The sequence below is a fragment of the Aquirufa sp. ROCK-SH2 genome, assembly GCF_054558315.1.
Map to the genome: position 1 here is coordinate 288,357 of NZ_JBPXKB010000001.1, position 230,686 is coordinate 519,042.

At 33.9% G+C, this 230,686-nt stretch carries 192 protein-coding genes and 8 tRNA genes (2 of these 200 only partly in view); 86 read left to right on the forward strand and 114 right to left on the reverse strand.

All coding sequences use genetic code 11. The features are described from left to right. Both V7S79_RS01255 and V7S79_RS01260 read right to left on the reverse strand, forming a co-directional pair. Positions 1–1,247 carry the 5' portion of a hypothetical protein gene (locus tag V7S79_RS01255; RefSeq protein ID WP_459488685.1) on the reverse strand. Its footprint begins 454 nt before the window's first position, so the window shows 1,247 of its 1,701 coding nt (coding positions 1–1,247); the start codon lies at positions 1,245–1,247; the stop codon falls past the left edge of the window. 18 nt (positions 1,248–1,265) lie between these two features. Continuing rightward, positions 1,266–4,292 carry a tetratricopeptide repeat protein gene (locus V7S79_RS01260; RefSeq protein ID WP_459488686.1) on the reverse strand — a complete coding sequence of 1,009 codons (3,027 nt, stop codon included), beginning with the start codon at positions 4,290–4,292 and terminating at the stop codon, positions 1,266–1,268. A 181-nt stretch (positions 4,293–4,473) separates the two neighbouring features. Here V7S79_RS01260 and V7S79_RS01265 point away from each other — a divergent pair, with 181 nt between their 5' ends. Next, a complete protein-coding gene (locus tag V7S79_RS01265) occupies positions 4,474–6,276 on the forward strand; it encodes a M61 family metallopeptidase (RefSeq protein WP_459488688.1) in 1,803 nt (600 codons plus the stop codon). Between the two features lie 236 nt (positions 6,277–6,512). Here the strand turns inward: V7S79_RS01265 and V7S79_RS01270 are convergent, their stop codons facing one another. Continuing rightward, positions 6,513–6,950, reverse strand: coding sequence for a peptidylprolyl isomerase (locus tag V7S79_RS01270; protein ID WP_459488689.1), 438 nt, complete (start codon positions 6,948–6,950; stop codon positions 6,513–6,515). 98 nt (positions 6,951–7,048) lie between these two features. Here V7S79_RS01270 and V7S79_RS01275 point away from each other — a divergent pair, with 98 nt between their 5' ends. Then, complete coding sequence (locus V7S79_RS01275; RefSeq protein ID WP_459488690.1) at positions 7,049–7,789, forward strand: tetratricopeptide repeat protein; 741 nt, start codon at positions 7,049–7,051, stop codon at positions 7,787–7,789. Here the strand turns inward: V7S79_RS01275 and menD are convergent. The 6 genes from menD to V7S79_RS01305 all read right to left on the reverse strand — a co-directional run bounded on the left by menD (position 7,775) and on the right by V7S79_RS01305 (position 14,846). Continuing rightward, a complete protein-coding gene (menD, locus tag V7S79_RS01280) occupies positions 7,775–9,454 on the reverse strand; it encodes a 2-succinyl-5-enolpyruvyl-6-hydroxy-3-cyclohexene-1-carboxylic-acid synthase (protein ID WP_459488692.1) in 1,680 nt (559 codons plus the stop codon). The genes V7S79_RS01275 and menD overlap by 15 nt on opposite strands. A gap of 33 nt (positions 9,455–9,487) precedes the next feature. Next, positions 9,488–10,351: a sigma-70 family RNA polymerase sigma factor gene (locus V7S79_RS01285; RefSeq protein ID WP_109323139.1), complete on the reverse strand. Its 864-nt coding sequence runs from the start codon at positions 10,349–10,351 to the stop codon at positions 9,488–9,490. 55 nt (positions 10,352–10,406) lie between these two features. Then, positions 10,407–12,551 carry a polyribonucleotide nucleotidyltransferase gene (gene pnp / locus V7S79_RS01290; protein WP_459488693.1) on the reverse strand — a complete coding sequence of 715 codons (2,145 nt, stop codon included), beginning with the start codon at positions 12,549–12,551 and terminating at the stop codon, positions 10,407–10,409. Positions 12,552–12,670: 119 nt separating this feature from the next. Next, a complete protein-coding gene (gene rpsO, locus V7S79_RS01295) occupies positions 12,671–12,946 on the reverse strand; it encodes a 30S ribosomal protein S15 (protein ID WP_109323137.1) in 276 nt (91 codons plus the stop codon). A gap of 75 nt (positions 12,947–13,021) precedes the next feature. Then, positions 13,022–14,470, reverse strand: coding sequence for an LptF/LptG family permease (locus tag V7S79_RS01300; RefSeq protein WP_459488695.1), 1,449 nt, complete (start codon positions 14,468–14,470; stop codon positions 13,022–13,024). After that, entirely contained in the window at positions 14,457–14,846 is a 390-nt protein-coding gene (locus V7S79_RS01305; protein WP_459488696.1) for an START-like domain-containing protein, read from the reverse strand. The genes V7S79_RS01300 and V7S79_RS01305 overlap by 14 nt, the downstream gene beginning before the upstream one ends. A 151-nt stretch (positions 14,847–14,997) precedes the next feature. Between V7S79_RS01305 and V7S79_RS01310 the strand changes: the two genes are divergently transcribed. Continuing rightward, positions 14,998–15,071: transfer RNA gene (locus V7S79_RS01310), tRNA-Met, on the forward strand. Between the two features lie 37 nt (positions 15,072–15,108). After that, a complete protein-coding gene (locus V7S79_RS01315) occupies positions 15,109–15,561 on the forward strand; it encodes a deoxycytidylate deaminase (protein WP_459488698.1) in 453 nt (150 codons plus the stop codon). A gap of 78 nt (positions 15,562–15,639) precedes the next feature. Here V7S79_RS01315 and V7S79_RS01320 read toward each other — a convergent pair whose 3' ends face one another. Then, positions 15,640–16,173 carry an FKBP-type peptidyl-prolyl cis-trans isomerase gene (locus V7S79_RS01320; RefSeq protein WP_459488699.1) on the reverse strand — a complete coding sequence of 178 codons (534 nt, stop codon included), beginning with the start codon at positions 16,171–16,173 and terminating at the stop codon, positions 15,640–15,642. Positions 16,174–16,279: 106 nt separating this feature from the next. On the opposite strand from V7S79_RS01320, the gene holA reads away from it, so the two are divergent. Beyond that, complete coding sequence (gene holA, locus V7S79_RS01325) at positions 16,280–17,326, forward strand: DNA polymerase III subunit delta (protein ID WP_459488701.1); 1,047 nt, start codon at positions 16,280–16,282, stop codon at positions 17,324–17,326. Between the two features lie 214 nt (positions 17,327–17,540). On the opposite strand, the gene V7S79_RS01330 is transcribed toward holA, so the two are convergent. The 3 genes from V7S79_RS01330 to V7S79_RS01340 all read right to left on the reverse strand — a co-directional run bounded on the left by V7S79_RS01330 (position 17,541) and on the right by V7S79_RS01340 (position 23,079). After that, positions 17,541–20,318 carry a PSD1 and planctomycete cytochrome C domain-containing protein gene (locus tag V7S79_RS01330; protein WP_459488703.1) on the reverse strand — a complete coding sequence of 926 codons (2,778 nt, stop codon included), beginning with the start codon at positions 20,316–20,318 and terminating at the stop codon, positions 17,541–17,543. Then, positions 20,315–21,775, reverse strand: a complete 1,461-nt coding sequence (locus V7S79_RS01335; protein WP_459488704.1) for a DUF1501 domain-containing protein — start codon at positions 21,773–21,775, stop codon at positions 20,315–20,317. Before V7S79_RS01335 ends, V7S79_RS01330 begins: the two co-directional genes overlap by 4 nt. 566 nt (positions 21,776–22,341) lie before the next feature. Then, complete coding sequence (locus tag V7S79_RS01340; protein WP_459488705.1) at positions 22,342–23,079, reverse strand: hypothetical protein; 738 nt, start codon at positions 23,077–23,079, stop codon at positions 22,342–22,344. Between the two features lie 134 nt (positions 23,080–23,213). Here V7S79_RS01340 and V7S79_RS01345 point away from each other — a divergent pair. Together V7S79_RS01345 and V7S79_RS01350 are read left to right on the forward strand one after the other, a co-directional pair. Next, positions 23,214–23,286: transfer RNA gene (locus tag V7S79_RS01345), tRNA-Lys, on the forward strand. A gap of 48 nt (positions 23,287–23,334) precedes the next feature. Further along, positions 23,335–23,407, forward strand: a tRNA-Lys gene (locus V7S79_RS01350). Between the two features lie 60 nt (positions 23,408–23,467). Here the strand turns inward: V7S79_RS01350 and V7S79_RS01355 are convergent. From V7S79_RS01355 to V7S79_RS01415, 13 genes are all read right to left on the reverse strand, one after another. Beyond that, positions 23,468–24,172, reverse strand: coding sequence for a transposase (locus tag V7S79_RS01355; protein WP_459488706.1), 705 nt, complete (start codon positions 24,170–24,172; stop codon positions 23,468–23,470). Positions 24,173–24,243: 71 nt separating this feature from the next. Then, the gene (locus tag V7S79_RS01360; RefSeq protein ID WP_459488707.1) at positions 24,244–25,428 is read right to left on the reverse strand and encodes an alpha/beta hydrolase family protein; all 1,185 of its coding nucleotides are present in this window, start codon (positions 25,426–25,428) and stop codon (positions 24,244–24,246) included. A 1-nt stretch (position 25,429) separates the two neighbouring features. Then, positions 25,430–27,511 (reverse strand): penicillin acylase family protein, encoded by a 2,082-nt coding sequence (locus V7S79_RS01365; RefSeq protein WP_459488708.1) that lies wholly within the window; start codon positions 27,509–27,511, stop codon positions 25,430–25,432. A 4-nt stretch (positions 27,512–27,515) separates the two neighbouring features. Next, positions 27,516–30,002: a PIG-L family deacetylase gene (locus V7S79_RS01370; protein ID WP_459488710.1), complete on the reverse strand. Its 2,487-nt coding sequence runs from the start codon at positions 30,000–30,002 to the stop codon at positions 27,516–27,518. A 21-nt stretch (positions 30,003–30,023) separates the two neighbouring features. Then, on the reverse strand, positions 30,024–31,418 hold the full coding sequence (locus V7S79_RS01375) for a sialate O-acetylesterase (RefSeq protein WP_459488711.1): 1,395 nt from the start codon (positions 31,416–31,418) through the stop codon (positions 30,024–30,026). Positions 31,419–31,430: 12 nt separating this feature from the next. Beyond that, positions 31,431–32,792 carry a Gfo/Idh/MocA family protein gene (locus V7S79_RS01380; RefSeq protein WP_459488713.1) on the reverse strand — a complete coding sequence of 454 codons (1,362 nt, stop codon included), beginning with the start codon at positions 32,790–32,792 and terminating at the stop codon, positions 31,431–31,433. A gap of 2 nt (positions 32,793–32,794) precedes the next feature. Further along, positions 32,795–34,198 (reverse strand): glycoside hydrolase family 30 protein, encoded by a 1,404-nt coding sequence (locus tag V7S79_RS01385; protein WP_459488715.1) that lies wholly within the window; start codon positions 34,196–34,198, stop codon positions 32,795–32,797. Positions 34,199–34,300: 102 nt separating this feature from the next. Continuing rightward, on the reverse strand, positions 34,301–35,887 hold the full coding sequence (locus V7S79_RS01390) for a SulP family inorganic anion transporter (RefSeq protein WP_459488717.1): 1,587 nt from the start codon (positions 35,885–35,887) through the stop codon (positions 34,301–34,303). A gap of 19 nt (positions 35,888–35,906) precedes the next feature. After that, positions 35,907–37,775 (reverse strand): proton-conducting transporter transmembrane domain-containing protein, encoded by a 1,869-nt coding sequence (locus V7S79_RS01395; RefSeq protein ID WP_459488719.1) that lies wholly within the window; start codon positions 37,773–37,775, stop codon positions 35,907–35,909. A gap of 3 nt (positions 37,776–37,778) precedes the next feature. Then, positions 37,779–40,262: a YbcC family protein gene (locus V7S79_RS01400; protein ID WP_459488720.1), complete on the reverse strand. Its 2,484-nt coding sequence runs from the start codon at positions 40,260–40,262 to the stop codon at positions 37,779–37,781. Between the two features lie 76 nt (positions 40,263–40,338). After that, positions 40,339–40,704 carry a hypothetical protein gene (locus tag V7S79_RS01405; RefSeq protein WP_459488722.1) on the reverse strand — a complete coding sequence of 122 codons (366 nt, stop codon included), beginning with the start codon at positions 40,702–40,704 and terminating at the stop codon, positions 40,339–40,341. Between the two features lie 149 nt (positions 40,705–40,853). After that, positions 40,854–44,249 (reverse strand): HEAT repeat domain-containing protein, encoded by a 3,396-nt coding sequence (locus tag V7S79_RS01410; protein WP_459488724.1) that lies wholly within the window; start codon positions 44,247–44,249, stop codon positions 40,854–40,856. Between the two features lie 11 nt (positions 44,250–44,260). After that, a complete protein-coding gene (locus V7S79_RS01415; RefSeq protein WP_459488726.1) occupies positions 44,261–46,690 on the reverse strand; it encodes a TonB-dependent receptor in 2,430 nt (809 codons plus the stop codon). A 133-nt stretch (positions 46,691–46,823) separates the two neighbouring features. Here V7S79_RS01415 and V7S79_RS01420 point away from each other — a divergent pair, with 133 nt between their 5' ends. The 3 genes from V7S79_RS01420 to V7S79_RS01430 all read left to right on the forward strand — a co-directional run bounded on the left by V7S79_RS01420 (position 46,824) and on the right by V7S79_RS01430 (position 51,329). Further along, positions 46,824–48,977 (forward strand): penicillin acylase family protein, encoded by a 2,154-nt coding sequence (locus tag V7S79_RS01420; RefSeq protein WP_459488727.1) that lies wholly within the window; start codon positions 46,824–46,826, stop codon positions 48,975–48,977. A gap of 71 nt (positions 48,978–49,048) precedes the next feature. Continuing rightward, on the forward strand, positions 49,049–50,260 hold the full coding sequence (locus V7S79_RS01425; RefSeq protein ID WP_459488729.1) for a PAS domain-containing sensor histidine kinase: 1,212 nt from the start codon (positions 49,049–49,051) through the stop codon (positions 50,258–50,260). Positions 50,261–50,264: 4 nt separating this feature from the next. Beyond that, positions 50,265–51,329: a response regulator gene (locus tag V7S79_RS01430; RefSeq protein WP_459488731.1), complete on the forward strand. Its 1,065-nt coding sequence runs from the start codon at positions 50,265–50,267 to the stop codon at positions 51,327–51,329. 230 nt (positions 51,330–51,559) lie between these two features. On the opposite strand, the gene V7S79_RS01435 is transcribed toward V7S79_RS01430, so the two are convergent. The 8 genes from V7S79_RS01435 to V7S79_RS01470 form a co-directional block, all read right to left on the reverse strand. Further along, a complete protein-coding gene (locus V7S79_RS01435) occupies positions 51,560–52,246 on the reverse strand; it encodes a sulfite exporter TauE/SafE family protein (protein ID WP_459488733.1) in 687 nt (228 codons plus the stop codon). A gap of 1 nt (position 52,247) precedes the next feature. Beyond that, positions 52,248–52,700, reverse strand: a complete 453-nt coding sequence (locus V7S79_RS01440; RefSeq protein WP_459488734.1) for a FixH family protein — start codon at positions 52,698–52,700, stop codon at positions 52,248–52,250. After that, the gene (ccoG, locus tag V7S79_RS01445; protein WP_459488736.1) at positions 52,693–54,093 is read right to left on the reverse strand and encodes a cytochrome c oxidase accessory protein CcoG; all 1,401 of its coding nucleotides are present in this window, start codon (positions 54,091–54,093) and stop codon (positions 52,693–52,695) included. The genes V7S79_RS01440 and ccoG overlap by 8 nt, the downstream gene beginning before the upstream one ends. A gap of 41 nt (positions 54,094–54,134) precedes the next feature. Further along, positions 54,135–54,338, reverse strand: coding sequence for a YgaP family membrane protein (locus V7S79_RS01450; protein ID WP_459488737.1), 204 nt, complete (start codon positions 54,336–54,338; stop codon positions 54,135–54,137). 33 nt (positions 54,339–54,371) lie between these two features. Then, entirely contained in the window at positions 54,372–55,109 is a 738-nt protein-coding gene (locus V7S79_RS01455; RefSeq protein WP_459488739.1) for a cbb3-type cytochrome c oxidase N-terminal domain-containing protein, read from the reverse strand. Positions 55,110–55,307: 198 nt separating this feature from the next. Then, a complete protein-coding gene (gene ccoN / locus V7S79_RS01460; protein WP_459488741.1) occupies positions 55,308–57,434 on the reverse strand; it encodes a cytochrome-c oxidase, cbb3-type subunit I in 2,127 nt (708 codons plus the stop codon). Between the two features lie 7 nt (positions 57,435–57,441). Continuing rightward, entirely contained in the window at positions 57,442–57,606 is a 165-nt protein-coding gene (ccoS, locus tag V7S79_RS01465) for a cbb3-type cytochrome oxidase assembly protein CcoS (RefSeq protein WP_459488743.1), read from the reverse strand. Between the two features lie 105 nt (positions 57,607–57,711). Continuing rightward, complete coding sequence (locus tag V7S79_RS01470; RefSeq protein ID WP_459488745.1) at positions 57,712–60,162, reverse strand: heavy metal translocating P-type ATPase; 2,451 nt, start codon at positions 60,160–60,162, stop codon at positions 57,712–57,714. A 133-nt stretch (positions 60,163–60,295) separates the two neighbouring features. On the opposite strand from V7S79_RS01470, the gene V7S79_RS01475 reads away from it, so the two are divergent. Then, positions 60,296–60,667 carry a cyclic nucleotide-binding domain-containing protein gene (locus V7S79_RS01475; protein WP_459488747.1) on the forward strand — a complete coding sequence of 124 codons (372 nt, stop codon included), beginning with the start codon at positions 60,296–60,298 and terminating at the stop codon, positions 60,665–60,667. A 12-nt stretch (positions 60,668–60,679) separates the two neighbouring features. Continuing rightward, positions 60,680–61,603 carry an oxygen-dependent coproporphyrinogen oxidase gene (gene hemF, locus V7S79_RS01480; RefSeq protein ID WP_459488749.1) on the forward strand — a complete coding sequence of 308 codons (924 nt, stop codon included), beginning with the start codon at positions 60,680–60,682 and terminating at the stop codon, positions 61,601–61,603. 60 nt (positions 61,604–61,663) lie between these two features. On the opposite strand, the gene V7S79_RS01485 is transcribed toward hemF, so the two are convergent. The 4 genes from V7S79_RS01485 to rlmD all read right to left on the reverse strand — a co-directional run bounded on the left by V7S79_RS01485 (position 61,664) and on the right by rlmD (position 64,636). Continuing rightward, a complete protein-coding gene (locus V7S79_RS01485) occupies positions 61,664–61,966 on the reverse strand; it encodes a DUF1330 domain-containing protein (RefSeq protein WP_459488751.1) in 303 nt (100 codons plus the stop codon). Between the two features lie 4 nt (positions 61,967–61,970). Further along, positions 61,971–62,483: an SRPBCC family protein gene (locus tag V7S79_RS01490; RefSeq protein ID WP_459488753.1), complete on the reverse strand. Its 513-nt coding sequence runs from the start codon at positions 62,481–62,483 to the stop codon at positions 61,971–61,973. Then, a complete protein-coding gene (locus tag V7S79_RS01495) occupies positions 62,484–63,062 on the reverse strand; it encodes a TetR/AcrR family transcriptional regulator (RefSeq protein WP_459488754.1) in 579 nt (192 codons plus the stop codon). Between the two features lie 155 nt (positions 63,063–63,217). Then, a complete protein-coding gene (rlmD, locus tag V7S79_RS01500) occupies positions 63,218–64,636 on the reverse strand; it encodes a 23S rRNA (uracil(1939)-C(5))-methyltransferase RlmD (RefSeq protein ID WP_459488756.1) in 1,419 nt (472 codons plus the stop codon). 90 nt (positions 64,637–64,726) lie between these two features. Here rlmD and V7S79_RS01505 point away from each other — a divergent pair, with 90 nt between their 5' ends. Beyond that, entirely contained in the window at positions 64,727–65,533 is an 807-nt protein-coding gene (locus tag V7S79_RS01505) for an SDR family oxidoreductase (protein ID WP_459488758.1), read from the forward strand. A gap of 26 nt (positions 65,534–65,559) precedes the next feature. Here the strand turns inward: V7S79_RS01505 and V7S79_RS01510 are convergent, their stop codons facing one another. The 5 genes from V7S79_RS01510 to dnaB form a co-directional block, all read right to left on the reverse strand. Continuing rightward, entirely contained in the window at positions 65,560–65,988 is a 429-nt protein-coding gene (locus V7S79_RS01510) for a DM13 domain-containing protein (RefSeq protein WP_459488759.1), read from the reverse strand. Between the two features lie 12 nt (positions 65,989–66,000). Continuing rightward, positions 66,001–66,918: a hypothetical protein gene (locus V7S79_RS01515; RefSeq protein WP_459488761.1), complete on the reverse strand. Its 918-nt coding sequence runs from the start codon at positions 66,916–66,918 to the stop codon at positions 66,001–66,003. 76 nt (positions 66,919–66,994) lie between these two features. After that, positions 66,995–67,450 carry a GNAT family N-acetyltransferase gene (locus V7S79_RS01520; protein ID WP_459488763.1) on the reverse strand — a complete coding sequence of 152 codons (456 nt, stop codon included), beginning with the start codon at positions 67,448–67,450 and terminating at the stop codon, positions 66,995–66,997. Between the two features lie 16 nt (positions 67,451–67,466). Further along, positions 67,467–68,642: a retropepsin-like aspartic protease gene (locus V7S79_RS01525; protein WP_459488765.1), complete on the reverse strand. Its 1,176-nt coding sequence runs from the start codon at positions 68,640–68,642 to the stop codon at positions 67,467–67,469. 131 nt (positions 68,643–68,773) lie between these two features. Then, positions 68,774–70,363 (reverse strand): replicative DNA helicase, encoded by a 1,590-nt coding sequence (dnaB, locus tag V7S79_RS01530; protein ID WP_459488766.1) that lies wholly within the window; start codon positions 70,361–70,363, stop codon positions 68,774–68,776. Between the two features lie 109 nt (positions 70,364–70,472). On the opposite strand from dnaB, the gene V7S79_RS01535 reads away from it, so the two are divergent. The 4 genes from V7S79_RS01535 to V7S79_RS01550 all read left to right on the forward strand — a co-directional run bounded on the left by V7S79_RS01535 (position 70,473) and on the right by V7S79_RS01550 (position 73,910). Next, the gene (locus V7S79_RS01535) at positions 70,473–71,429 is read left to right on the forward strand and encodes a PhoH family protein (protein WP_459488768.1); all 957 of its coding nucleotides are present in this window, start codon (positions 70,473–70,475) and stop codon (positions 71,427–71,429) included. Between the two features lie 63 nt (positions 71,430–71,492). Further along, the gene (locus V7S79_RS01540) at positions 71,493–71,927 is read left to right on the forward strand and encodes a GNAT family N-acetyltransferase (RefSeq protein WP_459488770.1); all 435 of its coding nucleotides are present in this window, start codon (positions 71,493–71,495) and stop codon (positions 71,925–71,927) included. Between the two features lie 46 nt (positions 71,928–71,973). Then, the gene (locus tag V7S79_RS01545; protein WP_459488772.1) at positions 71,974–72,621 is read left to right on the forward strand and encodes a TetR family transcriptional regulator C-terminal domain-containing protein; all 648 of its coding nucleotides are present in this window, start codon (positions 71,974–71,976) and stop codon (positions 72,619–72,621) included. Further along, positions 72,621–73,910: an ABC1 kinase family protein gene (locus V7S79_RS01550; RefSeq protein ID WP_459488774.1), complete on the forward strand. Its 1,290-nt coding sequence runs from the start codon at positions 72,621–72,623 to the stop codon at positions 73,908–73,910. Before V7S79_RS01545 ends, V7S79_RS01550 begins: the two co-directional genes overlap by 1 nt. 134 nt (positions 73,911–74,044) lie before the next feature. Here the strand turns inward: V7S79_RS01550 and V7S79_RS01555 are convergent, their stop codons facing one another. Then, the gene (locus tag V7S79_RS01555) at positions 74,045–74,428 is read right to left on the reverse strand and encodes a DUF3127 domain-containing protein (RefSeq protein WP_459488775.1); all 384 of its coding nucleotides are present in this window, start codon (positions 74,426–74,428) and stop codon (positions 74,045–74,047) included. Positions 74,429–74,503: 75 nt separating this feature from the next. Here V7S79_RS01555 and V7S79_RS01560 point away from each other — a divergent pair. Both V7S79_RS01560 and trhO read left to right on the forward strand, forming a co-directional pair. After that, positions 74,504–74,587, forward strand: a tRNA-Leu gene (locus tag V7S79_RS01560). A 44-nt stretch (positions 74,588–74,631) separates the two neighbouring features. Next, positions 74,632–75,609, forward strand: a complete 978-nt coding sequence (gene trhO, locus V7S79_RS01565; RefSeq protein WP_459489263.1) for an oxygen-dependent tRNA uridine(34) hydroxylase TrhO — start codon at positions 74,632–74,634, stop codon at positions 75,607–75,609. Positions 75,610–75,740: 131 nt separating this feature from the next. Here trhO and V7S79_RS01570 read toward each other — a convergent pair whose 3' ends face one another. Further along, a complete protein-coding gene (locus V7S79_RS01570) occupies positions 75,741–76,100 on the reverse strand; it encodes an iron chaperone (RefSeq protein ID WP_459488776.1) in 360 nt (119 codons plus the stop codon). Positions 76,101–76,103: 3 nt separating this feature from the next. Next, positions 76,104–76,559: a 3-oxoacyl-ACP synthase gene (locus V7S79_RS01575; protein ID WP_459488777.1), complete on the reverse strand. Its 456-nt coding sequence runs from the start codon at positions 76,557–76,559 to the stop codon at positions 76,104–76,106. Positions 76,560–76,598: 39 nt separating this feature from the next. On the opposite strand from V7S79_RS01575, the gene V7S79_RS01580 reads away from it, so the two are divergent. Then, a complete protein-coding gene (locus V7S79_RS01580) occupies positions 76,599–77,483 on the forward strand; it encodes a nucleoside phosphorylase (protein WP_459488778.1) in 885 nt (294 codons plus the stop codon). Between the two features lie 89 nt (positions 77,484–77,572). Here the strand turns inward: V7S79_RS01580 and V7S79_RS01585 are convergent, their stop codons facing one another. After that, a complete protein-coding gene (locus V7S79_RS01585) occupies positions 77,573–78,061 on the reverse strand; it encodes an N-acetyltransferase family protein (RefSeq protein ID WP_459488779.1) in 489 nt (162 codons plus the stop codon). A 53-nt stretch (positions 78,062–78,114) separates the two neighbouring features. Between V7S79_RS01585 and surE the strand changes: the two genes are divergently transcribed. Continuing rightward, positions 78,115–78,894: a 5'/3'-nucleotidase SurE gene (gene surE, locus V7S79_RS01590; RefSeq protein WP_459488780.1), complete on the forward strand. Its 780-nt coding sequence runs from the start codon at positions 78,115–78,117 to the stop codon at positions 78,892–78,894. A gap of 2 nt (positions 78,895–78,896) precedes the next feature. Next, positions 78,897–79,883: a cation diffusion facilitator family transporter gene (locus V7S79_RS01595; RefSeq protein WP_459488782.1), complete on the forward strand. Its 987-nt coding sequence runs from the start codon at positions 78,897–78,899 to the stop codon at positions 79,881–79,883. Here the strand turns inward: V7S79_RS01595 and V7S79_RS01600 are convergent. The 3 genes from V7S79_RS01600 to V7S79_RS01610 are packed head-to-tail and all read right to left on the reverse strand — an operon-like array spanning position 79,869 to position 81,653. Continuing rightward, positions 79,869–80,567: an SDR family NAD(P)-dependent oxidoreductase gene (locus tag V7S79_RS01600; RefSeq protein ID WP_459488784.1), complete on the reverse strand. Its 699-nt coding sequence runs from the start codon at positions 80,565–80,567 to the stop codon at positions 79,869–79,871. The two genes, V7S79_RS01595 and V7S79_RS01600, sit on opposite strands and share 15 nt — an antisense overlap. Before the next feature lie 2 nt (positions 80,568–80,569). Then, positions 80,570–81,271, reverse strand: coding sequence for a GTP cyclohydrolase I FolE (gene folE, locus V7S79_RS01605; RefSeq protein WP_459488786.1), 702 nt, complete (start codon positions 81,269–81,271; stop codon positions 80,570–80,572). After that, positions 81,231–81,653 (reverse strand): 6-pyruvoyl trahydropterin synthase family protein, encoded by a 423-nt coding sequence (locus V7S79_RS01610; protein WP_459488788.1) that lies wholly within the window; start codon positions 81,651–81,653, stop codon positions 81,231–81,233. The genes folE and V7S79_RS01610 overlap by 41 nt, the downstream gene beginning before the upstream one ends. 79 nt (positions 81,654–81,732) lie before the next feature. Between V7S79_RS01610 and V7S79_RS01615 the strand changes: the two genes are divergently transcribed. From V7S79_RS01615 to V7S79_RS01630, 4 genes are all read left to right on the forward strand, one after another. Beyond that, positions 81,733–83,085 carry a Gfo/Idh/MocA family protein gene (locus tag V7S79_RS01615; RefSeq protein ID WP_459488790.1) on the forward strand — a complete coding sequence of 451 codons (1,353 nt, stop codon included), beginning with the start codon at positions 81,733–81,735 and terminating at the stop codon, positions 83,083–83,085. Between the two features lie 13 nt (positions 83,086–83,098). After that, on the forward strand, positions 83,099–84,304 hold the full coding sequence (locus V7S79_RS01620) for a sugar MFS transporter (RefSeq protein ID WP_459488792.1): 1,206 nt from the start codon (positions 83,099–83,101) through the stop codon (positions 84,302–84,304). A gap of 114 nt (positions 84,305–84,418) precedes the next feature. After that, positions 84,419–86,431 carry a (E)-4-hydroxy-3-methylbut-2-enyl-diphosphate synthase gene (ispG, locus tag V7S79_RS01625; protein WP_459488794.1) on the forward strand — a complete coding sequence of 671 codons (2,013 nt, stop codon included), beginning with the start codon at positions 84,419–84,421 and terminating at the stop codon, positions 86,429–86,431. A 66-nt stretch (positions 86,432–86,497) separates the two neighbouring features. Next, positions 86,498–86,686 carry a DUF6728 family protein gene (locus V7S79_RS01630; RefSeq protein ID WP_459488796.1) on the forward strand — a complete coding sequence of 63 codons (189 nt, stop codon included), beginning with the start codon at positions 86,498–86,500 and terminating at the stop codon, positions 86,684–86,686. A 1-nt stretch (position 86,687) separates the two neighbouring features. Here the strand turns inward: V7S79_RS01630 and V7S79_RS01635 are convergent, their stop codons facing one another. Beyond that, positions 86,688–87,743: a thioredoxin family protein gene (locus V7S79_RS01635; protein WP_459488798.1), complete on the reverse strand. Its 1,056-nt coding sequence runs from the start codon at positions 87,741–87,743 to the stop codon at positions 86,688–86,690. 174 nt (positions 87,744–87,917) lie between these two features. Next, positions 87,918–88,274 carry a gliding motility protein GldC gene (gene gldC / locus V7S79_RS01640; RefSeq protein ID WP_459488800.1) on the reverse strand — a complete coding sequence of 119 codons (357 nt, stop codon included), beginning with the start codon at positions 88,272–88,274 and terminating at the stop codon, positions 87,918–87,920. An 82-nt stretch (positions 88,275–88,356) separates the two neighbouring features. On the opposite strand from gldC, the gene V7S79_RS01645 reads away from it, so the two are divergent. Both V7S79_RS01645 and V7S79_RS01650 read left to right on the forward strand, forming a co-directional pair. Then, positions 88,357–89,601, forward strand: coding sequence for a competence/damage-inducible protein A (locus V7S79_RS01645; RefSeq protein ID WP_459488802.1), 1,245 nt, complete (start codon positions 88,357–88,359; stop codon positions 89,599–89,601). Between the two features lie 11 nt (positions 89,602–89,612). Next, positions 89,613–90,878: a dihydrolipoamide acetyltransferase family protein gene (locus V7S79_RS01650; protein WP_459488803.1), complete on the forward strand. Its 1,266-nt coding sequence runs from the start codon at positions 89,613–89,615 to the stop codon at positions 90,876–90,878. A 63-nt stretch (positions 90,879–90,941) separates the two neighbouring features. Here V7S79_RS01650 and V7S79_RS01655 read toward each other — a convergent pair whose 3' ends face one another. From V7S79_RS01655 to V7S79_RS01675, 5 genes are all read right to left on the reverse strand, one after another. Then, positions 90,942–91,703: an acyl-CoA desaturase gene (locus tag V7S79_RS01655; protein WP_459488805.1), complete on the reverse strand. Its 762-nt coding sequence runs from the start codon at positions 91,701–91,703 to the stop codon at positions 90,942–90,944. A 90-nt stretch (positions 91,704–91,793) separates the two neighbouring features. Beyond that, the gene (locus V7S79_RS01660; protein ID WP_459488807.1) at positions 91,794–92,459 is read right to left on the reverse strand and encodes a DUF4159 domain-containing protein; all 666 of its coding nucleotides are present in this window, start codon (positions 92,457–92,459) and stop codon (positions 91,794–91,796) included. After that, positions 92,443–93,165 carry an RsmE family RNA methyltransferase gene (locus tag V7S79_RS01665; RefSeq protein WP_459488808.1) on the reverse strand — a complete coding sequence of 241 codons (723 nt, stop codon included), beginning with the start codon at positions 93,163–93,165 and terminating at the stop codon, positions 92,443–92,445. Before V7S79_RS01665 ends, V7S79_RS01660 begins: the two co-directional genes overlap by 17 nt. A 1-nt stretch (position 93,166) precedes the next feature. Beyond that, positions 93,167–93,736 carry a hypothetical protein gene (locus tag V7S79_RS01670; RefSeq protein ID WP_459488810.1) on the reverse strand — a complete coding sequence of 190 codons (570 nt, stop codon included), beginning with the start codon at positions 93,734–93,736 and terminating at the stop codon, positions 93,167–93,169. 2 nt (positions 93,737–93,738) lie between these two features. Continuing rightward, positions 93,739–95,946, reverse strand: a complete 2,208-nt coding sequence (locus V7S79_RS01675; protein WP_459488812.1) for a glutamine synthetase III family protein — start codon at positions 95,944–95,946, stop codon at positions 93,739–93,741. 244 nt (positions 95,947–96,190) lie between these two features. On the opposite strand from V7S79_RS01675, the gene V7S79_RS01680 reads away from it, so the two are divergent. Both V7S79_RS01680 and mtaB read left to right on the forward strand, forming a co-directional pair. Then, complete coding sequence (locus V7S79_RS01680; protein WP_459488814.1) at positions 96,191–97,204, forward strand: glutamine synthetase beta-grasp domain-containing protein; 1,014 nt, start codon at positions 96,191–96,193, stop codon at positions 97,202–97,204. A gap of 334 nt (positions 97,205–97,538) precedes the next feature. Then, positions 97,539–98,858: a tRNA (N(6)-L-threonylcarbamoyladenosine(37)-C(2))-methylthiotransferase MtaB gene (gene mtaB / locus V7S79_RS01685; protein ID WP_459488816.1), complete on the forward strand. Its 1,320-nt coding sequence runs from the start codon at positions 97,539–97,541 to the stop codon at positions 98,856–98,858. Between the two features lie 91 nt (positions 98,859–98,949). Here the strand turns inward: mtaB and V7S79_RS01690 are convergent, their stop codons facing one another. The 3 genes from V7S79_RS01690 to V7S79_RS01700 form a co-directional block, all read right to left on the reverse strand. Further along, positions 98,950–100,293: an ammonium transporter gene (locus tag V7S79_RS01690; RefSeq protein WP_459488818.1), complete on the reverse strand. Its 1,344-nt coding sequence runs from the start codon at positions 100,291–100,293 to the stop codon at positions 98,950–98,952. A gap of 23 nt (positions 100,294–100,316) precedes the next feature. Then, positions 100,317–101,444 carry a porin gene (locus V7S79_RS01695; RefSeq protein ID WP_459488819.1) on the reverse strand — a complete coding sequence of 376 codons (1,128 nt, stop codon included), beginning with the start codon at positions 101,442–101,444 and terminating at the stop codon, positions 100,317–100,319. A gap of 325 nt (positions 101,445–101,769) precedes the next feature. Next, the gene (locus V7S79_RS01700; protein ID WP_459488820.1) at positions 101,770–102,117 is read right to left on the reverse strand and encodes a 4Fe-4S dicluster domain-containing protein; all 348 of its coding nucleotides are present in this window, start codon (positions 102,115–102,117) and stop codon (positions 101,770–101,772) included. Between the two features lie 141 nt (positions 102,118–102,258). Here V7S79_RS01700 and V7S79_RS01705 point away from each other — a divergent pair, with 141 nt between their 5' ends. Beyond that, positions 102,259–103,260, forward strand: coding sequence for an acyl-CoA reductase (locus V7S79_RS01705; RefSeq protein ID WP_459488821.1), 1,002 nt, complete (start codon positions 102,259–102,261; stop codon positions 103,258–103,260). Positions 103,261–103,310: 50 nt separating this feature from the next. On the opposite strand, the gene V7S79_RS01710 is transcribed toward V7S79_RS01705, so the two are convergent. Then, positions 103,311–103,850 (reverse strand): phosphatase PAP2 family protein, encoded by a 540-nt coding sequence (locus V7S79_RS01710; RefSeq protein ID WP_459488822.1) that lies wholly within the window; start codon positions 103,848–103,850, stop codon positions 103,311–103,313. Positions 103,851–103,853: 3 nt separating this feature from the next. Further along, positions 103,854–104,873: a tryptophan--tRNA ligase gene (gene trpS / locus V7S79_RS01715; protein WP_459488823.1), complete on the reverse strand. Its 1,020-nt coding sequence runs from the start codon at positions 104,871–104,873 to the stop codon at positions 103,854–103,856. 62 nt (positions 104,874–104,935) lie between these two features. Between trpS and V7S79_RS01720 the strand changes: the two genes are divergently transcribed. The 3 genes from V7S79_RS01720 to trxA all read left to right on the forward strand — a co-directional run bounded on the left by V7S79_RS01720 (position 104,936) and on the right by trxA (position 109,579). After that, positions 104,936–105,607 (forward strand): DUF2461 domain-containing protein, encoded by a 672-nt coding sequence (locus tag V7S79_RS01720; RefSeq protein ID WP_459488824.1) that lies wholly within the window; start codon positions 104,936–104,938, stop codon positions 105,605–105,607. 12 nt (positions 105,608–105,619) lie between these two features. Further along, on the forward strand, positions 105,620–109,183 hold the full coding sequence (gene dnaE, locus V7S79_RS01725) for a DNA polymerase III subunit alpha (RefSeq protein WP_459488825.1): 3,564 nt from the start codon (positions 105,620–105,622) through the stop codon (positions 109,181–109,183). 72 nt (positions 109,184–109,255) lie between these two features. Beyond that, complete coding sequence (gene trxA, locus V7S79_RS01730) at positions 109,256–109,579, forward strand: thioredoxin (protein ID WP_459488826.1); 324 nt, start codon at positions 109,256–109,258, stop codon at positions 109,577–109,579. Here trxA and V7S79_RS01735 read toward each other — a convergent pair. Beyond that, positions 109,576–110,781 carry an aspartate aminotransferase family protein gene (locus V7S79_RS01735; protein WP_459488827.1) on the reverse strand — a complete coding sequence of 402 codons (1,206 nt, stop codon included), beginning with the start codon at positions 110,779–110,781 and terminating at the stop codon, positions 109,576–109,578. The two genes, trxA and V7S79_RS01735, sit on opposite strands and share 4 nt — an antisense overlap. A 124-nt stretch (positions 110,782–110,905) precedes the next feature. Here V7S79_RS01735 and V7S79_RS01740 point away from each other — a divergent pair, with 124 nt between their 5' ends. Further along, positions 110,906–113,503 (forward strand): DUF5686 and carboxypeptidase regulatory-like domain-containing protein, encoded by a 2,598-nt coding sequence (locus tag V7S79_RS01740; RefSeq protein WP_459488828.1) that lies wholly within the window; start codon positions 110,906–110,908, stop codon positions 113,501–113,503. An 85-nt stretch (positions 113,504–113,588) separates the two neighbouring features. Then, positions 113,589–115,760, forward strand: a complete 2,172-nt coding sequence (locus V7S79_RS01745) for a sodium-translocating pyrophosphatase (RefSeq protein WP_459488829.1) — start codon at positions 113,589–113,591, stop codon at positions 115,758–115,760. Positions 115,761–115,866: 106 nt separating this feature from the next. Here the strand turns inward: V7S79_RS01745 and V7S79_RS01750 are convergent, their stop codons facing one another. The 3 genes from V7S79_RS01750 to V7S79_RS01760 all read right to left on the reverse strand — a co-directional run bounded on the left by V7S79_RS01750 (position 115,867) and on the right by V7S79_RS01760 (position 119,781). Beyond that, the gene (locus tag V7S79_RS01750) at positions 115,867–116,430 is read right to left on the reverse strand and encodes a 50S ribosomal protein L25/general stress protein Ctc (protein ID WP_459488830.1); all 564 of its coding nucleotides are present in this window, start codon (positions 116,428–116,430) and stop codon (positions 115,867–115,869) included. 64 nt (positions 116,431–116,494) lie between these two features. Beyond that, complete coding sequence (locus V7S79_RS01755) at positions 116,495–117,436, reverse strand: ribose-phosphate pyrophosphokinase (RefSeq protein WP_459488831.1); 942 nt, start codon at positions 117,434–117,436, stop codon at positions 116,495–116,497. Between the two features lie 80 nt (positions 117,437–117,516). Continuing rightward, a complete protein-coding gene (locus V7S79_RS01760) occupies positions 117,517–119,781 on the reverse strand; it encodes an aconitate hydratase (protein WP_459488832.1) in 2,265 nt (754 codons plus the stop codon). Between the two features lie 176 nt (positions 119,782–119,957). Between V7S79_RS01760 and V7S79_RS01765 the strand changes: the two genes are divergently transcribed. From V7S79_RS01765 to V7S79_RS01775, 3 genes are all read left to right on the forward strand, one after another. Then, complete coding sequence (locus tag V7S79_RS01765; protein ID WP_459488833.1) at positions 119,958–122,270, forward strand: DUF5686 family protein; 2,313 nt, start codon at positions 119,958–119,960, stop codon at positions 122,268–122,270. A 109-nt stretch (positions 122,271–122,379) separates the two neighbouring features. Continuing rightward, positions 122,380–124,869, forward strand: coding sequence for a type I DNA topoisomerase (gene topA, locus V7S79_RS01770; protein ID WP_459488834.1), 2,490 nt, complete (start codon positions 122,380–122,382; stop codon positions 124,867–124,869). 14 nt (positions 124,870–124,883) lie between these two features. Then, entirely contained in the window at positions 124,884–125,765 is an 882-nt protein-coding gene (locus V7S79_RS01775; protein WP_459488835.1) for a bifunctional 5,10-methylenetetrahydrofolate dehydrogenase/5,10-methenyltetrahydrofolate cyclohydrolase, read from the forward strand. Between the two features lie 200 nt (positions 125,766–125,965). Here the strand turns inward: V7S79_RS01775 and V7S79_RS01780 are convergent, their stop codons facing one another. From V7S79_RS01780 to V7S79_RS01800, 5 genes are read right to left on the reverse strand one after another with little or no spacing between them, the layout of a single operon-like run. Further along, complete coding sequence (locus V7S79_RS01780) at positions 125,966–126,868, reverse strand: class I SAM-dependent methyltransferase (protein ID WP_459488836.1); 903 nt, start codon at positions 126,866–126,868, stop codon at positions 125,966–125,968. A 1-nt stretch (position 126,869) separates the two neighbouring features. Continuing rightward, positions 126,870–128,489: a hypothetical protein gene (locus tag V7S79_RS01785; protein WP_459488837.1), complete on the reverse strand. Its 1,620-nt coding sequence runs from the start codon at positions 128,487–128,489 to the stop codon at positions 126,870–126,872. Positions 128,490–128,499: 10 nt separating this feature from the next. After that, entirely contained in the window at positions 128,500–128,904 is a 405-nt protein-coding gene (locus V7S79_RS01790; protein WP_459488838.1) for an EVE domain-containing protein, read from the reverse strand. 2 nt (positions 128,905–128,906) lie between these two features. Next, a complete protein-coding gene (gene menB / locus V7S79_RS01795) occupies positions 128,907–129,731 on the reverse strand; it encodes a 1,4-dihydroxy-2-naphthoyl-CoA synthase (protein ID WP_459488839.1) in 825 nt (274 codons plus the stop codon). 11 nt (positions 129,732–129,742) lie between these two features. Beyond that, positions 129,743–130,189, reverse strand: coding sequence for a DUF2452 domain-containing protein (locus tag V7S79_RS01800; protein WP_459488840.1), 447 nt, complete (start codon positions 130,187–130,189; stop codon positions 129,743–129,745). Between the two features lie 85 nt (positions 130,190–130,274). Between V7S79_RS01800 and V7S79_RS01805 the strand changes: the two genes are divergently transcribed. From V7S79_RS01805 to V7S79_RS01860, 12 genes are all read left to right on the forward strand, one after another. Continuing rightward, positions 130,275–131,354 (forward strand): AMP-binding protein, encoded by a 1,080-nt coding sequence (locus V7S79_RS01805; protein WP_459488841.1) that lies wholly within the window; start codon positions 130,275–130,277, stop codon positions 131,352–131,354. Continuing rightward, complete coding sequence (locus V7S79_RS01810; RefSeq protein ID WP_459488842.1) at positions 131,344–132,111, forward strand: hypothetical protein; 768 nt, start codon at positions 131,344–131,346, stop codon at positions 132,109–132,111. The genes V7S79_RS01805 and V7S79_RS01810 overlap by 11 nt, the downstream gene beginning before the upstream one ends. Before the next feature lie 6 nt (positions 132,112–132,117). Then, on the forward strand, positions 132,118–133,542 hold the full coding sequence (locus V7S79_RS01815; protein WP_459488843.1) for an aldehyde dehydrogenase family protein: 1,425 nt from the start codon (positions 132,118–132,120) through the stop codon (positions 133,540–133,542). Further along, positions 133,533–136,355 (forward strand): TolB-like translocation protein, encoded by a 2,823-nt coding sequence (locus V7S79_RS01820; RefSeq protein ID WP_459488844.1) that lies wholly within the window; start codon positions 133,533–133,535, stop codon positions 136,353–136,355. The genes V7S79_RS01815 and V7S79_RS01820 overlap by 10 nt, the downstream gene beginning before the upstream one ends. Beyond that, positions 136,355–137,428, forward strand: a complete 1,074-nt coding sequence (locus tag V7S79_RS01825) for a tetratricopeptide repeat protein (protein WP_459488845.1) — start codon at positions 136,355–136,357, stop codon at positions 137,426–137,428. Before V7S79_RS01820 ends, V7S79_RS01825 begins: the two co-directional genes overlap by 1 nt. Before the next feature lie 56 nt (positions 137,429–137,484). After that, entirely contained in the window at positions 137,485–139,434 is a 1,950-nt protein-coding gene (thrS, locus tag V7S79_RS01830; protein ID WP_459488846.1) for a threonine--tRNA ligase, read from the forward strand. A gap of 93 nt (positions 139,435–139,527) precedes the next feature. Beyond that, a complete protein-coding gene (gene infC, locus V7S79_RS01835) occupies positions 139,528–140,088 on the forward strand; it encodes a translation initiation factor IF-3 (protein ID WP_459488847.1) in 561 nt (186 codons plus the stop codon). An 86-nt stretch (positions 140,089–140,174) separates the two neighbouring features. Beyond that, complete coding sequence (rpmI, locus tag V7S79_RS01840) at positions 140,175–140,369, forward strand: 50S ribosomal protein L35 (RefSeq protein WP_459488848.1); 195 nt, start codon at positions 140,175–140,177, stop codon at positions 140,367–140,369. Between the two features lie 84 nt (positions 140,370–140,453). Continuing rightward, positions 140,454–140,798 carry a 50S ribosomal protein L20 gene (gene rplT, locus V7S79_RS01845; protein ID WP_459488849.1) on the forward strand — a complete coding sequence of 115 codons (345 nt, stop codon included), beginning with the start codon at positions 140,454–140,456 and terminating at the stop codon, positions 140,796–140,798. Positions 140,799–140,874: 76 nt separating this feature from the next. Continuing rightward, complete coding sequence (locus tag V7S79_RS01850; protein WP_459488850.1) at positions 140,875–142,002, forward strand: cysteine desulfurase family protein; 1,128 nt, start codon at positions 140,875–140,877, stop codon at positions 142,000–142,002. A 5-nt stretch (positions 142,003–142,007) separates the two neighbouring features. Next, positions 142,008–143,021 carry an XdhC family protein gene (locus V7S79_RS01855; protein WP_459488851.1) on the forward strand — a complete coding sequence of 338 codons (1,014 nt, stop codon included), beginning with the start codon at positions 142,008–142,010 and terminating at the stop codon, positions 143,019–143,021. Continuing rightward, positions 143,021–143,776, forward strand: coding sequence for a DUF3050 domain-containing protein (locus V7S79_RS01860; RefSeq protein WP_459488852.1), 756 nt, complete (start codon positions 143,021–143,023; stop codon positions 143,774–143,776). Before V7S79_RS01855 ends, V7S79_RS01860 begins: the two co-directional genes overlap by 1 nt. A gap of 55 nt (positions 143,777–143,831) precedes the next feature. On the opposite strand, the gene dnaK is transcribed toward V7S79_RS01860, so the two are convergent. After that, positions 143,832–145,724 carry a molecular chaperone DnaK gene (gene dnaK, locus V7S79_RS01865; RefSeq protein WP_459488853.1) on the reverse strand — a complete coding sequence of 631 codons (1,893 nt, stop codon included), beginning with the start codon at positions 145,722–145,724 and terminating at the stop codon, positions 143,832–143,834. Positions 145,725–145,885: 161 nt separating this feature from the next. Here dnaK and V7S79_RS01870 point away from each other — a divergent pair, with 161 nt between their 5' ends. After that, entirely contained in the window at positions 145,886–146,884 is a 999-nt protein-coding gene (locus V7S79_RS01870) for a fatty acid desaturase (protein WP_459488854.1), read from the forward strand. A 69-nt stretch (positions 146,885–146,953) separates the two neighbouring features. Here the strand turns inward: V7S79_RS01870 and V7S79_RS01875 are convergent, their stop codons facing one another. Next, positions 146,954–149,257: a family 65 glycosyl hydrolase domain-containing protein gene (locus tag V7S79_RS01875; RefSeq protein ID WP_459488855.1), complete on the reverse strand. Its 2,304-nt coding sequence runs from the start codon at positions 149,255–149,257 to the stop codon at positions 146,954–146,956. An 80-nt stretch (positions 149,258–149,337) separates the two neighbouring features. Continuing rightward, positions 149,338–149,988: a beta-phosphoglucomutase gene (gene pgmB / locus V7S79_RS01880; RefSeq protein ID WP_459488856.1), complete on the reverse strand. Its 651-nt coding sequence runs from the start codon at positions 149,986–149,988 to the stop codon at positions 149,338–149,340. Positions 149,989–150,171: 183 nt separating this feature from the next. On the opposite strand from pgmB, the gene V7S79_RS01885 reads away from it, so the two are divergent. From V7S79_RS01885 to V7S79_RS01940, 12 genes are all read left to right on the forward strand, one after another. Further along, positions 150,172–151,899: an alpha-amylase family glycosyl hydrolase gene (locus V7S79_RS01885; protein WP_459488857.1), complete on the forward strand. Its 1,728-nt coding sequence runs from the start codon at positions 150,172–150,174 to the stop codon at positions 151,897–151,899. Next, positions 151,896–153,218 carry an MFS transporter gene (locus V7S79_RS01890; protein ID WP_459488858.1) on the forward strand — a complete coding sequence of 441 codons (1,323 nt, stop codon included), beginning with the start codon at positions 151,896–151,898 and terminating at the stop codon, positions 153,216–153,218. Before V7S79_RS01885 ends, V7S79_RS01890 begins: the two co-directional genes overlap by 4 nt. A gap of 1 nt (position 153,219) precedes the next feature. Further along, a complete protein-coding gene (locus V7S79_RS01895; RefSeq protein ID WP_459488859.1) occupies positions 153,220–154,011 on the forward strand; it encodes an N-acetylmuramoyl-L-alanine amidase-like domain-containing protein in 792 nt (263 codons plus the stop codon). Then, positions 154,008–155,156 carry a MalY/PatB family protein gene (locus V7S79_RS01900; RefSeq protein WP_459488860.1) on the forward strand — a complete coding sequence of 383 codons (1,149 nt, stop codon included), beginning with the start codon at positions 154,008–154,010 and terminating at the stop codon, positions 155,154–155,156. Before V7S79_RS01895 ends, V7S79_RS01900 begins: the two co-directional genes overlap by 4 nt. After that, complete coding sequence (locus V7S79_RS01905; RefSeq protein WP_459488861.1) at positions 155,143–155,781, forward strand: hypothetical protein; 639 nt, start codon at positions 155,143–155,145, stop codon at positions 155,779–155,781. Before V7S79_RS01900 ends, V7S79_RS01905 begins: the two co-directional genes overlap by 14 nt. A 4-nt stretch (positions 155,782–155,785) precedes the next feature. Further along, the gene (locus V7S79_RS01910) at positions 155,786–157,492 is read left to right on the forward strand and encodes an IlvD/Edd family dehydratase (RefSeq protein ID WP_459488862.1); all 1,707 of its coding nucleotides are present in this window, start codon (positions 155,786–155,788) and stop codon (positions 157,490–157,492) included. Between the two features lie 10 nt (positions 157,493–157,502). Next, positions 157,503–158,252: an SDR family NAD(P)-dependent oxidoreductase gene (locus V7S79_RS01915; RefSeq protein ID WP_459488863.1), complete on the forward strand. Its 750-nt coding sequence runs from the start codon at positions 157,503–157,505 to the stop codon at positions 158,250–158,252. Positions 158,253–158,268: 16 nt separating this feature from the next. Next, a complete protein-coding gene (locus tag V7S79_RS01920; protein ID WP_459488864.1) occupies positions 158,269–159,336 on the forward strand; it encodes a dipeptidase in 1,068 nt (355 codons plus the stop codon). 329 nt (positions 159,337–159,665) lie between these two features. Then, positions 159,666–164,057: an AAA domain-containing protein gene (locus V7S79_RS01925; RefSeq protein ID WP_459488865.1), complete on the forward strand. Its 4,392-nt coding sequence runs from the start codon at positions 159,666–159,668 to the stop codon at positions 164,055–164,057. A 66-nt stretch (positions 164,058–164,123) separates the two neighbouring features. After that, positions 164,124–164,543 carry a hypothetical protein gene (locus tag V7S79_RS01930; protein WP_459488866.1) on the forward strand — a complete coding sequence of 140 codons (420 nt, stop codon included), beginning with the start codon at positions 164,124–164,126 and terminating at the stop codon, positions 164,541–164,543. 349 nt (positions 164,544–164,892) lie between these two features. Further along, positions 164,893–166,158 carry a DNA cytosine methyltransferase gene (locus V7S79_RS01935; protein ID WP_459488867.1) on the forward strand — a complete coding sequence of 422 codons (1,266 nt, stop codon included), beginning with the start codon at positions 164,893–164,895 and terminating at the stop codon, positions 166,156–166,158. Then, on the forward strand, positions 166,155–166,778 hold the full coding sequence (locus V7S79_RS01940; protein WP_459488868.1) for a hypothetical protein: 624 nt from the start codon (positions 166,155–166,157) through the stop codon (positions 166,776–166,778). The genes V7S79_RS01935 and V7S79_RS01940 overlap by 4 nt, the downstream gene beginning before the upstream one ends. A 141-nt stretch (positions 166,779–166,919) precedes the next feature. Here V7S79_RS01940 and V7S79_RS01945 read toward each other — a convergent pair whose 3' ends face one another. From V7S79_RS01945 to fucP, 9 genes are all read right to left on the reverse strand, one after another. Further along, entirely contained in the window at positions 166,920–168,008 is a 1,089-nt protein-coding gene (locus V7S79_RS01945; RefSeq protein WP_459488869.1) for a D-TA family PLP-dependent enzyme, read from the reverse strand. Next, positions 168,008–168,790: an L-fucose dehydrogenase gene (locus V7S79_RS01950; protein WP_459488870.1), complete on the reverse strand. Its 783-nt coding sequence runs from the start codon at positions 168,788–168,790 to the stop codon at positions 168,008–168,010. The genes V7S79_RS01945 and V7S79_RS01950 overlap by 1 nt, the downstream gene beginning before the upstream one ends. A gap of 6 nt (positions 168,791–168,796) precedes the next feature. Continuing rightward, positions 168,797–169,621, reverse strand: coding sequence for an amidohydrolase family protein (locus tag V7S79_RS01955; RefSeq protein WP_459488871.1), 825 nt, complete (start codon positions 169,619–169,621; stop codon positions 168,797–168,799). Positions 169,622–169,733: 112 nt separating this feature from the next. Further along, entirely contained in the window at positions 169,734–170,582 is an 849-nt protein-coding gene (locus tag V7S79_RS01960; protein ID WP_459488872.1) for a fumarylacetoacetate hydrolase family protein, read from the reverse strand. Positions 170,583–170,584: 2 nt separating this feature from the next. Then, positions 170,585–171,259: an SGNH/GDSL hydrolase family protein gene (locus V7S79_RS01965; protein ID WP_459488873.1), complete on the reverse strand. Its 675-nt coding sequence runs from the start codon at positions 171,257–171,259 to the stop codon at positions 170,585–170,587. A gap of 11 nt (positions 171,260–171,270) precedes the next feature. Beyond that, complete coding sequence (locus V7S79_RS01970) at positions 171,271–172,035, reverse strand: SDR family NAD(P)-dependent oxidoreductase (RefSeq protein ID WP_459489264.1); 765 nt, start codon at positions 172,033–172,035, stop codon at positions 171,271–171,273. 204 nt (positions 172,036–172,239) lie between these two features. Beyond that, positions 172,240–173,895 carry a UxaA family hydrolase gene (locus V7S79_RS01975; protein ID WP_459488874.1) on the reverse strand — a complete coding sequence of 552 codons (1,656 nt, stop codon included), beginning with the start codon at positions 173,893–173,895 and terminating at the stop codon, positions 172,240–172,242. An 8-nt stretch (positions 173,896–173,903) separates the two neighbouring features. Then, the gene (locus V7S79_RS01980; RefSeq protein ID WP_459488875.1) at positions 173,904–174,233 is read right to left on the reverse strand and encodes an L-rhamnose mutarotase; all 330 of its coding nucleotides are present in this window, start codon (positions 174,231–174,233) and stop codon (positions 173,904–173,906) included. 1 nt (position 174,234) lies between these two features. Then, the gene (gene fucP, locus V7S79_RS01985) at positions 174,235–175,581 is read right to left on the reverse strand and encodes an L-fucose:H+ symporter permease (RefSeq protein WP_459488876.1); all 1,347 of its coding nucleotides are present in this window, start codon (positions 175,579–175,581) and stop codon (positions 174,235–174,237) included. Between the two features lie 117 nt (positions 175,582–175,698). On the opposite strand from fucP, the gene V7S79_RS01990 reads away from it, so the two are divergent. Then, positions 175,699–177,123, forward strand: coding sequence for an alpha-L-fucosidase (locus tag V7S79_RS01990; protein WP_459488877.1), 1,425 nt, complete (start codon positions 175,699–175,701; stop codon positions 177,121–177,123). Here V7S79_RS01990 and V7S79_RS01995 read toward each other — a convergent pair. The 4 genes from V7S79_RS01995 to ligA are packed head-to-tail and all read right to left on the reverse strand — an operon-like array spanning position 177,089 to position 180,727. Further along, positions 177,089–177,538 (reverse strand): hypothetical protein, encoded by a 450-nt coding sequence (locus V7S79_RS01995; protein ID WP_459488878.1) that lies wholly within the window; start codon positions 177,536–177,538, stop codon positions 177,089–177,091. The genes V7S79_RS01990 and V7S79_RS01995 overlap by 35 nt on opposite strands. Next, positions 177,519–177,821 (reverse strand): Dabb family protein, encoded by a 303-nt coding sequence (locus V7S79_RS02000; RefSeq protein WP_459488879.1) that lies wholly within the window; start codon positions 177,819–177,821, stop codon positions 177,519–177,521. Before V7S79_RS02000 ends, V7S79_RS01995 begins: the two co-directional genes overlap by 20 nt. A 2-nt stretch (positions 177,822–177,823) precedes the next feature. Then, positions 177,824–178,723, reverse strand: a complete 900-nt coding sequence (gene dapA / locus V7S79_RS02005) for a 4-hydroxy-tetrahydrodipicolinate synthase (RefSeq protein ID WP_459488880.1) — start codon at positions 178,721–178,723, stop codon at positions 177,824–177,826. 3 nt (positions 178,724–178,726) lie between these two features. Next, positions 178,727–180,727, reverse strand: a complete 2,001-nt coding sequence (gene ligA / locus V7S79_RS02010; RefSeq protein WP_459488881.1) for an NAD-dependent DNA ligase LigA — start codon at positions 180,725–180,727, stop codon at positions 178,727–178,729. Positions 180,728–180,805: 78 nt separating this feature from the next. On the opposite strand from ligA, the gene rpe reads away from it, so the two are divergent. The 5 genes from rpe to V7S79_RS02035 are packed head-to-tail and all read left to right on the forward strand — an operon-like array spanning position 180,806 to position 186,771. After that, positions 180,806–181,468: a ribulose-phosphate 3-epimerase gene (rpe, locus tag V7S79_RS02015; protein WP_459488882.1), complete on the forward strand. Its 663-nt coding sequence runs from the start codon at positions 180,806–180,808 to the stop codon at positions 181,466–181,468. 8 nt (positions 181,469–181,476) lie between these two features. Beyond that, the gene (locus V7S79_RS02020; protein ID WP_459488883.1) at positions 181,477–183,504 is read left to right on the forward strand and encodes an OmpA family protein; all 2,028 of its coding nucleotides are present in this window, start codon (positions 181,477–181,479) and stop codon (positions 183,502–183,504) included. Further along, positions 183,501–184,628 carry an acyltransferase family protein gene (locus tag V7S79_RS02025; RefSeq protein ID WP_459488884.1) on the forward strand — a complete coding sequence of 376 codons (1,128 nt, stop codon included), beginning with the start codon at positions 183,501–183,503 and terminating at the stop codon, positions 184,626–184,628. The genes V7S79_RS02020 and V7S79_RS02025 overlap by 4 nt, the downstream gene beginning before the upstream one ends. A 6-nt stretch (positions 184,629–184,634) precedes the next feature. Further along, complete coding sequence (locus tag V7S79_RS02030; RefSeq protein WP_459488885.1) at positions 184,635–185,390, forward strand: glycosyltransferase family 2 protein; 756 nt, start codon at positions 184,635–184,637, stop codon at positions 185,388–185,390. Then, entirely contained in the window at positions 185,380–186,771 is a 1,392-nt protein-coding gene (locus V7S79_RS02035) for a protoporphyrinogen/coproporphyrinogen oxidase (protein WP_459488886.1), read from the forward strand. The genes V7S79_RS02030 and V7S79_RS02035 overlap by 11 nt, the downstream gene beginning before the upstream one ends. Before the next feature lie 5 nt (positions 186,772–186,776). On the opposite strand, the gene V7S79_RS02040 is transcribed toward V7S79_RS02035, so the two are convergent. Then, complete coding sequence (locus tag V7S79_RS02040) at positions 186,777–187,349, reverse strand: carboxymuconolactone decarboxylase family protein (protein ID WP_459488887.1); 573 nt, start codon at positions 187,347–187,349, stop codon at positions 186,777–186,779. A gap of 50 nt (positions 187,350–187,399) precedes the next feature. Continuing rightward, entirely contained in the window at positions 187,400–187,948 is a 549-nt protein-coding gene (locus tag V7S79_RS02045) for a peroxiredoxin (RefSeq protein ID WP_459488888.1), read from the reverse strand. Positions 187,949–188,055: 107 nt separating this feature from the next. On the opposite strand from V7S79_RS02045, the gene V7S79_RS02050 reads away from it, so the two are divergent. Further along, positions 188,056–188,976 (forward strand): LysR substrate-binding domain-containing protein, encoded by a 921-nt coding sequence (locus V7S79_RS02050; protein ID WP_459488889.1) that lies wholly within the window; start codon positions 188,056–188,058, stop codon positions 188,974–188,976. On the opposite strand, the gene V7S79_RS02055 is transcribed toward V7S79_RS02050, so the two are convergent. Genes V7S79_RS02055 through V7S79_RS02070 form a run of 4 tightly spaced genes read right to left on the reverse strand, consistent with a single transcriptional unit; the run spans position 188,963 to position 195,169 of the window. After that, a complete protein-coding gene (locus V7S79_RS02055) occupies positions 188,963–190,276 on the reverse strand; it encodes an MFS transporter (RefSeq protein ID WP_459488890.1) in 1,314 nt (437 codons plus the stop codon). The two genes, V7S79_RS02050 and V7S79_RS02055, sit on opposite strands and share 14 nt — an antisense overlap. Next, positions 190,277–193,003 carry a DNA gyrase/topoisomerase IV subunit A gene (locus V7S79_RS02060; RefSeq protein ID WP_459488891.1) on the reverse strand — a complete coding sequence of 909 codons (2,727 nt, stop codon included), beginning with the start codon at positions 193,001–193,003 and terminating at the stop codon, positions 190,277–190,279. It abuts the gene before it with no gap. A gap of 13 nt (positions 193,004–193,016) precedes the next feature. Continuing rightward, positions 193,017–193,598, reverse strand: a complete 582-nt coding sequence (locus V7S79_RS02065; protein ID WP_459488892.1) for an NUDIX hydrolase — start codon at positions 193,596–193,598, stop codon at positions 193,017–193,019. Beyond that, positions 193,598–195,169 (reverse strand): NAD(P)/FAD-dependent oxidoreductase, encoded by a 1,572-nt coding sequence (locus tag V7S79_RS02070; RefSeq protein ID WP_459488893.1) that lies wholly within the window; start codon positions 195,167–195,169, stop codon positions 193,598–193,600. Before V7S79_RS02070 ends, V7S79_RS02065 begins: the two co-directional genes overlap by 1 nt. Positions 195,170–195,210: 41 nt before the next feature. Between V7S79_RS02070 and V7S79_RS02075 the strand changes: the two genes are divergently transcribed. Continuing rightward, positions 195,211–197,169: a thioredoxin domain-containing protein gene (locus V7S79_RS02075; protein WP_459488894.1), complete on the forward strand. Its 1,959-nt coding sequence runs from the start codon at positions 195,211–195,213 to the stop codon at positions 197,167–197,169. Here V7S79_RS02075 and ruvC read toward each other — a convergent pair. After that, complete coding sequence (gene ruvC / locus V7S79_RS02080; protein ID WP_459488895.1) at positions 197,162–197,737, reverse strand: crossover junction endodeoxyribonuclease RuvC; 576 nt, start codon at positions 197,735–197,737, stop codon at positions 197,162–197,164. The two genes, V7S79_RS02075 and ruvC, sit on opposite strands and share 8 nt — an antisense overlap. Before the next feature lie 11 nt (positions 197,738–197,748). On the opposite strand from ruvC, the gene V7S79_RS02085 reads away from it, so the two are divergent. Then, on the forward strand, positions 197,749–198,381 hold the full coding sequence (locus V7S79_RS02085) for a polysaccharide deacetylase family protein (RefSeq protein WP_459488896.1): 633 nt from the start codon (positions 197,749–197,751) through the stop codon (positions 198,379–198,381). Then, the gene (locus V7S79_RS02090) at positions 198,378–199,151 is read left to right on the forward strand and encodes a TatD family hydrolase (protein ID WP_459488897.1); all 774 of its coding nucleotides are present in this window, start codon (positions 198,378–198,380) and stop codon (positions 199,149–199,151) included. Before V7S79_RS02085 ends, V7S79_RS02090 begins: the two co-directional genes overlap by 4 nt. Here V7S79_RS02090 and V7S79_RS02095 read toward each other — a convergent pair. After that, on the reverse strand, positions 199,126–199,887 hold the full coding sequence (locus V7S79_RS02095) for an ATP-binding cassette domain-containing protein (protein ID WP_459488898.1): 762 nt from the start codon (positions 199,885–199,887) through the stop codon (positions 199,126–199,128). The two genes, V7S79_RS02090 and V7S79_RS02095, sit on opposite strands and share 26 nt — an antisense overlap. A 15-nt stretch (positions 199,888–199,902) precedes the next feature. Between V7S79_RS02095 and V7S79_RS02100 the strand changes: the two genes are divergently transcribed. Further along, positions 199,903–201,378, forward strand: coding sequence for a xylulokinase (locus V7S79_RS02100; protein WP_459488899.1), 1,476 nt, complete (start codon positions 199,903–199,905; stop codon positions 201,376–201,378). A 34-nt stretch (positions 201,379–201,412) separates the two neighbouring features. Here the strand turns inward: V7S79_RS02100 and V7S79_RS02105 are convergent. Together V7S79_RS02105 and V7S79_RS02110 are read right to left on the reverse strand one after the other, a co-directional pair. Then, a tRNA-Leu gene (locus tag V7S79_RS02105) sits at positions 201,413–201,496 on the reverse strand. Between the two features lie 70 nt (positions 201,497–201,566). Then, entirely contained in the window at positions 201,567–202,805 is a 1,239-nt protein-coding gene (locus V7S79_RS02110; RefSeq protein ID WP_459488900.1) for an ABC transporter permease, read from the reverse strand. Positions 202,806–202,870: 65 nt separating this feature from the next. On the opposite strand from V7S79_RS02110, the gene V7S79_RS02115 reads away from it, so the two are divergent. Beyond that, positions 202,871–204,139 carry an asparagine synthetase B gene (locus tag V7S79_RS02115; protein WP_459488901.1) on the forward strand — a complete coding sequence of 423 codons (1,269 nt, stop codon included), beginning with the start codon at positions 202,871–202,873 and terminating at the stop codon, positions 204,137–204,139. Here V7S79_RS02115 and V7S79_RS02120 read toward each other — a convergent pair whose 3' ends face one another. Genes V7S79_RS02120 through V7S79_RS02145 form a run of 6 tightly spaced genes read right to left on the reverse strand, consistent with a single transcriptional unit; the run spans position 204,140 to position 212,860 of the window. Continuing rightward, positions 204,140–206,155 (reverse strand): hypothetical protein, encoded by a 2,016-nt coding sequence (locus V7S79_RS02120; protein WP_459488902.1) that lies wholly within the window; start codon positions 206,153–206,155, stop codon positions 204,140–204,142. It lies immediately after the preceding gene. A gap of 2 nt (positions 206,156–206,157) precedes the next feature. Next, positions 206,158–207,225, reverse strand: coding sequence for a DegT/DnrJ/EryC1/StrS family aminotransferase (locus V7S79_RS02125; protein ID WP_459488903.1), 1,068 nt, complete (start codon positions 207,223–207,225; stop codon positions 206,158–206,160). Beyond that, positions 207,225–208,442: an ABC transporter ATP-binding protein gene (locus V7S79_RS02130; protein WP_459488904.1), complete on the reverse strand. Its 1,218-nt coding sequence runs from the start codon at positions 208,440–208,442 to the stop codon at positions 207,225–207,227. The genes V7S79_RS02125 and V7S79_RS02130 overlap by 1 nt, the downstream gene beginning before the upstream one ends. A 9-nt stretch (positions 208,443–208,451) precedes the next feature. Beyond that, entirely contained in the window at positions 208,452–209,255 is an 804-nt protein-coding gene (locus V7S79_RS02135; protein WP_459488905.1) for an ABC transporter permease, read from the reverse strand. Positions 209,256–209,260: 5 nt separating this feature from the next. Continuing rightward, positions 209,261–210,322 carry a hypothetical protein gene (locus V7S79_RS02140; RefSeq protein ID WP_459488906.1) on the reverse strand — a complete coding sequence of 354 codons (1,062 nt, stop codon included), beginning with the start codon at positions 210,320–210,322 and terminating at the stop codon, positions 209,261–209,263. 3 nt (positions 210,323–210,325) lie between these two features. Then, on the reverse strand, positions 210,326–212,860 hold the full coding sequence (locus V7S79_RS02145) for an SLBB domain-containing protein (RefSeq protein ID WP_459488907.1): 2,535 nt from the start codon (positions 212,858–212,860) through the stop codon (positions 210,326–210,328). Positions 212,861–213,003: 143 nt separating this feature from the next. Here V7S79_RS02145 and V7S79_RS02150 point away from each other — a divergent pair, with 143 nt between their 5' ends. Continuing rightward, positions 213,004–214,884 (forward strand): DNA topoisomerase IV subunit B, encoded by a 1,881-nt coding sequence (locus V7S79_RS02150; protein WP_459488908.1) that lies wholly within the window; start codon positions 213,004–213,006, stop codon positions 214,882–214,884. Between the two features lies 1 nt (position 214,885). On the opposite strand, the gene V7S79_RS02155 is transcribed toward V7S79_RS02150, so the two are convergent. Further along, on the reverse strand, positions 214,886–215,194 hold the full coding sequence (locus tag V7S79_RS02155) for a tetratricopeptide repeat protein (RefSeq protein ID WP_459488909.1): 309 nt from the start codon (positions 215,192–215,194) through the stop codon (positions 214,886–214,888). A gap of 50 nt (positions 215,195–215,244) precedes the next feature. Here V7S79_RS02155 and V7S79_RS02160 point away from each other — a divergent pair, with 50 nt between their 5' ends. The 8 genes from V7S79_RS02160 to V7S79_RS02195 are packed head-to-tail and all read left to right on the forward strand — an operon-like array spanning position 215,245 to position 221,068. Continuing rightward, positions 215,245–215,979, forward strand: a complete 735-nt coding sequence (locus tag V7S79_RS02160; RefSeq protein WP_459488910.1) for an electron transfer flavoprotein subunit beta/FixA family protein — start codon at positions 215,245–215,247, stop codon at positions 215,977–215,979. A gap of 7 nt (positions 215,980–215,986) precedes the next feature. Next, entirely contained in the window at positions 215,987–216,931 is a 945-nt protein-coding gene (locus V7S79_RS02165) for an electron transfer flavoprotein subunit alpha/FixB family protein (RefSeq protein WP_459488911.1), read from the forward strand. 48 nt (positions 216,932–216,979) lie between these two features. Continuing rightward, the gene (locus V7S79_RS02170) at positions 216,980–217,564 is read left to right on the forward strand and encodes a bifunctional nuclease family protein (RefSeq protein ID WP_459488912.1); all 585 of its coding nucleotides are present in this window, start codon (positions 216,980–216,982) and stop codon (positions 217,562–217,564) included. Between the two features lie 4 nt (positions 217,565–217,568). Then, on the forward strand, positions 217,569–218,456 hold the full coding sequence (locus V7S79_RS02175; RefSeq protein ID WP_459488913.1) for a cell division protein FtsX: 888 nt from the start codon (positions 217,569–217,571) through the stop codon (positions 218,454–218,456). Position 218,457: 1 nt separating this feature from the next. Beyond that, complete coding sequence (locus V7S79_RS02180; RefSeq protein ID WP_459488914.1) at positions 218,458–218,661, forward strand: DUF3098 domain-containing protein; 204 nt, start codon at positions 218,458–218,460, stop codon at positions 218,659–218,661. Further along, entirely contained in the window at positions 218,654–219,451 is a 798-nt protein-coding gene (locus V7S79_RS02185) for an undecaprenyl-diphosphate phosphatase (protein WP_459488915.1), read from the forward strand. Before V7S79_RS02180 ends, V7S79_RS02185 begins: the two co-directional genes overlap by 8 nt. Before the next feature lie 26 nt (positions 219,452–219,477). Further along, entirely contained in the window at positions 219,478–220,134 is a 657-nt protein-coding gene (gene truB / locus V7S79_RS02190) for a tRNA pseudouridine(55) synthase TruB (protein WP_459488916.1), read from the forward strand. Beyond that, positions 220,118–221,068, forward strand: a complete 951-nt coding sequence (locus tag V7S79_RS02195) for a bifunctional riboflavin kinase/FAD synthetase (RefSeq protein WP_459488917.1) — start codon at positions 220,118–220,120, stop codon at positions 221,066–221,068. The genes truB and V7S79_RS02195 overlap by 17 nt, the downstream gene beginning before the upstream one ends. On the opposite strand, the gene pheA is transcribed toward V7S79_RS02195, so the two are convergent. Genes pheA through V7S79_RS02210 form a run of 3 tightly spaced genes read right to left on the reverse strand, consistent with a single transcriptional unit; the run spans position 221,042 to position 223,891 of the window. Beyond that, the gene (gene pheA / locus V7S79_RS02200) at positions 221,042–222,124 is read right to left on the reverse strand and encodes a prephenate dehydratase (RefSeq protein ID WP_459488918.1); all 1,083 of its coding nucleotides are present in this window, start codon (positions 222,122–222,124) and stop codon (positions 221,042–221,044) included. The genes V7S79_RS02195 and pheA overlap by 27 nt on opposite strands. A gap of 27 nt (positions 222,125–222,151) precedes the next feature. Further along, a complete protein-coding gene (locus V7S79_RS02205; protein ID WP_459488919.1) occupies positions 222,152–223,336 on the reverse strand; it encodes a glycosyltransferase family 4 protein in 1,185 nt (394 codons plus the stop codon). Positions 223,337–223,339: 3 nt separating this feature from the next. Beyond that, complete coding sequence (locus V7S79_RS02210) at positions 223,340–223,891, reverse strand: WcaF family extracellular polysaccharide biosynthesis acetyltransferase (protein WP_459488920.1); 552 nt, start codon at positions 223,889–223,891, stop codon at positions 223,340–223,342. A gap of 176 nt (positions 223,892–224,067) precedes the next feature. Between V7S79_RS02210 and V7S79_RS02215 the strand changes: the two genes are divergently transcribed. Beyond that, entirely contained in the window at positions 224,068–225,417 is a 1,350-nt protein-coding gene (locus V7S79_RS02215) for a hypothetical protein (protein WP_459488921.1), read from the forward strand. Positions 225,418–225,420: 3 nt separating this feature from the next. Here the strand turns inward: V7S79_RS02215 and V7S79_RS02220 are convergent, their stop codons facing one another. The 7 genes from V7S79_RS02220 to gltB all read right to left on the reverse strand — a co-directional run. Then, positions 225,421–226,539 (reverse strand): glycosyltransferase, encoded by a 1,119-nt coding sequence (locus tag V7S79_RS02220; RefSeq protein ID WP_459488922.1) that lies wholly within the window; start codon positions 226,537–226,539, stop codon positions 225,421–225,423. An 18-nt stretch (positions 226,540–226,557) separates the two neighbouring features. Beyond that, a complete protein-coding gene (locus V7S79_RS02225; protein WP_459488923.1) occupies positions 226,558–227,847 on the reverse strand; it encodes a hypothetical protein in 1,290 nt (429 codons plus the stop codon). A gap of 80 nt (positions 227,848–227,927) precedes the next feature. Continuing rightward, positions 227,928–228,001 (reverse strand) — tRNA-Arg (locus tag V7S79_RS02230). 60 nt (positions 228,002–228,061) lie between these two features. Then, positions 228,062–228,135 (reverse strand) — tRNA-Pro (locus V7S79_RS02235). A 10-nt stretch (positions 228,136–228,145) separates the two neighbouring features. After that, positions 228,146–228,232: transfer RNA gene (locus V7S79_RS02240), tRNA-Ser, on the reverse strand. A gap of 67 nt (positions 228,233–228,299) precedes the next feature. Then, complete coding sequence (locus V7S79_RS02245) at positions 228,300–229,793, reverse strand: glutamate synthase subunit beta (protein ID WP_459488924.1); 1,494 nt, start codon at positions 229,791–229,793, stop codon at positions 228,300–228,302. A 7-nt stretch (positions 229,794–229,800) separates the two neighbouring features. Continuing rightward, on the reverse strand, positions 229,801–230,686 hold the 3' portion of the coding sequence (gene gltB, locus V7S79_RS02250) for a glutamate synthase large subunit (protein ID WP_459488925.1). The gene runs 3,683 nt beyond the window's last position; the window shows 886 of its 4,569 coding nt (coding positions 3,684–4,569); its start codon lies off the right edge, out of view; the stop codon is at positions 229,801–229,803.

Sequence of the window (230,686 nt, forward strand, 5' to 3'; positions counted from 1 at the left end):
TCTGCTGATGAGTTGACAAAGAAGTTTAAATTACTAAATTCAGAATAATCAACCTTTAATTCGAAATCGATATTTCTTTCATTACTACCTTTTAAACCTCCAAATATATTAGCTGTCTGTTGGGTATTCTTTAATTGAATGTTTCTTGCTAACCAAGGATTTTGTCTAACCGTCGCATTAAAGGTATTGAAATAAGTATCTCCTCCTAAACCTGCAAAAACATGTAAAAAATCTGTTGGTTTAAAATCTACTTTTACTACTGGAAATAAACTTGTTTGATTTTCACCTTCTATCCTATCTTTCTCATTCACAACATTAATTCCGGCATGCACTGAAACACGATTGTTTTTAAATAAAAAACTAGGTTTTACTCGGTATAATTGTCTTCTATTATTTCCTATACTAGTATATTCAGAAAGTAACATGTCTCCATTGAAATATGCGAACAATTTTTCATTCAATTTCATTACTCCTTGAATTTTACTATCCCAAACCCATTCTTTATCAAGTTTATTACTGGTGATAAATGTTAAACCAGAAGTAGCTATATAATCTACTTTAGCATCTTTTTTAGCATTACTAATACTTCCAATGTAATTGAATCTGTCGTAATTGATGTTTAAATATTCATCATAGGGAATATTAACAAAATCCTTTCTACCATAAAAATTAGCACTAGTTCTTTTATAATCGATTGATCCATTTAACAAATAGTTATTGGTGAAAGTTTTACTGTAAACCTTAATTTCATTGTCATTTCTTGCAGAATTGGTAGATAAATTGGGTCCTTTGCGGTTTGCATCATGACTGATATAAATACCTCTAAACTGATTCTCTGATGGAGTTATTCCAAAATGTGCATTTAATAAGGTATGGCCATAATTACCAACACCAGCTTTAATCACATTTTTAAATTTAGAACCATAGGCAGAAGTTAATTCATCTCCATCTCTTGGTCCTAAAATATTATTAGTCAAAGTTGGTAAGTTTAACCCTTCCCATCTTCTTTCTAAAAAGTCATATTTCATTTTTCTACCCTTCTTTTGATTTTCAATTTCATTCAAAGGATCAAAACTACGGTTGACCTGTGGTTGTAATTCGATTTTACGTTCTTTATCAATAATAATATCTTCATTTTGAATAGAACCTTCTTTCTTAGTTTGCTGAGCATTAGCAACAAATGACAGTAAGCATAAACTAATGCCCGAAAGAATATATATTTTTTTGGCTAAATCGCTGAATCTCATTTTTTCTTAATTAAGCTGTTATTTAATTGGCAATGCATTTAACTTGGTTTTAGCTAATTCTATCACGTCTTTGTCGCTAGAATTATCTACAATAGATTTCAATGTAGCTCTTGCTTGTGGTACATTCTTAAGTTCAACAAAATCATCAGCTAACAATATGTAAGCTTTTCCTAAAATTGAATCAGAAGCCTCTGAGAACTGATTTCTAAATTTGTCAAGAATCATTTCGCTTGATTCCTTGAATTTACCTTCCTTAAATAAAAGTGTAGCTAAACGCAATTGGCAATTCGCACCTAAATCGTTTTTATCAAATGAAATGGCTTTATTCAACCATTCTCTTTCTTTTTCGACATTTGCTTTTGATGAATAAACATCTGCAATTTTAAGAGCAATACCTGCTTTCTCTAATTCTGAATTACCTTCAGTAGTAATGATTTCATCAACAACAATCGATGCTGAGTCTACATTATCACTTTCTAAATAAGCAGTAATTAAGCCATTATTAGCAATTTGCAAATCCTTTTTCTCTAAATTTTTAGTCTTAAACTTTTTGAACAATTCGATCGAAGCATTGTAATTCTTGTTGCTTAATTCAATTTCTGCAGATCGTTGAATGGCTCTATTTACTTGTGGATGTGCATTTTGCTCAATCATTTTTTTATAAGCAGCTAATGCTTCTTCTTTGTTATTGATTCTGTACGCCGCATCTGCTAATAAATATGTAGCTTCTACTAAATTATCATTACTAGGATACTTTTCAATGAAAGATTTTAATGGCGCAATCGCTTTGTCATATTTTTCACCTAAATAAATTCCCTTTGCTGCTCTATATTCCAATTCGATATTTTCGGCTTCATTAGGACTATTCTTTTGGAATGTGGTTAATAATTGACCAAATTCTTCTGGTCTACCTACTTCATTCAATTCCTCTTGTAATCCAATCAGTGCATCTTTAGCTGTTTTGTCCGTAGGAAATTCATTAATGATTTTTTTGTAATCAGTAATTGATAATTCATGCTGACTGGTATTAGCATAGGCTTGTGCTCTTTTCAATAATGCCTGAGTAAAGTATGGGCTCGTTGATTTATTATCAATTAAATCTGTAAATCCAGCAATGGCATCTTTGTACTTATTATTATCGAATGAGATGACATTTTCTTGATATACTGCGTCATCTACATATTTAGAATTAGGGAAGTCTAAACGAACTTGTTTGAAAGTCTGTTTTGCCTCTGTTTCTTTATTTAAATAAGTAAGTGTCACCCCTTTTTGATACAAAGCATAATCTCTTTCTGTTTTTAATTGATCATATGCCTTTGTGTAATAAGTTAAGGCTTCTTCATAATTTTTTGATACCAAATAAGTATCTGCCAAACGTAATAATACATTTGAATTGCTCTTACCACTTGGAGAGGCTAATTCTTTGTCAACATAGGTTTTAAATAATGTATTTGCCTTATTGAACTCTTTTGTGTTAAAATAAGCGTAAGCTAATCCAATTCGTACTTTTTGTAAAAATTCAGCCGCTTTTGCAACAGGTGGGTTACTAATTAACAATGGATTATAAACTTGAATCGCTTCTTGGTATTTTTTTAATTGCGATAATGCTTCCGCTTTTCCAAAATTTGATTGGAATTTAATTTCTTCTACTTCTGAATTACTGATCGATGTGTTGAAAAATTCAATAGCTTCTGCAAATTTATTTGCGTTGTAGGCTTTAACAGCCAAATTGAAGCTTAAAGTTTGATAAGCTCCATTTAATTTACTAGAACGATTTGGAATGGATTTTAAATATTCTATAGCTGCATTCAAATTGTTAGAACTTATGAATGCATCAGCAACCAATTCATTGGCTTCCTCATTAAATTTACTTGTAGGATAATTTTTATTGAATTCTTGAATTTCGTAAATCGTTTCACTCGCTTTACCTAAATCCAACAATACTTTTGCATGATTAAAAAAGGCCTCTTCTTGGATATCTTTATTGAAATTTAAGGCTTTGGCTTTTTCGAATGCCAATAATGTCGCCTCTAAATTTCCTGCTTTTAATTGAGCTAGTCCCAAAGTAAATGCTGCATATTGACTTAATGAATCTTTGCTATCAACCACAAATTTTAATTCATCTGCCGCTTCATTGAATTTATTGATTTTATACAAAGAAAATCCATATCGATAGTGAACTTGATTATTCACAGATTGTGGATTTAAATTACTATTAATTTGATAGCTAGAAGCTGCTTTCTCATAATAACCTAATTTAAATTGTACCTCGGCAACTAACAGAGAAAGTTCATCTAATTTATATTGAGAATTTTTTTGTTTCAACAAAGGTTCAGCATAACTCAATAATTCATTGAATCGACCCTGGTGATAAAAACACATGGCAATCCAATTCGGAATATCACTTCTGTATTTGCTACTTCCCTCCGCTTTATTGAAATCTTTTACAGCATCTGCATATCTTTTTTCTTTAAAATTTAAGATACCCGCATAATATGAAGCTGCAAATGCATATTCTTCCTCTGTTTCAACCTTAATTTCATTGAAATAACGTAGTGCGTTTTTGAAATTTTTCATTTCATAATATGAAACGGCTAATTTGTATTTCGCTTCTAGATTTGTCTCAGAAGATTTACTTAAATATTTAATGGCTTTTAAATAGTCGCCATTGTCATAAAAAAACGTACCAATGCCTCTTAACAATTTGACTGCTTGAGGATGTTCTGGATTATCTGCTATAAATCTTTCCGCCAAAATTTCAGATTCGGGCTGACTCATGTACAAAGCACACATGGTAATGTAGTATTCTGCCAAAACTTTTTGACCCGCTTGTTCATTGATTTGAAGCGGTTCTAAACTCGACAAATAGCCAGAAAATTCTTCTTTGGCAGCCACATAGTTTTTAGAATCAAAGTATTCTTTTGCCTGTCTAAAGTGCAAAGTATGATCTTTAAAACTTAAGGTTTGTTGACCAGAAACAGAAAAATTAATTAATAATACAATCAGGGCTAAAACAAAGCCTGACACAGAAGTATGTTTTCTCATTATTTAATGATTACAGCATTCACAATTACTACAATAATACGATTTTTTTTGCGAATAATTGTATCAATGAATGAATTAAATTCTTCAATAGAGCTCTTTAAAGGGCTAAAATTGGTTTTAAAGTTTCTAAACCTTTATATTTGTTTTTTTTACCTATTCATACACAATACACTGACAATCAATGAACATTCAACATTTTCGATTGAAATCCTTTCTTTTGATTTCGATTCTATTTTTATCCATTTCATCATTAACCTTTGGTGGAATATCCCATCAGGTAGCGATGCCTGAACCTCACACTCATTATTTTGAAGTTACTACTCGAGTAGATTTAAAAAGTGAGGTTTACAAAAAATCGTATTTAGATCTTAAAATGGCAGCTTGGACCCCTGGCTCCTATTTAATTCGAGAGTTTGCGAGAAATGTTGAATCATTGTCAGCTTCATCAAACGGCAAATCGTTAGCATTTCAAAAAATCAATAAAAATACTTGGAGAATTCAATTGAATAAAGATCAATTAAATGGCATCATTGACGTAAAATACAAAGTCTATGCGTTTGAATTATCCGTTAGAACGTCATTTTTAGATGATACACATGGTTATATCAATCCAGCAAGTGTTTTATTATATATGAATGATTTCAAAAATAAGGCGCAAGAGATCGAAATTATTCCTTTTAAGAATTTCAAAAAGGTTTCTACAGCATTGAAAGAGATTGGCCAATTTAAATATCAAGCTAAAAATTTAGATGAATTAATCGATTCTCCGATTGAAATTGGGAATCATAAAATTTTCGAATTTAACGTTGGAAACATACCTCACCAAATTGCATTTTATGGACCAGCGAAAGTTGATTCAGTTAAGTTTCTAAAGGATGTAAAAAAAATGTGTGAAACGGCACAAAATGTTGTTGGAGAGCATCCTTGTGATCACTATTTGTTTATCATTCATAATTTATATCGCGGTGGCGGCGGTTTGGAACATTTAAATTCGACTACTTGCCAAGTGAGTAGAGGAAATTATGAAACCGACAAAGGGTATAAAGGCATCTTAAATTTGTTAGCTCATGAGTATTTTCATTTATGGAATGTGAAAAGAATTCGCCCAATCGCTTTAGGGCCATTCGATTATGAAAATGAGAACTACACCCACAATTTGTGGTTTTCGGAAGGGATTACAAGTTATTATGCTGATTTAATCAGTCAACGCTCTGGATTAATTTCTAATAGCGAATATCTCACTGCTTTGTCAGAGGAAATATCTGCAGTTGAAAATCAGCCCGGAAATAAAGTTGAATCAGCAGCGGAATCTAGTTGGGATGCATGGATTAAGTATTATCGTCCAAATGAAAATTCTAAAAATTCTAGTATTTCTTACTATGATAAAGGTTCTGTTTTAGGAGGGATTTTGAATCTTTGGATCATCCAGCAAACGAATGGTAAGAAAAGATTAGATGACGTATTTTCATTTTTATATTCGAATTATTTCAAGAAACTTCAACGTGGATTTACGGATGCCGAATTGGAGGATGCTTTTTCTAAGGTGGCGGGCAATTCTGCAAAAAACATTTTTGTAGAAAATATATATGGTATAAAAACTCCTAATTACAAGGAATTATTTGCTTCCGTGGGTTATCAATGGACTAATTCCAATGAAGGAAAACAAATTTCCTTTTTGGGCTTAACTGTGACAAGCAATAAGATTACTCAATTGTATAAAGGTGGACCTGCATATCAGTTTGGCTTAAATGTTGGCGATGAGATCTTAAAAGTGAATAACCTTGATTTTGAAGGCGTTGAGAAATTATTGGTAAATAAAAAACCGAATGAAACGATATTATTTACCATTAAAAGAGATGGTATAGAAAGAAATATCATGGTAACGATTGCTCAAAGCCCGATTCAAAGCTTTGTATTGACTTCTTTTGGAAATTTAACGGAAAGTCAATCTAACCTCAGAAAAGCTTGGTTAGGAAGTTTGTAATTATTCGATTGATTTTGCCATTTCAGCATACATATTCTGAAATGTTTGTATAACAAAACCATTGAAAGAGGAGCTTATTGCAAGCTCCTCTATTTCTTTTTGATTCGCAAAGTCCAAAACAGAAAATTTATAACTCTGTTCTAAATGAGGCGTTTCAAATTTCAAGATATACTTTGAATTCCATTCAAATAGTGAAATTCTGAGATTATCATGAGGGATTTCTTTGATAAAGTGCATTATTCGTGAACGATTGTAACACTTTGAATCACATCACCTTCTCTGATTGCGTCAATCACATCTAAACCTTCAACCACTTTGCCAAAACAAGTATGTTTACGATCCAAATGAGAAGTATTTGCTCTAGAATGACAAATAAAGAACTGAGAGCCACCTGTATTAGGTCCTCTGTGCGCCATTGATAAAACACCACGGTCGTGGTATTGATTATTTCCTGTTAATTCACATGGAATAGTATAACCTGGTCCACCTGCACCTGTTCCTGTAGGATCACCACCTTGAACAACGAAATTAGGAATTACTCGATGAAAAGTTACTCCATCATAAAATCCTTTTTCTGATAAATCGATGAAGTTTTTAACATGAATGGGTGCGTCTTCGGTATAAAATTCAATTTTCATCAAACCTTTATCCGTTAACATTTCTGCGTATGCCATATTTATATTTTAAATTTGTTTACAAAGATGCGAATGAAAATTCAAATTATTCTAATTCACTTCGCTCCTTTTCGAAATAATTGCCTTAATTTCATAGCATGAAGCACATTCTCGTTTTTATATTGACCATCTTTTTGTTTAGTTCTTGCCAGAATGATACAGATAAAAAAGAAGCAACAGATTTCTTTTTTAGGGGAAATCAAAAATTAAAAGAAAAAGAATATTTTGATGCCATTAAATGGTTTGGAGAGGCCATTAATAAAAATAGTCAATTTTCAGATGCTTTTTATAACAGAGGATTGGCTTATCAAGCTTTAGAGAAAAATGAAGAGGCACTAGCAGATTTTACCAAAGCCTATGAATTGGATCCTAAATTCGCCCCTGCTTTATTTAAAAAAACAGAAATCCTACAATCTTTAGAAAAAATCGATTTGGCATTAAATGAAGCCGATTTATTGGTGAAATCGTTTCCAGATTCTGCCGCTAATTTTCGTTTAAAAGGAGATATTTTGTTTCAGAAAAAAGAACTTAATTCCTCTTTGGCTTCGTATGAAATTGCCTTAAAGTTAGATTCTAATTTGGTAGAAGCGATGATTAACAAAGGGGTGGTATTGCAGGAAATGAATGAATTGGATCAAGCGGAAGCCGTATTCAAAAAGGCTTTGACAAAAAATAAATACAAAGACTTGATATACAACAATTTAGGTTATTTAGAAATTCAAAGAAGGCAGTGGAAAATGGCTCATTTATGGGTAACAAAAGCCTTAAAAATGTCGCCAGAAAACGAACTTTATTTAAAAAATTTAGCGAAAATCGAAGAAGAATCAGGAGCGAAATAATTGCATGTATTTCTTCAATGCTTCCGCATTTGAGATTGAATCAGTAAAAATTTCTAAAATACTTGCTTCATTTTGTGGATCCAAAAAGATTGGAATCACAGATTCTAGTTCCTCCCAATTTTCTGCCTTTAAATACGTCATTTCGGCATCTTTTGCCGTGTTTTCTGCCTTATAATTTTGTCGAGTTTCCATGAATTCGTCTAATTCAGGAAGCGAAGAAGCACCAGCTAAATTGCGGAATATTCCACCTCCATGATTATTGAAAACAATAATTCTCAAATTTTTATGGATATAATTGTTCCAAAGGGCATTTTTATCATAATGGAATGCGACGTCTCCAATGATAGAAATACACAAATTGCTTGTTTTCTGGCTTGCTCCTACTGCCGTACTTAAACAGCCGTCTATTCCACTGGTTCCTCGATTAGAAAAAACTTCCAAATCTACGAATTGTTCTTTGGTCCAATTGACGTATCGAATGGATAAAGAATTCGCAACATGAACCTCTGCTTGGCTTTGATTGATTGTTTGAATAATCCGATTAAAAATGTGGATTTCTACCCAAGATTTTTGCTCAAAAAAGTCATATTGAAGTGTTTCAACGTGCTTTTTCTTGTTTTGCCAAGCTTGCGCCCAATCAGTATTTTGTGATAAATTATATGGAAGGATTTCTTCTAAAAAATCCTCCGATTCCGCGTTAAAAATTTTGGTTAAACACTGAAATGGATCAGGTTGATCAATGGGATTCGGATGAATTAACCAAGAGTTTTTAGGTTTGAATTTTCTTAAAAATAGTTTGATTCTTTTACTCACAAAAGATTTACCAAAATGAATATGTAAATCAGGTTGTAAATTTTTCCATTCTGTTTCATCAATTAATGCCAAATCATGATATAATTGGCACTCTAGTGGTAGATTAGCCGTTGCATCACCAATGACAGGAATACCATTTAGAGCTAATTTATTAATTAGTTCATTAAATTTTGGATTCTTTTCTTGTTGTCCAACTGTGATTAATATCTTATTTGATGAAGTCAATTGCTCATTGATGAACGTTTTTTCAGCCATATTAAGGGAATAATTGACTGGCTGACGTTCAGGAACTGAATATATGTTTGAGATGGGTAAAGCCTCGTTAATTTCTGGATAAAATGGTTCTGAAATTGGTATATTGATATGTACTGGACCTTTTGGCTCGTTGACAGCATCAGAATAAGGAGTATTGATGGACTGTATCATTGATTCATCAGTCTGTTTTATATCTGTCTCAAAATTCAAAAATGTTTTAACATGTTTCCCAAAAAGATTTTCTTGGTAAATAGTTTGTCCATCCCATTGTCCAATCCATTTTTTTGGGCGGTCTGCTGTTAATACGATTAATGGTATTTCTTGAAAAAAAGCTTCAACTATGGAAGGGCCAAAATTCAATGCTGCGGAACCTGAAGTACAGCAAATGATGGTCGGCTTTTTAGTTTTTAAACTTAATCCAAGTGCAAAAAAACCTGCGGAACGTTCATCTGAGATAGAATAGCATTTGATTTGCTTATTTCTTGCCAAAGCAAGCATGACCGGAGCATTTCTAGATCCTGGGCAAATTACTGCATCCTCTACCCCATTTAGGTTTAGAATATTTACAAGATCTACAAGTCCATTTGGAAAAGCCATGTCAAAAAAAAGCCTCGTGAGAGGCTTTAAAGTTTATCCAAGATAAGTTTTTAACGCTTTACTTCTGGAAGTATGACGAAGACGTCTTATCGCTTTTTCTTTGATTTGACGTACACGCTCACGCGTCAAATTGAATTTTTCTCCAATTTCTTCCAAGGTCATTGCATGTTCTCCATTTAGACCAAAATACAAGGTAACTACATCTGCCTCACGTTGAGTTAAGGTTGACAATGCTCTTTGTACTTCTCGACGAAGCGAATCGTTGATCAATCCTGAATCAGGTTTGTCTTCTGAGTCGTTTTCTAATACGTCTAAAAGTGAATTTTCTTCTCCTTGAACAAAAGGTGCATCCATAGAAACATGACGACCTGATATTTTAAGAGTATCTACAACTTCACCTGTTGATATTTCCAACACTTCAGCTAATTCTTCAGGTGACGGCTCTCTTTCAAATTTTTGCTCTAATTCAGAGAAAGTTTTTGAAATTTTATTCAAAGATCCTACTCTATTCAAAGGAAGACGAACGATACGAGATTGTTCTGCCAAAGCTTGAAGGATAGATTGACGAATCCACCAAACAGCATAGGATATAAATTTAAAACCACGGGTTTCATCAAATCTTTGAGCAGCCTTAATAAGACCTAAGTTACCTTCATTGATTAAATCGCCTAAGCTTAAACCTTGGTTTTGGTATTGTTTCGCTACTGAAACCACGAAACGTAAATTAGCTTTTGTTAATCGCTCAAGAGATAATTGATCTCCGTCACGGATTTTTTGGGCTAGAATTACTTCTTCATCTGGAGTAAGTAAATCTACCTTACCAATTTCTTGAAGGTATTTGTCTAGGGATTGACTCTCCCTATTGGTAATCTGTTTGCTAATTTTTAGCTGTCTCATATTCTTATAACAAATTTAATGGGCTATGTATTGCAATAGCCCACAAAAATATTTACTAGTTTTCTGATTTCTCAGGACGCTCTGGTTTTGGTAAAAGAACTTTAGCTGATAAACGGAATTTACCCGTTTTCTTATCAACTTCAACTAATTTCACTTTGATTTTATCACCTTCCGCTAAAACACCATCCATAGAATCAATACGATCCCAAGAAATTTCAGAGATATGTAATAAACCATCTTTTCCAGGTAAAAATTCAACGAAGGCTCCAAAAGCTTGAATATTTTTAACTTTTCCTTCATAGGTTTCTCCAACTTCAGGAATAGTTACAATACCTTTTACCATTTTAATGGCTTTTTCCATTGCTTCTCCATTTGAAGAGAAAATGCTAACAAATCCTGCATCATCTTTTTCTTCGATGGTTACTGTTGCGCCAGATTGCTTTTGAATATCTTGAACAATTTTACCGCCTGGTCCGATTACTGAACCAATTTGATCTTTATTGATTTTGATAACCGTTGCTCTAGGAGTTTGAGGTTTGAAATCTTCTCTAACGCCTGGCATTGCCTTTTTCATTTCATTTAAGATATGCAAACGGCCTTCTTTTGCTTGAGTTAAAGCTTCAGATAAAACTTCATAAGATAAACCTTGAACCTTAATGTCCATTTGACAAGCTGTGATACCATTTTCAGTACCTGTCACTTTAAAGTCCATATCACCTAAATGATCTTCATCTCCTAAAATGTCAGAAAGAACGGCATATTTACCAGTTTTTGGATCCGAGATTAAGCCCATTGCAATTCCAGAAACAGGAGCTTTAATTTTAACACCCGCATCCATTAATGCTAAAGTACCCGCACAAACTGTTGCCATCGAAGAAGAACCATTTGATTCTAAAATATCTGAAACAACACGAAGTGTGTAAGGGAAATCTTCCATTTTAGGAAGAACTTTTTTAATGGCACGCATAGCTAAGTTACCATGACCAACCTCACGACGTCCTACGCCACGATTAGGTTTCACTTCTCCGGTAGAAAAACCAGGGAAATTGTAGTGTAACATAAACTTATTGTATCCTTGGGTCATTGGTTGATCAACAATTTGTTCATCCATTTTTGTGCCCAAAGTAACTGTAGTTAATGATTGTGTTTCTCCACGAGTAAATACAGAAGATCCATGTGGAGTTGGCAAATAATCAACCTCACAAGTAATTTTACGGATTTCATTCAATTTACGACCATCTAAACGATAGCGTTCTTGAAGCACCAATTGACGAGCAGCTTCTTTTTCAATATCGTGGAAATAAACTTTAGCTAAAGAAAGGTTAACTGTGTGATCTTCTGGCAATGAAGCAACGTATTCTTCAACAATTGCTTTGAAGCCAGCTTTACGGTCTTCTTTTTTAGGATTAGCTAATTTAGCAACAGCTAAATATTTATCGTAGTAGTTTTTCCAAAGTTCAGCTCTTAATTCTTCATCATGTGTTTCATGACTATAAGCACGTTTCTCTGTTTTACCAACTGCTACTGTAAGCTCTTTCAAAGCTGTACATTGTAGTTTAATGGCTTCGTGAGCGATTTTTAATGCTTCTAACATTTCAGATTCAGAGATTTCATCACCTTCACCTTCAACCATTAAAATGTCATTTTCATTGGCTGCTACGATTAATTCCAAAGATGCTCCTGCTAATTCAGAAACACTTGGATTTACTTTGTATTCGCCATTGATTTTTGCAACACGAACCTCAGAAATAGGTCCATTGAAAGGAATATCTGACACGGCTAACGCTGCGGCAGCGGCTAAACCTACAAATGCATCTGGTAGAACTTCAGCATCTGCTGAAATTAAATTGATTAGCACTTGAACGTCTGCATGATAATCATCCGGGAAAGTTGGACGTAATGCACGATCCACTAAACGAGAGATTAATATTTCATAATCTGAAAGGCGCGCTTCTCTTTTTAAGAAACTACCCGGTATACGTCCATTTGACGCAAATTTTTCTTGATAATCTACTGATAATGGAAGGAAATCTACACCTTCTTTGGCCTCTTTGTTGGCTACCACTGTAGCAAGCAACATCATATTTCCAGACCTTACAACAACAGCTCCATCCGCTTGCTTGGCTAATTTGCCAGTTTCAATTTGGATTTCCTTGCCGTTAGGCATTGAAATATGCTTTTGAATAATGTTAAATGACATATATTTTTCTGAATAAATTTCCAAGCAACATTGCTTGGTTTAAAAGCTTGTTTGATGAATTCAAACGGGTAAAAATGTAAATAAAACAGGGCTTCAATTGAATGAAACCCTGTTCAAAATTATTTACGAATACCTAATTCAGCAATAATTGCACGATAACGTGTAATATCTGTGCGAGTTAAGTAATCTAGCAAACGACGACGCTTACCAACTAACTTCAAAAGACCCAAACGTGTGCTGTGATCTTTCTTGTTTTTCTTTAAGTGCTCAGTCAAATGATTGATTCTGAATGTGAATAACGCAATTTGCGACTCAGCAGAACCAGTATCGATTTTAGACTTTGCTTTACCTTTTGATTCAAAAATTTCTTGTTTTTTCTCAGGTGACAAATACATCTTTTACCAGTTTAAAGTTTATAAAAAATTAATTTGCAAAATTACATATTTTCAATCGTAATTGCAAATTTTAGATTATTGTTTCGGAGCAAACCGTAGTTTTACTTTATCCCACAAAACTTTGTAGAAATCTGATTCAAATAATCGAGAGTCTTGCAGGGCGATTTTCATGAAATAGGCTCCTATTGCTGCCAAAATCACGTTAGATATCCAAGCTCCTATTTGAACCAATACCTTCCCTTCTTTTGCCATTTTATCTCCTTGTTGAGTCAGAATGTACATTAAGATAAAAAAAGAAACAGCCACAACTACAGGTATTCCAAAACCTCCTTTTTTTATAATAGCTCCCAAAGGGGCACCAATTAAAAACATCACCAATATTGCTAACGAAGTCGTTAATTTATGATGCCATTCCAAATCCGTTTTACGAAGGTCGCTAATTTTACTTTCAAGATTAATTTGGTTGGTTTCACCGAAAGTTATCAGGTTATTGGCTTGCTGTTTAGCTAACTCAAATGGTGGGCGATCCATAGGTCTTTTTTCACCTTCTTGAATTCTTTTCGTTAGCCATTTTGTATTCTTTAATTTTATGAGTGATGGTCTAATGGGTTTATTGTAATAAATATAATAGACATTGGAACCAAGCACAAAGCCTTCTCTGATGTTTTTAAGCACATTTTTAATGGAATCCGCGTCATCATATAATTGATTACTATTTCGCATAATTTGATGATGTGCAAATTGATTTTCTTGCGTTTTATGTAAATCAAAGGCCTCTAGCGACATGACGATTTTACTTTTTTTGAAGCTATGAACCGCTAAATCTGTTTGGTCATTGCTAATTCCTTTATCCGCATCTTCTAGGTAATCTTTCCCATTGAATAATTCGAAAATCAAATATTTTTTATCTAAAATGGTGTACATCAAAGCTGAATCAGCTAAAGTGACATGTCTATTGCCGTCATTGTGCGTATGGTCATAGATAATCAGCGATTTCAATGTTTTATTATCAGGGTACTTTTTTTGAACCTTGATTGTGTAACCTGGAAGATCGGTGTAAAATATTCCTTCTTTGATGTTTAGGGTGGTTTTGGTTGTTTTGATATCATACATCAAACTCCAGCCTTTCAAATTTGCCCATGGAAGAGCGACATTGGCAAACCAAAACATAAAAATGCTCAATAAAAAAGCAACGACAAATATGGGCCTTAAAATACGTAAGATTGAAATTCCGGAACTTTTCAATGCTGTCAGCTCAAAGTTCTCCCCTAATTTCCCAAAGGTCATTAAGGAGGAAAGCAACACGGAAAGCGGCATTGCCAGAGGAATGGTAATCAATGAAAAGTAGAAAAATAATTCTACATAGATGCCAAAACCTAAATCTTTACCAAACAGATCAGCAAAATAAAATAAAACGAGCCGAAGTAAAAATATGAAAATAACAACGACAAGGGTCAGAAAAAATGGCCCCCAAAATGCATTTAAAACTAATTTATCAATTTTTTTGATGCTAACTCCCAACAATTTCTTTCAGTTTGTCTGTTAAATAATCCCAAAGTTCGGTAGCATCTTCATCCGATTTAAATTTAGACGCACGATCAATGACTTTTAAATAAGTTGTATTGCTTAGCTCACTAACTTCCAAAATGAGTTCAATGCTTGAATTTTCTGTTTGTTCAGAGTTTTGGAATTGAAATTTGACAGATTTATTTGATTTACTACTTACTAGGCTAGCTGGATGATTGGTTTCATCCCAAATAAAATTATAATTCTGACTATTTTGTACTGTTACTTTGTCTGCAAACCACTGTTGTAAGCCAGAGGCTGTATTAAGATAAGGATAAAGTACTTTGGGTGAGGCTTTTATCTCAAATTCAAACTCAAAATGTTTATTTGACATAAGCAATAAATTTATCTATTTGGTACGAATCTGTACCTTTAAACAAAGGTATTATTTCTTCGTTAAATAGCAAATACAAGGTAAAATTAATAAGATTTGTTAATATTATTTGTGACTCTAATACCTTTATATTACTTTTGCAAACCAATTCGGCGGGGTAGCTCAGATGGTTAGAGCGTTGGATTCATAACCCAAAGGTCGGCAGTTCGATTCTGCTCCCCGCTACACAGTCCCTGCTCGCAGGGATTTTTTTTGCTCAAATATGAAACCTTCATTCGATAAAATTTTCATGGAATTGGCTGAGAATCTATCACTTAGATCTCATTGTACCAAAGCTCAAGTAGGTGCGGTTTTGACCAAGGATACTCGGATTATTTCCATAGGTTACAATGGTCCACCTTCCGGAACGCATAATTGTGATGAAGAATTTGGTGAAGAAGGTTGTCCGAGAGATTCTAAAGGCTCATGTTCTTTAGCTTTGCATGCTGAACAAAATGCGATACTTTATGCCTCTAAAAATGGAGTTTCATTAGAAGGATCAACGATTTACGTCACACTTTCTCCTTGTATCTCATGTGCGAGAATCATTTATAGTATGAAAATCAAGAAAGTGATATTTCTAAATTCTTATGCCGCTTATAAAGGTCTACCATCTGATGAAGGTGTTGACTTTTTGAGAAAGTTTGGCGTGGAAGTGGAGAGGTATGAATTATGAATTATGAAATATGAATTATGAATTATGGGGTATAAGATTCAACAATAAATTCAATTCATAATTCATATTTCATAATTATTAATGGTGCACTCCGCCCTCACCATGAACGTGACCATGATCCAATTCTTCTTGGGTGGCTGGTCTAATTTTTATTACTTTTCCAATAAAAATCAATTCTTTTTCGGCTAATGGGTGATTGAAATCCATTTTTATCGTATCAGTACCAATTGAAATAACTAGTCCTTGCATTCTATTTCCTTGGTCATCCGTCATTGGAATAAAGTTTCCAACTTGTACAATGTCATCTGTATTCTGTCCTTCCACTTGGAAAATGGATTTAGGCAAATCGATGATTGCATTAGGGTCAATGGTTCCGTAAGCATCTTCTGGACTAATGCTAAAATCAAATTCGTCACCTACTTTAAGGCCAGCTAAATTATTTTCAAATGATTCTGGTAAACCACTTAATCCGTGAATGAATACCATTGGTTCTTCTTCGCCTACAATTTCAACTACTTCTGGTTGACCATTTTCATCAGGGAAAGAAAGTTGGTAGCTGATATAAACTACCGAATTGGGTGCAATTTGCATATTGAGTATCTTTTTTGCCACAAACCTACGGGATTAAATTGAGAAACTGGTTTGAAGTCCAAATAATATTTTTGCAAGCTTATGCTTTTGTTTAGTTTTGTATTCCTGAATTTTAAAGAATAAAAAAATGATTAAAAGTGCTCAAGAGGTCTTAAAGGATATCAAGCAAAACAAGCTTGCTCCTATTTATTTAATTCACGGAGATGAGCCTTTTTTTATCGATCAATTGACTGAATCTTTTGAAAAAAATGTATTAAGTCCAGACGAACAAAGTTTTAATCAATTCATTTTATTCGGAAAAGATCATAGCATGGGTTCCGTTGTTTCTTATGCAAGACGTTTTCCGATGATGGCAGAAAAACAGGTTATCATCGTTAAAGAAGCCACTTTTTTGGAGAATTTAGGAAAAGGAAAAGCTCCTGCCAAAGATAAAACCGATGATGAATGGAAGGCTTTTGAAGATTATTGTCAAAATCCAACACCTTCCACCCTTTTGGTTTTTACGATCAAAAATTTACTGACTGATAAATCAAGAATTTTAACACCTTTGGTAAAACATGGAATCATTGTTGCTTCTAAGAAAATTACCGATGATAAAGTTGCTCAATGGTTAAAAGATTATTTAGCAACTGCCCAATTAACCATGAAGGCCGATACACTTGAAATGATGGTCACTTATGTGGGTTCTGATTTAAAAAGAATGGCTTTTGAAGCGGATAAATTAATTATCAATTTGCCCGCAGGTACGGAAGTAGGTTCTGCTGAAGTAGAAAAATACATTGGAATTAGCAGAGATTATAATTATTTTGAATTTCAAAAAGCAGTTATTCAGAAAAATATCGAAAAGGCGCAAAAAATAGCTTTTTATTTTGCTGATAATTCCAAACAAAATCCTGTGGCACCGATGATTGTGCTTTTGTACAATTTCTTTTCAAAAGTGTTACAAGTGCATGATTTGGGAAATATTTCAGAAAACGAAATAGCTAGAGAAACTGGAATTAATCCTTATTTTCTTCGCGATTATGTAGCTGCTAAACGCAATTATTCTTTAGGAAAAGTAGTACGAATTTTAGAAGAGTTAAAAAATGCCGATTTGAAAATGAAAGGCGTAATTGGTCAGGGAGTTTCAGATCGAGATATAATTTTGGATTTAAGCTTTATGATTTTACATTGAAGATAGAAAAGAGAAAAGAGAAAAGAGAAAAAATCATTTCGACCGGTGGCTGAGCGGAGTCGAAGCCACCGGTCTTTTACCTTTTACCTTTTACCTTTTACCTTTTACCTTTTACCTTTTACCTTTTACCTTTTACCTTTTACCTTTTACCTTTTACCTTTTACCTTTTACCTTTTACCTTTTACCTTTTACCTTTTACCTTTTATCTTTTACCTCATTTCACCACACTCTCATCTAAATTAAATAAAACATTGCTAACCAATGTTTTAGTAATTAAATCTGAAGCGTTTTTTGGGTAAATGTTATCTGGACACCATTTTAAAAATTGCTTACTTGCTGTCATGTTACTGGCATAATATGCTTTTGTTTTGGTATAATAGTCCATTAAAATTTTGGATTTTTGGGAAGATATTTCTGTGCCAAACATTTCAAAATAAGACTTTTTGATAAAGTTCTCATTGAAATCCAGGGGGAATTTTCTCGCAAAAAATTGTGCAGCCTCCATGAAGACAGGATCGTTGAGGGCATTTAATGCTTGTAAAGGAGTATTTGTTCTAATTCGTCGAGATAAACAAAGGTCTCTGGTACCCGCATCGAATGCAACCATGGTTGGATAAGGACTGCTTCTTCTCCAATAGGTGTACAAAGATCTGCGCCACTGGTCTTCTCCATTGCTCTTTTTCCATTGCATTCCGCTGTATGGGGCATTCCATATCCCATCTGGTTGTTCTGGCATAACACTTGGACCACCCATTTTTTGAGATAAAATCCCTGCCCAAGCCAAGGCTTGATCTCTTAATTGCTCTGGATTTAATCTGATTCTTGGCCCTCTGCTGAGATAACGATTAAATGGGTCTTTGTCTGATTCTTTTCCAGTTCGTTTAGAGGTTTGCTGGTAGGTAGAAGACATGACGATGTATTTTATGAGTTCTTTTGGTTGATAGTTGAATTCAAATTGGAATTTATAGGCCAAATGATCCAATAGTGCTTGATTACTGGGTGCTAAACCTTGACTTCCTAAATCTTCCAAAGTTTCAGCAATACCTGTGCCAAATAATTGTTCCCAAAATCTGTTTACTGCTACTCTGGAAGTTAATGGATTTTCTTTTCCTCCCATCCAATTGGCCAAAGCAAGTCGATCATTAATGTTTTTTTGATTAAAAATGGCGGGTACTCCCCTTTTCACCACTTTGCCTGGATTTAACCAAGAGCCTCTTTCAAAAATTCGAGTTTCTCTAGTAAAGTCTTTAGGATTTTCTAAAATGATGGGAGTGCTTGATTCTGGCTGACTTTGAATCAGTTTTGTACTTAATAGGTTAAAATCACTTGATTTTAAATTATTGGGAATTTCAGGCATTAATGCCCAAAAACCAATGGTACAAGTATTTTGATCTGCTTCTGTTTTTGAATTTGAAAATTCCCAAATTAGATCTTGTTTTCCTTGAATTGCTGGGATTTTGAAAAATACGTAAGCCCAGCCTTTTACCCAATAACCTTTTGGACCCGCATATTTTTCTTGCAAAGTGGTATCTAATTTAATTTTTGAAATAATTTCACCTTGTTTGGTATTTTTTCGGATAGTTAAATAAGTGGGTGCAGGACCATTGTTTTTACAGGCAATCAATAAATTTGTTTTGCCGTTCATCGGAACAGCCTTAAAACGCACGGATCCTCTATTTCTGGCAGCTAGGTATTTGTTATCTGCCAATGCTGCATTGATATGTTGATCGGCCCAATGGGGATGAATTTTAGGTTCTACGAACTGAATCATAGTTAGCCATTCTTTTTGAACTTGCAAAGGTTGACTTTTTAGATAATTTTTTATGCTATCTAACTTTCCTATATCTGTTGCTTTATAATGTCGAAAATTGGGAGAATCATCGGGTATATCTTCATCTCTGGTATTATTGAAAAGAGCCATATACTGGTAATATTCTTCGTGCTTAATAGGATCATAAGGATGTGAATGACATTGTACGCAATTGAAACTTGTACCTTGTAATACTTCCCATGTGGTATTAACGCGATCTAAAATGGCTGCTGTTCTAAATTCTTCATCATCTGTACCACCTTCATCATTATTAGCCGTATTACGATGGAAGGCTGTAGCGATGTAATCTGACTCTTTGGGATTTGGAAATAGGTCGCCAGCTAACTGTTCTTTGATGAAAAGATCATAGGGCTTATTTTCATTGAATGATTGAATGACGTAATCTCTGTATTTCCATATTGTTCTCGCATCATCTTTTTCGTAACCCTTGGTGTCTGCATATCTTGCTAGATCCATCCACATAGAGGCCCATTTTTCACCAAATTGTGGATTTACAAGTAGTCGATCTACTTGTTTTTCATAGGCATTTTTATTTTGATCATTTTCAAATTTCTCGTATTCTTTTTTCGTAGGTGAAATTCCGATCAAATCTAGATAGAGTCTTCGCAAAAGTTCTGATTTTGTCGCTTTGTCTGAATGAGATAATCCTTGTTGTTTATGTTCATTTGAAACAAAATAATCTAAATCATTAGACTCCCATGCATTGTCTAATCCAATAAAATCCAAGAATTGGGACCAAATCGATCCTTTAGGCACTTTTGGCTTTTCCAATTTTTGATAAGCCCAATGAGTTCCCCATTTTGCCCCCTCCCTTACCCATTGAGTTAATATGTCTATTTCATTTTTATTCAAAGCCTGCCTTTGGTAAGGCATTTTTTCTTCGGGATCCTTACTTTGCAGGCGTTGTATAAAGCTGGATTTTTCAGGAAATCTTGGTATAATTGCTCGATGTCCCGATTTAGTTAAACCTTTGGCTTCTTCTTCAAATAACAAGCTAAATCCTCCTTGTTTTTTGACACCACCGTGGCAGGCAATACAATTTTTATTCAGTATGGGTTTAACTTGTGTATTATAGTCGATAAAATCCTCCGATTTTTCATTTATTGAACAATTGAATAAAAAGAAGGCCAAAATAAAAAGTAGGAAATAGTTCAATTTCATGCTAGAATCGGTTGAATTACTTTTCCAAATACGTCGGTTAATCGAAAATTACGTCCTTGAAAAGGATAGGTAAATTCTTCATGATTGAATCCGAGGCAATGTAAAATCGTAGCTTGCAGGTCGTAAATAGATGTTTTTCCTTGAATGGTTGAATATCCTAGATCATCTGTTTCTCCCAATGAAAATCCTTGTTTAATTCCGCCGCCTGCTAACCACATGGAAAACGCATCGGTATGGTGGTCTCTTCCGAAATAGGCCTGTTTTTTGCCTTCTCTGTTCTCTTGCATAGGCGTTCTACCAAATTCTCCACCCCAAACAACCAAAGTCTGATCCAATAAGCCTCTTTGTTCAAGGTCGATTAAAAGTGCAGCAACGGCTTGATCGGTTTGTAAGCATTTTTGACGTAATCCCCAATCGACTGACCCATCTTTCACATTTCCATGGGTATCCCAGCCCCAATCGAATAATTGAACAAAACGAACTCCTTCTTCTACTAATTTTCTGGCGAGGAGGCAATTATTAGCAAATGCTTCTTCTCCGGGTTTTGTTCCATATAATTCATGGATGTAGGCGGGTTCATTATTGATATTCATGACTTCAGGGACAGAAGTTTGCATTTTAAAAGCCATTTCGTATTGGGCAATTCTTGCAATGGTTTCAGGGTCTCCAAATTCTTGATGTGTGGCTTCGTTAAGTTCGTTAATAGCATTAATGCTTGCTTTTCTTATATCGGAATTTACGCCATCTGGATTTTTAATAAATAAAACGGGCTCACCTTCGGACCTACATTGAACACCTTGGTAAACAGAAGGTAAAAAACCACTTCCCCAAGCTGATTTGCCGGCATCTGGATTTTTACCACCAGAAGCTAGTACCACATAAGCAGGTAAATTTTCATTTTCAGAACCTAGTCCGTAACTAATCCAAGAACCCATGGAAGGTCTTCCTAAGCGGGCTGAGCCAGTATGCATCAGCAATTGCGCTGGAGCGTGATTAAACTGGTCGGTATACATTCCTTTTAAGAAGGAAATTTTATCGGATTGTGTGGCAATATGCGGTATATGGTCAGAGAACCAATGTCCCGCATTTCCATATTGTGCGAAATTAGCCTTTGGGCCTAATAAATTGGGTATTCCCCGTATGAAGGCAAACTTTTTTCCTTCTATTAATTCCTTAGGGCATTCTTTACCATCAAATTTGGCCAAAATAGGCTTATAATCGAATAATTCTAATTGTGAAGGAGCTCCTGCCATGTGTAGAAAAATGACAGATTTTGCTTTTCCGAATTGAGGGGGTAGTTTAAGCGTATTGTTTTGTTGAGTTTCTTTGGAAGAACAATTCCAAAGTGTGGAACCTATAGCCAAAGATCCTAATCCAGTACCCAAGGTTGACAAAAAATGTCGCCTTGTAGCTAATAAAGCTTCTTTTTCAATAGCTTCTTGGAGGATGTTTTTCACGGTTTATAGATTTTTCGTGAAATTTATGGATTTTTCAGTTATAAATTGAAATAATAATCAAGAATTAATACCTCTAACATCTTTTCTTTCTTAATTCTGAATTCTTTCCGTGCCTTTGCGTTAACATCAAGTTTTAAACACCAAGTTTTAAACACCAAGTTCACGAAGTTTGAGAGAAAAAACCTCTTACCTCTTACCTCTTACCTTTTACCTTTTACCTTTTACCTCTTACCTTTTACCTTTTACCTTTTACCTCTTACCTTTTACCTTTTACCTCTTACCTTTTACCTTTTACCTCTTACCTTTTACCTTTTACCTTTTACCTTTTCTTTCTGAATTCTATCTTCCACGGATTAAAATCCATGGCTACAATAATTATCATCCCTACGAGATGAATGATTTTAGACGATAGAAAAATCTTAATGATTCTTAATGGCTTAATGTTTTAAAATAACACCGTGCCTTTGTGTTAACATCAAGTTTTAAACGCCAAGTTCACGAAGTTTGAGAGAAAAAAACTCTTACCTCATACATCATACATCATACATCAACTCTCTTCTCTTTTCTTAGTTAATTTTCAAATAATTTTCTGATTTAATAAAACCAAATTCGCCTTCGAAATAGCATCTTTCCCAAATATCTGTTTTTCCCCAATAAGTAATTAGACTTCCTTTTTTTAATATTTTTTTAACTGGGGAAACGGATGAAGCGAATTCTCTCATGTAAGTCTTGTCATTCATGACCATTCCAAAATTGAGGTAATTGGGGAAATTAATAAAAGCGATTAAAAAAAGTAGGTATAAATTAAAGGAAATAAGGTGGAAGGCCTTGATTTTAATTTGTTGTCTTTTTTTGTGAATAAGGATTGCTGCCACATAAATGGCGAAAAGAATGAGAATGATCATTAAATAAGGAAATACCTTAAAATAGCTCCAATAGAGTTGATTAGACCAGTTTATTTGATAGCCTATAAGTTGGTGATTATTACCAATTTCTTCCATTCTTTTGGCGATGGAATGTTTAGCTTCTTTTGCTTGTAAGCTTGCTAAATAATATAGTTCTTTAATCCAATCGTTTTTTACTTTTGAAATATAGGCTAGTTTCAATTTGATATTTTCCGATTCTTTGGGATTATTTGATAAAAGGGGTTGGTAGATTTTTTCAGCTTCCAATAAATGATTGGAATTAAATAAAGAATCTGCCAAAGCGAGTTGATTTCTATCTATTTGGGAATTAGCTTGTTGTAATGTTCCCAAGGAAAAAAAGATGAAAAATATAATTTTATTTAGATGACTTGCTTGCATATTTCAAAAAACTGTCTTAGTTTTGCACCGCAATAAGGGAAAAAAGTTACTCTTTTGCAAGTTGAAGTTAGCCAGTGGCCAAACTTCCCTTCGGTTCCAGAGTGAACCATTTTATATACAAGCGCAAGCTTGATGATTCCGTAGCTCAGTTGGTAGAGCAATACACTTTTAATGTATGGGTCCTGGGTTCGAATCCCAGCGGGATCACACAAAACCACCTAAAAGAGGTGGTTTTTTTTTATCTTATATTCTTTTGATTCCGTAGCTCAGTTGGTAGAGCAATACACTTTTAATGTATGGGTCCTGGGTTCGAATCCCAGCGGGATCACAGAAAACCACCTTCATGGTGGTTTTTTTGTTTACATCCATGGCTTTTTCCAACAATCAATTAATTCCATCTTTCTTTACCCCAATTTTTCGGATTTTCGATGATGTAATTTTGTATTCGTAAAAATTCATCGTGGTTACGAATAAGATGATCGTGATAGTTGGATTGAAAAAAATGATTATGTCGATTAAATTTTGGGATGTTTAAATGATTCAAATCTATATAATCATCAATTTTTGAATTAATTGCCGATTTAAATCCAGCAATGAAGGACGAAATGGATTTGGGTAATCGAATAGGTTGGTTGGGTTTTATTTGTAATAAATTCCAATTATTTTGATTGAATGGTAGAGACGCACGGCCGTGCGTCTGTATATTGGAATCATCATTTTCGAATGTTTTTTCCGAATTATTTGTGATTTTTAGAGACGCACGGCCGTGCGTCTCTACGTGTGAATTAAAAATTAAATTATTGTGATCATTTTTATGAAAATCCGCATCAATTTCTACGATGGTATGTAAATGATTGGGCGTAATAATGAATTCATGCAAAAACAATTCATTTCGGATTTTCAATGATTTAAACCATTCATTTTCAACTATTTTGCCAAATTCGGATAATTCCATTTCATGATTTTTAATGGTACCCAAATTACAAACACGGTTTTGGGTAACCAATGTCAAGAAATAAAATCCATCATTTGAATAATTCCAATTTGATTTTCGATGGGACGAAATTCGGTATTTGTTTTTAAATTTTTCCATGGTGTTATAGGTGGTTAGGTAATGGCCGTGTATCGACGAATGGTCCAGTAGAGACGCACGGCCGTGCGTCCCTACATTAAAATTTGATCAATAGCCGCATCGCCAATTAATGCATTTTTGGGTAATGGATATTCGGAATTATATACATTTAATTCCTCAGCTGATAACACCTTGGCATTTGATTCGTCGATTTCATTTTTGCCATTTTGAATCAAACGGATATTTAATTGTAAATGCTTTGCCATAAATGGATACATCGCTTTGCGTTTGCTTGGCCCATAATCATGTTTTTCTAATGCCAAGTGAACGTTTTCAACTTGGGATGTTTGTCCATATAACTGATAAATATGCTGCATAAATGGAAATTCGCTCTCTGGAGTGTATTTGGTCCAATCATCTCCATCAGATACCATTAACATTGGTTTTGGGGCCATCAAGGCCGCAATTTCAACATTGTTGGTTTGAAAACTTCCATTTTTGTGAATAGGCATTCCGCTTTCACAATTACATCCTCCAAAAAAGAAGGATGAAATCATTACTACCGGTGCTGAAACTTTAATTCTATCATCCAATGCGGTCAATAAAAAACATTGCGTGCCCCCACCTGATTCCCCGGTGATGCCAATTCTGTTTTTATCGACATTGTTTAGACTCATTAGAAAGTCAATCGATCTTATGCCATTGATAACCTGCAATTTTAACGATTTCTTCAGATCATGACTCGCTTGTTTGGAATCTCCATAACCAATCATATCCCAAGCAAATACAACAGCTCCCATACGGGCTAGATTGGCACATCTAATTTGTGTTTGTTCTCTTTTTCTTCCCTCCTTCGCAGAATCATGCCCATGTGGACATAATATACCAGCAGTTGGTGTAGCCAGGTTTAATGGTTGATATAAATTTCCACTGACATAAATGCCAGGCAAGCTCTCAAAATAAACGTTCTCCACAGAATATCCATTCATGATTTTTTTGGAATGAATAACTGCTTTGGGAGCAGGTTTTGAAGTGATATTTTCTAATTCTAAGCCTTTTTTTATTTGAGCTTTAATGAGTTCCCTTCTCGTTTTCCAATTGCCTAAATTTTTTGGTAAATGTTCTTTTAAAAAGTTTTTTCCTTGAACTTCCGTAAAGTATTTACCTCGGCAAAGCGTTGGTTCTTCAACTTTGCCAAAAAAATGAGTGTTTTTGGGTAACAATAACATTGAACCTAAGCCTAATAAAGATTTTTGAGTAAAATTTCTACGATTCATATCATTCTGGGTTATATACCTTCTCGGCTGTTTGAATAATTTCGTTTTTATCTAAGGTCATTTTTTTTGTTTTTTGAGCCTGATACAATGACCTTTGGTCCGCAAAATGTTGCGATTCAGGATGTGAACTTGCACCAAATGTATTCACCGTTTCAATAATCGGTAAGCCGCCTCCTTTAGGGAATCGAATAAATCCAATGTAAGCATCACCTGAAATCATTTTACGGTGTTTTTCATCCATTTGATCAGACATTACTGCCGCTAATACATCCGGCATCCCTCCTTGTGGCCAATTTTCATTTCCTCTTACCAAACGTTGAAAATCTCCTAAGACTAAATCTGTTCTTCCATAATTTTTTAGTAAAAAATCATGGATATATTGATACGTTTGAACCGCTTGTTGAATTGTCAAAAAGCTTCCTTTTTCATTGCCAAAGGTTTTTGGAATATAATAATAGGCCAAATTGTAAATCAATGCTCCTTTGCTTTCTGCGGAGGCGGTGTGATTCCAATTTTTTAATTCTTTGATGATAGAACTTAATTGTGGATAGTCATTTTCATTGACTAAGAATAGGGAATCAGCGTTTATTCCATAAGGAAACAATATTTTTTCTGGTAAGGTTTGATCAAATTTAATTCGTTTTAAATCTTCCCAACTTATTTTATCGTATTTATCGATTAAATCTTTCGCCCGTCTACTTCGGTTATTGTGATAAGTCTCATAACCATCATTTTTGTCAAAATTGGCTGGATTTAAGTTCTCATTTTCAGAAGTTGCCATAAAAGGAGAATGATTCGTATTGAATAAATATCCAGCTTTGGGATTCAACTGTTGAGGTAATTCATTGAAAGGTTTAAATTTTGTCCAAAGTGTCGCTTTGGTATTTCCAGGAAGTGTGCTATTCCAATGGTATTTAGGATCTGGATTTCGATATGGCATTTTTCCATTTGATACATAAAAGATGTTATCCTCTTTGTCTGCATACATGATATTAAACATAGCCAAGTGATTTTGTTCCAAAGCCGTTTGGAATTCTTTCAAGTTAGTGGATCGATTCATGGCATACCATTGTTGAAGCGCTCCAGCATCCATTAATGAAGGTAAGCGCAAGGAAAAATAAGTTCCATTAGGACTCTTGACCGTAGGACCATAGATAGAAACATAAGCCATTTTGGAAATTGGAAAAGGAATACCTTTGATTTGAAGCTTAATTTTTCTTTTCTCTAAATTCAACCATTCGCCATCAACTTTATATTGATTTGGGTGGTTTTTGTCGGTTTCTAACTGATATACATCGATTTTATCTTGCATATTTACCGTGTGAGCCCATGCCAAATTGGGAGTTACCCCATGAAAAATTAATGGTCCGCCAGGAAATAATCCTCCTAAAATATTCCATCCTTCTTCTGATTGCAGATGTGCCTCATAAAAAGCAGTTGCACCTTCTATCGGCTGGTGGGCATTAATGACTAACATCGGTTCTCCAGTGGCTGATTTAGAAGATTTGATGGCGAAAGCATTACTACCCTCTCCTTTTAAATTTTCCAAGGATGGAATACTTCCGTTCAAAATTTTGGGCAAGGTTCGATCTACACCACAAAATACAGCAACTGAAAACATGGTCGTTGCTATATAATCCTCAATTTGTATGGGGAATACATGTTTATTTAAGACCTCTTTGGGATGCGCTTTGGCATAGGCTTCTAATCCTTTCAAATAACCTTGTAAAAGTTGCAAAAAGTTCGGATGCATCGATTTAATTTGCTCATCTACGACTTTTCGGGTATTCAATAATCCAAAAACAAAATCAATAGGTGCCCCTTTTTTTCCTAAATAGGTACCCAATTTTCCTTTACCGGTAAGGATTAAGGTTTGAATGGTTTTAAAATCATCTTCGGAATGTGCCCAAGCCAAACCATAAGCTACCTCTGGATCTGTAGGGGCAAAAATATGTGGTATACCAAAAGTATCCCTAGCAATTGTAATTTGCTGCGTATTGATTTTGGGAATTTGTACATTTTGAGAAAATCCTAAAAATACCACACTGCATAAAAGGCCAACAAATAAGATGCTTAATTTCATTTTTTTATTTACTATTTGGATTCGAAATCAGATTTGAAAATAATCGCCAAGCTCCTGGTACAGAGGCAGGTAATTCTCTAAAAAAGACCAATCCTGTATAAATGAAGCGACCTTTTCCATAATTAATCAAAGCAATATTCCCTTTATCCAAGGATTCTTTTGGGTCTGTAAACCCTAATGGAAATTCCACTCTTGAATCATCTGAAACACCATTGTATATGCTTCTTTCCTGCACCCATTCACTGAAATCATCAAAATTGATTTTATTGGGCTGATTGAAAACAGCATGTTGAGGTAATAAAAATTCAGGTTTTGCTGTTTCGTCCGTTATTCGGGTTCTTCCTACTTTTAAAGGATAGGGAGCCATTTCAGCATTCATAGGCCCTAAAAAACTTGCCGTATTGTATTGGACCACGTAATTACCCCCATTTTCAATGTATTTCATTAAATCTGTATATGCATTAGAAAGATAATCCAAGGTGTTATAGGCCCTAATTCCAGTTACAACGGCATCGTATTTTTTTAGATTTTCAAATGTTAAATCTGATTCAGCAAGCATTTTTACATCATAACCCATTTGAGTTAATGCTTCTGGCACACGATCACCTGCCCCCTTGATATATCCAATCAATTTTCCTTGTTTCTTGAAATCAATGTGGAGTATTTCCAAATTCACTTTGTTATAATAGCGTTGCGTTGGAATATGATCATAAGCAATTTTTTGAAGCTCTAAGGAATCTATCCATTGCCCATTTTTTGTTTCAAATTGAAGTTGAAAATTCAAAGTTGTTTTTCCTAAAGAAGTTAATTCTGATTCTGAAAAGGAAATAGGGATAGATATGCGGTCGCCTTTTTTGATACTATTAGTTAGATCAAAAACACTAATTTCCTTATTTTCATTCGTTACAACATGAATTTTTCCAGGAGCTAAATTGCTCAAAGCAGTAATGACAATTTGCGACGTTTTTTTAGCTTTAGATCCAGTGGGGAAAAGTAAAATGTTGGGAATAATACTGAATGTAGTTTTTGGGGTAATCGCAATAGGTTGATTCAATTCTCCTTTTACAGGGTCAATAATCAATTCTTGAACAGCTTTTTCCAAATGAAATTCTTCTCCCAAGATACGAAAGGTCGCACGACTCATTAATGCAGGATCAACGTCTGCCTGACCGATTTTTTCTGGATTTTCATTTCCAAAATGACCCTTTTCTCGACTTTTTTCTAACCAATATGCTTGACTTATTTTGTTGCCAACTTGGATGTTTTTTATCCAATTGATTTTTTTGTAAGGCTCTATTTTAGTTCGAATAGTCGTATCTATTCCACCCGTTTTTATAGTTAAATTTTCAATTTTTACAGGCGTTCGAACGATGAATTCATGTTTCACTTTAAAGGTGTCAGATTTAGCTATCATACCTTTATCGGTTGTTGAGCTAAAAGAAATACCAGACGCTTGAACAATCCATTGATTGATTTCTTCCAATTTTTTCTTCTTCCAAAATGTATCTGAAATTCCTTGGATCTTCTTTTTCAAATTCACCATCGCTTCAATGCTTAAATATGGCTGATCCATATTGAAACGTTGTATCACGTTGTCTAAATCCTCTTGAATGCTTTGTCCATTTTCAATCCTAGCCCAGGAGGTATTAATTCCATCATCGATACTTCTTTTCGGGCTATCCCCTGCCAAAGTGACAAAATATTCTGTTGTTTTTCCTCGGTCAATAGCAAAGCCAAAACCTTGACTTTTATGCTGACTTCTGCTCAAAGCGGCCAATTCACCCGTACTTTGCCCCAAGGCAGGAATAAAATTTCCTATATCAAATTTAAATTGATCTTCCGAAATAGTGGAATTGGCTGAACCTGGGAAACGAAAGGTATTCCATAATAATCGTTTGGCTTGCCAAACGGTAATCCCATTTTTTAATTGTTCTGGAAAACGATTTGGATCTGCCGCTGCTTTAAATGCCTCTATTGCTAAAACTGTGGAGGCAGAGTGTTGGCCATGCCCTGCTCTTGAATCTGGAGGAAAACGAGTGAATAGTATATCAGGCCTCGTTTTTCTAATGACATAGACTAAATTGGATAAAATCAACTCTTTATTCCAAATCTTTAAGGCTTCATCGGTCGATTTAGAAAAGCCGAAATCTATTGCCTGTGAAAAATATTGATGCGCACCATCCAATCTTCTTGCTGCTAATAATTCTTGTGTTCTTATCAAGCCCAAAGCAATCCCTTGCTCATCTCCAATGAGATTTTGTCCTCCATCTCCCCTTGTACAGGAAAAATAATTGGTTTCCCAATGTTGATCCCTCGCAAACCAAGTCAAGACATTGGTACTTTCATCATCTGGATGCGCAGCTACGTGCAAAACGGTACCCAAAACTTGTATTGCTTTTAAGTCCTCATATAACTGAGAACTGCTTTTTTGCTGGGCAAATGTTGAACGAAAATTTAAACAAAATAGAAGAATTAGAAGCGTATATTTCATTAGTAAATTGAATTTATGGATTTAGTTTTCCCAATTATCGGTTCTGAATAAATTAACAGGTAAACCTTCTTTGGTAAATAAATTAGGAATATCGGTATTATTAAAGGCATATCTTACGGCTACAGGATTGGGTACTTCATCCGAAGAAACTACCAATGTATTTCCGTCAATTTTCCCTTTGGCAGGATAGAATTTCTGATCCTCTCCAGCAATCATTAAATGACTAGGTTCAGCGCCATCTTTGGTAACTAACTTACCGCCTAATTCTTTGAAATAAATTCTGATTTTATTATTTTCAATTTTTAAGCGATCATATTTAGGGTAAAAAATGGGGCCTGCATCTTGACCATAATTTTTAACCAAAGCTAAATTGGCAAATCGGTTCGCTACTTCGATTTTTTGAGTAGGATGTATATTGCTAACGTCTGGAACTAAATCCGTTAAAACAACCATGGCGGTGTTTTCAAGTGCCAAATTTTTGGTTTGAGCTTCACGAAGTTTCGCACCTAAATTGCTTGGATAATTATTATAGGGCGCAATTTGCGCAAAGTAAAAAGGAAAGTTTTTCTTGAAACCCGCTCTCCAAGAAAGAATAAGTTCATTCATTAATTCTGTGTAAGTCGAATATTGACCCACATTACTTTCTCCTTGGTACCATAAAACTCCTGCAATTTGATAATTCAAAATAGGTGCAATCATGGCATTGTAATTATCTCCTGCACGACTAGACCACCATTCAAAAGTTTGTAATTTTTTAGCAGCGTTTACCAAAGTAGGGTTATTCAATACTCGATCTTGTGGAACCCAAACTTCTGCTGGAGTTCCTCCCCAATTGGAATTAATTAAACCCATGGGAACTCCTAATTTCTCATTGAGTTTTTTACCAAAGAAATATCCAATGGCAGAAAAAGATTTCATGGCTTCAGGATTACAAACAACCCATTTAGCTCTAACATCTTCTTGTGGATAATCAGCAGTCGCCTTTGGAATGTAAAAGAAACGAATACTTTTGTTTGTTGCATTTGGCATTTCATCCAAAGATTCTTGCAAATTTTGATCACCTCCCCATTCCATATTGCTTTGTCCAGAAAATACCCAAACTTCACCAATCAATACATCGGAAATTTGAATGGTGTTTTTAGATCCAGAAATACTAATGCTCTGATTTTCAGAAGCTGCAGGTGTATTTACTTCCAAGACCCAATGACCATATTTCGCTATGGCTTTGTAATGAGTTGTATCCCAAGAAACCTTAACTTGTACAGTTTCGCTGGGTGTAGTTGTCCATCCCCACAATTTTACTTTACTTTTTTGTTGCAAAACCATGTGATCACCAATGATTGCAGGTAGTTGAACATCCGCTTGAGCTGAAAATTGTGCAATGATGCACCCAATAATCAATAAGAATTTTTTCATTGTTTAATTCGTTTAGAGTAACATTTTTCTATTCCAAGGCCCTCTATATTCTCTTGCGAGTAATTGAGTAGCTTCAGGATCATTTGGTATTATTTTTAATACGGGATCATACATTAATGGTCTTCCTAATTTCATCGATAAATTGGCCATGATACAACTAGCCGTTGAAATATGAGCCTCAGAGATGTCTGCTATAGGTTTTGATTTTTGATCAATTGCCGCTAAAAAATTCAAGAAATGGGCTCTCGTAGCTGGAGCAGCGTGAATTTCAATTCTTTTCTCCGTCACGTCTTCTGGATATTTTTCTCTTTCGAAAACACAATCTTGATGGATTTTTTCACCTTTACCTTGAGGGATGAAATCGTAACTCATCGGACTCATTTTCAAAGTCCCTAATTCTCCGTAAATGGTTAATCCCCAAGGATAATCTTTGTCGACTGAACTTCCCCAGGTTCTATGTTGCCATACACAATTCAAACCGTCGTATTCAAAAACAGCAGTTTGGGTATCTGCAATATTTGATTTACCTCCTTTTTGAACGTAAATACCCCCTTCTGAACTTATTTTCTTTGGCCAGCCGAGTCCTAGCATCCAGCGAGCTTGATCAAACATGTGCACGCACATATCTCCCATAATGCCATTTCCGTATTCCATAAAGGCTCTCCACCAAGAAGTATGTGGTAATCCGTCAAAAGGGCGCATGGGTGCCGGTCCTGTCCACATTTCATAATCGAAATGATCTGGAATTGCCTGTAAAGGCGGATTACTATTATTTTTCATGTGGTAATAACAATACATTTCCACATGAGCCACCTTACCTAATAGGCCTTTATCTATGATGTTATTTTTTGCTTCTACCAAATGTGGCGTACTTCTTCGTTGTGTACCGACTTGAACCGTTTTTCCATATTTTCTTGCTACAGCCACCATCGCCTCTCCTTCCAAAACGTCCACTGAAATCGGTTTTTGCACATAAACGTTGGCTCCTGCTTTGACAGAGTCAATCATTTGTAGCGGGTGCCAATGATCTGGACTACCAATCAATACAATATCCAATTCATTTTCAGCCAATAGTTTTTGATAATTGCTATAAAGACGAGGAATTTTATTGGATTTAGTTCGTTCAGAAATGAGCTTTGCTGCTTCATTTAATTGATTTTTATCTACATCACAAATCGCGATAACATCTACCGGAGCCACTTGCATGAGTCGAAATAAATCACTTTTTCCATACCAACCTGTACCGATCAAAGCCACTTTGAGAGGTTTGTTTGGGTGAATTAAATCTAGTCCATAAGCACCGAATTGACTCAATGCCAAAATGGAAGTAGCTCCTTTTAAAAAATTTCGTCGATTAATGTTAAAATTGTTCATAATCAATGGATTAAATAGGTGATTGCTGATTTAGCAGGAATGTTTATTTCGACAAATTGCTTGTTAACTTTTATTTGGTATCGCTTTTCAGTATCGTATTCATTTAACAAAAGCAATACCTTTTTATGATCTTTTCTTGCGAAGGCTACTCCAGAAATTCCCGTTGGAAGATGTAATCCAATTCTTTTAGCACCCGAAGGAACAAATTTGGAAATTTGAGCAAGGATATAATATGCCACGTTTTTTTGAATCTGATTAGAGATAGTCAAAGCCCCCAAACATTCCGTACATCCACCAGGTGTATGTGGGCCAAAAGATGAATCATTGGCTAAATTCCATTCTAAAACTGTTTTAGCCTCATTATTTAAGCCTCCAATTACCACATTTTTCAAATGCCACATAAAATCCCCTTCAAAATTTCCCTTGATGCCAGTCCATTGTTCCGTAAAATAAACATCTTTTTCAGGATGCGCTTTTTTAACTTTAGACAACGCCTGAATGTCTCCTGCATACAAATGAAATGCAGAACCAGCTACAAATTTTCGAGTAATGGGGTCGTTTAATATATCTATGGCATATTCCGGATGATCGCAATTATGATCAAATAATAGAATTTTTGTTTTTATGTGGTTTTTCTGAAAAATGGGGCCAAGATGATGCTTGATAAATTCATTTTGTTGTTCAGAAGGAAAATATAGGCTAGGATTATTATCTGGATTTAAGGGTTCATTTTGAGGAGTTATTGCAAAAATTGGAATGCCTTCTTTTTGCATCGAATGAATATATTTGGCCAAATATTTTGCATAGACAGCATAATATTGGACTTTTAATTGACCACCTTTAGAAGAAGCATTGTCTTTCATCCAAACTGGTGGACTCCATGGAGTGGCTATGATTTTCAATTGGGGATTTATCTGTAAAATTTCTTTTAACAAAGGAATCTTATCCCGTTTTTCCATTTCAATGCTGAAATTTTCTAAGTTTAAATCTTCTTTTTTATGGCTTAGGTCATTGTAAGAATAAACCATCGAGTCTAAGTCGGTAGCACCAATCCCAATGCGTAAAACGGATATTCCGATGGAATTTGAACCATTTCCAAATAATTCCAATAAAAGTTTTTTTCTTTCTTTAATAGGTAATTGATAAATCAAAGAAGCACTACCTCCTGTTAATGTGTACCCAAAACCATCTATTTTCTGAAAGCTTTGGTTGGGTAGTATTTCTATGATCTCTAAATGATCTTTTGATTTGTTTTTAAAAAACAGATTGGATTGTTTTACTAATTTTTGATTGTTTTTCGGTGTGGTAAGCCAAGATTCAAGGGTGCTCTGACCTTGACAATGGGATGCATAAATGAACAAAAAAACGATGCCAGTAAGGAACGTTTTAGGTAATCGTTGATACATATAAAAATAGGTTCAATTAAGAACCTAAATATATGAAAATAATTGTAAAAAATTGGATGATAAAACGCATTTGAATCGACGTTTTATCATCCAATAATAAATTTATTTGTTCTTTTTACGTGCTGCAGCTTTATGATCAGAAACTGCACGATGATTATCTAATCCAATGATCTCGACTGTACCACCTTCATGTTCATAATCGTGTTTAAAATGTTCGAAATTTTCCATCACAGAGTGGTCCACTAAATGAGTTTTACTTAAATCGATAGTCACTTTAAACGATGGAGGAATGGCTTCTAATTTTCTTTTAATGCCAAGAAAATTAGTGAAAACAGCTGCATCTGAAATTTCAATTAGGTATTCATCATCTGTGAAAGAAACCTCTGTAGGAGCATTGAATATTGCTTTCAAAGGTTTTCCATTGAATAAATTGATCAAAATTTCAGTTAAAATTCCAGCGCCAATTCCTACTAATAAGTCAACACCTAAAGTGAAAATAATCGTTACGATAAAGATCAATAATTGCTCTTTACCTTTTTCCAAGGTATGAATAAATTCTTTCGGATGAGTCAACCTAATTCCTACTGTAATCAACATGGCAGCTAAGGCTGTATTAGGAATTAACTCAATCAAATGAGAGGCTAATAGCACAAAAATTAAAATGAAAAAGCCATGAAAAAAGTTCGCCCATCTTGTTTTTGCACCATTGGCAATGTTGGCGGAAGAACGCGCCACCTCTGAAATCATAGGTAAACCACCTAAAACTGCAGCAATAGTATTACCGATTCCAGTGGCAATTAAATCTTTGTTAGCATCCGATTTACGTCTAAATGGATCTAACATGTCCATTGCTTTTACGGTCAGTAATGATTCTAAAGATCCAACTAGCGCAAACATGATTACGAATTTGATAAAAATACCTGTTTGTTGAATTCCATTAAAATCCACATTCCATTTCACATTATCCAATAAATTTCCAATATGTACCAAAGCATATTTGGGTTCAGTATGTTGGAAATCCATGTATAACTCTGCAGGAATTGCAATGCACAAAACAACCAACGGAGCGGGCACTTTTTTAATGATTGGATTCTTAATAAATGGCCATAACATCATAATTGCCAAACTTATTGCCCCAATGATAGTAGCTCGTGGATCCATTTCTCGAATAAATTCAGGGATGGATGCCAATAATTCCAAAGGCTCTTTGCCTTTCGTCAAGGCTGGGTTAACATCTAAAAATACAGGTATTTGCTTTCCAATGATGATTAAGCCAATAGCAGCTAACATCCCGTGTACGGCAGATAATGGAAAGAAATCCATTAGTTTTCCTAATTTAAAAACACCAAATAGGATTTGGACAATTCCAGCAGCCACCATAGCGCCTAAGGCTAAATGCCAACCCAATTCTCCCCCACCAAATTCATTGACAGCTCCTGCAACAATGACAATTAATCCCGCCGCAGGTCCTTTGATGGATAATCTTGAACCCATGAATAAACTAACCACAATACCACCTATGATTGCCGTAATTAATCCCATAATGGGTGGGAAATCAGATGCTTTGGCAATACCTAAACTCAATGGTAAGGCCAATAAAAATACGATGAATCCTGATGATGCATCACTAGCAAAGTTTTCTTTTAATCCTGCTATGCCGTCTTTTGGCAAATTTGCTTTTAATTTCATAATATATAGAGTATATAAGTTAAAAATATCTGTTTGAAAAATCGGAATGTGTTCGATAATTAGGTCCCATGAATACGCGGGCATAAATTCGAATGATTGACAATCCGTCTAAAATGAAACACAAGGAAACAATGCTTGCTAAAACAAATTGGTCCTCATGAATGTGAGAAAATATCAAATCTTCCCCTATAAATGCCGGAGTAATTGGAAATCCCGTCAAGCCTAAACAAGCCAATAAAAACACCAACGCAATTTTGGGGTGATTTTCAGAAAGACCTTGAAAACGATTCAAGGTAATTTTTCCTTCTTGTTGGAATAGTCGCTGTAAGCAAAGTGCGCCAATAATACCAGCAATACTAATTCCACTTAAGTAGAGTAAGGTTTCTGAAAAATCATATTTTTCATTGAATGACATCGCCAAAGCAATGAAAAAATGGTTCATAATCACCAAGGTCCAACTCATACGGATACTTCTTCTTTGCGTAAAAGACTTAAGTACCATAATCAGCCCAAGTCCTGCGATGATGCTCGGAAGGCTAGACAAAAGTTCCGAAGGAATTATTTCCTGATGATTAATGAGATAAATTCCAGCGATCAAAATGATCAAAAAGAAATAAATCAATCGTTTGATATTCAAGAAATTCAACTTCTCTCCTGCTTGCTTCATGGGATTCCAAAGATATTGGTACATCATTGAATCCAAATTCCATTCTTTCAAACAAAGCATGTATAAACTATACTGCAATTTTTTGGGAAAGGAACTTTCTACACTGCTTGCTTTAGGTTCAAAATTGTAAAATTGTTCTCTGATCAAATAACTTACGACAGATGGAGAAACCAATAATTGATATGTTCTCAAAAAAGCATTTCCTGCGAAGTGAAACAAAGCTAAATTCTCAAAGCCCAATGAAATCTCAATAAATATTAATCCGATTTGCGCGATGGAAGCATAAGCTATTTGACTTTTTACAGATGATTGAACTCGGGCTATACCAGTGGTAATCACTGCTGTAACCAAACCGAGCAAACCAATTAATATCCGAACCGATGTTTGATGTTCCCAAAATGGAAAAGTACGCATCAATAAGAATACACCAATATGCACTGAAAGTGACCCGTAAAAGATAGCCGAGGAAGGTGTTGGGCCTTCCATTGCTCGTGGAAGCCAGGACGAAAATGGTAATTGGGCTGATTTTGCCGTTGCTGATAACAGAAACATTAAAGAAATAAATACTCCAATTGCACTATGCGATTGCAAATGCTCATGAACCAATTCCGCATTATTTAATTCCCAAAACGTGATGTTTTCATGCCATAAATGATGGCTTGCCCACATAGCCAAAATGATTCCCACATCACCAATACGGTAAATAGAAAATACTTTAACAGCATTTTTAACGGGTAAATACCTTTCACGATAAAATGAAATCAACAAAAAGGAAGAAATTCCTAAAATTTCCCAACCTGTAAAAAGTGTTTCTAGGTTCCCAGACAAGGTTGTTATCGAATAACCCAAGTAAAAGAACAAGGTTGTGTTATAAAATCGTTTATAACCAGATTCTCGATGTAAATAATACCTCGAATAAACCGTTACGAGGAAGGTTAAAATCGCGCCCATCATCAAATAAACAGCCGTAATTCGATCAAACAAAAAGTCGATCTGAAAAACATATTCATCATTTTTATACAAAATAATGTCGGCTAATTGAATGGTTGGAGCACCTTTTAATAACCAATACGCAACAAAAGCACTTGCGATACCTAATTGTATGCCAAGGGTACCAAAAGCGGTTCCCGAAATAACTTTCTCGTTATTTTTAGGGAGAAGTAAGCTGATCAAAAAACCAGCCAAAGGAACCCAAATGAAAATTGGAAGGATATTTTGCATGGTTTAATTTTGATTTAATAAATAAACAGGAAAATTATCTTGATGGCTTTCCAATAATTTTTCCAATGAATCTATTTTTGGTAAATTCTTGGTTATTGGATGATACGGATGAAATTCTCCATTTTTGAAGTGAAACATTTCTTTTGTTTCTGGGTGTATGGCTATCAAAACTACCCATTCATTGATAAACCACTCATAGGTTTCTGCCGCTTTCTGAATGGTTTTCAAAACTACTTCAGGGAAATGTTCTACCATCAATAATAATCGAATGGGATCATGGACTTCAGTCATTTGGGATGGTAATCCAGGTCTTAAATCTCCATCAATTCCATTTGCAACCCCAAATAAGCCCATTACATTGTGTGGCAATTTGCTTCCTGCACCCAATTTTTCGCCATCCACTCTCGAAAAGTAGTATTCCAAATTAATTCCCCCGCAAACTGGAGCCGCGGCTTTTAGAATATTAAACAGGTAATTTCCTTCAGGATCTACCCGATAATCAAACGAATTTAAAAAGGACCTTCTATCCAAAAACAAACCTTTCGATAATTCCCTTCGACCTACTAAACACAAGGCGTTCGTTGCATGATTTAATTCAGGACGGGGTTCAAAGATGGATACCGAACGAATTAATATTTTTTCATGAATTTCTTTTGCGCTTAATTTCGTATCGATAGATTCAAACCTTCTCGACCTTTCTTTGGCATTTAAATCCAAGGCTTTTTCGAAATTCTCCACATGACCTTGATGGATTTGATGATAAGCATCACTGGTGAATTGATCATCATAAAAGACCATTTCATCTCTAGTCGTATCATGCAAGGCTCCAACAAACACGGTTGAATCTGGAATATCTATTCCATTTTGTCTTAAAATAGCTCTTACTTCAGGCTTATTGGCCATTTGACTTATCACCCTGCCATTCACCGAACCTGCTCTTCCTGAGCAAGCACCACAATCATAAGCGGCATAATGAGGATTATTGACAGAACTTGCGCCATGGCCAACTACATAGATGATCTCAGCAAAATCTTTGACCAATCCAATGCTTCTTAAAAGTGATTCAACCCTCGTAGCCATTTCTTCTACTTTAAATCCAATCTGTAATCCATTTTCAGATCCACTTAAAGCATCAAAATCTACTTTTAAGGAAGAAAACTTATCAATATGTTTCAAAGATGACGCCGTTGCAGGAGTCATACTTGGTTTAAAAATATTGAAAATCAGCTTGATAGCAGACCAAAATCCCAAAGTTTGAGACATGATCCAACCTGTGTAAAAATTGTGATGATGCTTGGAGAAATTTAAATCTCTTTCTAGCTTTTTTCCTTCACCCACTTCTTTGATTAAATATTTTGGTGTGACTGGCGCTGGACAAAGTTTGGTATAGAACTTCCCTCCTAATGGCTGATAAAAGAATTCAACGCTAAAAAAACCAGGAGTTCCAAATGTTTCACAATTGGGATCTAAATTCTCTAAATATCTTCTAAATGAGCAAATTCGGTCATCAATACAAAATAGTGCTTGAAAACTCTTTTTAGTGATTTTTTTCGCTAAAACATTTTCTTGTTGAATTCCTGCCAAAACCTGATCGTAGTAGGTCCATTCAAAAGCTTCTTGCCAAATGGATACCACTTCTAAATATTCAGATTTTTCGATGGGTGAATGTAAATCTGGAATATCCTCCGTAAAGTTTTCAATGATGGGCCTCCATTTATTTTCTCCTAAAATATGATTCAAAGCATCTATTTCAAGGATTAATTCCAAATGGATTAAATCCTCTAAACTTATTCTCCGAGTATCTAACAAAGATTGTGGTAAATCTTCCACTGATGAAACCATACCTGACCAGCCTTGGTGAGCAAATTGTTGGTCAAATAAATATTGCTCATAGAAACTTTGATCATCTCCAATTAATTCATTTAACAAGTTTGTTATGCCAAATTTGTCATTTAGGAAAAGATCTTTAGCTCTTTTTGTTTTAAATAAACTGACAAAACTATTAGATTCAATTGCCCTAAGATCACTCAAAAAACCTTTTGAATGCTCAGGAAATGACCATATAGAGATGCCTTGATCGAGATAGCTAGAAATTAATCGAAACAAATTAGGATGAACTAATGCATCTAAATCTATTTTATATTGTTTTTTCCATTGCCCTCTCAATGCTCCAATTCTTGGTAAAAGATTAGGTTCTAAATCTTTCTTTAAAACCTTTTCCTTTGAAATATTTCCTCTCGATTCAATAATTCTATCTAATTGTTGAACCGAAATTCTTCCGTCAGCATACATTTCCCTAAAGGTTGTTAAAGGAAAATATACCTGATAGCCCAATTGCGTATTTGCTTTTTCCAATGCCTCATGAAATGGTAAATTCTGAAAGGCATGTAAAGTATTATGATGCACAAAGTCCATTAATGGAGCCTGTGCAGGTAAAAAGTGCTTCAAATCATGAATCACTTGGTGTTCATTGAATCCTGAATGCATAAAATTTAATAAGGTAATTTAACCCTCGTTATATGGCGAATTGAATAAAGATTTTTATTGTTGAAAAATAAAAATCCTACAGCCTGATATTCTGATGTAAAATAAAAATGGGGGTACTCGAAAAGGAAAGAATTTCCTTAAAGTGTGGTTGGCCGAATTTTGATATAAAATGATCGGCATTAAAGGTGAAATATTTTGAATCGTTTAAGATAAAATAATGAAAACCTGATTCAGAATCATCTTCATTTTCAGATGAATCCTTGTCTTCTTCAAACATGAAATTAAAGAAATTGATTTCTTTCGTTTCAGTTTTCTTAAACTGTAAATGTTTGTTGTTTAATTTTTCTAAGGTTAAGCCATAAGAATTTGTGCCATTCGATAGAGCTTCTACCGAAAAGAACAAAATAGAAATAAATAAAATGAGGATTTTATTTAGTCTCATGGGTTAAAAATTTGATACAAATGTAGCTTTTTTTTGAATTGAATGAATTAATAGCTTCATTTTTCAAGTATTTCGTTGTTAATTTTTGTAAAAATTCACAAATACTCATAAAATAAAAGCTATTAATTACATTTCAAAGTTTAATCAATTTACTTGGATTTTAATGAACTTAAGTATTCAACTACATCTCTAATTTCTCTTTTTGAAAGTAAACTTCCCATAGGTGGCATACCTGATGGACTATTCTCTCTTGATTTAATTCTAGAAATAGCGATTTTCAAAGGTTCTGCTTCATTGGTTTTCACTTGAATTTCATGTTCATTTTCCAACAATAAGGTTCCTGTCACTTCTTGTCCATCTGTTAACACTAAACTGACATTGCCATAACCCGGTGAAATTCTTGCGCTAGGCTCTATAAGTGCTTGCAATAATTGCTCTCTGGTTAATTTATTTGCAATTCCCTTTAGACTTGGTCCCACAATACCACCTTCTCCTCCCACATTGTGACATCTAACACATTGCGCTGTTTGGTTTCTAAAGAAAATATTGTTTCCTGCCTGTAAACTTCCTCCGAATAATGCTTCTTTGAACTCATCCGTTAAGGTTCCTTTGGTTTTTAAAGCATCTAATTTTGCCACCAAGTCTTTCGAATTATTCGCTTCGACAGCTTCTATCAAGTCTAATTTAACCCCTTCAGGTAATTTGGATTGAATCATTTTTTGAATCAAATCGTTCAAAATGTCTGAAGTTTTTTCTGCAGGCATTTTTCCTAAGGTTTGTAAAAGCTGTTGTTGTTCTTGTAAACTAGCTTTTTCCATGATGGAATTCGTAATTAATGGCAATTCAGATTTTTTCAATTGTACCTTATCTAATAAACTTAAAGCTAAGGTTCTAACTGCTTTATCTGAATCATCCATTCCTTTTTGTACCAACAATGGTAAATTAGGGTCATTCAAAGCATTCAAAGAACTTAATTGAGCGACTCTTACTTTGATGTATGGGTGATTAAGAAACAATTGAGTTTGCTCACTTTTGTAATCTTTGATTTGTAATTCACCCAACAATTTGGCAGTTGCAATCAGTACTTCTGCATTGCTACTTTTCAAAAAGGCTGGAATTTTGGAATGAATTCTAGCTACAACATCTTGTGGATTTCTTACCAATTTACCTCTGTATCTTCCATCTACTCTATCCATCAATGATGGATTGGCCCAAGATCCTAAAGTAGCGATAGCTTCAGCTCGAATTAAATCGGTAATATCTGCTCTTTCGGCAAATTGAATTAAAAGATCTATTTCCTTTGGAGTTCCAACACGTAGACAAGCGTTAATGGCTCTTCTAATCAATGCTTCAGATTTGAATTGACTATTTGATAAACATTCTGCCAAGGCAGGTAATGCGTCTACAATCGATTCATCATCATTAATTGCGCGAGCTGCTTCTGTGGCAATGTATTCGTCTGAATCTTTTAAGAAGATGGCAATGCGTGGACTAGCTAATCTACGCAACACTAATACTGCAGCTGTTTTTAAAGCTTTATTATTGGATGTACTTAATGCCACAATGGGCTCTTCTTTTCCAATTCTAGCCAAAGCTAAGACTGCAGCATGACGAATATAAATATCTTGGTCATTGTTATTTTCGATTAATTTAATCAAAGCAGGAATGGCAGATTCAACTTTATTTCTACCTAAAGCTTGTGCGGCAAAAAATGCTGCTCTTGGTTTTGAAGTAGTTAATAGAGAAATCAATTGATTTTCTCCACCTTTGATGAATTGGTCTCCAATTATTTTGGCTGCTTGACTTTTAATTTCATCATCGGAATCGGTCAATAATGCATTTAATGTCGTAGATACAGCATCATTATTCGATTTAGCTAATTGACCTAATCCCCAAATTCCATGAATTCTGGCTAATTGATTGTCTTTCTGATTAATAGCTTTTTGCAAAGAAGCAATTGAAACATTTCCACGTCTAGCAAATTCGAATTGAGCCTTTAAACGAACTCGAGAATCTGTGTAAAACAACAAATCATATAATTGCTGATCCACCATTTTTTCATAATCGGATTGGATTAACGATTTTGTTTTGGCTCTTTCTTCTGTTAAATCTTTATTGCTTTCGTTGACATCTATTTTCCAAACTCGGCCATAATTTTTAGTATCCCATCCAAACACCCAGTCAGCAGCATACAAAGCGCCTTCTGGACCAAATCGGATTCCTGTAGGTAAAATCCCACTCAATACATCTACCTCTGAATTAAAATCAAAACTTGCACCTTTAGGTTTTAAATCAAATGACCAAATGTGTGAACGGCTAGCATCACCAACAAATTCAACCAAGAAAAATTTATTTAACCATTTTTTTCCTAAAGCTGTCCCAGGATTTAACACCATTCCAGTAGGACCATTATGAAAATTTCTGATGGGTGGAATAATGTAAGCTGCTTGACCTTCCCATCTTGGAACGAATAATTTTTCATCCATCCATACTTTGTAGGCATTGTTTTTAGGATCTGTATATTTTCCATATTGCCAGTTGGATCTCCATCCTGCGTCTGAACCTTCTACTACGTGAACTAAACGCTCACTTTCTCCTGGATGATCACCATCGTTATCTGAACTGATTAAATTGCCATAATGATCAAAAACAAATTCATGGGTATTTCTAAGTCCAGAAGCATACACTTCAAAATCGCTTCCATCTGGATTAGAACGAACAATTACTCCAGAATTAGGAAATTTATATTGCTTACCATCTTTGGCCGTTATATTAGCGCCAATGTCACCAATTTGCCAATAAATTTTGCCATCAGGTCCTTCAATAACCCCAGACATTCCATGCCCGCCAAATCCAATATGTACACCATAACCATGTGAAATGGAGCTAGGATTTTCTAAAATGCCTTTTTTATGTGTATTATCTAATCTCCATAAATCGGGGCCAACAGAAATGAAGGCATCTTTTTTACGAATCAATAAACCACCTGTTACATCAGTGATTTCTTCATTGAATCCATTAAATATACGAGAAGAACGATCAGCAATGCCATCACCATCCTTGTCTTCAACTTTCCAGATTTCTTCTTTTTCTACCGCTAAATCTCTCCAATCATGCGAACCATCTTCGTTCAAATCTTTTAACCATTCGTTTTCAGCGCTTTTTTCGGGAGAAAAGGTCTTTTTTAAAAATGCTCTTCTTTCTTCCACACTCTGTAATCCAATGGATTCTGTCATCCAATCTCTATGTCCTCGAATATCAAATTCTGAATTTTTTTGTCGATTGGTTCTTGCCAAATAAACAGCACCTTGATCATCAATATCCATAGCTACTGGATCTGGAGCTAATGAATCAGATGCCCAACGGGTGATTTCCAATCCTTGAGCAATTTTAATGGGTGTTTTTTCTCTTGCTAATTTTGCTTTTTCTGTAATATTATCGGGATCTTCTAAAATGATTCGATAGGTTTCTTTTTCGAGTTGGTTCATACACGAATAAGAAAATGCTTGCGCTAGGAAAAGGGCTACAATAATTCTTTTTTTCATTTCAATAAAATTTATTCTTCATCCATCATACTGCGTCTTTGTTTGGCAGCTTGTTTGGTGGTATTAAAGCGATAATTAAACGTTAAATTTACTTGTGTTAAACGACCTTGGCTTTCTGAACGGGTATAAAAACCTACCCCATTGGCTTCCATTCGCATAATTCTTGAACTAAATACATCTAAAATATTTAAAGTTAAGGTTCCTTTGCCTTTCATGATGTCCTGCCCTGCCGAGAAATCCATCCATGCCATATAACCTCTTGATCCTTGTGGCGTTTTTTGCGGAGCTTCATAATTAGCACGAATTTGTACATCTACTGTTCCACCTATTTTGATTCTTGAAGCGTGTCTAGCAAACCAAGAATAAGTATCGCTTTGATAGGTGGCATAAATATTACTTGCATCTGTTATGGCTCTGAATGCATTGACACTTAAATCTGCCCGATATACTTTTGAAAAATTAAATGATCCAGCCACTTCTAAACCATAAGATTGTTGATCAGCTAAATTTTGTGGTAAAGTTCTTGAGAAACCCAATGAGTCAACTGTTCTAAATCGTTCAATTTTCCCCATCGTTTGACGATAATATAAGGAAGAAGAAATACTTCCTTTATCGAAATAATATAAATGTCCTAAATCAAATGAATTGGTGAATTCTGGATTCAAATTAGGATTTCCTGAAAAGAAATTTCGTTGGTCAGATAAAGTAACAAAAGGACTCAAATCATTATAGGTTGGTCTTCTTACTCTCCTTGAATAGGAAATTTGAAAGGAATTATCTGCTGAAACTGTATAAGTCAAATGAGCACTTGGGAACAAATTCGAATAATTTCTAGGGTTTTTGACTTTGGTATCTAAAAGTTCGGTTTGTATATCCGTTAACTCTGCTCTCAGACCTAATTGATAGGAGAATTTCTTCAATTTGTTACCAAAAATGGCATAAGCAGCAGAAATATTCTCTGTATAAACAAAGATGTTTTTCAAATTGGGCATAACGGTAAATTCTCCATTGGCTTGTTTTTCAGTTACAATGTAATCGTTGGTCATATCCCTAAAACTGGTTCTTAAACCCGTTTCAATTTTAGCATCTTTGCCAATTGGATTCACATAATCTGCTTGTAAAATCCATTGATGCTCATATTCATCATTTAAGGCTTTTTGGATTTTAGAATTTTCTGGAAAAGCTGAACCGTCTCCTTTTTTGCTTACTTGTGTAAAAATTTGATCAGAACGTTCCCAATAATCCAGGTATCTTAAATCTGCCGTAAACTCCTTCCCTTTTTTGGCATAATTCTTTTTAAAGGTTAAGGCATATTCTGCATTCGGCTCCGCTTCTTTTTCATCTTGTTGTCGGTCAGTATTGCTGTATAAATTTGTTAAACTACTTCGATAATCTAAATAATTGAAATCAGAAATTCTTCGCACATCCGTTCTTCTAAAAATATAAGACCCTGTTAAGACTGTTTTTTCATTAAAGAAATAATCCGCCCCTCCACGAATATTATTCACCATTCCAGTGACATTGTTTTTAGATGTTTGTTGAAGAAAATTGGTTGAATTGCCGTTTTTTACTTCTTGATAAATATTTCCTCGACCAGGCGTTCTTCGGTAAAACAAACCGTAATTCAAGAAAAAATTCAACTTGTTTTTTCGATAATTAATGATGGCCGTTGCGCCGTAATTTTCAGGATTTCCTAAAGTTGTTTCTATGGCACCATTAAAGCCTTGACTCTGATTTTTCTTTAAAACGATGTTAATAATGCCTGCCATACCTTCTGCCTCATATCTCGCTGAAGGATTGGTGATGATCTCAACTTTATCAATTAAATTTCCTTGTAGCGACTGTAGTCCAGAACCACCGCTAATACCAACCAAAGTAGATGGTTTTCCATCAATTAAAATTCTTACATTGTCACTTCCTCTTAATTTAATTGCACCTTCTCCATCCACTTGAACCGAGGGTAAATTCCCTAATATTTCAGATGCTGTTGCCCCTTTATTGGCCAAATCAGTTCCTACATTGAAAATCCTTTTGTCTAAAGTTAATTCCATACTGGCTTTTTGACCCTTTACGGTAACTTCTTCTAGGGTTTTTGCACTCGCTTTGGATTCAATGACACCTAGATTTTTTGTGCTATTTTCTTTATTTATTTCAACGTTTTTGATAATCGATTGCTCAAATCCAATACTTTCAATCACCACATCAAATTGTCCAAAGGTCACATCAATGGAAAATTTACCTTTTTCATCTGCTATACCTCCAGTAATTAATTTAGTTCCATTAAGTATACGAATACTAGAGAAAGGTATAGGGGCTTTGCTACTAGCCTCAATAATTTCCCCTTTTATTTTACCTTTTGATACCGATTGAGCAATACTTGGAATACTTAATATGATTAGAAAGAGAATGCTTAATAATTGAACGATTTGATTTTTTTTCATAAATAAGTTTAGATAACCTCTAAGGTATAAAGACTAATTCATATTATTTATACCGAGCTAGCAGGATTTTAATTGTTTTAATTTATTTAAATTAGTGGGATATAATGTATTAAAATCTTCAAATCAAAAGCAAATGAAGTATTTCGTTTTACTTACAAGCTTGCTAGTTAATTTTTCTATTCTTGCTCAATCCAAAAATGAGATAAATAAATGGAATTTGTCGTCGAAAAAAGTTGAAATCATTCGAGATGAATTTGGTGTACCTCATATTTATGGAAAAACGGATGCAGACGCGGTTTTTGGATTGCTTTATGCACAATGCGAAGATGATTTCTACCGAGTAGAATTAAATTACATTGAAAAGTTGGGGCGTTTGGCCGAAATAAATGGTAAAAAAGATATTGGAAATGATATCTATACTCGATTAATCATTGATCAAGAAGATGCCAAGAAGGATTATCAAAAAAGTCCTTTATGGTTAAAAAAACTACTTAATGCTTTTGCGGATGGCATCAATTATTATTTGTACAAGCATCCAGCAATACAACCTCGTTTAATCAAGCATTTTGAACCCTGGTTTCCCCTTTTATGGACCGATGGAAGTATTGGTGCAATTTCAACAGGTGATATTACAGCGAATGAAACATTTCAATTATTTGGTATGACTGATGTGAAAATGAGTCAAAATCAAATACAAACAGAAGATGAATATTTAACAGGTTCCAATGGATTTGCTATTTCACCTTTAAAATCAAAAACCGGAAATGCCCTATTTTATATCAATCCGCATGTTACTTTTTATTTTAGGCCAGAGGTTCACATGGTTAGTGAGCAAGGTTTAAATGTTTATGGGGCAGTTACTTGGGGACAATTTTTTATATATCAAGGATTTAACCAATTCAATGGATGGATGCATACTTCAAGTCAAGTAGATGTTTCTGATATGTATCGTGAAAAAATTCGAGATGAATCTTATTATTTATTGGATAATCAATGGAAACCTTTGGTGAAGAAATATTATCAATTTAAAGTCAAAGGTGATACAAACTTGGTGAACATTACCGCAAAATTCACTGGGCATGGGCCAATTATGGCGAAAAGAAATGGCGAATACATCGCTGTTAAATCCTACAATCGTTCCATGAAAAGTCTGATGCAAAGTTGGTTACGCACAAAAACAAAAGGTTTTGAAGATTTTCGACGTAACATGCAATTACGTTCAAACACTTCAAATAATACCGTATTTGCTGATTATAAAGGGAATATCGCTTATTGGCATGGAAACTTTGTTCCAAAACGAAATCCAAATTTAGATTGGGGAATTGAACAAGATGGAAGTCTGTCAAAGAACGATTGGAAGGGTTTACATCCATTGGAAGAAATTGTACATGTCTATAATCCCAAAAGTGGATGGATACAAAATTGTAACTCCTCTCCTTTCAATGTTGCAGGCAAATCGAGTCCCTTAAAATCAAATTTTCCTGTTTACATGGCTCCAGATGGTGAAAATTTTCGTGATTTAAATGCAGCTAGGTTGTTAGATAGTCGAGATAAATTAAATTTGGATGATTTAATTGAATTGGGTTATGATCGAAAATTAACAGCTTTTGAATATTTCATACCTGCATTGATTCAAGCGTTTGATCGTAATCAAAATCAATATTCTTCTTTTAAAAATCAAATGGATACCTTAAGAAATTGGAATTATTATGTAGATAAAAACTCCATTGCTCAAACACTAGCCATTTCTTGGGCAAAATTAATCCAGTCAAAAATTCCAAAAATAAAGATGTTTGGTGGAGAAATAGATCAAGTAAATGATGTAAAAACCTATTTGAAGAATGTAAAAGACGAGGAACTATTAGAAGCATTTTCAAAAGCTGTACTAGGACTAAAGGAAGATTTTGGCACTTGGCAAATCTCTTGGGGCGAGCTTAATCGGTTTCAACGAATAGACAATTCAATCATTTCTAATTTTGATGACCAACAAGCTAGTATTGCAGTACCTTTTGCATCTTCCTCTTTTGGGATGTTACCTTCCTATACAAGCAGGCCCATGGCAAATACCAAAAAATGGTATGGAGTAAATGGAAATAGTTTTGTTTGTGCAGTGGAATTTGGATCAAAAATAAAGGCCAAATCGCTTTTGGCAGGAGGCCAAAGCGGAGATAAAACTTCACCCCATTTTTTTGATCAAGCAAATATGTATGCCAATGGAACATTCAAGGATGTGCATTTTTATCGAGAGGATGTGATTAAACATCAAATGCGAGCATATCATCCTTGATGGTGAATAAGCCACCTCATTTTTAAAAAATTTCTATTTCTTTTTCTTAAATTTGGTTTTAATTAAATCTTTTGGAAACAAGTTTATCTTCCAATTTTCAGTTCGGCGCCATTTTTAATGAAGCAGCTATCGGGATTATCGTTACTGATTCCCAAAGCCGTATTATCCTATCTAATCGTTTTGCTGATAATTTATTTGGTTATGATGCTCAGGAGCTTATTGGGCAAAATATCTCGGTGTTAATTCCCAACCATTTAAAAGATCGCCATGCGCATCATCAAGCCAATTACATCAAAGCCCCGCAAGCAAGGCCAATGGGTGTTGGTTTGGATTTGAAGGCCAAAAGAAAAAATGAAACCTTATTTCCAGTTGAAATTAGCTTGAGCCATTTCAAAGAAAATGATCAGCTATTTCATATCGCCTTTGTCAGTGATGTAACTTTAAAAAGGAAGGTGGAAATGGAATTGATTTTAAAAAATCAAGAAATTAACCAATTAAATGAATCTTTGGAAGAAGAAGTGGAGGCTAGAACCCAAGCCTTACAAAATACCTTGGATCAATTAGAAGCAAATACCAAAGAGTTAGAAATCTCCCTTCAAAAAGAAAAAGAACTGGGCGATCTAAAAACCCGATTTGTCTCAATGGCATCTCACGAATTTAGAACACCTTTAACATCCATTTTAAGTTCAGCTTCTTTGATTGAAAAATATCAATTAACAGAAGAGCAGGCTAAAAGAGATGTACATATTCAACGTATTAAAGCTTCTGTAAGTCATTTAACAGAAATACTTGAGGAATTCTTATCCGTTGGAAAATTAGAATCAGGAACCATAGAATTACATCCTTCCCCCATCAATTTAAATGAATTTTTGACTGATTTCCTCCTAGATCTAAAACCTTATGAGAAGGCAAATCAGAAGATTCAATCGAAAATTCAAGTAGGAGTTTCATGGAATACCGACTTGTCCATTTTAAGAAAAATATTGATTAATGGCTTATCCAATGCTTTGAAGTTTTCAGAGAAAAATGTTTTTATAGACGTGTTTTCTTCTGAAAAGAGTCTCATTATTAAGATTAAAGATCAAGGAATGGGAATTAGTCAAGAAGATCAAAAACATCTTTTTGAGCGTTTTTTTAGAGGTAGTAATGCAACTGTGATTCCAGGTACTGGACTCGGATTACATTTGATAGATCGATACATAAAATTACTCGGAGGAAGTTTAGAAATTATTTCCGAACTGAACAAAGGAACAGAATTAATCATTCAACTTCCTGAATTATAAACATATGGCGAAGAAAATATTAATCATCGAAGATAGTGTAGATATCCGTGAAAATACGGCTGAATTATTGGAACTTTCGGGATATGAAATCGAAGTAGCTTCAGATGGAATTGAAGGGGTCAGAAAAGCGAAAGCAATTCTTCCTGATTTAGTTATATGTGATATAATGATGCCTCATTTAGATGGATTTGGGGTATTGCAAGTATTTTCTTCTCAGCCTAATTTAGCTAGAATACCTTTTATTTTCCTTACTGCTAAAACAGATCGGAGTGATATGCGAAAAGGAATGGAAATGGGTGCTGACGATTATCTGACCAAACCCTTTCAGGAAGTCGAATTGTTAAGAGCCATTGAATCTCGCTTGAAAAAGAAAGATATAGGAAGAATTGATTTTAAACTCGAAGAGAAAAACTCTGATTATGAATTAGCCAAAGAAGCCATTAGCTTTTTGGATTTCGAAAACTTTGAAGGAGAAAAAAAAGTACAAGTTTTCAATAAAAAGAATACCATTTATTCCGAAGGCGACTCTCCTATTCGGCTGTATTATTTACAACAGGGGAAAGTGAAAACCTTTCATACCAATCAAGAAGGTAAATATTTTATAACTTCATTTATCAATGAAGGTGATTTTTTTGGTTTTGTGGATATTTTAGAAAATCAGAATTACAGAGAGAGTGCAGAAGCATTAGAAGATTGCAAAGTTTTGAGCTTTTCGGCATCCGATTTTAATCAATTATTAAAAAAGAATATTCATTTAGAAATACATTTTAGAAAGGCCTTAACCTCCTACTTAATAAAGAACGAGCAATTATTATTTTCAATGGCCTACCAATCTCTTCGAAAACGAGTTGCTTTAGCCCTTTATGACTTGGCTCTAACGTATGGAAATGAGAACCAAACTAAAATTAGCATTCGCTTATCCAGAGAAGATTTAGCCTCCCGAGTTGGCACTGCAACCGAATCAGTCATTCGAACCTTGAGCGACTTTAAAAAAGAGGGATTAATTGAAATCAAAGGTGCTGAAATGACTTTGTTGAATGTTAATGCTTTGAGGGATTTGAAATACTGAGGAAGAGAGAAAAGAGAAGAGAGAAAAGAGAAAACTGGGAAAGAGAAGATAGAAAAGAGAAGATAGAAAAGAGAAGAGAGAAAAATTTTAGGAAAACAGTCTTATTGATTCTTAATGGCTTAATGTTTAAAAACTTTGTGAATTTGTATTAACATAAAGGGCACGGATTTTTCTCTTTTCCCGTTTTCTCTCTTCTCTCTTCTCTCTTCTCTCTTCTCTTTTCTCTCCTCCTAAAACGGATGACAAACTATCGGGGTTAATTTAGAATTTTTAAGATAGTCAGATTGACTAGCCACAATGCCAAAAACAGCTCTGAAAAGTAAAATAAGGGCCACAATTGTTCCTAGGTATTTGATGTAGGAAGTACTTTTTTTGTTTTTATTACCTAACCATTTGATCCCCCAAAAACTTGCTTGAAGCGCAGGAATAGTGGCAATTCCAAAAGTTATCATACTCAGAAAACCATACCAAGCATTCGGTTGAATCAATGCAACACTTAATCCGCCCAATACCAATCCACAAGGCATCAGCCCATTGCTCATGCCCAATAAAAAATACCCTGAGATACCAATTTTAGAGCCAATTTTTTGAATTGGTCTTCCCAAAAATCGATACAAAACACTTAAAAATGAATCGCCGATTTTACCTAAAGTGAGTAACAATAAAACAATGCCAGAAAATAGGTAGAAATAATACCAACTAGATGGGAAAATCCAAACGGAACCTAATTTTGCAACAAGTAAGCCCAATAAACCATACATAAATATTCTGCCCAATTGATATAAAATACTTCTCGGTCTGGTTTGTGGATTTGTCAATGATTGTACTTTAATATGCGACATCAATGGTCCGCACATGGCAATACAATGCCAACTGCCAGCCAAACCAATCAAGAAGGTATAATACCAAGTTTGCATATTAAGGAATATGGAAGCGCGACTCAGAGATATAATTTTCTCCTTGGTTCAACCATGTCAAAGTTACTTTCCAAGGTCCTTTATTCAAAAATCGAGTTTCAAGAATCCAAATCGAATCTTTAGGCACTTTTGAAATGAAATGCATATCCTCTTTTTGTGTAGAGGGTTTGTAAAAATCTACTTTCATTTGGCTGGTTCCCTTAGGAATTTTAATTTGTGCCAATTGATAATTGGAGTCAAATGTTATTTCAGCTCTATCTTTGAGTAATTGTGTTTTTTTACGAGTGTCAATCTTTTCTTGAAATTTCTGGCCATCTTCATAATAATGATCTCCTACTAAATCAATCTCTTGATTCGACATATTGATATAGAAATATGCCATAAACAGTCCAAATAACAAGAAAGTAACAATGATTCCATGGCCCCAAGTGAAGCCTTTATTTTTATTATTCATCTGGTTGTATAAAGCTAGTTTTTAAAATTTCAGTTTCACCGTTCGAATTGGTAATCAGCAATTTAATTTTTTCGTGATCCTTTTTTAGACCACTTTTGATTTTGATAAAGAATTCAGATTTACTCATTTTACTTTTTTCCAAGTTAGAAATAGGTTTTCCTACCCAAACGATATAAAACGGCTTCTCCACTTCAATTTTAAAATTTTGATTCTCCAACGATTTATTCAAAATTTCTAATTGATACAAATTACTTACTTCGTGTTTTTTCTCATCAACTTGGAAAGTCATTCCCGGTGTTCTTAACAAGGTGCTTTCCCAAGGTTTTCTGCTCAGAAGCAAATATCCAAATACACTCAATAAAATGACCAATAGTGCTGAATAAGCCATAATTCTTTTACTGAATTTTAATTTAGTGCCTGAATTGATGCCATTTAAGGAATCGTAACGAATAAGATTTTTAGGTTTTTTTACCTTTTCCATTACCTCATCACAGGCATCTATACAGGCCGTACAACCGATGCACTCTAATTGGTTGCTTCCATTTCTGATATCAATTCCTGTTGGACAAACTCGAACACACCAATGGCAATCAATACAATCTCCTTTTTCAGTAGTATCTGTCTTACTTATCTTTCCGCGTGGTTCTCCCCTTTTATGATCATATTGCACCAATATAGAATTATTATCCAACAATACTCCTTGTAATCTTCCGTAAGGACAAACAACAATACAAACCATTTCTCTGAATCGGGCAAAAACGAAATAGAAAACGGCTGTAAATATCCAAATGGATATAAAACCTGTTAAATGCTCTGTTGGAGGCTCATTAATTAATTTTAACCATTCTTTTTTGCCCACAATATACATCAAGAAGGTATTGGAGATCGCAAATGACATGATTAAAAAAATCAGGTGTTTCGCTCCTTTTTTTAAGATTTTTTCCTGATTCCAAGGACTTTCATCCAATCTTCTTTGTGCTTTGTCATCTCCTTCAATTAAATATTCGATTTTTCGAAAGAACATTTCCATAAAAATCGTTTGAGGACAAGCCCATCCACACCAAATACGGCCAAAAATGACGGTAAACAAGCTAATGAATATTAAAAATGTCACTAACCCAATCGCCACTAAATGAAAATCTTGCGGGAAAAATGGAACTCCCCAAAAGATGAACTTGCGTTCAATGATGTTGAATAGAAAAAAAGGTTCGCCTTTTCTTTCAATCCAAGGCAAGCCAAACAATGCGATTAATAAAAAATAGGCAAAAGCACTTCTCAGCTTGTAAAGTTTGCCTATGATTCTACCCGGGTAAATCCATAAACGCTTTCCATCCTTTGATTGATTATAAAGATGATTTCTGTAATCATCATTATCTAAATTGATATTCGACATAAAAAATAAGGTCCGTTGCCGGACCTAAATTTAAAATTAAATTATTTTTCTCGACAAGTTGAAATACCAAAGGGCTTATACAATAAGCAAACTCGGGTTAATCCCGTCAATGCAATAACCGCGGCTACGATGTAGACAGGTATGGCTAAATCAGCAGGAATGATTTTAGAATAAGCTAAAATCCCTAAAATAATGGCGACGGAAAATCTAAATAATCGATCGCGTTTACCAATGTTCTTTTGCATAGTTATAAAGTTGTAAGTGTATAAATTATTGTTTTATTTTTCTTCTGTTCCTTGAGGTTCTTTTGCGCCTGCAGGATTAGTTCCTTTGATTGACAAAATAAACGATGAAACTTTTTGAATTTGTATCGGATTCAAGGTTTTATTCCAAGCAATCATTCCTTTTTCAGGAACGCCATTTGTAATTGTGTGAAACAAAGCTTTTACATTTCCTCCATGCAACCAAAAGTTGTCTGTTAAATTAGGTCCTACTCCTCCTTGACCCTTATCGCCATGACAAGCTACACAATTGGTTTTATAAATTTCAGAACCTTCAGTAATATCTTTTGCAGCTGTCAAAGCGGTAACATTATCTTCATTAACAGAATTAGCAAATTTTTTCATGTAAGCTTCTCTTGCTTTCTCGGCTATGGCTACTTCTTCCTTGTATTCAGCATCTTGTAGGTTACCATCTTGTAAAACATGGTAATTAATTCCATAAATGATTCCAAATAGAATGGTCAAATAAAATAAATACATAAACCATGGTGGCGTAGGGTTGTCTAGTTCCACAATGCCATCGTATTGATGTTCCATCGCAAGGTCTTTTTCTTCCTCTATTGGACGTAAACCAGTGAAGTTTTCCCACCAACTTCTATTTTCTTTTGTTTCTGCTTGGCTATCTCCTTGCGAAAGTCTTTTCAAAGCAGCTGACAATTGTATAGTAACAAACAAGATTACCATACTTGTTAGAATGATTAAACTCATTAACCAAATTTCTGTTGTATTGGCCATTTTTATAACGATTTATAATTTTCAAAAATATTTAATACCTATTCAAATGGTAAATTTTCCATTTTTTTAAGGTGCTTTTTATCCATCCAAAATAGATAAATTCCTACGAGTACAAAAAATACCATAAATACCATCAACGAGAAGATCATAAAGGCGTCTGCACCAGGAATGATTGAAATAAATTGCTTAAACATATATTTATTTTTTTGAAATGTCTGTTCCTAATCTTTGTAAATAAGCAATCAAAGCGATAATTTCCTTGTCCTCGGAAACTTTGATTTTTTCATTCGCTAAACGAGCTTGAATTTCTTTAGCTTGTACGGTTAAATCAATGACTGCATTGTTGATTTGCTGTTGACTATACGGTACACCCAATTTCTTCATCGCGGCCAATTTATCTTTCGTTTGCGATGTATTCAACGTTTGTTCAAATAACCAACCATAACTTGGCATGATCGATCCTGGCGACATAGCTTGTGGTTCTCTCATGTGAATGTAATGCCAAGAGTCTGGATATTTACCACCTTCTCTATGTAAATCGGGTCCAGTTCTTTTTGAACCCCACAAAAATGGATGATCATAAACAAACTCGCCTGATTTTGAAAATTCCCCATAACGTTCCGTTTCACTTCGGAATGGTCTAACCAATTGCGAGTGACATCCAACACAACCTTCTCGAATGTAAATATCTCTGCCTTCTAATTCCAAAGATGTATAAGGTTGTACAGCAGCAATGGTTGGTACATTTGATTTGACCATGAAAGTCGGAACCAATTCAACCAAAGAACCAATTAGAATCATGATTAAAGAGGCTACCAATAATTGAATAGGTCTTCTCTCAATCCAACTATGCCAATGTGCACCTTTGATTTCTTTCTCTTCTAAAATAGCCAATGGCGCAGCTTCAGCAGCTTCATCTGCAAGTAATGAACCTTGAGCCATTGTTTTGAACAAGTTGTAAGCCATGATAATTGCTCCAACCAAATAGAGTGTTCCACCAATTGCACGCATTTGATGCATTGGGATAATTTGCAAAGTAGTATCTAAGAAATTACCATATTGTAAAGTTCCTTCTGGAGTAAATTGCTTCCACATCATTCCTTGTGTGAAACCAGAGATATACATAGGAATGGCATAAAATGCAATACCTATCGTTCCAATCCAGAAGTGGGTTTTAACCATTTTTTCTGAATATAAGGTTGTTTGGAAAATTCTTGGGATCAACCAATACAACATAGCAAAAGTCAAGAATCCATTCCATCCTAATGCGCCAACGTGAACGTGTGCTACGATCCAATCTGTAAAGTGAGCAATCGCATTGATGTTCTTTAAACTCAACATAGGACCTTCAAAAGTAGCCATACCATAACAAGTAATACCTACTACCATGAATTTCAAAATAGTATTCTCACGAACTTGATCCCAAGCTCCACGTAATGTCAATAAACCATTGATCATACCACCCCAAGATGGAGCAATCAACATAATAGAAAATACAACTCCCAATGATTGCGCCCAATCAGGTAAACTACTATATAATAAATGGTGCGGACCTGCCCAAATGTAAATGAAAATTAAAGCCCAAAAGTGTAAAATTGACAAGCGATATGAGTAAACTGGGCGATTAGCCATTTTGGGTAAGAAATAATACATCAAACCTAAAAATGGAGTAGTTAAGAAAAATGCCACCGCGTTATGACCATACCACCATTGAACCAGGGCATCCTGAACCCCTGCATATACATAGTAACTCTTGAAAAATGAGATAGGTAATTGTACTGAATTGGTTAAGTGCAAAACAGCAACTGTAACAAACGTAGCTATATAAAACCAAATTGCTACATATAAATGTCTTTCTCTACGTTTGATAATAGTTCCAAACATATTAATACCAAAAGCAACCCACACCAAGGTAATGGCTATATCGATAGGCCATTCTAACTCCGCATATTCATGGGAAGTAGTAATACCTAGAGGTAGCGTTATGGCAGCTGCTACGATGATTAACTGCCAACCCCAAAAGTGGAAATTGGAAAGAAAATCACTAAACATTCTAGCCTTCAATAATCGCTGCAATGAATAATATACCCCTGCGAAAATGGCATTACCCACAAAAGCAAAAATAACAGCATTGGTATGCAAAGGACGAATTCTTCCAAATGATCCATATTGCGTAATATTAAATGCTGGTTCAAAAAGCTGAGAGGCAATGATAACCCCAACCAACATTCCTACAATTCCCCATATGATGGTGGCTATTGCGAAATTCCGAACAGTCTTGTTGTCATAGGAAAACTGCTCAAGTGTAGTCGTTTGTGAATTCATAAGCGTATTATTTGATTTTATTTTTTTGTAAGTCAATTTCTTCAGTAATGATTCGCAAGCTCGGTGTGACTAAATCCTCTTGTTGACCTGTTTTAATGGACCAAACAAAGGCTAATAAAAATCCAACGGCCATTAGTAAGCTGAGACCAATCATGATGAAGATAATTTCCATAGAACTTATTATTTGAGATAAAAAAGATATATATCCCTTATTTATTCGGTAAATGTCACAAAAAAAATGATAAAAAATTATGACTTTCATCACGTTTTGAAAGGTTTAATAATCTTTTAATCGGCTTTTTAATTGCTTTCCTTTCCAATTGATTCCAATGGTTGCAATCAATAGCATACTAATCGAATTCACAGGCATTAATATAGCTGCCACCAAAGGAGATAAGTTGCCTTGAACAGCAAAACTTAGGCCTATAAGGTTGTATATCACAGATAATATAAAACTTGTTTTAATTAACTTAATACCAAATTGACTGAATGAGATAAATTGAGGTAATTGATATAATCGATTTCCTTTTAAAATTGCATCGCTCGCTGGAGTAAAGTGTAAATGATCATCTGATACGGCTATTCCCAAATTGGCTTGTTGCAAAGCCCCTGCGTCATTCAATCCATCCCCCACCATCGCAACAATTTTACCCCTTGATTGCAAATCTTTGATGAATTCCATTTTTTCTAAAGGACTACATTCAAATTTCGTTTTTGAGGTATCAGGGAACCAATCTTTTAAACTACTACTATTCATCGATTTGTCCCCTGAAATTAAATATACATCAAAGGTGTTTTGTAATTGATGTATCATTCCTTCAATTCCTTTTCTGTTTTTCCATGGAAATTCAATGTAACCTAGCTTTTCCTCTCCTATTTGCAGGTATAAATGCGTTTCTGAGCTAAAAAAATCTTCCTTTTTCTTCGCGTCAACTTCGTTACCAATGAATTTTAAAGAACCAATTTTATACGTTTTTTGTCCAAATTGACCACTTAATCCTTTTCCTTGTATTTCTTGAAATTGACTTAATCCTTTTAATTTGATCGCTCCTTCTTCATTTAAATACTTGGCTAATTGGCGAGATAATGGATGTGTTGACTGTTGAGCTAAGGTGTAAAAGGCGTTCCAATCCTCTTGTTCCACCTCTCGGTTCAAGTTTAATTTTGGCAATTGATCATCTTGTAGGGTTAATGTCCCCGTTTTATCAAAGACCAAGGTATCCACTTGTGCCATTCTCTCTAATGCCTGAATATCTTTGAAATAGAAATGAAAGCCTGATAACCAACGAATTCCATGTCCCAAAGCAAACGGATAAGAAATTGCCAAGGCACAAGGACAAGCGATGATCAAAATACTAACTACTGCATTTGCCCATTTTGTTGGATCATGCTGTAACCAATAAATCGCCACCACTGACGCCAAACTTAATAATATGAGGGTAAAATAGACACCGACTCTATTTGCGAAATTTTCCCAGTTTTCCGATTTATAAATTGGATCTTTGAAAGCTTGTTGCTCCCATAATTGAGTTAAATGGCTATGTTTTAAATCATTTTTGATTAAAATTTCTATCGATTCACCATGGTGCTTTCCGCCTGCATATATTGGTTGATTCAATCCGATATCAACCAATTCACTTTCACCGGTAACAAAACTATAATCGATTTTGCTTTTCCCTTTGATTAAAATGGCATCAGCAGGAATGATTTCTTGATTTCGGACAATTAATTGATTCCCAATTTGAATTTCTTCCAATGGAGCATTTAACTCTTTTCCATGTTTATCAATTTTGGTAATAACCAACGGGAAATACGATTTATAATTCCTCTCAAATGATAAGAAATCAAAGGATTTTTGTTGAAACCATTTACCAATCAATAGAAAAAACAATAATCCTGAAACAGAATCGATATAACCTGCACCTGTTTGACTCAGAACTTCATATACACTTCTAGAATAGCCGACTACTAATCCCAATAAAATGGGTAACTCAATCGTCATTTTTCTAAGACGTATATGTGCCCACACATTGCTGAAGTAATCAGATCCCGCAAAAAATAGACTGACAGTGCCTAAAAGTAGATTTAGGTATCCGAATAATTGCTTGAATGCACCATCTTCTATGCCTAAATATTCAGGAAAACTGAATAACATACTGTTTCCAGCACAAAAACCCGCGACCCCAAGCTTAATTAAAAAAAGTGTTTCTTGCGAATTTCGTTTCTTCCTTGAGTTTCCTTCTTCTTGATTGGAGATCAATGGTTCATAACCAATCTTAGCAAGTAAGTTGGCCAAACTTCCTAAGCTTAATTCATCTTCTTTAAACCAAACCGTAAGGTCCTTTTTGCCAAAATTCAATTGCGTTTTAATGACACCCTCATGAAGTTTGGGTAGATTTTCCAACAAATACAAACAAGATCTACAATGTATAGCTGGTAAAATAAAATTCACTTTGGATAAATCGTCATTGGAAAATAAAATGAGTTTATCTCTGAAAGAAGGGCTATTTAAATAATCGAAATTTTTATTGCTGGGAGAAATTCCTGGATTAATATCGCACTCATAATAGTCTTCTAAGGAATGTTCATTTAATAGTTGATAAACTTTTTGACAACCCGTGCAGCAAAAATCTTTTTCTTCAAAATGGATGATTTCATCTTTGCAATTTTCCCCACAATGATAACATTGAGTCGCTTCTTCTACTTCCTTTAAGACTATTTGATCCATAACACAAAACTGAAATTGTTTCAAAAGTACTCAATTACTAAAATTAGCGCATGACTTTAAACATATTGAGATATGAGCATCGTCATAATTTCTTCTTTTCTAAGGTACTACTTTCGTATCATATTTTGAAACAATGAAAGATTTTTCCGAAATAACCCAGAAAATTATAGCGAGTGGCATAGAAATTAACTATTTGCCTACTGAGTATATTTTTCGTTTAGGTCAAAAGGCTGAATTTGTCTTTTATATGATGAGTGGGACAATCATGTTGACCTATTCAGATAATCAATCTCATACCCTTTCAAATAAACAATTATTTCTTGGATTACATGAAGCATTTGATTCTTTAAGGCATCAATTTTCTGCACAAATCATGGAGCCTTCTAAATTCTTAGTTTTCGATAAAAAGTATTTTCTGATGCTTTTGCAAGAATTTGATGTGGATCAAACGTTTTTTAACCAACAAATCCAAGATTTTGAATTATATCAACAATTAATACATTAAATCAGAAATATTATGATTGCTGAAGCCGAAATTGCCAATTTGTCGAAATTTCAAATTGCTGCCAAATTAAAAGAATTACAAGATACTATATGTTCTAAATTAGAGTTTTGCGATGGGAAAGCTAAGTTTCAAGAGGAAATTTGGACCCGTTCTTCAGGTGGAAGTGGTAGAACCCGTGTAATTCAACAAGGGAATGTACTGGAAAAAGGTGGAGTTAATTTTTCAGAAGTTTTTGGAAAAGCAACGCCAAGTATGTTAAAAGCTTTAGATATTCATGATACAGGGAATTTAGATTTTTTTGCCACAGGAGTTTCCATTGTTTTACATCCTTCTAGCCCGATGGTGCCCATTTCTCATGCGAATTTCAGGTATTTCGAATTGAGTAATGGAATGTCTTGGATTGGAGGAGGCATCGATTTAACCCCCATTTATGTGGTTCCTGAGCAAGCTCAATGGTTTCATCAACAATTAAAAGAGGTTTGTAATCGCCATGACGAAGCTTATTATCCGAAATTCAAAACATGGGCAGATGATTATTTCTTTATCGAACATCGTCAAGAAACTCGTGGTGTCGGTGGAGTCTTTTTTGATCATTTAAAACCAAATGATGAAAAATCATTGCCAGAATTGATTGATTTTTTACTTGATTTAGGCAATCAATTTGCGCCTATTTACACACATATTATCGATTTAAATAGAAATAAGCCATTTAATGAAGATCAAAAAAAATGGCAATTAATAAGAAGAGGCCGTTATGCTGAATTTAATTTAGTCTATGATCGTGGCACAAAATTTGGATTTGAATCACAAGGTAGAACAGAGTCAATTTTGATGAGTTTGCCACCACAAGCGAATTGGGAATATAATTATGTTCCTGAACCTGGTTCTGAGGAGGCAAAAACTTTATCCTTATTGAAAAAGAATATAGAGTGGTAAGTTATGATTGCACAGTCCCGTAAGATTTTATCCTTCGGGACTGTTTTTACAATCCTTGTTTTATTCACAAATCATCAAATCAACTTCCTGCAAATAAGCCTTTTTGCGCAATTCGTTTAAGTTGCTAAAGTCTTCGCTATTTTTCATTGCTTTGATTGCTTCTGCCGATGGAAATTCAAACACTGCGATAGCTTTGATATTTCCTTGGCCCATAATTTGTTCTTGAACCTTGAAACGTTGCATGTTTGAACCGCCAAATTTTTTAAATATCTCCACAATTTGAGATAAATAAGATTGAAAGCTTTCTAGGTCATTGTAGTTAGGAACCGCGTTGACGATTAGGTAGGTTTTGTTTTCTTGCATGATTTTACTGAAGCTTAGTAACTTCTTTTAAATTTAATTTAGTTTTCTCCGTTACAATTAATCCTGTTTCGATATATAATTTGTGACCCGCCATGATGCCGTCCAATAATTCAGCATTCATTTTTTTCATCATTAATTTATTCATTAAATCGAAAAATGAATTTTTCATTGTATAGGTCATATTACTAGACAAAATTGTCTCTTCTCCTGCTGACCGAATCGCTAAGTCTAAACTTAATTGATCTATACCTGGCATCTTTTTTAATTGATATACTTCAATTTTAATGTTTTCTAGTGCATTCCATTCGACTATGCGTTCTTCAGCACTGGCTCCCATCATGGTAAAATCACAATGACGAGTAGCTCCTACTCCTGAATTTTGAATCGATGTAACATAAGATTTGTGTACACTTGGATGTCCATGGCAAATATTGCCAAAATCAGCTAATGCATTCCATACAGTCTCTAAAGGCTGATTAATTTTAATTTCACGTCGAATGGTGGTTAAATTTTTCATTTATTTTAGTTGGTTAAATAATATATTTATGGATTGAATACTACTTTGATAATCTTTGGTGCTTTTTACACGAGTTAATAAACCATAAAAGGTAGAATGGATTAATTCAGTTAATGCTCTTGAGTTGATATTTCGAGTTAAACTGCCTTCAGCTTGGGCTTTTAAAACACATGGTTCAATGACGTCTAAAAATTGATCAAATTCTTGGGCTGTGGATAAGGCTATTTGTGGATTACTTACAGATAATTCAGCCATGATGTTATTGATATAACAGCCTGTGAATTCATTTTTTGGCTGTGCCTCAAACATGACATGATAGAATTTTTTTAATCTTTCAATCGCTAATTCACCTTTTTTTTCTTTTAATTGTTCGATGATTCTTTCAACATTTTTTTTACTGTAATAGTTGATCGTTTCTAATAAAAACAATTCTTTACTTTTAAATGCATTGTAAAAAGCTCCTTTTGTCATTCCCGTTTTTTTGCATATTTCATCTATTCCTAATGCACTATAACCTACCTTACAAAATAATGCTAACCCTAGTCGGACTACTTCTTCTTTATCGTGTTTTTTATTCATTTTAATAAATTATGATACAAATATATTTAAACAGAACGGTCGGTACAAATTATTCGTATAAATATTTACAAAATGTTTATAATCTGGAAAGAATCAACAACAAAAAAGCCATCTGTTGGCTGACGGATGGCTTTTTGTGTATAACTATTTTTTAATTATTTTTTCAATCTCAATCGAACGATGTTTTCTACGTGATGAGTTTGTGGAAACATATCTACTGGATGAACCACATCTACCGTATAAGCTTCGTCTAACCATGCTAAATCTCTAGCTTGAGTGGCAGGATTACAGCTTACATATACAATGGTTTTGGGTAATACTTTTAACAATTGTCGTACCACATCTTCGTCCATTCCAGCTCTTGGTGGATCAGTGATAACTACATCTGGTTTTCCATGAATTGAAATAAATTCATCCGTTAAAAGCTTTTTCATATCGCCCGCAAAAAAGGATGAATTTTCCACTTTATTGTGTTTTGCATTCATTTTAGCATCCTCTACGGCCATCTCAACATATTCTAGACCAACAACTTTTTGAGTCATTTTGGCTAAAAATAAGGCGATTGTTCCCGTACCTGAATAAAGGTCATACACAATTTCATTTCCCGTTAAATCCGCATATTCTCTAACTAATTGATATAAGCGCAAAGCTTGGTGCGTATTCGTTTGGAAGAAAGATTTAGGTCCAATTTGAAACCTCAAATCTTCCATTACTTCTTCAATGTATGGTTTACCGTGATAACAAATAACCTCTAAATCGTGGAATGTATCATTTCCTTTTTGATTAATGACATAATTCAAGGAAGTGATTTGAGGGAAATTATTTTTTAAATGTTCCATGATCAAATCAATTTCAAATTGCTCTGCATAAGCAAATTGAACATTCACCATCCATTCTCCTGAACTCGAATTCCGAATGATTAAATTTCGTAATGCTCCCTCCTTTTGGTTTTTCAATTCATAAAATGAAATGTTATTTTTCTCCGCAAATTCTCGTACACTATTACGAATTTGATTGGAAGGGTCTCCTTGTAAATAACAATGGTTTACTTCCAAAATCTTATCAAAACGGCCTGGAACGTGAAAGCCCAAGGCATTCATCGATCCTAAATCTTCTTGTCCAATTTCTTCATTGGTTAACCACCTAGCAGAAGAAAAAGTAAATTCTAATTTATTGCGATAATAATATTGTTCCTCGGAACCTAGAATTTCATGGAATTCAGGTAGTGGAACCTTAGCAATGCGTTCTAAATTATCCTTTACTTGTCGAGTTTTAAAACCTAATTGAGCTTCGTAAGACACATGTTGCCATTTGCAACCACCACAAATCCCAAAATGACTACAAGCAATTGCTGTCCTAAATTTCGAAGATGGAGTAATATTAAAAGCTTGGGCTTGTTTGAATTTCTTTTTTGAACGTAATATTTTTAAATCACAAACATCACCTGGAGCGACGGGGCCTTGAACGAAGATAACTTCATCATTGATTTTTACAATGCACTTTGCTTCTGCAGCAAAATCTAAAATTTCAACTTGTTCAATTATTTGTGGGGCTTTGTCTTTCTTTCTGCTCATGTTTTAAAAATATGTGCAAAAATAGTGCATTCTTATCGCTTAACAACCAATTTAAAGATAAAAGCTTAACTTCGTGTGTAAATTTATATTATGGAAAATAAAGTTGTTATCATCACAGGTGCATCCTCAGGTATTGGAAAAGCTTTGGCATTTGAATACGGTAAAAAAGGGAATATAATTGTTATTACAGGTAGAAATCCACAGAAACTTCAAGAGGCTGTTCGTGAGCTAGAAGATGCAAGAATTCTAGTTAAAGGCATCGTTTGCGATAGTAGTTCTGAGTCGGAAACCAATGAAATGATTGCTGAGGTGATAGATACCTACAAAAAAATAGATTTATTGATTAATAATGCGGGAATTTCTATGCGTTCTATGTTTGAAACAGTGAATTTAAATGTGTTGAAACAAGTGATGGATATTAATTTTTGGGGGACAGTTTATGCAACGCATGCTGCTCTACCCTATTTGAAAGCATCTAAAGGCGGAATCATTGGTATTTCATCCATTGCAGGTTACAGGGGCTTACCCGTTCGTACAGGTTATTCAGCCTCCAAATTTGCTATGAACGGATTTTTAGAAGCCTTGCGCACGGAATTACTCGAAACGGGAGTTCATGTGTTAATTGCTTGTCCAGGATTTACTGCTTCCAACATCCGTTCAGCTTCTCTTGGTGCAAATGGTCAAATCACAGGAGAAACCATGCGAGATGAAGAAAAAATGATGTCTGCCGAAGAAGTTGCATCTGAAATTTTCCAGGCCTATGCTTCACGAAAGAAAACCTTGGTATTAACTTTCCAAGGAAAATTAACGGTCTTTTTGAATAAATGGATGAATGGATTGATGGATCGTTTGGTATATAATACCTTGAAAAAGGAAAAAGATAGTCCTTTGAATTAGAGACTATCTTTTTTTAATCCAATGATTTATGGTTCCAATTTGGCATAACCAAAATTTACATTGAAATCAACGCACCACACTACTACATACTTATATACAGTAAGGTCTGTATTTACAGGAACGTCATAGGTATAATTACCATTTAACCCTTTTATATCACCCAAATTGATAAATGTACCCTTGATATCTGATAAGTTTGCAACCAAATAGATGTCCAGGTCAGGGCCATTATCCGTTTTAAAGTTGTTGAAATTTATTTTTGTCTTGTTACTATTTACGGCTACCACGCCACTCGTTGGGTGAGCTGCAGCCACAAAGCTTCCTTTTAGTGCGAATGTGTTATCTACAGGTGTAATTGGTGTTCCATTATTCTCTCCCTTAGAGCATGAAAGAAGTATAAATGAGGTAAAAAGTAGGCTAAATAAAATTCGGTTTTTTGAATATATGGTTTTCATGAAAGTATTTTGTTAAAATTTGAAACTATATTCTATGTTCAATACAAAACTTCTAGTTAATCCATCAGGTCTGGCAGTTCTAACCAAAAATGGCATTCCCGTACTGAATTGTATAAAATTTGTCTTATTTAATTCGTAATCAATGTAAAGGTTGCCATTCAAGGTCAATCCCTGAGAGCCTTTGATCTCGTTTTCAATACCTGAGCCATTTGTATACCTATCATTGTCTAAATGATAAATTGGTAACAAACTCGGGGTGAGTTTAAGCTTTTGTCCTGTGGCGATTGGATAAGAGAATCTTAACAATAAATCTCCACTACGAATGAATTTATTCGTCGATTGAAATTCCCGTAGTTTTGAGGTTGAAGGATAATTTTCTGTTAAAAACCCATTTTTGTTTTGGCTTATGGGTTGTTGGTAGGCTAAAATGAATTGCATTTTATTTACCGCATATCCCAAGCCTGCAATTAAATCAAGGGTGCCTAAACTACTTTGGTAATCCATGGGTAATGCAATATTCGCATTCAATTGATTTCCACTATTGAAAGGGATTTTACTGCCAAATATAAAATTTAGCTTTTCATTGTAACGGTAACTTCCTGAGAGATAAATATCTGAAAGACCAAATGTTGAAAGTTTATTCCCACGCTGGGAAAGAGAAGTGATTTTGGCGTTAACACCTAATTGACTTGATATGTCATGATTGTATTCAAAATAATTTCCCAATGTAATAATTGAATGATCCCCTGGGCCAAAATTCGTACCAATTTTAATATGGCTTTTTTTGACAAATTCTTGCTGATACGAATGAGGCCTTAATCCATTGATGGAGCAAAATCCAGCGTCACTGCAACCTTGGGCATGTGTAGAATAATAAATTAAAGATAGAACGGAAATTAATGTGATTACAATGATTATCTTCTTACTCATATTAGTGGTTTTTAAAAATTTGCAGAAACAAAATTTACAGATGAATCAATTTTAGATTCTAAATGTTGTTACTAATTTAATATTTTAATTCTTTTTTCCATGCTTGATTAGCCATTTCAAATTTAATTTCTTTATTTCCATGTAAGCCGATCTCAACCCAACCTGCTTTTCTGTAAAACTTTTCTGCTCTGGTATTAAATTCGGTACATAGCCAAACATTTTGCTGTGTTTGTGAAAAATACCAATTTAACATTAACTGATGAAGCTTCCGGCCAACTCCTTTTTTTTCAAAATAGGGATCAATAAACAAGGCCCAAATGTTATTTTCCGTCAGATCAACAATGGCAAAACCAATTATTTGATAATCGATTTCACACACCCATCCTTTTCCTCTTATTGTTAAATATTCTTCACAATCTTGGTCGCTAACTAAATTAGGGTCAGATATGGTATTTTCCTTAACGGAATGACGGATAATCTGAAATTGTCGAATATTAAATAATGTTACCTCTCTAAATATCTTGAATTTCAAATTAAAAGATTAGTAGTTAATTTTTATAATAGACTTGTTTGTCTAAATGGAATGAGAGGTATTGATTGTTTCGTTTAATCGTAATATCGATGGATGCTTTATTTTTTTCAACTTTGTTTAGATAGTATTGACATATATCTGATGGTTCTATTTTAGTAAAATCAACATCATCAATTTTAATTATTTCATCTCCCAGATTTATAGGAATATCTCTATCTGTTATTCTGTATACAACCTTTGCTTTACCATCCACGAATAAATAACTAAATCCAAAGCTATCATATGTTTTTTCAATCTGATTTGGGTGTTTTTTGAAGTAAATTTTACGATTCTCCCAATCCATTAAAAACAAATAGTCCTTTAAAAATTCATTTCCAATTAAGGTGGATTTCCCGCTACTAATAAATTGATTTTTAAATTCAACATGATCAAATTTGATGTTATTCTTTATCACATAGCCTTTTTCGGAATTTCCTACTCCATAAAATCCCGTTGAACTTATTCCTTCTGTAATTATCATGTTCACATTAGTAGAATTAAGTTTGACATGATTCAGATTGCTAGGAATTTTAATGCTGCCATTGAAACCTGTATCAAATGTGAACATTAACTTCTTGTCAAATATTTCACCCATAATTTTAGGTGTTTTTTGACTAAAATGTCTAAAGGTCCAGATAAAATCAGGGTTGTCCATATCAAAGGAATTTATCTTTTTTGAAACATTTATTTTATTGTTTTGATAATCAAATTCACAAAAAAGTTTGGCTAATAAATTCGCTCCAACAATTCCGTCCAAGCCTAGACATTTTATTTCCTTTGTTTCAATGGTCGTTACAGAACAAGCAATATCCTTGATGATTAAATTGCCAATTTTTATTTCTGGCACAATGACAAATTTCTCTTTTTTCTTTTTGTTATGAGAATCTGACATGGTGGATTGATGATGAATCTTCAAGTTCAATCGTTGAAAAATTTCTTCTGAAATGATTGTTGGAGCACCCGTATCGATGAGAAATTGATATTTTTTATCTCCTATTTCAACTGAACAAAAAGGTAAATCGTTGATTTGATTGATTGAAATTTCTTCTTTTTCATGAAGAGATTCTACATTGCCAGAATTATAAAACTTTTGATTCGTTCTACAGCTGAATGTTAATAATATGATGAATAAACTGTATAAACGTATTCTCATTTTGTATTAGTGGTTTTTAATAAATTTTAAACCTCTTACCTCTTACCTCTTACCTCTTACCTCTTACCACTTACCTCTTACCTCTTACCTCTTACCTCTTACCTCTTACCTTTTACCTCTTACCTCTTACCTCACCCAAATGGCGTATTAAACGGATCCGTATCATCAGAAGGCATGTTCATTTTACTTCCCTTGAAGACTGAATCGCCATTTTCAAAGGCAGCAGCGGTATCTCCCAAAGCACTCGAATCAAAACCTGCATTTCCTGAATCAAATGGTTGAAAATCTAAGTCGCAATATTTGGTAAATTTACCGATGAACTTCAACCAAACGTTTTCTAAAGATCCAGAACGGTTTTTAGCCATAATGATCTCCCCCATTCCAAGCAATGAATTACCTTGTTCGTCTTGGGTGATTTGATAATATTCAGGACGATAAATAAACATTACCTGATCGGCATCTTGCTCGATGGCTCCAGATTCACGAAGGTCAGATAATTGGGGTTTTTTATTTCCTCCTCTTGTTTCTGTAGAACGATTTAATTGCGAAAGGGCAATTACAGGTACATCTAATTCTTTTGCTAATTGCTTTAGAGCTCTTGATATTTGTGAAATTTCTTGCTCACGGTTACCGCTTGCTCCTTTTCCACTTGAATCGCCGGTCATTAATTGCAAATAATCTATGACGATCAACTGTATATTTTTTTGTGCTTTTAAACGACGACATTTTGCTCTTAATTCCAAAATGGAAAGTGCTGGAGTGTCATCGATAAACATCTGTGCCTCAAAAAGTGTCTTGATTTTAGTATGCAATTGTTGCCATTCATGTGGCTCTAATTTTCCTTTTCTGATTTTTTCTGCTTCAATTTCAGCTTCTGCAGATATAATACGATTGACCAATTGAACGGCTGACATTTCCAATGAAAACAGTGCAACAGCATGTCCAAATTCAACCGCCGCATTTCTACATGCAGAAACGACAAAAGCCGTTTTACCCATACCTGGACGAGCAGCAATGATGATTAATTCTTGCTTCTGCCAGCCAGAGGTCAAACGATCTAATTCTGTAAATCCTGAAGGTATACCCGTTAAACCGCTTTTTTGTAATTGCTTTTTTTCTAATTCATCGACCGCCTTTTTCAAGATGTCTGACATACTCTCGTAGTTCTTACGTATATTGGATTCAGCAATCGTAAATAATTCCTGCTCCATTTTATCCAAAATTTGAAAAACGTCTGAGGTATCCTCATAAGATTGACGTTGGATTTCAGATGAAATATGGATTAATTGTCGCTTTAAATATTGCTCTATGATAATACGCGCATGATATTCAACATTGGAAGTTGAACTAACACGTGAAGTCAATTGTGCCAAATAACTCGTTCCGCCTGCCCTTTCCAACTCACCATTTACTTTTAAATAGTTGTTGACTGTCAATAAATCTACAGGTTGGGATGCTTGAAATAAACCTTGAATGGCTTGAAATATTTTCTGGTGAGCTTCTTTGTAAAAAGATTCAGGTTTTAATAATTCAATGACATTGGCTAAAGGTTCTTTTTCCAACATTAATGCACCTAATAATGCCTCTTCAAGGTCCAATGCTTGAGGAGGTAATTTTCCTAAGCCCAAATCGCTCAAACGCGCAGGAGTTGAAGTTCTCGTATTCACGTTACTTGATGTATTTCCTTTCTTAAAAATTGATGCGGGAGTATTAGATTCCATAGAATACAATTTTACCACTTTTTATCAAAAATATCATCTTTTTTGCTCGATAAAATTTCAATAATTTTCTACATTAGTGCTTTGAATTCACAACTTAACTTTTTTGTACTTGTTAGAAAAAATTATTTCCCTTGCCGATATTTCATTAATCGATTTTTTCGGTCCGTCTAATACGAATCTAAGTTTAATTACGGATGCCTTTCCTCAAACAAAAATTATTGCCAGAGGAGATCAATTAACTGTCAGAGGCTCGGATGACCAAATTTCTTTGGTAGAAGCTATTGTTAATCAATGCATCAAACATCTTGAAAAACATCATACCCTTTCAGGTTCTCATACTAAAGCTTACATTGAAGCTATTTTAAATCCTACGGGCGAAGAAGTAGAAACTCCTTGGGTGGAAGATAAAGATGTGTTGTTGTTTGGAAATAAAGGCATTGTAATCAAAGTTAAAACACCAAATCAACGCAAATTAGTAGAAGCTGCTTCTAAAAATGACATTGTGTTTGCCTTAGGACCAGCGGGAACGGGTAAAACATACACGGCTGTCGCATTGGCAGTAAAAGCCTTAAAAAATAAAGAAGTTAAAAAAATAATCATTACTCGCCCTGCCGTTGAAGCTGGCGAAAATCTAGGTTTTTTACCTGGCGATTTAAAAGAAAAAATTGATCCCTATTTGCGTCCCATTTATGATGCATTGGATGATATGATTCCTGCTGAAAAGTTGAAATTTTACATCGAAAATAGAACCATTGAAATTGCTCCTTTGGCCTACATGCGAGGAAGAACCTTGAATAAAGCTTTTATTTTATTGGATGAGGCTCAAAATACGACTTCCATGCAAATGAAAATGTTTTTAACAAGGATGGGAATCCAATCAAAAACCATTATCACGGGAGATAAATCACAAGTAGATTTACCCAAAAACCAAGTTTCTGGCTTAGGTGATGCGGTTAAGATTTTACAAGGAATCAAAGGTATTTCATTTGTTGAATTAGACGGAAGTGACGTGGTTCGACATCGTTTAGTTCGAGAAATCATTGAGGCGTACGATAAAAAGGGCTAAGTAAGAGGTAAGAGGTAATAGGTAAGAGGTAAAAGGGCTTTTCTTTTTTCAAAAAAAACAGCAATGAATTATTCCATCAAAGAGGCAAAAAGTTTAGAGGAAATCAATCAGGTTTTTGACATTCGGATTGAGGTGTTTGTCAAAGAGCAAAAGTGTTTACCCTCTGAGGAATTTGATGATTTGGATGCCCAGGCAAGGCATTTTCTTTTGTTGATAGACCATCAATCTGCCGCTACTGGAAGGTTCAGAAAAACGGAAAAAGGTATTAAAATTGAACGAATTGCCACCTTAGAGAAATATCGAGGGCAAGGATTAGCTAGTCTGTTAATCAAACACATCATAGAACAAGCTCAAGAGCAATTTCCAGAAGAACATTATTTTTATCTTCATTCCCAACAAACTGTGATGCCGCTCTATGCGTCTTTAGGTTTTCAGCCTTTTGGAGATACATTTATCGAAGCGGATATTATTCACCAAGCCATGGAAAGGATTATTTAAAACTTTTTTGGCTAATTTGTTGTTTATCCATCATAAATCAAAAATTATGATCGATAAAATAATTTCCGCCTACATCAATCACATTCGAGAAGAAGGACAAAGTCCTAAAAGTTTGTATTCTTTTGCGAAATCCTTGGATCTTGAAGAGAAGGATTTATATGCCTATTTTACTTCATTTGAAGGTTTAGAAAACATTATTTGGTCCAATAAAATTCAAACGACGATTCAAAACTGTCAATCTGATCCGGTTTATGCATCCTACTCAGTAAGAGAAAAGTATTTGTCATTTGTATTTTCTTTTTTTCAAGAGCTTCTTCCAGAAAGGTCTTTTTTTATTCAAAATTGGAAGAAAATAGCAAAGCCTACTTTCGGAATTCCTGAAGCTTTAAAATCGGCCAATGAGGTGTATTTGACCTATGTTCAGTCCTTAATGGATGAGGCGATTGAAAGTAATGAAGTAAAAGCTAGAAAATATTTAGATAAAAAATATGCAGATGGATTGTGGTTTCAATTTATCATGATTATCCAATTTTGGGTCAAAGATTTTTCCCCAAATTTTGAAAAAACGGATGAATTCATTGAGAAATCGACGCAAGCTTCTTTTGAGCTTTTAGGTGTAACAGCCTTCGATTCCTTAATTGATTTAGGTAAGTTTTTGATTCAGAATAAAACAGGGATGAATTTCCAAAAATAATGAAAGAAAATACATATATCCCTGTTACGAAAGTAGCTAGGGCTTCAAAATTTGTGGGTACAGGTTTAAAAGTGGGGGGCAATTATTTGAAGTATTCAATTCAAAAGATGGCTAATCCAGATTTGAACAAAGATCAACTTCATGAAGACAATGCCAAAGATATCTATGATTCTTTAAGTGTTTTAAAGGGATCCGCATTAAAGGTCACTCAAATGTTGAGTATGGACCGTGGTATGTTGCCACGCGCCTACAGAGAAGCATTTGCAATGGCTCAATACTCTGCTCCGCCTCTTTCTGGGCCATTGGTAGTAAAAACTTTTCAAACGGAATTAGGGAAATCACCCGGCTTATTATTTGACCAATTCGATTTAAAGGCAAGTTTTGCAGCTTCGATTGGTCAGGTACATCGGGCAGAAAAAGATGGGAAAAAGTTGGCAGTGAAGGTGCAATACCCAGGTGTTGCGAATAGCATTCATGCCGATTTAAAAATGATCAAACCCATTGCTTTGGCTATGTTTTCTTTGAATGAGAAAGATGTAGACCGATATATGGCCGAGGTACAAGATAAATTGATGGAGGAGACGAATTATGTGCAGGAGATGAAATATGCGCAAGATATTACAGCTGCATGTTCTCATTTAGACGGACTTGTTTTCCCAAACTATTATCCTGAATATTCCTCCAATAAAATATTATGCATGGATTGGTTAGAAGGCATGCATTTAAAAGAATTTTTAGCAACGAATCCAAGTCAAGAAATTCGTGATTTAATTGGTCAAAGACTTTGGGATTTCTATGAATTTCAAATTCATCAATTAAAAATGGTCCATGCAGATCCTCATCCAGGTAATTTTTTGCTCCATGCCGATGGAAGCCTAGGTATTTTGGATTTTGGATGTGTCAAAAAGATACCTTCTTCGTTTTATGATCCTTATTTTGCTCTTTTAGATACGCGTGTTTTAAAAGAGAAGTCGAAAACAATGGAAATTTTTGAACAATTAGAATTTGTCAATCCATTGGATAGTGCAAAAGAGAAAGAAGATTATTTCGAGTTATTTACATCCATGATTGAGTTGTTAGCTCGACCTTTTCAAACTTCACAATTTGATTTTTCGGATGTGAATTATGTCAATGAAATTTATCAGATGGCTGATGAATTGAAGAATAACGAAATGCTGCGTTATTCTAAACATGCCCGTGGTTCACAACATGGTTTATATATCAATCGAACTTATTTTGGATTATATACCTTGTTGCATGAGTTAGGTAGTAAGATTGTAATTGGATAGAAAAGAGAAAAGAGAAAAGAGAAAAGAGAAAAGAGAAAAGAGAAAAGAGAAAAGAGAAAAGATCTTTTACCTCTTACCTCTTACCTCTTACCTCTTACCTCTTTTTCTATCTCCTCTTTTCTCTCTTCTATTTTCTAGAAAGGTAAATCATCACCTGCCTCTGCTTCCATTGGAGGGAAAGTGACAGTTCCGCTAGGATTGACGATTACATTGTCAGGTACCTGTCCAACAGATTGAGCTGCACCTACTTTATCAATACGATATGCACGAATATCCGTATACCAACGCTCATTGTATTCACGTGATTCTACATTGAATTGAACTTTAATTAGTTCACCTTCACTCACTGCTGCTAAATCTTGAGTTTTATCTCCCCAAACATTCATGCAAACTTTTTTTGGATATTGGTCTTGTGTTTCGATCACAAAATCTTGTTTGATCCAATTTGTACCTGTTTTACCAGTTCCTGTAACTTCTGGTAACTTCTTAATTAATTTTCCGCTTAGTTCTAAAGCCATTATAGTAAATTGATAATTTTAGAAATTGTATTTATTGGCAAGTAAGTAAATATTTGGTAATTTTGCTAACCTTTCGGCGATGTGGTGGAATTGGTAGACACGCTACTTTGAGGTGGTAGTGCCGCTTTAGGTGTGGGAGTTCGAATCTCCCCATCGTCACGTTTTTATTTTTTTAATTTTTATATCTGTAAATCATGTTGAAGATGAAACCTTACAGTGTACTTCTTTATTATAACTATACGCCAATTCCTGATCCTGAATCGTATAGAGAAATACACCACCTTTATTGTTTAAATAATCATATTTTAGGTCGAGTAATTGTCGCATCTGAAGGGCTAAATGGAACAGTCTCCGGATTGAAAGTAGATTGCGAAGCTTACATGAGGTGGTTAGAAAATGATCCTATTTTTGCTGGAACAGATTTTGATTTCAAAGTTGAAGAGTTTGATGCGCATACTTTCAATAAATTACATGTTCGTGTAAAAAGTGAGATTGTACATTCCGATTTACCTGTCAATCCATTGATAAGAACGGGGAAGCATCTGAAGCCCAAGGAATTCAAGGAAATGTTAAAAAATGATCCTGATGTAGTTTTGGTAGATATGCGCTCCAATTATGAGCATGAGCTGGGCCGTTTTAAAGGAGCTTATACTTTTGATATGGAAAATCTACGTGATTTACCGAATCATGTTCAGGAAATTGAGCATTTGAAAAATAAAAAGGTTATCACATATTGCACAGGTGGAATTAAATGTGAAAAAGCTAGTGCTTACTTGTTAGAAAAAGGCTTTGAAAATGTTTATCAATTGCACGGAGGAATCATCAAATATGGCTTAGAAGAAGGTGGAGAAGATTTTGATGGTTCTTGTTACGTTTTTGATAATCGAGTAGCAACGTCAGTAAATTCAGTGAACCCAGAGGTGATTTCTAAATGTTATGTTTGTCAAACACCCTCCGACCACATGGTCAATTGCGCAAATCCTGAATGCAATGAGCATTTACCTATTTGTCCTAATTGCCTAAAAGAAATGGAAGGAGCTTGCTCAAAAGAATGTAAAGATCACCCTAGAAAACGTCCCTATAATGAAAAGGGATATTATTCTAAAAATTCTGTTGGATACTCCCCTGTTTTAGGATTTAAATCTTTTAGTAGAAATGCTAAAATTGAAGCAAAAAAATAAGATTTGAGGTAAAAGGTAATAGGTAAAAGGTAAAAGAGAAGACATACTCATACCTTTTACCTATTACCTTTTACCTATTACCTTTTACCTCTTACCTCTTACCTCTTACCTCTTACCTCTTACCTATTACCTCATACATCAATCTCCCCCTTTCTAAACTTCACCATTTTTTCAATGAGTTCCCATGGCATTTCTTTCTCAAAAGGGAACTGAACCCCTCCTTTTGAAAATTTATAGCCTGTCAATTCTTTTGTGAAATTTGATATACCTGATGGTGTCGGGAAAAAGCCGATGTGCGTATTGAATACACCAAAGTAACAAAGTGGTTTTTTCTGATATTTGAAAGCAGGCATTCCATAGGAAATGGATTCTTCCGCTTTAGGACAATTTTTTTTGATACAATTTCTTAGTTGGATCAATCGCTCCACTAATTCAGGACCTGCGTTCAATATATATTCATCGATGTTTTTAGCTATTAATTGATCTTTCATAAATTAAATAATTTGTAATATTTCAAAGGAATTGTCCCTGAATTTTATTTTATGACCAATAATTTTACCTTTCAATAAACTTCCAATGGGCGAATCAGCTGAAATGATAAAATAGGTTTGATTTTCTAAAATGACCTTTCCCAATCCAATGCTTAATAAATATTGCGCTTTATCAGTAATGATTAAACTACCTTGATCAGCTAAAATAGATGTTTTTTGTTTGATTTGATCCATAATTGTCAATTGATTTTTGTATAAATCAATCATCATAGCACATTTATCCATTTCTTTTTGCATCATTTCTCTACCTGTTTCGAATTTATCCCCAGCGCTACTTTTTGTATCACTATTTCTCGATTCACGTGCTAATTGAAAATCCCTCTCCATCTCTTGGATTTTTTGCTTCAAATCTTCTTTTATCAATTCGATTAATTTACCTTTGACTACTTTCCAATCCATGTTTTAAAATTTCAATAAAACTACAAATTACATTTGAATATGCCATTACAATACTCCGATACAGACCTTATTATCAATGCTGATGGTTCATCGTACCATCTAAATATTCGTCCTGAACAAATTCCTGATACTATTATTTTGGTTGGTGACCCTGAACGAGTGGCACACGTTTCCAAATATTTTGATCAAATAACAGAAAAGGTTCATAAAAGAGAATTTATTAGTCATTTTGGGCTATTAAATCAAAAAAAGATCGCCGTAATTTCGAGTGGAATTGGTCCTGATAATGTGGAAATAGTCATGACAGAATTAGATGCATTGGTTAACATTGATTTTTCAACAAGACAAGAAAAGTTACAAAAAAGGAGTTTGAATTTTATTCGGATTGGAACTTCAGGATCTATTCAAGAAGATATACCTGTGGATTCATTTTTGTTGTCTAATTCAGCCATTGGACTAGATAATTTGTCCTTTTTCTATGGATTTCGGAATCAAATACACGATTTTAATGCAAAAGAATTAGAAGCATTCGAAGAAAATCTACCATTTGGTATGAATATTTATGCAGTAAAAAGTTCTATGAAATTGGCACAAAATTTTCTGCAACATCCTAATTTTCAACAAGTAATATCGGGAATGACATTGACCACTCCAGGTTTTTATGCTCCTCAAGGTCGTCAAATGCGACTTAATTTACCATTCCCCCATTTTTTGAATGAAATTTCGTCTATTTCTTTAGCGGGTCAAACTTGTTCCAATATGGAAATGGAAACTGCTGCCTATTATGCTTTCGCTAAACTTTTAGGTCACGAAATGATTTCTCTAAATGCCATTTTAGCAAATCGAAAAACAAAAGAATTCGCACAAAATCCTGAAAAACAAGTTGATACATTGATTCAAATGACCATTGAAGCGTTGAAGTAACATAGAAAAGAGAAAAGAGAAAAGAGAAAAGAGAAAAACCTCTTACCTCTTACCTCTTACCTCTTACCTATTACCTATTACCTATTACATCATACATCAACCTCCATTACATAATCATTCATAAAAAAACCATTCCCAACATCTAAATCAACCTCTTCTTTGATTTTAAATCCTTTTTTTAAATAGAAATCAACGGCGGAATTATGCCTATTCACATTTAATTCAATGGTTTTTACTTTCATAGATTCGGCGATGTTAAAAATTTCTTGCAAGAGGATACTTCCACCTCCTTTTTGTTTGAAATTTGGGTGGGTATAAATTTTATGTAATTTACCTTTTCCAATAGCTATTTTTTCAAAAGAAGCATATCCAATTGCATTGGAAGATTGATCTTCAAGCAGAATAAAATGAACATTTCCATTGATTTGTTCTTCCAGTTTTTGGGTATTATACATCCAATCTAGCATATAAACACATTGTTCTTCTGTCAATATTTCTCCATAGGTTGGTCTCCATGCTGCCTCTGCGATTGACTGTATTAGTGGTATGTCTGAAATGTTCGCTTTTCTTGTTTTCATTTATCTAAATTTCTGCTTGCAAATTTGTACTTTTGTTGCTTAAATAAAAAGTTATGGGAAAAGAAAAACCGCTTATTTTAATTGCCAATGATGATTCAATTCATTCTAAAGGGATTAAGGTACTAACAGAAATTATGTCTGAAATGGGTGAAGTTGTTGTAGTAGCTCCTGATTCCCATCAGTCTGGAATGGGTCATGCGATTACCTTAGGTTCCCCAATTCGTGTTACTAAAACAGAAGATTTTGGTCCAAATATTGCTTCTTATAAATGTTCTGGTACACCTGCTGATTGTGTGAAATTTGGTAAACACTATATTTTAAAGGGTAGAAAAATTGATTTAGTAGTGAGTGGAATTAATCATGGCTCCAATGCCTCGATCTCCGTTTTATATTCAGGAACGATGTCTGCAGCTATAGAAGCCGCCATGGAGGGTATTCCTGCTATTGGTTTTTCATTGTGTGATTATGCTCATGACGCTGATTTTAGTCATTGCCATGATTTTGTTATCAAAATTGCTCAACAAGTTTTAGCAAATGGTTTACCAGCTGGATTGACATTAAATGTGAATTTTCCTGCTATTACAGTGGAAGGAATTAAAGGGATTCGTGTAGCCAAACAAGCAAATGCAGTGTATAGAGAATCTTTTGAGCAAAGAAAAGACCCCTATGGTCAGCCTTATTATTGGATGGATGGGGAATTAGAAAATAATGATTTGAACAATGGTACCGATTTGGACTTTTTGGCAGAAAATTATGCTACAATAGTGCCTGTAAAATATGATTTGACCGATTATACAGCCTTGGAAAATATGTCACATTGGGATTTTAATTAATAATGAAGCAAAGACTCATACTTTTTTCCTTTATCGTTAGTATGTTAATCATGGGTGTAAAATTTTATGCCTATTATTTGAGTGGTTCTACCACTTTACTAACCGATGCTTTGGAATCGATTGTGAATGTAGTTGCCGGCGCATTTGCCTATTATTCTATCTATTTGGCATCTTTGCCAAAAGATTTAAATCATCCTTATGGTCATGGTAAAATAGAATTTTTTGCTTCTGGATTAGAAGGTGTTTTGATTTTATTGGCTTCAGGTTATATCTTTTTACATGCTTCTCAACATTTATGGGCGCATCCAATCATCGAAAAATTAGATGTAGGTTTGTATATCTCATTAAGTTCTGCTGCTGTTAATGGAATTTTAGGCCTAATATTAGTCAAGGCTGGAAAGAAAGAACATTCACCGGCCTTAATTGCCGATGGAAAGCATTTGAAATTAGATGCGTACAATGGTGTTTTTGTAGCAATATCACTCGTAATTACCTTAATTACCGGGTGGTTATGGATCGATTCAATTGCTTCACTCATATTTGCAGGAATGATGTGTTGGCAAGGTGTACATTTGATTCGAAGCTCTGTGGCTGCTTTAATGGATGAAACAAATCCCAAAGTTTTTCAAAAAGTAATTGATTGTATTACGACCAATCAAAAGGAAGAATGGATTGATTTACACAATCTACGTGTTCAACAATATGGGGGTGATTTACACATTGATTGTCACTTGACACTACCTCGATTTTGGGATTTGAATCGGGTTCACGATGAAATTCATGAATTTGAAGAAATATTAGGGAATGTGTTACCAACCAATATCGAAATTTTTGTTCACAGCGACCCTTGTTTAGATGACTGTTGTTCTCACTGCGCGGTAAAGAATTGTTCTATTCGGAAAAATGAATTTAAGCAAAAAGTAGAATGGAATAAAATGAATTTAGCTTTGAACCAAAAACATTTCAACGAGGCACTAAACCGTTCTTAAGCTACCAATTCCGCCATCTACTCCGATGATTTGACCGGTAATCCAAGAATTTTCTTTTTGCAATAAGAATGCCGCTAAATTGGAAACATCCTCGGCAACACCCACTCTTCCTAAGGGGTGTCTTTTTCCTCCAGCTTCTATTTTTTCTGGACTATTTAATAAATTCTGTGATAAAGGAGTTTGGGTAAGCGAAGGGGCAATCGCATTTACTCGAATTTTATAATTACTCAATTCTGCTGCCAAAGATTTTGTAAGTCCCTCGATAGCTCCTTTGGAACTTGCAATCGATGCATGGAAACCCATACCAGTTTGCACTGCAACTGTAGAAAACAAGACAATAGATGAAGATTCAGATTGTTTTAACAAAGGAAGAATAGCTTGTATCGATTTAATTGCACCTAATACATTGATGTTGAAATCACTCTCAAAATCTGAAATAGAAAGTCTATGAAAGGGTTTTAAATTGATACTGCCCGGACAATAAACAAATCCGTCTATGGGGCCAGATAACTGCGAAAAAATATCTAAGGAATCATGGGAAGCATCCCAGCTAAAATTGGAAACTCCATGTAAATTGGATGCTTCTCTAGAGAAGTTGAAAACCTCATGGCCTTTATCTAACAATGTTTTAGCTAATGAATATCCAATTCCTTTGCTCGCACCTATAATGACGAATTTTCCCATTTTTATGAGTTAATAGAACTAAAAAACTCTTTTTTCGTATTTTCCTCTTGGAATTTTCCGCCATAAAAAGACGTAATCGTCGAAGTTGCATCATCCTTCACTCCTCTTGATGATACACACAAATGTTTGGCATCTATGTAAACTGCAACGTGCTCGGTTTCTAAAACTCTCTGAAGATGTTTCGCAATTTGCATGGTCAAACGCTCTTGAACTTGAGGTCTTTTGGCATAATATTGAACGATTCTATTCAACTTAGAAAGTCCGATAACTTTACCTGATGAAACATAAGCAATATGTGTTTTGCCAACAATTGGGACAAAATGATGTTCGCAATTTGAATAAAAACTGATGTTTTTTTCAATGAGCATTTCATTGTATCCAAATTTATTCTCGAACAAAGCGACTTTCGGCTCGTTTTTCGGATTTAATCCGCTGAAAATTTCTTCGATGTACATTTTTGCGACCCGCTTTGGAGTACCGCGCAATGAATCATCTGTTAAATCTAAACCTAAAGTGACCATGATTTCACGAAAATGTGCTTCAATTTTCGTGATTTTTTCTTCATCAGAAAGTTGAAATGCATCTTCTCTCATCGGAGTTTCAATGGAAGTAGCAATATGATTATCTCCTATTTCTTCATCAGAGAACATAAAGTTTTCCGAATCAATTAACAGGGAATTCAACAAAATTTCTTTCTGTTTCATATAGTCTAATTTTTAAATCTAATTCAGGCGAAAATAAATTTCTTAGTTTGTTGTAAATAACAACTGCAATATTTTCAGCAGTTGGATTTAAATTGGCAAATTCAGGAACGTCCAAATTTAAGTTTTTGTGATCTAATTTTTTTATCACTTCAGTTTGAACAATATCCGATACTAATTTCATATCTATCACATAACCAGTTTCTGGATTAATTGTTCCAGAAATTTGAATAATTAATTCATAATTATGGCCATGATAGTTGGGATTATTGCATAAACCAAACACAGCATTGTTCTTTTCATCTGACCAATCGGCATTATAAAGCCGATGAGCTGCGTTGAAATGCTCTTTTCTAAAAACACTTACTTTAGGATTTTCTATCATTTTTTATTTGTTACACAAAAATACTTCAGTTTTTTAATTAAATTTCAATTTAATTTATCATTAAACTAATATTTAACTCATGAAAAGACGGAATTTTATTTCCAAATCCCTTCTATATACTTCATCAGCTGCATTATTTCCTACAATTTTGAAAGCTAAACCTATAGAACAAAAAAAAGTACGATTAGGTTTCATAGGAGTTGGTCTTAGAGGCAGAAATCATTTAGAAATGGCTATGTTTAGACCCGATGTTGAAATTGTTGCCATTTGTGACATAGATCCAAAAGCCATCGCGAGTGCACAAAAAATGATCGCTTCCAAAGGCAGAACTGCCGCAGCCGTTTATCAAAAAAACGAAAAGGATTTCGAAAATTTAGTAAAAAGAGATGATATTGATGGAGTTGTTATTGCAACACCTTGGGAATGGCATGTTCCTATGGCATTAGCCACCATGAAAGAAGGAAAATATGCCGGAGTGGAGGTTTCTGCAACGGTTACATTGAAAGAATCTTGGGATTTAGTCAATATGCACGAAAAGACAGGTGCTCATTGCATGATTCTTGAAAATGTTTGCTACCGACGTGACGTGCTTGCTGTGTTAAATATGGTTCGCCAAGGAATGTTTGGCACACTTTCACATGTACAATGTGGCTATCAACATGATTTGAGAGAAGTGAAGTTTAATGATGGTATTAATCCGTATGGTGGCGGTGTAGAATTTGGAGAGAAAGGATTTTCAGAGGCAAAATGGAGAACGCAACACTCGGTTGATAGAAATGGAGATTTATATCCAACTCACGGATTGGGTCCTGTTGCGGAAATGTTGAATATTAACAGAGGAAATCAGTTTTTATATCTAACTTCCATGGCCTCACCTTCTATGGGTTTGCATGATTATATTGTAAAAAAAGGAGGGGAAACACATCCAAATGCTAAAGTGAAATTCAAATTAGGGGATGTTGTTCAAACAATGATTAAATGTGCCAATGGGGAAACTATATTAATAACCCATGATACCAATTTACCACGTCCTTATTCATTAGGATTTAGGGTTCAAGGAACGAATGGAATTTGGACGGAAGATAATAAATCGATATATCTAGATGGAATTTCTCCCAACAAACATCGTTGGGAAGATTTTAAGTCATACCAAGAAAAATATGATCACCCATTATGGAAAGAGCACTCAGCAGATGCTGAAAATGCAGGACATGGGGGAATCGATTATTTTGTTCTTCGTGGATTTATCGAAGCGATAAAAAATAAAGTGGCTCCTCCAATGGATGTTTATGATGCTGCCGCTTGGTCTGCTATTTCTCCGCTTTCAGAAGAATCCATTGCAAAAGGTTCTGCTCCTATTCAAATTCCTGATTTCACTCGCGGAAAATGGAAAACAAATCAACCTATTTTTGCTCTAAACAGTAACTATTAATTCAAAAAATACTATGAACAAACAAACAAACAACTCAAGTGGTCCTTTAATTATTATCGGAATTTTATTTTTCGTTTTTGGATTCGTTACTTGGGTGAATTCGGTTTTAATCGCATTTTTTAAGGATGCTTTCGATTTAAATAATTTTCAATCGCTTTTAGTTACTTCTGCATTTTTCATCTCCTATTTTGTCATGGCAATCCCTTCTTCATGGGTATTGGCTAAAACCGGATTTAAAAATGGAATGTCGGTGGGTTTATTAACTATGGGAGTTGGTACTTTATTATTTGTTCCTGCTGCTCAAATGGCCAATTATCCAATGTTTTTATTGGGATTATTCGTGATAGGAACTGGATTGGCCTTGTTGCAAACAGCTTCAAATCCATATGTGACAATTTTAGGCCCAAGTGAAAGTGCTGCTACTCGAATTTCTTTTATGGGTATTTGCAATAAAGTAGCGGGAATTTTAAGTCAGTTTATTTTTGGCGGAATTCTTTTGTCTAGCGCAACGGCAGCAACTGTTGATTTAAATGTGGTGGTTACACCTTATTTAATTATGACAGGTATTTTAGTTGGTTTGGCTCTTTTGGTTCGTTTTTCAACTTTACCAGAAGTTGAAGCGGAAGAAATTGAAGAAGATTCGAGCACCGAAAAATCAAGTGTTTGGGCATTTCCTAATTTAGTATTGGGTTTAGTGGCATTCTTTCTTTACGTGGGTGTGGAAGTTATGGCTGGAGATACGATCATCAATTATGGTGTTTCTAGGGGATTTGCAATGGATGAGGCTAAAATTTTTACTACATATACATTATATGGAATGTTATTCGGTTACATTGTTGGAATTCTATTTATTCCGAAATTAATTTCACAACAAACTGCTTTGAATTATTCAGCTATTTTAGGAGTATTATTCTCATTAGGGACTGTTTTTTTACCTGATGCTTTTTTGTCTGTGCTTTCTTTGGCTTTATTAGGTGTTGCAAATGCCTTGATGTGGCCAGCTTTATGGCCATTGGCAATCAATGGATTAGGAAAGTTTACCAAATTAGGTTCGGCTTTAATTATTATGATGATTTCAGGTGGAGCATTAGTACCCCTTTTATATGGTAGTATTGTGGATCAAATGGGCAATTCTCAATTGGCCTATTTAATCATGGTTCCCTGTTATTTATTTATCTACTATTACGCCAAAATTGGACATAAAAGAAAATCTTGGTAATATTTTGATGCAGTTCGATGTGGGTCTAGTTAATATTTTACTGGATTCACATCGAAAAATTACATAGCCCTTAACAATTTTACACTTATCTTTGTTAGCAAGTAAAATTTTCCAATGTCAGAGCTATCATCCAATTCATCCCATTTAATTGCTAAGGGAACAATTTATTCTCCTTCCTTGATTTCGTACCATAGAAGAATGACCATTCCTGTTCAAATTGGTTCTTTAATGATGGGTTCCGATTTTCCCATTCGAATCCAATCCATGACAACTGTGGATACCATGGATACGCAAGGCTCAATTGAACAATCAATTCGAATGATTGATGCAGGGTGTGAATTAGTTCGAATTACTGCACCATCTGTCAAAGAGGCTCAAAATCTAGAAAATATTCGCAAAGGTTTAAGAGAAAGAGGTTATACCACTCCCCTAGTTGCTGATATTCATTTTACTCCCAATGCAGCTGAATTAGCGGCAAGAATTGTGGAGAAAGTTCGAATAAATCCAGGCAATTACGCAGATAAAAAGAGATTTGATATTATTGATTATACCGATGCTTCTTATGAAGCTGAATTAGAGCGGATTAGAGCTAAGTTTTTGCCTTTGGTGAATATTTGTAAAGAATATGGTACAGCGATGCGTATTGGTACTAATCATGGTTCATTATCTGATCGGATTCTGAGTAGATATGGTGACACTCCGCTTGGAATGGTAGAATCAGCCTTGGAGTTTTTAAGGATTTGTGAGGATGAAAATTATTACAACATCGTCATTTCTATGAAGGCTTCCAATACGCAAGTGATGGTGGAAGCTTATCGACTATTATGTAAAAGATTAGTAGAAGGCAATTTTAAGGCCTATCCACTTCATTTAGGAGTTACAGAGGCTGGAGATGGTGAAGACGGTCGAATTAAGTCGGCAGTGGGTATAGGGACACTATTAGAAGATGGCTTGGGTGATACCGTTCGTGTTTCCTTAACAGAAGATCCTGAATTTGAAATTCCAGTTGCTCAACAATTAGTAAGAAGATATGTAGATAGAGCAGTTCTTGCTTCTCCCATCGAAAAATTTGTTTCTCAATTAGGGGCAAATTTTGATTCACCTATCAATCCATTTGTTCATCAAAAAAGAACAACAGATGCTGTTTCAAACATCGGAGGTAGTTCTTTGCCAAGAGTAATTGCGGATTTTTCTCATTTGAAAGAAATACAAATGAATGACCTGAAATCCATTGGTCATTTTTATTTGCCAGAGCCTGACAAATGGGCAATGAATGATTTGGGCGCAGATTTTATTTATTCTGGTAATCAAGCTATTGATTTTATGTTACCGAATGGATTGAAACAAATTCAGAATGCTGAGATTTGGAATTCAAATAGAAATCCATTCATTTTTCCTTTGTATACTTTTGAAGAGTGGAGTAAGGAAAATCAACCCCACGAAGAACTTAATTTTATTCGCATAAAAGCAGATGAAATTTCCTCTGAGAATGAGGTAATTACAAAATTAAAATGTGCGAAAAATGCTGTGGTTTTATTGTATAGCAACAATAAACATGGTATGGCTGATTTAAGGAGGGCATTTTTTGAGTTGATTCAAAAAGAATGTAAAATTCCTGTTTTAATTCAGTTGGCTTACCAAGATATCAACGAAGATCAAGTACAATTATTTGCTTCAACGGATGCTGGGGCATTATTTATAGATGGACTTGGAGATGGAATCATGTTAGGTGTTCCTACATCCATTAAAAATGCATTATCCTTTGCAAATTCAACTGCATTTGGAATTTTACAAGCTAGTCGCTTAAGAATTTCCAAAACAGAATATATATCTTGTCCTTCATGCGGAAGAACTTTATTTGATTTACAGGAAACAACTGCAAAAATTAGAAAAGTGACAGATCATTTGAAAGGTATTAAGATTGGAATTATGGGTTGTATCGTTAATGGCCCGGGTGAAATGGCGGATGCCGATTATGGATATGTTGGGATTGGTAAAGATAAAATAGCCTTGTATAGAGGCCAAGAGGTAGTCAAAAAATCCGTTCAAGCCGATTTAGCTGTTGATGAATTAATTCAATTGATCAAGGATGACGGTAATTGGGTAGAAACGGATGTGATTAGGTAGATACGCACGGCCGTGCGTATAAAATGTACGATTTAATTAGGTGAAAAAATTTAAATATTGAAAAATATGAGTCGTTTCAGAGAGCAGTTTAAATTGGGTGAAGTATTTACTTATTTCGTACGAGTATTTCAAAAGCCTAAACCAGGTGCGCCGACTAATTTTAATATTAGAACGATGCACTTCATCAATAAAATTTCAATATTGTTATTTTTATTTTGTGTTGGAGTGATGATTTATCGAGCAATTGTTAGATAAATTATTCTAATCCAAATTTACACCATTGTTTTTTAGCGTATTGTAAAGACTTTTTGTCTTTCGTTCTGGCTTTCACAAAATTGCATAGAAATTGATATTCTTTGGGTCCAGGAGCACTAGGTAAAACTTGAATCAATTGATTGATTACTTGAATGGCTTGCGTATTTTTCTTTTGTTTGAACAATATACTTGCCTCTAACATCCACGTTCTTCTTGGAATCGAATTCTTTTCAATTCCCGCTTTAATCATTTGATCCTTTATTTTTTGAATTCCCTTTTGGTCTAATTTCTGGGCAAAAGATGATACTAATGTAATTTGAAAAATATTTTCATAAGTCATTCTGACTAAACCTGGCTCATAAAATTTTTCGTAAGAAGAAATATGTGAAATAAAATAATCGAACAAAGGATTGTCATTGTTCATTAAATCCTTTTGAATGATGTTGAAGGTATTTTGACTGGTATATTGACTTTGTGGAAGCAATTTAATGTATTCATTCATTGCTTTAATATTAGCTAAGGTATCACCAAGCAATCTAGCCACCTCCGCATAGTTCAATAAAAACTGTGGATTTTTATCGCCTGACTTTAAACGACCAGCGAAGGTTGAGTAATTGTCAATTGGGTTAATTGCTTTTTGTGCAATAGAATTAACATTGATGATGGAATTTTCTTTTTCACCAAAAATTTTCGCTTGAATGATTTTTGATGTCTTGGGATCTATGAAGATAAAAGTAGGTGTTGCATTGATGTTTAATTTCATTTTTTGCAACAATTGATAATTTTCTTGTTTTCGAATATCCAACTGAAAATTAACGAATTTTGTATTGTATAAAGCGCCCACTTGAGGCTGCGCAAAAGTACCTTTGAAGGAATTGCAAATATGACAATCTGGGGCATAAACCTCCATGAATAATAGTTTATTCTGTTGTTTAGCTAAATTTAGAGCCACATTGAAATTACCTGTTTTTACAAAGTTGATGCCTTTTTGTGCATTGGAAACTATTCCTGTAGCACACAAAACTTTCACTAAAAATAAAACTCTTAATTGCTTCATAAATTATTTCCTTTTACCGATTTAAAACGCACATCCCACCTATTTAAATACGCACGGCCGTGCGCATCTACATGATTTTTTCTTGCTTGTATTTATACGCACGGCCGTGCGCATCTACATGATTATTTCTTGCTTGTATTTATACGCACGTCCGTGCGTATCTACCATCATACATCATTTCTTCACTTCTTGCTCTGCCGCAACAATCTCTTTTTTCAAATTTGCTGATAATGTTCTACAAACATTTTCAATTTCTTCTGAAAAAACGGCATCCCCAGTTGCTTGAATGGATGCATCAGCCACTGTGCCTAAAACTTCAATAAAAAATCGCTTCATATCTAAAACCTCCATGTCTTTCGTCCAAAGCGGTAAAGTTAGAGTTCCTTTATGGTAGGGATCCCAAGTAGCAACTAAAATCGCTTTCGTTTCTTCAATTCCTTCATTGGGATTATCCGTAGCCGACCAAGATATCTGCTCTGGAATGTTTTGATCATCTAAAGTAATTTTGAAATTTATTTCTGATTGTTTCATGAATTTTTATGCTTTTTTCAATTTAGCAACACGCGTGCTATGGATAATAAATTGTATTTTCGTACAAAAGTAAGAAAACTAAATGGTTCGCGCAGAAATAATTACAATTGGTGATGAGATTCTTTATGGTCAAATTTTGGATACTAACACCCAATGGATTAGTCAAGAATTAGATAAATTAGGTATTCAGACGGTTCGTAAGTCCTCTGTTGGAGATTCAAAAGAGGCTATTTTAGGGATTTTATCCGAAGCAAAAGAAAGAGCAGACTTGGTATTTATTACAGGTGGTTTAGGCCCTACCAAAGATGATTTGACCAAACATCTTTTGTGTGAATTTTTCAATACTTCTTTAGAATTGCATCCCCAAGCATTGGAAGATGTGACCATTTTCTTTGAAAAAAGAGGTCGTGAATTATCTGATTTGAATAAAGCACAAGCTCTTCTTCCTAGAAAATGTGAATTTATTCAAAATGCACAAGGCACGGCTCCAGGAATGTGGTTCAATGAAATGGGTGTTATTTGGGTTTCCATGCCAGGTGTCCCTTTTGAAATGAAAGCAATGATGGAAAAAATAATACTTCCTAAAGTAGCAAAACATTTTAAAACGCCTAAGATTGTACATAAAGTCATTAAAACAGTTGGTATAGGTGAATCTTACTTGTCGGATTTAATTCAAGATTGGGAATTAGCTTTGCCAAAACATATCAAATTAGCCTATTTACCAAGTTTGGGTATTGTTAAATTACGTTTGACTGGTTTTGGTGATAATGAACAAGTAATTAAAAAAGATATAGAAGTTGAGTTTCAGAAATTATTACCCATTGCAGGTGAATATGTTTTTGGTTTTGAGGATGACGAATTAGAATCTGTCATTGGAAAATTATTGATCGAAAATAAAGCCAATATTGCAGTGGCAGAAAGTTGTACTGGCGGTTATTTGGGCCATAAATTTACTTCGATATCAGGAAGTTCGGCCTATTTCAAAGGTGGAATTTTGGCGTATGCAAATGAAGTAAAAATCAATTTTTTAAAGGTTAAAGAAGAAACTTTAAGTAAATTTGGAGCCGTAAGTGAAGAATGTATCATTGAAATGGCCGAAGGTATTCGCAAGCAAATGAATACAACTTATGGCATTGCAACTTCTGGAATTGCAGGACCCGATGGAGGAACAGAAGAAAAACCTGTAGGGACAGTTTGGATTGCAATAGCCAATGAAAAAGGAACGGTAACGCAGAAATTAACCCTGGGAGGAACTAGGCTACAAAATATTCATTTAAGTACAATTACTATTATGAATCTTTTGAGGAAAAATATTTTAAACGCATAATCTAAAATTGCATGGCAGTTATAGAAGTTATCATGCCCAAAATGGGTGAAAGTATCATGGAGGCCACTGTTTTAAATTGGTTAAAACAGCCGGGTGATTATGTTGAAGCGGATGAGTTTATCTTAGAAGTTGCAACCGATAAAATTGATACAGAAGTTCCTAGCCCTGTGGCTGGCGTTCTGCAAAAAATTCTAGTTCAGGTAGGTGAAGTAGCAACGATTGGTAAAGCTATTTGCCTAATCGATGCTTCAGAGAGTGGAAATGATGCTATTAGTTCAAATTCCTTCTCTCCCGAATTATTTCCTGTTCAAGATAATTTAAGCAAATTCACGGATTTAACCCTGAACACAAATTACGAAGCAGATGAGTCGGCTAATCCATGGATTTCTCCGCTGATTAAACAAATTTGTTTGCAGGAAAATGTTACGCAAAGGGAATTAAGTGGCATCAAAGGCACAGGTCTAGATCAAAGGATTACGAAAAAAGATGTCCTTAATTACATTGCAATACGAAATGCTAAACATACGATTTCTTCAGGAACATTGAGCCAAGGTCCTGGTTTACGTTTGCCAGGCGATGAAGTCATTGAAATGGATCGTATGCGCAAAATGATTTCGGAGCGTATGCTTGATTCCAAACGAGTTGCACCGCACGTTACCTCGTTTTTGGAGGCAGATTTGACCAATTTGGTTGCTTGGAGAGAAAAAGTAAAAAGTACTTTTTTAGCAAAATACAAAGAGTCGATTACCTATACTCCTTTGTTAATCATGGCGACTGCTAAGGCTTTGGTCGATTTTCCTGGTATGAATATCTCTGTAGAAGGGAATTATATTGTGCAGCACAGGCAAATCAATATTGGTATGGCAGTTGCGTTACCGAATGGTAATTTGATTGTTCCAGTCATTCATGAAGTAGATAAATTATCTTTATTGGAATTGACACAAAAGGTAAATGATTTATCCAATCGTGCGCGTAATAACAAACTTAAGCCAGCCGATTTAGAAGGTGGCACTTATTCCATTTCTAATATTGGTTCTTTTGGTAATTTAATGGGTACTCCAATTATTGTGCAACCGCAAGTCGGAATATTAGCTTTTGGAGTAATTGAAAAGAAACCAGCTGTTATCAGTGGACCCGATGGAGATAGTATTCAAATTCGTCAAAAGATGTTTATATCCCATTCTTATGATCATCGTGTAGTGGATGGTTCAATGGGCGGTGGATTTTTAAAACGAGTATCTGATTATTTAGAAAAATTCGAAATGGACGAAATATAAGATGGTATACATAAAAAAAGGGATGAAAATTAATTCATCCCTTTTTTTATGTGAAAGTCTTAATTAAAACTTAGCATCAGCAGGTTTTACATTAGGTTTAATAATGCGCAACCAAGTCAATAATTTAACCATTGGATAAGTTGGATCTATTTCAAACCAGCGTGTCGCAAAATTGACACGATTAGGTAATTTATGGTGATTGTTTTGGAATAATTCTCCCATCATTAACACATCAATAACCAATGAATTTTTTGAATGATCATGGTTATCATAATTTTGGTATCCATATTTATGACCAGACCAATTGACAATCGCGCCATGTACCGGTCCCATCAAGAAATGTACAGGTAATAGAAAGAAAAATGCCCAATGCATATCAAAGTATTTGTATGCTACAATATAGAATGATGCATAAGCAACTCCCCAACCTACTCTAGAAATCCATGAATCACCAATTTTTTCAATGGTTTTTGAAACTGGATAATTATGTTCAAAGCGTTCTTCCACTTTTTGTTGGCGATTCAACACCGCATTGTAAATATTTTTTGTCTTCCACATCATAGTGAAAACATTGCTTGAAAACATAGGGCTATGCGGATCTTTTGGAGTATCCGAAAATGCATGGTGCATCCTGTGTAAGATGGCATAAGCTCTTGGACTTAAAAAGGAAGAACCTTGCGATAAATACGTTAAAAAGTAAAAGAATTTCTCCCAAAACTTATTCATAATGAACATTTTATGGGCAGAATAGCGATGTAAGAAGAAAGTTTGACTAAATAATGATACGTACCAATGAATGATGAACGCAGGAAGTACTAATTGCATAAATATTTGTTAAAATGATGGTACAAATTTAATTGATAAATTCCCGACAATCGCCGAAAGAATCATTTTCTTTTATGATTTTTATCAGAATTACTGATTTAAAAATGCATACTGTAATATGTTAGCCCCCATTTGTAAGGCTTTTTCTCTTTTTTCTGCTGAATCATGGTAGATTTCTTCATCTTCCCAACCATTTCCTAAGTCGCATTCATAAGAATAAAAACAAACTAATCTTCCTTCATAGATCAAACCAAATCCCTGCGCTGGTTTATTGTCATGTTCATGGATCTTAGGTAGTCCATTGTCGAATTGGAATTTTTGATGATAAATGGGATGGGAATAAGGAAGTTCAATGAATTGTAATTCAGGAAAAACTTTTTTCATTTCCCTTCTAATAGCTATATCAAGCCCATAATTATCGTCAATATGCAAGAATCCACCAGCGATTAAATACTGCCTTAGTTTTTTTGCCTCCAATTCGCTAAAAATAATGTTTCCATGTCCTGTTAAATGCAAAAATGGGTAATTAAATAATGTCGACTGACTTAATTCCACTACTTCCGGATTTTCAACAAGAGAAGTTTTTAAATGTTGATTGCAGAATTTGATTAAATTAGTTAAAGAGGTTTTATTGGCATACCAGTCTCCCCCACCTTGGTACTTTATTTTGGCAATTTTAATTTGTGCTGAAATACTCGTTACAGAAAGAACAAGTAAGAAATATAGCAATGAAAGAGATTTAATTATCTTTTTCATGGAACAAATTAATGGCTAATGTAGAAGCAATCCCTGCCGTCTCTGTTCTTAAAATAGAATTACCTAAATGAAAGGGTTTCCATTCATTTTTCAAAAGTTCTTGGCTTTCTTCTTTTGAAAAATCTCCTTCTGGGCCTATCATAACATAATATTCCTTGTTCGCATCGATGGATTTTATCAACGATTTGATCGGATCTGATGTGATGAAAGCAAACAATTTTTGATCTTTGGATGAATCTGTTTTCAGTTGATAAAAGCTTTTGATGGGCTGAATTGCATGGATTTCAGTTAAAAATAAATTCTTCGATTGTTTTAAAGCTGAAATCGCAATTTTTTCTAATCGATTCAATTTAATCTCTTTTCTCTCAGAATACCTTGATTGTATAAAATGAATAGAATGAATACCAAATTCGGTGCATTTTTCAACCATCCATTCCATCCTTTCCATTTGTTTGGTAGGCGCAATAATTAAATGAATTTTGTAAGGAGGGTTTTCTGCATGATTGATCAAGGTTAAATTAGAAAATGTCGATTTTCTTGAGTCAACATTTTCTAATTCTGCTTGATACTTTTTACCTTTTCCATCTAAAATCTGAATAATTTGACCTGACTTTAGGCGCAAAACCTTTGTCGCATGAAACGATTCCTCTTCATTTAAAAAAGGGGTTTCCTGTGGATTTGGATGGTAAAATACGGCAATACTCATTTTATTCGTCTTCGTCTTCTCCTTCAGAATTAAATGAATACAAAGATGGATCTAAACTTAGTTTTCCTGTATTGAAATCTGAAACAAAGTTGGCGATAACCTCATCTTCCAAGGCTGGAACCAATAATGCTGCTTCTAAACCGATACCAAATTCGAAATTCTCATCTAATTCGATAAATTCAGCAACTTTTATTTCACCATTTTCTTCTAATTCTTCAATGATTTCTAAAATGATCATTTCAACTTCTTCATCTAAAGCTGGATTCTCCTTATAATTAGCGTCTCTATTTTCTAAAGGAACGTATTCAGGAAATTGTTCGATTGCTTCTTGTTCAGCGGCCTCATAAACTTGACTAGAGTAATGTAATTGAAGCGTGCTAATTATGGCATCGTAAATAACCTCTTGATTGTTAAAATGGCCCACAAATTGGATGTGGACCATTTCTTTATCTTCACTAACTGGAAAATCATCGTCTTCGATATGAATAAATGATTGATTTTCAGCAAGACATAAGTCTTTTAATTGTTGGATTTCTTCTGGAGAAAATCCTGGTTTTGAGTTTTGGCTCATATTTATTTGATCAATAATAGTTCTCTGTATTTCAATAATGGCCACTCATCATCGTCAATGATTAATTCTAGTTTATCAACTGAATAACGAATTTCATCAAAGAATCCTTTCACTTTAGAACCATATAATGCGGCTCTTTCAGCTAAATCATCTACGTTGTTGGCTTCTTTTCTTGCTTCTGTCATTTCATTCTGTAAACGAACAATTCTAGAAGTATATTCTGAAATCTTTTTAATCATATCCACCGTAGGTGCATAATATTGTTGGTCAATGCCAATTTCTTTTTGTCCTTTTACATTTTCTACCAATTGAGTTTGGTATTTCAATGAAGTTGAAACAACGTGATTAATTGCCATATCTCCGATTACGCGCGATTCAATTTGGATTTTCTTGATGTAATTTTCCAATTCAATTTCGTATCTCGCATGCATTTCTTCTTTTGAATAGATACCATATTTGGTAAATAATTCAATTGATTCAGGTCTTGTATAAACCGCAAGTGCTTCTGGAGTTGATTTTAAATTAGATAAACCTCTTTTGGCTGCTTCTTGGACCCATTCGTCAGAATAACCATTTCCTTCAAAACGAATTTTCTTGGATTCTTTGACATATTTCTTCAATACATCCATGATCGCCAATTCTTTCTTCACTCCTTTTTCCAAAATAGCATCTACTTCTTTTCTAAAGATAATTAATTGATTGGCTACAATTGTATTTAGGATGGTCATTGGAGCAGCAGAATTAGCAGATGAGCCAACAGCACGGAACTCGAATTTGTTACCTGTAAAAGCAAATGGAGATGTTCTATTTCTGTCTGTATTATCTAAAATCAATGATGGTATTTTATTGATCCCTAATTTTAAATAAACGTTATCACCTTTTTCCAATTGAAATTCTTCAATGTCTTTCATGTTTTCCAAATCATCCAAGACTTGATTCATGGTAGACCCTAAGAAAGCTGAAACAATGGCAGGTGGAGCCTCATTGGCACCTAAACGATGTTCATTTCCTGCTGATGCAATTGAAGCACGTAGTAAATCTGCATTATCATGAACCGCTTTTAGAACGTTTACAAAAAATGTTAAAAAGCGTAAATTTTCCTTTGGCTTGGATGAAGGTCCTAATAAGTTAATACCCGTATCAGTTGCCAAAGCCCAGTTATTATGTTTTCCTGATCCATTGATACCTGCAAATGGTTTTTCATGGAAAAGGACTTTTAATTTGTGTTTGCTAGCCACTTTCGACATTAAGTCCATCAATAAAGCATTGTGATCACAAGCTAAATTGGCTTCTTCAAATGTAGGTGCTACTTCAAATTGTGCAGGTGCAACTTCATTGTGACGAGTTCTAACTGGCATACCTAATTTCAATGCCTCTATTTCAAAATCGACCATGAATGCATTCACGCGATTTGGGATAGAACCGAAATAATGATCTTCTAATTGTTGACCTTTTGCAGGAGCATGACCAAAAACAGATCTTCCAGCCATCATTAAATCCGGACGAGCATTATGCAATGCCTCATCAACAATAAAATATTCTTGTTCGATACCAACAGTTGGAATTACTTTATTGACATCTCTGTTGAAATAGTCTTTGATAACAGCTGTAGCAGCTTTATCAATTAATTCAATTGACTTTAATAAAGGAGTTTTATAATCTAAAGCTTCGCCCGTATATGAAACGAAAACGGATGGAATACACAATGTGGCAGTTCCAGCAGCATTTTCCATAATAAAAGCTGGCGATGATGGATCCCAACCTGTATAACCTCTTGCCTCAAAGGTAGAACGAATTCCACCATTTGGAAAAGATGAAGCATCTGGCTCTTGTTGTACTAAAGCGGAGCCTTTGAATTTTTCAACGGCTTTTCCCGTACTTAAATCTATGTCAAAAAAGGAATCATGTTTTTCTGCTGTAGTTCCAGTTAATGGTTGAAACCAGTGGGTGTAGTGCGTTGCGCCTTTGGATATTGCCCAAGATTTCATTGCAGCTGCTACTTCATCAGCTGCGTCACGATCAATTTTAGAACCAGTTTGAATAGCTGTATTGATTTTCAAGTAAGCCTCTGGAGATAATAATGATCTCATAACTTCATCACTGAATGTCATACTTCCATAATAATCAGAAACTTTTTCAGTTGGAATTTTTACAGTTGCATTGGATCTACTCTGCGCTAGTTCTAATGCTTTAAAACGTGTTATTGCCATGTTTGAATTTTAAGATTGATTATGTAAAAATAGTCATTATATGATTAATTTGAAACGGATTCTCACCTTATTATTAGTTAAATATGATAATAATCATAAATCAAGTTTTTGTTAATACATGAGTGCTCAGGTTGTATTTTTTTATATTTTATTTATTTTTTTGTTGTTTTTTATAAAAAGAGGTTTAAATTTGTGTCAAATATCGCCCAAAAAGTATTTTTTCATTTAAATTAAGTTTAAAATCATGGCAAAATCTAAATTAGAGTATATTTGGCTAGATGGTTACAAGCCTACTCAGAGTTTACGTTCTAAAACAAAAATTGAAAACAATTTCAGTGGTAAATTGGAAGATTGTGATATGTGGAGTTTTGATGGATCTTCTACAGAACAAGCTTTGGGTGGATCATCAGATTGTTTGTTGAAGCCAGTTTATATCTGTCCAGATCCAGCACGTAAAAATGCTTTCTTGGTGATGTGTGAAGTGCTTAATTCAGATGGTACTCCTCACGTTTCAAATGGTCGTGCGACTATCGAAGATGATGATAATGATTTTTGGTTTGGTTTTGAGCAAGAGTATTTTCTTTGGGATCCAGAAACTAATAAGCCATTAGGTTTTCCTTCGAACGGTTATCCAGCGCCACAAGGCCCTTATTATTGTTCAGTTGGCGCAAAAAATGCGTTCGGCAGAGATCTAGTTGAAGAACATTTAGATATTTGTTTAGAAGCAGGTTTAAATGTAGAAGGAATTAATGCAGAGGTTGCTGCAGGTCAGTGGGAATTCCAAATTTTCGCTAAAGGTGCCAAAGAAGCTGGAGATCAAATTTGGGTGGCTCGTTATTTATTAGAGCGCTTAGGTGAGAAATATGGTGTTTCTATCAATTGGCATTGTAAGCCTCTTGGCGATTTAGATTGGAATGGTTCTGGTATGCATGCTAATTTCTCAAACACTGCTTTACGTACTTGTGGAGAAAAAGGAACTTATGATGCAATTTGTAGTGCTTTTGCACCAGTAGTACAAGAACATATCGAGGTTTATGGAGCAGATAATCATTTAAGATTAACTGGTAAGCATGAAACTCAATCGATTGATCAATTCTCTTATGGAGTTTCGGATCGTGGTGCATCGATTCGTATCCCTATCGTAACAGTTCAAAAAGGATGGAAAGGTTGGTTAGAAGATCGCCGTCCAAATTCAGCTGCAGATCCTTACAAAGTAGCTGCACGTATTATTACAACTGTTAAAACGGCTCAGTATTAATTTTGCATTTATATACAATGATTGAAAATGGCGAGTTTACTCGCCATTTTTTGTTTGGCTTCGAGTGCCTCAGCCACCGGTTTTAATAGATCTCGGCTACAGTCCGCCATCTTCTATTTTTTACACCCTCTGGCTTCGACTCCGCTCAGCCATCGGGACCTATTACCTATTACCTATTACCTTTTACCTTTTACCTCTTACCTCTTACCTCTTACCTCTTACCTCTTACCTCTTACCTCTTACCTCTTACATCATACATCCTCTCCTACCTATTTCTCAATCACATTCGCTCCTTACATGCATTTTTATTACCTTTGTGGGCTAATATATTTACATGAATAAGGTTGCATTTTATACGCTGGGTTGTAAACTAAATTTTGCTGAGTCAAGTGCCATTGCTCGTTCTTTAGAGCCTATGGGTTTTTCGCGCGTTGAGTTTTCAGAATCTCCTGATTTGTTCGTGATTAATACGTGTAGTGTGACTGATCATGCTGATAAAAAGTGTAAAAAAGTAGTTCGAGAAGCAAAAAAAATCAATCCCAATGCTGTTGTGACGATTATTGGATGTTATGCCCAATTAAAGCCAGAAGAGATTTTGGAAATTCCGGGCGTTGATTTAGTGTTGGGGGCGAATGAAAAATTTAAATTGCCAGAATTGATTCAGCCTTATTTGGAAAATCCCTCTGAGCAACATCCTAAAATCATTGCTTCTGAAATTCGATATGATTTGGATTATCATGCTTCCTATTCGTTGAATGACCGAACAAGAACATTTTTGAAAGTGCAAGATGGCTGCGATTATCCTTGTTCCTATTGTACAATTCCGCTTGCTCGTGGACAAAGTAGATCTGGTAAAATTGCTGAAATATTACCACTGATTCATGAAATTGGCTCAAATGGAGTAAAGGAAATTGTTTTAACAGGGGTTAATATTGGTGATTTTGGTATTCAAGAAGGGAAACGAAATGAAACTTTTTTTGATTTGGTCAAAGCAATTGAGCATCAAAATGATGTACATCGTTTTCGGATTTCCTCGATTGAACCCAATTTGTTGACGAATGAAATGATTGAATTTTTGGTTTCTAGTCAAAAATTTGTCCCACATTTTCATATTCCTTTGCAATCAGGGTCTAATACTGTTTTAAGGTTAATGAAAAGGCGTTATCAACGTGAATTGTATGCTGATAAAGTGTTGAAAATTAAACAATTGATGCCAAATGCTTGCATAGGTGTTGATGTAATTGTGGGGCATCCAGGGGAAACGCATGAATTGTTTTTAGAAACTTTTGATTTTATTAATCAATTGGATATTTCCTATTTGCACGTGTTTCCTTATTCAGAACGCCCCAATACCTATGCTGTTGATATTCAACCTAAGGTTCATGGTAGAGAAAAAACGGAACGTTCTAAAATGTTACACATACTTTCTGAAAAAAAGAAAAGAGCATTTTATTCGACTCAAATTGAAAAGAAAGGCCAAGTCTTGTTTGAAGAAGCTGTAGAAAATGGAATGATGGAAGGTTTTTCCGAAAATTATATCCGAGTTTCTGTGCCGTATGATCCATTATTCGTTAATACAATTCAACCTGTTCGTTATAAATCAATTGATTCAAATGGATTGATGAAATCTGAAATTTTATTTCAATTGGTATAAAAAACAAAAAAGTCGGAAGCTAAAAGTTTCCGACTTTTTGATTGAAACAAAACCACAAGAACCATTACTTGCGGCTCAGTTTTTATTTGGATTATTCTGACAATGATTCATCATGTTGAGAAATATCCAATCCTAATCTTTCTTCTTCTTCGTTTACACGTAAAGGAATGATTTTGTCTGTAATCATTAATAATAAATATGATACTGCAAAAGCAAAAGCAGAAACGATAGCCAAGGCTAATAAATGTTTCAAGAATAAACTTGTTTCACCGTAGAATAATCCGTTCTCAGCTACTGCTGAATTGACAGCACTTGTTGCAAAAATTCCTGTCATTAACATTCCCATCATTCCTCCTACACCATGGCAAGGAAATACATCTAAAGTGTCATCTAAATTAGATGTTGCTCTCCAATGTGCAATTACATTAGAAACGATTGCTGAAATTACTCCGATAAAAATAGCAACAGGTACTGTTACGAATCCTGATGCAGGTGTTATAGCTACTAAACCAACTACCGCACCGATACAAAATCCCAAAGCGGAAACTTTTTTACCACGAGTAACATCGAATAAAATCCAAGATAAACCAGCAGCAGCTGCTGCAACGTGTGTAGTAGCAAAAGCTGAAACAGCCAATGAGTTAGCACCTACCGCAGAACCTGCATTGAAACCAAACCATCCGAACCACAATAATCCTGTTCCTAATAATACATAAGGAATATTAGCTGGAGGTAAAATATTCGATTCAATGTGAGATTTTCTTCTTCTTAAATAAAGTGCTCCGGCTAATGCTGCCCAACCTGCTGACATGTGTACAACCGTTCCACCAGCAAAATCCAATACGCCTAAGTTGAATAAGAATCCATCAGGATGCCATGTCCAGTGAGCTAAAGGAGCATAAACGGCCACACAAAACAATACCATGAATAATACAAATGCTCTAAAATTAATTCTTTCAGCTAAGGCTCCAGAAATTAAAGCTGGAGTAATTACAGCAAATTTCATTTGAAAGAATGCGAATAAAGCGAAAGGAATGGTGAATTTTAATTGATCTCCAGAACCTAGTGATAATTTATGGTCAAACACATTGTTGAACATAAAAAATGTTCTAGGATCCCCTATCCAGCCTCCAAGTGAGTCTCCGAAGGCTAAACTGAATCCGAAAATTACCCAAATTACACTAATCACACCCATGGCAATGAACGATTGCAACATGGTTGAAATAACGTTTTTGTGATTGACCATACCGCCATAGAAATAAGCTAAACCGGGAGTCATTAATAATACCAATCCAGATGCAACAATCATCCAAGCTGTATCTCCGGTATCTAAGCCTTCAGTTGGCATCGTACCTGGTAAATTGGTAAACAAAGCAAGTGCGGATATGGCTACTAAAACTAGCAACGGAATCCAAGTTGGTTTTTGATTTGTCATGTTCTTGTTTATTAAAGAGTGAATTAAAATTTGTAAATAAAGACTGCGCCTAAAGTGGTTTGTGATTTTTGAGCTTTGCCATTGCCATCAGTAAATTGTTCTGTTTTATAAGCATCTGTTCTAAGTTCTGGTTTGATTAATAAATGACCTTCGGCAGCAGTAAACGTAGCAGTTAAGGTAAGTGAGCTCACATTAGTACCTCCACCATCAGCATTTCTTAAGCCTCTTGCGCCAGAAGTGTTGTCAAATACTTCATATCTTCCTCCTAAACTAAATTTATCTGTGAAAGAGTAATTTGAATAAAGAGCAACTCCACCCCATTCTTTTGACTTTCCTATATTTCCTCCGCCTTGATAATCTCCTGATTGTGAGCCGTAAGCTGCATTTAAGCCAATTAAATATTTGGGGCTAATTTGGTAGGATGTTGTTAAGTCTAATAGATTGTAAGAACTTCCATCGTTATCATTGGATTCATCCGATGTGATACCGTTCACATAAACATTCCATCCTGAACTTGGTGAAACAAACAATTGACCAATTAATCCTTTAGAAGAATTGTTGTCGTTTAAGTTGTCTACATTATTAACCAAACCTGCCATGATTGCAAATTTGTCTGAGAAGGCATAATTTGCTTTGGCACCGATGTGGTAAAAAGGACCATTGTTAAATAAATTAGATAAAGAATAATTGTAATTAACAGGGGCGTCAATGACTTCGTATCCAATATGAGTCCCAAATTGGCCCACAGTAAAAGTTAATTTATCTGTCGCTTTCCAATTGAAATAAGCTTGTTTGATGGCAAGAGCAGTGCTAGCTTTACCGACACCCAAAGGACCAACCACGTTACCATATTGTCCAAGGTCTGCATTCGGGCCAAATGTTAAATCAACAACGACATCTGAACTTTTTGTGCTGTAACCAAACTTGGTCTGAACGAGTCCCAAAGAAAATTGACTTGATTTTTGATCAAATGCTCTTTCGTATCCTGAGGCTCCTAAGTTGCTTCTGTTGGATGGACTATTGAAATTTAGAAAATAGTACGAATCAATGTATCCAGAAAATGTGAATTTTGATGATTCTGTTTCTTTTTCTTGGGAAAATCCTAATAAGCTAAATGAGCTTAAAGCGAGTGTAAGGATTGTCTTTTTCATAAGCGGGATTGTTTTAAGTTATAAATGCTTGATTACTGAAACAAAGGTGCACCGCTTTTTTGTATTATGCAAGAGTTTTGGTTTAAATTTTAACTTATTTTTTAATAAAATTCATAAAAAATAGAAAATTCGATTAAAATTTAAACTTATTTTTATTGTTTTTACAAAAAATGAAATAAAATTGATTAAAAATTAAACTTGATTTTTTTTTATCTTGAAAAAGTGAAATGTGGATATATTTTTATTTTTATGATTCATTGGTTTTTTATTGCACAAAAAAAAGGTCTGCTTTGGGCAGACCTTTTAAAATAAGTGTTAATGAAATCTATTCAGCATGAAGCCAAGATTTTTTTGCTAATAAAGTTTCTTGATCTTCTTCATGGTCTGGATCAGGTACACAACAATCTACAGGGCAAACTGCTGCACATTGAGGTTCTTCATGAAAACCAGTACATTCTGTACATTTATCAGGAACGATATAGTAAAATTCTTCTGAAATAGGTTCTACGGGAGTTTTGGCATCCATACTAGATCCATCTTCCAATTCAACCTCTGTCAATGAAGTTCCTCCAGCCCACGTCCATTCTACTCCTCCTTCGTAAATTGCTGTATTTGGGCATTCCGGTTCGCAAGCCCCACAATTAATACATTCTTCTGTAATTATAATTGCCATTATTTCAATTAATTTTAAAGAATCTTTGTTCTTTGGTGTATAAATGATTGCGCAATTTACAAACAGATTTTTGAATAGTATATATTTTTAGTTGACTATTGTAAAAAATTTAGAACTTTGTAGTCGAAAATTTAAAATTTTATGTCGAAAAGTGCCTTTTTGTCGTTGATATCTTCTTTAAAAGAGTATTTCTCCTCTTCATCCAATAAAGAAAAAATTGAACTTTTTGTAGAAAGGTCAATGCAAGAGAATCCTTGGTTCACCAAAGATTTGATTGAATATTCCATGTCTGCCATTCAAAATCAATTTTTTAAGGTAGAAACTTGGAATGATTTTTATAATTCAGAGGGAGAACCTAATCATATTCAGCCTAAAAAGGTGGGCTTAATTTTACCTGGAAATTTACCTGCGGTAGGAATGCATGATGTGTTGATGGTTCTAGCTTCTGGCAACGCGTGTTTGGTAAAATTGAGTTCACAAGACAAATTCTTAATGACCATGTATATTCAAGCCATTCAAGAACTAAGTCAATTTGAAATTCAAATAGTAGATAAAATGGCAAACATGGATCTAGTTATCGCCACAGGTTCCGATTTTGCAGGAAATTACTTTACCCAGTATTTTAAGGATATTCCTCACATTATTCGCAAAAACCGAAGTTCAATTGCTGTTTTGACTGGAAATGAAAATTCAAATGATTTTCATGGTTTGGCAAAAGATATCTTTACTTATTACGGATTGGGCTGCAGAAACGTCTCTTCTATTTTTGTTCCCAAAGATTATGATTTAATGCCATTGTTTGATGTATTAACAACTTACCAGTCTGTTATGGATCATAATAAATATGGAAATAATTATCAGTACCAGAAGACTTTAATGCTTTTGAATCAAGTGCAGCATTTTGATTTAGGAAATTTATTGGTAGTTGAAAAACCTGAATTAGTGTCTGCAGTGGGTGTTTTACATCTTCATTACTATGAAAATGCCAGTGAAATAGAACAAATTTTAAGAGAGAATAATGAAAAGGTTCAATGCGTAGTTGGAACAGATTTTATCGATTTCGGTCAGGCCCAAGAACCAGGATTAAGTGATTTTGCAGATGGGTTGAATATATTTCAGTGGTTAAAAGGTGTTAGGGATTAGGTAATAGGTAAAAGGTAAGAGGTAAGAGGTAATATGTGAAACATCTTACATCATATATCATACATCAACATCAATCGTCTAATAATAATTGCTACAGCAGCCCCCACTCCTGCTCCAACGATCACATCAATTGGATAATGAGCACCAAGGTAAATTCTACTATATGCAATTATACTTGCCCAGCCCATCATAAAATTGAGCCAAGATTTGTTTTTGGTAATCATATAAAACCCAATAGCTAAGGCAAAGGAATTAGCTGCATGAGAAGAGCAAAAGCCAAATTGTCCGCCACATCCGTCGGCTAAATGAATCCAAGATTGGAATTCTTCTACATGACAGGGTCTAAGTCTTTTAAACAGTGGTTTTAAAATGGAGGAAGAAATTTGATCTGACAAAGCGACAGATACAATCAAATATAAAATGCTTCTCCAAGCTTTTTGCTTAAATTTTCTGATGAGGTAGCCAATTAAAAGCAGGTAAAACGGAATCCAAACATATTTGTTGGAAAAAACAATCATTATCGTATCTAATAAATCCGAATGATGTTGATTGATCCATTTAAAAAGTTCGGTATCCCAATTTGGCCACATAGACTAAAATTTAAAAACTTCTCTTACGCGTTGAATGGTACTTTTAGCAATGGGTTCAACCTTCTTCTCTCCTTCTTCTAGCTTTTGTTCAATGATTTGTGGATGATTGATATAATAATCAAATTTTTCACGAGGTTCTTTGAAATTTTTAATAATTGCATCAAACAAATCTAGTTTGGCGTGTCCATAGCCATAGCCACCTTTTCTATATTTTTGTTCCATTTCATAAATTTCAGTTTGAGTAGTTCCACTTAAACTGTATAATTTGAAGGTAATATCTGTTTCTGGATTTTTAGGATCATCTAACGGTGTTGTATCCGTAACAATTTTCTTGATTTGCTTCAATAAGTCTTTTTCTGGCAAGAAAATATCGATGTAATTATTGAGCGATTTACTCATTTTTTGGCCATCTATACCCGGGATAGTCATGACATCTTCACTTATTTCTGCTTCAGGAATAACAAAAATATCTTGATTGGCTAAACGATTAACAGCCGAAGCAATATCTCTTGTCATTTCAATGTGCTGGCGCTGGTCTTTTCCAACAGGTACAATATTGGCATCATACAACACAATATCAGCTGCTTGCAAAACGGGATAGGTAAATAAACCAGCATTGACATCTGCCAATTTGCTCGATTTATCCTTAAAACTATGTGCATTGGCAAGCATTGGAAATGGTGTAAAACAATTTAAGTACCACATTAATTCAGTATGGTAAGGTGCTAATTTGGATTGACGATAGAAATAATTTTTTTCCGTATCAAAACCAAAGGCCAACCAAGCTGCAGCAATGGACAATGTATTATTTCGGATGGCATTTCCGTCTTTTAAACTAGTAAGTGTATGTAAATCCGCAATGAATAAAAAAGAATCGTTTCCTGATTTTTTTGATAATTCTACTGCTGGCAAAATGGCACCTAAAATATTTCCTAAATGAGGTTTACCAGAAGATTGAATGCCTGTTAAAATTCGCATGAGATTAATTAAAAATTTTGCAAAAATCACGAAATTCGTTGACATCTCCCAAAACTAATTGAGAGAATTTCTATAAATTCGTTCTTTCATTTTCGAATTTAAAATTCATGCCAATTTTTTCTAGTTTATTCAGCTTTTTAACTGACTTAAAAGTCAATAATAATAGAGATTGGTTTGCTCAAAACAAATCACGATTTGATGCTGAAAAAAAAGCATTTGAGGCAGTTATTTTAGAGTTGATTGAAGAATTTAAAGAATTTGAAAACATGGATGGTGTTCAGGTGAAAGACTGCTCCTATCGAATTTACAAGGATGTCCGATTTTCTAAAGATAAATCTCCTTATAAAACATGGTTTTCAGCGAGTTTTTCAGAGGGTGGTAGAAAGTCGGGATTGATGGATTATTATTTACACATTGAACCAGGAAATAAGTCCTTTTTAGGCGGGGGAATGTATGCACCTACTCCTGATCAATTATTAAAATATCGACAAGAAATTGATTATAATGCCGAATCATTGAAAAAGATCATATATTCTCCTGAGTTTGTGGCACGCTTTGGAGAAGCGGAAGGAGAGTCTTTGAAAAATTCACCCAAAGGTTTTGAAAAGGATCATCCAGATTTAGATTTAATTCGCAAAAAGCAAATTTTTTTCTGGCAAAAGTTTTCCGACCAAGAGGTTCAAAATCCAGAATTTATTCCTCATTTAATGCAATCGGCCAAAGTTTTGAAGCCGTTTTTGGATTATTTGAATGCCGCTTTTTTTGATAAAGAATATTAATAAATACCATATATGCAGTTTTCCCATTTGCACAATCATTCACAATTTTCATTGTTGGATGGAGCTTCTAAAATTTCTTCTATGTTCAAGAAGGCCAAGGCAGATAATATGCCAGCAGTGGCTATAACAGACCATGGGAACATGTTTGGAGCTTTTCAGTTTGTGGCAGAAGCAGGAAAGCATGGTGTAAAGCCCATCGTTGGTTGTGAGTTTTATTTGGTAGAAAACCGACATAAACAGGCTTTTACCAAAGAACAAAAAGATAAAAGGTATCATCAATTGTTTTTAGCTAAAAACGCTGAAGGTTATCAGAACTTGGTAAAGCTTTGTTCTTTGGGTTTTATGGAGGGTATGTATTCTAAATATCCTCGGATCGATAAAGAATTAGTGCTCAAATATCATAAAGGGCTCATTGCTACAACTTGTTGCTTAGGTGCTTCTGTTCCTCAAGCTATCTTGCGATCTGGTGAAGCGGAAGCTGAAAAAGAGTTTAAATGGTGGTTGGATTTGTTTGGAGAGGATTATTACATCGAAGTTCAAAATCATCATATTCCTGAACAACAAACAGTTAATGAGGTTTTGGTCAAATTTGCCAAAAAGTACAATGTGAAAATCATAGCTTCCAATGATAGTCACTATTTGGATCAAAAAGATGCCAACGCTCATGATATTTTACTTTGTATCAATACTGGCGAAAAGCAAGCCACTCCTACTTACAAAGATATTGAGGGCGATTTTGATATGAAGGGAAAGCGTTTTGCTTTTTACAATGATCAATTTTATTTTAAAACAACGGAAGAAATGACCCAATTGTGGTCACATATTCCTGAATCCATTGATAATACCAATGAAATCGTTGGTAAGGTTGATACCCTTGAACTTAAAAAGGACGTATTATTGCCGAATTTTCAAATTCCACAAACGTTTTTATCTCAAGATGATTTTCTCGAACACCTTACATGGGAAGGTGCCAAAAAGCGGTATGTAGATATTGATCAAGTTGTTGAAGAACGAATCAAATTTGAATTGCATACCATCCGAACGATGGGTTTTGCTGGTTACTTTTTAATTGTTGCCGATTTTATCAATGCAGGAAAAGAATTGGGCGTTTATGTGGGGCCAGGCCGTGGATCTGCTGCAGGTTCTGTAGTTGCCTATTGTTTGGGAATTACCAACATTGATCCTATCAAATACAATTTGCTATTTGAGCGTTTTTTAAATCCCGATCGAAAATCATTACCCGATATTGATACGGATTTTGATGATGAAGGTCGTCAAAAAGTAATTGACTATGTAGTTGATAAATATGGTCGAAATCAGGTAGCACATATTGCTACCTATGGAACGATGGCAGCTAAAATGTCCTTAAAGGATGTTGCCCGCGTATTGGATTTACCCCTTTCCGAATCCAATGCCTTGGCTAAATTAGTGCCTGATAAACCTAAAATTTCCCTAGAAAGAGTAGTAAATGCCCCTCTAACAGGCGATGGTAGTTTGTCGGATAAGGAAAACCTTAGTTCAGACGAATTGGAGCAAGTGAAACAACTGAGGGAAATCAATGCTCAAGGTGGTTTAGCATCCCGAGTAATTGAATCTGCTCTAATTTTGGAAGGTTCAGTTCGTGGAACTGGCATTCATGCAGCAGGAATTATCATTGCTCCGCACGATTTGACTGAAATTTTACCAGTGGCCACTTCCAAAGATGTTAGTTTATTAATTACTCAGTTTGACGGATCTGTCATTGAAAGTGCGGGTGTAATTAAAATGGACTTTTTAGGTTTAAAAACCTTGTCTATTCTAAAAGAGGCAGTTCGATTGATCAAGCAAAATCACAATGAGGTGATTATTCTGGATGATTTACCATTAGATGACGCCAAAACCTTTGAATTATACCAAAAAGCGGAAACGAACGGAACTTTTCAGTTTGAATCTCCTGGAATGCAAAAACATTTAAGAGATTTGAAACCCGATCAGTTTTCGGATTTGATTGCTATGAATGCCTTGTTTAGACCAGGTCCAATGGTCTATATCCCCAATTATATTGCCCGTAAACATGGTCGAGAGAAAATCGAGTATGATTTGCCTGAAATGGAGGAATATTTGAGTGATACCTATGGTATTACGGTCTACCAAGAGCAAGTGATGCTATTATCTCAGAAGTTGGCCAATTTTACCAAAGGTGATGCGGACGTTTTACGTAAAGCCATGGGTAAAAAGGATAAAGCGACGATCGATAAAATGAAGGGCAAATTCATGGAAGGTGGTCAAGCAAATAATCATCCTGCAGATCGATTAGAAAAAATCTGGACGGACTGGGAAGCTTTTGCTCAATACGCTTTTAACAAATCACACTCTACTTGTTATGGTTTAGTTGCTTATCAAACAGGATATTTAAAGGCTAACTATCCTCCTGAATACATGTCTGCTGTATTATCTAATTCATTGGGTAATATTGAAAAGATTACTTTTTTCATGGACGAGTGTAAACGAATGGGATTGGATTTATTGGTTCCAGATGTAAACGAATCTTCTCGTTCTTTTGAAGTAAATAAAAAGGGACAAATTCGTTTTGGTATGGGGGCAATCAAAGGAGTTGGAGATGCAGCTGTGGAAGCGATTGTGGAGGAAAGAAATAATAATGGAGAATACAAAGATATTTTTGACTTTGTCTCTCGTGTCAATATTCGTCAAGTCAACAAGAAAAGTATCGAATCTTTGGCATTAGCTGGGGCATTTGATTGTTTTACTGATATTCCGCGTTCGCATTATTTTCACGTAGATCAAGAAGGAACAAGTTTTATTGAAAAAATTGTTCGTTATGCTTCAAAAATGGCGGAATTAAAAGCATCTGCCACACAATCATTATTTGGTGAATTAGGAGCTGGAACGGGAAATGATATTGCAAAGCCAAGAACTCCTCAAGTTGAGCAATGGTCGGCGATGGAGCAATTGAAAAATGAAAAGGAAGTTGTCGGAGTCTATATTTCTGGTCATCCTTTGGATGAATATGATATGGAAATTAAAAATTTCTGTAATTCATCTCTTGCTCAATTAGATTCTAGGCCTAACCAAGTACAATCCTTTGCAGGTATTGTCACCAAGGTCACTGTTCGAACCGCTGGAAATGGTAATCAGTTCATGATTTTCACATTGGAAGATTTTTCTGGTAATTATGAATTTGCCCTTTTTGCCAAAGATTATATTGAATTTGAACGATTTATTGCCTTAGATCGATTGTTATTTGTTCAAGGAGTCTATAAGTCAAAAAATTCCTATTCTGATCAGATGGCATTCAAAATCCAATCCATTGAACTGTTATCTGAAATTTTAGGAGAAAGATCAAAAGAGTTGAAACTTTCTTTTAGTTTGAAGCGTTTAGACCAAAACCTTATTTCTGAATTATACGAAACGTTGGATCGTCACAAAGGAAATAAAAAGTTAAGTATTGAGGTTTTTGATGAAGAAGAAAAGTTACAGCTGGAATTTTTATCTAGAAAAACTCAAGTTAACATTGGTAAACAATTAATTTCAGAATTGGGCAGTTTTGATAATTTGCTTGTGAAATTGATTTCATAAATTATTGACAGTTAATTTATTATAATAAATTGTAATTAAATCTTATTTTTGTTTTTTTAATATATAATTATCATGGGAAAATACGTAGAGGCAACGGATGCCAATTTTCAAGAGCTTATTGGCTCAGATACACCAGTTTTAGTAGATTTTTGGGCTGAATGGTGTGGACCTTGTAAAATGATTGGACCAATCGTGGAAGAATTGGCTGGAGAAGTTGAAGGTCAAGCGATTGTTGCAAAAATGAATGTAGATTTAAATTCAGCTGTTCCTGCTTCTTTAGGAATTCGTTCTATACCAACATTAATGGTATTTAAGAATGGTGAAATGAAGGAAAGATTGGTTGGAGGAAATATTCCTAAATCAGTTTTGGCTGAGACTTTATTAAAGCACGCTTAATTATTTGATTTTGCAATCTTATCAATAGCTTGTAACAATATGTTGCAAGCTATTTTTATTTCCTCTTCTGTAATCACCAAAGGAGGAGCAATTCGTAATGAATTATCACAGAATAAAAACCAATCTGTAATTAGGCCATTTTTGATACATTCATCGATGATTTTCTTTACCGTTTTAAATTCGTCAAATTCAACGGCTAACATTAATCCTTTCCCTCTGACATCTCTAACGATGGGATGTTGTATCAATTGCTTAAATAATTCTCCTTTCGCATTGGCCTCTTCCACCAAATTACTGGCTTGAATAATTTCCAAGGTTGCTAGAGAGGCAGCACAAGATACGGGATGACCTCCAAAAGTGGTGATATGCCCCAAAACGGGTTGGTGAGTCAAAGAATGCATGATTTTTTCAGAGGCAATAAATGCACCCAATGGCATACCGCCTCCCATTCCTTTGGCAGTTAATAAAATGTCAGGTTCTATCTCAGTGGCTTGATACGCCCAGAAAGTCCCCGTTCTACCAAAACCCGTTTGTATTTCATCTACGATTAACAGTGTTCCTGTTTCATCGCATTTTTTTCTTAATGCTTGGAAATATGATTTTTCAGCTAACCTCACTCCTGCTTCTCCAGCAACAATTTCTATGACAACCGCCGCTGTTTTGCTTGATATTTCAGTTAAATCTTCCATTAACCCATGACGAATATTTTTTATTCCTGGAATTAATGGTCGAAAGCTGTTTTTGAAATTTTCATCTCCCGCCAAAGATAATGCGCCTTGAGTAGCACCATGGTAGGCATTGAAACAGGAAATGATTTCTGTTTTACCTGTAAAGCGTTTTGCCAATTTCATCGCGCCTTCTACTGCTTCTGTTCCAGAGTTGGTAAAATAAACCTGATTTAAGATTTTACTTTGTGTTGATTCAATCAATGCTTGAGCCAATCTAACTTGAGGGCCTTGAATATATTCTCCATAAACCATCAAATGCATATAGGCATCTAATTGGTCTTTGATGGCTTGTAAGACTTTTGGGTGACGATGTCCTAAATTGGAAACGGCAATTCCTGAAATTAAATCTATATATGATTGCCCACTTTTATCAAATAAATAAATATGCTCAGCTTTGACAATCTCTAGCGCTAAGGGAGCGTCTGAAGTTTGAGCAATATGATTTAAAAAAAGTTGACGATGGGATATATTCATTTGTGCACAAATTTATTAATAATCCTTAAATAATGTTAAAAAGCCTTCGATACTTATTTTTAACCTTTTGTCAAAGATCAATATTTACTTACTTTGCTTTCTTTTAAAAACACTAATTTTAGAAATGAAAAAATATCTAATCGCCTTTATCTATCAGCTATTCATACCTGCAACGCTTTATTCCCAAAGTATCAAAGGGCTTGTCCAAGATGCCAAAGGGGAAATTTTACCTTTTGCGACAATTTGGGTTCAAAATCAAAATAAAGGCACAATTGCCAATGAAAACGGTCAGTTTCAATTTCTATTAGGTCCAGGCGACCATCAAGTGGTATTTCGTTTTTTGGGATATACACCTAAAACGGTTCCTATAAATTTTAAATCAGGTGATGCCGATAAAGAATTGAAGATTGTTTTAGAGGAGCAATCGATCACTTTGCAAGATGTTAAAGTAGGTGGCTTAAAAGAGGATCCTGCGATTGGTATAATGCGAAGAATGATTTCAATGGCACCTTTTCATTTAAAAGAAATTTCAAACTATTCTGCTAAGGCTTATATTAAAGGAGTTGGTAAAATTACTTCTATGTCTAAAGTTGTCAAATGGGCCGTAGGAAAGCAAATGGAAAAAGATGCAGGTATAAAAGTTGGGACCACTTACATGTTAGAAGGCGTTAATCAAGTGACTTTTCAGAAACCCAATAAAATTCAAGAGCGAGTTATTTCTAATCGAAATAATTTGCCGGCTCAAATGAGAGATGAGGCGGTAAATTTACGAGTGGCACAAACTAATTTTTATAAACCTAAAATTTGGGGGAATGTTGTTTCTCCCGTAGCGCCTAATGCCTTTAGTTTTTATGAGTTTAGTTATTTGGGAAGTTTTAAAATCAATGACTTAACAATTAGTAAAATAAGAGTCATGCCAAAAGCCTTGTCGGATGATTTATTTGAAGGAACAATCAGTGTGGTTGAAGATACATGGTCTATTTATTCTTTTTCTTTGAATTTTAAAACCTCCTCCGCTCAAGTTAATTTTCAACAGCAAAATGCACAATTTTATGGCGTTTGGATGCCCATTAATTATGATGTTCGTACCAATTTCGATGTTATGGGGATTGGTGCTAATTTTAGCTATGTGACCCAAATTAAAGAATATCAAATTAAGGTAGATCACAATTATGTAGTAAAACCACAGATTATTGAAGAACGCTTAGAAAAGTCATTGGCAAAGGAGATTGATAAAGAAAAAATAAAAAGTGTCAATGATGCGAAACTTGCCGTGACTGGAGATATTACCAGAAAGAAATTGAAAAAAGCTTTAAAGAAAATTGAGAAAGAAGAAATAAAAGAGTTAGAGAAAAAACAGGAAACTGTGTTTGAATCTGAATATGATTTTGAAGTTGATTCTACAGCTCAAAAGAAGACAGAGGCATATTGGACTCAGGAAAGAGAAGTACCATTGACTCAAGAGGAAGTATCTGCCTACCATCAAGCGGATAGTTTATACCTCGCTGGTGCCAAAAAAAGGACGCAGGATTCGCTCAATCGATTACCTAAGTTTAAATGGCCACAACTAATTACTGGTAAATTATATGATTATCGTAAAAAAGGCTTGGGTAAAAGTTTTCGATTGAATGGGATATCGTATGATTTTAATGCCGTGAATGGCAATACTTGGACTTATGGATTTGAATATATCAATCAATTTGAGGAACAAAATAATTTGAAATTTTTTGGCAATTTACAATGGGCAGCCAATCGAGAAGTATTCAATGGTGAATTTGGAATTGAGCGGACATTTCAAAGTGGCAGGCAATTTATTTCTGCCAAATTGGGAAATGATTTACATCAAATTAACAGTAATTCTCCCATCTCAGACCGCTTAAATAGTTTTTATTCCTTCTTTTTGAATCAAAATTATGCAAAGTATTTTCAAAAAGAATTTATCAATGTTGAATATCGAAATAGAATAAACTCCAATTTTTTATTATTTTTTGAAGGAGAATATAGAAATCGTACTTCTGTATCCAATTCAGTAGAACAAGGAATAATTAAAAATTACGATAAGTTTAGCCCCAACATTGCTATTAATTTAGAAAATCAAAATACCTCCTTTTCCAATGATCAACAGCTGTTTTTTAAAGGAAGTATTCAGTGGCAACCTAATGCAGTGTTTCGCAGATTTAATAAAAATGTCTATTTAAGTAATTCAAGGGGATTAATTTTTCGTTTAAGTTACGCGCAAGCATTGTTAGATAATCCATTCAAGTCGCTTGAACTCACTGTAACGAATCGTCTGAATTTGAATCGATTAGGTGATTTTAAATATCAGATTTCTGCTACACAATTTTTAGAAAAGCCAAGTAGTTTTTTAGATTATACGCATTTCAAAGGCAATGAAATCATTTTTACTTCGCGATTTGATTTTGGTTTCAAGGCTTTACCTTATTATTTATATAGTACCTCAGGAACCTCAGTTAGAGGCCATTTTACTTGGGAGCCTAGAAAATTTGCTTTAACACAATGGAATGCATTGTATATGTACGGTTTAAGGGAGTCGTTTACGTATAACACACTTTATTCAAAAAACGTAGTTGGAAATAAGTTTTATCATGAATTATCTTATGGATTAGACGGAATTGGAGGGATTTTGGGGATAGACCTCGTTTATCCGATGGGTAATTGGGTGAATGAAAAGTTTAAAGTACTGATAAGGGTTCCATTTTAATTGTTTTTTAGCTGTAAATAACTTATTTTCGTGCTAAATTTTTTTGAAATAATAATAAATATTCCCTTAATCTAAAATTACATTTATGGATTCAATTGTTTACTTAGTTCCTGCTTTTGGTATAGTGGGGTTGTTGTACACAGCATGGAAGTTTAGCTGGGTGTCTAAGCAAGATGCTGGAAATGACACAATGAAAGAATTATCAGGATACATTGCCGATGGAGCGATTGCTTTTTTAAAGGCTGAATGGAAGATATTAGCTTATTTTGCCATTCCAACAGCTATTTTATTGGCTTGGTTAGGTAGTCAAGAAGGTCCTAATTTTCACTCCTCACCTCTTATTGCCATTGCATTTTTAATTGGTGCTTTATTTTCAGCAACAGCTGGATATATCGGAATGATCGTTGCGACTAAAGCAAACGTACGTACCGCGGAGGCAGCAAGAACTTCTTTAGCAAAAGCATTATCTGTTTCTTTTACAGGTGGATCTGTCATGGGAATGGGCGTTGCTGGATTGGCTATTTTGGGATTAGGTGGTTTATTTATCACTTTTTATCAAATTTTCGCGTTTGGTGAACCATTGACTTCAGACAATATGAAAGTTGCCATTGAGGTTTTAGCTGGTTTTTCTTTAGGAGCTGAATCGATTGCCTTGTTTGCTCGTGTGGGTGGAGGTATTTATACCAAAGCTGCTGACGTAGGAGCTGACTTAGTAGGTAAAGTGGAGGCTGGTATTCCCGAAGATGATGTACGTAATCCTGCAACTATTGCAGATAACGTGGGAGATAACGTAGGTGATGTAGCTGGTATGGGTGCCGATTTATTTGGTTCTTATGTGGCAACTATTTTAGCTACCATGGTTTTAGGACAAGAAATTTCAGTAACGGATAATTATGGAGGTTTTTCCCCAGTTTTATTACCAATGTTAATTGCTGGAGTTGGTTTATTAGCTTCTTTAGTTTCTACGTTTTTTGTTCGTATTAGTAGTGAAACAGCTTCTGTTCAAAATGCTTTGAACCTAGGTAATTATGCTTCTATTTTAATCACGTTTGTGACTTCTTACTTTTTAGTTAAGAATATTTTGCCAGAAACTTTGGTATTACGTGGATTGGAATTTTCATCGATGGATGTATTTTATGCCATCATTGTAGGTTTAGTAGTAGGAACTTTAATGTCTATCATTACTGAATACTACACGGCTATGGGTAAGCGTCCAGTTGATTCAATCGTTCAAAAATCAGGAACAGGACATGCAACCAATATCATTGGAGGTTTAGCTGTTGGAATGGAATCTACCGTATTACCTATTTTGGTTTTAGCGGCAGGAATTTATTTCTCTTATTATTTTGCAGGAATTTATGGTGTGTCCATCGCTGCTGCTGGTATGATGGCAACAACTGCTATGCAATTAGCGATTGATGCTTTCGGTCCTATCGCGGATAATGCAGGTGGTATTGCTGAGATGTCTCAATTACCAAGTGAGGTTCGTGAGCGTACAGATAATTTAGATGCGGTTGGTAACACGACTGCTGCTACAGGAAAAGGATTTGCTATTGCATCTGCTGCTTTGACTTCTTTGGCTTTATTTGCGGCATTTGTTGGTATTTCAGGCATTACTCAAATTGATATTTACAAGGCTGATGTTTTAGCTGGATTATTTGTTGGAGGAATGATTCCATTCATCTTCTCAGCTTTATGTATTTCAGCAGTAGGTAAAGCAGCTATGGAAATGGTGAACGAAGTTCGTCGTCAATTCCGTGAAATTCCAGGTATCATGGAATACAAAGCAAAACCTGAATACGAAAAATGTGTCGCTATTTCAACAGAGGCTTCTATTAAGCAAATGATTTTGCCAGGAGCGATTGCTTTAACCGTTCCTGTGATTGTTGGTTTTGTCATGGGACCTGAGGTTTTAGGAGGATTATTAGCTGGTGTAACTGTATCGGGCGTGTTGATGGGAATTTTCCAATCTAATGCAGGTGGTGCTTGGGATAACGCGAAGAAATCCTTTGAAAAAGGTGTTGTTATCGATGGTGAAACTTACAAAAAAGGATCTGAGCCACACAAGGCAGCTGTAACGGGTGATACTGTTGGAGATCCTTTCAAGGATACTTCTGGACCATCAATGAATATCTTAATTAAATTGATGTCAATTGTTTCTTTAGTGATTGCGCCTTATATCGCAGTGAATTCAGGAACACATACTTCAGCTAAATTGGTGAAAGCGCCAATCGTGAAAGTAATTGCTAAAAAATAATATTAGACGGGGTTCTTAATTTGAATCCCCGTTTTTATAGGGCAACAAAAAAACCACCAAATGGTGGTTTTTTTGTTGTCTATCAGAAAGATAAGCCGAAGGCTAATTAGCTTAATTTACCTCTTAAAGCTCTTGGGATATCAATTGTTGCTACTGGATTTGACATTGGATTTAAAATCTCACATCCTTCAACAGATAATTTATTTACTTTAACAGTTTGACCTAAATCTAAACCTGAAATATCTGCAGTTACAAAATCAGGAATATTTTCAGCTAAACCTTTCAAAGATACTTTACGTAACTTTTGAACCATTTTACCTCCTTTAATTACACCTGGAGAATTTCCTACAATTTTAATAGGTACTGCAATTTTAATTGGTTTTTTATCTTGAATTTCTAAGAAATCAACATGAAGAATCATCTCATTTACTGGATGAAATTGTGCATCTTGTAAAATAGCACGGTATTTATCCCCTTCAATGTTTAATTCTACTTCATAAACATCTGGTGAATAAAGTAATTCACGGAAAAGGATCATTGGTACAGCGAAGTGTACTTGCTCTTTTCCACCGTATAATACACAAGGAGCTAAAGCTTCAGTACGCAAATCTTTCGCGCCCTTTGTTCCGAGATTCGCTCTTTTGTACCCTACAATCTCTAATTTTTTCATTTTGTTGTTGTTAATGTTTTTAGTCTTTCACTCAACGAAGGTTATCCCCTAAAAACGGTTGAAATTAATATTTAATAAATAATGAACTGATAGATTCGTGATCTCTAATTCTTCCAATTGCTTTAGCAAATAATTCCGCTACCGAAAGAACTTTAATTTTGTCACACGCTTGTTTTTGAGGAATGGTATCTGTTACCAATAATTCTGTTAAAACAGAATTAGAGATGTTTTCATACGCATTTCCTGATAAAACGGGGTGTGTAACTACTGCCCTTACTGATTTAGCACCTTTTTCCATGATTAATTGAGCAGCTTTGCACAAAGTACCACCTGTATCAATTAAATCATCTACTAAGATTACATCTGCACCTTCTACATTACCAATTAATTGCATAGATGCAATTTCATTGGCTCTTTTACGGTGTTTATCGCAAATAACCATTTCAGCATTAAAGAATTTCGCCATATTTCTAGTACGAACTACTCCACCAACGTCTGGTGAGGCAAAAATGATTTTTTCTAAATTCAATGATTTCAAATAGGGAACAAAAATCGCATTTCCTTCTAAGTGATCCACCGGGAAATCCATGAATCCTTGAATTTGACCAGCATGTAAATCAATCGTCATCAATCGATCAGCTCCTGCTGCAGTCAATAAATTAGCAATTAATTTAGCCCCAATACCAACTCTTGGACGGTCTTTTCTGTCTTGACGAGAATAACCAAAATACGGCATAACGGCAGTTACATAATGAGCTGATGCTCTTCTTGCTGCATCAATCATCAGTAACAATTCCATTAAATTATCTGAAGTTGGGAAAGTCGACTGGATAATAAAAACATCACATCCACGAACTGATTCATCAAAACTTGGTGACATCTCACCATCAGAGAAACGTAATGTGGTGGCAGCACCTAAATCTTTTCCATAATATTTAGCAATTTCTTTAGCTAAATAATTCGAAGCTGAACCTGAGAATATTTTTACTGCATTGATGGCTGCCATGATAAATTTTAGAAAATTTTATTTTTTTAAAAATTAAGGTGCAAAACTAAACAATTTTGCACCTTAAAACAATTTTGAATTTATTTAACTGAGGCTCTGATAATATTCAAAGCACCACCTGCCTTAAACCATTCGATTTGTTGGGCATTGTATGTGTGATTGACACTAAAACTTTCTTTTGTTCCATTTGAATGAACCAATTCAATTGTCAATGGTTTTTCTGGTGCAAATCCAGCTAAACCAACAATATTGATTGTGTCATCCTCTTGAATTTTATCATAATCAGCTTCATTTGCAAAAGTCAAAGCTAACATACCTTGTTTCTTCAAATTGGTTTCGTGAATACGAGCGAAAGATTTCACTAAAACAGCACGAACACCTAAGTGACGTGGCTCCATAGCAGCATGCTCACGAGATGAACCTTCACCGTAGTTGGTATCACCCACTACAATTGTTCCAATTCCAGCAGCTTTATAAGCACGTTGGGTAGCAGGAACAGCACCATATTCTCCAGTTAATTGGTTTTTAACATTATCCGTTTTTTCATTGAAGAAATTTACGGCTCCAATTAACATATTGTTGGAAATGTTATCTAAGTGACCTCTGTATTTTAACCAAGGACCCGCCATAGAAATATGGTCAGTAGTACATTTTCCTTTTGCCTTAATCAATAATTTCAAACCGTTCAAATCAGAACCTTCCCATGCTGCGAATGGATCTAATAATTGTAAACGATCTGAAGTAGCTGCAACTTTAACTTGTACACTAGAACCATCTTCAGCTGGAGCTTGATATCCTGCATCTTCTGCAGCAAATCCTTTTTGTGGTAATTCATCTCCACTTGGAGCATCTAATTTTACCTGCTCTCCTTTTTCGTTGGTTAAGGTATCCGTTAAAGGATTGAATGTTAAATCTCCTGCGATAGCTAAAGCTGTTACCATTTCTGGTGAAGCAACAAAAGCAAATGTATTTGGATTTCCATCCGCACGTTTAGCGAAGTTTCTATTAAATGAGTGAACAATTGTGTTCTTTTCTCCTTTTTCTGCCCCTGGTCTCGCCCATTGACCGATACATGGACCACAAGCATTCGAGAATACAGTTGCTCCGATGGTATTGAATGTATCAATAAATCCATCTCTTTCAATCGTGTAACGAACTAATTCAGAACCTGGAGTGATGGTAAATTGTGCTTTCGTTTTTAATCCTTTAGCAGCAACTTGTTTTGCTAAAGATGCCGCACGTGCAATATCTTCGTAAGATGAGTTGGTACAAGAACCAATTAAACCTACTTCTACTTTAGTTGGCCAGCCATTTTTTTCAGCCATTTCTTTCATTTTAGAAATTGGCGTAGCCAAATCTGGAGTGAAAGGACCGTTTAAATGTGGTTCTAATGTATCTAAATCAATTTCAATTACTTGATCAAAATAGGCTTCTGGATTTGCATAAACTTCAGGATCTGCAGTTAAATGCTCACGAACTTGATCAGCCATAGCAGCAACGTCCGCACGGCCTGTAGATTGCAAGTATCTAGACATTGAATCATCGTAACCAAATGTTGAAGTAGTTGCTCCAATTTCAGCTCCCATGTTACAGATAGTACCTTTTCCTGTACAAGACATGGAAGTAGCTCCTTCTCCGAAATATTCAACAACACAACCCGTTCCACCTTTTACAGTTAAGATTCCAGCAACTTTCAAGATAACATCTTTAGCAGATGTCCATCCGTTTAACTTACCTTTTAATTTGATACCAATTAATTTAGGAAACTTTAATTCCCAAGCTAATCCAGCCATTACGTCACAAGCATCTGCTCCACCCACTCCGATCGCAATCATTCCTAATCCACCCGCATTTACTGTATGTGAATCAGTTCCAATCATCATTCCACCTGGGAATGCATAATTTTCTAAAACTACTTGGTGAATGATACCAGCTCCTGGTTTCCAAAAACCGATGCCGTATTTATCTGAAACAGATGACAAGAAATCGTAAACTTCTTTATTTTTATCAACAGCAACTTGTAAATCAGTTGTTGATGCAACTTTTGCTTCAATTAAGTGGTCACAATGTACGGTAGAAGGTACTGCAACTTTCGGGCGACCGGCTTGCATAAATTGCAACAAGGCCATTTGAGCGGTTGCATCTTGCATTGCTACGCGATCTGGTGCAAAATCAACATAAGAAGCACCACGAGTGAATGTTGAAGAAGGAGTTCCTTCCCACAAATGACTGTAAAGAATTTTTTCTGTTAATGTAAGCGGTTTGCCTGTTAATGCTCTTGCTGCTGCAATGCGAGCAGGCATCCGGTCGTAAACAGCTTTAATCATTTCTATGTCAAAGGCCATGAGTAAATTGTGTTTTTGGTAAAAATGTATGCAAAATTAATAGATTCGTAATTACTTTTTGTCACTTTTTGTAAATATCCTTTCCTTTGTATTCATATTTCATAAATTAACGGAGCAAAATAGAAATATTTAACTTTTTTTATGGATTATTTTATCAATTTTGAACCATCAATAATTTGTTACTTCGCCGAATTGTCTTTTTTGTAAGTTTTAGTTTAGGAATTCTTCCAATTTCTTACGCACAATTGGCAAATCCAGATTCAATTATTCATCGTTCTTTATTAAAAACATCTGAACACGCATCTTTACTCAAAAATTTTAAATTTAAGGTCTTAGTTTCTGAAAAAACGCGCTTTAATGATATTTTGGGTATTGGAGAAAAGCGTTTAGAAAAGATTGAAGGCGTTCGTGAAGATCAATGGTATGGTCATTCTGTCATTTCAGAAGTATATTCCGTTAAATTGAACCAATCTATCCACGAAATAAAACAAATAGAGCTTTTGAATAAAAAATCGGCGAAGCCTACTTTATTCTTTTGGCCTGATTTTTATCAAGACGTTGTTGGACCTAACTGTATATCTCCCCTTAATTTCCAATCGCAGTTTTATTATACCTATCAATTTAAAAAAGATACACTCATCCAATCTAAGAAAGGATATCTGTTTCAATTAAATCCTAAATCTAGCTTAGATCGTTTATTTAAAGGCCAAATTGTTTTAAGTGAGGATGGTGCTTTAATGTACGTCAATTTAGCCGTTTTTGCTGATGCGCTGAATTATAAAATTGAATTGAAACATCAATTTGCATTAAATACTTGGCTACCATTAGAAGGAAACTTTGTGGTAAATGGTGGCTTGCTTGGTAATAATGGCGAGTTTCATTTGAATGAGAAAGTAGTTAGTCCACCCGAAAATTGGTCTCCAACAAATGAAAATTTATTGGGAAATTCCATCATAGAAAAATTAAATATTGCAGAAAGGGCATTTGACGAGGTTTATGTTTCACAATTGTTGGGCAATCTTCACAATTCGATGATTTTGAAATGGAAAGATCGATCTCAATCAGGAATTACAACCATTGATTCTACGAGATTAGCCCCCAATTTTTTAATCAAAAACCAAATTGAATCAAATTTGAGTTTTTTTAATCAAACTCAAAATAGTCGAGAAACAGAAAATACTGCCCTAGCCTATTATGAGCCTGTTCGAAAAGCCCCATTGGCTTGGCAAGATATTTTGTTTAGTCGATCTTTTTATTTTGGAGCCATGCAAAAGGATTTCTATCCTTATGAAATTTATTACAAAGCACCCATTTTTGATACCAACTTTAATACTGCAGAAGGTTTTGTTTCCAATAGTGGCTTTTTAGTCCGCAAAAGATGGGCTAGATACCATTTTATAGAGGCAGAAGCCATCGGTAGGCATTCATTTTTGCTCAATCGAAATACAGGTTATTTAAAGTTAAGATACAAAACAGAAAAATTTGATATTCAGTTGACTAAAGGAGATTTCGTCGCTCAGTATAATTCGGAAAATTCAATTTCGCCAGAAATGAATTCCTTATCGACTTTATTGCTGAAGAACAATCAAATGAAAATCTATCGCAAGGATTTTTGGTCACTCTACTGGATTAACCGTATCTCTTCTACCCTATTTTTTAAAGGAAATTTGGAGTTGGCTGATCGAAGTCAGATGGACAATGTTTCAGACTATTATTGGATCAATTATTTAGGACGGAAGTTTACTTCCAATAATCCAACCAATGCTGAATTTTCAACAGAAGGATTTCAAAGTCATAGAGCCTTTACGACCCAATTTACCTTAGGTTTTCGTCCTTTTTTAGATCATGCTTTTGAAGAAAATGAACGTATTAATAATTGGGGTAGTTCACCTTTGATGCTATTGAAATATCGTGCTGGCTGGTCAAATGTGTTTGGATCTACCACGGATTTTAATCATTTAGAGTTTTCGTATGTTCAAAATGTGGCCGTTTCACCTTGGGTGAAATTAGGTTTGGTACTAAATGCTGGTACTTTTTTTGGAAAAAAACCTAGCTATTTTATTGATTTTAAGCATTTTAATGGAAATATAAACCTTATCCAAGCAAGTGACATGTTAGCTTCGCATCGTTTAGTGGGGTATTATCAAAATTTCACCTTAGGTGCCAATCAACGTTTAAATGTTAATCATTATTCAAATAGTACTGCTGGCAATTATTTAGAAGGCTTGTCGTTTCTGCAGTTTACCAATTTATGGTTAAAGCCAATGTTGGGCATAAAACAATCGTTCGTAAAGGAAGTGTTGATTGCCAATGTAGTCTGGGTTCCTAATCAAAATCTGTTGTATCGAGAAATTGGATATGGCTTAGATGGAATTTTTAAAGTTTTGCGTCTAGAAGCCATTGCGAGTTTTAACAATGCTCAATTTAGTTATATCGGATTGCGTTTAAACATCAATTCAAGAATTAGAGTTGGAAATGTGCCTGAATAGAATCAATTAATTGATTTTTTTAAAAGGTTTTGTCGCTTTATTGTACAAATTGTTTTTAAGCAAGTATATTTGAGGTCTGTTTTTGAAAAATAAATTATAAGAAATTAGAATGGCAAAAAATTTAGTCATCGTTGAGTCACCTGCAAAAGCAAAGACAATTGAAGGTTATTTGGGAAAGGATTTTGTAGTAAAATCTTCATTTGGGCACGTTAGGGATCTTCCGACTAAAGGTGATAAGGTAATAGATGTGGATAATGATTTCACGCCTACCTATGTCATTTCACCGGATAAAACGAAAGTTATTTCGGAACTTAAATCATTAGCAAAATCATCTGAAGAAGTTTGGTTAGCGACTGACGACGACCGTGAGGGAGAATCCATTTCATGGCATTTAAAGGAGGCATTGGGTTTAAAAGACAATACCAAAAGGATTGTTTTTAGAGAAATTACGAAGTCGGCTATTCAAAATGCAATTACTAAGCCACGTGAAATTGACATGGATTTAGTGAATGCACAGCAAGCTAGACGAATTATGGATAGATTGATTGGATTTGAATTATCTCCTGTTCTATGGTCAAAAGTTCAAAAAGGATTATCTGCAGGAAGGGTTCAATCTGTTGCGGTAAGACTGATTGTTGAAAGAGAAAAAGAAATAGAAAAATTTAATTCGGTTGGTACTTATAAAATCGTTGCTTTATTCGATTTGCCAGGTAAAAAAGTGTTAAAAGCGGAATTACCTAAAAATTTCAGTACGGAGAAGGAAGCATTGGATTTTTTAACAAAATGTGTCGGAGCTGATTTTTTCATTAAAAATTTAGAAACAAAGCCGGCCAAAAAATCTCCTGCCCCTCCTTTTACCACTTCTACTTTGCAACAAGAAGCATCTCGTAAACTAGGATTTGCCGTTGCAACGACGATGTCTATTGCACAAAAATTATATGAATCAGGTCGTATTTCTTATATGAGAACGGATTCAACTAGTTTGTCGCAAGAAGCTAGAGATAAGGCTAAGAGTGCCATTGAAACGGCTTATGGTGCAAAATTTCATCACTCACGTCAGTTTAAAACGAAAAGTGAAAGCGCTCAAGAAGCTCACGAAGCCATTCGACCAACAGATTTTGAAATCAGTACCTTGTCTGGAGATGCTCGCGAACGTAGGTTGTATGAGTTGATTTGGAAAAGAGCGATTGCTTCCCAAATGGCAGATGCTCAAATTGAGAGAACGACGGCTCAAATTGGAATCTCAAGTACATCTGAAATTTTGGTAGCTCAAGGGGAGGTAATAACTTTCGAAGGTTTTTTAAAGGCATATTTGGAGAGTAAAGATGAGGAGGATGAAGATGAGAACAAAGATATGTTGCCTCCTTTATCCATTGGTCAAGCCTTAGAATTGCAAGAATTAAAAGCGCAAGAAAGATTTTCAAGACCTGCTCCAAGATATACAGAAGCTAGTTTAGTGAAAGCATTGGAAGAAAAAGGAATCGGACGTCCTTCTACTTATGCTCCTACCATATCAACTATCATTAAACGTGCCTATGTTGTTAAGGAAGATCGACCTGGTAAAGAGCGAGAGTTTCAAACTTGGATTTTGAAAAATAATGAAGTGGTTGGTGAGAAAAATGTAGAGATGGTTGGTGCCGAAAAAGCCAAATTATTTCCAACTCACATTGGTACACTAGTTACTGACTTTTTGGTAGATAATTTTGAGGAAGTTGTGGATTATAAATTCACGGCTGACATGGAAGATGAATTTGACAATATTGCTAAAGGAAAACTTTCCTGGACGCAAATGATGAAGAACTTTTATGGGAATTTTCATCAAACCATCTTAGATAGTAAATCGATTGAACGTAGCTCTGTTGGTGGAGGAAGAGAATTAGGAATTGATCCCAAAACGGGTAAAAAAATATCTGTTCGATTGGGTAAATTTGGTCCATTTGTTCAATTAGGTGAATCTGGTGATGAGGATAAACCCGTATTTGCCAATTTATCAAAAGATCAATCGATCAGCAGCCTAAGTTTAGAAGAAGCAATAGCTTTATTAGATAGACCCAAATTACCAAGAGAAATTGGAATTTTTGAGGATTCTCCTTTAGTGATTGGTGCAGGTAAATTAGGCCCATACATCAAACACAACGGAAAATTCACGAGTTTGCCAGATACAGAAGATCCTTTTACCATAGAAATGGATGCTGCTATTGCCGTTTTAAAGGCTGCACATATCGCTGCGGAAGCGGATGGTTTGGGATATTTTGAAGATGAGTTGATTTCAACTGGTAAGGGCCGATTTGGTCCTTATGTTAAACATAATGGGAAATATTATTCGCTAGGTAAAACGGATAATTTGACTTCTTTAACACAAGAAAGAGCGATTGAGTTAATTTTGGCGAAACGAAATTTAGAAGCCAATAAGTTTATTAAGGAATTTGCTGAAAATGAGCAAGTTAAGATTGTGAATGGAATGTATGGACCATACATTCAAATCGGTAAACGCAATGTTAAAATTCCAAAAGATCAAGATCCAGCATCATTGACATTGGAACAATGTATCGAGTTAGGGGAACAAGCTCCAGCACCTAAAAAAGGAAGAAAAAAATAAATTAATATAGTATAATGGGTCAAATTATTGATGGTAAAATGGTTGCTGAAACAATGAAAACAGCCATTGCAGAAGAAGTAAAAGAATTATTAGCAGAAGGAAAAAGAGCTCCTCATTTAGTTGCCATATTAGTGGGAAACAATGGTGCATCCGAAACTTATGTAGCTAATAAAGTGAAATCTTGTGAAGAGTTGGGATTTGCTTCTACCCTTTTGCGTTTTCCACCTTCTATTACGGAAGCTGAATTACTTCAGGCAGTAATTGAAGTAAACAATAATGCTGAAATGGATGGTTTAATTGTTCAACTTCCTTTACCTGATCACATCAATCCGGATAAAGTAATGGAAACTATTCACCCATCTAAAGATGTGGATGGTTTTCATCCAATTAATATCGGTAGAATGGCTAAAGGTTTACCTGCTTTTATTTCTGCCACACCACAAGGAGTTTTAGATTTGTTGGCATATTATCAAATAGAAACCTCTGGAAAACATTGCGTCGTTGTAGGTAGAAGTCAAATTGTTGGTTTACCTATGTCTATCTTGATGCAAAGAAATCATCCAGTAGGAAATTGTACCGTTACTTTAACACACTCTAAAACAAAAAATCTGGAAGAAATTTGTCAGCAAGCAGATATCATCATAGCCGCTTTAGGCAAACCTGAATTTATCAAAGCCTCACACATTAAAGAAGGTGCGGTAATCATTGATGTGGGTTTAACGCGAGTGGAAGATCCATCTAAAAAATCAGGATTTGCATTAAAAGGAGATGTAGATTTTAACGATGTGATTGATAAATGTGCATATATTACTCCCGTACCTAAAGGAGTTGGTCCCATGACGATTGTTTCATTGATGAAAAACACATTGCTTTCTGCGAAAGGAAAGATTTATTAGTGAGGTAAAAGGTAAAAGGTAAAAGGTAAAAGTAGGTCTCTAAAAGTGAAAATTAAGATTGTAGAATTTCTCTTACTTTTTATCTTTTACTTCTTACACCCTCTGGCTTCGACTCCGCTCAGCCATCGGGTCTTTACTCTTACCTTTTACCTTTTACCTTTTACCTCTTACCTTTTACCTCTTACCTTTTACCTCTTACCTCAATTTTTAAAATACCGATGAAATACCCCTAACGGTAATTTACGACCATTTAAATCCTCTAAAAATAATTCTCCAGATTCAGCATCTTTAGGTACATCGAAAATACTATTCATTAAGTTTTCGATTACTAATGTTGAGAATCCCATGGAATATAAATTCGAAAGGATTAAATGTTCCTGAGGGTCTAAAATTTCTTTGACTGATTTCAGTAAATCATCTATTTGCTCCTCTAAAATCCATTTTTCTCCATCTGGTCCTCTACCGTATGCGGGTGGGTCTAAAAGGATGCCTTGGTAGAAATTGCCTCTCCTAGCTTCTCTTTTGACAAATTTGAGTGCATCTTCTGCCATCCAGCGTATGCCATCCAATTTCGAAACTTCCATATTTTCTCTAGCCCAAGATAAAACAGGTTTAATGGAATCCACATGGGTAACATCCGCTCCCATTTGTCGGCAGGCTAAACTTGCTCCTCCTGTATAGGCAAAAAGGTTTAAAAATTTCGGTTTTGGATTTTTGAATAAAGGAATTTTTTGTGCTAAAAATTCCCAATTGGCAGCTTGTTCAGGAAATATCCCTACGTGCTTAAATGAAGACAAAGAAATTTTAAACAATAAATTGAGCTTTTCAGACTGATATGGCATAAACCATTTTTCGGGTACGTTTGATTTTACTTCCCAAATACCTTTTTCAGAACTTCCCTTTTCTTTTCTGAAATAGGCATCTAAGCGTTTGACCCATTCTTCTTCACTTAAAGCTTTTGACCAAACAGCTTGCGGTTCAGGTCTTCTAACGACTAAATCGCCAAATTTTTCTAATTTTTCAAATCCTCCAGTATCAATTAATTGATAATGATTATTCCAACATTGAGGACTTTCGATATTGATTGATTGTTGCTTTTCCAAATTATGGTTTTAACTGAATTTTATTTAAATAATATACGGATCTTCTTCCTTCTTGTTCATTGCTAATGTTTTGATAACCACTCGCTAAGAAGTAATTATCATACCAAAAATACAATTCGTTTTTACTGCTTTTTTTAATCTTATCGCCTTCATTTTCCGTTTCAATGTCCTGAATATGTTCGTTTTCAATTTCCCCTTTTTCAGTGATTGTTTTGGAAATAATTTGGTTATTCTTTGAATAAGATAGAATAATTTGGTCTTTATTGACCGACGTTTTAATTTTTTGAACCAACTTACCTTCTTTGATGTCATTTAGGTCAATGCAGTGATCCCAAAGCAAATTTCCATTTTTATCAAATTCTGCCACAACGGCATGTGTATAAATCCAGCCATCAAATTGCTGTTGATTTCCATAGTAATTGTAGCCTCTGTATCCCCATGGACTGTAGTAATTCGAAAAAGGTGAATACAATCCGTAATAACCATATCCCCATCTATATGGATTGTACATATAACTCCAAGGAGAATAAAATCCACTTGAATAAGGACTAAATGCTCCCATTCCTCCACCATAGAGCGGATAATAATTACTGAATTTATAATCTGGATAAAAAGCTTCTGCTACAACTAAATAATTGTCACCATTTTTAATGATTTCGTGCATCAAAAGTCGATAATCCAAGCGCAAATCCTCTCCTTTCTCTTCTTTATCTTTAATTCTTTTTTCTTGTCGCTCCTTTTGCTTTTTGGAAAGAAAATTAAAGAAATTAGAGAATTTCGTGAAACTGTAAAATTTTGAATCTATTACTTCACCATCCAAAAATGAATTAAAATACATTCCTTGTGAGCTTGGTCCTTTCGAAGAGCCAATCGTGTTTTTGTGCCCATATGTACCTACAATGATTTGCAAAGAATCATTGATTTGATTCAATTTGGCATTCATCATCGCAAATTCATCACTTGGATTCATGACAATTTGCCCCATGTTATTGCCATCTTCATCAAAGGATTTTATGATCAATTGATAATTTTTTGCTTTGTTTCCGACGGTATAAGTGACATTTACTTGCTGTTGAGTCGTATCCAAATCCATGGATTGTATCTCTGCTTGCCCTTTAACCACTGAAGGCAATATTCTCGTTTGTTTTGCTCTTAAATTAGTAAATAAAATCAAAGGTTGACCATCTACAATACCTCCTATAAAAATCGATTGATTTAATACTTTAAAATTGGAAATTTCCATTCTTCCTACTGAATAGATTTGGAATTTTTCCATTTTACCCGTTAAGACATTTATTTTAAAAACGAGATAAGAATTACTTTTAAATCGACTAAATAATAAACTAACCTGCTCCCCATCAAAACTATGCGTAACAAAATCTAAACTATTCTCAATCGTTCCATTTTTGGACCATTTTTGTTCTAAATTGGTATTGAATGCACGAATATTGAATTCTTGTTTACTTAATTGAGATAAAATTAATACACCTTTATTACCACAAGGAATAGTGAAAGATTCTAAATTGTCTGATGGAATTTCTAATCTAGAGGCTATTTGAGCAAAAATGCTATTGCTTAATCCAATAAATATAATAATGATGAAAAGGCGGATTGATTTCATGTTTGTTCAATTATTCGGTTAAACTTAAAATAATATCAAATTCCGGTTTGTTAACAGGCGTAACAGATAATCTTGATTGTTTAATTAAGGCTAAATTGCTTAATCTAACATCTGCTTTCATCTGTTTAAGTGTCACAGTGGTATTAAATTTTTTCAACGGAATTAATTCCACAACTACCCATCTATCATCCTCAGTGGTTGGATCTTGATAAAATTCTTTACTTACTTCAGCCAATCCAACGACCTCCATTCCTTCATTGGAATGGTAGAAAAACACCCAATCGCCTTTTTTCATGGCTTTCATGTTGTTTCTAGCCTGATAGTTTCTTACACCATCCCAAACCGATTTACCTTCTTTAACGAAATCATCCCAAGAATATTTGAAAGGTTCCGATTTTACTAACCAATAATTCATGATCAAGGAAATTTAGGGAATTTTGAAAAATCGGGTTTTCTTTTTTCCAGAAATGCATTTTTACCTTCTTTGGCTTCTTCTGATAAATAATACAATAATGTCGCATTTCCGGCTAATTCTTGAATTCCTGCTTGTCCATCTAACTCTGCATTAAAGGCTGACTTCAACATTCGCAATGCAATGGGACTTTTTTCTAGAATTTTTTCACACCAAGCAACTGTGGTCGCTTCCAATTCTTCTAAAGGAACTACCTTATTGACTAATCCCATATCTAAGGCATCCTGCGCGTTGTATTGGTCACACAATAACCAAATTTCTCTTGCTTTTTTTTGTCCTACTACACGAGCTAAATAAGATGCACCAAAACCACCATCAAAGGAACCTACATTTGGACCTGTTTGACCGAATTTTGCATTTTCTGCTGCAATAGATAAGTCGCAAATAACGTGTAAAACATGTCCACCACCTATCGCCCAACCTGCTACCATTGCAACTACAGGCTTAGGAATGGAACGAATTTGCTTTTGGAAATCCAAAACATTCAATCTTGGAACCATATCTTTACCAACATAACCACCATCACCTCTCACACTTTGATCACCTCCTGAACAAAATGCTTTACCACCCTCTCCTGTCAAAATAATTACCCCAATGCTAGTATCTTGTCTGGCCATTTCCATTGCCTCAGACATTTCTTGCACTGTTAAAGGAGTAAATGCATTGTGTTTATGCGGTCTGTTGATCGAAATTTTAGCTATTCCATTGTATTGTTGAAATAGAATTTCTTGATATTCTTTGATGGTTTTCCAAGGAAATTGTGAACTCATATTTTTGATTATTAATTTTCTTCGTGATAAATGACATCCCAAGTATGGTCTGCTAATAAAATTACTTTGGCTAAATAACGACTATATTTAAATGATCGGCCCCATTCTTCAGGTGCTACTAAAGATAATAAGTCTGTACCATCTTCTTTTTCATAAATATAATATGTTTCGTTGATGATAGGTTCAAAACCCATTGCTGCATCATATATTCTTTCCGAAATTTCTTTCCTTTCAGACAAAAGTTTAGCTTGCTTTGCCAAAGTTTCCATTTGTTCATACAATTGGTTCATTTGGCGGTCAGTTTGCTGACGCATCGCCATTACGGCCCGTCCTTTTGTTTTACCCATATCCTCAGGCTTTATGACAGCTGAGCCTGCTGTATGCGCATATGGTAATAGCCCTGGATTTTCTGCAACTTTTTCCGGATTGATTGGATTTAAAAATGGATCTTCAGGCATAACAAATAATGATAGTTGGATGATTCCTCTATTAACTCACGAAATTAGAGAATGTTTGGTTAATTTTGGAATGAATTAATGAATTATGCTAGTATTTTCTCCTTGTTCTGTCAATTTTCCTGAAGCCGAAAATGAATTTCAAAAAGAAGTTTTCGATTTTTGTCGTGCATGGAAGTCGGGTCAACAAGATTTTGTCTTCTACACCTCAGGATCCACTGGCACTCCAAAACAAATAGTAATAAGTAGAGAGAAAATGATTTTTTCTGCCAATTTAACCGCTAATTGGTTGAATTTGAAAGAAAATGATTTTGCACTTTTATGTTTACCCATACATTATATCGCAGGTGCGATGGTGCTTGTAAGAGCATTGGTTTTGAACTTAAAACTGGTGTTGATTGAACCTTCAAAAAATCCTTTGGAAGAATTAATTAAATCAGGTCAAAAAATCGATTTAGCTTCCTTTGTACCCACCCAATGGGCTCAAATGATGAATAATTTGGATTCATTAGAAGTTGTTTTTGGGCAAGCAAAGGGTATTTTGTTAGGTGGAGCAAGTTTGGATGTTCAATTAGAGAAAAAAACGAGATTATTGAACTTTCCTGTTTTTCATACCTATGCGATGACTGAAACAGTTTCTCATATTGGCTACCGTTCGATTAAAGATTCTGATTTGGAACAAATTTATCAGGTTTTCCCTTCTACAGAGATTGAAATAAATGATAAATGTTGTCTGAAAATCAAGTCCTTTTTGACAAATAATGAATGGTTAGATACCAATGATTTAGTGGAAATTATTTCTCCTCATTCGTTTAAATTGTTGGGTAGAAACGATTTTATCATCAATTCTGGAGGATTTAAAATTAATCCCTTCAAGGTTGAAATTGTTTGTCAAGCATTTTTTGAATCAATCAATCTTACACTTGATTTGTTTTTATTTGGCGTCAAAGATGAATTTTATGGACAAAAAGCAATTTTGTTTGTTAATAACAAGGCCGCAGTACCACATTTTGAGGAATTAAAAGGATTTTTGAAACAGACACTCGATTCCAAGGAAGTACCGAAAGATTGTTTCTATTTGTCTTCATTTGAAATAAATGACAATGGTAAAATTGATCGAATTAAAACTGTAAATTTGTATTTTAATCAACAAAATAATGTCAATTAGTCAATTCCCTGAGTCGTTTCAATTGTTTTACGAGAGTCCAAACGATGTCCCTGCCCCTTATCATTTAGAGGCTGTTTTTTCATTTTCCGACTTTGGAACGAATCAACCCATGGTAAATTTATCTATTCAATATTTAGATCGAGAAGATTTTTCGAAGGAGGAATTGTTGGAGGAAGGTTTAATGCCAGAGGATAAGTGGGAATGGAAAGGTACGTTGAGTCAAAGTTGGAAAGATCGATTATGGTTAAGTTTTTCCAAGTATAAATCTGGTTCATGCAACCCAAAGGATTCTGAACCTTTTATTACATTGGAATTGGAACATACCAACACGGCTGTACCTAGGTTTTTAGAAATGGAAGAAAATCTCGTTCAAGAATTAATGCAAGCAATTTTTGAACAAGCTGAAAAGGAATTACCCTTGTACATTGGATTTCAGTTTAAGAAAATTTCCGGAGAATGGACGAGGATTGAAGGAATATTGTCTTTTGCGAATTTAAATTTGCATTATCGCGATTCTGCGACCGAACAAGAACACTATTTAACGGATTGGGATAAAATTCAAGATTTGATGAATTTGATTTATATTGCTGATTTTCAGATAGAAAAAGCGAAAGAAGATTTTAGAAATACCCAATCTTTGGCAGTTTTTCCAGGGGATGGCTTTTGGTATGTGGCAGGAGATTCTTTGAGAAAACCTACTGGAAATAACCGTTATTTTGATACATTAGAAAGTAAATTACAAGACTTATTTAATTAATTCATCATGGAACAAATATCCATTCAGTTAGAGGATCAAATTAAGGATACAATTAATCTTCAGAATAAATCATTGATTCGATTGAGGAAATCTGAGGCTTCTGAGCGGATAAAAAAACTTACATTACTTCAAGAATACATTTTGGGGCATCAAGATGAAATTTGCAAAGCCATGTTTGCTGATTTTAAAAAACCAGCTTCTGAGGTTATTTTGGCCGAGATAATGGGGATAAAGAGAGAAATTGCTCATACAATTTCTCATTTAAAATCTTGGATTAAGCCACAATCGGTTTCTACTCCACTCATTTTATTGGGTACAAATGCACATATTCAGTATGAATCAAAAGGATTGTGTTTAATCATTTCTCCTTGGAATTATCCTTTGAATTTGGCCATTTGTCCTTTGATTCATGCGATTGCTGCTGGAAATGCCATTATTTTAAAACCTTCCGAACTTAGTCCCAATACCTCTTCTTTTATCAAAAAAATGATTTCCACTTTGTATGATAAAAGTGAAGTTGCAGTTTTTGAAGGCGATGCTGGTGTTGCTAGCTTTTTATTGGATCAAAAATTTGATCATATATTTTTTACAGGTAGTCCAGCCATCGGAAAGCTGGTGATGAAAGCAGCTTCCAAGTATTTAACCTCTGTGACGCTTGAATTAGGTGGTAAATCGCCAGCAATCATAGATAAAGATGTTTCATTGGAAGCAACTCCGAAAAAAATTGCTTGGGGGAAGTTTTTAAATAATGGGCAAACTTGTATTGCACCCGATTATTTGTTTCTTCATGAGAAAGTCTATTTCTCATTTTTGGAAAAATTGGAAGTTGCAGTAGATGATTTTTACAATCCTAAAGGTGCAGGAATTCAGAATTCACCGGATTTTGCAAGAATTGTAAATCGAAAACATTTTGATCGTATTTCTCATTTATTGGAAGATGCCATTTCAAAGGGCGCAAAAGTGCTGTTTGGAGGAGAAATGAATGAAGCGGATTGTTTTATTGCACCAACCGTAATTACAAATTGTACTTTTGATATGCAAATCATGCAGGAAGAGATATTTGGGCCAGTTTTGCCTGTGATATCCTTCAAGCAAGAAGAAGAAATTATCGACTATTTAGAAGGGCAAGAAAAGCCTCTAGCTTTGTATGTTTTTTCTCAAAATAAAGAGTTTTCTGACTACATCTTACAAAACACTTCTTCAGGAACAAGTGTGGTAAATGATTGTTTGATTCAATTTGGTCATCCTTATTTACCCTTTGGAGGTGTTAATCATTCAGGAATTGGGAAATCAGGCGGACATTTTGGTTTTATCGAATTTTCCAATCAAAAGTCCGTTTTGGTTCAAAAAACCAATTTATTGAAAATGTTATATCCGCCATATACATTAAAGGTTCGTTGGATATTAGATTTTATTTTGAAATGGTTTTAAGGAATTTTACCATTTTCATTTTTTGCTTGTTGCTAAGTAATGTCATCTTAGCACAATCTTATTTTCCTATTTTAGATCAAAATCCCAGTCAATTAAAATGGCGTCAAATTCCTGTAGCCAAGACACCATTTAAAATTGTTTATTCTGCCAATAATGATTCTTTGGCTCAAATCACGGCCAATTATATTCAGAATAATTACACCAAAATTTCAGATGGTTTTAACGTTAAAGCCCATGATTGGTCGATTATTTTACAAAATCAAGGAGTAATTTCAAATGGTTTTGTAACACTGATTGCGCCACGCGTGGAGTTTATAATGACCAAACCACAAACACAATCTTTGATTTCTATCAATCAGTGGAATGAATTGCTTACTTCTCATGAACTGAGACATGTTTATCAATTTGAACGAACAAGAAAAGGTTTAGGGAAATTGGCCTTTTTGCTGTTTGGTAATTCTTTTACAGCGGGTGCTTCCACCTTGTATTTGCCCAATTGGCTTTTTGAAGGAGATGCGGTTGAAACCGAAACTAGATTAAACCCTACAGGAAGGAGTAAAATACCTCAATTTTATTTGCCCATGTTGGCTTATTTAAGCGAGTACCCTGTTCCTTCGTATGCGAAATTAAACGCTAGATCTTTTTCGGAACTCGTTCCTAATCATTATGTTTTTGGACAAATATTAAGTCAATCTTTCATCAAGAATTTTGGATTAAACTCGATGGATTTTTTGTGGGCTAAAACGTTCGACAAGATGACTCCATTTGCTTTTTCTAATTCTGTTAAGGCTTTGACTGGAAAATCAATCGATCGATATAGTTATGATTTATTTTCAAACATAAAAGATTCGATACAAAAGAATCAGCCAATTAATCAAGAAATCAGAATGGTTGTAAGCCCATCTATTCAATCGGGATATACCCGATACGATTATCCGCAATGGATTGGTTATGAAACATTTGTAGCTATTAAGTCTGGATTGGGAGCCATTCCAACTTTAGTGAAAATTGCAGGGAAAAAAGAAGTAGAATTAATGAAGCTGGCTCCGAAGGTCGACGATGAAATGTTGTCTGCCAACAAAGATTTTGTTGTTTTTTCCGCAATTAAATATCATCCCAGATGGGCTCAAAAACAAAGCTCAAAAATTGTAATTTTTGATTTGAAAAATAAAACGAAAAGATTTTGGGACATTGGATTAAAATGGATGAGTCCAAGTATTTCGTCTGATTCTAAATATTTATCGATTTTACAACAAAATGAAAATGGCACTTCAGAATTAATTGTTTTTGATTTTAACACCCAAGAAATCATTAATTCATTCCCTTTGGGGCTTAGTGAGGATCTTGTTCATCCCCGAATTTCTGATTCCAATCGTTTGGTTTTTATTCAAAAATCGAATGGTAAAAAGATAATAATCGTTTGGGATTTTGTCCAAAATAAAATCATTCATCAATTTGATTTAGGCTCCAACAATGCTTCACATCCATTTTTAAGTGATGAAAAGGTCTATTTTAGTGTTCCTCAAAACGGAGTTGATCAAATTGCATGCTGGGATATTACAAACAATAGGATCTATCGTATTACACAAACCAATTGGGGTGCCTATCATCCAGCTATTCATGAAATTGGCCACCGATTATTATATTCCAATTATACGGCCAAAGGAACACAAATAATTGAAAAGAAGGTAGTTGTTGATAGTCTTAGCTTATTGAATGTTGCTGGTGATGTCGACTTGTCTCATACAGAAACATCCGCTCCTTTTCAGAAATTTCCATCCAAAAAATATCACCAGTTTTTGAATATCCATAGTTGGGGGCCTTTTGCTTCTTCCCAAAATACGAATCAATTGGATCTTTCCATTGCTTCAAGAAATATATTGAATACGTTGCAAATTGGTGCAGGATTATCATACAATGCCAACGAAAGAGCTTGGAATCAATTCGCAAAATTTTCTTTTCAAAAATGGTTTCCAGTTTTTGACTTTTCATGGCAAAATGGTCCTCGGAAAACCAGTCTTTACATCGATAAATATACTCCTTTGGATAGTATTCGAACGGATTCTTGGCAACAAATGAAAATTGATTTTGGAATTCGATTGCCTTTTAATTTGACGCATTCCGCCTATCAAGAGAATTTAACTTTGGTTAATAATTATTCTATTTTACAAGTACAAGGCTATCAATTACCACTTAGATACAATACAGAAGCTTTTGATGGGAATTATTTTTCTACGATAAATCAACTTTCTTATTACAAATTGTTGAGTAAATCTGCTTTAGATGTACAATCGAGAAAGGGATTTATGTTGAATTTTTATTGGCAATCCATGCCAAAGGCGCAATCCATCAAATCTGAATTATGGTCTATTCAAACCAAAGTTTTTCTGCCTGGATTTACCAAGCATGATGGTATTTCTTTTAGATATGCCTATCAGCATCAGTTGAGTGGAAATTATTTTTTTGCTAGCCCTATCGTTATTCCGAGAGGTGATTTATACCAAAATTTTCAAGAATACCATTCGTTTTCAGTGGATTACAAATTCCCTATTCTTAATCGCTCAATTGATCTTGGTAAATGGCTTTATTTTAAACGGTTTAAAGGGAATCTTTTCTATGATTTCGGACAAGGTGTAAGTACTTCGAAAGTTTTTAGTTCGAATGCAAATTATCATTCATTTGGAGTAGATTTGTTATCACAAATTAGTTTTATGCGATTTTCGCAGGTAGTTGAATTAGGTGTAAGAGCTTTGTACAAACCTCAAACTAGGAATGTCGAAGTTTATCCTTTGGTTTTAGAAATAGGATTTTAGTGAAAAATATTTTTTATCTCCTTCTTATTACAATTATTTTTTTCTCCTGTGAAAATCAGCCGGAAAAAAAAGGTGATATAATACCTCCTAGTTCTGTTTTAAAAAATCCGATTAATCCAGTTAAATCACTTAAATATCTGAGCGCTCTCATTGAGGAAGATGAAAGTCCACAATTATATTATTTGCGTTCAAAAGCTTATTTTGACTTGCATGAATATGTAAAGGCATCTGAAGATATTGAAAAAGCCATGAAAGGCGGTTCGGATGATGTGGATTATTTGTTTTTATCCGCGTCTATAAAGTATCACTTGGAAATGTATGATGCCGCTTTGCAAGAATTAAAATTAGTGAGTAATTCTGATTTTGATGCAGAGGCGATTAATCAACTTTTTATTCAAATTTATTTGGCGAAAAATGAAGTGAAAAAAGCCAAATTTTATTTGTCTAAAATGAATGTAGGAAACATTAATCAATCAAAAGATCTTTTCTTTCATCGATTAATGAGTGGAGATTCCTTGCGAATCATTGACGAATTAAATCAATCAGCCTCCTTCATTGAAGCACCCATTTTTGTCACTAGATTCTATTTTCAAAATTACCGACCAAATAAATTTGATGTAAATTATCAATTTAAACTGCTTCAAGTGTTACGTAAATACCCTTCTGATCCACATTTGATGCGTTTTTGGGCTCGTTTTTTGTTTTCAATTAACCAAATTGATCGATCAGAAAAAGTTTATACACAAGTTGAAAAATTGCTGCCTAAAAATTCTTTTTTGGCTTTAGAAATAGGTGAATTTTACTTTCGATTAAGAAATTATACCAAAGCAATGGACTACTTTTCCAAAGTTCTCCCCAATACGTTAGCTTATCCCAAAGCCTTGGTGTATAAATCTGTTTGTTTGATTTACAAAGGGGACAAATTAAGAGGTTTACAAGTGTTAGATTCCTTGAAGCAGAATTATCCGAGCGAAACGAATTTAATAAAGATATTTTCAAGATATACCAAGCACCAAATGGAACCACTTTCCTCAAATACGGATTCTTTAGCTAATACTACCAATCAAAATTAGGTAAGGAAACTTTACTTTGCCTCAATATTTTGTACCTTTGCACAAATTTTTAAGTAATGATCAAAATCACTTTTCCCGACGGTCAAATCCGTAATTATCAAAAAGGTATTAGTCCAATGGAAATTGCCTTGCAAATTTCAGAAGGATTGGCAAGAAATGTATTAGCTGCCAAATTAAATGATCGTGTCGTAGATGCCTCTACTCCTATCGATCAAGATGCTGATTTGCAATTGCTTACATGGAATGATGAAGATGGGAAAAAGACATTTTGGCACTCCTCTGCTCACTTAATGGCAGAAGCTATTGAAGAATTATTTCCAGGTACGAAGTTTGGTATAGGTCCTTCCATCGAGCATGGTTTTTATTATGATATCGATTTAGGAGGAAAAGAATTTGGTTCAGATCAATTCAAATTGATCGAAGACAAAATGATTGAATTAGCTCGTCAAAAGAATGAATATTTGCGTAAATCAGTATCTAAAACAGATGCAATCGCTTATTTTCAAGAAAAAGGCGATGAATACAAATTGGAATTATTAGAAGGTTTAGAAGATGGGTCCATTACCTTTTATACACAAGGTAATTTTACGGATTTATGTAGAGGACCACATATTCCGCAAACAGGATTTATAAAATCTGTTAAGTTATTAAGTGTCGCTGGCGCTTATTGGAGAGGTGATGAAAAGAGAAAGCAAATGACACGTATTTATGCCATTACTTTCCCTAAAGCCAAAGAATTAGAAGAATATTTGTTCTTATTGGAAGAAGCTAAAAGAAGAGATCATCGAAAATTAGGGAAAGAATTAGAGCTTTTTGCATTTTCTGAAAAAGTAGGATTAGGATTGCCTTTATGGTTGCCGAAGGGTACTTTGTTAAGAGAACGTTTGGAGAACTTTTTACGTCGTGCGCAAGTACGCGCTGGATATTCGCCAGTTGTAACTCCACATATTGCTAGTAAGGAATTATATGTGACTTCTGGTCACTATGCTAAATATGGTAAAGATTCATTCCAACCGATTCATACCCCGGATGAAGGTGAGGAATTTTTCCTGAAACCAATGAATTGTCCACACCATTGTGAAATTTATAAAACAAAACCTCGAAGTTACAAGGATTTGCCGCTTAGATTAGCTGAATTTGGTACTGTTTACCGTTATGAGCAATCAGGTGAATTACATGGTTTGACTCGTGTAAGAGGATTTACGCAAGATGATGCGCATATTTTTTGTCGCCCAGACCAGGTAGAGAGTGAGTTTATGAAGGTGATAGATTTGGTTTTATATGTTTTCAAAGCCTTGGGTTTCAATGAATATTCGGCTCAAATCTCATTGAGAGATAGAGATAATCATGAAAAATACATTGGACGCGACGAGGATTGGGATAAGGCAGAAGCTTCTATTATCAAATCAGCTAATGAAAAAGGTTTGCCTACTGTGATTGAATACGGTGAAGCAGCATTTTATGGTCCTAAATTGGATTTTATGGTGCGTGATGCTTTGGGTAGAAAATGGCAATTAGGTACCATTCAAGTGGATTATCAATTACCACAGCGATTCGATTTAGAATATACGGGATCAGATAATCAAAAGCATCGCCCAGTGATGATTCACCGTGCTCCTTTTGGTTCATTAGAGCGTTTTGTGGCTATTTTGATTGAAAATACTGCTGGTAATTTCCCTTTATGGTTATCACCAGATCAGTTAGCAGTGTTACCAATTTCAGAAAAGTATGAGGATTATGCCAATGAGATCTATTTGAGACTTCAAGAAAAAGATTTGAGAGGTTATGTAGATCACAGAGATGAAAAAATTGGTCGTAAAATTCGTGATGCGGAAGTTAATAAAGTTCCATTCATGATTATTGTGGGTGAAAAAGAACAAGCTGAAGGTTTAGTAAGTATTCGTAAAAAAGGACAGGGTGATTTAGGCTCGATGTCAATTGATGCGTTTATTGCTGTGGCTCAAGAAGAAATACAACAATTAACCTACGAAACCTATAATAAATAAAGATTATCAACTTGTTGTTAGTCATAAGTTTGCAAATCCGTTAAAATTGATTTAGCTTTCGAATTAATAATTAACATAAACTAAATTTTTTCTATGGCTTTACGCCCGAATAACAATTACAGAGGAAATAAAAGAGAAGAAGAACCTTATCGCATTAATCAATTAATTCGTGGGGTTGCTGAAGTAAGATTAGTTGGAGAAAATGTTGAGCAAGGTGTTTTTGAATTTTCAAAGGCCATTGCAATTGCTGAAGCTCAAGGTTTAGATTTAGTAGAAATCTCACCCAATGCCACTCCTCCTGTTTGTAAGGTAATTGATTATGCTAAATTCAAGTATGATCAAAAGAAAAAGCAAAAGGAGATTAAGGCGAATGCTACTAAGACGGTTATCAAAGAAATTCGTTTCGGTCCGAATACGGATGAACATGATTTTAATTTTAAATTAAAACATGCTGTGAATTTCTTGAAAGAAGGTGCAAAAGTGAAAGCTTATGTTCACTTCGTGGGTAGAACCATTGTTTTCAAAGAAAGAGGTGAAATGTTGTTATTGAATTTCGCCAAAGGCCTTGAAGATGTAGGTAAGCCCGATGATATGCCTAAATTAGAAGGTAAGAGAATGAGTATCATCTTCTCTCCAAAAGCATTGAAGAAATAATTTCGTATTTTTTTATTTAACTAATATGGAATTCAAGGTATTTTATGTACTTTTGCGTTCCAATTTTACATTTAATTTTTACTATAATGCCAAAAATTAAAACAAACTCTGGAGCGAAAAAACGTTTCAAAGTAACAGGAACAGGCAAGATCAAGCGTAAGCACGCTTTTCATAGCCATATCCTAACTAAAAAAACAACTAAACAAAAGCGTAATTTAGTTCACGCTACTTTAGTTTCACCTTCTGATATGGACCGCGTAAATTTATTATTAGGTCTTTAATTATCAGTTAAGTTATTGTTCAACCAGAAATAGGGCAAAAAAAGTTTTCGAAAGAAACGCCTCATTTCAAAAAACAAAAATCGTATGCCACGTAGTGTCAACCATGTAGCTTCAAGAGCTAGAAGAAAAAAAATCTTAAAATTAGCCAAAGGCTTTTATGGTCGCGGGAAAAATGTTTGGACCGTTGCCAAAAACAAAGTAGAGAAGGGTTTGCAATATGCTTACCGTGATCGTAAAGTTAAGAAAAGAGATTTTCGTGGATTGTGGATTCAGCGTATCAATGCTGCAGTCCGCCAAGAAGGTTTATCTTACTCAGCTTTTATGGGTAAATTCAACAAGTCAGGTATGACGTTAAATCGTAAAGTTTTAGCAGATCTTGCAATGAATCATCCAGAAGCTTTCAAAGCAGTTTTGAAAAAATTGAGTTAATATCTCTGAAAGTCCCGAATTAATTTCGGGACTTTTTTTTTATCCCCTATCTTTGCCTACACAATTTTTGAAGGCTTTGAATTTTCCTCTATATTTTGATTATGCCGCAACTACTCCCGTTCATCCGAATGTGCTGGATACTTTGTTGCCTTATTTAAAGGATAATTTCGGTAATTCAGGTTCAAGTCATCATATTTATGGTTGGAAGTCGGCAGAGGCCGTTGAAACCGCTAGAAAATCGCTTAGCTCCTATTTCAATCTTCCTCCCTCCTCCCTTATTTTTACATCCGGTGCTACCGAGTCAAATAATTTGGCCATTCAAGGCTTCCTATCTCATTTGCCTCATGGACATTTAATTACTTCTCAAATAGAACATAAAGCTGTTTTAGATGTTTTTAAACAGTTGGAGAAAAAAGGCTGGGAAGTGACCTATTTGGCACCCAATCAAAATGGTGAAATTATACCTCAAGATGTTCAAAATGCGATTCGACCCAATACCCAATTGATTTCCTTAATGTGGGTCAATAATGAAATTGGGAGTATTTTAGATTTATCCAAAGTCGTACAAATAGCCAAGAATCATCAAATCGCTTTTCATAGCGATATGACCCAAGGTTTAGGAAAATTGGAATTAGATACTCATTCTTTGCCTGATTTGATGTCTTTTTCAGGACATAAACTATATGCCCCCAAAGGAATTGGTGGATTAATCATTTCCAACAACCGAATAAAATTGAATCCCATCGTTTTTGGGGGAAATCAAGAACGAGGATTACGAGCTGGGACATTAGCAACGCATTTAATTGTAGCCTTGGAAGCGGCTTTTCGTTTATTTCCAGAAATGATTGCTCAAAACAAACAATTTGAACTTTGGAATAAAAAAATGATTCAAAAGCTTCAAACTACCCTTGGAGATAGAATTTTGATCAATTCCTCCGCTCAAAATTCCTTGCCGCAGATCATTAATTTTTCAGTGTTGGGGGTAGACTGGGAAGAGTTGTTTCGAATGACTTCTAAATTAGCCTTATCGAATGGTTCTGCTTGTAATGTCAAATCGCAATTACCTTCGCACGTATTGAAAGCCTTAGGTCGAACAAATGAAGTAGCTTTATCAAGTATTCGATTTTCTTTTGGAATGTTTACTACAGAAGAGGAAATAGATTTTGCTATGGAATACTTGATTGAACAAATGAATAAATTGTAAGAATTATGAAAGAATGGGTTCAAATTGTTCAACATATTGAAAATAACATAGAGCATTCGCAAAATATAGCCTTAGCAACTGTTATTGAGGTTGAGGGTTCTGCTTACAGACGCGTAGGTGCTCGAATGTTGGTACTGGAAGATGGTACTTGGCTAGGAAGCATCAGCGGAGGTTGCCTTGAAGGCGATATGCTGAAGAAAGCTCAATTGGCTATGGATTCTCAAGCTTACAAAATTGTTACCTATGATACTCGAGAAGAAGATCCCTTTGAATTAGGCATCGGATTAGGATGTAATGGTAAAATTGTCATCTTGATTAATCCTTTTAAAGATCAAATTATTGAATTTTGTCGCAGCCTTAAAAAAGCTTTAGATGCACCGAAAGCAACTTGGTTGCAATCGACTTGGAATTTTACGCAAAGCGATCAATCGACTATCGTTGAATTAAATTCAGATAAAAATACTCAGTTAAAGACCCAGTTGATCATTGAAGATGAAATATATCAATTGACAGAATCTATTTCACCTCAACCTCGAATTTGGATTGTAGGGAATCAATTTGATTCGGTAAGTCTGATTTTGAATTGCCAGCAATTAGGCTGGAAAATATTTTGGGTAGGAAATGTCCATAAAATGAAGTCTAACTACAAAAAGCATTGTGAAAAGGTATTTGATTGGGCGGACGATTTAAACATTTTATCTTCTGATTATGTGGTATTCATGACGCATGATTTGGATAGAGATGTAGAAATGATGGAGAAGTTGGCTGATAAATCGCCATTTGCCTATTGGGGAATTTTGGGTCCTAAAATAAGGATGGATAAAATTTTGAAACAATTGAATGATAAAGGTGTTAGTATTAATGCAGAAAGCATTTCTTCGCCTATTGGTTTAGACTTGGGTGCAGAAGGACCTGATGAAATTTCCATTTCCATTTTGGCCGAAATTCTTGCAAAAGTTAACGAGCGATCAGCACAACCTTTAAAAAATAGAAAAAGCCCCATTCACACATCTGAATAATGAAACAAATTAACGAATTAAAATTAGCGATTCAACCTTTTCAACATCAATTATATCAACATCCTATCAATCAATATATTCAATCCAAGCATCATTTGGAGCGTTTTATGCAGTTCCATGTTTTTGCTGTTTGGGATTTTATGTCATTGGTCAAGAAACTACAAAAAGATTTAACCTGCATTGATTTACCTTGGAAACCTGTCGGTACTCCTGATACTAGGTTTTTAATTAATGAAATTGTGCTAGGTGAAGAATCGGATGTGGATCAATTCGGAAATATTACAAGTCATTTTGAATTGTATTTAAAAGCTATGAAGGAACTTGGGGTAACTCCTTTTGATGAATTAAACCAATTATTGCTTTGTAATACTGTCAACGAAGTAATTGAATGTGTTCAATCTTGTTCTTTAGATAAAGGAATTTCTGATTTTTTAACTTTTACTTTTCAAAGTATTCAGCATAAGTCGACACTTGAAATTGCTTCTATCTTTACTTTTGGTAGAGAAGATTTAATCCCAGGAATGTTTCAACATATTGTGGATAGCTTAAAAAAGGAGTCGCCTGAAAAAATCGACACCTTGGTGTATTATTTAGATCGTCACATTGAGGTAGATGGAGATCATCATAGTCAATTGGCATATCAAATGATGGAATCTTTATGTGGTTCAGATGAACGTAAATGGCAATTGGCCAAAGAGTCGGCCATAGAATCCTTGAAAATCCGTATAGCTTTGTGGGATGCTATCGTGCAATAAAAAAGGTGAATGAAATTTGCATTCATTCACCTTTTAAATATTATTGAATCTTGAATTATTTTACTTCCTCAAAAGCGACATCTTCCGCTCCTCCATTGGAGTCAGCATTGTTTTCTTGAGTTGGATTCGCATCTCCTCCTTGATTTTCAGTCGCCGCATACATTTCTTGTGAAGCAGCTGTCCAAGCAGCATTTAATTTTTCTAATCCAGCATCAATAGAAGCGATATCTTGAGAAGCATGAGCCGCTTTTAATTCTGTCAAAGCAGACTCAATTGCAGATTTATTTCCTTCTGATAATTTCTCGCCATATTCTTTCAATTGCTTGTCAGATTGGAATATCAAAGCATCAGCTTGGTTAATTTTTTCTACTTTCTCTTTTTCTACTTTATCAGAAGCTTCATTCGCTTTAGCTTCATTACGCATCTTTTCAATTTCAGCATCTGTTAATCCACTTGATGCTTCAATACGAATTTTTTGCTCTTTACCTGTTCCTTTGTCTTTCGCTGAAACATTCAAAATACCATTGGCATCAATGTCAAAGGTGACTTCAATTTGAGGTACACCACGTTGTGCAGGAGGTAAACCATCTAAGTGGAAACGTCCTAATGAACGGTTATCTTTTGCCATTGGTCTTTCTCCTTGCAAGACATTCAATTCAACGGATGGTTGATTGTCAGCTGCTGTAGAGAATACCTCAGATTTTCTAGTTGGGATTGTTGTATTTGACTCAATTAATTTAGTAAATACACCACCCATTGTTTCAATACCTAAAGAAAGTGGAGTAACATCCAACAACAAGACATCTTTCACTTCTCCAGTTAACACTCCACCTTGGATCGCTGCACCGATAGCAACTACCTCATCTGGATTAACTCCTTTAGAAGGTTTCTTACCAAAGAATTTTTCTACTTCTTCTTGGATACGAGGGATACGTGTAGATCCTCCTACCAAGATTACTTCATCAATGTCAGAGTTGGTATAACCTGCGTTCTTCATCGCTCTTTTGCAAGGCTCTAAAGTACGTTGAATTAAACTATCTGCAATTTGTTCAAATTTAGCGCGAGTCAATGATCTAACTAAGTGTTTTGGAATACCGTCAACTGGCATGATGTATGGCAAGTTGATTTCAGTAGATGCTCCTGAACTTAATTCGATTTTAGCCTTTTCTGCGGCTTCTTTCAAACGTTGTAAAGCCATTGGATCTTTACGTAAATCAATGTTTTCGTCATTGATGAATTCTTGCGCTAACCAGTCAATGATTACTTGATCAAAGTCGTCTCCTCCTAAGTGTGTATCACCATCGGTTGATTTAACTTCAAAAACACCATCTCCTAATTCTAGGATCGATACGTCGAAAGTACCACCACCTAAATCGAAAACAGCAATTTTCATATCCTTACCACCTTTGTCTACGCCATAAGCCAAAGCGGCAGCAGTAGGTTCGTTGATGATACGTTTTACTTCTAATCCTGCAATTTGTCCAGCTTCTTTCGTTGCCTGACGTTCTGCATCATTAAAATAGGCAGGAACTGTAATAACTGCTTCAGTAACTGTTTGTCCTAAATAATCTTCCGCAGTTTGCTTCATTTTAGTTAGAATCTGAGCAGAAATTTCTTGAGGAGTAAATAATCGATCTCCAATGCGAACACGTGGAGTGTCGTTATTTCCTTGCTCAATATTATATGAGATTGTTTTTAATTCTGAACTTACCTCTGAGTATTTTTTACCCATGAATCTTTTTACAGATGAGATAGTATTTTGTGGATTTGTTATCGCTTGTCTTTTCGCTGGATCACCCACTTTACGCTCTCCATTCTCTAAAAATGCAACAATAGAGGGAGTTGTTCTTCTACCTTCTGAGTTAGCAATTACAACTGCCTCATTTCCTTCCATTACGGCCACACAAGAGTTGGTGGTTCCTAAGTCGATTCCAATAATTTTTCCCATGATTATTTTTTTAAATTTTGCATTATTCTAACAAGGATAGTGCCAATGAATTAGGGAATATCTAATTCTGCCATATTGTCAGATTGAAATAATTTTTGACTTATTTTAATGGACAAAAGCCCTTATTTGTTATATTTGTTAGTTATTTTAAATGCGATAAAATGTCAAATGATCAAGATTTTACGTGGGTCAATGAACCTGAGCCACATAGACAAAGAACAAGAGAAATCATCAAGAAATACCCAGAAGTAAAGAAGTTGATAGGTAAAAACCCTAGCACAATGATTTGGATTTTAGCTTGTGTGGGACTTCAAATCTCATTAGCATATTTTCTGAAAGATTCATCTTGGTGGTTAATTGTAGCAGTAGCTTGGTTTGTTGGAGCTTTTCCTACCCATACATTGTTTGTCTGTATTCACGAAACTGCTCATAATTTAGTTTTCAAGAAAACTTCTTGGAATGTTTTTGCTGGAATTATTGCTAATTTTCCTTCTTTAATGCCAACAGCTATTTCCTTCAAAAACTATCATTTGAAGCACCATGCATTTCAAGGTGTTCATGAATTGGATGCTGATTTACCTGATTATTGGGAAGCGAAGTTGATCAATAATTACTTCATCGGAAAAGCAATCTGGTTAATGTTATTTCCTTTCTTTCAAGCAATTCGTACCATTCGTTGCATCGAGTTGGCGGTATTTGATCGCTATGTGATTATGAATATTGTGGCTCAATTGGCCTTCGATGCTTTAGTAGTTTATTATTGGGGCTGGCCTGCATTGGCCTATATGGGATTAAGTTTCATGTTTTCAGTTGGTTTGCATCCTTTGGGAGCAAGATGGATCCAAGAGCATTTTTTGGTATTGGATAAGAATCAGGAAACTTATAGCTATTATGGTGGCCTAAATGGCATTAATATGAATGTGGGTTACCACAACGAGCACCATGATATGCCTTCTATTCCTTGGAATAATCTGCCTAAATTGAAAGCAATGGCTCCTGAGTTTTATGATAATTTGAAGTACCATACTTCGTTTGTGAAATTATTTTTCACTTTCTTATTCTCTCAAGAACTTGGTTTATATTCTCGAATAGCAAGAAAAGAACGAGGTGGAGTAACGTTGAAAGATGTATCTACACCAGATTTAGATTTATTGAAATAAGTATTTATTTCAATGCACAAAAAAAAGGCTGCTTATCATTAAGCAGCCTTTTTTTATAGGGGTAATTGATTATTTAACAACTATCTCGCTATTGCCTCCGATGGAATAGGATTGGTTGTGAATCGTAACTTTTAAAGATGGACTAGACAAATTCTTAATTTGAACTCCTTCCCTGTTGACAATCACCTCTAAATGATTTTCGCGAAAATTGATCTTGAATGAATATTCATTCCATTGTTGAGGTAAAAATGGTTTGAAATGCAATTCATTATTTTGAACAATCATTCCTCCAAATCCTTTCACAATCGACATCCAGGTTCCCGCCATACTTGTAATATGGCATCCATCTTCTGTGTCATTATTATAATCATCCAAATCTAATCGAGCTGCACGCGTATAAAATTCATAGGATTTATCCTCTTTACCCAATTTAGCAGCTAAAATACTATGCACACAAGGACTTAAAGAGGATTCATGAACGGTAATCGGTTCATAAAAGTTGTAATTTCTTTCTAATTCTTCCAATGAAAAATCGTTTTCAAAGAAATACATACCCTGTAAAACATCAGCTTGTTTGATGTAGCAAGATCTCAGAATTCGATCCCATGACCAATTTTGATTGATAGGTCTTTCATTGGATGGAATGGATCCTACAGGTGCAATTACTTTGTCTAAGAAACCATCTTGTTGTAAATAGATGCCTTTTTTCTCATCGTTTGGATAATACATCAAATCGACGATTTTTTGAAAATCCTTTAATTCATTTTCTGAAAATTGACAGATCTTAAATTTATTAAGAGCTTCTTCTGGATAGTTTTTAACTATTTCTTGATGTATCTCTATCGTGTATTTCAAACACCAGGCTGCAAGGTAATTGGTGTACCAATTATTATTAACGTTGTTTTCGTATTCATTAGGTCCAGTAACGCCTAACATGACAAATTTTTGTTTGTCTTCAGACCAATTGACTCTTTGTGCCCAAAAACGTGCTATACCAATCAAGACTTCCCAACCATATTCCACTAAATGCTTGCGGTCTCCCGTATAATCTACATAATCTTTGATGGCATAAGCAATCGCTCCATTTCTATGAATCTCTTCAAAGGTAATTTCCCATTCATTGTGGCATTCTTCCCCATTCATGGTAACCATTGGGTAAAGTGCAGCACCGTTTTTGAAACCTAATTTGCCCGCATTTTCAATCGCACGATCCAATTGTTTCCAACGGTAAATCAATAAGTTTTTAGCTACTTTACTAGGAGCTGTTGATAGATAAAAAGGCACACAATAGGCCTCTGTATCCCAATAAGTAGATCCACCATATTTTTCTCCGGTAAATCCTTTTGGACCAATGTTTAATCGCTCATCTTCTCCCGTATAAGTCTGATTTAATTGGAAAATATTGAATCGAATGCCTTGTTGAGCTCCAACATCCCCTTTGATGACGATATCATTGATTGCCCAGCGTTCCTCCCAAGCATTGGCTTGCTCAATTAACATTTGGTCAAATCCTTTGGAAGAAATCCTATCTAAATAAGCTGATAATCTATTTTCTAATTCAGCAACTGGATGATTTTCTGAACTTAAATTAACCGCATATTTAACAAGCGTTATTTTTTCATCGATTTTGGCATCGATTGAATAAGATAATGAGGTGTATTTTTCTTTGATTTCAGGGATGGCCTTCAAATCAAGTTGTTGGTTTCCTTGATGAATGGTTAATTTTTGACCCGTTATTACATCAAAGCTTGTTTTTTTTGTTTTAGACCAAACAAAAGACGTATTTTCTTTCGTTCCTACTTTTACTTCATCCCAAAACTTTTCATCGTAATTGGAATCTTTGTTTTTGATATCTCCATCTACGAAAGCCTTTACGTCTATTTTACCAGAAAAATTCAGCGGAGTAATCGAATAAGAATAAGCTCCAGATTCGTCATCTTTTAAACTATTGATTCGAATAGATTCAATTTTTACAGATTTTCCATTGGGTAATGTTATTTGGCAAGTTCTCTTAATATGACCTTCTTTCATATTAAGTTCTCTGTAAAATTGGTCAACCTTTGAAGTATTTAAATCCACTACTTCATTCTCAATCCTAATTTCTAATCCTAACCAATTCGCAGCATTTAATACCTTTGCGAAATATTCTGGATAACCATTTTTCCACCAACCAACACGCGTTTTATCTGGGTAATAAACTCCTGCTACATAATTGCCTTGCAAGGTTTTACCTGTAAAGGTTTCTTCAAATCCTCCTCTTTGGCCCATTCGTCCATTTCCTAAAGAAAAAACAGATTCAGTTATCTCATTAAATTCAGGATGAAATTGGTCTTCAATGATTTTCCACTCATCATGCTTAAGGTATTCTTTCATTTATTTAGAATTCACGGTATTTTTTATCCTACAAAATTATTTATAATATTAGAACTTATGCTTTCAGTGCTATTCTGTTTTTAAAAATCGAGCAGTTCTTTGGCATTAATACCCAAAAATGTTGTGATTACTTTATCTGCGCCCTTTAAATTTTCAGGGATTCCAATACCAATGGTTTTCATATTAGCCGCAATAGCTGCATCAATTCCTGCCTGTGCATCTTCAAAAACAATGCATTCGGTTGCCGAAGTTTGTAAACCCTCCGCTCCTTTTAAAAACACTTCAGGGTCTGGTTTGCTTTTAGTGACTTTATTCCCATCAATAATTACATCAAACCAAGGCAGCAATTGGGTTTTTTCTAAAATGACAACTGCATTTTTGCTGGCTGATCCCAATCCAATTTTATAGCCCAATTCTTTTATTTGGGCCAAAAAATCCAACACTCCGGGTAAAATTTCATTCGGATTCATGTTGGAAATCAAATTTAAATAATTGTCATTTTTCTCTATTAACCAGGCGTCTTTTTGAGATTGACTAGCTTCAGCTCCGGCCCAATCTAAAATTTTGTTTAAAGATTCAACCCTTGAAACACCTTTCAATTGTTCATTTTGCTCTTCTGATAGTTGAAAATTGAATTGTTCTCCCAATTTCCTCCATGCTTGAAAATGATAGATTGCGGTATCTACTAATACTCCGTCTAAATCAAATAGACACACCTTATATTTTGTCATGATTTATGATATAAATTCGTTTGATTCAACAAAATTATTATTTTTACACTTGGCAAAAAAGTAAAAAAGACAGTGCTAGACTGTTTATTTTCATTATTTGATATGTTTAAAATAAATATTCACATCTTTCTTTGTTTTTTGTTGATCCTACTACCATCCTTCATTGTTAAATCTGATTCCAATATGCCTAAAAATACTTCTGATAAATTTGTTGTCTACCAAATGATGTTTCATTTGTGGGGAAATAAAACCACTGATTTAAAAATGAATGGATCTTTGGCAGAAAACGGAGTCACTAAATTTGATGATGTTTCTACCAAAGGATTAAAGGCTTTAAAGAAGAAGGGATATACGCATTTATATGCTACCGGTTTAATTGAACATGCCACCATGGAAGATATGAGTGCTTTTGGATCTCCTTTGGATCATCCAGATGTAGTTAAAGGTAGATGTGGTTCACCATTTGCCATCAAAGATTATTATGACGTTAATCCATTTTTTGCCAAAAATCCATCCAATCGCTGGAATGAGTTTGATCAAATGTTGCAACGCATTCACAAAGAGGGTTTACAATTAATCATCGATTTTGTTCCCAATCATTTAGCCCGCCAATATCACTCTGATCAAAAACCGAAAGGTATTACTGATTTTGGATCAAATGATCGGAAAGACACATCATTTGATATAAATAATAATTTCTATTATTTACCCGGAACGCAATTTTCCATCCCCAATGGGGTTCAATCACCGGTTCAATCACCGGTTCAATCAACGATTCCTTATGTAGAAATTCCTGCCAAAGTCAGTGGTAATAACGTTTTTTCCGCACAACCTTCTATCAATGATTGGTTTGAAACAGTGAAATTGAATTATGGAATCGATTTCCAAAACCATCAACAAAAGCATTTTGATCCTATACCTGATACTTGGAAAAAAATGTTGGAGGTGTTGAATTATTGGACTTTAAAAGGTGTGGACGGATTTCGTTGTGATATGGCTGAAATGGTTCCGGTAGAATTTTGGGAATATGCTATTCCAAAAATCAAATTGCAAAACCCCCATATCATTTTCATCGCTGAAATTTATCAACCCAATTTATACAAAGATTATATTTTCAAAGGTGGATTTGATTATTTATATGATAAAGTAGGTCTATATGACGCTTTGCGCCGTTTGATGGAGTTAAAACCAGAAGCCAGTACACAAGATATTACGCGAGTTTGGCAAAATGAATCGGGAGATTTTTCTAATCATATGTTGCGATTTTTGGAAAATCACGATGAGCATCGCTTGAATACTCCCGCTTTTGCAGCGCATAATTTTTGGTCAAGCATTCCTGCGATGGTCATCACTGCTGCCTTGCATGATGGTCCTTTGATGGTTTATTTTGGACAAGAATTTGGCGAAAAAGCGCAAGACAAGGAAGGCTTTAATCAGGCAGACGATCGAACAAGTATGTTTGATTTTTGGGCTGTAAATACGCATCAGAGATGGTTGAATGAAGGAAAATTTGATGGTGGATTGCTCAATCATTTTGAAAGACAAGTGGATCATTTTTATACCGATTTGTTAGCGTACATCAAAAAAAATAAAGCCATTCAAAACGGTCAATTTTTTGATTTGCAATATGCCCAAAATGACTCTTATCCAAAGGATAAAATCTATTCATTTTTACGATATACCGAAAAGGAGCAGTATTTAATTGTATGTAGTTTTGAGCCCAAAGAAACTCGTACATTTTCCATCGAAATTCCAGAATTAGCCTTGGGTATGATGGGCCTAAAAAATTATCAATTAATTGAAAACAAATCATTTATTTCACCAGAGAGCCCAGAAGATGCCAATATTTCGAATGGAATTTTAAGGCTCCCGGCAAATAGTGTCTGTATTTATAAACTGACTAAACCATGAAAATTTTTCAAAAACCGCGTTTATCCATCGCTGAAATCTTTAATATGAGCCTTGGATTTTTAGGGATCCAATTCGGCTTTGCTTTACAAAATGGAAACGCCTCTCGTATTCTTCAAAGTTTTGGAGCTGATGTCGAACAATTGTCTTGGTTTTGGTTGGCAGCGCCCTTAACAGGAATGATTATACAGCCCATTATTGGTTTCTATTCTGATCGCACTTGGAATTTTTTAGGTCGAAGAAAACCTTTTTTCTTAAGTGGTGCTATTTTAGCTGCTTCTGCCCTCTTGTTTTTTCCCCATTCTGGAGCATTAGCTAGTTTTCTGCCACCCATTTTCGTAGGTGCGGGAATTCTAATGATGATGGATGCTTCCTTCAATGTGGCTATGGAACCATTCAGAGCATTGGTGGCAGATAATTTACCTGAGGAACAAAATACGTTAGGATTTTCCATCCAAACCTTTTTGATTGGTATTGGTGCGGTTTTAGGTTCTTGGTTACCCTATATTTTGGGTAATTATTTCGGTTTATCTATTGAAGCTGGCGAAGGGGAAATACCCGAAAATGTGAAATATTCTTTCTACATTGGTGCTTTGGTTTTTATTTCTGCGATTGTTTGGACTATTGTTACAACCAAGGAATATTCGCCAAGCGAGCGAGAAGAGATGGGCTTTCAAGAAGATTCTTCCAATGATACCTTATTTTCGGTTTTTACTTACATCAAAGAAATGCCAAGTACCATGCGTCAATTGGGTTTGGTTCAATTTTTCTCCTGGTTTGCCTTATTTTCCATGTGGGTTTTTAGCACGCCTGCCATCGCTAACCATGTGTATGGATTAGCGCAAGATGACCATAGTTCAAAGATGTATCAAGAAGCGGGTAATTGGGTTGGAATTATTTTTGGAGTGTATAATGGGGTTTCAGCTATTTATGCCATTTTCTTACCTCGAATTGCTGCCAAACTTGGAAATAACCGAACACATGCTCTTTCATTAGTTGCCGGTGGAATAGGATTGATTTCCATTTATTTTATCTCTGACCCTAACTGGCTAATTGCTAGCATGATAGGTGTTGGAATGGCTTGGGCAAGTATTTTAGCAATGCCTTATGCCATTTTAGCAGGATCTATTCCTATGAGTAAAATGGGCGTTTATATGGGGATTTTTAATTTCTTTATTACTTTTCCTCAAATTGTTAATGGAATCATTGGTGGTCCCATTGTTAAACATATTTATGCAGGAAATGCCATTTTTGCCATTGTAATGGCAGGAATTTTCTTTATTTTAGGAGCTATTTCGGTTCTTTTAATAAGAGAAAAATAAAATGCGCTATCGTTTTTGGATTTTAACTTGGATTTTTTGTATTCCAACTCTTTTGTCGGGTCAAATTTTGACAAAGGAGCTCAAAAGGCATATTGAAAATGCTAGAAGTTCCCATCAACCCATAAAAATAGCTGAACATTTTTTAGGTTTACCTTACAAGGCATTTGCGCTTTCCAAAGAAAATCCAGAACGCTTAATTACAGATTTAAGTGGCTTTGATTGTGTAACTCTTTTTGACAATCTTTATGCCTTGTACACTTCCAAAGGAGTCGATTCTAGCTATTTAAAGCAATTAATCAAAGTTCGGTATTATCACCCTGGAAGTGTCACGTATGAAAATAGAAATCATTATTTTTCTTCTACTGTGAAGAAATTAGGTGATGTCGGTGAATTGAATCAAGTCCAAGATGCAGCATTTGAAGTGTCAACTCCAAAAAAATTAGATGTGCTTTCGCAATTTCTAAAAATGAAGCATTATCAAATTTCATTGGATTCCATTTTAAAGATGGAAAAACAATTTAGTAATCAACATTTGACCTATTTTCCAACTAAATCAATACCCAAAATTTCACACCTTATCCATGAAGGAGATTTGGTTCTGTTTTTGACAAACCATGAAAACATGGATTTTCACCATGTAGGATTTTTAGTTAAAAAGGGGAAAAATTGGCACATATTACACGCTTCTCAACAATACAAGAAGGTCATTGTTTCCCATGAAAGCCTGCAGGAATACCTGCGAAAACGCCCCTCTTTTCCAGGAATTCAAATTTACCACCTCAATCTGCCATGAAAAAATACAACTTTGATCAAGTCATTGATCGCAAAAACACACATAGTTTTAAATGGGATAATGTTTCCTATGACAAGGAAATGATTCCTATGCCCGTGGCAGATATGGATTTTGTTGTGGCTGATGAGATTTTAACCGCTTTGGATAAAATCAATCAACACGGTATTTTAGGTTATTCCATTGTGCCTGAATCATTAAAATTGGAAGCACAAAAGAAATTAAAGGCCGATTATCAATGGGAAACGGAATTAGATTGGCAAGTATGGATTCCCGGAATCGTTCCAGGAATAACCGCTGCTTGTGCTGCTTTTTGCGATGAAAATCAGGGGATATTAACTCCTATTCCTGTTTACCATCCATTTCATTTAGTGTCAGGTTGGGTAAATAAGCCTTTATTGACTTTTCCAATGGTAGAAAAAGCAGGCAGATGGACCTACGATTTCGAGGCATTTGAAAATCAATTAAAGAAAAATCCCGGTGTATTTCTATTTTGTAATCCACATAATCCCGGCGGAACTGTATTTAATCAAAGTGAAATAAATCGAATCATTGAATTATGTCAACAATATGATTGCATGATTATTTCTGATGAGATTCATGCCGATTTACGAATTCATCCGCAATCGGAACATATTTGTATTGGAAAATCCATTGCGAACTCCACTCCTGCCATCAGCTTTTTTGCTACAAGTAAAGCCTATAATACGGCTGGATTGGGTGGTTCTGTGGCGATCATTCCGGATGAAAAGACTAGAAACCGATTTTTGAAACAAACTTTTGGATTTTTTCCCATGCTTTCTCGTCATAGTATTGACGTCATGTTAGCGACCTATCAATACGGTCAAAATTGGCTGAATCAATTGTTACCCTATTTGAAGGAAAATCATGATCTTTTATTTGATCGAATAAACGCATTGAAAGGTTTAAAAATGTTGCCTTTAGAAGCAACTTATTTGGCTTGGATTGAATATGATGAAAACCTTTTGGGCGATTTTCAAGCTAAATTATTTGATAAAGGTGTGCATGTTTTGCGTGGGGATCAATTTAAGGGCAAGAATTTTATACGCTTGAATTTCGCTTGTCCAAAGTCCATATTAGAAGCAGCTATTACCATTATTGAGGAGACAATTCATGAAAATCCTTAAATCTTTTTTGTTTTTTTTAATCGTTCTTGGACTTTCCTTTTTCCTTTTTTGGATGGTGAAAATGGAACAAAGTGATTCTGTGGATCCCAAAGATACTATTGAATATCAGAGAGTTATTGGTCAATCTACTTTAAAAGTTCCAACAGAAGAATCGATAATCGATTCCAACGATGTGCTTAAGACATTTTATGCAGATTTTGAAGGACAAATAGTTCAGAAAGATAAAAATGTTCAATTGACCATTTTAAAAAATGGAAATTCGATTTTTGAAAAATTCCTTTCAAATGTTAGCATTGCCCAACTGATTAGTTCAGATTTGAATGGAAATGGTTTTCCAGAGTTTTGGGTAAAATTAAAATCAGGTAAAAAAAATCAATTTTATGCTTTTGAATATCATAAGGCCCAAATAAAAACCTTAAAATTTCCCCAATTAATGGGGCGTCAAAGTTTTGGTTTTGCTGGAAATGATACGCTTTATATTGAGAAATCTTATTTGGTTAGAAAATTTGACTTTAAAAATGATACTTTTTCCGATTTGTTTAATGGGAAAAGAGCATGTTTTTATACATTTGGGCTGGATGACAGTTTTACGTTACAAAGAACTTTAGACTATGAAAATGAATAATGATATGAATTTACGATCACAACAATGGTTTGGTAAGACAGGGAAAGATGGATTTATTTACCGTGCATGGATGAAAAATCAGGGTATTCCTGATGATTATTTTCAAGGGAAACCAGTTATTGGTATTTGCAATACTTGGTCTGAATTGACTCCTTGCAATGCGCATTTTAGAGAATTAGCAGAATTTGTTAAAAAAGGTATCATTGAAGCTGGAGGATTTCCTGTGGAATTTCCGGTGATGTCATTGGGTGAAACTTTGATCAAACCTACCGCCATGTTATACCGCAATTTGGCGAGTATGGATGTGGAAGAATCGATCCGTGCCAATCCAATTGATGGTGTGGTCCTAATGTGTGGTTGCGATAAAACCACTCCTTCATTGGTGATGGGCGCTTGTTCGGTGGATTTACCTACTTTGGTGATCTCAGGAGGACCTATGATGAAAGGTAAATTCAAAGGCAAAGAAATTGGAACCTCAGACGTTTGGCGTTTTGCTGAAGCCTATAAATTAGGTGAATTGACCCAATCAGAATTCATAGAAGCAGAAGCATGTATGGCACGTACACCTGGCCACTGTGCCGTGATGGGTACAGCCTCTACCATGGCCACCATGGTGGAAGCTTTGGGATTGTCTTTACCTCAAAATGCGGCTATACCAGCAGCAGATGTAAGACGAAAGGTGTTGGCTCAACATTCAGGAAGAAGAATTGTAGAAATGGTGCAAGAGGATTTGAAATTATCCAAGGTGTTGAAGCGCGAAGCCTTCGAAAATGCCATCCGTGTGAATGCCGCTACAGGTGGTTCGACCAATTTTGTGATCCACTTATTGGCCATTGCCGGACGAATTGGTGTCGATTTACATTTGGATGATTTTGATAAATTTTCGAAATCCATTCCTCTTTTGGCCAATATTCAGCCTTCTGGGGAACATTTCATGGAAGATTTATACTATGCGGGCGGTTTACCTGCATTGATGAATCAAATGAAAGAACATCTTCATACTTCCATTATAACGGTGAATGGTAAATCAGTGGGAGAAAATATTGCCAACACTCCTATTTATGATGCTAACATCATTTCAACCATCGATGCCCCTTTTAAAAAGGATTCAGGAATTTCAGTGGTGAAAGGAAATTTAGCTCCGAATGGTGCAGTGGTGAAGCCATCTGCTGCCTCTCCTGAATTATTCAAACACCGAGGAAAAGCGGTTGTATTTGAAAATATTGAAGATTATCACGCTAGAATTGATACTCCCGAATTAGATATAGACGAAAATTCAGTCATGGTACTGAAAAATGTGGGTCCAAAAGGATATCCGGGTATGGCCGAGGTGGGTAACATGGGAATTCCGAAAAAGCTTTTGGAAAAAGGCGTTAAAGACATGGTTCGTATTTCTGATGGCCGTATGAGCGGAACAGGATTTGGAACCGTTATTTTACACGTTTCTCCTGAATCTGCTGCAGGTGGACCTTTGAATTGGGTGCAAAATGGCGATTATATTGCCCTTGATTTGGAAAATAGAAGCATCAACTGGGAAGTAAGCGAAGAAGATTTAGCGATAAGAAAAGCCAATCAACCATTGGTAAAACCGAAAATGGACCGTGGTTATGTGAGTTTATTCATAGAACACGTAGAACAAGCAGACCAAGGTGCGGATTTCGATTTCTTAAAAGGCGGTTCAGGTTCAATTGTGACCCGAGACTCGCATTAATTCTTTATGTATGTTAAAGTTTATTGTAACAGGTGCTTCACAAGGAATTGGTTATGAGATAGTTAAATCTATTTTATTGAAAGGTGATTTTGTGATTTTGAATGATAAAGATGCGGAGCAAACGGCATTGGCCACTCAACAATTGCATTCACTTGGCTTAACAAATTTTGTTACGCTGGTGGAAGATGCAGCTTCAGGGGGCTTTTTGAATCAATTAGATCAAGTCATTGAATCTAGCCCAGGAACATTGGCAGGCGTTGTTTGCAATGCGGGAATTACCACTTTTGGCGATTTCTGGACGTATTCCAAAGAATCCATGGAGGAGATTTTGAGAATCAACATCAAAGGAACCTTTTTCTTGATTCAATTAATTGCCAAAAAACTAAAAGAGCAGCAATTACCAGGAAGTATTGTTTTAACATCTTCAGTGACAGGACACATCGCTCACCCTGATTTGGCAGTGTATGGCATGACCAAGGCAGCATTGAATCAATTAGCCAAGAATTTGGTCATTGATTTGTCGCCTTACCAAATTAGAATCAATACCGTTTCGCCGGGTGCCACTTTGACAGAAAGAACCTTATCTGATACCAATTACCAGCAATCATGGTCTGAAATAACCCCAATGGGCAAACCAGCGACCGTTGGAGACATTTCTGATGCCGTTCTTTTCTTTTTATCGAATCAATCTAAACACATTACTGGACAATTTTTAGTGGTAGATGGAGGTTGGACCTCCGTGGGTATTCCTCCTAAATAGTTTAAAATTGAATAATATGTTACTATTTGATGCACATTTGGACCTAAGCATGAACGCCATGGAATGGAATCGTGATTTAAGAGCTTCCTTGGATGAGATTAATGAGCGAGAAAAAGGAATGAGCGACAAACCTGACAGAGGGAATGCGACCATTTCATTGGATGAATTGCGCAAAGGCAATATAGGAATCGTAGTAGCCACTCAAATTGCCCGCTATGTAGCCAAAGGATCTGATTTACCCGGATGGCATTCGCCAGAACAAGCATGGGCGCAAACACAGGCGCAATTGGCTTATTATAAAAGTTTGGAATATTTGGGAGACCTATCTCCTATTCGTAATACGGCGGAATTAGAAGCTCATTTGGAATATTGGAAGCAGACAACAAAAGCCAAAAAGAAAATTGGTTATATATTGAGTTTAGAAGGTGCCGATTCTATTTTGAGCATGGAGCATTTGGAAATGGCTTATTCAAACGGTTTGAGAGCCATTGGTCCAGCGCATTATGGCCCAGGAAGGTATGCCCAAGGAACCAATGCCAGTGGTGGATTAGGAAAAATGGGTAGAGAATTGGTTCAAAAAATGGAGCAATTGAACATCATATTAGATGCCACGCATTTGTGTGATGAAAGTTTTTGGGAAGCCTTGGAACACAACCATGGGCCAGTTTGGGCGAGTCACCAAAATGCAAGAGCCTTGGTCAACCACAATCGCCAATTTTCCGACGAGCAATTCAAAACCCTCATAGAACGCAAAGCAGTAATAGGCATGCCCTTAGACGCCTGGATGATGGTCCCAAATTGGGAAAGAGGTAAATCTACCCCAGAAAGCATGAACGTCAGCCTAAATACCATGATAGACCACTTGGATCACATCTGCCAAATAGCAGGCAATGCGCAGCACGTAGGCCTAGGAACCGATTTAGACGGCGGCTTCGGAACAGAACAATGTCCGAAAGACCTAAAAACCATTGCTGATTTACAGAAAGTACCTGAATTATTATCCAAACGAGGTTATTCGGATTCGGATATTGAAGGAATTTGTCATGGGAATTTTTTGGGGTTTTTGAGGAGGGTTTGGGCTTAGTTTTTAGTTATTAGTTATTAGTTATTAGTGTTTTGGAAGTTAGTGAAAATAATTTTGGTTGAGTAAAAAAAATCTAATCACTAATCACTAACAACTAATAACTTTTTTCCTATCTTTAAGAGATTTTATAACGGCTAACCATTAATAGCGCACACAAGACCCCTCCGGACTGCCCTATTTTTGTTGGGTAGGCTATCTTTTAGTTAGCAAAAGATTTAATAAATAGTTTCACCTAATTAAATCATTATTGTTTACGTGTAGCAACTTGTTAGCTTGAGATAACTAAAAAATTTAATAGAGTCAGTTTTTTCTAATCCACTTCATTTAATATGGAATTATCAGAAAAATTTTTAACCGAATTACAAAGACGACTTAAAATTGGTAATCGCAAGGGTGTTCACTTGAACGCAATTCCTGCAAACTCGCGTTACAAGTTTGACTTAAACCGCCTTTCTCATATTAATAAAAACCTACCTGAAAATTTCATTAAATCGTTACTTTCAGAACAACCTCTAAAATTCCGAATTAGTTGGAAAGAAAATGTTTCTGATTTAAACACACTTTTCGAAGAAGAGGAAACGCAATTGGTTCGTATTGCAAAAGCACTTGAAAATCTAATCAACCAAACAGAAGCAATTGAATCCGAAAAAGGAATAAATACTTTTGGCTTTGGCTTTCCTATTTTGGCAAGACGCGACAAAGCCGATAACAAACTGACTGTTGCACCAGTTTTGATTTGGAGTTTACGAATCAAACGCACAAAAGAATTTAATACTTGGGAAATTTTACGAAACGAAGAAGATCCAATTTATATCAATGAAGTTTTAATAAATCACTTGCAAAATGATTCAAGTGTTGAAATAGAACAAATACCAAGCGAAATGCTTGATGACGGACTAATTGAAAAAGATGAACTGATTGAAATTTGCACCAAACTCATAAAAACTGTAAACACAACATTACCTGACGATTTACAAGAAACTTTTAGAAAGAAGTTAGACAAAGTTGTTTCAATCGGAGATAAAGCACATTACGAGAAATTATCGTTAAACTCCACAAATTCATTTATTGAATTTGGGGGTCTGTTTTCAATTTTTGAAGTTCAGAAACAAAACATCATAAATGATTACGGTAACTTAATGGCTTTAGAAGGAATTAATATTCCACTGGATGATTTGGAAGGTCATTCGTTTCAATCTATTACATCGGTTGAAACCGACCCTTCACAACAAAGCATTCTAAATTCATTAGAAAAGTCAAGAAATGTATTGATACAAGGGCCACCTGGAACGGGAAAAAGTCAAACACTTACAGCGGTACTAGTCAATGCACTTGAAAACAACAAAAAAACGATTGTTGTTTGCGAAAAAAGAACAGCACTTGAAGTATTACACAATGCTCTTAAAGAAAAAGGATTGGATTATCATTCTGTCTTAATTCGTGATATTATTAAAGACCGAAAAACGGTTGTTGATTCTGTAAGAGATAGAGTTGATAATTCTGAATATAAATCATACACTTACAAATCTTCCAAAGAAAATTTGGAAAACATTGTCAATAAAGCCAAAATTATAATTGAAAACATCAACGGAAAACATCAAAAAATTGACCAGAGAATAATTGGTAACAAATCTTGGACTGATGTAGTTGGTAACTTCTTGGCAGAACTTAGAAACAATGAGGATGATAGCAAGTTGAATATTGAAAAGACAGGTTTTACATATTCACCAGAAGAATTGAACAAATTGCTTGACCTTGTTCGAAAAGGACAATCGCTTTATGTCAACTTTTCACCGATTGAGTCAAAATCGTTTCTTAATTCACTAAAATTAGTTGGCGACAATCCTTTCATAATCGAACAAGCAATCAATGATGACTTTGATAATTATGTCAAATATTTGAGAGACATCAAAAATCTGTTAGAAACCAATAGAATTGAGTATTCTATTCTTAGAAAAAATGAATTAACACAGCAGATTGAGAAGATAAAAAAGTTAACATTTGAAATAGAAACGATTTTTGAAAAGAATAAAAGCAACCCCCACTTAAATGATGAAAATAAAATAAATGGTTTTGGCTTTAAATTTTTGTCGGTTTTTTCAAAATCAAAAAAGGAAACCATTTCAGATTATTTGGAGTTACAAACTAATTTCCAAAAACTTGAAGAATGTCTGAAGCTTACGAAAGACCTAAAACCAATTTTGTTTTCAGGAACATTAAACGAAAAATTAAATTGTTTAACAACATTAAAAAAAGATATCGTAAACGTTCAAAGTGAGTTTGATACAAAAATTCAAATCGAGTTTCAAAAAATCAGTTTACTAAAAACGAATCAAACAGAGATTGGCATTGAAAGTTTGCCAATACTTCAAGACAAAGTAAATAGTTTAGCTGGTAAATTTAATTCTGATAATTGGACAAAAAGTGAATTAAAACCAAGTGATTTCTATTCCTTCATTTCTGAATTAGAAAATCACATCGAAGTCAAGAATGACTATTTCAATTCTGAACAAGACGAATTTCTAGCGGAGTTTAAATGGTTTCAATTCTACAATGGATTATCCGAAAATGAAAAAGTAATAGTAAATGAGTTGAAACCAAAATCAAATTGGAGAAAACCGTTTTTAATTTTCTATTTGGATTCATTACTTCGTGTTTCCGCAAGCGGTGGTAATTTACCCACAAACGATGAAGAACATAAAGAACTCAATGCAACGTTAAATGGAATTGAAAAAGAACAACTGAAATATATTAAACAGTTTTGGTATTCAAAGCAAATTAGTGCGACACAATCATTTGTTCAAAACAATGGCGGTTTAACGGTTGAAAATCTTTATAACAAAAAAGCCAGTTTTAAAAACAAAAGACATTCGTTAAGACAAATTATACAAAAGGACGCTGATTTGTTTTCAACGTTCTTCCCCGTTATTTTGACTTCGCCTGATGTTGCCAGTAACTTGTTCAAAGGAATGAACGGCTATTTTGACATTGTTATGTTTGACGAAGCAAGTCAGTTGAGATTGGAAGATAATTTGCCAGCCATTTTGAAAGGCAAACAAATCATAATTGCAGGTGATGAACACCAAATGCCACCATCAAATTATTTCAGTAAAGTGTTTGACGGTTCGGTAGAAGATGAAGAAGATATTGACGAAGAAGAAAGCGTAATGAAAGTTGATAAAGACGATATTTTGTTGTCATGTGAATCACTTCTTGACTTCGGTGCAGAGCTGAATTTTCAAAAAAAACATTTAGATTTTCACTACCGTTCACGACACCCATTTTTGATTGATTTTTCAAACTATGCTTTCTATAATCAAAGGTTGAAACCATTGCCAAACAACTTTGACTATGTTCCAATAAAATACATTCAAGTAAACGGCACTTTTTCTGACCACACAAATGAAGCAGAAGCGGAAATGGTTTTATCAATCATTGAAAAGAACATTAACCGTTTGCCAAACGGAAAATACCCGACAGTTGGAGTTGCTACGTTCAACATTGCACAACGTAACTTGATAAAAAGTAAAATTTTGGAACGACAAAAGTTTCCGAAATATGAAGAGTTCAACGCAAAAATTCAGGAATTGGAAGAAAACGGAATGTTCATTAAAAACTTAGAGAACATTCAGGGAGATGAAAGAGATGTAATTATTCTTTCAACTACTTACGGAGTTGGAAAAGATAAAAAATTTGCACAACGTTTTGGACCAATTAACCATTCGAAAGGTTACAAACTTTTGAATGTAATCATCACAAGAGCCAAGTATAAAGTTTATTGCTGTTCATCAATTCCAGAGCAAGTTTTTATGAACTACAAAGAATACTTGACATTAGAAGGTTCAAATAACAAAAGAGCTGTGATGTATGCGTATTTGGCGTATTGCAAAGCAGTAAGCGAATCTAACAATGAATCACGCTTGTCAATTCTTACATCACTTGCAGAAAACACAACAAATAGTTCAGGTATAAATCCACAAGATTTTGGCGAATTAGAATCACCTTTTGAAGAAGAAGTTTATCAAAGTTTGGCAGACCATTTCGGAACAGAAAAACTAATACCACAATTACAATTTGCAGGTTTTAGAATAGATATTGTTTACGACCCGAAAAAAGTTGGTGTTCCAAAAATTGCAATTGAATGTGACGGTGCAAAATATCATTCAAGCAGAGAAGCATATTTATACGACAAATACAGACAGAAGATTTTAGAAAATCACGGTTTTGTGTTTCATAGAATTTGGAGCACAAATTGGTGGCGTAATTCAAGCAGAGAAACGAAACGACTTGTAGATTTCATCAAACAGACAGAAGAAACGGTAAACGGAAACACAAAAGATTATTCAAAAACCGCTAACGCATTTACAGACGACATTGTGATTCTGGAAAATTACGTTGCTCAAAATTCATTTATTGACATTGAGAAAGACGGATATACAATTCAAACAATAGAGGAAGAACCACCTGTTGAGACAAAAATGTTTGCCAAAGATGTTGTAAAACTAAACAGCAAAGTACAAGTAAAATATGTCAATAATGGTAAGGACATCAGCGTCTATATTGTATCCACAGAGAATAACAAAAACGAGAAATCAGACGGTTTTCAAAAGGTTTACTACAAATCACCTTTAGCTCATTCCTTACTTGGACAAAAAGTTGGAGATATCGTAAAAATTGGTAACATTGACAATTTTGTGGAAATATTAAAAATTGATAATTGAATGTCAGTTTAATTACATCTGGTGTTTAACGTTATTTTATACATTTAAGATTTTTTTTATTTAAAAATGACTTTTTCACAAATTATCATCCGCACTTCCAAAAGCACTCAGCTTCATAATAAAAATGGTAAATATGAAATTCTGCTAAATAATGAAATCCAGGCTGAGCTGGATTCTATTAATCACAAACAATTCTTTACAGTTGAAAGCGGGAAAAATATCGTTCAGATTAAAAATGAAAATACGATCATTGAAAAGGAGGTTATTTTAAAAAATGGTCAAATAATTACCTTTACGATTAATGTAAGTGTAACGTATAAAATGGGCCTAGGCTTTATGATTGGAATTGCATTAGCGGGTTTTATCATTCAATTTTTTATCGCTAAAAAGCTGATTTTACCTTTAAATTTTATTCCATTTATCTCATTACTTCTCTTTAAAAAAGATTCGTTCCCTAATAGCTTTGAAGTTACGTGTAGGAAATAAGGCATATTGATGCAAGACTTTGTAAATGGTAGATGAGTATGTAGATGCATTCTTTAAATTTTTATAGTATTAATGGGATTTTCAGGACTTATTTTGTCACTAAATTCAAACGACAATATCTAAAATTGAACCATTTAATTTTGTAACTTAATCAATTAGATAAAAATAGTTGAAAATTCGTGTGCGAATATAGGTTCCAGTGTTCATTTTTTGGCACATGATCAAGAGAGTTCATTGAATATAAAGAAATTGATTTTTTAGTTTTTATGACAATTAAATCAAGGTTTTACAAAAGTCTTGTCCTATAATTTTTCTATTTTAGCACATTAAAATTTTTTGAATTACTAAAATGAAGTTTGAAGAGAAAATATCACTTGAAAAAGTGTTTGAGAAAGAATATAAAATTAAAAATATTGAATTAGAAAGCAATAAGGAGGCAGTGATTACTCATTACTTGCATAATAGTCAGAATGGTATTTCTCAATTTTTTAAAAATGATGCAGTAAAATTCACAAAGGAAATTTTACAATATAAATATCCAAATGATTCTATTACAAATTCTGTTTCAGAAGAAGCTTTACAATATGGAATTTTTGACATTTTAAATATTCCATTTCCGTCTGTTAAAAATCCTAAATTTAAATTCATTGACCTATTTGCGGGTATTGGCGGCTTCCGACTTGCCATGCAAAATTTAGGTGGAAAATGTATTTTTACGAGTGAATGGGACAAAGAAGCGAAGAAAACGTATAAAGCAAATTTTGGTGAAAGACCTTTTGGTGACATAACAAAAAAAGAAACAAAAGCTTTCATTCCAGACGGTTTTGACTTGCTTTGTGCAGGTTTTCCTTGTCAGGCTTTTTCAATTGCTGGTAAACGCGGCGGGTTTGAAGATACAAGAGGAACATTGTTTTTTGAAGTGGCAGAAATCATTAAAAGTAAACAACCTAAAGCAATTTTTCTTGAAAATGTTAAAGGGTTAAGAAACCATAATGGAGGAAAAACCTTGGCGACAATTTTAAATGTGTTAAGGAATGATTTAGGTTATTATGTTCCTGAACCTCAAATTATTAATGCAAAAGATTATGGGGTTCCACAAAATAGAGAAAGAATTTATATCGTTGGATTTCATCCAAGTACCAATGTAACAAAATTTGTTTACCCAAAACCTTTGGAAAAAAGGGTGACTTTTGCGGAAATTAAGGAAAAAGAAGTTCCAGCAACAAAATATTTCCTTTCAAATCAATATTTACAAACATTAGTCAATCACAAAGCTAGGCACAAAGGTAAAGGGAACGGTTTTGGCTATGAAATAATTCAAGATAATGAAATTGCGAATGCAGTAGTTTGTGGAGGAATGGGTAGAGAAAGAAATTTGGTTTTAGATCACAGAATTACGGATTTTACTCCTACAACTTCTATAAAAGGCTCTGTGAATCGTGAAGGAATTCGAAAAATGACACCTAGAGAATGGGCAAGATTGCAAGGTTTTCCTGACGAATTTTTAATTCCGGTGGCTGATGCATCTGCATATAAACAATTCGGTAATTCTGTAGCCGTTCCTGCTATACAAGCAACTGCAAATGAAATATTAAAATTAATTTTAATGAAATGAATAAATTAAATCAATTGGGTATTACTGTTGGAAAGGATAATAAAGCTGAGGTTGTTTTTGATAGCCTTTTTCAAAGTTTTATGAATGTGGAATATAAAAAGCCATCGGATTATATTAATACTTATTGGAATGCATATCAGAAACATCCAGAAGGCAACAATAATTTAAACGGTAAAATATTTGAATACATTTTGGCAACATTGTTTGTTCGAGAAAATATCCTTCCCTTGTACATGAGTGCAAAAGTTGCTTTTGTTCCAAATGTAATTTACGATTTAATGTTTTATACAGCGGAACGTGGGCCAATTTGTATTTCAGCAAAAACAAGTTTGCGCGAACGATACAAACAAGCCGATCTAGAAGCAATTGCGTTGAAGTATGTTCACAGAAAAGCATTAAGTTATTTGGTAACACTTGGAGTAAAAGAAGCAGAAAGTGTTAAAGCTAAAATTAAAAGCGGGGACGTAATTGGTCTTGATAATGTTATTGTTGCAACAAGTGATGACTTCAATAATTTAATTAATGAGTTGAAAACATTTAAGTTTTCTGAACCTCCTACAGTTAAAGTAATTGAAAGCAATCAAATAATAACAATAGAAAAAGTTATAAGTTTGAAATAGTATTTGAAAAAATACTTAATTAATAATTTAAATATTTAGTTTATCCTGACATTTAAACTATAATTAATAATATTTATTAAGGTTTAATTTCAGTAAATAAACTTTATAAGTTAATTAAGACTAATAAATATTATTTCTTACTTAAATCGAAAGTTTTCTATTCCTCCCCATCACCACCCACTCACCTACTTTCACCCCATTCTTTATCACTTGCAAGTTTTGAGTTAAGTTAATTGTTGGACAAACGTGATATGGTTGCATCACAATCACATCACCTACTGCATATTGGCTTGAATCCCCTACTTCAACAATTCCGTGTTCTTCGGATTGACTCATTAATTTGAATTCGGGATTAAATAGGAATCGTACACGATTATCAATGGAATTTTCAGGGGCAACGGATTTATGGCCCATGTCCAAGCAAATGGTGTGATTGGTGGGTTTTGAAATAATTCTGCTTACAATATAAACTGCTTGCTCTAGGCTGTGCTCTGGATATAAGGCTTGGTAACCGGCATCGGTGAAGACAAAGGTGCCGGGACTGCAAGTAAATTGGTTTTCTGAGTAATGCACCAAAAAACTGGGTGTACCGCCTACTACGTATTCTAAATGCGGAAATTGTTCGTCCAAGGCTTTTTTCAAGGTCCAGAATTCAGCAAAATCATGGCCTACATGTGCTTGGCGATCTGACATCTCTTTATCTCTGATATGTCCATCGTAAGTATGTATGCCTTTTAAATAGATATTTGTACAAGTATTTAATTCTTCTATCAATGCCAAGGCTTTTTCGGGCATAATTCCCGTCCGATTCATCCCAACATTCAAATCAATATATAAATTCAATTGAATTCCTGACTGTGTGGCTACTGTTTGATATTGATGCAATGCATCCTTATCATCAAAAAGTGCTGAAAAGGTAGTCTTTGGGTACTTTTGGATCAATTGGATCAATCGTCCTACATGTGGACCCGTCAATTGCATGGATATCAAGACATCTGGAGCTTCTGACAAGGCTAATAATTCAGCTTCAGCAATGGTAGCAGCTTTGAATTTGGTCACTCCAGAAGCCAAAAGCATGTCATTAACTTCCTTGGTTTTATGGGTTTTGATGTGTGGTCGCAAGCGATTGACATCCCCTACTTTTCGAATGACCCAATCAATGTTTTTTTGAACAATATCCGGAAATACAATGACTCCTGGAGTTTCAATTTGACTAAAATCTATTTTCATTACAATAATGCTCTATCTAAATGCACATAACCGCCGTCCACATGTATCAATTGCCCAGTGGTATGACTGGATTTGGGCGACATTAAAAACGTAACCATGCTTCCCAATTCTTCGGCAGTGGTCATGCGCTTTCCTAATGGTATTTTTTCTTTGATTTCTTCCAATGTTTTGTCAGGATCAGGTAATGTTTTGATCCATCTGTCATACAAAGGAGTATAACATTCTGCCACAATCACGGAATTGACACGGATTTCATAAGGTAATAATTCCACTGCCCATTCACGGGTTAAGGCATTGCGGCCTCCATTGGCTGCGGCGTAAGCAGATGTTCCACCTTGCCCCGTTTCGGCTGTTTTTGAACCAATGTTGACAATGGCACCTTTGGATTTAATCAAATAGGGTAAACAGGCTTGCGCCATTAAATAATAATGAACCAAGTTGGAATGCAAGGATTTCATAAATAGCTCATAATTTCCTTTCGCCAATCCTACTCCGTCATTAATTCCTGCATTGTTCACCAAACCATCAATTCTTCCAAAAAAAGTAGCAATTTCTTCCACTACTTTTTGGCATTCTTCTGGATTCGAAAGCTCCGCTACAAAAGAAAAGCCTTGTCCGCCTGTGGCATGAATTTTTTCAATGCATTTTTCATTGTCCGCTTGGTTTCTACCTACAATGGCCACCATGGCCGATTCCAATGCCAATGCCTGACTGATTCCTTCTCCAATTCCTTTGGCACCACCCGTTACAATGATTACTTTCTCCTTTAATCCTAAGTTCATAATGCTTTAAATTTGATAAAATTGACGACAATTTTGCTCTTTGATTAATATTTTTTCTGTCGGACTTAATGACTCAATACACGTTTCAAAGGTTTCCAGCCATTTTTCCAAAGCTCCTGCTACTAAAACCACAGGATAATCGCTACCGAACATCAATCGTTTGGGACCAAAAACATCTAAAGCTGTATCAATAGAAACTTTGATTTCATCGCTTGTCCATGTTTTCCAATTAGCTTCTGTTATTAAACCCGAAATTTTGGCAGAAACATGTTCTAATTCTTTATATCCATGAATGTTTTTTTTCCAATCGGATAAATCGCCTGAAACAAATGGCGGTTTAGCCAAATGATCCAAGACCATTTTTTGGTTCGGGAATTTTTGAGCAAATGCCACACTGGCAGTTAACTGATGCGGATAAATTAAAATATCATAGGTGAAATCAAATGCTTCCAATTGTTGAATACCCTTTAAAAAAGCAGTTCTTTCAAAAAATAATGGGTCTTTTTCTCCTTGAATTACATGTCTAAATCCACGCAATGCCTCAAATTGAGAAAAATATTCTAGCCGTTCCTCAATATTGTCAGCTTGTAAATCCACCCAACCTACAACACCTTGAATAAAATCATTTTGTTCTGCCAAAGCCAATAAAAACAAGGTTTCCTCCTCAGACGAATCCGCCTGAACGGCCACGAATGCATCAATTCCTTGTTTTTGAAAGATAACAGATGACTCATTCGGATAAAAATCTTTCCGAATTTTGATCATCTTTGGGGTAATCCATGTATCCCTCTCTGGCTGATAATTCCAAAAATGTTGGTGAGAATCGATCATAACAATTTAATTATGAATTATAAATTATGAATTATGGATTATGGATTATGGATTATGGATTATGGATTAACATTTAAATTACTGAGTGTTTGAAAAAATCATAATTCATAAATCATAATTCATAACTCTTTGCGACCTGCTTCTGCTCTCCCAAACCATCCATTCCCAAGGTAACAACATCACCTGGTTTCAAGAAGATAGGTGGATTAAATCCTAGACCTACTCCGTGCGGAGTTCCTGTGGAAATGACATCCCCAGGCAATAAAGTCATGAATTGAGAAATGTAAGAAACTACTTGTGGGACGTTGAAAATCAATTGATTGGTATTGCTCGTTTGAAATCTTTTACCATTGACATCCAACCACATGTTTAATTGATGAACATCTGAAATTTCGTCCTTGGTAACTAAAACTGGTCCTAATGGTGCAAATGTGTCGCAACCTTTACCTTTTGACCAATTACCACCTCTTTCTAATTGAAATTCTCTTTCTGAATAATCGTTATGAAGGCAATATCCGGCAACATAATCATAAGCATCTTTTTCTTCTACATAGGATGCTTTTTTACCAATAACTATTGCTAATTCTACTTCCCAATCGGTTTTTACTGAATTTTTAGGAATGATTACTTCGTCAAATGGGCCGCTTAATGCGCTGGTACTTTTGAAAAATAAAATGGGTTCCGTTGGAATAGCTGCGCCTGTTTCTTTGGCATGGTCTGCATAATTGAGTCCAACGCAAATTATCTTGGAAGGTCTTGCGACACAAGAACCGATTCGATCAATGGATGTTATTTCAGTTAATGATTCATTTGAAACAATATTTGCCAATTTTTCAATGCCATTTTCCTCAAAAAAACGTTCATTAAAATCTGTAAAGAATGGTGAAACATCGAAATATTTATCTCCGATCAATACAGCTGGTTTTTCTTGATTTACTTGGCCAATTCTTACTAATTTCATTCTTATAAATTTTTAATAGTATCCCACATAGTTTCAGCTAGAAATTTGTTTCCTGCTTCATTTAAATGTACTCGATCAGTTGTTAAAATGCCTGAAGCTTTATTTTCTATGTTATTTTTTACTTCATAATCCATGAATGCTTTTCTTAAATCAATTAATTTACAAGCATTGGTTTCAGCAATTCTTTTGATAATAGCTGAATAAGCATTCAAATCTCCATCATTTTCATTGCTGTTATCAAATTTCTCTCCAATGACTGTTGGTGTGCAAATAAGTACTTGACTACCAGAGTTTTGTATCTTTTTGATTAAAGCGTTGTAGAACCTTTCGAATTTGTCAGCATCTGTCCCTGTTCTTGAAGATGTTTTATGCCAAACATCATTGATACCAATATAAATAATCACAATTTGTGGTTTTTTAGCAATGACATCATCCTCATGGCGAAGGTATAAATCGTATATTTTATTGCCACCAATTCCTGCTCCTATCAATTCGTATTTACCTCCCAATCCTTTATCGGCAATCATTTTGGTCATTTGAGTAATGTAACCTGTTGGCCCCACTCCTGCTTGAGTAATAGAATCTCCAAAAAATACGATTCTGATTGGATTTTCAGCTTGAAAAGAGCTTATACTTAAGCTTAAAAAAAGTAAAACGGCTGTTAATTTGGTTTTCATAGTTTAAAAAATTAATTGTTTAGATAAATAAATCCACCATCAATGGGATAATCACAACCAGTAACAAAAGAGGCCTCATCGGAGCATAAATACAATGCTAATGTGGCAATTTCTTCTGGTTTTGCCATTCTTCCAATGGGTTGGGTGTCTGATAATTTTTGGAACATTTCCTCCTGATTATTGGGATAATTTTTGGCAATAAATCCATCAACAAACGGTGTATGAACTCTTGCCGGAGAAATGCAATTGCATCGAATTCCTTTGTGTAAATAATCTTTGGCTACGGATTGTGTCATAGAAACGATGGCACCTTTGGACATACTATATCCAAAACGATCTGGAATACCTACTGTAGAGGCAACAGAAGCCATATTTAGAATAACACCTTTTTGTTTGGCCACCATTCCTTTGATGAATGCCTGCATACAATGGTAAGCACCTTTTACATTAACATCGAAAATATGTTGAAAGTCCTTTGGCTGAGTATTTTCCAAATTCCCTATTTGTGCAATTCCCGCATTGTTGATTAAGATATCAATTGTACCAATGTTAGTGGCAACTTCTTCAACAGCGAGCAGGTCAGTAATATTGACAAAATGTATTTGCGACTTATTTTGAATGGATTTTACCTCATTAATTGTACCTATGCTTGTTGGATTTTCTAAATCCAAAATATGCACCTCAGCACCCTGCTGAGCAAAAAGCAAAGAAATCGCTCGGCCTATCCCAGATCCTCCTCCCGTAACAACTACTTTTTTTCCGGTATAATTAAACATCATATTATTAAAACAAAATTTGTCGACTGCATGGGTCGGAATTATTATTATATATGTCAACCGCAAGGGTCGGAATAACTATTATGTATGTCGACCGCATGGGTCGGAATTATTATTATATATGTCGACCGCGAGGGTCGACACTACCTCATACCTCATACATCTTACATCTTACATCATACATCATACATCATACATCATACATCAAAGAGAAACCCCTCTTCTCCAAAACATAAAATCATCTTGTCCCAAAATCATTGCTTTGGTATTAATTTCTCCAGATGCTAATTGAATGACATATTCCAAAACCTCTTCACCCATTTCTTCAACCGTTTTGTCTCCAGAAATAATAGGACCACAATCGATATCGATGATTTCAGGTAATTTTTCTGCCAAACGAGTATTGGTTGATAATTTTACCATAGGTGAAATAGGATTACCTGTTGGAGTACCTAATCCAGTTGTAAATAATTGCACCGTTGCTCCTGCTCCAGCCATTCCAGTTGTAGCTAGAACATCATTTCCTGGAGTACAAACTAGATTTAATCCTTTTTTTGTTGCGTACTGACCGTATCCTAATGCATCTACAATGGGTGATGTTCCCGCTTTTTTAGCAGCTCCTGCCGATTTGATTGCATCTGTAATAAGTCCATCTTTGATATTGCCTGGAGAAGGGTTCATGTCAAATCCAGCGCCGATGGCTGCTGCTCTTTTGGCATATTCACGCATTAATTTGCCAAAATTATCTGCTACTTCTGCATTGACAGATCTATTTTGAAGCTCTTGTTCCACACCACAAAGTTCAGGAAATTCAGCTATCATCACAGTTCCACCTAAAGCGACCAATAAATCGGCTGTGTGACCAATGGCAGGATTAGCCGAAATACCTGAAAATCCATCAGATCCTCCACATTTAACTCCTAGTCGCAAAGCAGATAAAGGGGCTGGTTTGCGTTCAATTTTGTTGATTTCAGTAAGTCCAGCAAAAGTTTTCAGAATGACTTCATTTAACAAGCTTTCTACGCCACTTCCTTCATCTTGTTGTTGCTCAAAATACAAAATAGGTTTAGAGAAATTGGGATCTTTCTCTTTTAATATATTTTTGAACACATCGATTTGAGAGTGTTGACAACCTAGACTTAATACTGTAATTCCACCTACATTCGGATTTAAGCAATAACCAGCCAATAGTGCACATAGATGAAGCGAGTCATCCTTGTTTTCTCCACATCCACTTTCATGCGTCAAAAATTTGATACCATCTATGTTTTTAAAAAGAGGGCTTTTTTGAATTAATTGGACATTTTTGTCAAAATCTAATTGGATATTTTCAGGTTGTATGCCAGACTCATATTGTTTTTTTAGAGAAAGGACCTTATCGGTATAAGGATCATTTTGTTGAAAACCCAAACCTTTGATAAACGCATTTTTTAAAATCTCAATGTTACGATTTTCGCAAAAAACCAATGGGATAACTAACCAATAATTTTCGGTTCCGACTTGTCCATCCGCTCTATGATAGCCATTAAACGTTCTGTTTTTGAATTTATCTACATTAGGAGGCGTCCATGAAAAATCTTTTTGTTTTCCTTGAAAATCTTGAGAAGCATGATGCAAATTAAACGTATGAATTAAACCGCCTTTGGGAATATCTTGTGAAGCATGGCCTACCAATACACCATACATGGTTGCATTTTGACCTTTTTTAATTTCTTCAATCGTGAATTTATGTTTCGCATTGATATCATCTTGTAAGACAATTTCATTCCCTTGGTGCTGAATAATTGTCCCTTTTTTTAAATCCTGCAAGGCAACCAATAAATTGTCTTCTGGATTTATTTGTAGATAAATAGATTTCATTTGATAAATTATAAACTAAATATTTGTTTCGTTAACACCCATTTTACACCATCTGGCGTATTGGGTAATGTTTTTTGGTACTTTGACATTAAGGTTTCCCACCTTTGAACGTCTTGATTATTTTGGTCTATCCTATTTTTATTTTCGAAACTAAATTGGTCATCAGCTAAAATTTCCATCACCAAACGATCTTCGAATCGAAATAAATTCATCTCAAAGATACCAGCTTCTAAAATACTTTTTTTTATCGCTAAAGGAATATTTTTGTGATGTTCCTCATATTCATTGATTAAATCAGTTTGATTCTTCAAATCTAACAATAGAATAAACTTTTGCATATTAATCTGTTTTAATTTGAAAACCTTTAAATGCGTAATATACTATAAATACAAAGCAAATTAAAGGTATAAACAATGCCAAAGAAGTTCCTATTTTAAATAAAAATGCAGTAATTGGAGGAATAATAGCGCCACCCGCAATCGACATGATAATCAATGAAGAAGCTAATTTTGAACCTTCTCCTAAATCTTTACAAGCCAATGCAAATATGGTTGGAAACATGATGGATTGGAAAAAATACACCATCATCAAAGCAACTATTGCAAAAATTCCACCCCCGAAAATAGCAATTAACATGGATATTACTGCCCCGATAGAGTAAATTCCCAACACTTTATTGGAAGCATATTTTCCCATAAAATACGTTCCAACAAACCTTCCTAACATAAACAATAAAAACGCAAATGATGCGTGAAAGCTCGCTATTTGAGTTGCACTCATGGAATCGGTTACTTGATAAATTTGATTGACAATCCATAAATTCGAATTTTTCGCCAAATCCAGTTTTATATCTACGAAATTTCCCCAAATAGATACTTGAGCTCCAATATTCAGAAACTGTGCTAAAATCCCAAGTGCCAAATGCCTGTTTTTCAATAAACTAGATATTTTTATGTCTTGGGTATTTTTAGTTGTTTCAATTTCCTCAGTAGCACTCACCTCTGGCATTTTAGTAACCATGAATAAAAGGGCAATAAAAAACACGATACCGCCAATGATTAAATAAGGACCTTGAACTGAATTTGCATGGGCTACGCGTATTGCCTCAGATTCGGCAATGGGCATTTTATTTAAAATGTCTTTGGTGTATTCTTTTTCAGAAAAAATAAAAAAACCACCTATTACAGGTCCTAAAATAGCGCTCAGTCCATTGAAAGATTGTGCTAAATTTAATCGAAAATCGCCTTTTTTAGGATCTCCCAGAACTGTCACATATAGATTAGCAGCTGTTTCTAAGAAAGCAATTCCACTCGCAATCATAAATAAGGCAAATAAGAAAAAGGAATATTCGCGATATGAGGCAGCTGGATAGAATAAAAATGCGCCAAAGGCATATAATAATAGGCCAAAAATGATTCCCATTTTATAACCAAATTTTTTCATGACAAATCCCGCAGGCAAAGCCATGACAAAATAACCCATGTAAAATGCTGTTTCAACAATATTTGCTTGCCATCTCTGTAGATCTAATGCTACTTGGAATTGTTTTACCAAGGTTCCATTCAAGCTATTAGCCAAGCCCCAAAGAAAAAACAAACTAGTCACTAAAATAAATGGAATGATGAAGCTCTTAGTTTTGGAGGAATCCAATGAATAATTCTTTGTTGAAAAGTTTTGTAATGCCATAGGTTGAATTTTTATATAAAGTAAAATTATCAATTACTTTACCCTCAATTTTAATTAAATTTAGCTTTTTATAAATTATTATACAATTTTATTATTCAATTATATTATTCCTTGACTATGAAGCTGAAAATTTTATTATTAATCTTTATTCCACTTTTGTCTTTTGCTCAGAATATTCAACCTATTTTGCCAATTCCAAGTCAAAAGCAATTGAACTGGCAAGCTCTGGAATATTATGGTTTTATTCATTTTAACATGAATACTTTTACGAATGTAGAATGGGGTGAAGGGAAAGAATCTCCTAAATTATTTAATCCTACAGCATTGGATTGTAATCAATGGGCTAGAATTGCAAAGGAATCTGGAATGAAAGGCTTAATCATTACAGCCAAACATCATGATGGATTTGCTTTATATCCGTCCAAGTACACTTCACATTCTGTCGCAAAATCGCCTTGGAAAAATGGAAAAGGAGATGTAATCAAAGAATTATCCCAAGCTTGTAAAAAATATGGATTGAAACTAGGCATTTACCTATCTCCTTGGGATCGTTTTCATCCAGCGTATGGAACAGATGAATACAACAAGGTTTATTCATACATGCAAAAAGAATTATTGACACAATATGGTCCTATTTTTGAATTTTGGTACGATGGAGCCAATGGTGAAGGTCCAAATGGCAAAAAACAAGTATATGATTGGCCACTTTTTCATGGAATGGTCAATAAATATCAGCCTGAGGCGGTCCAATTTTCTGATTCAGGTCCCGACATTCGTTGGGTTGGAAATGAAAGAGGTTATGCTTACGAAACAACTTGGAGTCCAATTAATCGGGATGAAATTTATCCGGGTTATCCTAAATTTGATAATTATCGCAATGGACAGCAAAATGGAACCCACTGGGTGGCTCCAGAAGTAGATGTTTCTATTCGCCCAGGTTGGTACTATCACCCTGAACAAGATAATAAAGTGAAATCTCCAGACTCTTTGATGAAAATTTATGTGGCTTCGGTGGGAAGAAATGCCAATTTGTTGTTAAATATTCCTGTTGATACCCGCGGATTGATACATCCCAACGATTCAGCTTCAATGATGGGATTTAAACAAATTAGAGATCAAAGTTTAGTTAATTTATTGACCAAAAGTGATGTTATTTCTACAAGTTCACAATTTGGGAAATATGCTACATCTAATTTAAGGGATAAGAATCCAAAATCTTTTTGGGCAGCACAAGCCTCTGATAAACAGGCTTATATCCATGTTGATTTGAAAAATAGTGTAATGATGAATGCCCTATTGATTCAAGAACCCATTGCTTTGGGACAAAGAATCATTCAATTTTCGGTCGATTTGACGGATGAAAATGGGAAAAAAGAAACGATTTCAGGGAAAACGATTGGCAACAAAAGGATTTTGACTTTCAAGGAAAGAAAAATAAAAAGCATCCAAGTGAATTTCTTGGATGCTAAAGGTCAAATTTTAATCTCTAATTTGGAGTTATTGAGAATTACTTCAATACGTAACGAATCGCTTTTCCGCTAAACGTGTAACCATTAGCTGTGGTTGTACTATAAACTTTATAGTTAACATCCATCAAAGCACTTGCACCTAAATCGACGGCCTTAGCCACCATTTCATCAAGAATTTCTTTCTTTTTGTTTTGGTGGTTTCCTCGATTAAGCATTTTTCCTTTGTAGGTTTGGTCTGCTGTTAAAGGCTCTTCTCCCGAAACAGTGATCGTTTCTATGACTTCGAAAGATTGTTTAGGTGCTTCATTGGCATAAAATACATCTATCTGGAATTTGTAAGGAATTTCAAATCCTAATCCATCTTTTCGTTCTGTAGAGCCATCTTTAAAATTTGGACTGTAATAGCTAGTTGGTTTAACATGTTTGGAACATGAAACTAAACTTACAAATCCAATTAAGATGCTTAATTTAAATAGTTTCTGAATCATAGATTAAAACTTTGTCCCACAAGTGAGCACAATTTTTGATAAATTCTAAATGAATTGGGGCAATTTGATAAACATCATGTCCTGCTTCGTCATTAAAAACGGTTAATAGACAATAATCGTATGAGCGATCAATAACTGGTCGGTCTGTTCCAGCTGGTTTACCTACATTAAATTGAGTGACGGTTTCAATGGTACCTAAAGATTGAACTCCAGCTTCAAATAAAGCTACATCTTCTTTGCTTAAACCTTTTTTTAACCAGAAGTTTACTACGTGTACAAACATAATTAATTATTTAATTTTTCTTGAATAATCATTTTTCCTAATTTCTCTCCCAATTGTTCTGAAGCAGAAACTAGCGGTAATCTCACTTGTGCACTAATAATTCCTTTTATTTCTAAAATTTTCTTCACTCCTACGGGATTACCTTCTTCGTATAGATATGGATCAATTGCTAAGAAATTTCCCAAAGATTTTCTAGCTTCTGCAAAGTTTCCTTCTAATGCCAAATGAATCATATCTGAAAACTGCTGAGGAAATGCATTCGCAATTACTGACATCACTCCCACACCTCCAATAGATATTATGGGTAAAGCTTGGACATCATCTCCTGAAATCAATAAAAAATCTTCCGGTTTGTGATGTGCAATCTCCATGCATTGTTCAATGATACAAGATGCTTCTTTTACTCCAATAATATTGGGATGCTCCGCCAGCTTTAATACTGTTTCAGCTGACATATTAATCCCAGTTCTACCAGGAATATTGTATAAAATAATAGGTACTGGACTTGCATCGGCAACAGCTTGATAATGAGCTACTACACCTCTTGCACTTGGTTTGTTATAATATGGACAAACCGACAAAATAGCATCTATTCCGTCAAATGAAGTATTTTTAATTTGAGTAATTAAACTCTCAGTATTGTTTCCCCCCAAGCCATAAACAATGGGTAAATTTCTAAAATTGGCTTTTTGAATGGATGCTACAATTTGTTTCTTTTCATCGGAGGTTGTGGTAACAGATTCGCCTGTGGTACCTTGTACAACCATGTAATCAATTCCTCCTTTTGAAACATAGTCAACTAAATTTTCTAATTGTTGAAAATTGATTGATTTGTCTGCATTAAAAGGAGTAACTAATGCCGGTGCTACACCGTGAAATTTTGGAAATGTTTTATACTTCATAATCTATGGTAAGAGTTGTATGAATTCCTCTTCGCTTAAAATTTTGATATTCAATTGTGTTGCTTTTTCAAGTTTAGCCGGCCCCATATTTTCTCCCGCAACTAAATAATCTAATTTGGATGAGATACTAGAAACTACTTTCCCCCCATTCGCAACAATTTTTTGTTTTAATTCTTCTCTTTCGAAATTTTTAAATATCCCCGAAATTACAAAACTTTTTCCTTCTAAATTGGAGCTCTCCAAAACTATTTCAGAAATTTCTTCCGAAAATTGAATCCCAGCTTTTTCTAATCTTTCTATTAGTTGAATGTTTTGATCGTTAGAAAAGAATTCAATCAGACTCAGAGCAATTCTATCGCCAATCTCAGGCACCGCAATTAAATCATCGTAACTGGCATTTTTTAAATTCTCAATGGAATGAAATTGTATAACCAATTTTTCAGCGATTGTTGCCCCAACATGTCGAATTCCTAGTCCAAAAAGGACTTGTCTAAAAGGAATGGATTTAGATTTTTCAATAGAAATGAGAATATTTGAAATTGATTTAGCTTGAAAACCTTCCAATCCCCAAAAGCTTTCAGTTTTTAAATCATATAAATCTGCTACGTTAGCAATAATTCCTTTGTTGAATAAAAGGTCAATGGTTTCCACACCTAAATTCTCAATATTTAAAGCTTTTCGTTGAATGAAATGCTCAATTTTACCTTTTATTTGAGTTGGGCAATTTGTTTCATTGGTACAATAATGGTTGGCCTCACCTTCTTGTCTAATTAAGGGAGTGCCACAATCAGGACATTTCTCTGGGAATTCAAATACGTTTGTTCCTTCTTTTCGCAAGTCATAATTCACACCCGTAATTTTGGGAATGATTTCACCTCCTTTTTCTATGAAAACAGTATCGCCTTCATGTAAATCTAAGCGTTCCATTTCGTTGGAATTATGGATCGAAGCTCTTTTAATAACTGTTCCAGCTAAATAAACAGGCTTTAAATTGGCAACTGGAGTAATATTCCCAGTTCGGCCAACCTGATAACTAACAGACTCAATGACAGTTTGAGCTATTTCTGAGGGATATTTAAATGCAATGGCCCATCTAGGTGATTTGGCAGTAAATCCTAGTCGTTCTTGTTGACCAAAATCATTGATTTTAATGACAATTCCATCCGTATTTAAAGGTAAATCATTTCTTTTATCCGCCCAATCCTCAATATATTTCATAACCTCTTGAATGCTTTTGCATTTTCGCCAGGTTGGTGAAACAGAAAATCCCAATTGAATTAAATTGTTTAAGCTTTCTTCATGCGATTGAAAAGGATTCTCCGTGCCAAGATAGGAATAGATAAAACATTCCATATTTCTTTTTGCCACCTCTGCCGAATTTTGCATTTTAAAAGTTCCAGAAGCAGCATTTCGAGGATTAGCTAATGGCGCTTCTCCTTTGGCTATTTTATCATTATTGATGCTTTCAAAGGAACTAAGCGGCATGTATCCTTCACCCCTTATTTCAAATTCTCTAGGTAAAATGCTTGAATTAATACGTAATGGTAATGATTTAATCGTTTTTACATTGGCTGTAATGTCATCTCCCCTTGTCCCATCGCCCCGAGTCACTCCTTTTATTAATTGACCATTTTCATACCAAAATGATAGTGCTACTCCATCGAATTTTAATTCACAAATATATTCGTAAGGTTCATCTCCAAGAATCTTTTTGATTCTTTCATCAAATTCGATTAATTCAGATTCATTATAGGTATTTCCTAATGATAACATCGGGAAACGATGCTTTACGCTTTTGAAATTTTTGGTTATTGTACCACCCACACGCTGCGTTGGGCTATCTGGATAAGCAAATAATGGGTTTTGTGCTTCTAGTTCTATTAATTCCGCTAATAATTTATCAAAAGCCTCATCTGAAATTAGACTTGTATTTTCTTGATAATAAGCATGATTGAATTGATTGATTTGCTCAATTAATTCATCCATTCTTTTCCGAACGTCCATAAAAAATATTTTTGACTTAAAGTTAAATGAAACTCTTTAGAAATTAAGCTTAGAAAATTATTTTCATAACTTTGTAAGATGGAAAAGTTAATTATCGCCCCCTCTGTTTTAGCTGCAGACTTCAGTAAATTAGGTGTTGAAATTGAGATGTTAAATGCTTCTCAAGCAGACTGGATTCACATTGATGTCATGGATGGCGTTTTTGTTCCTAATATATCTTTTGGTTTTCCTGTACTCGATGCAATTCAAAAAATAAGTAAGAAAGTTTTGGACGTACATTTGATGATTGAAAAACCAGAACAGTACTTAAGCCAATTTGCTAAATTGGGTGCGAATGTGATAACGGTTCATTATGAAGCTTGTCCACATGTTCACAGAACTATACAACAAATTAAGGACTTAGGTTGTTTAGCTGGAGTGGCTATTAATCCAGGTACTCCTACTTCTGTTTTGAATGATATCATTGCGGACTTAGACTTAGTCTTAATCATGTCAGTAAATCCAGGTTTTGGAGGCCAAAAGTTCATTCCTAATGCCATCAAAAAAACAAAAGAAGTGGCTGAAATGGCTAAATTAGTTAATAATTTAAACCTAAAGATTGAAATTGATGGAGGTGTTTCTTTATCAAATGCTTCTGATTTAATACAAGCTGGTGCCAATGTTTTAGTAGCAGGTAGCTTTGTTTTTTCTTCAAGCAATCCTATCAATACAATAAGTGACTTAGTTAATCTAGGTAAATAATATTCAATATGCGATTGGCTTATTATTTCATTATTGTTGTCATATCTATATGTTATAGTAGTAGCTTGAACGCTCAAAAAATTAAATGGGCTTCTAAAGTAATATCGTTTTCAAGTGAATATTCAGATCCATTATTGGGTAAAGATTTTAGGTCAATACATGTTCTAGGTAGACCCAACAGATACCCTGAATTTGCCTATTCACCTGCCGCGTGGCATTCATTGACTCCTGATAGTCCAGATTTGGAATACATCATTGTCGAGTTTGATACGTTAATGCCTATCAAACAGGTTGCTATTTTTGAGAATTTTGGTGCGGGATCTATAACAAGAGTAGATGGGTTAGATGAGAATAATAAATTGTTTTTGTTGAAAGAATTTAGCACGAACTACCAAACATCTTCTGCGCAAGTAACACACATTGATTTGCCTAATTTGACATCTTATAAGGTACGTGGCATTAAAATATCAATGAATTCAGAAAGAATTAAGGGTTTTTCTCAAATTGATGCGATTGGAATTTCAAATGTTTCCACGCCAATTGAAGAAAGTTTGAAGTTACCCAAAGAGTCAAATGCTGAATTTTTTCGTGAAAATTTAGGAAAGTCAATTAATACCGTTTACAACGAAATATGCCCTATTATTAGTCCAGACGGTAAAAAAATCTATTTCACTCGAGCAAATGATCCTAATAATATCGGTAAACAAAAAAATCAAGATATTTGGTTTTCAACTTTAAATGACGACAAAACTTGGTCCAAATCGGTTATATTTCCTGAACCTATCAATAATTCAGAGAATAATGCGATTTGTGGAATTTCACCCAATGGAAAATCCATTTTATTAAATAATATTTATGGAATTGACGGCCAAATGGAAAAGGGCGTTTCAATGTCTTACTTATTGAGAACTGGTGATTGGAGCTTTCCTAAAGCACTTAAAATTCGAAATTTTAAAAACAAATCAAAATATTCAGAATATACTCTTGCTCCCAACGGAAAAATTCTATTGATGACCACGGAAATGAAGGACTCTTATGGTGAGAAAGATATTTATGTTTCTTTTTGGAAAAATGATGATACTTGGACAGAACCCCTAAATATAGGTCCAGTCGTTAATTCAGGAGAATCAGAAAGTACACCTTTTATTGCTCCAGATGGAGTTACCATGTATTTTTCTTCCAGTGGTCACATGGGTTATGGAAAAAATGATATTTTCTTAACAAGAAGATTGGATGATACTTGGACAAATTGGACAGTGCCTGAAAATCTGGGGCCTATTGTCAATACACCTCAATGGGATGGATATTTTTCGGTTTCAGCTCAAGGTGATTATGCCTATTTTAGTTCCGTAGAAAACTCGATTGGTGCGGAAGATATTTTTCGGATTAAAATTCCTGAAAAAGCAAAACCGTTGACATTGATTCAATTAACAGGCCAAGTGGTAAATTTGGATTCAAAGGAAACCATAGCTGCTCAAATTGTAGTAAAATCATTGAATAGTTCAGATTCTTTAGTCATAGATTATGACCCCTATTTGGGAGATTATAGTTTTATGTGGCCCGCAAAAAAGCCATTTTCCATTCAAGCTATCAAAAAAGGATATTTATCCAGAATTGAAAAAATCGATTTCACAGCTGAGACTAAGTTCAAAGCAATCAAAAGAAATATATCCTTAATTGAAATTCAATTAAATAAACAATATCAATTAGCGAATATTATTTTCACACAAAGCCAATCAGATCTCTTGCCTGAATCATTTTCTGAATTAGATAAAATAGTGAGTCTTTTAAAGGAAAATCCTGGCTTTAAAATTCTATTAGAAGGCCATACCGATAACCAAGGAGATTGGGTAGAAAATTTAAAATTATCCAATGATCGCGTAGAGAATGTGAAAGCTTATTTAGTATTAAAAGGAATTGCCGAAAATAGAATTAGAACCAAAGGTTGGGGAGGAACAAAACCACTAGCAAGTAATTTAACAGAAGAAAGACGTAAATTGAATCGTCGAGTTGAATTTACTTTATTTTCAGAATGATGAATTTAGATAAACATATTTATTTTAATCAGTTAAATGGCCTTCGTTTCATAGCGATACTTTTGGTATTGTTGGAACATTGGTTACCTGAATCAATCCATTATCCAACCGGACATTTAGGAGTTGTTATCTTTTTTGTTTTAAGTGGTTTTTTAATTACAAGAATCCTGATAATCAATTCGATTGATCCCTCTAAAAAACAGATAAGTGTCTTTGAGAAAATTAAAAAATTTATTTTCAGAAGAGCCTTACGAATTTTCCCCATTTATTTTTTGGTAATAATTGTTGGATTAATTGTTGGCATAGAACCTATTAGAAAATTATTTATTTGGTTTATTACTTACACACCTAATTTTTATATCATTACACACAAAAGTTGGATTGGAGTTTGGGATCATTTTTGGACATTAGCCGTTGAAGAACAATATTATCTGGTTTTTCCAGTGATACTTTTTATTTTTAAACCCAAGAATTATAAGTATTTACTTGCTTCGATGGTTTTAATTGGACTATTATCTCGATTATCTTTTTTTCTATTTTTACCTGATGATTTCGTAGAAAAAAACTGGTTTTCAAATTATGTTAATCCTTTAAGTGCTTTAGATTCCTTTGGATTTGGAGGTTTTCTGGCTTATTTGCACATTTTTCACCCACATCGATTTGAACAAATTGGTTCGAATTTGTTAGGAATTGTTATGACTGGAATACTTTGTATTATATCATACTTTTTGGATGAAAATTCTGTCTATGAGCACAATAATCTGTTTTCGGCTGTTTTGGAAATTACCTTCTTTGTTTATTTTTCATTTTTCTTGGTGGCAAAGGTCGCTTCAAACAAAACAGGTTTTTTCGGTATAGTGTTAAAATCTAAGTCAATTAATTATTTGGGCACAATATCCTACGGCTTGTATGTATATCATAATTTTATTTACAATTATTACCATTTTGAAAAGAATACTTTATGGTGGTTATTGACAAGAAAACTCTCGACCCACTATTTAGAATTGATTAATTTTGTACCTTTGAAGTTCGTTTTGAATTTCACAATTTTAGTGGTTATTGCGAGCTTATCGTGGTTTTTTATTGAAAAACCGATAAATGATTTGAAAAATAAATTTGAATAAATTACTATGAATTTAGACTTGGTTTTGGTAATACCTGCCTACAATGAAGAAGGATGTATTAAAGATGTAATACCACATTGGATCAATGGTATTGCCAAATTTGTTGATCAAGATAAATTTAAATTATTAGTGGTTAATGACGGTTCAAAAGATAATACTGGAAAATTATTAGATGAATTAGCCGGAGATTACCCTAATTTAATCGTAAAACATCAATTAAATGGTGGGCATGGGAATGCGGTGGTTAATGGCTATAAGTTAGCAATAGAGATGAATCCTACTTATGTTTTCCAAACCGACTCAGATGACCAATTTGAAGTGAACGATTTTATCAAATTTTGGGAAAAAAGAGAACAGTCTGATTTTATTTTAGGTTTTAGAGAGGATAGACATGATGACCCTTTTCGATTATTAATTACTAGAATTTTAAGATTCTCTCTATTATTTATTTATGGAGTTTATATCAAGGATGCAAATATTCCTTTTAGATTAATGAAAACAACTTTTTTAAATAAATTAATCAATTCACTACCAAAACAAACTCCTTTTGCTCCCAATATTTTTATTGCTGTGATGGCTAAAAAGGCGAAGCAAGAAATTTTTAACATACCTGTTTTTCATAAAGAAAGAGAAACTGGTGAAGTTTCCATCAAGCATTTTAAATTATTGAAGGTTTGTTGGCAAAGTTTCAAGGAATTACTTGACTTCAGAATTAAATTAAACAGAATTGTAAAAAAAATATCTGCATCTAATGAAGTATAAATATGTCATCTTAGGAGGCGGTCCAACAGGTTTAGGTGCTGCATATAGATTAAAAGAATTAGGAATTACTGACTTTATTGTCTTAGAAAAAGAAGCATATGTAGGTGGATTGGCAACAAGTTTTGTTGACGAAAAGGGATTTACTTGGGATGTCGGTGGGCATGTTCAATTTTCACATTATAAGTATTTTGATGATTTGATGATTGAAGCTTTGGGTAAAGATGGTTGGTTGACACACCAAAGAGAGTCCTGGGTTTGGATTAAAAATACATTTGTACCCTATCCTTTTCAAAATAACATTCGTCATTTGCCTTTGGAAGATCAACTCAAATGCATCAAAGGTTTGGTTGATTTGTACAAAAATGGTGCAAAAACAAAAGCTTCAAATTTTAAAGAATGGATATTAAATACCTTTGGACAAGGTTTGGCAGATGTTTTTATGATTCCATACAATTTTAAAGTATGGGCCTACCCTGCTGAAATGATGAATAGCCAATGGGTTGGAGAGCGGGTTGCAGTGACGGATCTTTCTAAAATGATCGAAAATATATTATTAGAAAAAGATGATTATTCTTGGGGACCTAATAATTTATTCCAATTTCCGAAAAAAGGAGGTACAGGTGCTATATGGAAAGCGGTTGGTGAGCTAATTGGCGAGCAATATTTTAAATTGAATTCCAAAGTTTCAGGTGTAGATGTAAATAAAAAATCTATCCAACTAGAAAATGGTGAACAAATCGAATTCGAATTCTTAATGAATACGATGCCATTGGATATTTTTACTACTAAGTGTCAAGGCTTGGATCAGTCACTGGTAGATTTATCTAAAAATTTATTGCATTCATCCACCCATGTGATTGGTATTGGATTAAATGGTACACCTCCTTCTCATTTAAAGAAGAAATGCTGGATGTATTACCCTGAAGACAATAGTCCTTATTATAGAATTACTGTATTCTCGAATTATAGTCCTGAAAATGTTCCTAACATTGAAAATCAATGGTCTTTAATGGTTGAAGTAAGTGAGTCAACCCATAAGCCTGTGGATGTACCTAATTTAATGGAGGATACCATTAAAGCACTATTGGAGGATAATATGATCGAATCTGAGAATCAAATTGAGTCGAAATTCTATTTTTCAACTAAATACGGGTATCCAACTCCTTCCATTGATCGCGATGCGATCGTTAATCAGGTATTACCTAAACTACAAGAGAAAAATATCTATTCAAGAGGTAGATTTGGTGCTTGGAAATATGAAGTAGCTAATCAAGATCATTCCATGATGCAAGGAGTAGAATGGGCCAATTTAATGGTTCTTGGAATACCTGAATTGACCCTCCCTTTCCCTAATACAGCCAACGCCATGTATGGAAAATAGTGCTTTTATAAAAGCACTATTAAACTTTTGAAGATCGCTGTTAATCGGATTGCATCTAGGATACGTGCTTCTGTAGCTCCGTGGTTCTTTACAGACTGCTCATGAGATGTAACACACATTTCACAACCGTTAATGGCGGAAACAGTCAAACTAGCTAATTCGAAAAATTCTTTTCCCAATACAGGATTCATCATAATAGACATTCTGATACCTGCTGGTGCATTGTTATAGAACTCTTTGTCCACAAAATGTTTGAATCGATAAAATACATTGTTTGCGTTTAATAAAGAGACTAAAGCATGTATTTCATTGATTTCAGCATCAGTTGCTCCTTTTTGTAAAGCCAATTCTGTTAAAGAATGAATTGTTTTTGTATGCTTTTGATTAACAGAAACGGCTAATGCCAGAAGTAATGCCTCTTTTTCAGTTAATGTTGCATATTTCAATGCATTTGAAACGTTAATTTTTAAATCTTTGATGTAACGATTATCTGTTGCATCTAACTGATCTAATAATTCAAATTTTTCGGTATTGGGCAAATTCAATTCTGCCAATAAATTATCTCTAGTATCGCTCATTTCTTTTTAATTTAAAATGCCCCGATAAACGGGGCATTGATTAAGGTAATTTATAGAGTTGCATCTCCGGCTTTCCAATTACATGGGCAAAGCTCATCAGTTTGTAAAGCATCTAACACACGTAAAACTTCATCTACATTTCTTCCTACTGATAAATCATTCGCAGAAACCCAACGAATAACTCCATTAGTATCAGCAATGTAAGTAACACGGTAAGCTACTTTTTCTTCTTCAGTTAAAATTCCTAATTCTTCAGCTAAACTTTTAGAAGTATCTGCCAACATAGGGAACTTTAAACCTCTCAAATCGTCGTGATCTCTTCTCCATGCTGCGTGAACAAATTCAGAATCAGTAGAAGCGCCAATTAATGAAGCATCTCTGTCTGCGAAATCTCCAGCACGACGATTAAATTCAGCAATTTCAGTTGGGCAAACGAAAGTGAAATCTTTTGGCCACCAAAACATTACTAACCACTTTCCGTCTTTTTTATGATCTTCTGATGTAATTGTTGCGAATTCGTTTCCTTTATCTAATGAAACAACTGCAGTTTTTGAAAATGTTGGAAATAAACTTCCTAATCCTAACATGTGATTTGCCATACTATTTGTTTTTTTAAGTTCTTAATTAATTGTGATGCAAATATCCCCTTATTTTTTGTATCACACAAATCTATATTTATTATATTTGTATAGTTTTTGATTATAATATGACTATAACACAACTAGAGTATATCGTAGCCTTAGCTGATTTAAAAAGTTTTTCCAAAGCAGCCGATTTTTGCTGTGTAACTCAACCGAGCTTGAGTATGCAAATTCAAAAATTGGAAGACGAACTGAATGTTTCACTTTTTAATCGAAAAAGTAAACCACTTTCTCCTACCATTTATGGAGAAGAAATTATTCAGCAGGCAAGAATTATTTTAAAAGAAACTCAAGCCTTAATGACATTGTCGAAAGGATGGGGAAATCAAGTTTCAGGAATTCTTTCGATAGGTATTATTCCCACCATCGCACCTTATTTGGTGCCTAAATTTTTGTCCAAGTTTCAAAAAAAGTATCCTGAATTAACCATTAATATTTCAGAAACGACTACTGAAAATATTAAAAAAGAAATAAAAGAAGGGAAATTACATATTGGAATTTTAGTAACACCCTTGAATGATCAACTCATTGAAAAACCGTTGTTCTATGAAGAATTGTATCTCTATTCAAATTGTAAAAATGAAAATTCGGAAATAATTGATGAGATATTAACGGATAAATTGTGGTTGCTTGAAGAAGGACATTGCTTAAGTAACCAAGTGGCTTCGATTTGTAATTTGAAATCTAACTTAACACAAACAACAAAAATATCGTATCAAACAGGAAGTTTGGAAACAATTGTTCGTTTAGTGGAAGATTCTGAAGGTCAAACCATCATACCACAAATGTTAACGGATTATTTGGATGAACGTTATCATTCTAGAGTATTCCCAATTAAAAATCCTGTACCAGTTCGAGAAGTGTCTTTGGTATATTCACCAAGTTATGCTCGGAAAGCAATTATCAAAGCATTACAAGATGAAATATTAAGTATTATTCCGGAGGAATGGCAAAAGTCAAATAATCGTAATATTATACCGATCTAAGTGCCTGAGAATGATTGTTCTTTAACTTTAAAAGAAATAATAAACTCAAGGCGAATACAGCCGCAAGAATTAAAATTCCTATTCTCATACTTCCACTGATTTGAATAACGAGGCCAAAAATAAATGTTCCTAAAACGGTAGATAAACGATCACACACTTCATAAAAACTAAAATAAGAAGCAGTATCTTTTTCGTTCGGAGGACAAAGTTTGGCATATGTTGCTCGACTATTGGATTGAATTCCTCCCATAACAAAGCCAATGGCTGTTGCTAATAAATAAAAATTGAATTCATCTTTAACAAAATAGGCAAATAAGCAAACGGCAATCCATATAAAAACGATTATAAATAATCCACTTACATTACCTAATTTTTTGGATAGTAAAGCGCAAGTATAAGCTCCAGGAATAGCAACCAATTGAATCAAAAGTATTGTAACAATTAAAGCATCAGAAGGGAGTTTCAATTCTTGACTTCCGAATAAGGCTCCTAAATACATAACGGTTTGAGCACCTAGGTTAAATAAAAAAAAGCTTGATAAAAAATTCTTAATAGCAGATAAATGCTTTATTTCATTAAAAACCTTTTTCAATTCATGAAATCCACCTAACCACCATTTTTCATGTTGACTATTTTTTTTATCTGATTTTGGCAAATGTTGAAATGAAAATTGGGCAAATAAGATCCACCAAATTCCAACTGTCAAAAAAGAAATTCTGGAAGCCATTTCACCATCTATACCTCCATACCACTGCGGCATTAACAGCATGGTTAAATTTTGAATTAATAATAAAACACTACCGATGTATCCAAAAGTAAAGCCTTTAGCACTCAAAGAGTCGTATTTGTCTGGTGTAGCTATTTCTGGTAAAAATGAATTATAAAATACCAGACTTCCACCCCATCCTATGATGGAAAAAAGAAAACAAATGGTTCCAATAAGGTAACTTCCTTTGGTAAAGAAAAATAATAAAATACAGCTGAGAGATCCTAAATAACAGAAAAATCGCATAAACGATTTTTTACTTCCTTGATAATCTGCAATTCCAGATAAAAATGGCATTAATATAGCTAATACCAAAAAAGCTATGGAAATAGTGTAGGAATATACAACCGTGTTTTGAAATGAATAGCCAAAAAAATCAATTTTATCTGGATGAAGGCTATTTAAGGTAATAGCAGCAATTGGGAAATAAATAGGAAAAATCGCTGATGTAATGGTTAATGAATGAACCGAATTTGCCCAATCATAAAATGCCCATGCGTTTAAAACCTTTGGATTATTTAATTTTGCTTCCATTTAAAATAGTCCTAATTGTTCTCCAGAACTCCCTTTTTCAGTTGAATCCTGTGGTAAATTTTTTATTTCAAAAGGAATATCCTCTACTTGTTTTTCTATTTCCGTTTTTTCTTCTGGCAGATTCTTAACAACAAATTCAGGTTCAGAATTTTCCGATTGATTCACTTCTTCAGCAGAATCAGCATCTTGAGTTGAATCTTCTTTAATCTCTTCAGTATCTTGAATAGCTTGTTCCTCCTCCGGCTGTTTGAAATCCGTTTCAATGAATTCCAAGTCCATTAACTTATTGTAATTCAATTTATTACCAATGGCTTTCCATCCTCTAACATCCACCAAGTCATCGATCGTCAATATTTCTATTTCCAATGTTTTTCCATCTGGTTTATGTTTTATTTGAACATTGGGTTGATAATTATCTGTCACAGCAATCAATTTGGAAGCCTTATGATCTGTAATAAATAAGAATTTTTTATCAACAGTTGAGGTCTCTAATTTGAATCGTTTGATTAAGGTGTGTTTACCTTGACCATCAAAATATATGGCTGAAATAATGCCATTTGGATTGAATTTTTTCAAATACAAGATTTCCTCAGCCGGATATCTGTTCGTTAATTCAAAATTGGTCAATTCGTAATTCCCTGATTTATAAATAGCTAAGATTAAATCTTTAGGTTCAAAATTGCCTATTAGAGTACCGTGCTCGTCTCTGTTTAATCTACCAATGGTGGAATCATACCAAATGTCTACTCCACCTAAAGTAGAAACACCAGCTGACTTTTGAGTAACTTTACGGACTGGGTATTTAGTTAAAACATTACCCATAGATTCACGACCTTTGATTGCTAACTTCGCGAAATCGTAATCAAACTGCTTATTTTTAGCAGTACAACTTGCTGTTAAATTAATCTGAATCACTTCTGCCTCTCCATTTTCATTAGCAGAGAAATACGTAATTTTCGACTTATTATTGTCACTGACTAATTTATATTCACGATCCCTTGTTACAGAGGTTACTTTGAAACGCTTGACAAAAGAAGAGCCTGATTTTCCATCAAAGTAAACCAAATTATAAACCTTTCGGTCATCGTTCTTTTTGAATACAGAACAATAAAGAATGTCTTTTCCAACAAAAACTTTGTCCTGAACTTTTGTTACGACACAGGTACCATTTTGTCTGAAAACAATGATATCATCTATGTCTGAACAATCCATGATGTACTCATCTTTCTTTAACCCGTATCCAATGAATCCATCTTCTCTATTTACATAAAGCTTCTGATTGGCAGCGGCAACAACGGTTGCTGATATCGTATTGAAATTTTGAATTTCAGTTTTGCGCTCTCTTCCTTTTCCGTATTTATTTAATAAATTTTTGAAATAATCGATAGCAAACTTGATCAAATTGGCTAAATGATGTTCAACTTCAGCTAATTCATCTTGTAATTTTTTCATCAACTCATCTGCTTTGAATGAGTCAAATTTTGAAATTCGCTTAATTCTAATTTCCAATAATCGAAGAATATCTTCTTCTATAATTTCTCGGTAAAAATCTTTCTTATAAGGTTCTAAACCTTTATCTACCGTTTCAATAACCAATTCAAATGTTTCACATTCTTCAATATCACGGTAGATTCTATTTTCAATAAAGATTCTTTCTAGTGAACTGAAAAGTAATCGTTCCATCAGTTCACCTTTGCGGATTTCTAATTCTTGTTTTAGTAAATCAACAGTTTGATGTGTACTAACTCGCAAAATTTCAGCAATACCTACGAAATGTGGCTTGTCTTCAATAATAACACAGGCATTAGGAGAAATAGAAACCTCACAATCTGTAAATGCATACAATGCATCAATTGTTACGTCTGGGGAAATACCTGGTGCTAATTGAATCTGAATTTCAACATCTTTTGCTGTATTGTCTATAACTTTTTTTACCTTGATTTTACCTGTATCGTTCGCTTTAATGATTGAATCAATCAATGAAGTCGTGGTGGTGGTGTAAGGTATATCCTTGATAATCAAGGTCTTCTTGTCTAATTCTTCAATTTTTGCTCTAACCCTTATTCTTGAACCTCTTAATCCATCATTATAGTTTGATACATCAATCATGCCCCCTGTTAAAAAATCAGGAAAGAGCTCTACTTTTTTATTATTTAAAATATCAATAGAGGCTTGTATGATTTCACAAAAATTATGAGGCATAATTTTTGTTGCCAAACCAACAGCAATACCTTCTACACCTTGTGTTAATAATAATGGAAATTTAATAGGAAGTGTAACGGGTTCTTTCTTACGTCCATCATAAGACATTTGCCATTCTGTTGTTTGTGGATTAAAAACAACTTCATTGGCAAATTTGGATAAACGTACTTCTATATACCTTGCTGCCGCAGCACTATCCCCCGTTCTAACATCTCCCCAGTTACCTTGGCAATCAAATAAGAGTTCTTTTTGACCCAAATTAACAATGGCATCATTAATGGAAGCATCACCATGCGGGTGATATTGCATAGTTTGTCCAATAACGTTAGCAACTTTATTGAATCGACCATCATCCATTTCATTTAAAGCATGTAGAATTCTTCTTTGAACGGGTTTTAATCCATCTTCTACTGCTGGTACAGCACGTTCAAGAATAACATAGGAAGCATATTCTAAAAACCAATTTTCATACATGCCAGCTACGGCAATTTGATCTTGTAAAGCTCCTCCAGTAGATTCTTCCATAATTTAAAAACTCCTATTTATACATACTATCTTTTTTCAAATGAAATAATTCGTACAAAAAGATGGCTGTTGCTCCCCAAATGATCTCATTATCGTATTTGAAAAGTGGTGCCCAATAATTCTTTTTAAGAATATTTATTTGATGTGCCTGCAAATTTCCAACATCTTGTAGAAATGACACAGGTATTTCAAAAATACGATTTATTTCTCGTTTATTTAAATTGAATTCAAGCTTTTTATCAACAATGGTAAAATATGGTTGGACCCAAAAATTTGAAACGATGACCCAATGTGGATTTATAGGTTTTAAAACAAAATTACGTAAGTCCAAACCTAATTCTTCCTCTACTTCTCGATAAGCCGTTTCTACTAAATCGATATCCGTAGGATCTTTTTTTCCTCCTGGTAAAGCTATTTGCCCACTGTGAGGACCATCATATTCATTTCTTTTAATCACAATTACTTTATCCTCTTCTCCACTTATTTGATTGATTATGACCAAAACCGCTGCTTCTTTGGCATTATTTTTAATCGTGGAATCAACCAAAATTTCTTGTTGTATTGTTAATAAATCAATGAATTTTTCGTGAATCATCAGTTAAAAATGTTTTTTGCGATGGCTTCTGCAACCTTTATTCCATCCAATGCCGCAGACATAATTCCTCCGGCATATCCAGCACCTTCCCCACACGGAAACAATCCTTTGATTTCTTCATGTTCCAAAGTTTCATTGTTTCTTGGAATCTTAACTGGTGAGGAAGTTCTACTCTCCAATCCAATGATTTGACCAATATTAGTAGAAAAATTAGAAATTTTTCTGTTGAAATCTTGTAATCCTAATGACAATGGTTCCGCAATAAATTCAGGCAACACATCCCTCATTTCGCCTGGAATTAATCCAGGAATATAGGAAGTATCATGTGCACTTCTACTCGATTTTTTTTGAATAAAATCTCCTGTTAATTGAGAAATCGCTTTTTGTGTATGGGATGAATATTTGTTCGAATTTTGTTCCAATTCTTCTTGTAAATACATTCCCGCAAGTGGACCGAATTCTTTGTATTTCGATAAATCTTCAGGAAGAATACTTACCACTATTCCAGAATTGGCGAAGATAGAATCTCTTCTTGAAGGCGACATTCCATTAACAACCACTTGATTTTGTGCAGTTGCCGAGGGTACAATAAATCCACCTGGACACATACAAAACGAAAAAACACCTCGCTGTAAACCTTTAAATTTCGTTTGTGTAACTAAACTAAAACTGGCTGGGGGTAAGAATTCAGGTCGCTTTTTTATTTTATATTGACAAGTATCAATCAACGATTGTCTATGCTCAATCCTTACTCCAATCGCAAAAGGTTTATATTCAATCTTGATTTTTTTAGCTTGTAATAATTGAAAGATATCCCTAGCCGAATGTCCAGTAGCTAATAATACATGTTTGCACTCCAACGTTTTTCCAGACTCACAGACAATTTCTTTGATTTGCTTATTTTCAATGCGAAAATCAATGACCTTTTCATTAAAATGCACTTCTCCCCCCGATTGAATGATGGCATTTCGAATGGAAGCTATAATACCAGGTAATTTATTGGTTCCTATATGAGGATGTGCTTCATATAATATGTTGTTATTGGCCCCATGTTGAACAAAGGTTTCTAACACCTGCTTAATATCACCTCTTTTGGTACTCCTTGTGTAAAGTTTTCCATCTGAATAAGTTCCTGCACCACCCTCTCCAAAGCAATAATTGCTATCAGGATTCACAATATTAAATCGATTGATGGCAGCCAAATCCCTTCTTCTTTCCCTTACATCCCTTCCTCTTTCTAAAATAATGGGTTTTATACCTAATTTGATCAATTCCAAAGCACCAAATAAGCCTGCGGGGCCACTCCCAATTACAACAACAGAGGGTGAATTGGGTTTAAGAATTGGCAATGATTCAATTTGTTGAAAACTAAAATCGAAATCTTTAGGATAAAAGCCAATTCGTAGATTAACTTTGATTAATCGACTTCTTGCATCAATGGATTTCCTTTCAATTCGATAGGTACATTTTTCAAGATAAGTTAGTCCTAATTCAGCTGATAGAAAACGATGAAGTAAATCACTCGAATGAGCGATTTCTGGGCTTGTAATGAAGTCTTTGTATTCTACCATGTTGAAAATTTGTACAAATTTACGAATTCTATTTCAATCCCATGAATAAGCTAGAAAATCAAGTTAGTCCCTATTTACTACAACACAAGAATAACCCTGTATTTTGGGAGCCTTGGGGACCAGAAGCACTGGAAAGAGCACAATTGGAAAATAAACCAATTTTAGTGAGTATTGGATATGCTGCTTGTCATTGGTGCCATGTGATGGAAAAAGAATCGTTTGAGAATCAAGAAGTGGCTGACTTAATGAATCAATATTTTGTCAATATTAAAGTGGACCGTGAAGAGAGACCCGATATTGATATGATATACATGGATGCCATTCAACAAATGGGTTTAGGTGGCGGATGGCCTTTGAATGTTTTCTTGATGCCTGATCAAAAGCCATTTTATGGTGGTACCTATTTTCCCAAGCACAAATGGATGGAAGTGCTAAATTCAATTCACAATGCATTTCATAATCACAGAAATGAATTACAAGCATCAGCAGATGGATTTGCAGCGAGTGTAAATGATCAAAAGGAATTATTTTCTACAGTTTCTATTGATCAACAACCTGAATTGATAAATTCTGTTCTGAAAAAGGTGCTGTCAAGTTTAGATCCTGTTTTTGGTGGTATAAACAAAGCTCCCAAGTTTCCATTGCCTTCTTTGATGAATTTTTTCGAATCAATTCCTATTGCGATTGGTATGGAATTAGAAGTTTATCAATTGGCGAATCTACAATTGAATAAAATGGCTCAAGGGGGAATTTTTGATCATCTTTCTGGAGGATTTTCACGCTACTCTGTTGATTCAGAATGGTTTTGCCCACATTTTGAAAAAATGTTGTACGACAACGGACAATTATTATCGGTCTATAGCAAAGCTTTTGAAAGGACTAATTCGCTGATTTACAAAGAGATTATTATTCAAATTATTGCTTTTCTTGATAATGAGCTCTTAGGTGAAAATGGATTGTTCTTTGCTTCTTTAGATGCTGATAGTGAAGGTGTTGAAGGACTTTATTATACGTGGACTTATGATGAATTAACAAAATTGTTGCCTTACAATAAGCATGTTGAATTTTATCAAACCTATTCTATTTCACAACAGGGAAATTGGGAAGATGGTCAAAACATTTTATTTAAAAATAAATCGATTCTTAATTATTATTTCAACGAGGAATTTAAAATTTTAAATCAAGCTAAAGAAAATAGAATTAAACCCGCAAGAGATCAAAAGCAAATTTTATCTTGGAATGCTTTAACCTTATTAGGTTTAATTGATGCATCAATTGCCATGAATGATGAACTAATTTCAGAAAAATGTGAGAAATTAATTCAATCTATGCTTGAGAATTTTGAAACAAGTCCGAATTATTTATTACACCAAGTCGATTATGCCGATCAACCCATCCAAGGTTTTTTAGATGATTATGCAACTTTTGGATTGGCATTAGTGAAATTTTTCCTAAAAAAAGGCAATGAGGAACTGATTGAAAAATCATCTCAATTATTAGAATTTGTTTTGCAAAATTTTCAATCCTCAGATTCCGATTTTGATTTGTTTTATTATCGTTCTGGACAATCTGAAAAATTAATTGCTGATAAAATTGAATTCACAGATTCTGTTATTCCTTCTTCCAATTCCGTTCTTTGCGAATGGCTTTTATGGATGGGAATTATAAAAAATAATGTAGATTATACGATTCAGGGTAAAAAAATGCTTGAAACTGTTTTAGATAAAACTGTTAACAATCCAAGTTATTTTGCTAATTGGCTTAGGTTGTATTCTGAATGGTTTGAATTTCCCAAAGTAATTTTGAAATTCAATCCATTGCATTCAAACCTAAATGATTTGCAATTAGAAAATTGGTCGATTAATTACAAAGAAATGGTATTTATTCCAAGTAAATCAATACCTCAAAGTTCAAATTTCATGATTTGTATTGGTTCTCATTGTTTGGCACCAACAAATAGTTTGGAAGAATTACATCAACAATTAGACGAAATTATTTGATTCGGTCAGGGTTTTCATTAACAAAAGCCCCCCAACCTTTTTTGGTACCTTTAAGTGATGAAGTAAGGTTATTGGCATGAAAGTGGTGACAAATGGCAATGCCAACAGCATCAGTAGCATCCAATAATTTGGCATCAAGCTTTTGTTTCACAATGACTTCCACCATTTTAGCTAATTGTTCTTTCGATGCATTTCCATTCCCAGTAACACTTTGTTTTACCTTTTTGGGTTCATATTCGGTAATGGGTATATTTTTAGAAAAAGCTAATGACATGACCATTCCTTGTACACGTCCAAGCTTTAACATGGATTGAACGTTTTTGCCAAAAAAAGGACTCTCGATAGCAATTTCATCGGGTAGAAATTCTTCTAAAATGCCTAAAATTCGCTCATGGATTTTTAAAAATTTAGCACCTTGAGTTGTGTACTTACTCAAATTCAATACCCCATATTGTAGAATTTGAACTTGGTCTTTGTTTACTTTAATAATACCATATCCTAAAATACTTGTTCCAGGATCGACACCTAAAATTATTTTTTCTCCTTGGGAACTAGTATTTTGCATCATATTTTATAAAAATGTTTATTCATCGAATACCCCGTTTTATTACACAACTATTTCCTCGATTAAATTGGACCATGCAAACCATTGGTACAGAGGATCGTCGTGTGTATTTCACTTTCGATGATGGCCCGACCCCTGAAATTACCAATTTTGTTTTAGATCAGTTAGATAAATATGAAGCAAAGGCTACTTTTTTTTGTATCGGAAAAAATGTCGTTGAAAATCCTGAACTTTTTCAATTAATTGTTTCAAAGGGGCATTCAATTGGAAATCATACAATGAATCATGCCAATGCATGGAAATATTCCTTTGAAGATTATTTGAAAAATATTCAGTTATGTGATAATATTTTTGAGCAATTTGAGGTCAAATCAGTTGGATTTAGACCACCTTATGGTAGAATCAATCAAAAAATTATTCGATCACAGCAAAATAAAAAGGAAATTTTTATGTGGTCGATACTTACTGGCGATTACAATGCAAACTTGGATACATCCAATGTGTTGAAAAAATGTTTATCAAATATTCAGCCTGGTGATATTATTGTTTTCCATGATAGTTTAAAAGCATCCCAAAATTTACAAATTTTATTACCCGAATTTCTTTCTTTTTGCCAAATTAATAATTTGATTCCCTCCGCTTTATGATTGATACCCACGCACATCTTTACGATGAAATATTTTTAGTTGAAATTGATTCACATTTGAAAAATATCCAATCAAAAGGTGTTTCAGAGGTTTGGTTACCCAATTGTGATTCGAATACATGGCCAGCCTTATTCGATTTGACTCAAAAATATCCTCAGGTTTGTAAGCCAATGATTGGTTTACACCCAACCTATGTGAAAGAAGATTTTCAAAATGAACTTGATTTTGTAGAAAATGTATTAAAAAATACTCAAGTTTTAGCTATTGGGGAAATAGGCTTGGATTATTATTGGGATACTACTTTTCAAGAACAGCAAATCATTGCCTTTGAAAAGCAATGTCATTGGGCATTAGAACATCATTTATGGGTGGATATTCATTGCAGAAAAGCTTATGCTGATTTAATTCGAATTTTGAAAAAGAAGGAATTTGAAAATTTACGTGGAGTGATTCACTGTTTTTCTGGCGATGAAAGTGAGGCAAAACATTTGACAAATCTGGGTTTTTATTTAGGTATTGGTGGTGTTATTACCTACAAAAACTCAAATCTATTTAATGATATTAAAAATATCTCTTTGGATTTTATATTGTTAGAAACAGATGCCCCCTATTTAACACCAGTTCCTCACCGTGGCAAGCCAAATACTCCTGAATATATTCCTTTAATCGCACAAAAATTGGCAGATTTATATGAAGTTTCTTTGGACACAATCTTAGAAAAAACGAACCAAAATGCACTTCAACTTAAGAAAATTTCAAATTTTCAATAAGCTGATCTGTTTGTTCTTTCCAAGCAATCAAAGCATTTCTTAGTTTTATTGCTTGTCTATTTTTAGAAATTTTGAATTTTGGCCAATTACCCTGAAATACGATTTTCCCATTTTCCATAATACCGATTTGCTGACTTAGCTTAAGAATATCAGATATGTCATGACTGATTAACAAACATGGGATATTAGTTTCTTTAACTTCTAATTGAACAAGTTCAATTAATTCCATTTTTTGTTCAGTATCTAATTGACTAAAAGGTTCATCTAAAACCAAGGCTTGAATGGGTTGACTAAAGGCTTGAATCAACGCTAATTTTTGCCTTTCTCCACCTGATAAATTGACAATTTTACTTTTGATAAGCTTTTCAAGGTGGTATTTTTTTAGCAAATGTTTCTTCTTTTTAATTAAATCAAACGCATTTAACTTTTGAAATAACATATTCAAGAAATCCTCTACGGTATGATTGGGTTTCAAATGCAAATTTTGAGGAACATAGCCAATTTCTGGAAATTGTTTTATTAATCTATCATATCCATCGTTCAATTCAATTGAATTAATTTTTATTGAACTTTTCAAAACGGTTTCGTTTCCGACCAAAATTTTTGCAATGCTGCTTTTTCCAGAACCACTTTTACCGATTAAAGCAAAAATCTCTCCTGATTTTACCTTAAATTTGATTTGAGATAATGCAAACTGATTGGAGATTGGATGATTCTCGATGAAAATTTCTAACATTTAAACTTATTTATTATGCTTTTATGCGGTATCGATGTAGGTACATCATCCATTAAAGTTAGTATTGTTGACTCAGCAAACCAAAAAGTTCTTCAATCTGTTTCATTTCCTGAAATAGAAAATATCATTTCTTCTCCAGAATTGGGTTTTGCGGAACAAGAACCAGAGCATTGGTGGTATTGTGTTAAACAAGCTATTTTGCTTGCAAATTCAAGTAATAAATACAATCCTAAAGATATAGCAGCCATTGGAATTAGTTACCAGATGCATGGACTTGTTGTCGTAGATCATAATGATCAAGTTTTGCGTCCTTCGATCATTTGGTGTGATTCGAGGGCTAGTGAATTAGGAAATGAGGCATATAAGGGAATTGGAGAAGCATTTTGTAATGATCATTTATTGAATAGTCCAGGGAATTTTACTGCCTCTAAATTGGCTTGGGTGAAAAAACATCAACCTGAAATTTTCAAACATATTAAACACGTTTTATTGCCAGGTGATTTTATAGCTTTCAAACTTTGCGGTAATTACACTACTACCCCATCCGCTTTATCTGAGGGCATTTTTTGGGATTTTCAAACGAAATCTATTTCAAAGGAAGTGAATGCTTTTTTCGGATTTTCTGATTCGTTTTTTCCTGAAGTTAAACCCGTTTTTAGTGAACATGGACAAATATTGGCTTCAATTGCCAGTGATTTAGGTTTAAATGAGCAAGTTAAAGTAAGTTATAAAGCTGGAGATCAGCCTAATAATGCACTATCCTTAGGAGTTATAGAGCCTGGAGAAATCGCGACAACAGCGGGTACTTCTGGTGTTGTTTATGGGGTAAGTGAGGAGTTGAAATTTGATAAAGAAAATAGAGTCAATTCTTTTGCTCATGTTAATTATACAGATGATTTACAAAGAATTGGTGTTTTAATGTGTATCAATGGTACAGGAATTTTAAATAGGTGGTTAAAGGATAATTTTTTCTCTAATTTAAATTACAATGAGATGAATCAATTAGCCGCAGAATCTGTCATAGGGTCTAAAGGTTTAGTTTGTATGCCTTTTGGAAATGGTGCTGAACGAATATTTCAAAATAAAAATATAGGCGCAAGCTTTAAAAATTTAGATTTTAATCAACATCGTAATTCAGAAATCATACGTTCAGCCCAAGAAGGAATCGCATTTTCTATGGTTTATGGTATTGAGTTGCTGAAAAATGTTGGAATTGTTCCTAATCGATTAAAAGCGGGATTTGCCAATATGTATTTGAGTGATATATTTTCTTCGGCTATAGTAAACGCATCAGGTGTAGAATTGGATTTTTGTGAGGGTGATGGTTCCTTCGGTGCAGCAATTGGTGCAGGAATCGGAATAAATCTTTATGCATCTCCGAAAGAAGCTGTCAATAATATTCAAGTTACGAAGTCCTTGATCCCGAATAAAAATCTAAAAGAAGAATATTTGGACGCTTATTCGAGATGGAAAGAATCTTTGATGTCCTAAAAAGGTAAAGCCTCTCTATTTCTAGAGAGGCTTGTACCCAGAGCCGGAGTCGAACCGGCACGGGCTTGCACCCACGGGTGTTTGAGACCAGCGCGTCTACCAATTCCGCCATCTGGGCAATTCAAAATTGCGATACAAAAGTAGCTTTTATCCTTCAAAATCGCAAATATGAAAAGATTATTTTTTAATTATTCGTAGCGCAAAGCTTCTACAGGATCCATTTTTGAGGCTTTAAATGCTGGGTAAATGCCTGAAAATAAGCCTACTAATATACATACAATGATTCCTGTTGTCATCCATAACCAAGGTATAATAAAGCTGGCATTTCCTGAACTTATTCCTTGGGCAATTAAATTTCCAATTGGAATAGCTAAAATTATACCACCAATTCCACCTATTAAACAAATAACAATGGCTTCAATTAAGAATTGTTGTAAAATTCGATAAGGCGTAGCTCCTAAAGACTTTCTGATCCCTATTTCCCTTGTTCTTTCTGTGACAGAAACCATCATGATATTCATTAGAGCAATAGCTGCACCTAATAATGTGATAAATCCAATGACAAAGCCACCAATACGCAAACTTGAAGTAATTCCCTCAAAACTTTTTGCCATCGAATCTGATCGATCCAATGAAAATGAATCTTCAGCTCCGATTGGATCTTTTCTAACCTTTCGCATGATACCTCTCGCCTCTTCCATGAAATCATCAATATTTAATATTCTGGATGATGATGTGGTGATATCATATGTCAAATTTCTTCCAACGGCCATTTTTCTACCAGTTTCTAAAGGTACCATCACTACTCTGTCATCTCCTCCTCCCATCATGTTTCCTTTTTTATCCAAAAGACCTATCACTTTTAATTTAATGCCATTAATTAAAATTTCTTTATCAACGGGGTTTTCTTTTTCAAAAATTTGATCGACAACGTCTACTCCCAAAATGCAAACATTGTTTGCCATTGTGAATTCATTGTTATTGATATTTCTCCCTACCCCTACTTTATACCCTTTTAATTCCATGAAATTATCATCAATACCTAATAATCGAACATTTGGATTTGTTTTTTTGGATGAAAATTTGGCAATAACATTATTACTCACATTCGTTTTTAACGAAACCTTTCCTTTTGAAGTAAATAGTTTTTTATATAGAATGGCTTGTCGATAATCAATATTTTTAAACCGTTTTTCCTTTTGCCCTTCCCTTCTTATTTGCATGGCTGGTCTATTTCGAATATCAAACGAATTAGCTCCTAAACCAGAAAATGAATTATCTACAGAGCTCTGTATCCCATCAATGGCTGTTAATATTCCAACCAATGCAGTTATTCCTAAAGAAATAATGAGTGCTGTTAAAATGGTTCTTAGCAAGTTTCCTTTTATAGATCTTAGCCCTTCAAATACATTTTCCTTAAGATTCATGTTGGATGCTGTACAATTAAATTTTAGCTTGCAATTTATTAGTTTATTTACAGCATAAAAAACCAATGAAACCCCTATTTTTTCCATTAATCATTTTTATTTTTTCTTTCGGGTCTCTGAAAGCCAATAAAATATTGATTGAAATGGATGAAAACCAATCCAATCATTTAAAGGCCTATGGATTCGTTTTTAATGTGTTGAAAAATAAAAACCAAGAAGTCCAGTGGTTACTTAATTACAAAGGGGGATCATTTTTAATGGATTTTGATCCTGCATTTAAAATGGAGTTAATTGCGAAATCAATTTCATACCAACTTATTTCTGAAAATAATGCCTCTCAATTACTTCAATTGCTTAATTCTAATTCACAAAATACATCGGTCGGTATTTTGAACAAGGTCCCTAGAATTGCATTATATTCCCCTAAATCTGCAAGTCCCTGGGATGATGCCGTATCTTTAGCATTAACTTATGCCGAAATTCCTTTTGATATTATCTATGATAAGGAGATTTTAGAGGGCAAATTACCTGAATTTGATTGGATACACTTACATCATGAAGACTTTACTGGACAAATGGGAAAAATGTATTCTCAAAGGGATCAAATTTGGTATCAAAAGCAATTAAAAGAAGATCTTGATTTAGCTCACCAATTTGGCTTTCGTAAAGTATCTGAAATGAAATTGAAAATTGCAACATCAATTAAGAATTATGTTTTTGGTGGAGGATATTTATTTGCCATGTGTACTGCGACAGATACATTTGATATCGCCTTGGCTTTGAATGGTGTTGATGCTTCAGATTCTTTTTACGATGGTGATCCCATTGATCCTAATTTTGACAAAAAAATCAATTTTGAGCCAACTTTAGCTTTTAAAGATTTCAAAATAATTCCTAATTATCGTGTGAATGAATTTTCAGATATTGATGCCTCTCCAAATTACGCTCCTAGAAATATAAAAGAGGAATTGGATTATTTTGAATTAAATGAATTTTCAGCAGCAACCGATTTAATTCCAACCATGCTTACGCAAAACCATGAAAAATTAATACATGGTTTTTTAGGACAAACTACTTCATTCAATCCTAAATTAATTAAATCTGATATTACAATTTTGGCAGAAAATGAGGCATTAAATGAAGTAAAATATATTTTTGGTTCTAGAGGAAAAGGTTTTTTTACTTTTTTAGGAGGACACGATCCAGAAGACTACCAGCATTTTGTCAATGAAGAACACACTGATTTAAATTTACATAGAAATAGTGCCGGTTACAGATTAATCTTGAATAATATATTGTTTCCTTCTGCAAAGAAAAAGAAGCAAAAGACCTAATTATTTTAATTTTCTTAAATAATAATCTTCACCTGGAACAATTACACCTTCTTTTAAAATTTGATCAGTTCCTAATCTAATATCTCCTTTTTCAGGTTGTATTACCGATTTAGCAAAAAACAAATAATTAGCCTCCTTAGGAATAGCTTGTAAACCTTGTTCAAAAGGATTAATCGGGATTAATTTTCTACTTAAATTTTTTCCCCAAAGCGGATATTCGTAATCATCATTGATTGTAGCAAGTGCAACTACGGCATCTTCTGGAACTAGTTTATCAAAATTTTGATACGCCTTCGTAATGTCTGGTCTGCTAATCGTAAGATTTTCTATTCGATCTAAATTTAAAAACGACTTTTTACCATAAAATGCAAAAGGTAATGCTCGTATATTAAAAAGTAAAGTAGAGATACTCGATAAACATATTAAAATTGTCAATAATCCTAATATAAATTTTGTAATTGGCCAATGGTTTCTAAGTAAATAAAATCGACCAAAATAGACAGATATAGGCAATAAATACACACTTGAACTAATCATATACCGACCTTTCCAAGGGTCATAAGCTGCCGTAAATGATAAAAACAAAAGATGTATGATAAAACATGCTAGAAAAATTGGATAGTTTTTTTCTCTCTTGATAAGCAATAAAAGGATACTGGGGATTAAGATAAATATAAAGATAATTCCATAAATAGGTGTTCCATTGTAGAACTCAAATCTCCGGTCAAATGTGAAAGGGATAATGGTGAATTCTGTTTTCCTCTCTAAACCCAAATTTAATTTAGCATCTATTTTTCTTGGAATAAATTTTAAACGTGAATTAATTTTTTCTACCAATGGTATATTTCTTAATCCATCAGGATTGACTAAATCTGCCGAATACCGGATGAAATTACGTGAGCCATTTTTTAATAAGTTTTCGAAATTTCCAGCCCTTTCTATGGATTGATGTTGTGTTGCTGTTTTAGGGCCGATTGGGTGGCCATAATTGATCATATTGGATATATATCCTGTCAATAAGACAAACAATAGTAAACCTAAAATATGAGAAAAAATTAAGTGTTTTAACTGATAAAACAATTTGTTTAATGGATTTAAATTAATTGCATTGATATAAATCAGAAAAAGAGGAATAAAGGAAAATGCAAAAGTGATTTTATGAGATAAAGCAATTCCAAATGCGAATCCAGCAAAGTATAAATAAATGATTTTTTTGCTTTTTTGAAAAGAAATAATGAAATAAACCAAGCAACTTAAATAGGCCCCTAGTACAATATCTGTATCAGTTGTTAGGCTTTGTGTAATAATAATTGGAATTAGCAATGGCAGTGTACTAATAAACAATCTTAGTTTAAATTCTATAGATAATCTTTTTAAAATACCATACAAGGTGAAACTTAGTATCCAATAGGCGCTGTAATTAGGAAATCTAAACCATAGTTCATTTTTAACATTCATCAAAAATGGATAGACTTGAATAGAACAAAAGCTTCTTGGATATGTATCGATGTTCCAATTAGTTCCAATAAAATGTTTTAATGAACTTCCTTCTTGTAAAAAATATAAAATACGATTTAAATGCCCTGTCATACTATCCCATTCATTGGGAGGGCAATTAAATATGACTAAAAATTGAAATAAACTAATAACTACTATCGTCCAGAAAATACAAAAAAAAGTGAATTTTTGAAGCCCTGATGAATCTTTAAAAACTTGATGTAATTCCTGAATTGTTTCCCCGGTTATTTTGAAAGCCGATCTATGATTGATTTCTTTCTCGAAAAATGATAAACTAAAAAAGGAATAAAAAAGAAAACTAACAAAAAATGGTAAAATGCTCCAAAGCAGTGTGGAATCCCATTTATGAATTAATGACAAGATATAACCTGTAACGATAATACTACTTGAATAGGAAATGAAGCCAATAATTATTATTTCCTCAAAATTTTTATTAGAAATTTTAGAAGCTATTTTAATATTTAAAAGAAGATAAGAAACAAATAGAATGAATAACATTTTTACAATTGTTGATTGATGATGTTACAAACACTTAATAGTTCCGTTTCATTGATTTCCGCTGATAATGGCAAACATAAAATCCTTGATGCAATATCTTCAGAAATCGGACATGGTTGATAATCAATGAAGCTTAAAGTATTTAGAGAGGGATAAAAATATCTCCTTGGATAAATGTCATTCTTATTTAACTCGCCAACTATATCCAATAACTGCTTTTCGTTTGATAAAAGAATCGGATAATAGGAATAATTTCTTTCAATATTGAGATTAAATTCAACCTTTTTGATTGAATCATTTAAATTTTTATCATAAAATGCTGATGCCCATTTACGATGAGATTTAATTTGATCAAAATGTTCAAAATTAGCTAAACCCATTGCTGCATGAAATTCAGAGTTTTTCCCATTGATCCCTGCTGAAAAATAGTCATCTCCTTTATGCCCAAAACTTCTTAATTCCTTAATTTTTAAAGCTAAAGAATCATTATTTGTCATTACTGCTCCACCTTCTACAGTATGAAATATTTTTGTAGCATGAAAGCTGCAAGTACTTACATCCCCATAATTAAAAATTGATTTCCCTTTATATTTAACTCCAAAAGCATGTGCACCATCATAAATGAGTGGGAGATGATAATCTTTTGCTAATTGCTCTTGCCTTTCTAAATCCCCTGCATTTCCATATACATGTGTAGTAAGAATGGCGCAAGTATCTGAAGAGATTTTAGCTTTTATATTGTCACTTTCAACCGTTAATGAATCAGGAGAAATATCGGCAAATATTGGCTTGCAATTTTCCCAAATGATGGAATTACTCGTTGCACAATAAGAAAATGGAGTTGTGATAATTTCACCCTTTAAGTCTAAAGCTTTTATAGCAAGCTGCAAAGCGATTGTTCCATTCGTGACAAAAAAGAAATGTTTTACTTGCAAAAACTCAGCTAACTTAGCCTCTAATTCTAATAATAATGGGCCATCATTGGTTAAATGAGATGTTTTCCAAATTCTTTCAAGATATTTAGTGTAGGTTTTTAATTCAGGAAGAAAAGATTTGGTTACATGCAGCATTAAATTACTTCAGTTTGTTGAAAAATAGAAAAATCAAATTTAGGTCTCACATAACCCGGCCATTTACCGTACCAAGTAGTATCTTCTCTAAAATCGGCAATTTCAAAATTGAAAACTTCTTCAAAATTATATAAAATAATAGATTTATCTTTTACAATCATAAATGAGATAAAATAGTTACCATCATTTAAAAAGTCCCCAGGAATAGTGATATTCGATTTAATTATTCCTTTATGGAATATTTTTTGTTCTGATCCAACATTAAATATACATTCTCCGGTGCTTGCATATAAATGCAAACTAATGTTTAGGTTTTGATTATCTAATAAATTCCAAAATTCAATATCAATCGAAAATGAATTTCGAATATCCCAAAACCCCTGATCTTTCAATAAATTAGGTTTTAATTCTGCTAATTTCAATCTAACCAATTCGTTCCCTAAGGCATTATCAATGTTAAATTCTTTACGTAAAACGTTGTTTTGTAACCCTGACAAATAATTAGTTAACACTTGACCTGTTTCTCCAAATTCTTTTACACTTCCCTTTTCTAAATGCAAGGTCTTATTGCATAAATTAGCTACTGCTGTAAGGTTATGGCTAACAAATAAGATGGTTTTTTCTTTTGATGCGACTTCTCGCATTTTTCCCAATGATTTTTTCTGAAAATCGGCATCCCCTACAGCTAAAACTTCGTCTACGATCAGAATATCTGGGTTGAGGTGGGCAGATATGGCAAAACCTAAACGAACGTACATTCCTGATGAATAACGCTTTACAGGAGTATCTAAAAACTTGGTAATTTGTCCACCTGCAAATTCTACAATTTCATCAAATTGGGAGCTAATTTCTTTTTTAGACATTCCCAAAATCGCACCATTCAAAAAAATATTTTCCCTCCCCGTTAATTCAGGATGAAAGCCTGTTCCTACTTCTAATAAACTGGCAACTTTACCTTCTACATGAATATTTCCTTTGGTGGGTGGAGTGATTCTACTTAAAATTTTTAATAATGTTGATTTTCCTGCACCATTATTGCCAATAATACCAAGTTTATCTCCTTTTTCTAAATTAAAAGAAACATTGTTTACTGCCCAAAACTCTTCTTTTGATGCACTCTTGAAAATATTTGTAAATCCCTCTCTCAAACTAACAGGACCTTTTTGTGTCGATAGTTTATACTTTTTGGAAATGGAATTTACTTCTACAATACTCATATAATCTGATTATAAAAAATCGACGAAAGAGTCCTCTCTTTTCGTAAAAATGACTAAACCTACAACAAAAATAATACTACTTGTTATCAATGAAATTAACAGGTTGTTTAAATTGAAAATGTGATATTGATCAATTAACGTATATCTGAAAAACTCAACGAATGAGGAAAGAGGATTTATTATAGTATAAACTGAAAACCACTTTTTATGAATAAATTCTTGAGTAGTGTAAACAATGGGTGTGATAAAAAATCCATATTGTACAATTAAGGGAGTAATTTGTTGTACATCTCTATATTTAACAGAAAATGAAACAAATATTAATCCAATACCTAGAGTGAAAAATATGGTTATAAATATGACAAGAGGAAGTAAAAATACAAAATGTGAAATAGGTTCTTGTAAAGAAATACTTAAAATAAAATAAACTACTAAACCCACAAAAAAATCTAATAATGGGACAGCGATGGATGAAATACAAATAATCAAACGTGGAAAATATACTTTTGAAACTAAATTACTATTGATTAAAATCGAATTGCAAATCGCCTGAAAACTATTGGCAAAAAAATTCCAAAATAAAACCCCAGAAAAAATGATTAATTGAATTGGGAATCCGGAAAACGAATTTACTTTAGCAACTTGTTTGAAAGCAAATAAAAATACCAACATGGTAGCTACTGGTTTTACAACTGCCCAAACTAAGCCTAATATGGTTTGTTTATATCTTACTGAAATATCTCTCTTGGCCAAAATGAACAATAAATCTTTTTCAGAATAAACTTCTTTAATTTTATTTATTATTTCTATCATTCTGATTATGCCATTAATTCCTTATAAACCGAGATCGTGTATTGTATAAAAATACTGAGAGCGATACCTATCAATGTTGCAATCAAAGTAACCGGCCCCCATTTGTATTTAAAGCCATCACCAGGTAATTCTGGTTCAGATATTAAATTGAACAAAGGAGTTTCTTTCACTAAAGAAAATTTTAGATTGTCATAATTTCTTACTGCCTCTAAATACATCGTTTGCAATTGAGTTGAATTCATTTGTAAACGATCAGCTATAATGCGCGCTCTTTGAAAAATTATTTGTTGATTTTGATCAGTATAATTAGCTAATTTCCCTTGAGTATAATATAGAGCTGTTTTTAATGAATCTTTTCGTTTATCTAATATTTCAAGTAACTCGTTTGATTTTTTATTTTTATTTGAAATATAAAAATCAGCCAAAGTGTTTAAATATAATTTTGCCCATAGATATGATAAAGTATCATTTCTAGTTTCAATTGTTAACGTTTGAAATGTTGATTTTGGATTTTCATTTTTAAGCTCGCTATTATTTTTTAAATACAAACCTATCAAATCAAGTATGGCTTTATCTTCCTGTGAAATAGTTTTTAAATCTGCATTTTTAAATTTGAAATTCTGAATATGATCCGGATAATACTTCCATTCATGTGAAAACAAGTCACATTTTTCTAAAAATAAATTGCCATATAGATCTTCTCTATTTCCTAATTTAACTTTGGTTAGTATCGCCTTTCTAAGTAAATTTCTAGTTTTAAATAATTCTTTAAAATTTTCGCCACTAAATAAATTTGAATTTGATCCATTTAAATCACCCAAGCCCAATGTGCTCGCTAAATCAGATAAGCCGCCTGAACTAACTTTATCGTTGTCTAATAGAAAAACAACTTCAGATTTAAATTTTTTATCATTACTTCGATAAAATTCAACAGATATTCCAACAATAAATCCAATAAAACCACCAATGATTATCCTCTTATAATTTCTTTTTACATAAGGAATAATAAGTAAACCTTTAACAATAAGATTTTTAAAAGAAAATTGGTCTGAATTTAATTCTCTCATATTTTATTTGGCTGAAGCTTTGATTAATGTTACCACCCCAATTATACTAGTAATTGTTCCAGTAAAAATGGCTACTATAGAGGCTACTTGCTGAAAATTACTAGCGGTTTTAACTTTATTTGGAATAATTATCTCGGCGCCTTTTTCAATTTTTGGATAGGAACGGAAAAATAAAAAATGTCTAGTTCTATCAATTGAACCATTTGAATATATTACGTAAGACCTCTTTTTCACAGAGTTAGAAGTAGTTCCTCCTGCCTGTGTAATATAATCATTGAAACTGAAATTGTGATTAAATTTGACATTTGTTGGATATAAAACTTCTCCTGATATTTTGATTGTTTGAGGTTCAATCGGAATTTCAAGCACATCTCCATCCAAAATAATCAAATCATCCTCTCCATTTGGATTCGCTAACGCTTTTTCCAAATTGATTCCAATAACCTCTTGAGATTCAGAGACCAAATTGGCTGGCTTTACTCTTGACCCTTCAAAATTATCTTGAAGTTCTTCAATTTGCTCTAATTTTCTACTTTTTTCCTTTTCTGTAATTGAAAATTTACGAAGTAATTTTGCGCCTTTCAAGTAGGCTTGTAAATTAGTTCCTCCTGCTCTTTTGATTAATTCGCTCAAACGTTCATCTTTTTTCTCAATACCATATACTCCCGGAAAGGTTACCTGCCCTTTTATTGTGATGAATTGCTGAATTTGATAATTAGGTGATGATCGGATAAAAACATCATCAAAAGGCAATAATTCAAATTTAGAAGCAGAATTATCTAGCTGCAAATTACTACTAATTGGTAAACGTATTATTTCTGCAATTTTAGAATCTAAACTTTCTAAATTGTTGGAATCAATGATTTTTTTTCGACGAACAATTTCAACAAATCCAGTTGCTGCTGATTCTCTCAATCCTCCTGCTTTCAATATTAAATCTTCGACAGTCATTTTTTCAATGAAAGGAATTGTTAATTTGACTTGCCTATTAATAAGTTTGTTCGATGCGTCTAAAGACTTATTCTCTTCAGAAATTTCACTTTCATCTGATTTGTTTATATTTTCTTCCGAATTAATTTTCTCTTTGTCTTCTAATGTTGTTCCTTCTGTAGAAGTAACAATTTTGGAAGGCGAATTGTATATTTTATTATTAATTTCACCATGAATTGTTACGGTATAATATTCTTTTAAATCTAGAGTTGAATATACAGTAATTAAATCTTCCCTCTTTAAGACAATATCGTTAGAAGGATTTTTGATTAAATCTTTATAATTAACTGACAAATTAGAAAGACTTAAATCGGCATTTAAACGCTGAATTAAAATTCTTTCAGAAAAGGCATTTTCCTTTAGGCCTCCTGCCCTTTCAATTAATTTTAGTAAAGTTGGAGTAGTCTCTAATGAATATATTCCAGGGCGAAAAACCTCACCAGTAATATTTATTTTGTTTTCAAAACGATCCAAATTGATAGATTCAATCTGAATGACATCTCCTGATTGAGGTAAAAATGAATTGGCTAAACTTGAATTTATATCCAATATTTTTCTTTCTTTATTTGTAAAACGGGTAATCTTAATTTGGTCTTTAAAGGCATCATCAGTATACCCACCGGCAAATTCTACTATCACTTTTTCCAATGTTTCATTGGGTAATATTTCAAATAAAAAATTTCTTTTAACCTTACCTTTTACTTCTACTCTATTTTTGTATAAACCTATTTTTATTATATCTTGATCATGTAAATTGATGTCGTTTTTCAAAATACCATTCAATAGATAATCATATAAATCAATGTTGGCAATTACTTTTTTATTGCGAATAAGTTGAATCTGACGATAAGTTCCCTTTTCATTTGGTCCACCTGCTAAATATAAGGCATTCATAACTGAGGAAAGGCTAGATAATGAATATGTCCCAGGATTAATTGCTTCTCCTTGAATAGATACACTTATCGTTTTAATGTTTCCTAATGAAATACTGGCATAAACTCCATTTGTATTATTTGATCCATTGGTAGATTTCTTTAAACCATAAAATATGGTAGATAATTTGTAAATCAACCTTCTTTTGGCTTCTTCAATACTTAAGCCCGATACAAATACATTTCCCACTCTAGGAATTTTTATGTAACCATCTGCGTTGACAGTAAGTGTATAATGTTCCTCTGAATATCCATTAATATCAACTATTAATTCGTCTTCAGGTCCAATGATGTAAGATTGAGGGGATGCAATTCTTAAATTAGGTTCAAAATTGACAGTTTTCGAATTAAATATGGAGCTTCCAAAAATTTTCGAACGCAAAATATTTAAAGTAGAATCTTTAATAACTTGAACATTGTTTTTACGTTCTAAAACGATGCTATCATTATTCTTTCGACTAACTGTACTAGGGTTATTGATTGTTCGTTTGTTGACGTTTGCAGTTCCAGAAGGTTGGTTATTATTAATAGATGGTCGTTGTGAATTGAACTGACCATTTAATATCTGTGCTTGTATAGGTAAATTTAAATTTTGAGAATATAAATTTGTCGACAAAATTATAAACGTGCATATACCTAGTAAAAACTTTTTCAACATATATATGTATTTTAAAAATTAGAATGCAAATTAAAGGAAAAAACATCATTTAATTGTAACTTTAAGCTAAAATAACAAAATTCAAATTTATATAAATTCCTGTGGAAGATATAACTAATACTCAACCCATTTACAACGACGATAGTATCAAGTCCTTAGATTGGAAAGAACATATTCGATTAAGGCCTGGTATGTATATAGGTAAACTTGGAGACGGTTCTTCAGTCGATGATGGTATATATGTCTTAGTGAAAGAAATCATGGATAACTCAATTGATGAGCACATGATGGGAAATGGAAAAAATATTGAAGTAAAAATTTCAGACCATCGGGTAGAAATACGTGACTTCGGTAGAGGGATACCTTTAGGTAAAGTCATTGATTGTGTTTCGAAAATTAACACAGGTGGTAAATATGATTCTGGTGCTTTTCAAAAGTCTGTAGGTTTAAATGGCGTAGGTACAAAAGCTACCAATGCTCTTTCTAGTTATTTTAAGGTACAATCTTATCGTGATGGACAAACCAAATGGGCTGAATTTTCCAAAGGTGAATTAATAGCTGAATCTGAAGGATTTGAATTATCTACTGCTAAGAGCGGGACTTTTGTGAATTTTGAACCAGATAATTCAATTTTCAAAAATTATCATTTCATTCCTCAGTATTTAGATTCGCTATTTTGGAATTATGCTTATTTGAATGCAGGTCTAACCATTAATTTTAATGGACAAAAATATTTTTCCCAAAATGGATTATTGGATTTACTTTCCAAAAAAACCAATATTGAGGAAAATCGTTATCCAATCATTCATTTGAAAGGAAATGATATTGAATTAGCCATTACTCACAATAATCAATATGGCGAAGAATATTATTCATTTGTCAACGGACAAAATACGACTCAGGGAGGTACACACCTAGCTGCTTTTCGTGAAGCCATAGTTAGAACAGTACGTGAATTTTTTAAAAAGGATTTTGATCCTTCTGATATCCGGGCAAGTATTGTGGGTGCTATAGCCATTCGTGTTCAAGAACCCGTATTCGAATCACAAACAAAAACTAAATTAGGATCCACGAATATTTCTCCAGATTCGAATTCTACATCTATACGTTCTTTTATTGGAGATTTTGTGAAAAATGAATTAGATAATTTTTTACATCAAAATCCTAGTTCTGCTGATGCTCTTCTAAAACGAATTTTACAATCTGAACGTGAACGAAAGGACATCGCAGGAATTAAAAAATTAGCCAATGAGCGTGCCAAAAAAGCGAATCTTCACAATAAAAAATTAAGAGATTGTCGTATTCACCTTTCCGATGAAAAATCGGATGATCGCCATGATACTACATTGTTTATTACGGAGGGAGATTCAGCAAGTGGAAGTATCACAAAATCTAGAGATGTTCAATTACAAGCGGTATTTAGTTTAAGAGGTAAACCACTGAATTGTTATGGTTTAACTAAGAAAATCGTTTACGAAAATGAAGAATTTAATCTTCTTCAGCATGCGCTTGATATTGAAGATAGTTTAGATAATTTACGTTTCAATAAAATTGTCATTGCAACCGATGCCGATGTTGATGGAATGCATATCCGTTTACTAATTCTTACCTTTTTTCTTCAATTTTTTCCAGATCTTGTAAGAAATGGGCATTTGTACATTCTTGAAACTCCCCTATTTCGAGTTCGTAATAAAAAAGAAACAATTTATTGCTACACAGATGAAGAACGCCGAAATGCGATTGAAAAATTAAGTCCAAAACCAGAGATTACTCGTTTCAAAGGTTTGGGAGAAATTTCTCCAGAGGAATTTGGGAATTTTATTGGTGAGAATATCAAATTAGAGCCTGTGATTCTAGAAAAAGATTTTACTATACCTCAATTATTGAATTACTACATGGGGAAAAATACTCCAGAACGTCAAAAGTTTATTATCGAAAATTTAAAAATTGAAAAAGATCTAGAGGAAGTTTTAATGGCCTAGTTTAAAAATTCAACTCCAATAACTGCTTTAACTCTTTTTCAGCTTTACTGTTTTTTTGTTTAATTGCGATGATGATTCCTTTTTGAATAATTTCTTCAGCTTTTGTTTCTTCTCCTATTTCGATTAGAAAATTGGCATAGGTATAATAACTTGCTAAATAATCTTCAAATTGATTAAGTAGTAATTCGAAATTTACTTTTCCATCAACAATTTGATTCATTTTTATGTACTCTAAAGCAATCAAATAATAATTGAATGGATCTTTAGGATACAATTTTATTTCATTTTGGAGAATTTCTATTCTGTTCATTTTTTATTTTAAAAACAAATTAGTATGCTTGCATAACAATTTATAAATGTATGAAAATATTAGTTTGTATTTCCGTTGTACCTGATACAACATCCAAAATTACACTAGATAATTCAAGCTTAAAAATTAATGAAGAAGGATTAACATTTATTGTTGGGCCTTACGATGATTATGCACTTTCTAGGGCATTAGAAATTAAAGAATTAAATCAAGCCGAAGTTGTTGTCTTTCATGTAGGTCCTGTAGAGTCTGAACCCCTCATTAGAAAGTGTTTAGCACTTGGAGCAGATAAGGCAATTCGAATTAATGGTAAACCTACTGATTCTCATCAAATTGCAAATGAAATTGCTAATTATGTGGAGCAGAATCCATTTGATTTAATACTAATGGGAAAAGAGTCAATTGATTATAATAGTGCTATGGTGCATTCTTTGGTTGCATACAGATTAGGCCTTAATCATTTTTCACCTATTATGAAATTAGATTTAATAGATAATAATCAAGTTTCTATCGTAGTTGAAACGGAAGATGGAAAAGCAGAAGTTCAATCTCGTTTACCTGTTGTCTTAGGATGCCAAGAACCTATTGCAGAATGGAAAATTCCATCAATGCGCGGTATTATGATGGCAAGAACTAAAGAAATTGTCGTTATGGAAATGAATTCAGCTTCCACATTAGTTTTATCAAAATGTGAAATAGTTGAAAATCAAAGAAAACAAATTATGATAGCGGCAGAAAATGCAGAAAGTTTAATTGATTTACTAAAATCTGAATCTCTAATCTAATACTCCAATGAAAACAATTCATCTTTTTATTGAAACAAAAAATAGTCATTTGACTGATGCATCAGCTAAAGCAATTAATTATTTTCATAAAGTAAGAGAACAATTCGTAGATCACATTTGTCATGTATATCATTTTGTCAGTTCTTCCACTCAACATATCCAGCAAGTGGAAATTTCTGATTTACAGAATTATACCATTGTCTCTTATTCTGAACAAAATTTGTTAGGTGAATCTTCCGAATTAGGTCAATTATTAGAAAATTTGACACACTCAACAGATTCAAAATACCTATTTGCAAAATCTGTTAAATTGGAAAATGTGGCAGCTTTGATTTCAACAAAATTTTCAATTCCTTTAATTAATAATGTTGTTAAAATCGAAAATGGACAATTTTTGAAAGAAATTTTTTCTGGAAAGGCAAAAGCATCCATTTCATGTGAATCATCTAGCTGGATTGCTATCTTTTCAAAATCTTTGTCGGCTTCTTCTGAGATTGTTTTCAAAGATATGGAGGCTAGTAGGATTTCTTTAACGAATAATTGTTCGTATCAAATCGTAAACATAAATAGAATATCAAACGCCATTCCTTTACCAGATGCTCAAATCGTGGTTGGCGCAGGAAGAGGGTTGAAAGATCCATCAAATTGGGCAATGATTGAAAATTTAGCAAATAAATTAAATGCAGCGACTGCTTGCTCTAAACCTGTTTCAGACCTGAATTGGAGACCGCATCATGAACACGTAGGACAAACTGGAATAAAAATTAGTCCCAAATTATATATCGCTTGTGGAATTTCAGGAGCTATTCAACATTTAGCAGGAGTGAATAATTCGGGTAAAATTGTAGTTATTAATAATGATCCAGAGGCTCCTTTTTTCAAAAATGCAGATTATGGAATCGTAGGAGATGTTTTTGATATCTTACCGAGGTTGTTAAAAAAACTTAATTAATATCTTTTTAGGGCATTTTTTGATACCTTTGTATATTATCTTTTTGCCTTGGAAAAATTAGTTAAGCTTAGCATTCTTTCTTTAACACCTAGTTCATTTGGATCTAGTTCATTTATACTTCTTTTACAAGATATGAATGACGCCAATCGGATTTTCCCAATTGTAATTGGGAGTAATGAAGCTCAAGCTATTTCTATTATTCAAGATGATATTAATATTAGTCGTCCACTAACGCATCATTTGTTCTTTGATTTGATGAACAAGTCAGACTGCCAACTTGAAAAAGTTGTGATAGTTGATTTTAAAGAAGGTATCTTTTTCTCGAATATGTTTTTCAAATCTAAAGACAATTCTTTTATATTAGATGCTAGACCATCAGATGCGATTTGTTTGGCTTTACACGCTAATGCCGCAATTTATATTCCTGAAAATCTTCTGCAAATTATTTGTATTCCAGTGGATAATGCCATTGACAATTTAGAAGAGGATGAAGAGTTAGATTTCGATATTCGTGAACAAATTGAAAAGCAACCTTCTTTGGAAGAACTTGAAAATTCTATGCAAAAAGCTCTAATTGATGAAAATTATGAATTAGCAGCTCAATTAAGAGATTCAATAAATAAATTAAAATAATTGAATGAAATATTCTAAAACAAGACCCGCATCTCTGTCATTTCTTCTAATATTTTCAATATCAATATTAGGTTTTATTATCTGTTTATTTAGCCAAATTGTCGTTGGATTAAAAGATTTTTCATTTGATGTAAAGTCTCAAATGAAAATGTATGTCTACATGGAGGATAGCCTTGGGACGAATGAATTATTGCAGACTAAAATGTTATTGAAAAGTAAAAAGTACGTTGATTATAGTAATAAAGAAAACCCTGGAGTTGAATTTGTTTCTAAAAATAAGATTGCTGAAGATTTTTTAACTTCTTCCCATGAAAATTATCAAGATTTATTAGGAGATGAAAATCCATTTAAAAATATGTTCATTTTGGATATCACAGAAGAATATAAAAATAGTGATTCATTTTTACGTATTTCTAAGGATCTTTCTACATTAAATGGAGTCTATGAAGTCACCTACCCCACTTCTTATTTGAATTTATTAATTGACAAAATTAAATCCATTACTTACATTATTGTTATTGTAAGTTTCTTATTGATTTTATTCATTTATTTCCAAATTTCGAATTATATCAAATTAGCTATCCATGCCAACAGAGTGTTGATTAAAACCATGCAATTGTTGGGTTCAACGAATTCATTTATACAAAAGCCTTATATTTTAAAATCCTTGCAATTGGGATTGCTAGGCAGTATTATAGGGTATGGTTTATCTAATTTATTGTTTTTTCTTCTTAAGAATAATTTCCCTTCCCTTCAGTTTGATTTTTACAACATAGATAATCAGCTGATAATTGTTGGAGTAACAAGTTTAACTTGTTTGTTGTTTTGTTTTTTATCAACTATTATTTCATTGAACAAATATTTAAGTATTCAACAATCTAATCTTCATTAAAATGCAAAATTTTCCTTTAAATAATAATAGAATAATATATTTAGTTGTAGGAATCATCACAATGATCATAGGTTTTTTTGTCATGACCTTAGATAAATCTGAATTTGGATTTGGTTTTTTAGGAATAACATTAGGACCAATCTTAGTTTTAATAGGCGTTTTATTACCAATTCTATCATTATTTACTTGGAAAAAGAATGATTAATAATTGGGAAAGTGTATTGCTAGGAATTATAGAAGGCTTAACAGAATTTTTACCTATTTCTTCCACAGCTCATTTAATTGTTTCTGAGAAATTATTAGACTTACAATCAAGTAGTTTTTTGAATTTTTTTACCATATTTATTCAATTGGGTGCCATTTCAGCTGTCCCTTTGCTGTATTTTAAGCGACTTACAAGTGACCTAAAAATTTATAAGTTTATCATTATCAGTTTTATTCCCGCTGTTATTTTTGGTGTTTTGCTAGATGATCTTTTGGAAAGCTTTTTCCAAGGATATTGGTTTATCGCATTTTCATGGTTCTTAGGTGGAATTCTTTTGTATTTTATTGATAGACTTTTGGTTACCAATGAAGATGTATCCAAACGAGATAATTTATTAGATGAATTGAGTGTTACACGCTCCTTAAAGGTTGGTTTATATCAATGTTTAGCCATGATTCCTGGAGTTTCAAGATCGGGAGCAACTATAATCGGTGGTCGATTAGTGGGATTAAATCATAAAATGGCTGTTGAATATTCATTTTTATTAGGTATACCAACCATATTAGGGGCCTGTGCAAAGAAATTACTAGATTATAAAAATGAATTACCTTCTATTTTAAATGCAGAAAATTTGATTTCTTTAACTATTGGATTTTTAGTAAGTCTTTTAATCGCTTTAATTACGATTAAATGGATGGTTGGTTTTGTAGAGAAACATGGATTTAAAATCTTTGGTGTTTATCGAATATTGGCTGGTGTTTTATTGATGATTTATTTATTGTGGATATAGAAGAGGTATTACAAGACAAGTTTTATTTGATTAATAAACCAAAAGATTGGACATCTTTCGATGTGGTTAAAAAAATCAGGAACATTGGTAAATTTAAAAAAATTGGTCATGCAGGAACGCTGGATCCTCTTGCTACTGGATTATTAATTATTTGCGTTGGTAAGTACACAAAAAAGATTGAATATTTTCAATCTCTTCCAAAAGAATATACTGGTACATTTGTTTTAGGTAAAACCACACCTTCTATCGATTTAGAGACTGAATTTGATGATATTACCTATTCAATCGATCATATTGATAATAATCAAATAGAACTAGCTAGACGTAGTTTTTTAGGTGAAATCGATCAACTCCCTCCTATTTATAGTGCAATTAAATTAAATGGAGAGCGATTATACACACACGCCAGAAATGGGGTGAATGAAAGTGAATTGGAGATTAAAATTCGAAAAGCTACTATTTATGATTTTGATATTAATACAGATAATTTCCCAGAAATTGGTTTTCGTATTCTCTGTTCAAAAGGAACTTACATCAGAAGTATAGTTCGAGATTTTGGTCTATATTTAAATTCTGGAGCCTATTTGTCTTTATTAATTCGTAATAAAATTGGCGATTATTCAATAGAAAGAGCTCAAGAAGTAGCTACATTTAACCCAGATTTGCATGAGAGTTTGTCATAGTTTTTCTGAATATTTTGGCGTAATAGAAAGTGTAACTACCATAGGGATGTTTGATGGAGTTCATTTAGGTCATCAAAAAGTAATAAGCCGTTGTGTTGAGCTGGCCAAAGAAAATGCTAATCAAAGTGTTGTTATATCGTTCTCAAATCATCCCTCATCTTATTTTTCAAATACTGATTCAAATGAATTTAGACTAATTACTTCTACGGATGAAAAGATTGAAATTTTCAAACGCTTGGGAGTTGATGTTTTATTTATCATTCCATTTGATGAATTTATTGCTACAATTCCTGCGAAACAATTTGTAGAAGACATTTTATTAAAATGTTTACACACAAGTGCCTTTGTATTAGGTTATGATAATCGATTTGGTTTTAAAAGAGAAGGTTCCATTGAATTTGTAAATACAAACTATGCTAAATTCATAAAAACCTTTGAAATAGCTGCTGAAATTTTGAATAATGAAATAATTAGTTCCACTAAAATCAAATCTTACTTACAAGCTGGTGAAATTAGTGTTGTAAATCAGATGTTGGGTAGAACTTATTTATTGCAAGGAATAGTAATTCAGGGAAATAAAATTGGACGACAATTAAATTTTCCAACTGCTAATTTGGATATTCAACCTAGTAATAAATTTCTTCCAGGATTGGGTGTTTATTTAACGAAGGTAAATGTTGGGAATGAAAAAAAATACGGATTAACAAATATTGGAGTACGTCCTACCATTGCATCTGATGAAAATAAAATTCATATTGAAACCTATATTATAGATTTTGACGGCGATATTTATGATGAAAAATTAGAATTGAATTTTTTATTTAAATGCAGAAATGAAATGAAATTTTCTTCTTTAGAGCAATTAAAATTACAAATTGCCCAAGATGTTTCTTGGGCAGAAGATCAATTAGCAAAGATTCATGTAACTTCCTAGAAATGTGATTTCATCTGATCGCTTAGTTAAAATTTCTTCAATATTTGTATCTAGCTTATTCCCTTCAATATCAATAAAGAACCAAAATTTAAATTCATGAGTTTCTTTAATTGGTCTAGATTCAATTTTTAAAAGATTTATTTTTCTTGAATCAAAGTCTTGCAATAATGTTAACAAAGCCCCAGGCTTATCATCATTTTTTAACTTAATTGCTAAACTTGTTTTATCTTTTTCCGTCATTTTTAAATTGGGATTTTTAGAAATGATAAAAAATCTTGTTTGATTTGTTTCACTGTCTTGAATATTATCAAATAAAATCGGAAGATGATATGTTTTTGCTGCTATGTGTGAACATAGTGCAGCGGCAGAATCATCTTGAATGGCTAACTTAGCTGCTTTTGATGTTGAATCAACTTGAACAAAAAAGCTTTCTTCTTTATTTGAGAAATAATCATTTAAAAATGATTTGCATTGTTGAAAGGCAATGTCTTTGGAATAAATTTTTGTTATTTCTTTTAAATTATTTTGTTTAGAAGCGATACAAAAATTGACAGGGATAATTATTTCGGAAATAATGTATAGTTTTTTTTCAAATAATAAATCCATGGTTTCTTTGACCATCCCCTCCTGATTATTTTCAATGGGAACTACACCATATTTAGCTCTTCCAGTTTCAACAGAATCAAAAACGGATTTAATAGATGGTAAAGAAATGTATTCTGCAACTGCTCCGAATCTATTTTCAGCAGCTTGATGAGTAAAGCTACCTTCAGGTCCAAGAAAACTTATGATTTCTGGTAATTCTAAATTTCGAGATACCCCAAATATTTCTAAATAAATGGCCTCTATTGCATTCTTAGTTAAACGCCCTGTATATTTTGAACATAGTCTTTCTATAATCGCTTTTTCTCTATCTGGATGATAAATTAGACCATTGGAATCTCTTTTTAATTGACCAATTTCTTCCACAATCTCCATTCTACTAACTAAAAGTTCTAAAATTGAATCATCTATTTTGTCAATTTTGTTTCTTAGTTCGTTAATTCCATTCATCATAATCTTCTTTTCTAATTGGTAAGCGTATTATTTGGTATTTTGATTGATTAAGCCTTGGTTTTTCTTTTCTTCTACGATTTGTAATCTCTTTAATTTGTCAATTTTAGTAAATTGGATACGCTCTATTTTAGCGGAATTGATTCTTTCACTTAATAAATATGCGGAAAGACAATATATTAAAAAGACAATAAATAAACCAAATATTGCTTGATTGTTTGTTAAATTTTGCCTCACTGAAAAATAGGTAAATAGAACTACTAAATTAAATATAACTAACGTCATAGTAGCCCAAAAATGAGATAAACCAGTATCGATTAATAAATGATGTAAGTGGTTTCTATCTCCTTTAAATGGCGATTTACCAGCCAATAACCTAATTGAAAACATACGTAATGTATCAAACAAAGGAATTATTAATAAAATGATCATTAAGATAGGAGCATCTACCCCTAGCTGTGGATTATATCGATATGAGCTATTGAAAATGATATATTTTACTGCAAAAAAAGACAATAGAAAACCTAAAATTAACGACCCGGTATCACCCATAAATATTTTATTTTTAACTGACCAATTGAATCTTAAAAATCCAATGAGTGACCCAGCCAATCCTATGGATAAGGTTGACAGAGCATAAAGTTTCAAATCGTAAAATAGATAACCGAAGGTAAGTGAAGCTAATAATCCAACAGTACCAGCCAAACCGTCTATTCCATCAATCAAATTGATTGCATTAATTACAGATATAAAAATAAAAGTAGTGAAAAGTACACTTATTATGTAGGGAATTTCAGTTACTCCCAATAAACCATAGAAATGTGAGATGCGCATTTCACCGAAAATAATTAATAAAATGGAAGCAGCAATTTGAATTAATAGTTTCTTTTTAGGAGAAAGTATTAAAATATCGTCTTTAATACCCAAGAAAAATAAAATAATGATCGATGAAATTGCCAGATGTATTTCATGCCCTTCATTCGGGTTATCCCAAATAAAATAACTAATTAATGTGGATGCAAAAATGGCTACTCCACCTAGTGTTGGAGTTAACTCATCATGAGAGCTTCTAAGCTCAATTTCTGCCATTAAATCCTTTAATTTTGATATATTGATAATAACTGGAATTGCTGTAATAGAAATCACCAATGACACAAAAAATGTAATTAAGATTTGTACTTCCTTAACTGCAAATAGATTTATAATATTTTCCATATTTTAAGAAATCATTCTTTTTTTTACAATTTCGGCGGGATTCCCTCTATAAATTGTATAAGCTTCTAGATTTTTTGATGTTGATGAACCAATGGATAAAATAGAATGACTCTTTAAAGTTACTCCACCAGATACAATCGAATTTGCTCCTACCCAACAACCTTCTTCTATAATTATTTCTTTACTTATTAATTCGAAAGAAATAGATTTATAATCATGATTTCCTGTAATCAATAAAGCACCTTGAGAAATACAACTATTGTTGCCAATGCTGATTTGAGAAATATTATCAATCCAACAATTTTCACCTAACCAAACATGATCACCAATTTTTAGTTTCCATGGCAACTTTATTTTCACCCAAGGTTTAATTACTAAACCCTCTCCTATTTGAGCTCCAAATAGCTTTAATAGGAAGATTTTGATAAAAATAGGGTATGGTATATTAGTTAAAAAAAATATATTTGATACTAATAACCAAGCTAAATACTTTAATTTAGAAAGATTAGTATCAAAAACCTTATTAGAAAAACTTTTTAAGTTTACTTTATTCACTATTCAAATAAATCAGATTTGTTTATAAAAATACTAATAATGAGTATAATATCATTGTAAATAGTAAAACAAATTTCCAGTAGAAAATATTTCTTGAATATAATTTCTTACCAAATTTTAAATTTAGAATGAGTTATATTTGCACAAAGAACTAATATTCAATCAAATTTTCAGTAATGATCAAATTTAAATTAGATTCACTAATAATTATTCTTTTTTCTTGTTTAATACTCCCAATAGTTATTTTTTTATTTTCTTGGATACATATTGCGCTGAGTTTGGCTTTCTGTTCGGTATTAATATATTTATACTATCAATTTATTAAGCAATTAACTTTTATTGATTTTTTTGAAATTTCATACAAAGATATTTTTATATTGAGTATTGGATGTCTGTACATCATTTATACCTCTGGAATTGGTGGATTTACAGAACAAAAACAAGATTTGTTTTTTAGATCAAATTTAGTTTATAGTCATTTGATTTATAATGACTGGCCTGTAATAGTCAATCAGCCGCTTTCGGAATACAATCATTTTTCTTATTATTTAGCATATTTTTTACCTACAAGTTTTCTATATAATTTATTTGATTCTTTTGTTTCCATTTCATTTTTAGAGCTTTTTTGGGTTTTTTTGATCTTTTTTACTTCTTCTTTAATTTTTTTTAGTAAATATGGTTATAAGTATCTTCTGTTATTCTTGATTTTACCCAACGGTATATTTTGGTTATTTGATAAATTTATATTTAATAATATTTTACCATTTAGGTACTTTTCTGTTATAACGAATTTAGCACATGGCCCTCAACAAGTTTTAGCAACATTTTTAGGTGTAATTATTATAGAAAAATTGATTGCAGATAAAATTATTAAGTGGATACCTTTTATCATTGTTCTTGTATTTTTTTGGTCTCCATTTATAGCTATAGGATTGTTTTTACTTTACTTGGTTCCTTATTTTTGGAAATATAAGTTTTTGACAAGTATCAATCTATATTCGTTTATATTGTTGATGCTATTTTTTATGTTTTTTGGTTCAAAAAATACAACCTTTCATTTTTATTTTGTGAATTTTAAGCAAAATTGGTTAAGATATTTGTCTTTTTGGATGATCGATTTTGGATTACTTTTTTATTTATTTTACGAGAGCATTTCAAAAAAGAATCGAAATAGGATAATTTATTTTACTATTTTACTTATAGTTTTTTCATTATTTAATTTCGGGAAGTATAATGATTTTATGAATAAGACTTCCATTCCTGTTCTTTTTTTATTTCATAGAACACTTTTTAATTCGTTATTAAACAAACGTAATTATTTTCTAGGTCTAATAATTATTGCTTTTTCAGCATCTAGTATAAAAATTCTGTTGAATTATAAAATGTCTGAGCTAAGTATGGAAAATAGAGTTAAGTTTTACAAGGGTAAAAATTTCAATGATTTGTATCATGACGATGAGGTAAATAGCCAATTTTATTCTAGTGAAAAAAGTTTTTATAATACCTATTTAGCTAGAAAAAAGTAGTATTTATAGTACGTCTAACATTTCCTTGCAGAGTCTATTCAAGCTAAAAATTTTATTATTATTCTGGATAAATGAAATAAGTTTAGTTTTATTTTTTGTAGAAATAAAATGAATAATTTTATTTCTATTTTTAGCTGATGTGATATTATCTACTACTATACCTGAATAATTATCAATAATTAAATCATTTGAACATCCGCAATTAGCAGTTGAAATTACTGGAATTCCCATTTCTTGTGCTTCATTTGCCACCATTCCCCATGTTTCTGATTTTGAAGTTAATAAAAGACATTCTGAGTGACGATAATAATCAGCTAGTTCTTCCCATTTTACACTGCCTAGGAAGGTGATGTCATTATTTAGTTTTAAAGCCTTAGAAAGAGTCATTAACTGTTCTTTTTCGGGCCCATTTCCAATTAAAACAAGTTTTAAATTGTTGATATTTTTTCTAATTTCTGAAAATAAACGAATTAATTCAGTTAGATTTTTTTCTTCTGACAATCGTCCAACGAACAATAAATATGGATATTCTAATCTTTTTATTTTATCGTTTGATATGAATTTAGCTCGGTCAAATGTATTTAAAAAAGAATAGATTTTAGATTTGGGAACTTTATGTTTAAATAAATATAAATTAGAATTTAGACCGTAAGAAAAAAAACCGTTAGCAAGTTTAAATAATAATGTTTTGTAGTAATATTTAAACTCATTTAATAAAGTTTTGGATGAATTCGTATTAATAGATTCATTGGTAACAATTATTTTAATTTTTAATATACGACAGATTAAAAAAAGTAATAAAGTGCCAAATTCATTATAACCAGTAAAATTAATTGTATCAGGCTTAAATTTATAAATATAATATATGCGAGTAATTAGAATATTTAGTTTACTTACCTTTTCTAAAGGTAAATTTTCACTAATTAATTTATATTTATAAGAATAAGGAAAAGTATTTAAATTAAAATTAACTAGATCTTTTCTTGAATTTTCTGTGATACTTGTTTGAATAACTAATAACTCAGATTTAATATCCTTAGATAATAGTTCATTTTGAAGTTTTTCAAAAATGACAGATTTGTAATGACTCCATAAAATATTATGAAAAATTAATAATCGCATACCTTAATTAAACCTATTTTATGATTCAATACTTTTTGAGTCACTTTCATATTTAACCGATAAAAATCTTATGTATAAAACAAATACCAACCAATAACCTAAATCCATAGGTCTACCAGATGAAAATATACCTATCACAGCGTTTAATAGAAATAGACTTAAGAAATTTTGAAAAACTGATTTAGATTTTAAAGATTCAATTGATAATACAATGAGTGAAATAATAAAAAGAAGGAATAAAATTAATCCAATAACTCCAAAATTGATTAAAGTTTCGAGTATCGGAATATCAATGTATTTATATCTCCATCCTTTCCCAAAGATTAAGTTGAATTTTTCAAAATCAATAATTTTAAAAAAGTAATTGATATTTTCTACTCTACCCATTGCTGATGCATCAATTTCTACATTTGATGATTTACCAAATGTCAGGGAAGTTACAATCGCCCGTTCAAATATTACCCAATAGCTATCGATGTAATAACTTAAAATTTCAAACACAGCATATTTAATATTGATGTAAAAAGTTATTATTGTTAATCCTAAATAAATATATTTTTTATTAAAATTTGACTTAAATGATTCAATTTTTCTTTTGTTAACATAAAAAACAAAAACAAATAATATAATTAACAAAGATAAAAGTATCATTCTAGTCTGAGTTATTATAATCGTAATAATACTAAAAATAACATTCAATAAGGTTAATATATAAGCCTTTATTGAATCTTGTAGAAAAAGATTCTTTTCTTGTTTTAGCAAGTACAATAAGGATATGATGATACCTATTAAACCATTACGAGCATAAATTCCAGGGTTACCTGTGAAATCTTTATCACCAAATTGAACAGAAGCTCGCAATCCAATCGTATAATTTGGATTATTAATTACAGAATATAATAATAATACATTTATTAAGAGGGTTATGACAATTAACCAAAATGGTAAGAATTTTTGTATTTGATTATCAACCCGAATGATTGAAAAAAAAAATAATATGATTATGCTGATATTTAATGTGTCTAATAATTTGTTTTGTGGTTCTTGATTATATATGGCAAAATAAATGAGGGTAAATAAAAAAAAAGTTCCACCTGTTTGGAGCAAAATTTTATTCGGTTTGAATCCTAATTGACTATTTAGTGGATTTCTAATCAAATATAAACTTATTAAATAGAATATTCCACTTGTTATACTACCACCACCTAAATGAAATTGCGCTCTTAAAAAATAAAACAAAGGAGGTCCAACAAATAATAATATAATACCTATTGCATTTTTTGACAATATGTATTTGTTTTCTTTCATTAAGTATCTTTTATGAAAAATTTATGAGCAAAAAAAATATCTATAATAAACCTTCGATTTAATTATAGATATTTTATATGTGATTCCGTTTGGATTCGAACCAAAGACCTACTGCTTAGAAGGCAGTTGCTCTATCCAACTGAGCTACGGAACCTTAAATAAAAAGTCAATTTATTTCAAGTTGTGTTAACATCTTTCAATAAATTGACTTTTGTCGGGGTGGCAGGATTCGAACCTACGACCTCTTGGTCCCAAACCAAGCGCGATACCGGGCTACGCTACACCCCGAAAAACACTGCGGAGAGAGAGGGATTCGAACCCTCGGTACCGTTGCCAGTACGACAGTTTAGCAAACTGTTCCTTTCGGCCTCTCAGGCATCTCTCCTAGCATTTAAGAGAGTACAAAAATAATAAAATTATTTTAATATGCCATGTTTTAAGGTAAAAATATTTTAAAAAATATCGAAACTTGAAACGGTTTTACCTTCCAATTGAGTCTTACCCATGAGATATTTATCAATTTCTCTAGCAGCCTCTCTACCTTCTGAAATTGCCCAAACCACTAAGGATTGCCCACGTCTTGAATCACCTGCAACGAAAACCTTCTCATAATCAGATTGGTAGTTCGAATTTGCTACGATGTTTCCACGCTCGTCTGATTTGATTTCTCTTTCTGTAAGTTCAGAAAAGAGATCACCATGATCTGTGTGTAAAAATCCAGCTGCTATTAATGCTAACTCACAAGGAATTTCACGAATATTGATAATTTCTTGTTCTACCTTTCCATTTTTATTCACGAAAGAGATATCTCCAATTTTTAATGCCTTTAATTTGCCTTCATCATCTTTGATAAATTCTTGCAAACTTATCGACCATAATCTGTCTGCTCCTTCTTCATGAGAAGTAGAAGTTCTTAACATATTTGGCCAATTAGGCCATGGTGTATTTTCAGCTCTTGAGACTGGTGGCTTTGGCATTACTTCTATCTGAGTAATTGATTTTGCTTTATGTCTATTGGAAGTTCCCACACAATCTGATCCTGTATCTCCTCCTCCAATCACAACGACATTTTTTCCAGTAGCTAAAATCTCAGAATTAGTATACTTCTCTCCCTTATGATTTACTTCTAAAGGTGAATTACTATTTCTTTTATTTTGTTGAGAAAGGAATTCCATTGCAGGATATATGCCTAAAGCATCTGAACCTTCAACATTGATTAATCTAGGTGTTGTAGATCCCGTGGCCACTAAAATTACATCAAATTCCGATTCCAATTTCGCTAATTTGATGGTCGAGCCTACTTTAGTGTTAGTTTTAAAAGTAATTCCTTCTTTTTCCATAACAGCAATTCTTCTGTCAATGACAGATTTATCTAGTTTGAAATCAGGAATGCCATATCTCAATAGTCCTCCAATTTTATCCGCTCTTTCAAATACTGTTACTTTATGGCCTGCTTTATTTAATTGTGCTGCAGCTGAAAGTCCAGCTGGTCCAGATCCAATTATAGCAATTGATTTGCCTGTTCTTTTTGCTGGTTGAAATGGTACTACCCAACCTTCACTGTATGCTTTTTCAATGATTGATTTTTCAATCAATTCAATAGTGACAGGAGGCTTGTTTATTCCTAATACACATGCTGATTCGCAAGGTGCAGGACAAATTCTTCCTGTAAATTCCGGGAAATTGTTGGTAGAACTTAGTATTTCATAAGCATATTGCCAATTTCCTTCATATACAGCATCGTTGAATTCAGGAATGATGTTTCCAAGTGGACATCCATTATGACAAAATGGTGTACCACAATCCATACATCTACTTGCTTGATCTTTTGTATCTTGCTCAGGTGATAATAATTCTATTTCTTTATAATCATTAACCCTTTCTGCAACTGATCTTTTGCTAGCAGTTTTTCTATCTTTTTCTAAAAATCCTGTTGGCTTACCCATTTTATAATTATTTTAAATCAATTTGAATGTCTTTGTAAACTTTATTTTTATCTTCTAAAACTTCAGAAATTGTTAATTTTCTAGTACTTAATGCATTTTTGAAATCAATTGGTAATACCTTTTTGAATCTAGTAATTATTGAAGCAAAATTGTCAAGAACGTATTTCCCTTTAACTGAATTAGTCAACTCCACATGATTCTTCAAATACATTAATACAATATTAGTATCCTCTTGATTTAAATCAGTTATTTCAACCATTTCACGATTCACTTTCGACTCAAAATCATTCTTTTCGTCAAGGATATAAGCAACTCCACCTGACATTCCAGCTGCAAAGTTTCGGCCCGTATCTCCCAAAATAATTACAAGACCACCAGTCATATATTCACATCCGTGATCGCCAATTCCTTCAACCACAACTTTCGCCCCGGAATTTCTTACACAGAATCTCTCTCCTGCCATTCCTGCCAAATAAGCTTCTCCAGAAGTGGCACCATAAAAGGATACATTACCTACGATTGAATTTTCAGATGCTACAAATGTGGCATCAGATGATGGATATACAACAATTGTAGAACCACACATCCCTTTTCCTATATAATCATTTGCATCTCCCTCTATTTCAAATTTAATACCGCTCACCGAAAATGCTCCGAATGATTGTCCAGCTGTACCTTTGAATTTTACATTGATTGTATTCTTTGGTAATCCCTTTTCCCCATAAATTTTAGTGATTTCATTTGATAAAATCGTACCAACGGATCTATTTACATTGATAATTGGATATTCGCCTGAAACAGGAGTTTTGTCTTTCAATGTCTTTTCTGTCAATCTCAATAATTCCCAATCTAATTGTCCATCTAAACCATGATCTTGATCTTCACTTTTAACT

Coding starts and splice junctions, on each gene's coding strand:
- V7S79_RS01260 (WP_459488686.1), bottom strand. CDS start 4,292: ATGAGAAAACATACTTCTGTGTCAGGCTTTGTTTTAGCCCTGATTGTA.
- V7S79_RS01265 (WP_459488688.1), top strand. CDS start 4,474: ATGAACATTCAACATTTTCGATTGAAATCCTTTCTTTTGATTTCGATT.
- V7S79_RS01270 (WP_459488689.1), bottom strand. CDS start 6,950: ATGGCATACGCAGAAATGTTAACGGATAAAGGTTTGATGAAAATTGAA.
- V7S79_RS01275 (WP_459488690.1), top strand. CDS start 7,049: ATGAAGCACATTCTCGTTTTTATATTGACCATCTTTTTGTTTAGTTCT.
- menD (WP_459488692.1), bottom strand. CDS start 9,454: ATGGCTTTTCCAAATGGACTTGTAGATCTTGTAAATATTCTAAACCTA.
- V7S79_RS01285 (WP_109323139.1), bottom strand. CDS start 10,351: ATGAGACAGCTAAAAATTAGCAAACAGATTACCAATAGGGAGAGTCAA.
- pnp (WP_459488693.1), bottom strand. CDS start 12,551: ATGTCATTTAACATTATTCAAAAGCATATTTCAATGCCTAACGGCAAG.
- rpsO (WP_109323137.1), bottom strand. CDS start 12,946: ATGTATTTGTCACCTGAGAAAAAACAAGAAATTTTTGAATCAAAAGGT.
- V7S79_RS01305 (WP_459488696.1), bottom strand. CDS start 14,846: ATGTCAAATAAACATTTTGAGTTTGAATTTGAGATAAAAGCCTCACCC.
- V7S79_RS01315 (WP_459488698.1), top strand. CDS start 15,109: ATGAAACCTTCATTCGATAAAATTTTCATGGAATTGGCTGAGAATCTA.
- holA (WP_459488701.1), top strand. CDS start 16,280: ATGATTAAAAGTGCTCAAGAGGTCTTAAAGGATATCAAGCAAAACAAG.
- V7S79_RS01330 (WP_459488703.1), bottom strand. CDS start 20,318: ATGAAATTGAACTATTTCCTACTTTTTATTTTGGCCTTCTTTTTATTC.
- V7S79_RS01340 (WP_459488705.1), bottom strand. CDS start 23,079: ATGCAAGCAAGTCATCTAAATAAAATTATATTTTTCATCTTTTTTTCC.
- V7S79_RS01355 (WP_459488706.1), bottom strand. CDS start 24,172: ATGGAAAAATTTAAAAACAAATACCGAATTTCGTCCCATCGAAAATCA.
- V7S79_RS01360 (WP_459488707.1), bottom strand. CDS start 25,428: ATGAATCGTAGAAATTTTACTCAAAAATCTTTATTAGGCTTAGGTTCA.
- V7S79_RS01365 (WP_459488708.1), bottom strand. CDS start 27,511: ATGAAATTAAGCATCTTATTTGTTGGCCTTTTATGCAGTGTGGTATTT.
- V7S79_RS01370 (WP_459488710.1), bottom strand. CDS start 30,002: ATGAAATATACGCTTCTAATTCTTCTATTTTGTTTAAATTTTCGTTCA.
- V7S79_RS01375 (WP_459488711.1), bottom strand. CDS start 31,418: ATGAAAAAATTCTTATTGATTATTGGGTGCATCATTGCACAATTTTCA.
- V7S79_RS01380 (WP_459488713.1), bottom strand. CDS start 32,792: ATGAACAATTTTAACATTAATCGACGAAATTTTTTAAAAGGAGCTACT.
- V7S79_RS01385 (WP_459488715.1), bottom strand. CDS start 34,198: ATGTATCAACGATTACCTAAAACGTTCCTTACTGGCATCGTTTTTTTG.
- V7S79_RS01390 (WP_459488717.1), bottom strand. CDS start 35,887: ATGAAATTAAAAGCAAATTTGCCAAAAGACGGCATAGCAGGATTAAAA.
- V7S79_RS01395 (WP_459488719.1), bottom strand. CDS start 37,775: ATGCAAAATATCCTTCCAATTTTCATTTGGGTTCCTTTGGCTGGTTTT.
- V7S79_RS01400 (WP_459488720.1), bottom strand. CDS start 40,262: ATGCATTCAGGATTCAATGAACACCAAGTGATTCATGATTTGAAGCAC.
- V7S79_RS01405 (WP_459488722.1), bottom strand. CDS start 40,704: ATGAGACTAAATAAAATCCTCATTTTATTTATTTCTATTTTGTTCTTT.
- V7S79_RS01410 (WP_459488724.1), bottom strand. CDS start 44,249: ATGAAAAAAAGAATTATTGTAGCCCTTTTCCTAGCGCAAGCATTTTCT.
- V7S79_RS01415 (WP_459488726.1), bottom strand. CDS start 46,690: ATGAAAAAAAATCAAATCGTTCAATTATTAAGCATTCTCTTTCTAATC.
- V7S79_RS01420 (WP_459488727.1), top strand. CDS start 46,824: ATGAAGTATTTCGTTTTACTTACAAGCTTGCTAGTTAATTTTTCTATT.
- V7S79_RS01430 (WP_459488731.1), top strand. CDS start 50,265: ATGGCGAAGAAAATATTAATCATCGAAGATAGTGTAGATATCCGTGAA.
- V7S79_RS01435 (WP_459488733.1), bottom strand. CDS start 52,246: ATGCAAACTTGGTATTATACCTTCTTGATTGGTTTGGCTGGCAGTTGG.
- V7S79_RS01440 (WP_459488734.1), bottom strand. CDS start 52,700: ATGAATAATAAAAATAAAGGCTTCACTTGGGGCCATGGAATCATTGTT.
- ccoG (WP_459488736.1), bottom strand. CDS start 54,093: ATGTCGAATATCAATTTAGATAATGATGATTACAGAAATCATCTTTAT.
- V7S79_RS01450 (WP_459488737.1), bottom strand. CDS start 54,338: ATGCAAAAGAACATTGGTAAACGCGATCGATTATTTAGATTTTCCGTC.
- V7S79_RS01455 (WP_459488739.1), bottom strand. CDS start 55,109: ATGGCCAATACAACAGAAATTTGGTTAATGAGTTTAATCATTCTAACA.
- ccoN (WP_459488741.1), bottom strand. CDS start 57,434: ATGAATTCACAAACGACTACACTTGAGCAGTTTTCCTATGACAACAAG.
- ccoS (WP_459488743.1), bottom strand. CDS start 57,606: ATGGAAATTATCTTCATCATGATTGGTCTCAGCTTACTAATGGCCGTT.
- V7S79_RS01470 (WP_459488745.1), bottom strand. CDS start 60,162: ATGGATCAAATAGTCTTAAAGGAAGTAGAAGAAGCGACTCAATGTTAT.
- V7S79_RS01475 (WP_459488747.1), top strand. CDS start 60,296: ATGAAAGATTTTTCCGAAATAACCCAGAAAATTATAGCGAGTGGCATA.
- hemF (WP_459488749.1), top strand. CDS start 60,680: ATGATTGCTGAAGCCGAAATTGCCAATTTGTCGAAATTTCAAATTGCT.
- V7S79_RS01485 (WP_459488751.1), bottom strand. CDS start 61,966: ATGCAAGAAAACAAAACCTACCTAATCGTCAACGCGGTTCCTAACTAC.
- V7S79_RS01490 (WP_459488753.1), bottom strand. CDS start 62,483: ATGAAAAATTTAACCACCATTCGACGTGAAATTAAAATTAATCAGCCT.
- V7S79_RS01495 (WP_459488754.1), bottom strand. CDS start 63,062: ATGAATAAAAAACACGATAAAGAAGAAGTAGTCCGACTAGGGTTAGCA.
- rlmD (WP_459488756.1), bottom strand. CDS start 64,636: ATGAGCAGAAAGAAAGACAAAGCCCCACAAATAATTGAACAAGTTGAA.
- V7S79_RS01505 (WP_459488758.1), top strand. CDS start 64,727: ATGGAAAATAAAGTTGTTATCATCACAGGTGCATCCTCAGGTATTGGA.
- V7S79_RS01510 (WP_459488759.1), bottom strand. CDS start 65,988: ATGAAAACCATATATTCAAAAAACCGAATTTTATTTAGCCTACTTTTT.
- V7S79_RS01515 (WP_459488761.1), bottom strand. CDS start 66,918: ATGAGTAAGAAGATAATCATTGTAATCACATTAATTTCCGTTCTATCT.
- V7S79_RS01525 (WP_459488765.1), bottom strand. CDS start 68,642: ATGAGAATACGTTTATACAGTTTATTCATCATATTATTAACATTCAGC.
- dnaB (WP_459488766.1), bottom strand. CDS start 70,363: ATGGAATCTAATACTCCCGCATCAATTTTTAAGAAAGGAAATACATCA.
- V7S79_RS01540 (WP_459488770.1), top strand. CDS start 71,493: ATGAATTATTCCATCAAAGAGGCAAAAAGTTTAGAGGAAATCAATCAG.
- V7S79_RS01545 (WP_459488772.1), top strand. CDS start 71,974: ATGATCGATAAAATAATTTCCGCCTACATCAATCACATTCGAGAAGAA.
- V7S79_RS01550 (WP_459488774.1), top strand. CDS start 72,621: ATGAAAGAAAATACATATATCCCTGTTACGAAAGTAGCTAGGGCTTCA.
- V7S79_RS01555 (WP_459488775.1), bottom strand. CDS start 74,428: ATGGCTTTAGAACTAAGCGGAAAATTAATTAAGAAGTTACCAGAAGTT.
- trhO (WP_459489263.1), top strand. CDS start 74,632: ATGAAACCTTACAGTGTACTTCTTTATTATAACTATACGCCAATTCCT.
- V7S79_RS01570 (WP_459488776.1), bottom strand. CDS start 76,100: ATGAAAGATCAATTAATAGCTAAAAACATCGATGAATATATATTGAAC.
- V7S79_RS01575 (WP_459488777.1), bottom strand. CDS start 76,559: ATGGATTGGAAAGTAGTCAAAGGTAAATTAATCGAATTGATAAAAGAA.
- V7S79_RS01580 (WP_459488778.1), top strand. CDS start 76,599: ATGCCATTACAATACTCCGATACAGACCTTATTATCAATGCTGATGGT.
- V7S79_RS01585 (WP_459488779.1), bottom strand. CDS start 78,061: ATGAAAACAAGAAAAGCGAACATTTCAGACATACCACTAATACAGTCA.
- surE (WP_459488780.1), top strand. CDS start 78,115: ATGGGAAAAGAAAAACCGCTTATTTTAATTGCCAATGATGATTCAATT.
- V7S79_RS01595 (WP_459488782.1), top strand. CDS start 78,897: ATGAAGCAAAGACTCATACTTTTTTCCTTTATCGTTAGTATGTTAATC.
- V7S79_RS01600 (WP_459488784.1), bottom strand. CDS start 80,567: ATGGGAAAATTCGTCATTATAGGTGCGAGCAAAGGAATTGGATATTCA.
- folE (WP_459488786.1), bottom strand. CDS start 81,271: ATGAAACAGAAAGAAATTTTGTTGAATTCCCTGTTAATTGATTCGGAA.
- V7S79_RS01610 (WP_459488788.1), bottom strand. CDS start 81,653: ATGATAGAAAATCCTAAAGTAAGTGTTTTTAGAAAAGAGCATTTCAAC.
- V7S79_RS01615 (WP_459488790.1), top strand. CDS start 81,733: ATGAAAAGACGGAATTTTATTTCCAAATCCCTTCTATATACTTCATCA.
- V7S79_RS01620 (WP_459488792.1), top strand. CDS start 83,099: ATGAACAAACAAACAAACAACTCAAGTGGTCCTTTAATTATTATCGGA.
- ispG (WP_459488794.1), top strand. CDS start 84,419: ATGTCAGAGCTATCATCCAATTCATCCCATTTAATTGCTAAGGGAACA.
- V7S79_RS01630 (WP_459488796.1), top strand. CDS start 86,498: ATGAGTCGTTTCAGAGAGCAGTTTAAATTGGGTGAAGTATTTACTTAT.
- V7S79_RS01635 (WP_459488798.1), bottom strand. CDS start 87,743: ATGAAGCAATTAAGAGTTTTATTTTTAGTGAAAGTTTTGTGTGCTACA.
- gldC (WP_459488800.1), bottom strand. CDS start 88,274: ATGAAACAATCAGAAATAAATTTCAAAATTACTTTAGATGATCAAAAC.
- V7S79_RS01645 (WP_459488802.1), top strand. CDS start 88,357: ATGGTTCGCGCAGAAATAATTACAATTGGTGATGAGATTCTTTATGGT.
- V7S79_RS01650 (WP_459488803.1), top strand. CDS start 89,613: ATGGCAGTTATAGAAGTTATCATGCCCAAAATGGGTGAAAGTATCATG.
- V7S79_RS01655 (WP_459488805.1), bottom strand. CDS start 91,703: ATGCAATTAGTACTTCCTGCGTTCATCATTCATTGGTACGTATCATTA.
- V7S79_RS01660 (WP_459488807.1), bottom strand. CDS start 92,459: ATGAAAAAGATAATTAAATCTCTTTCATTGCTATATTTCTTACTTGTT.
- V7S79_RS01665 (WP_459488808.1), bottom strand. CDS start 93,165: ATGAGTATTGCCGTATTTTACCATCCAAATCCACAGGAAACCCCTTTT.
- V7S79_RS01670 (WP_459488810.1), bottom strand. CDS start 93,736: ATGAGCCAAAACTCAAAACCAGGATTTTCTCCAGAAGAAATCCAACAA.
- V7S79_RS01675 (WP_459488812.1), bottom strand. CDS start 95,946: ATGGCAATAACACGTTTTAAAGCATTAGAACTAGCGCAGAGTAGATCC.
- V7S79_RS01680 (WP_459488814.1), top strand. CDS start 96,191: ATGGCAAAATCTAAATTAGAGTATATTTGGCTAGATGGTTACAAGCCT.
- mtaB (WP_459488816.1), top strand. CDS start 97,539: ATGAATAAGGTTGCATTTTATACGCTGGGTTGTAAACTAAATTTTGCT.
- V7S79_RS01690 (WP_459488818.1), bottom strand. CDS start 100,293: ATGACAAATCAAAAACCAACTTGGATTCCGTTGCTAGTTTTAGTAGCC.
- V7S79_RS01695 (WP_459488819.1), bottom strand. CDS start 101,444: ATGAAAAAGACAATCCTTACACTCGCTTTAAGCTCATTTAGCTTATTA.
- V7S79_RS01700 (WP_459488820.1), bottom strand. CDS start 102,117: ATGGCAATTATAATTACAGAAGAATGTATTAATTGTGGGGCTTGCGAA.
- V7S79_RS01705 (WP_459488821.1), top strand. CDS start 102,259: ATGTCGAAAAGTGCCTTTTTGTCGTTGATATCTTCTTTAAAAGAGTAT.
- V7S79_RS01710 (WP_459488822.1), bottom strand. CDS start 103,850: ATGTGGCCAAATTGGGATACCGAACTTTTTAAATGGATCAATCAACAT.
- trpS (WP_459488823.1), bottom strand. CDS start 104,873: ATGTCAACGAATTTCGTGATTTTTGCAAAATTTTTAATTAATCTCATG.
- V7S79_RS01720 (WP_459488824.1), top strand. CDS start 104,936: ATGCCAATTTTTTCTAGTTTATTCAGCTTTTTAACTGACTTAAAAGTC.
- dnaE (WP_459488825.1), top strand. CDS start 105,620: ATGCAGTTTTCCCATTTGCACAATCATTCACAATTTTCATTGTTGGAT.
- trxA (WP_459488826.1), top strand. CDS start 109,256: ATGGGAAAATACGTAGAGGCAACGGATGCCAATTTTCAAGAGCTTATT.
- V7S79_RS01735 (WP_459488827.1), bottom strand. CDS start 110,781: ATGAATATATCCCATCGTCAACTTTTTTTAAATCATATTGCTCAAACT.
- V7S79_RS01740 (WP_459488828.1), top strand. CDS start 110,906: ATGAAAAAATATCTAATCGCCTTTATCTATCAGCTATTCATACCTGCA.
- V7S79_RS01745 (WP_459488829.1), top strand. CDS start 113,589: ATGGATTCAATTGTTTACTTAGTTCCTGCTTTTGGTATAGTGGGGTTG.
- V7S79_RS01750 (WP_459488830.1), bottom strand. CDS start 116,430: ATGAAAAAATTAGAGATTGTAGGGTACAAAAGAGCGAATCTCGGAACA.
- V7S79_RS01755 (WP_459488831.1), bottom strand. CDS start 117,436: ATGGCAGCCATCAATGCAGTAAAAATATTCTCAGGTTCAGCTTCGAAT.
- V7S79_RS01760 (WP_459488832.1), bottom strand. CDS start 119,781: ATGGCCTTTGACATAGAAATGATTAAAGCTGTTTACGACCGGATGCCT.
- topA (WP_459488834.1), top strand. CDS start 122,380: ATGGCAAAAAATTTAGTCATCGTTGAGTCACCTGCAAAAGCAAAGACA.
- V7S79_RS01775 (WP_459488835.1), top strand. CDS start 124,884: ATGGGTCAAATTATTGATGGTAAAATGGTTGCTGAAACAATGAAAACA.
- V7S79_RS01785 (WP_459488837.1), bottom strand. CDS start 128,489: ATGAAATCAATCCGCCTTTTCATCATTATTATATTTATTGGATTAAGC.
- V7S79_RS01790 (WP_459488838.1), bottom strand. CDS start 128,904: ATGAATTATTGGTTAGTAAAATCGGAACCTTTCAAATATTCTTGGGAT.
- menB (WP_459488839.1), bottom strand. CDS start 129,731: ATGAGTTCACAATTTCCTTGGAAAACCATCAAAGAATATCAAGAAATT.
- V7S79_RS01800 (WP_459488840.1), bottom strand. CDS start 130,189: ATGCCTGAAGATCCATTTTTAAATCCAATCAATCCGGAAAAAGTTGCA.
- V7S79_RS01805 (WP_459488841.1), top strand. CDS start 130,275: ATGCTAGTATTTTCTCCTTGTTCTGTCAATTTTCCTGAAGCCGAAAAT.
- V7S79_RS01810 (WP_459488842.1), top strand. CDS start 131,344: ATGTCAATTAGTCAATTCCCTGAGTCGTTTCAATTGTTTTACGAGAGT.
- V7S79_RS01815 (WP_459488843.1), top strand. CDS start 132,118: ATGGAACAAATATCCATTCAGTTAGAGGATCAAATTAAGGATACAATT.
- V7S79_RS01820 (WP_459488844.1), top strand. CDS start 133,533: ATGGTTTTAAGGAATTTTACCATTTTCATTTTTTGCTTGTTGCTAAGT.
- thrS (WP_459488846.1), top strand. CDS start 137,485: ATGATCAAAATCACTTTTCCCGACGGTCAAATCCGTAATTATCAAAAA.
- infC (WP_459488847.1), top strand. CDS start 139,528: ATGGCTTTACGCCCGAATAACAATTACAGAGGAAATAAAAGAGAAGAA.
- rpmI (WP_459488848.1), top strand. CDS start 140,175: ATGCCAAAAATTAAAACAAACTCTGGAGCGAAAAAACGTTTCAAAGTA.
- rplT (WP_459488849.1), top strand. CDS start 140,454: ATGCCACGTAGTGTCAACCATGTAGCTTCAAGAGCTAGAAGAAAAAAA.
- V7S79_RS01855 (WP_459488851.1), top strand. CDS start 142,008: ATGAAAGAATGGGTTCAAATTGTTCAACATATTGAAAATAACATAGAG.
- V7S79_RS01860 (WP_459488852.1), top strand. CDS start 143,021: ATGAAACAAATTAACGAATTAAAATTAGCGATTCAACCTTTTCAACAT.
- dnaK (WP_459488853.1), bottom strand. CDS start 145,724: ATGGGAAAAATTATTGGAATCGACTTAGGAACCACCAACTCTTGTGTG.
- V7S79_RS01870 (WP_459488854.1), top strand. CDS start 145,886: ATGTCAAATGATCAAGATTTTACGTGGGTCAATGAACCTGAGCCACAT.
- V7S79_RS01875 (WP_459488855.1), bottom strand. CDS start 149,257: ATGAAAGAATACCTTAAGCATGATGAGTGGAAAATCATTGAAGACCAA.
- pgmB (WP_459488856.1), bottom strand. CDS start 149,988: ATGACAAAATATAAGGTGTGTCTATTTGATTTAGACGGAGTATTAGTA.
- V7S79_RS01885 (WP_459488857.1), top strand. CDS start 150,172: ATGCCTAAAAATACTTCTGATAAATTTGTTGTCTACCAAATGATGTTT.
- V7S79_RS01890 (WP_459488858.1), top strand. CDS start 151,896: ATGAAAATTTTTCAAAAACCGCGTTTATCCATCGCTGAAATCTTTAAT.
- V7S79_RS01895 (WP_459488859.1), top strand. CDS start 153,220: ATGCGCTATCGTTTTTGGATTTTAACTTGGATTTTTTGTATTCCAACT.
- V7S79_RS01900 (WP_459488860.1), top strand. CDS start 154,008: ATGAAAAAATACAACTTTGATCAAGTCATTGATCGCAAAAACACACAT.
- V7S79_RS01905 (WP_459488861.1), top strand. CDS start 155,143: ATGAAAATCCTTAAATCTTTTTTGTTTTTTTTAATCGTTCTTGGACTT.
- V7S79_RS01910 (WP_459488862.1), top strand. CDS start 155,786: ATGAATTTACGATCACAACAATGGTTTGGTAAGACAGGGAAAGATGGA.
- V7S79_RS01915 (WP_459488863.1), top strand. CDS start 157,503: ATGTTAAAGTTTATTGTAACAGGTGCTTCACAAGGAATTGGTTATGAG.
- V7S79_RS01920 (WP_459488864.1), top strand. CDS start 158,269: ATGTTACTATTTGATGCACATTTGGACCTAAGCATGAACGCCATGGAA.
- V7S79_RS01925 (WP_459488865.1), top strand. CDS start 159,666: ATGGAATTATCAGAAAAATTTTTAACCGAATTACAAAGACGACTTAAA.
- V7S79_RS01930 (WP_459488866.1), top strand. CDS start 164,124: ATGACTTTTTCACAAATTATCATCCGCACTTCCAAAAGCACTCAGCTT.
- V7S79_RS01935 (WP_459488867.1), top strand. CDS start 164,893: ATGAAGTTTGAAGAGAAAATATCACTTGAAAAAGTGTTTGAGAAAGAA.
- V7S79_RS01940 (WP_459488868.1), top strand. CDS start 166,155: ATGAATAAATTAAATCAATTGGGTATTACTGTTGGAAAGGATAATAAA.
- V7S79_RS01945 (WP_459488869.1), bottom strand. CDS start 168,008: ATGAAAATAGATTTTAGTCAAATTGAAACTCCAGGAGTCATTGTATTT.
- V7S79_RS01950 (WP_459488870.1), bottom strand. CDS start 168,790: ATGAACTTAGGATTAAAGGAGAAAGTAATCATTGTAACGGGTGGTGCC.
- V7S79_RS01955 (WP_459488871.1), bottom strand. CDS start 169,621: ATGATCGATTCTCACCAACATTTTTGGAATTATCAGCCAGAGAGGGAT.
- V7S79_RS01960 (WP_459488872.1), bottom strand. CDS start 170,582: ATGAAATTAGTAAGAATTGGCCAAGTAAATCAAGAAAAACCAGCTGTA.
- V7S79_RS01965 (WP_459488873.1), bottom strand. CDS start 171,259: ATGAAAACCAAATTAACAGCCGTTTTACTTTTTTTAAGCTTAAGTATA.
- V7S79_RS01970 (WP_459489264.1), bottom strand. CDS start 172,035: ATGTTTAATTATACCGGAAAAAAAGTAGTTGTTACGGGAGGAGGATCT.
- V7S79_RS01975 (WP_459488874.1), bottom strand. CDS start 173,895: ATGAAATCTATTTATCTACAAATAAATCCAGAAGACAATTTATTGGTT.
- V7S79_RS01980 (WP_459488875.1), bottom strand. CDS start 174,233: ATGCAAAAGTTTATTCTATTGTTAGATTTGAAGAATCAAACTGATTTA.
- fucP (WP_459488876.1), bottom strand. CDS start 175,581: ATGGCATTACAAAACTTTTCAACAAAGAATTATTCATTGGATTCCTCC.
- V7S79_RS01990 (WP_459488877.1), top strand. CDS start 175,699: ATGAAGCTGAAAATTTTATTATTAATCTTTATTCCACTTTTGTCTTTT.
- V7S79_RS01995 (WP_459488878.1), bottom strand. CDS start 177,538: ATGATTCAGAAACTATTTAAATTAAGCATCTTAATTGGATTTGTAAGT.
- V7S79_RS02000 (WP_459488879.1), bottom strand. CDS start 177,821: ATGTTTGTACACGTAGTAAACTTCTGGTTAAAAAAAGGTTTAAGCAAA.
- dapA (WP_459488880.1), bottom strand. CDS start 178,723: ATGAAGTATAAAACATTTCCAAAATTTCACGGTGTAGCACCGGCATTA.
- ligA (WP_459488881.1), bottom strand. CDS start 180,727: ATGGACGTTCGGAAAAGAATGGATGAATTAATTGAGCAAATCAATCAA.
- rpe (WP_459488882.1), top strand. CDS start 180,806: ATGGAAAAGTTAATTATCGCCCCCTCTGTTTTAGCTGCAGACTTCAGT.
- V7S79_RS02020 (WP_459488883.1), top strand. CDS start 181,477: ATGCGATTGGCTTATTATTTCATTATTGTTGTCATATCTATATGTTAT.
- V7S79_RS02025 (WP_459488884.1), top strand. CDS start 183,501: ATGATGAATTTAGATAAACATATTTATTTTAATCAGTTAAATGGCCTT.
- V7S79_RS02030 (WP_459488885.1), top strand. CDS start 184,635: ATGAATTTAGACTTGGTTTTGGTAATACCTGCCTACAATGAAGAAGGA.
- V7S79_RS02035 (WP_459488886.1), top strand. CDS start 185,380: ATGAAGTATAAATATGTCATCTTAGGAGGCGGTCCAACAGGTTTAGGT.
- V7S79_RS02040 (WP_459488887.1), bottom strand. CDS start 187,349: ATGAGCGATACTAGAGATAATTTATTGGCAGAATTGAATTTGCCCAAT.
- V7S79_RS02045 (WP_459488888.1), bottom strand. CDS start 187,948: ATGGCAAATCACATGTTAGGATTAGGAAGTTTATTTCCAACATTTTCA.
- V7S79_RS02050 (WP_459488889.1), top strand. CDS start 188,056: ATGACTATAACACAACTAGAGTATATCGTAGCCTTAGCTGATTTAAAA.
- V7S79_RS02055 (WP_459488890.1), bottom strand. CDS start 190,276: ATGGAAGCAAAATTAAATAATCCAAAGGTTTTAAACGCATGGGCATTT.
- V7S79_RS02060 (WP_459488891.1), bottom strand. CDS start 193,003: ATGGAAGAATCTACTGGAGGAGCTTTACAAGATCAAATTGCCGTAGCT.
- V7S79_RS02065 (WP_459488892.1), bottom strand. CDS start 193,598: ATGATTCACGAAAAATTCATTGATTTATTAACAATACAACAAGAAATT.
- V7S79_RS02070 (WP_459488893.1), bottom strand. CDS start 195,169: ATGGTAGAATACAAAGACTTCATTACAAGCCCAGAAATCGCTCATTCG.
- V7S79_RS02075 (WP_459488894.1), top strand. CDS start 195,211: ATGAATAAGCTAGAAAATCAAGTTAGTCCCTATTTACTACAACACAAG.
- ruvC (WP_459488895.1), bottom strand. CDS start 197,737: ATGATGCAAAATACTAGTTCCCAAGGAGAAAAAATAATTTTAGGTGTC.
- V7S79_RS02085 (WP_459488896.1), top strand. CDS start 197,749: ATGTTTATTCATCGAATACCCCGTTTTATTACACAACTATTTCCTCGA.
- V7S79_RS02090 (WP_459488897.1), top strand. CDS start 198,378: ATGATTGATACCCACGCACATCTTTACGATGAAATATTTTTAGTTGAA.
- V7S79_RS02095 (WP_459488898.1), bottom strand. CDS start 199,887: ATGTTAGAAATTTTCATCGAGAATCATCCAATCTCCAATCAGTTTGCA.
- V7S79_RS02100 (WP_459488899.1), top strand. CDS start 199,903: ATGCTTTTATGCGGTATCGATGTAGGTACATCATCCATTAAAGTTAGT.
- V7S79_RS02110 (WP_459488900.1), bottom strand. CDS start 202,805: ATGAATCTTAAGGAAAATGTATTTGAAGGGCTAAGATCTATAAAAGGA.
- V7S79_RS02115 (WP_459488901.1), top strand. CDS start 202,871: ATGAAACCCCTATTTTTTCCATTAATCATTTTTATTTTTTCTTTCGGG.
- V7S79_RS02120 (WP_459488902.1), bottom strand. CDS start 206,155: ATGTTATTCATTCTATTTGTTTCTTATCTTCTTTTAAATATTAAAATA.
- V7S79_RS02125 (WP_459488903.1), bottom strand. CDS start 207,225: ATGCTGCATGTAACCAAATCTTTTCTTCCTGAATTAAAAACCTACACT.
- V7S79_RS02130 (WP_459488904.1), bottom strand. CDS start 208,442: ATGAGTATTGTAGAAGTAAATTCCATTTCCAAAAAGTATAAACTATCG.
- V7S79_RS02135 (WP_459488905.1), bottom strand. CDS start 209,255: ATGATAGAAATAATAAATAAAATTAAAGAAGTTTATTCTGAAAAAGAT.
- V7S79_RS02140 (WP_459488906.1), bottom strand. CDS start 210,322: ATGAGAGAATTAAATTCAGACCAATTTTCTTTTAAAAATCTTATTGTT.
- V7S79_RS02155 (WP_459488909.1), bottom strand. CDS start 215,194: ATGAACAGAATAGAAATTCTCCAAAATGAAATAAAATTGTATCCTAAA.
- V7S79_RS02160 (WP_459488910.1), top strand. CDS start 215,245: ATGAAAATATTAGTTTGTATTTCCGTTGTACCTGATACAACATCCAAA.
- V7S79_RS02165 (WP_459488911.1), top strand. CDS start 215,987: ATGAAAACAATTCATCTTTTTATTGAAACAAAAAATAGTCATTTGACT.
- V7S79_RS02175 (WP_459488913.1), top strand. CDS start 217,569: ATGAAATATTCTAAAACAAGACCCGCATCTCTGTCATTTCTTCTAATA.
- V7S79_RS02180 (WP_459488914.1), top strand. CDS start 218,458: ATGCAAAATTTTCCTTTAAATAATAATAGAATAATATATTTAGTTGTA.
- V7S79_RS02185 (WP_459488915.1), top strand. CDS start 218,654: ATGATTAATAATTGGGAAAGTGTATTGCTAGGAATTATAGAAGGCTTA.
- V7S79_RS02195 (WP_459488917.1), top strand. CDS start 220,118: ATGAGAGTTTGTCATAGTTTTTCTGAATATTTTGGCGTAATAGAAAGT.
- pheA (WP_459488918.1), bottom strand. CDS start 222,124: ATGATGAATGGAATTAACGAACTAAGAAACAAAATTGACAAAATAGAT.
- V7S79_RS02205 (WP_459488919.1), bottom strand. CDS start 223,336: ATGGAAAATATTATAAATCTATTTGCAGTTAAGGAAGTACAAATCTTA.
- V7S79_RS02215 (WP_459488921.1), top strand. CDS start 224,068: ATGATCAAATTTAAATTAGATTCACTAATAATTATTCTTTTTTCTTGT.
- V7S79_RS02220 (WP_459488922.1), bottom strand. CDS start 226,539: ATGCGATTATTAATTTTTCATAATATTTTATGGAGTCATTACAAATCT.
- V7S79_RS02225 (WP_459488923.1), bottom strand. CDS start 227,847: ATGAAAGAAAACAAATACATATTGTCAAAAAATGCAATAGGTATTATA.
- V7S79_RS02245 (WP_459488924.1), bottom strand. CDS start 229,793: ATGGGTAAGCCAACAGGATTTTTAGAAAAAGATAGAAAAACTGCTAGC.